Origin of the sequence: Polynucleobacter sp. UK-Gri1-W3 (assembly GCF_018881595.1) — a bacterium.
GTDB lineage: Bacteria > Pseudomonadota > Gammaproteobacteria > Burkholderiales > Burkholderiaceae > Polynucleobacter.
Genome location: NZ_JACVQA010000008.1, coordinates 285,732 through 501,452 on the forward strand (window position 1 = coordinate 285,732; position 215,721 = coordinate 501,452).

The following is a 215,721-nucleotide window of genomic DNA, read 5'->3' on the forward strand; positions in this document are numbered from 1 at the left end:
GTGATCGCGTACTCATCTACATGCCGATGATTGCTGAAGCTTGTTTTGCCATGCTCGCTTGCGCACGCATTGGCGCTATTCACTCTGTAGTGTTTGGCGGATTTGCATCGCACAGCCTAGCATCTCGTATCGATGATGCAAAACCAAAACTGATCGTGACTGCCGAAGCTGGCGCCCGTGGTGGCAAGGCTGTTCCTTATAAGCCGTTATTGGACGAGGCAATCACTCTAGCTGAATACAAACCAGAAAAAGTATTGATCGTGAATCGCGGTCTAACCGAATTTACAACAGTAGCGGGCCGTGATTTGGATTACGCAAGCGAGCGTCAAAAACATCTGAACGACGTAGTGCCGGTTGAGTGGGTCGATGCAACTCACCCTTCTTATATTTTGTATACCTCTGGTACAACTGGTAAGCCCAAAGGTGTTCAACGTGATACCGGTGGTTATGCTGTGGCGCTAGCAGCTTCCATGAAACACATCTTTACTGGTAATCCTGGTGAGACGATGTTTTGTACATCAGACATTGGTTGGGTTGTAGGTCACAGCTATATTATTTATGCGCCCTTGCTTTCCGGTATGGCAACCATCATGTATGAAGGTACGCCATTGCGTCCTGACGCAGGTATTTGGTGGGAGCTAGTTGATAAGTACAAAGTATCTGTGATGTTCTCTGCGCCTACTGCTGTGCGAGTGCTCAAGAAACAAGATCCTGCCTTCTTAACAAAGTATGACCTTTCTAAATTACGCGCCTTGTTTTTGGCAGGTGAGCCCCTGGATGAACCTACTGCAAGCTGGATTCATGGGGCAATTAATAAACCAATCGTGGATAACTACTGGCAGACAGAGACTGGCTGGCCAATGCTAGCTATTCAACGTGGTGTTGAAGTGATGCCGCATAAGTTTGGTTCACCAGGCGTACCTTCATTTGGTTACAACATGAAGTTACTTGACGATGCTACTTCTGAAGAGCTAGGCCCAGATCAGAAGGGTGTCATTGCCATCGAAGGTCCATTACCTCCAGGCTGCATGCAAACGGTTTGGGGTGATGACAAGCGCTTCATCAGCACCTATTGGGAAACCATTCCTGGCAAGCTGATTTATTCAACCTTTGACTGGGGTATTAAAGACAAAGATGGTTACTTCTTTATCTTGGGGCGCACCGATGATGTGATTAACGTTGCTGGACATCGCCTTGGAACACGCGAAATTGAAGAAAGCATTTCTAGTCATCCGAATGTTTCAGAGGTTGCTGTAGTTGGCATTGAGGACAAACTCAAAGGTCAGGCTGCGATTGCATTTGTGATTCCTAAAGATTCATCCAATACCGCAACTTTAGAAGCGGAATGCATGAAGACAGTGGATACCACCCTGGGGGCAATTGCGCGTCCCGGGCGTGTTTACATCGTCACGGCCTTACCTAAGACACGCTCGGGCAAGATTGTGCGTCGTGCACTTCAGGCGGTTGCCGAAGGTCGTGATTCTGGTGACATCAGCACAATGGACGATCAGTCTGTTCTGGCTCAAATTAGGACCATCATTGAGCAAAGAGCAAAAGCTTAAAAACTGCTTATTAAGGATAAAAAGCTCCTCCAGTTATTAGGCTGGAGGAGCTTTTTCCTTGTAAAGCCCCATTTGGCAGGATATCCAAGGGTTTACGAGCAAAAATGGTATGATTGCAGTGTTCGAAACTTATTAATTACCCTAGCGCTTAAAGACACTCACCTCCCGCAAAAACATCCTCGGGTTGGTCTATTTGAGGGTTTTGAGCGTCGGATGGAGCAGGGACTGGAGATGGTTTGTCACCCTTGCTTCCTTCTTTTCCCCCAGCCGTGTTGGCATTAGCCGACGGTACCTTATTTCCCGGATTTAGTATTGGCGCCCCAGGCGAAAATACCGGCGAAGTCGTTTTCAATACCGCATTAACTGGATACCAAGAGATCATTACCGATCCTAGTTACTCACGTCAAATTGTGACATTGACCTATCCACACATTGGTAATGTTGGTGTGAATGCCCAAGATGCTGAGTCTGACCAGATTCATGCTGCAGGCCTAGTTATTAAGGATCTGCCAAAGCGCGTATCCAACTTCCGCTCAGAAGGTTCTTTAGATGACTATCTCACTAAAGCCGGCATATTGGGCATTGCAGGAATAGATACCCGTAAGCTCACCAGAATTCTCCGAGATAAGGGCGCTCAATCGGGTGCCATTGTTGCTGGCAAAGTTGGTGATAGCTATGAAACTTTAGGCAACAAAGCCCTTGAGCTGGCCAAAGCCTTTCCTGGAATGTCAGGCTTAGATCTTGCAAAGGTAGTTACTACTAAGAAGTCTTATGAGTGGCGTGAAGCTGAATGGGACCTGCATGGTCCAGATGGTAAACCAGCATACAGAACATTAGATACTAGCAAGCCAATGAAAAAGGTAGTTGCTTATGACTTTGGCGTAAAGCGCAATATTCTGCGCATGCTCACTGAGCGTGGCTGTCATCTGACAGTCGTACCAGCGCAAACTACCGCAGCAGAAGTGCTGGCAATGAATCCCGATGGTGTATTCTTTTCAAATGGCCCTGGCGATCCTGGTCCATGTGACTATGCCATTGCTGCTGCAAAAGAAATTATTGAAAAAGGTGTTCCGACATTTGGCATTTGTTTAGGTCATCAAATCATGGGCTCAGCTGCTGGTGCCAAAACTTTGAAGATGAAGTTTGGTCACCATGGCGCCAATCATCCAGTGAAGGATTTGGATACCGGTCGTGTTGCGATCACATCACAGAATCATGGCTTTGCTGTTGATGCCAATACTCTTCCAGACAATATTCGCGTTACTCATGTTTCTTTATTTGATGGATCTTTGCAAGGTTTAGCTTGGAAAGATAAGCCTGCGCTGTGTTTCCAAGGACACCCTGAGGCCTCTCCTGGTCCCCATGATATTGCCTATTTATTTGATCGATTTGTGGAGCTCATGAATGCTGCCAGTAAGAAGGAGGGCAAATAATGCCTAAGCGTAGCGACATAAAGAGCATTCTGATTATTGGTGCTGGTCCAATTGTGATTGGCCAAGCTTGTGAGTTTGACTATTCCGGAGCACAAGCCTGTAAGGCCCTGCGAGACGAAGGCTACAAAGTTATTTTGGTAAACAGCAATCCCGCAACCATCATGACCGACCCCGAGATGGCTGATGTGACTTACATCGAGCCTATTACTTGGGAAGTCGTAGAACGCATTATTGCCACCGAAAAGCCTGATGCAATTTTGCCAACTATGGGTGGTCAAACTGCCCTTAATTGCGCATTAGATCTTCATCGTCATGGCGTATTAGAAAAATACGGCTGCGAATTAATTGGTGCCTCACCAGAAGCAATTGATAAAGCAGAAGATCGTCAGAAGTTTAAAGAGGCGATGACCAAAATTGGTCTGGGCTCTGCAAAGTCAGGGATTGCGCACTCAATGGACGAGGCGCATGAAGTTCAGCAACAAATCATGAAGGAGACTGGTAGTTCCGGTTTCCCAGTAGTCATTCGTCCATCATTCACTATGGGTGGATCAGGTGGTGGTATTGCTTATAACCGCGAAGAGTTCGAGGAAATTTGTAAGCGTGGTCTTGATTTATCGCCAACACGTGAGCTCTTGATTGAAGAGTCTCTCCTTGGTTGGAAAGAGTTCGAGATGGAAGTCGTGCGTGATCGCAGTGACAATTGCATCATTGTTTGCTCGATTGAAAACTTAGATCCAATGGGCGTTCATACTGGTGACTCCATTACCGTAGCACCTGCGCAAACTTTGACGGATAAAGAATATCAAATCATGCGTAATGCATCGATAGCGGTTCTAAGGGAGATCGGTGTAGATACTGGTGGCTCAAACGTTCAGTTCTCGATTAATCCAGTTGATGGTCGCATGATTGTTATTGAGATGAATCCACGGGTTTCACGCTCATCGGCATTGGCCTCTAAAGCTACGGGATTTCCGATTGCGAAGATTGCCGCTAAATTGGCTGTTGGCTACACGCTCGATGAACTCAAGAATGACATTACTGGTGGTGCTACACCAGCTTCTTTTGAGCCTTCCATCGATTACGTTGTTACGAAGATTCCACGCTTTGCATTTGAAAAATTCCCGCAAGCTGATTCTCGTTTAACAACCCAGATGAAGTCTGTTGGTGAAGTGATGGCGATTGGCAGAACCTTCCAAGAGTCTTTTCAAAAGGCGCTACGTGGTTTAGAGGTTGGTGTTGATGGTCTTGACGAGTTTTCTACAGACCTGGATGACATCATCAATGAAATCAATGAACCGGGCCCCGATCGGATATGGTATTTGGCGGATGCATTCCGCATGGGAATGGGTCTTGATGAGATTTACGCTGAAACTAAGGTTGATCCTTGGTTCTTAGAGCAAATTGAAGAACTCATCACGATTGAAACCGAACTTAAGCAGCGTAAGATTGATAGCCTAACAGCGCCCGAATTGCGTTTTGTAAAGCAAAAAGGTTTTTCTGATCGTCGCTTAGCTAAGTTACTTAAAGTTGATGCGGCTTCTGTTCGCGCCGCACGTCATCGCTTAAAGGTAGTTCCTGTTTATAAGCGTGTGGATACCTGTGCTGCAGAATTCTCAACAAACACCGCCTACTTGTATTCAACATATGAAGCGGAGCATGGTGAGTGCGAGTCACAACCGACTAATAAAGAGAAGATTATGGTTTTGGGCGGAGGTCCGAACCGAATTGGTCAAGGTATTGAGTTTGACTATTGCTGTGTACATGCTGCCTTAGCAATGCGTGATGATGGTTATGAAACGATTATGGTCAACTGCAATCCTGAAACAGTTTCTACTGACTACGACACTTCTGATCGCCTGTACTTTGAGCCATTAACACTCGAAGATGTATTAGAAATCGTTGCCAAAGAAAAGCCAAAAGGCGTCATCGTTCAGTATGGCGGTCAAACTCCTTTGAAATTAGCTCTTGATCTTGAGCGTAATGGTGTCCCAATCATTGGCACTTCACCTGACATGATCGATGCTGCAGAAGATCGCGAACGCTTCCAAAAGCTACTTCAGGATCTTGGTTTGCGTCAGCCACCTAACCGTACGGCACGTACTGAAGAAGAGGCTCTCAAGCTTGCTGAAGAAATTGGCTATCCATTAGTAGTTCGTCCTTCTTATGTTTTAGGTGGTCGCGCAATGGAAATCGTTCATGATGGCCGTGATCTAGAGCGCTACATGCGTGAAGCCGTGAAAGTTTCACATGATTCTCCAGTTTTGTTAGATCGCTTTTTAAATGATGCCATCGAGTGCGACGTGGATTGCATTAGTGATGGTGAAGCCGTTTTCATTGGCGGCGTCATGGAACATATAGAACAGGCTGGTGTGCACTCTGGCGACTCAGCTTGTTCTTTGCCGCCATATTCATTATCAGAAGAAACAGTTGACGAAATTAAACGTCAGACTGCTGCAATGGCCAAAGGGCTTAATGTTGTTGGCTTAATGAACGTGCAATTTGCGATTCAAAATGTTGACGGCAAAGACGTAATTTACGTTCTAGAAGTCAATCCACGCGCATCACGAACTGTTCCATTTGTTTCCAAGGCAACTGGCTTGCAGCTTGCCAAGATTGCAGCTCGTTGCATGGTTGGTCAAACTTTAGCTCAGCAAGGTATTCAGACGGAAGTCAAGCCTCCATACTTCTCTGTTAAAGAGGCGGTCTTCCCGTTCAATAAATTCCCAGGAATTGATCCAATTCTTGGGCCAGAGATGCGTTCTACTGGTGAAGTGATGGGTGTGGGCAAGACTTTTGGAGAAGCCTTGTTTAAGTCTCAATTGGGTGCTGGCATTAAGTTGCCCAAGAGCGGAACTGTTCTTCTCACGGTTAAAGACAGCGATAAACCAAAAGCAATTGAAGTTGCAAAGTTATTGCATCAACTCGGTTTCCCGATGGTTGCTACCAAAGGTACTGCCGCTGCAATTGAGGCAGCTGGTTTACCAGTTAAGGTGGTGAACAAGGTCAAAGATGGTCGTCCGCATATTGTGGATTTCATCAAAAATGGGGAGATTTCATTGGTATTTACGACCGTGGATGAGACTCGGACTGCGATTGCAGACTCAAGATCCATTCGAACTAGCGCACAAGCTAATGGCGTGACGTATTACACGACGATTAGCGCAGCACGTGCGGTTATGGATGGGTTGCTGGCGTCACAAAATGGCAAGCTTGAGTCGCTTGAGGTCTATTCATTACAAAACTTACATCGGGCGCTTATTTAATCTAAAATTAACTTTTATACGCGTAATTTTGCGCACGAATTTAAGTTAGGTTAGTAGCATGAGCACAATTCCGATTACCAAGCGCGGTGCAGAACTTCTTAAAGAAGAGTTGCACCGCCTTAAGCATATAGAGCGCCCCTCAGTGATTATTGCCATCTCTGAGGCTCGCGCGCAAGGCGACTTGTCAGAGAATGCTGAATACGATGCCGCCAAAGAAAAACAAGGCTTTATTGAAGGCCGTATTCAAGAGCTGGAAGGCAAACTTTCGGCAGCACAAATCATTGATCCTGCTTCACTTGATGTGACGGGCCGCGTTGTTTTTGGCGCTACTGTTGACTTGGAAGATTTAGAAGATGGTACTAAATTGACCTATCAGATAGTAGGCGACGATGAAGCTGACATCGAGTTCAATAAAATTTCTATAAGCTCTCCTATTGCTCGCGCATTGATCAGCAAAGAAGAGGGTGATGTTGTTGCAGTGCAGGCACCTGGCGGTAATCGCGAAGTTGAAATCTTGGCCGTGCGATACGTGTAATGCATTACCTACGAACCCAGAGAATTTTTTGCCTCATTTCAGGTCTCTGGGTTGGTAGCTTTATAAGCATTGGATTTTTAGTTGTACCCGTTCTTTTTTCAAGCCTAGGTGACAGGCAAGTCGCCGGAATGGTGGCCGCGAATCTTTTTAAAGTAACCGCCTATTCAGGTGTGGTTATCTCCTCACTATTAATGGTGATGGCAAGCTTTCTAGTGCGTCATGAGTTGTCGCATTACCGTCTAATGCGCTGGATATTGCTAGGTATGTTGGCTTGCGCAGTGGGCGCTGCATTTATCCTAATACCCTGGATGAACTCCCTAAGAGATCAAGCCTTATATTCAGGCCTATCTGTTCGTGAATCAGCTGATGCCGTTTTATTTGGTCGCCTGCATGGCGCCTCTAGCATTCTGTTTATGATTCAGGCCTTGCTTGGACTTGTGCTTGTTTGGCGGTCAACAAAAAACGCCGACTAGCAGCGTTTTTCTTTGAATCTAGACCCTATCTAGAGTCTATTAAGAGCCCAATGATTTTTTCTTGGTGCTGCTCATTCTTACCTTACGTTTTTTAATTGGCGCAGGTGCAGCTGTAGCTTTTCTATAGCCAGGAGAAGACCAACCAATTTTTGACTCAGCTGCCTCTGAACGCAATACCCGTTTCTTAGGGGTTGCTGACTTGACTGCTGCAGCTCGCTCAAATGGAGACTTGTTGGCGGCAGAGCGACGATCAGATCTTTCGGAAGTACTTGTGCGTACGCCCGCTTTTGTTACCGTACGATTAGGTTGACGTTTGGTACGTGGTGCTTGCAGTGACTTTTTAGTCTGCTTGCTAGAGCGTCCAAGATTACTGAATGCTTCTTCAACAGCATCTTTTGGTTTCCACAGCACTAGCAATTTGCCGATGTGCTGAACAGGAGCAGCGTCTAACTTATCGCAGAGTTCTTCGAAGATCGCGGTACGCGCTTCACGATCATCACCAAAAACGCGAATCTTGATTAAACCGTGGTGCTGAATTGCTAATTTAGCTTCTTTAACTACGGCGGAGGTTAAACCATCGCCGCCAACCATCACAACAGGGCTTAGGTCATGTGCGTCGGCTTTGAGGGATTTACGTTGAGCAGGGGTAAGGATTAGTGCGGTCATGTCCTTGATGATAGAGCATTCAACCTGTAATTCAGCTCATTACAGCAAATTTAACAATATATTGCTTAATTCCTTTTGCTTTAGGGGGCGGAAAATAGGAAAATAGATGTCGAAAGTGGGTAAGTTGTGGCAAAGAATAAATTTAATAAAAGTTGGTTACAGGATCACCTAACTGATCCCTACGTAAAGATGGCTCAAAAAGAGGGTTATCGGGCGAGGGCGGTTTATAAGCTCAGTGAAATTGACGAGCAAGATCACCTCATCAAAGCAGGCATGACTATTGTGGACTTGGGAAGCGCCCCTGGGAGCTGGTCTCAGTACGCTCGTAATCGCTTAACTGAGCTTGGCAAAACCAATCCCAAGATCGAGTCTGGCAAACCTGATGGTCAGATTATTGCGATTGATATTCTGCCAATGGAAGATATTGCTGATGTCAGCTTTATTCAAGGAGACTTCCGTGAAGATGAGGGTCTTGCTGCGCTTGAGGCTTTACTTCCTCAAGAGGCCGAAGGCAAGGTGGATTTGGTTCTATCCGATATGGCACCCAACCTTTCTGGGGTTGGCGTAGCTGATGCTGCTAGGATGGCCTTTTTAGCTGAGATAGCTCTGGACTTTGCCACTGCCCACCTGAAACCTGAAGGTGCGCTATTGATTAAGTGCTTTAACGGCAGTGGTTACAGTCAAATCGTGGAATCCTTTAAAAAGGTCTTCAAGACAGTTGCCTCCCGCAAACCTAAGGCATCAAGAGCAAAGTCTTCAGAGATCTTCTTATTGGGTAGAAACCTAAAATCTACAAAATAGGTCCCAAAAGACTAAATAACCCCAAATTAGTAGGGTTTTAATAAATAAATATGCCATTAGCCCTTGAAAAGGGCTGGTAGTAGAATCAAATACTAAGGTAGCGATTCGCTTTAACTCCTGGATCAATCCAGAAAAGGACTCATTTTGAACAGCAATATGTTCCAAAAAATCGGTGTGTGGCTCATTGTGGGTCTGGTGCTTTTTACTGTTTTTAAACAGTTCGATAAGCCCAAGGATCAAACACAAGTTACCTATTCTCAGTTTATGGACGATGCCAAGGCTGGCAAAGTTAAACGTGTAGATGTGCAGGGACGCACGTTACAGGTCACACCTGCTGATGGCACCAAATATTCGATTATCTCTCCCGGAGATATCTGGATGGTTGGCGATCTCATGAAATACGGAGTTCAAGTTACCGGTAAGGCTGATGATGAGCCTAATATGCTGGTTTCTGCTTTGTACTACCTTGGGCCAACACTATTGATTATTGGTTTTTGGTTTTTCATGATGCGTCAGATGCAAGGCGGCGGAAAAGGCGGGGCATTCTCTTTTGGAAAATCTAAAGCCCGTTTAATCGATGAGAATAGCAACACAGTTACCTTTGCCGATGTCGCTGGATGTGATGAAGCAAAAGAAGAGGTCTTTGAGATCGTTGACTTCTTGAAGGATCCACAAAAGTTTCAAAAGCTCGGTGGCCGTATCCCACATGGTGTATTACTTGTAGGCCCTCCAGGCACTGGTAAGACCCTTTTAGCACGCGCCATTGCTGGTGAAGCGAAGGTTCCATTCTTTTCAATCTCTGGCTCTGACTTCGTTGAGATGTTTGTTGGTGTTGGTGCATCTCGTGTGCGCGATATGTTTGAGAACGCCAAGAAAAATTCCCCTTGCATCATCTTTATTGATGAGATCGATGCTGTTGGTCGTCACCGCGGTGCTGGTATGGGCGGCGGTAATGATGAGCGCGAACAAACTCTCAATCAAATGTTGGTTGAGATGGATGGTTTTGAAAGCAACAGCGGCGTGATTGTAGTTGCCGCGACCAACCGCTCTGATGTGCTGGATAAGGCTTTATTGCGTCCAGGACGTTTCGATCGTCAAGTTCACGTAGGCTTGCCCGACATTCGTGGTCGCGAGCAAATCTTGCAAGTACATATGCGCAAAGTTCCTATTGATCCTGATGTAAATGCCGCTGTTTTGGCTCGCGGCAATCCAGGTTTCTCGGGTGCAGATTTGGCTAACCTAGTAAACGAGTCCGCATTGTTTGCAGCGCGTCGAAATAAGCGTGCAGTAGACATGAAAGATTTTGAAGATGCAAAAGACAAAATCTTTATGGGGCCTGAGCGTAAGTCTGCTGTGATGCGCGAAGAAGAGCGTCGTAATACGGCTTATCACGAGTCTGGTCATGCAGTGGTTGCCAAGGTGCTGCCTAAGGCTGATCCAGTCCATAAGGTCACCATCATGCCGCGCGGTATGGCCTTAGGCGTAACGTGGCAGTTACCTGAATTTGATCGCGTGAATTTGTATAAAGATCGCATGATGGAAGAATTGGCCATTTTGTTTGGTGGACGTGCCGCAGAAGAGTTGTTTCTACATTCTTCAAGCACAGGCGCCTCTAATGACTTTGAGCGTGCCACCAAGATGGCTCGCGATATGGTTACTCGCTACGGCATGAGTGATAGCCTTGGCACGATGGTTTATGTTGATACTGAGTCAGAGAGCATTTTTGGTCGCAACAGCACTAAAACTGTTTCTGAGTTAACCCAGCAAAAAGTGGATGCAGAGATTCGTGCATTGGTGGATAGTCAGTACGCTTTGGCCAGATCGATCCTAGAGCAAAATCGCGATAAGGTAGAGGCAATGGTAACTGCATTGCTTGAGTGGGAGACTATTGATGCTGAGCAAATTAATGACATCATGGAAGGTCGACCACCTAGAGCGCCAAAAACTTCATCTGCAACACAGTTTGGCAACTCCGCTGGAACACCCGGCCCAGCGACTGGTAGCGCCCCTGCTACTGCATAAGCGCGCTTGATGGCTTTGCTTTGAGTCCCAATCAAGGTCACATAGATATGCCCACAACTTGGCGTTGTGGGCGTTTTCTTTTTGACTTTAACAAATGTAAACGCCCAATCGTCATGGGAATTCTTAATGCAACACCTGACTCATTTTCCGATGGAGGAAAATTTAGAACTCCAAAAGACGCTGTAGCCCAGGCAGAGCATATGATTGCTAATGGCGCTGATCTTATTGATATTGGCGGTGAATCTACGAGGCCCGGGGCAGAGCCTGTGCAATTACAAGAAGAGTTGGATAGAGTACTTCCGGTAATAGAGGCGCTTAAAGACTGCGGAGTGCCGCTATCAATTGACACCTATAAAGCTGAAACTATGCGTCAAGCATTGCGCCTTGGCGTAGATTGCGTAAATGATGTTTGGGCGCTTAGACAGAATGGTTCTATTGATGCTGTTTTAGAGAGTAAGGATTGCGGTATTGTTCTCATGCATATGCAACGCGATCCCGTCACGATGCAATTTAATCCCGCCTATCAGGATGTGATTCTTGATGTGAAGCAGTTTCTTGGCGATCGAGTTGAGTTATTAATTGCCAAGGGTATCGGTAGAAATCGAATCGCCATTGATCCTGGCTTTGGATTTGGTAAAACTCTCGAGCACAACCTGAATATGCTGACAAATTTTGCTCAGTTCTCAACCTTAGGTCTTCCTGTACTAGCGGGCATCTCTCGAAAGTCGATGCTAGGCAAAATCACGGGAAAAGATACCAATGAACGTGTTGCTGCCAGTATTGCTGCAGCCATCATGGCAGCCGATCGGGGCGCTAAGATTGTCCGGGTTCATGATGTAGCCCAGACTGTAGAAGCTCTCAAGCTTTGGGAGGCGGTAAATTCTTAGAGACGTATCTAAGTTTTATAATGACACCTATGAAAAAACAATATTTTGGTACTGACGGTATTCGTGGCGAAGTAGGGCAGTTTCCGATTGTTCCGGAATTTATGACTCGCTTAGGTTATGCGGCAGGCAAAGTATTAACGCGCAATGCAAAACCCGGTGAGCGCTGCAAAATATTGATCGGTAAAGATACTCGTGTTTCTGGTTACCTTTTGGAGGCTGCGCTGGAAGCAGGTTTTGCTGCTGCCGGCGTAGATGTCATGCTTTGCGGCCCCATTCCGACGCCAGGGGTCGCCTACCTTACCAAAGCTTTGCGACTTTCAGCTGGTCTGGTAATCTCTGCGTCACACAATCCGTATCAAGATAACGGCATTAAGTTTTTCTCGGCTAAAGGCGACAAGCTTTCCGATCAATTTGAGCTTGATATTGAGGCTGAATTAGAAAAGCCTATGCGCTGTGTTAATTCAAAAGAACTAGGTAAGGCATTTCGATTAGATGATGCTGCAGGACGCTACATTGAGTTCTGTAAATCCACATTCCCCGGGGAACTCAATCTCAAGGGTTTAAAGCTTGTAGTTGATTGTGCGAATGGAGCTGCGTATCACACTGCACCTCACGTTTTTCATGAGCTAGGAGCCGAAGTTATCTCTATTGGCGTGAGTCCCGATGGTCGAAATATCAATGAAGGCTGTGGTGCAACAGCACCAGCAGCTTTAATTGCTAAAGTTAAAGAGGTAGGAGCTGATTTAGGTATTGCCCTAGACGGAGATGCTGACCGTCTGCAAATGGTTGATGCTTCAGGACGTCTTTTTAACGGCGATGAACTGCTATATGTGTTGACTAAAGATCGCTTAGATCGTGGGCAGCAACTTGGTGGTGCAGTGGGTACCCTCATGACTAATCTGGCTGTTGAAAATGCTATCAAAGCACTCGGAATTGGTTTTGAGCGTGCTAACGTTGGTGATCGTTATGTTTTAGAACTTCTCAAACAGAATGGCTGGATTATTGGCGGTGAGGGCTCTGGCCATATCCTTTGCCTAGATCAGCACTCTACCGGAGATGGGACAATTGCCGCTCTTCAGGTGTTAGCGGCAATGAGTCAAAATAAGAAAAGTCTTGCGCAGTTATTAGATTCAGTTAAGGTCTACCCACAGGTTCTTTTAAATGTGAAATTTAAACCTGGTTACGACTGGAAGTCTGACGAAAATCTGGCTAAACAAATTGCCAAGGTTGAGTCTGAGCTGAAAAATATAGGTAGATTATTAATACGAGCCTCTGGCACAGAGCCTTTGCTACGTGTGATGGTAGAGACCAAAGAAGTTGATCTGGCTATGAGTGCTGCTAAAAGTATTGCTGATTTAGTGCCAACCGCATAACTATATAAGCAATCTTAAGCGTTTTTCTAAACCATGCATCACCTGATCATTTAATTTAAATTCTTGAAAGCAGGATTTAACGTATGAAACTGCATCCATCTATTACCAACAGAGAATTTAAGCTGCTAATTAAGCCTAAAGGCCTTGATCGACATGGCAAAATTTTGCTTCTTAGCGAACAGATTGTGAAGTTCTGCAAGAAAAGTAAAGTAAATTTCTTTCATCTTGATAACGCGAATACGGGCTTACGTAATATTTACTTTTACGATACCCCTGGCGAGGATTTTCGTTTAAATAATATTATTTTGCGCGTTCGAGAGTCACGACAGAATGTGTGGGTTGATGACTATGCAGAAGTAACTCTCAAGTGTCGAACTCATGACATGGAGCATGCTTCCAACTTCAATCCAACTCCACAAAAGAAAATAAAATCCAGAGCTCGCTTCAAAGAGGAAATCTTACGCGGCGACGATCTGGGCTCTAAACGTCAAATTTTCTCAAACAATGCTATTTTGGACGCGGTTCCAATTGATAGTTTATTTGAGAGATCCATAAGTGCTATATGTAAGTATTTTCCAGGCATGGCAAATCTCCCGATAGATAAAAAAACTCCTGTGAATATTGTTGGTGGACCTAAAAACAAGATTCTTGAAGCGTGTTTACCGTTGGGTAACCTAGTCTTTGGTGATGGTGTTCAAGCCCACTGTGAGATTGCCATTTGGTTTAGGACTGCTGGCGATCCAATCGTAGGCGAGCTCGCTTTTTCGTATCGCGTAAATGATGAAAATCGCTCACAAGCCAAAGCCCATAAGAGGGCAGATAAGTTTTTCAAAAAGCTTCAAACTGAATTGGCTGATTGGTTAGAAATTGGCAGCACAAAAACGGCATTAATCTATGGAAAGCCTGAATGAGCTCCACAAGCTTGGCCGAAAAAGTGGTGCCAGTTGGTTTATATGACCTCTTTTTCCAGTTTTTACTTATTGGCGCTGTAAGCTTTGGTGGTGGAATCATTGCTTATGAGCGTATTCTTTTGATTGAAAAAAAACGCTGGCTCACAGCTGATGAATTTATGGGCTATCTCGCGATTAGCCAAACTATGCCGGGCTTAAATTCCGTGAACTTAGCGGTACTAGCAGGAGATCATTTGCGTGGCGCTTTAGGTGCTTTCGTAGCAACAATCGGCTTAATACTTCCTGGATCTCTATTTGTATTGATCATTGGCGTTGCATACACTACCAATACTGATCACCCATTAGCAAACTTAATTTTGTCTGGAGTTGCTGCTGCAGCATGTGGTTTGTTGGCAGCAATTACTTATCGAATAGGCGATGATCATTGGAAGCATCTTAAGTCGCTTTTCATTATCGTTCCGACCTTTATTTTGATGAGTTTTATAAAGCTTAGTCTGCCGATCGTCCTCTTAATAATGGCTCCGATTGCAATTTACATTTATCGTCCAAAAGTAAGCTCATGAATCATTTACTGTCATTAGCGCTCAGCTTTAGCATGCTGTCTCTTTTGGCAGTAGGGGGTGGTACTGCCGTTTTACCGGAGATGCAAACCTTACTAGTACATCAATTTGGTATTGATCATCTGCATTTTGTACATATTTATAGTATCGGTCAAATTGCACCAGGCCCTAATATGTTGATGGTATTGGTGATCGGGTTTCAGGTTGCGGGCTTACTAGGCGCTGGAGTTGTTCTCCTTTCATTTTTCTTACCCTCCAGTATTTTGTGTTTTTATGTCGGACGCATATGGAATCGCTTTGGCGAAAGCCCTTGGAGACGAAGTATCCAGAATGCTTTAGAGCCCATTTCAATCGGTTTAATGGCATCAGGTGTCTATGCTGTAGCCAAATCTTCTATTGTTAGCCCAATAACCCTTGGATTAGCTTTGATCTCTCTGTATCTCATTTTGAGAACAAAAATCAATCCTGTGTTTGTGATTCTAGGATCTGGATTACTTGGGTATTTTCTGCTGAAATATTTTTAGCGCATACCTTTATCAAAATGCAGCGCGTACCCCAACCATCAAGCTTCTTCCTGGTTGCGGAGCATACAGTCTTACTGCCATAGGTGAAGTTGCATAACGAATCTCTTCATTCAATAAATTCTTGAGCATTAAGTACCCAGTCCAATTCACTTTTCCAATGCGCTCCGTATAAGACAGGTTGGCATTGACAAGGTTATAGCTTGGCGTTGGACCTATTTCCCAGCTAGCTAACTTATTCTGTTGATAGCTGTAGATATAAGTTGCACCTGCCAGCCAACCATTGTGTTGGTATGCTAATTCGGTCCCTAAACGAGGCGCTGGCTGCAAAGGAAGATTTCCTCCAGCGGTAAATGTTCCCTGTGAGATATCGCCAAATACTCGTCCACCAACTCCAGTTTCATTCCAGTTATAAGTAAGCTCGGCTTCTGCTCCTTGAATGGATGCATTTGCTTGAGAGGCTTGCACAACTGAAAAATTGTTGTTCGCTTGACTATAGGCGCCAGTGTAGTAACCATATATAAAATTATTAAACTGGTTTTTATAAATACTGGCTTTACTGCGGATCAAGCCCAGAGTCTTTTGAACGCTCAACTCAAGGTTGTGCGAAGTTTCAATACCTAAATTGGAATTTCCAACATCAAATGTTGCGGTTGAATCATGGGGTCCATAGGAGTAGAGTTCTTGCGCAGACGGCGCCCTTTGAGAAACTGTATAGGCAAGCCCTACACCATAACCTTTGGCAACATCTAGCAGCCCTCCGGCTGAATAAGACATCAAATTAAATTGACGATTTTGAAGTGAAGGGGGGCCATAAGAGCTTGGAACAAAATCTTGACTGCTAGCACTAGGAAACTGAGTGCCAGAATTTGGGTTTTGGCTTATATAGTTATATCGAGCTCCGAGACTCGTTTTTAATGGCCCATAACGACCCTCTTCAACCAGGAATAGGGCGCTTGAGTTTGATTTTGTCTGCGGAACTATTGCGTAATTATTTGTCGATAAATCCGTTGCATTTAGAGTTGAGCCGATGACTTGTAGGCCCAGAATTCCTTTTGACCCTAGCAATTCTTTGTGCGCCAGTTCTAGCCTAGCTTCGGTAGCAGTGTTATTCCATTTGGTTGAGGCAACCCCATTATTGGTAAATTCAGTGTGTTCATAATTTGTATTGGCAGCGCTAATCTTCACCGAGCTAAAACCATCGAAAGGGTCGTTAGTTTGGTGGGCAATGTCGTAACGATTTTGTGATTGTTGAATAAAACCACCCTCTGCCGTGGGGATTCCATAGTTATGATTCATGCGCTCTAAGGAGACGCCTGTATATCCATCTGAGCGAACATAACTTGCTCCCAAACCTAAGCTATTTTGATTGCTAAAGGAGAAGGGTAGTTTTCCGCTATAAGGAATATTTACCGGCTCTCCTGGATTGATAGCCCAATTTGCATTTGGTCCGCCCTGTTCAGCAAATCCTGGAATACGATAGTTATTCGAATTACTAATTGCTGAATCAAAATGCAATGCTAAAGGTCCGGCTGGTGCATCAAGTTCTATGTTTGCTGTCTTGCCTTGATTTACAGTTTCGTAATTGGTATTGACTGCACCAGATACGGTGTCGGGCATGGTCGTAACAATTCGATCGTTTACTACGTTCACTAAACCACCGCTGGAGCCTGATCCATATTGAAGGGCAGAGGCACCACGCAGTATTTCGATCTGATGGGTGTTTTGCATAGGGCTTGCTACTGCGTGATCAGCAGAAATACTAGAAACATCACCAGCGGACAAACCATTTTGTAGAATCTGAACCCGCGCACCTTCAAGGCCACGAATTACAGGCCTCGATGAGCCGGCACCATAGCCTGTTGCCGAGACGCCGAGCTCATTTGCTAAAGTTGCTCCAAGCGTTCCGGAGAGTTTGTTTTGTAACTCATCGCCAGCCAATACTTTATTCGGCGATAAAAACCCTTGGCCACCCTCGCGCACACCAGTGACATCCAGCTGAGGTAAAGCTTCTGCTTGATTTTGTGACCATGCAGGATTGTTTAGAAAAAAGGTGATGGCTACCAATAATGGTGAGCAAGAAAATTGTTTAGGGCGGTAATTCATATTCATCCAAATTCACCAATTGATGGTGATTAATTAAAACGGGAGGGCGCAATGCAGCGCTAATGTTTTAAAGGATGAAAGTTGGGGGAGCGCGTGATTGGTAGATGCTGCTTATTGAATTTCTTAAAAAAAGATTTTTTGTATTCGATTGTTCTATTGCGCTTGGGAGAATCGCTGCAGCAGTAGATTGGTCATCTGGAATAAAGCCCGCAAGCGAGAGAGCATCAAATAAATGGCAAATATCAGAACTGTGACCAAAGCTCTTATCTAAAGTACTTGAATTGCTTACTTCTATGGACTGTCCCTGTATCCCCGCATGTGTAATGCTGTGGGAAAGGCCTATCCAATGGGTTCCCAGCAAGCAAAATACAAGCAAAGCCGCTGTAAAAGCGGTCTGAATCTGCTTCTTAAATTTGCTTGAAAAATAGGCACTCATGGCACGAATGTTACAGGATTTGCCTGCAACAGCCCTCTCGGTGTAGAATATCGATTCCGTCGGAGTGTAGCGCAGCCTGGTAGCGCACCTGCTTTGGGAGCAGGGGGTCCAAGGTTCGAATCCTTGTACTCCGACCACTTTCTCTTTGTTTTACGTTTTCAGTCCCAGCACTTACTGCCTATAGCTCAGCTGGATAGAGCAACGCCCTTCTAAGGCGTAGGTCGCACGTTCGAATCGTGCTGGGCAGGCCAAACTACCCATTTCCCCCTTCAGACTACCCCGTATTGGTGAATAGGGAGGATGGCAATTTACCACTTTTGCCTCATAATCAAGCGCAATCAATTGATTGCGCGATTTAGGAATATTAAGTTCATTTACCAATGGGAGCCGGAATGGCTGAAAAGAATCAAGAAACTTCGACTGATAAAGCTGCCACTATTGGTATGGTGCAGACACCCCAGACGAAACAAAAACTCAGTGTAGGTTTGGTGATCAGCTTGGTCTTAGGCTCCGCTCTCATTTCTATTTTTTATGCAACCTCGACATATAAAACACAGACAGAGCATGTAGTCGAATTGGCAGATGGCCGCTCTAAACAATTTGAGGTCGTATTCACAGAACTTAAGCAAGCCAGGTTTCGGGCGATGGGTATTGGTGCAGACACTTTATTGCGAAGCAGGGTCACTATAGATCCTTTTATTAAGCGAGATAGAGCAGCTTTAGCAGCGCAGATAGATCCATTCTTTGCCTTCCTAAAAGAGAAGCATGAAGTCAATCAACTGAACTTTTGGATACCACCAGCTACGATGTTTTATAGAGCAGGTGCACCAGAGCTAGGACAGTTTGATGGCTCTAAATTCCGCGCATCGATTGTGGCTGCAAATGCCAGACAAGAGCGCATCATGGCAGTAGAAACTGGGCAGGGCGGTGTGATTGGTATTCGTGGCATTGTGCCCGTCATCTGGGATGATAAGTTCTACGGGCTTGTGGAGTTTGTGGGCGATTTTTCACTCCCACTCAACGGCGCATCAGTAGAGTCCCACTTCCAATGGGCAACTAGCATTACAAAAGAACGCTTTGCTCAAGTAGAGCGCGCTCGAAATGAAAAAGAAGATGCCGAAAAGGGTGAAGATATTTACATCAACTATTCTGATCCTGCGACACGTGACATTATTAAAGCAATTGATTTTGATCCGAGAAGTAAGGAGTACAAGATCGTCGACAATAATGGCCAGAAAATTTTTGTCAAAGCATTTCCGATATATAACTTTGTAGGCAAGCCTACCATCACCATTGCGATGGTAGATGATTTGACCGATCAATTTAATGCTGCTTTTAAATCTGCAGTCATTAAAGGTGGCATTTTATTTTTGTTACTGGCTGCAGCATTGGTTGCTGCCTATTCAAAATTAGATAACTTGCGTACCGGTATGTTGGGTTCAATTGGCGCCGAAAGAAGAGCGCTTAAGGATCGCTTGGCACGGGGTGATGCTGCCATTGAGAAGCTCAAAGATCTGGAAACTCTTAAACGACGCTATTTCTCTAATTTGATGGCGGCTATTAATAGCCCCTTGCTAGCTGTCTCAGGTCAAATCTCCGGAATCAAGCACGCGCTAGAGGCAGGTAGTGCCTCAAATAAAGGTGATATCGACAATAGGGTTGACTTTTCGATTCAAGAAATTGATAGCCTTCGGCATCTTGTGGCCGACTATGAGCAGATCGAGTTATTTCGTCAAACCTTAGTTAGAGCGGAAGCTAAACCACTTTCCGTTCCAGCCGTGCTAGTAGATGTCTTGAAGAGCCTAGACCTTTCGAGACGCTTGCCAAACTTGCAAGTAAATATTGATGTCCCAGATGGTGTGCCATCCACCTATGGGGATAGCCGATTACTTGCTGGCGCCATATCTAGATTAATCACACACACAACGCATGCATCGGGTTCTGGGCTACTCAATATCTCTTTGCGCTCAAATGGAGAGGATTCATTGATTCTGAACTTTTCAGGATCAGCTTATGCAGGATCCTTGGCGCCTACTGCCGCTTTGCTGGATGAGGCTCGTCAATTTATGGCTGAGCTATCTACTGGATTCATCTCTGATGGAAAACGTGAAAAGTTGATTGGCATTATTTTGGCTAAGGCTGTGATTGAGCATTTTGGAGGCACCTTAGAGGCTGGTTCAGCTGATGCCCCTGGTTTCCTAGTTCGTTTTCCAACGGCAGCCTAAGATTCAATAACAGGAATTCTTTCAATGAAAAAAGGTTATCGATTCTTAGCTGTCCTAACAATTGCATTGGGCTTTTTAAGTCTGATGCGAGATAGTTTTATTGGGCCTATAGCGCTAGTTACCGGATTTCCGGATGAAATGGTGTGGCAATGGGTAGTAGGCGCTTTTAGTGCTTCGCTTACATTCTTAGCCGCACGCATCTTTAATCAAGAATTTATTCACGGGTACATCGAGCGTGCTTGGAACGTCAAGGTACCTAACTTAATCGGTGATATTTGCTCTGGCATTGTCATCTTTATTGGTGGCTGTCTCATTCTCTCATTGGTTTTTAAGCAAAATATTTCAGCTCTGATTGTGACTGGTGCAGGATCTGCAGCAATTCTCGGTTTTGCCTTAAAAGACTTTGCTGTTGCTTTAGCTACCGGCATCATGCTGAACTTTGAGGATACCTTCAAGGTTGGCGACAAGGTCAAGATCGGTGAGTATGTTGGTAGAGTCCATCAGATTACTTGGCGTAATACGGTCTTATTGACAGATTCACTTGAAGCAATCTATATTCCAAACATCAAAATTTCAGATGCAGTGGTTATTAATTTAGATTTACCCAATGCTAATACCAAGCAGAGCCTTACATTTAATATTGATTACGATGTTTCGGTTGAAAGTGCTGAGCGTATTTTATATGCAGCTACCCTTGGCGCTATTGGAGTGAAATTTGTTTCTCCTCCATACGTTTATGCCCGGGAATTAACCGATTCAGGCGTTAAGTATGAAATTCAATATGTCATCACAGACTATCGCGATCGAAAACCTGCGGAGCATGCCATTATTAAGAGCGTTTTAGAGAGCATGCGAGTAGCAAATATCACTATCTCTTCTGGTGTAGACGTTGAGGATAGGATCAAAATTGCCAATCGTTCTTTAGATCTGTATCACCTAGTCCAGCAGGTTAGGTTGTTTCATCAATGCTCTAAAGAGGTATGGGTCAGCATCAGTAATGAGTTGGTTCCTCGCCGCTTTAAACCTGGGGATATCATTGTTCACGCTGGACAGCGTAATGATGCCATCTTTATTATTGCTGAAGGTATGGCATCACGCATGATGATTAATGCAAACGATTCATTAGTAAAGCAACGCTTTATTGCTACAGAGTTTTTTGGGCGACAGGCTTTATTTGCACTCATGCCACATATTGCAACGGTTACTGCTGAAGCAGACGCGCTAATTTATGAGCTCACTAAAGAATCGCTGCAAAAATTACTCAGGCTACACCCTGAATTAATCGAGATATTTGCCTCGACCTTAGCTGAGTTAAATCTTGAGGAAGAGCGTGTCGTATCTGTTGATGGAGCTCTTAAGCCCGGAGAAATTAGCCATGTCAAAAATATCTATATTGGCCAGCTAGAGGCAAATTACGGTAGAGAAACTCACGCAAGCAGCATTTAATAGTTAAAGAAATTCTGATGCGCTTCATATTGCATCTGCATCCCAAGTTTGTCGGTTTACCCAATAAATTAGACATAGAACCAACCAATCGCCTGCAGATGCCAAGAAATATCCATGCCATTTCACTCCGAACCAAGGTTCTCGGTGTCGAGGCCACACCTGATCTCAATACCTTAATGCCATTGTTTCTGCTGATGTTTAACCTCATTTTTACAACTTCTAAGGTGTAGGTCGCACTTTCGAATCGTGCTGGGCAGGCCAAGTATCCCCTTATTTAATATTGTTTCAGGCTGGTTAATTGTGTCTTATTGGCTCAATTATGGCTGGGGCTTGGCTAGTGTTGGAGTGGCCTTTGGTATGGCGTAAGTTAATCCTTTTGACTATGTGTAACCCTGCGACTTGGATGGGCTAGATGGAATTTTGACCCTGACGATTTAGTGTCGGTTTGACCCGACACGGAAGTGTCCGGTTACGTGACGGTCAGGGTGGCTGTGGACGCTAAAAACAGGGTAATTGGCGGTGCCTTGGTGGCAGAGAACGACCCATAAGAGTCCTTTAGAGTTCTTTATCGTCCCTTCCGCCAAGTTAATGGGTATTACAAGGGTTGGGGGCAATACAACACCCTTGTTACCAAAATGCTTACCAAAGCCATCCTACAAGGCGGTTTTTCTCTTGGCATCAATAATCTACTATATCTTTATAGAAATAATCTTTAAGGAATGCCCTGCTCCGGTGGGTTCAAGCCCTGCAATACTTGAAGGGTGTAGTATGGTTCTTCGGTACTTTTCGTCAATTAGCTTAATAGCTATTAACTACCTTATTATTTTTAGGTTCCTCTAGACTTATGGCCATCATTTTTTCTAAACAGCCTAATAACCGTACTTTAACAGCAAAGAGGTTTATTGGTTTATTTCTCTGCACATTACTGTACTTACAATAGCATTTGCAGACAATGGCTTAGCGCAAACATTGGCGGGTGGTGCTGGGGGTAATACCAGTGGAGGAGGCTATAATTTTACCGGTGGCGCTGGTGGTCCTGATTCAGTAAGTGGTGCTGGCGGGAGAGGATCAAATCCCTCAAGCCTTCAAGGGGCGGGTGGCGGTGGCGGAGCAGGGGTAACTGGTGGTGCTGGTGGTGGCAGAAATAGTGGCGGCGGTGGTACTGGTGGATCAAGTAGCGGAGCATCCGGAAATCCAGGTGGAGGAGGCGGTATTGATGGAGGGTCCGGTGGAGGAGGAGGTGCTGCTGGGGTTGTGATAACTACCACAGGATCATCCTCTTCTTCAATTTCTGGTGGTGCAGGTGGCGCTGGTGGTGCTGGTGGAATGTGTTGCATGTCTGGATCAGGCGGCGGCGGCGGCGCTGGTGGCTATGGCGCAATTGTTAATACTAGTGGTGTCACGCTTACCAATTCAGGCGCTATCACTGGTGGTGCAGGTGGCGCTGGTGGTGCTGTAGCGTCCACCTATTCTGGTGGTAGTGGTCCAAATACTTTTGTAGGTGGCAATGGCGGTAGTGGTGGAGTGGGCGTAGCTATTGGAAGCAACGGTGCGCTCAATAACTCCGGCACTATCACAGGTGGCGCTGGTGGTGCAGGTGGTGCTGCTGGAATTAATAATACCCGATACTCTAGTACTGCTGGAGCTGCAGGTTCTGGTGCATCCGGTGTTTATGTAGCCTCTGGTAGTACGTCAACTATTACCAATACTGGAACCATTACAGGTGGTACAGGCTCTTATGGCATTCAAAATGCTAGCACCAACCTTACTCTGAATAATGTTCAAGCAGGCTTAACGTATACCGGCGTATTGCCTACCAACTACAGCATTATTATTAACAGCCCCGCTAATTTTGGTCAATTATTTGTGACAAGTGTTACTGGAGCTACGAACTTTGGCCTTTACACTGATTCAGTTCTCTCAGCGGCAACCTACAGCTCAGTTTTAACAGGCGTTACTAGTTTCGGTATTGCTAACTATGGCTCTATATTTAATACTTGGAACAACTTTAATAGCTCTTATAAATGGGAATTAGTTCAAGGAGCTAATGCTACAACTTGGGATTTAATTGTAGCCCTATCGGCCACAAGTATGTCGAGTGGTAATGTTTACCAATCCTCCAATCTTGGCACTACAGTTAATCCAGTCTTTGATGGTGGCACACTAAAAGTCTCCGCTGCAGGATCAGTCACTCAAGCCTTTACGATTACTGCCAATAACGGCGTGATTGACCAAAATAGCGTTGCATCAAACTTTACCGGCAACATCACCAATAGTGGAGCAGGCGTTAATGGAAAGCTCACGATTGTTAATAGTGGGGCTGGCGGTTCTGTAGCCCTATCTGGCAACAATACTTACTCTGGCGGAACGGAAGTACAAGCCGGCGCTAATCTTTCTATTAGTTCAGCCAACAATATTGGCTCAGGCACTTTAGCCTTAGTGGGTAGCAGCACCATTCCAGCTACCTTAACTACGACTGCCTCAATGACACTGAATAATCAATTAACCGTGTCTGGCGACCCAGTATTTAATGTAGCATCTGGCACAACGACAACCATTAGCAGCCCAATTACCAATGGGGTTACTGCAGGCGATGTGGTGGTGGAAGGTGGCGGTATCTTGGCCTTAACTGCTGCCAATACATATACTGGACTGACTAGTATCACTGCCGGCTCTACCTTAGCTTTATCTGGCGCCGGTTTAATTGCCGCATCAAGCAACGTTACCAATAACGGCACGTTTAACATCGCTGGAAAGACTAGTAACGTGAGTGTTGCTAGTTACACCCAAGGTACTACTGGTACTTTGGCGATGGGCATAGCACCAAGCAATACACCAAAATTAAATGTGGCTGGCGTAGCGTCATTAGCTGGTGGTTTATCTCTAGCTGCTAGCTCTGGATCTTATGCTCCGGGTAAGTACACCTTACTAACTGCTAATGGCGGTGTCACAGGTTCATTTGGCAATCTAACAACCAACCTGTCTTCTTACACAAGGTTGGGTTACGGATTAGCCTACGATGCCAATGATGTGTATTTGATATTCACTCCTAACGTAGCTGACACCCAGCAATCTTTAGTAAACACCGCATCAGCATTACAAAACATCTACACACTGCAAAACTCTGTTCTAGCAAATAGCTTCTCTTACGACTGTAATGAGTTTGGCGCTAACGGGGTTTGTATCTCAGTGGGCGGTCGTAACACTGCAGTATCTGCTGCCAATGGCCTGAACAACACGAGCGGTTTATTGATTGCAGCTTATCGCCCGCACCCAAACTACCGCATGGGTGCTTATGTTGACCAAAACTTGTCAGTGAATAATGCTGGTTCAACAGTTAACCTTGGCAACAACACGCCATTGATTGGCCTGTTCGGTGCTTGGAATGAGCGTGTTGATGGCACTGGTACAGAAGTAAAAGTATCCGCAGCTTACGGCCAAAAGAATACGACCATCAATCGTCAAGTGGTCGGTACATCTGAGGCGGGCTCCGGTTCTTCGCAGCTAAACAGCCAAGGTGCACAAGTAACGGCTAAGTATGGCTTTGGAGTTGTAGAACACGTAATTGTTGCTCCATTCGTCGGCATTCGTTATACCCAGAACAATATGGGCGGCTATACCGAAGGCACTAGCGCCACAGTTACAGCACCACTAACTTACTCAGCGCTTAATACCAACGCAACAACTGCCTTGGCTGGCCTTGGCGCTTCCTATAGGTTTATTCCTCAAGCAGGGGTCTTTGGAAGTGTTGGTGTAGAAACAGATACCAATACAGCTAATGGTACTTACTCTGCTACTGGAGTAACTGGATTAACGCCAATCAACTTTAATGCTAATCCCGTTAAAACCAGGCCAACCGCTACTATTGGGGCTTATTACGATATAGAGAAGAACCAGCGTTTAGGTATCAATGGCATCTACCGCCAAGAGCCATTTCAAGCAGTGTCTACTACCAGTGTGATGGCGACTTATACGATTGGTATGTAAAGGGCTTAATGACTCAAATGGGTCGTTTTGAGCCTGTCGTCAATAAGTAGTGTGATGACTGCTTTGTGATTAGCAACAGCCCATCGCGGCCCTGACCCTGTGGTGTCTGTTTAACCGACAGTAAATAATTCAGGTCGTCCAAACCTAAATCTGAAATTAAGCTTGCAAGTGTCGCGTAACGAGACACTTGTTATGAATAATTTATCGCTATTATTTTCCACTGCTATCACTGGTGAAGAGCCCATCAAACTCCTTGATGGTGCCATCACCCTCTATAAAAGACCCACGAGTCACCAATGGCAATGCCGTTTTAAGTTATCTACTGGTGCTTGGCATTCGGCCAGTACTGGATCCGATCAAGTGGCCGAAGCCACAACCCAAGCCATTGCCATCTATGAAACAGTCAAGGTCAAGCTAGCCAGTGATCTAGCCATTAAGACTCGTACCTTTCGGCAATTAGCCACGCAAGAGCTGGCTATGGCTGCCCGAGTAGTCCAGGCCAATCCCAATAAACGTACCCATGTTGACTATATTCACATCTACACCAAGTACTTGATCCCATTTTTTGGTAGCTACCAGATCAATGACATCACCCAAGAGCTTGTGGATGACTATGTAGCTTGGCGCATATCCAGGATGGGTAAGAATCCCAAGACCTATACCCAAAGGCGCCATGCTGGGCTTTATAAGCGGGTAATTGAGCGAGCCAGGAATCAAGGCTTAATCCATCGAAATCGAACCATTCCATTATTAGAGGTCGCTGCCGATAGGGCAGAAATTAGGCCTGCTTTTAATCAGCAAGAAGTCAATTACTTACTGGAATACATGCAGGACTGGGAGCGTTTTGGTCGCAATCAACGCAGTAATCACATGAGAAGGCTTTGTCGTATCTATGTAGAGTTCTTGTTAGGAACAGGCATTAGACAAGGAACGGAGAGCATGCCAATTCGTTGGAAGGCTCTACAGTGGCATTGGATTGGGGAGCAGCGATATCTAAGAGTCTGGGTATCAGGCAAAACGGGCCCTAGATACCTAATAGCAAGGCATTTTGTGATTGAGGCTTTAGAGCTGTTAATTGCTTGGCAAAAGCTACCTTATAAGAACCTAGAGGCTGTGATTGAGGCCAAATTGGATAAGAAAGTATTTGTATTTCCAGAAGGGGATGCCCCGCATAGTCTAGATGATGTCTTTGAGCGGCTCATGATCGAATCTAATTTATTAAAGGATGCTACTGGTAAGAATAGAACCTTGTATAGCCTGCGACATACCTACGCTACATTTAGATTGGCAGATGGTATTGATATTCACACATTGGCAAAACAAATGGGTACTAGCGTAGGGATGATTGAACGTCATTATTCAAAATTAACACCAATGATGAGTGCGGAAAGATTGGCAGGGGCAATCATGTAGTGTCGGTTTTACCCGACGCTACATATCACTTAACTGCATGCTTTAAGGGTAATTAAGTGAGTCTCATGCTTTTCTCTCACCTCTTGGTTAACGCTCATCACGATATCTGAAAAAATGCTTCGAGCTGATCCTCTACCAGCCTGAACCACTTGATCTAATACATCATCAGGCGGTGCTAGTAGACCTGCATTTTCATAAACACGACGCAAAATTGGTCGCCAATCATTAATTGGTGGAACATTCATATCAATCAAAATTGATCGATTCTGAATGCCTTTATCAATTTGATCTAAGTTATTGCTAGTCATGATGAATATGACGTCTTTACGATTCATGATTGATTTGAAGCCTGCTTGCGCTGCTGGGGTTAAGACATCAACCTCATCCATGATGATGTAATGCAGACCACTACTATTAAATGACATATAAGTGGTTCTATTTTGAATCGATTGAGTTAATTGAGCGCCATTCTGACCTTGTGCGCAGGCAAAATAATCTGAATTAGGATCTTCTGTATCAACGATAGATCCAGCATTCATTGCTGCACAAGCAGGATTGACTTTGGCCGTTTCAATTAAGCCTGGCAATAAGTTGGCCAGAGTAGTTTTACCAGTTCCGTATAAACCATATAGAACAATCCCACAAATACCGTTAGCTGGAATAGGCAGACTTAAATCAAGTATGGATTCAAGCTTAAATCGACTATTAGGTTGTAAAGCAAAATCATCTAAACATCCGGGTGCTTGTATGACAATAGAGGGTGGTCTAGGGTTATGCATCGCAATCTCCTTAAAATAATGAAATGATTGCTGGATTTATCTTAGGGAGTAAATACCAGCAATCAGATAGCAAACAACAAGTTCAAGCGGCTTTGAGTTTTGCTTGGGCTGCTAAACGCTCATCTTCAATTGCTTTAGCCTCATCAGATAGTTTCTGTGCTTTTTCTTTTTCAGCGCCAACACTGGAGCAAGCTGCTAACGCTGATTTAACTGCTGTTCCACTTTGGATGACTCTGCGGATTGCAAAACTGCCGTCATCTTCTCGTGTTGCTAGCAATACAACGCCTTCCTCTAGCTGCTCATTTGAGAATGACGCATTAAGAGAATCACTTTGTACCTTCGCTAGTATTTCGCCATCGAGTACGGTACGCCCTAATTCCACCTTCTGAGCAATCGATTTGCCTTTGCTAGTAGCAGAGCGTCTAACTTCCTCAACGCCACCTTTTTCACGGAAATATTTTGGTAGATCAAGTACGCTCACTCTCTCAGCCATTGCTGCCTTCATAGCTGTGCTATAGGCATTAACCCTACGACGATCAACACCAAATACACATTTCACGATCTTAGTGATTAGTGGCGAGCTGTCGCTGAACTTGTATTCATGGGTCTTGATGTAGTTCGCTAGACCTTTTTTAAGGCTTTTGGCAATACTGTCTGAGCCTTGCATTGTGTTGTTTAAGGCGTAACAATGCTGCAATATTCCATACAAGACATCATTTGCACTAGAAAGCTCATTACTTTCCCAGTTTTTGCGATATTCAACTAGGCGATCAATAGAGTCGCCAATGGCTTTTTCTGGATTGCTGCCTGTTAATAAATTGCCAATTCCCACTGCAAAAGGGTTGGCATTCGTTTTTTCAGCGTTAGGGGCGCTAACGCCTGATTCGACTACAGTAGTTTCACTCATGGATTTTCTCCTGAAATTGTTAAAAATGTGATGGTGAATTCCATTCACAATCTGATTTCACTTCAGCATCCCTGTAGTGAATACATACAAAATTTAGAATTAAAAAAAGTAGGTAAATTTAGGCTGGAGATATCCGCATGGGCGGAAAACTTTGTGCGGAGCAGCAAGACTGTCATCAGGAGATGGCGAGGCTTTTCTTTAACTTTTTACGTATAAGTCCTAGCTATACCGCCGCTAGCAAGTATGTGAGACCAAAACGATTAACTAAGAAAATGAGTCTTGATAATCGTAAGATATTAGATTGTTACTCCAAGTACGGTTGTGTCTTAGATTGTCCATTTACGACTTGGTTTGAAGGTCATAAGAAGCAGCTGATGGATTCGTCTCCTCCAGTAATTGAAATTATTAAAGGCAAAGACAGGTTTTTTGTTTGTGATGACGACGTATTGCTAAAGCTTTGTAGCGATCAAGACCCCCCATCAATATCCCAACTGGTTAATGCTTTATCGCAAATTTGGCCAAATACTCAAATCAAGCAAATTCATAGTCAAGTACTTAAAGGCGCTAAATTAAAGAATATGTGGAAAGATTTACTCCTAATCTACACCATGGCTTTAAATCCCGATACTGAGCTCTGGAGGGCTGGGGCAATGGCAATGCTAGTAGATCGCTTTATCGGGAGGTTAGACCCATTGGCAGCAAGGCACAAAAGTGGGGATGATCATATGCGGCGCCATATGACCTTAATGGTCATGAGGCACAAGGAAAGCGCTTTAAATATCTCAGAGCAGGCTGCACTTGGTATATTCCCACAACAAGAATTAGGTAAAAGCTTTCAAACCCGCTTTAATTTTGAAGATGAAAATTTTGCTAGCCGATTATTTTCATTAGGTAATCACGAGTTTGACTGCGCAAAAGATCGAGTATCGCAATTGACTAGGCATGCCTGTTAGAGTCGGTTTTACCCGACTGTCATTTAAATTAGCTCGACAGCATTCCTCTTTTGCTCATCATTGACATCGATATATCTCTGAGTCACTGCAATCGATCTATGACCTGCAAGGCTGGCTAAGATTCGAACACCAATCCCTTTATTAGCGAGGGTAGTAATAAAGAATTTTCTTCCTGAATGGCTGCTGCCACCGCTAATGCCAACATTCTTATAAAGCTGATAGAACCACACACATAAGCCATTAGCACTAAATCCCAAACGATGATCTGTATGAAAGAGGGGGATGTCAGCTTCTTTTATGTATCTTGTTGTTAAGTAGTTGGCCAATTCAGTCTGTAAACGCTGTGAGACAAATACAGTCCTAGGGTGCTTACCCTTGGTTTGTGAGGCCGATAGGCGGATTTCATTTTTAATAGTCCCATCGAGATTTAATACATCGCCCATTTTCAAGCTGGCAATTTCGGCAACGCGAAGTCCACCAAGAAAGCTTGTAAGTATTAACGCTCTATCGCGCAAGGCATATTTTTTGCTGCTGACGTAATTAAGAACTAGATCTAGTTCTGTTTGAGATAGTGTTTTTGCTTGTGCCATTTAATTCTCCTTAGATAAATAAAAAGTCTGTATTTAGTATGTTTTCTAAGTCTTAAAAGGTCGACCGAAATTTGTTTATTTGGCCATCAAAAAATATCTTCCAAGAATCAATGACTTACAAGGCAGGTTAAGAAAAGTACAATTTTCTTAACCTGTTCTTTATGTAGTATTTATAAAAGATCGCTTCTTTTCGTGGGATTTAGACAACAGCTAAACGGACTTAAACCAGCGATCCTCGAGTAACACCTCAAATTCGCGCTATACGCTGTTTTTATTAATGCCAGCTACTCAGTATTGCGAAGCTGTTAGATCTTTGCGTATAGGGCTTTTTTGAGGTGAATTTTGTATAAATTTAAAGCGTCAATTAGTTCAAATCCACATTGGTTGCTATAAACACCGGCTTATTAACGCCAGTACTTTTACAAAGATGTACATCTAGCGTCCAGGAATCCTTGGTGTTGTTTGCTAGATCTTCAATCTCTACATGCAGCTCCTTGGTTTCTGGGGAGTAGATGCTAAATCCACCAACACCTTGCTTTGTCTTAGTGAGTGGATCGTAATGTTGGATCCAAGACATTAAAACTCCAGCTTGACCTGCAATACCAGCCTCGCTGAGTTTTCGAACAGTTGCCATCTGCTCATCTGTTTTGGCAGTATTTTCCCAATTGCTGTATATAAAGTAATCCACTAAGTATTTTTGATTTGGACTGCCTAGCTCTACTGAGCCATTAAACATAGCCCTTCTAAATAAGCCTTTACCGAAGGTGGTATTAAATTTTTCATTCATAAATCCTCTAACCGCAATTTCTCTCATATCGTTCTCCTTTTTCAAATTGATTGAGTTCTCGTTGCGAGCTGTTGCTTTCGTAGCTTGGTTGCTAGAGGAGTAGATCCAAAAAGATGTTGCTTTGAGTTCAGTTGCAGATCTCAAAGAGATAGTCACTAAGTCGTGTTGCTAGTCAGAGTTACTCATTTGCCACTCGAGTGACTAGTAACTCACTACCAGTAACTTCTTTATCTATTTGCGACCGCACTTTGAAACACAGCAACTCGCAAAAGTATTTAGCTCTTGTTAAGAAAACCCATTAATTTCTGGCTCAAAATTAGCCAAAATAAAAAAGAGGTTGTCCAATTCCGTATTCCGAAAATAAATTGAAATGGCTCTTTCATTTATAGGAGGGAATATGAGCGCATTGAACGCATTAAAACTAGTGGCTCTCAAGAAGCCGGTTCATCAACCAGCGATTGTGATTCGCAGGAACAAGCTTTCGAGCCGATTATGGGAGCAAATCCAATTGGCCAAAGGGCAGATGTCAGGAACGCCTTTTGTACTAATGAAGTTTCGCACCATTAAAGATAAAGAGTCGGGGATTCGTAAGCATGTAGAAGTCCCAAAGCGCATTAAGCCGTGGTGGTTTCAGACTGAAGAAGGGAAGGTCTGCGTTTCCATTAGATATGGAGCTTGCACAATTGAATTGGCCAAAGGCAAGCCCAGTATTCAAATAGATAGTGCTGAGGACTTAATTAAGGCACTAGAAACAGTTAAGGTTGCTGTAGAAGCAGGGGACTTAGATTTGCAGATTGAGTTAGCGAGCTCTAGTCTGGGTAGTGGCTTTAAGAGGCAGCTATAGGGGGTCTTTAGAGCAATACTACTATTGCTCTAAAGAAAAGATGCTAATTTTTGGTCTAGCAGTATAAAATCTACCCATGTTTTAACAAGCCAAATTATGATGCGAAAGGAGATTCAAATGGGTAATTTAATCACTGTTGATCCGGCTATTTGTCATGGCAAGCCCTGTATTCGCGGCTTGCGCTACCCCGTAGAAAATGTTTTAGAGTGGTTGGCTAGCGGCATGAGTACCGAAGAGATTTTGGCTGACTATCCAGACCTTAAGAAAGAAGATATTTTGGCGTCTCTTGCCTTTGCTGCAAGATTAAGTCATGTTAAACGATTTGAGCGTTTGGTGGCATGAAGTTTTTAGTAGACGCCCAACTGCCAAAGCGATTTGTCGGTTGGTTGGAGGCGCAAGGACATGATGCTATTCATACCTCTGATCTACCTCTCAAAAATGCAACTCCAGATAAAGATGTCATTGCTTGCGCTATTAAAGAAGCTCGAGTTGTAGTCACCAAAGACGATGACTTTGTACAGGCTTTTTTGTTAAACGGCGAACCTGCTTTACTGTTAATTTCTACTGGCAATATATCCAATCGCAATTTAGAGAATCTGTTACAAGCGAACTTGTCCGCTGTTGCGAAAGCATTTGAAGATCATCGTTTTATAGAGATAACTAGTGATGGTTTAATAACGCATGAATAGCTCAATTACTGACACCCATTCCGCTCTAAAGGCGCATTAGGCGCCTTTAGTTTTAGTCAGTCAAATTAAGACTGCTAAATACTTGTATGAACAAATATCAAGCCTATGTCAGGATCAAGGGTCAGCTAGTAAATACCGCTGTTTTTGCCACAAATCCAATTCACGCTAGATTAATCTTGCAATACCAATTTGGGATGGATAGTCTAGCTAGCACCCCATCCATTGTTACCCGTGAAAGCAGGGGGTATCAAATGATTGATGAGGTTATTTCTTCAATTAAAGCTAAGCCGCCGCAAACACCCGAGCAGGCTAGGGTGGCTAGCTTACAAAATCAGAAAGACGCTGCTAGTAAGGCATTAAAGGCAGAGCGTAATCGACAAAAGATTAAACGAGCCCAACAGCAGATTTCAGCTGCTCGTGCAAATATCTAGCCGCGTAGTTTTTTGCGCCGCTCGAGATTTCATCCCCTGCCTGATTTACGCTAAGCCCAATTAAAATAGCTAATGTGCATAATCACGCCAAAATGCAGTGGTTTTGCCGATCTTTGTGCATTATAAATTTCCCTGTTCGTGGGGACGAGAGGCATAGTAAAAATGGTTTGCCAAGTCTTGCTGTAGGGTCGCCCGATTTAGTGTCGGTTTAACCGACCCTGCATCTGTAGATGCCACACACCACACGGTCAGTTCCACACGATTCCACAGATCTCGGTGTGTATGCCACACCTGATCTAGCAAGGCTTAAGTCATTGTTTCTGCTATTGTTTTAGCTCATTTTTAAAGCTTCTAAGGCGTAGGTCGCACGTTCGAATCGTGCTGGGCAGGCCAAAAAGCTCAGTTCATACCCCTGTTTACTATGTATCTGTTGCTCAGATACCTATTTCTTAGCATAATTGAACATTATGAATGTAGCCATGATTGATATAGCCACCCAAAATGCAGCTCACGCATTTATGGAAAAAATTGCTCATCATTACGATGTCAGCAAAGTTTTTTTGTTTGGCAGTCGTGCTCGCAATACGCACCAAAGTGAGAGTGATGCTGATATTGCTATTTTATTGCGAGGCAAACCGGGCCGCTTTATGGATACTAAGTTAGCGATGGATGATCTGGCCTATGATGTTCTATTGGACTCCGGCATTCGCATTCAGCCTCTACCTATTTGGCAAGAGGAGTGGGATCACCCAGAAAATTACTCCAATCCCAGTCTTTTAAGGAATATTCAAAATGAAGGTATTGTTCTTTGAGGGCGAAAGAACTTTTTACTAAAGCTCAAACCGCAGCAACTTCAGCTCGAATTTTGTTAAATGCTGGGGATGTTGATGGTGCTTGTAACCGTGCTTATTACGCGATGTTTGATGCTGCGAGGGCAGCTCTTTTGGCATCTGGTGTCGGCGAGTCAGCAGTCAATACGAAAACCCATAGCGGCCTAATCTCAAAATTTAGTCTTGAGCTTGTTAAATCTGGTCAAGTTTCCGTAGAGCTTGGCAAGTCCCTAAACAAGGTTGAGGATCTTCGATTGATGGCGGACTATAAGGGCGACTGCATTTCAGAAGAAGATGCCACTTGGGCAGTTAATCAGGCCGATAAATTTGTTGAAGCCTTGTGCGCCAAATTTAGCTAAGGCGTAGGTCGCACGTTCGAATCGTGCTGGGCAGGCCAAATCCTCCTAATTTAATGAAGTTTCAGGCTTATCTATTGGCTCGATTGTGGCTAATCATGGATGAGCTTGGCCGGCGTAGAGACTTACCTTGGTCTAGCGTTAGGGGTCTGGCCAACTATGGGCAACTTAGACAAAATTTTGACCCTGGTGATCTAGTGTCGGTTTGACCCGACTATGCAGTGTCTCTCGGCGCAACGGTCAGGGTGGCTCTTATGGGGTGGCTTGCTGACGTTGAATTTGGGTGATTGGTGGTGGCAGAGAATGGCAAGATTCGGACGTTTCTAAGACTCCGAGACTTCAAGCTAGGTAATTTTTTTGAAAAATTACTGAAAGACACTAAGTTGCTCACAAATCCCCCGGCTGACATCGAAAATCTAATGGAAGCTCAATTACTATATTAGTTCAATGCAAAACATACTGTCTGCCGATTTTTATCTTTTTGGGCTCATCTTATTGGGTTCAGTCATTTGCTCGTATTCGTTTCTTGTTGCTGAGAAGCCGATCCCGAATCTGATTAAGTTTTGGGCTGTATCAGCCTTATTTGCTATCGCGCAATACTTAATATCAGGATATGCGACTCAATACTCCACCTCAAGTTTTAACTTTGGACTTAAAGCTTTTGACTTTTCCAATATATTTCACATTACTTCGGTAGTTTTTCAAACCTTATTTTGCTATTCGCTACTTACTACTTTTCCAAGAAAAAAAGTAGCGATTGTTTCAGTGAGTTTAATTTTATTTGGGGCTCAATTTCTAGTAATACACCAGCTTGGCTATATTTCTTTAGCAGCTTTTGAAGTAGCTTTTCTAATACCAGCTTTTCAGACGTTACAAATTTTATTATTAGTGAAGTGTCAAAATAAAGAAAAATCAACACAACTAAGATTATTGCTTATTTTCACTTCAATAGAATTAATTTTGGCATGTATTAGGCTAGCGGTTGTGAGTTGGAGGGTAATTTTTTTGAACGATGCTCCAACGGTCATGAATTTTGATGAAATACCATTCGCCTATATTGTTATAGCAACAGTAAGTATGTTTTTTAACGTGCTTTCATACCTTGCTATGTTGGGTTACTGGGCTGAAAGAGCGATTCATAGCAAGATTCAGGTTGGTAGTGAAAATAGCCGTATTCTTCAGTTGCTTTCAGAGCGAGATCAGTTAATCAATTCCCTATCAAGAGCCAATAAAACTGCGATAACTGGGGCATTGTCTGCATCACTGGCGCATGAACTCAATCAACCATTAGGCGCTATAAAGCTGGGAATACAGTTGCTTAAAACTTTATTTGATAAAAGCGCTACTTCCCCGATGGCGGAGCAAGTCATGCAGGATATTGAAAATGAAAATCAACGAGCCACCGACCTAATAAAAACTCTACGTTCAATATTTGTTGATGGCGGAATTGAAAAAAAACAGATCCTACTAGATGACCTGTTGCGTTCTGTTGGCGTGTTGTATAAAACGAAGTTTTTAGAGGATCGCATACAAATACAGTATTCACTAGCTGCCTCAATCCCAATTAATGGTAATAGTCTTGAATTACATCAAGTTATTGTTAATTTGATGAATAACTCTATTGATGCATTTGAGAGCAGCAAAACATTAGCGCCTCAATTGGTTATTCAAACGACTCAAAATGATCAATACCTACAATTATCAATTGCAGATAACGGACCAGGAGTTCCCGAGACACAAGTTAGTGAGATGTTTGAATTGATTAAAACATCCAATAAAAAGGAGGGGATGGGCTTAGGGCTTTGGCTTGTTAAATTTATTATTGAGCGTCACGGCGGAACAATTTCATACAAAAGATCACAGTATGGTGGAGCTCAATTTGATATCGCTTTACCGATGATTTCTAATGGGTGATTAGGAGGGCGGATTGCCATATCAGCGTACCCCTGCAAAATAAGGCAATACCGTTATATTAAAACTCACGATCGTGAGTTTCTATGGAATTCACCTTTTGGCAAAATTAACTGCCCATTATCTTTTTACATAATATGCCCACAAATACAGCTTTAAATAGCCAGGCTCAGAGTTCTAAGGCGGAGCATGTCTTCGTTATCGAAGATGATGATGGCATGCGTCACACCATTCAGGTGACTTTAGAGCTTCTGGGTTACGTCGTTCATGCTTTTAGAGACCCAAGACAGTTTTTAGCCATTGATTTCCTTGAGGCTCCGGCAGTTGTCGTTACGGACATGAGAATGCTAAGCATGAGTGGAATTGAGTTGCAGGCTGAACTTTTGGCAAGAGGTCAAAATATCCCAATCATATTTGTTAGCGGTCAGAGCTCCTTAGATCAAGGACTTATGGCCATGAAGCAGGGCGCACTTGAATTTTTGGTAAAGCCATTTAGCCGCGAAGAGTTGATAAAAGCAGTTGTTAAGGGAATTGCTCAGGATATAGAGAGGTTGCAAGCCTTGAATAGAAACGAGAAGGTTGCGCTTCTTTTAAAAACTTTGACAAAAAGTGAGCTTGAAGTATTCAAGCTCTTGGAAAAAGGCTTTAATAATCAAGAGATAGTTCAAGCAACCGGCTTGACTTTATATACGGCAAAAAACTACAAAGCCAAAGTCATGCAAAAACTGGGTATTAAGTCCCTTGCCGAGCTACTACGTCTTAAAGAATCTCCGTTAAATATATAGCAATACTCACGATCGAGAGTATTGCTAGCAAGGGATGTATTTGATAATCATTTCAAATAAATCCGCTTTAGATGGCCTTTAAACGAGCATGCTCTCTAAAATTATCTCGAAACACAGAATAATTTCTCTCTCGTCCATCGGCATTCTCCTTGGCGGTTGCATGATGTATGGTGATGGGACTCCGCCCGACGTCAAGATGCCAGAACAGTGGCCTGCAATTAAAAATTCTGCTCAAGAGAGGCCTCTACCACTATATCCATGGTGGCAAGAGCTCAAAAGTGATGAATTAAATGAGCTAGTTAGTGAGAGCTTAAAAAACAATCGTCAAATACTCCAGTCTATTAATAGCATTGAGCAAGCTCAGGCTCAACTTGATACCGTCAAATTAGGTTGGCTTCCTTCCCTAAACTTCTTTGGGGGATCTATAAACGGCAATACGACTTTATTCTTTCAGGGATTATCTGTTCCTGTAGCTAATGTTGGCGGCTTTGTAGGCTTCTTGCCCACTTATGTAGTGAATTTGCTGCAACAGCCTGCAAGGCAAATGCAGGCTGGGCAAATACTTGAAGCTTCACAGGCGGATTACCTTGCGGTTAGAACGGTAATGATTGCCCAAGTGACAACTGCTTATGTGGCTGTATTAGTTACTGAGCGCCAGACCCAGATACTGCAGGATATGCAGGAGTCTTTAAAAAAGCGTGCTCAAATCGCCTCTTCATTATCTGCAAGAGGGCTTGGTACCGAGTACGGTCAAAACCAATTAGAGCTGGAGTTAAATGTCATTTCAGGGCAGCTCGCACAAAATAGTGCCAATCAACAAGCAGCACAAAATGCGCTTTTAATTCTGGTGGGCAGAGGAATTGGTCGAATTAAAACTAAGCAATCATTGGATCAAATGAATACGGATGTCCCCTCTCCAGGAAATATGCCGGCATCTGTAGTGTCTACTAGACCAGATGTTGCTGCTGCAAGGGCAAGATTAGATGCGACAAACTATGGGGTGACCGCAACTGCTAGTTCACTCTTTCCATCTATTAGCTTAAATGCGCTAGTAACCAACATCAAAACTACACAAAATGGGTCTAACGCTAGCTCAAATGCTAATTTTCAGGCTGCATACGCTGCATTAGTGCTCGATCCTAAAATAATCGGGGCAATTAGTTCTAGTAATGCGGTTTATAGATCGGCTGCCATTGCTTATGTTGATGTAGTTAATTCTGCATTACGTGAAACGGATGATGCGCTCTCAGCTTATGAGGCTCAAAGAGTAAAGCTAGGGCATGACACTGAAGCATTTGTTAAAGCTAAAAATAATTTGAAAATATCAGAGTCAATGTATCGGCAGGGTTTACTCTCTGAATCGCAATTTCTTGAAAATAAAGCCCAATATAACTTGGTAGATGCTGCAGTAACGCAGACAAAGCTTACTGAGTTAATTGCAATGGCTAAGTTATATCAAAGCATGGGCGGTGGATCAATTTATGAAGAACAAAATCTTGAAATATCTAACGGAAAAGTACGACCTACTCAAAAGTAAACTTGCCCAGCTCAATTTGCGTCAGAAATTGGGTAAGCTCAACTTTGCTACAGCAATCTTCGCCTTGGGTGGATTGCTTGCCATCGGATACTTTTTAACTTCTTTATTTACATTAACTGACAATGCTTACATTGTCCGTATTCAAACGCCAGTTTCTTCGAAAGTGGCTGGATCAGTTGCTGAAGTTTTAGTGAAGAATGGGCAGGTAGTTAAGTCGGGAGATACTTTAGTAAAGCTAAATTCGGATAACTACAGATTACTCTTTGAGGCTGCAGATGCGCAATATGAAAAAGGCCTAACAAGTATTAAAGCTCTATCCAAGAAAGTTGATCTTACAAAGCACAACTTACAGGCAGCAAAAGAAAATTTAGAGATTCTTAAAAATCAGTACCGTCAAAAAAATCATCCTTCTGTCAAAGGCGGCATTCCACAAATTGAGCTCTCTGATTTGAAACATAAGATAGAGGCTCAATCTAATATCACCGCAGGGTTTGCAGATCAGCTGGAAATAGATCAATACGAAGTTGAGATGGCTAAAAATAATTTGACAGTATTAAAGAGCGCCAGAGATCAGGCAGAAATTGTTTTAAATGATTCCACAATTAAGGCTCTTACGGATGGTCAAGTCCAAAATGTCTTTTTAGGTATTGGTAAAAATGTAGCGCCCGGAGAAACATTATTTACTCTAGTAAATAGCGGCAATGCATATGTCCAAGCAAATATTGAAGAAACGGATTTAGCTGGCGTAAAGCAGGGCGACAAAGTAACGGTATACCCAAGAATCTACTTTGGCAGCAAATCGTTCGAAGGGGTTGTTGTTAGCAACCCATTTGGTATTACAAGGCAGATTACCCAGCCCTTTACGGGCAATCAGATTATTGCCACAGAAAACAAATGGCTGTTGCTGCCCCAAAGACTCCCGGTAATTATTGAAATTACTAACGCTGATCCTAAGTATCCTCTTGAGAATGGAATGTCTGTGTATGTTCGTATACGCAGTCAGTAGCCCCCTATTTGATCGGGCAGATCCTTATTGGGTTTGCCGATTGTCAGCCCTAAAGGTAGCCTATGTTGGGGTTGTGCTTTTTATAGTCAATGCATTTTTTAAGTCGCCAACAGTTCCAGTATTGGAAATGCTAGTAACTGCCGTTGCAGTAGCGGCAACTGAATTGCCGCCAATGAATTCCCATAAGAAAAAGATCTTGGGATACATAGGGATTGTCATACTTTGTGTAACTACCAACAGTATTTTTGGCTTGGTTTCATACTTTAAGTGGGGCTTATTGATCGGAGTAGGGGCATGGGCGCTCATTCTTTACAGATTAATCGCTAAAGATGGATTAACTGCCAATGTAGTCGGGATTTTGATTTTGATTGGGATTGCTTCTCTTGAAGGAGATGTTGCAACAGACCTTAATGGCGTTATAAATCACACTCTTTTCTATTTTGAATATGCTGCTGCGGGATTATTTGCTTTACTTCTTTTTCCAAATCTTCATGATCGGGTTATCAAAAGTGCAGCGCTTCGCTTATTAGAGGCTGATCGCCAATTTATTGGGGGCGATTCAAATTTGAACAAGTTTGATAATCAGACCTTGATGAGCCTTCTGGCGATGCAAAACCAGGCTGAGCAAGTTCAGCCAGCCATCTATGGATTAATGCCATTCTTCAAGTCACTCCAGCTCCAGATCAGGGGTAATTCATTTGCTCAAAAAACACATGCCAAATCCACGCTAGAAGTGCTTGATGTAATTCATCGTTCTATCTGCCAATCACATGTAATAGAGCTAGATAAACTGGCTCAGGGCACTGAGGTTTTGAGAGATGCCAAATTGGCCGCTACATTAAAAGATCTAGCTGAGTATTGGAATTCAAAATGCCTAGCCTAAATTTTAAAAATAGAATTTTGCAGGTCGTGGGGCTAATTGTTCTCTCACTTCTAGTTGCTCAAGTTTTGCAGTGGGATCAAGGATTATGGGTAGCAGTATCGGTAACTGCGATCATTGGACCCTTTAGCGCAAGTTTGACAATAGAAAAGTCCCGTAACCGAATTATTGGCACCATTGCTGGATTGCTAATAGCCACAGTTTTGGAAATATTCCTAAGATATAACTATCAGCTTGTGTTTCTTGTGGGCATTATTTTGGCTTATGTGTTGGGGTTTGCTGTTCAGCAAAACTATCGTTACTTCATTATGGTTGTAACCGTGGCGATTTGTCTTAATTTTGAATATATGAATCTACCATTTACTTCTTTTGAGCCAATATCGTTTCTCATTGCACGTTTTATGGCTGTTTTAGCGGGCATCGCTTTATTTCTGTTTATTCAAAAATATGTATATGGAGTCCGTAATGCCAGAGTTGAGTTGGTAGAGTCGACTCAAAAAATTGCAGCTAGTATTTCCAAGAATCTCTTGCAACTTAGCACTTTGGCAGGTATGGACGCAAAGTCTGGCATCGATCAGGCAATGGCGCTAAAAGCAGAGTCAGAATCTTTTGAAGAGTTACTCTCCGCTTCTGGGTATGGACTTGGCGGCCCATGTAATGAGCTGCGTGCTGCCAATAGGATTAATAGACTGCAACAAAGAGTGATATCGCTCCTTTTAGATCTCTCCTATGCCCAGCAGGAGCCTGTCGAATTGCAAGACAAAATAAAGTCTACGATTCAAAGAAGGGCGCTGAAGCTAAATAATGCCCTTAGCAAGTTCACTCAAATAACGTCTCTTAACTACAGAACATGACTAATTTTCAAAACCCACTCAAGCTGCTCACTTTTTATGCTGAGAATATCTTTGGCGGAGGTATTGATGTTTTTATGCTCAGCGCAATCCTCATTTTTGTTATTCATAGCTTTTTAGTACTTTCAATCACAAGAGGTTTCGGGCGCTTCATTACGGGAACCTCTGTAAGCTGGAAAGCAAGAGTAAGTTTTCTGCCTTACGCTTTTGTTATGTTTCTGATTGTGCTCACTCACATGATGGATCTGCTCTTTTATGCTTACATGTTAGATGGTATGGGCGTTTTTTCAGATCCGCTAGCTTCGTTCTATTTTGCCGGAGAGATGTATACCACCGTGGGATATGGAAATTATCAACTATCGCCTGAATGGCGTGGCCTACCCTTAGTTATAGCCTTTTCTGGAATTTTTGCAGTTTCTATCTCAGGCGCTGGGCTTTTTAATATGCTCCAGATTTTATTGGTTGAGCGTAATAAAAATAAGTAAGTTGCCAATCATTTTTCATTAAAAGTCGATATCTGAAAGTCATTAAATGAAAAAAATAAAGTTTCTTCCAGCATTGCTAAATGGCACTGCGACACTTTTGCTTTTTGCAGTCAATCTCACCCTCGCTCAAACTCCTGAAAAAAGAGGGGAGTATCTTGCTACGGCTGGAGATTGCATATCTTGCCATACTGCCCCTGGGGGCCAGCCCTTTGCAGGTGGACTCAGAATGAATACGCCTTTTGGCTACCTTTTAACTCCTAATATCACCCCTGATGTGAAGACTGGCATTGGGTCATGGAGTAAAGATGAGTTTTTTAGAGCAATCCATGACGGTGTAAACAAAAAAGACCAGGATATGTATCCTGCAATGCCTTTTACATCTTATGCCAAGGTTAGTCGCGAGGATGTCGATGCAATTTACGCTTATTTACAGACCATCAAGCCAGTATCAAATGAAATTTCGATAAATCACCTAGAGTTTCCATTCAATATTCGTTCAACAATGGTGTTTTGGCGTGAGTTATTTTTTACTCCAGGCTTCTTTAAGCCTGATTCCTCTCAATCTGCCTCTTGGAATCGCGGAGCTTATCTTGTTGAAGGATTGGGGCATTGTAGCGAGTGCCATTCTCCACGTAATGTTATGGGAGCAATTGAGCAATCTAAGGCATTTACTGGTGCGCTGGTAGATGGATGGTTTGCACTTAATCTCACATCTAACTTACGTACAGGTTTAGGGTCTTGGACTGCCCAAGATATTGCCAACTATCTTAAATCTGGAAAGTACCCAGGAAAAAGCACCGCCCTTGGGCCTATGCAGGAGGTTGTACATAACAGCACAAGCAAGCTAAGTGATAGTGATTTGTTGGCCATGGGCGTTTACCTTAAAACTTTGCCAGCGAGTTCAAGCCTAAATAATCAAGTTAAGACGATTGATAAATCAAAGAGTGAAGGTGCCCGCCTGTATATCGATAACTGTAGCGGCTGTCATCAATCAAATGGGCGGGGTATTCAAAATGTCATACCGCCGTTAGCTTCTAATCCCGCTGTGATAGCTCCAAATGGGGCAGATATTGTCAAAGTCATCATTAGGGGAATTGGTAGTCGAAATGGATATATTCCAATGCCTTCATTTGCCTCTCGATTAAATGACGAGGAAATTGCTCAGCTAAGCAATTATGTTCGTGGCAGCTGGGGTAATTCAGCTGCGCCCAATGTGACGCAGTCGATGGTGAAAAATATCAGAGCTAACCCAGGAATTTAAAAACTATCTGTAGCGTAATTGAGCAATGTATCTAATAAGGAACCTTAAATGAAAAAAAATGCAGCCCAAGTGCTTATGGAAGTTTTAGAGTCTGCTGGAGTAAAGCATATATATGGAGTTGTAGGCGATACCCTAAATTATGTGACTGATGCTTTATCTAAAAGTAGTATTGAATGGATTCACACCAGGCATGAGGAGGTTGGAGCATTTGCAGCAACCGCAGAATCCTATATGACCGGTAATCTTGCTGGCTGTGCAGGCTCGTGTGGGCCAGGAACCCTGCATTTAATCAACGGTGTATATGAGGCTCATCGCGCTCGTATTCCATTAATCGTGATCGCTAGTCAGATTGATACCATGACTCTGGGTATGGATATGCCACAAGAGGTCGACTATCAAAAGGTATTTTCAGACTGTTCAGTTTTTTGTGAGCAAGTCTATAACGCTGAGCAGGCTAGACATGTTGCTGTATTAGCTTGCCAGGCCGCTATTAGCAAGCAGGGTCCCGCCGTCATTATTTTGCCTGTTGATATCAGCAAAACGGAAGTGGAAGATGCGATTCAATATTCCGTGCATTTTCCAAAATCGATTTGCGTTCCCGCTAAAGTAGACCTGGAAAAAGCGGCTGAAATAATAGCTTCGGGTAAGAAGGTTGGGATTTATGCTGGAATTGGTTGTCAAGGAGCTCATGATCTCTTGCTTGATCTTGCCAAAAAATTAAAAGCGCCCATTGCACATACCTCAAGAGCTACTGATATCGTTGCCTACGATAATCCCTATAACGTGGGCATGACAGGCTTATTAGGAATTCACTCTGGCTTTCATATGATGTCGGAATGCGATACCCTGCTGTTGCTTGGCGCTGATTTTGCCTGGGGTCAGTTTTATCCTAAGCATGCCAAAATTATCCAAATTGATCGTGATGCCGCAAGATTAGGTAGAAGGCATCCAATTACTCTTGGGCTTCAAGGAGATGTTGTTCCTACTTTGGAGGGGCTTATTCCATTATTAGCCCAACGTGCAGATGATGAATTTTTAAACCACTGCCTAGAAGTTGCCAAAAAAACTCAAGAAACTCTTAAGGCGGAAGAGGAAATGGGAGATGGCAAGGTTATTCACCCCCAATATATGGCTCGCCTCCTAAGTGATTACGCCGCTAAGGACGCATTATTTACCGCTGATACCGGAACATCATGGGTATGGGCCTTGCGTCACATCAAAGTAAACGGCCAGAGGAAATTTTTAATGAGCCTTAGACACGGTACCATGGCTAACAGTATGCCCATGGCACTTGGGCTTAAAAAAGCATATCCCGATCGTCAGGTGATAGCCCTGTGTGGCGATGGAGGCTTGGCAATGCTGATGGGTGATTTGCTTACGATTAATCAAGAAAACTTGCCTATTAAGATTGTTGTTGTAAATAACGGCGCGCTTGATTTTGTAGAGCTAGAAATGAAGGCCGACGGTTTATTAAATAACTACACCGATCTCAAAAACCCTAGTTTTGCCAAGATCGCAGAAGCTGTAGGTATTAAAGGTATTGAAGTTAAAAATGCTATTGACCTAGATAAGTCAATGCAGGAATTTTTGGCTTATCCAGGGCCAGCGCTGCTTGATGTCCATACAAATCGCTCAGAGCTTGTGATGCCTCCAACCATAAATTTGGAAAACGTCGTTGGTATGGCCGCTTATAGTGCTAAAGCAATTCTCAATGGCCGTATTTCTGATGTAGAAAATTTATTAGAAAATACGATGCAAAGTGCTAAGCATGAGATTTTAAAAACTTAAGTAAATTAATTTTTATATTTTATTGCGGGGAATAAATGCTAGACGAGAGTAAAAAAAGCCTTATTGAAGCTGAAGAGCGTTATCGCCACGAAATAGCCAAAAAGATTAGTGATGAGGCTACGACAGTAGAAAAGGATATAGAAACCTCCTCTCATCAAATATGGGCAAAGATTTACGACATACTTAATAGTAATGTGGGTATGCTTATTTTATCTTCGGTATTTATTAGCGCCTTATTGGATTTATCGTAAAAGTCCCGTTGCCATACTTGACGACGGTTTGCTAATGCATCGAGTTTTACCAAAATGGCGTTAGCGATTTCTTGCTTTTGATTTGCGGTGATTCTCATGGTGCTGCTCCTTGATTTTTAAAAAAATTATCAACACGGTTTTGGCGAGATTGCCGGTGATGCGTTTTGTGTTGAAAGAAGCAGTCTAATTTTTTTCGTATTTTTCGCGCAAATTTCGATGTTGTTTTATTTCCTTGACACAAAATTGTGAAAAATCAAAGACACTTAGATATTGGCTTGTAGGGTGATTTTTATTTTAAGAAAAAATACCCAAAAAACTCTATTTGAAGAAATTTAATAAAAATAATATTGAAATTTGACTAAGAAGACAGCAACAAATTAGCTCGAAAATGCGGCCGTGTTATAGAAATATTTTTACTAGGAGGTTATGGCTTTTTGAACATCCATTAAGAATTCATAAGGCGTTGCTTTATAAGATCGGCGACAGGGGTGCGAACTAGTTTTTACTTTGCGGAAATAACTTGATTTTTGCTAAAACAAGCGGATTTTTAGGTCTTTTAGCCGATCTTGCTCTTCTTTTGGCTCCTATATATACTTAAGCCATGCAAAGCGTTAAACCTAATCCATCCCTTTCCATGCGTGTCTTAGCACGCAAAGCTGATGCCGAGAAGTACGAAAAACTTGGTAGGTTGCATCGTCACGCTCTGATATTGCTTCGATCTGATCGTCGCAATGATGTAGTACATCAAGCTGAAGTTCGTATTCGGATGTGGGAGGAAAAAGAGTTATGTAGTCGTTTTTATATCGACTCCTGGAGAAGATTGATAAATGCCGACCCGTCCGAAATGGAGCAAGAGGTTTGTGGTGACGCTCCTCAAGCACATGCGCTTGCACAAAATTCCCCATTTAGCTTTCTGATGAAAGAAGTTCGTTGAACCTGAATCATATTCATCACGTATTAACTGAAGCTAAAAAGATTACCAATCACACTGACTACGTCATTATTGGTAGCCTGACCGCCCTGGGTCTTGAAGTTCCCCCTCCAGATGAGATGGTGAGATCTATTGATGTAGATATGTATCCAAAAGATGATCCCGCTCGCGCAGGTGAGATTGCTGCGATTATTGGTCAAGGTAGTGCGTTTGAAGATGAATTCGGTTATTACGTAGATGCAGCCAGTCCGGACTTACCAACGCTGCCTGATGGCTGGGAGGATCGCTTTGTGGTTCACGACTTTGGCAATGTGCGGGCGTTATTTCTTGAGTTAAATGACGCTGCAATCTCCAAATATGCTCGAGGTGAAATTAGGGATCGCATTTGGATTAAAGAGGGCTTAAAAGCTGATTTACTTTCAATGCCCACCATTGAATATCGCTTACGTCAAACCGCTTTCTTGGATGATTTCGAAGAAAAATCGGTTAAGCAGCGTGTTGCCGAAGATAAGGCATCACTCAATTTAGAGTAATGCCTTACTTTATATTAGATAAGCTCCACAGCATTTCTCTTTTGTTCATCATTTACATCGATATATCTTTGCGTTACAGCAATCGATCTGTGGCCAGCAAGACTGGCTAAGATTCGAACGCCGATGCCTTTATTAGCCAAGGTCGTAATAAAAAATTTTCTTCCCGAGTGGCTACTTCCGCCGCTAATGCCCACATTCTTATAAAGTTGATGAAACCAAACGCATAAGCCATTGGGACTAAAGCGTAAGCGGTGATCAGTGTGAAAGAAGGGGGTATCAGCGCCTTTGGCATGCCTTGTGGTGAGGTAATTAGCCAATTCCGCTTGTAAACGCTGTGATACGATAACGGTTCTGGGGTGTTTGCCCTTAGTTTGCGCTGCCGATAGTCGAATCTCGTTTTTAATGGTGCCATCAGGGTTTACTACATCCCCCATAGTTAAAGAAGCGATTTCGGCGACCCTCAGTCCTCCGAGAAAGCTGGTAAGAATAATTGCGCGATCACGCAAAGCATATTTTTTGGTACTAACGTAGTCTAGAACTTGATCAAGTTCTGCTTGAGATAAGGTTTTTGCTTGTGCCATTTGGTTTTCCTGTCATAAATAAAATGTGCGTTTTAAGTATGTTTCCTTAACAGGAAAAGGTCGACCTCAGTTTGTTTGCTAAGCGTCGTGTAACAGGACAAAAAGACCTTCCAAGAATCAATGACTTACAAGACTGGGCTAAGAATATGTGAATATTCTTAGACTCTTTCTTTCTGTAAGTATTTAGCAATATTTACTAAGATCTGTCGTCTTTAGGCGACGACCTTAGCTAATGCTTCAAATCAGCCCTACAAGCAATTTATGGAATATCAGCTCCAAGAGCATTCGAGCTTGAAAGACCAATGCTTGTAAGGCGATTTTGAGGTGGCTTTACCAGCAGGCTAAGTCAGCAGTACTTGCTACTACTGCTGGAATCCCTGTTCCCACGGCTTTGCAGGGGTGGGCTTTTAGCTCCCATTGCTCGCAAGTGCCAAACTCTGAACTATCAATATCCACATAGATCTCATGAGATTCTGGTGAATACACTAGATAGCCCTTAACTGCAGTATTGACTTTTGTTTGAGGATCGTAATGAGCAATCCAAGAAAACAGCAGACTCTCATCGGCTGGAAAATCGCCATTAGCCAATTCACGAATGATATCCATTTGAATGTCATTCTTAGCCAAAGCTTCCATCCCACCACAACTTGTCCCTCTACATATGTTGCTGCATGACCATCATATGTATAGATGTCATTGCCATTAAATACGGCTACGGGTACATCATTTAAATCGTAGATTATCGCGCTCATTTCATTTACCTTTTTTATTTTGCGGCGGCTGCTTTGATTTGATGAGCTGCTTTTCCTTCTTTAAGGCCGCTTCTTTAGTTTTTGTATTTGTAATTTTTACCTTACTACCATTTTTTACTGGATCTTTTGCGCTCGTTGGCAAATGCTCTTCCACTCGTCCTTGCATCCGCCCCTTTTTTGCCATGCCGACGTATTCCGAATCACCTTGTTGATTTTTGATATCGTAAACTCCTGGTTTTTCGCTTGATATCTTCTTGGTACCAGCTTTTGTGAGGGGCGTGGTTTTTTTGGTAGCCATATTAATTCCTTACGTTTTTTATAATCTTGTCAGGAAAGTGCTATTTAAACAATAGGCCCGACCCTTATTGGCTAAGTGTCGCGTTTCGCGACACTTACAAGTCATTTAACCCCCATAAACAGGGCTAGACTATCAATCCCATAACCGACAAAAAGTTGTCCTAGTTCAAGTGTCCATGGTTCCATCAAAAATGACAAAGTGAAAAATAGGGCATCCCCTTTGTAATTGCATAAATTCCTATTCTTAGTGCAATTCTTAATTTGATGACGCTTTGTTTTGGTGCAGGCGCTCTGTTTTGGTGATTATTTGAATTGGCACCAACATGAAACATCCTCTAATCAATGATGGCAGTGGTTATATGTGCCCAACTGATTAATTTACTCAAGAGGTGAGACATGAAGCGTAGATCAATTTTGAAGTTGTCAGCTTTGGCTGCGGCTTTGAGTTTTACAGGTTTAAGTCATTTGGCGATGGCTCAAAGCAAGGAGCCAATTAAGGTTGGTATTTTGCATTCACTATCCGGAACAATGGCAATCTCCGAAACATCACTTAAAGATATGGATTTGATGGTGATTGACCAGATTAATAAAAGCGGCGGCGTATTGGGTCGTAAATTAGAGCCAGTAGTAGTTGATCCAGCTTCCAATTGGCCATTATTTGCTGAAAAGGCTCGACAGCTTTTAACTAAAGATAAGGTTTCGGTTGTTTTTGGCTGCTGGACTTCCGTATCACGTAAATCTGTACTGCCAGTTTTTGAAGAGCTCAATGGCTTACTATTTTACCCCGTGCAGTACGAAGGCGAAGAAATGTCTCGTAACGTTTTCTACACTGGCGCAGCGCCAAATCAACAGGCTATTCCAGCGGTTGAGTACTTGATGAGTAAAGAAGGTGGCGGGGCTAAGCGTTGGGTGCTTTTGGGTACTGACTATGTATATCCACGCACAACCAATAAGATCTTGCGTGCATTCTTGAAATCTAAAGGTGTTAAGGATGATGATATTCAAGAAACATACACCCCATTTGGTCATTCTGACTATCAAACTATCGTTGCCAACATCAAGAAGTTCTCTCAAGGTGGTAAGACAGCAGTTGTTTCTACTATCAATGGCGACTCAAACGTTCCTTTCTATAAAGAATTGGGTAACGCGGGCTTGAAAGCGAAAGATGTTCCAGTAGTGGCATTCTCTGTTGGTGAAGAGGAATTGCGTGGCGTTGATACCAAGCCGTTGGTAGGTCAATTGGCTGCATGGAATTACTTCATGTCAGTTAAGAACCCAGTTAATGACGAGTGGAAAAAACAGTGGGCTGCTTACTCTGTAGAGAAAAAGTTGCCAGGGGCTAGCAAGCCTTTGACAGATGACCCAATGGAGGCTAGTCGTACTGGTATCTTGATGTGGAAAGCGGCTGTTGAAAAAGCGGGCACAACCGATGTTGATGCTGTTCGTAAAGCAATGATTGGTCAAAAACTCAACACTCCAAGTGGATATCTTGAGGTGATGGGGGCTAATCACCATTTGTCTAAGCCAGTCATGATTGGTGAAATCAAGGCAGACGGACAATTCAACGTAATCTACAAAACTCCAACAGCTATTCCAGCCAAACCATGGAGTCAGTACATTGACGGAAACGCAGGCAAGCCTGATTCAGTACAGTAATTTTCAATAGAAATGCCCTCCCTCAATTGGGGGAGGGTTTTCACAATAACCATGAAATTTCCAATTTTTTCAAAATTAATCCTTTCTGCTGCTTGTGTATTGGCATGTGGGATTACTTTTGCAAAAATTAATGTTGCAGATTTAAAGCCCCTGTTTAGTGATAACTTTGATGCCAAAGTTAAAGTGGTCCAAAATTTATCTAAAGAAGGTAGTCCCGAAGCCTTAGAAATTCTTCAGGCTCTCAGTGCAGAAAGCCTTTTCTTGTCACCTCAAGGTGTTGTAGTTCAAAAGGGCGATCAATATTTAGATCCCTTAACCGGACTAAGTGTTTCAGTCAAGCCGGATGAACTGCAAGACGTTATTCTGAATAATCAACTGCGCGGTAAAGTTGATAATGCCTTGCTAGGTTTACAGCTAGCTTCTGCAGATCCACAGATTCGCGCTAAGGCAGTTGACTCTTTAATCAAGGATCCCGAGCCAGACACCTTCCCATTGGTTGAAAACTTACTGGCTACCGAAAAGGATCCTGCGCTCAAGCCAAAAGTACAGAAGCTCTGGGCGCTCCTTGCTTTGCAATCTGACAATCAAGAATCAAAACTAAAGGCAATTGAACTCTTAGGCGATAGTGGTGATCCACAAGTTGCTGCATTGCTGGCGCCTTTGGCAAAAGAGGGTGGCCCAGTGCAAGAGGCGGCTGAAAAGGCTTTAGCCAAAATTAAGAAGTCTGAGTTTAGCGGCGAAATCCTGGGTAATGTGATCGCTGGGTTTAGTTATGGAAGTATTTTGTTACTTTGCGCTTTGGGCTTGGCGATTACTTATGGCTTGATTGGCGTCATCAATATGGCGCATGGCGAGTTCCTGATGGTTGGTGCCTATGCAACTTATGTTGTGCAGGGATTTTTCAGGCAATATGCTCCTGGCTATTTAGATTGGTATTTGTTATTCGCTTTGCCGGTTGCTTTTATTGCTGCCGCCTTAGTGGGTATTTTGATCGAAAGAACGGTCATTAAATTTTTATATGGTCGTCCGCTAGAAACCTTATTAGCCACCTTTGGCGTCAGTTTGCTGATGATTCAGATGACCAGAACTATTTTTGGCGCTCAAAATGTCGAGGTGGCTAATCCAACGTGGATGTCTGGTGCCATGCAGGTACTACCTAACTTGGTTGTGCCCTATAACCGGATCATTATTTTTGCTTTTGCGATTGCGGTAGTAATCGTGACTTGGCTAGTATTAAACAAAACTCGTCTAGGGCTTTTCGTCAGGGCAGTTACTCAAAACCGGACTATGGCTGCATGCGTGGGTGTCAAAACAGTGCGCGTGGATATGTATGCCTTTGCATTTGGCGCAGGCATTGCCGGTCTTGGAGGTGTAGCCCTCTCCCAGATTGGTAACGTGGGCCCTGATCTTGGTCAAAGCTATATTGTTGATTCATTTATGGTGGTGGTACTCGGTGGCGTAGGTCAGCTTGCAGGCACCATTTATGGTGCATTTGGCTTGGGTATCACCAGCAAGCTACTAGAGCCATTTATTGGCGCTGTATTAGCCAAGATTGCCATCTTAGTGTTCATTATTATTTTTATCCAAAGACGTCCTCAAGGCCTCTTCGCATTAAAAGGCAGGAGCATTGATTAATATGGATATTAGAAAGCTTGCCCCTTCGTCTAGCTTTAGTTTGTCAATTCCTGAGCGTGAATCCATACTCAGTAAGCGTGCCTATATTACCTTAGCAGCATTGACACTGTGCGTATTAATTGGTGTGCCAATATTTTCTTTGCTGGTTCCCGAGACTAGTATGTTCTACATGTCTGCTTATGCGCTTAGTTTAATTGGCAAGATTATGTGCTTTGCAATTGCGGCCTTAGCGCTTGATTTGGTTTGGGGTTATTGCGGAATATTGAGTTTGGGGCATGGATTGTTCTTTGCTATTGGCGGTTACATCATGGGCATGTATCTCATGCGCCAGATAGGAACTGAAGGTGTATACAAAAGCGAATTACCTGACTTCATGGTTTTCTTAGACTGGAAAGAGTTGCCTTGGTTCTGGAAGGGGAGCGATCATTTCTGGTGGATGCTTTTGATGTTGATTCTGGTTCCTGGAGCGATTTCTTGGGTGTTTGGATACTTTGCTTTTCGCTCCAGAATTAAAGGGGTTTACTTCTCCATCATTACCCAAGCCTTAACATATGCCGCTATGCTTCTTTTCTTTAGGAATGAAACGGGCTTTGGTGGCAACAATGGTTTCACGGACTTTAAGCGGATATTGGGTTACTCCATCAGCGCGCCAAGTACTCGCGTCACACTTTTCATTGTTACCTTCTTAGTCCTGTTGGGCAGTTTTATTCTTTGCCGAGCCCTGGTGACCTCAAAAATGGGAAGGGTGATTACAGCGGTACGGGATGCAGAATCTCGTTTGATGTTTTGTGGGTACAACCCCTTAGGTTACAAACTCTTTATTTGGGTTCTATCTGCCATCCTATGCGCCATTGCTGGAGCTTTATTCGTTCCGCAGGTGGGCATCATTAATCCTGGAGAGATGTCTCCAACAAACTCGATTGAGATGGCGATCTGGGTAGCAGTAGGTGGCCGCGGCACCTTGCTAGGTCCAATTATTGGCGCATTTGCGGTGAGCGGGGCTAAGAGTTTTTTTACCACTAACTTTGCAGAATATTGGCTGTTTTTCTTAGGAATGATGTTTGTATTGGTGACCTTGTTTCTACCGAATGGATTGCTGGGTATCTATCACAAATTGGTTGTTAAGAAGGGTGGGTCAAAATGAGCGCTCACTTTCTTGAGAAGGGAATCGATACTTCTCATACTGGAATCCTCTATGTGGATGATCTATCGGTCAATTTTGACGGTTTTCAGGCCATTAATAAATTGTCATTGACGATTGATGTCGGCGAACTGCGCTGTGTGATTGGGCCCAATGGCGCCGGTAAGACTACCTTAATGGATGTCATTACCGGTAAAACTCGTTCTAACATTGCCGATATTGATGGCTCCGTTTATTTAGGTTCGACCATTGATCTTATGACCATGAACGAGCCACAAATTGCCCAAATTGGCGTTGGCCGTAAATTTCAAAAGCCCACGGTATTTGAGCATCACCCTGTTTGGGAAAATCTTGAATTGGCAATGGCTGGAGATAAATCATGGCATCACTCCTTGATTGCTAAAGTAGATCTAGAGGGCCGTCGTTTGATGGAATCAGTGCTTGCCCTTACACAGTTAGAGTCAGAAGCTTATCGTGAAGCCGGCCTTCTTTCTCACGGTCAAAAGCAACGCTTAGAGATTGGTATGCTTCTAATGCAGCAGCCCAAGCTGTTATTGCTTGATGAGCCCGTTGCAGGGATGACGGACGAAGAAACAATGCGCTTAGCTGAGCTTCTAAATTCATTACGTGGTCAATGCTCGATGATGGTAGTTGAGCATGATATGGAATTTGTTGCTGCTTTAGCGGGTCCAAAAGGTAAGGTGACTGTATTGGCTGAAGGTTCAGTTCTAGCCGAGGGCACTTTGGATGAAGTAAAGCGTGATGAACGCGTAATCGAATCGTATTTAGGGCGTTAATCATGCTTATCGTCAAAGATCTCAATCAATATTATGGCGGAAGCCATATTTTGCGTAATGTGAATTTTGAAGTCCCCAAAGGTCAATTAACCAGTTTGCTTGGGCGAAATGGCGTTGGCAAAACCACTTTGCTCAAATCGCTTATGGGTGTGGTGAAAGTAAAGACTGGCTCGATTGCTTGGGATGGAAAAGAATTGGCCAATCTACCCCCGTGGTCTCGGGTGGACGGTGGATTTGCCTATGTTCCTCAGGGTCGAGAAATTTTCCCAAGACTCACAGTCGAAGAAAACTTGCTCATTGGAGCGGCAAAATTCTCAAGCCCAAAAAATATCCCTGGATATATTTACGAGCTATTTCCAATTCTGTCGGATATGAAGGCGCGTCGGGGCGGTGATTTGTCAGGTGGCCAACAACAGCAGTTAGCAATTGGGCGTGCATTGATGTCTCAGCCAGAGTTGATCATTTTGGATGAGCCTACCGAGGGTATCCAGCCATCTATCATTCAGGACATTGGGCGCTGTCTTCGTAAATTAGTCGATGAGATGGGCATCACTGTTTTATTAGTAGAGCAGTATTACGACTTTGCAAAAGAGCTCTCAGATAACTATATCGTGATGCGCCGCGGTGAAGTCGTCGCGCAAGGCAAAGGTGCTGATATGGATCTCAATGGTGTTCAGGAGATGATTTCGGTTTAAAGTGGATGCTGAATTCACTGAAATGGTTTATCCACATGTTTTTGGCTCCAGATAACGCAGTAAAACAGCTATTTAGGTCTCTAAGTCCTAGTTGGCTAGCCAAACTGAGCCTATCTTATGAGCGCACTGTAATTGGCACTGTATTAAAGAAAAGTTTGCATGAGGGGCCACTGCGAGTTCAAAAAGCTTTATATCCCGAAGGTGATGATATTTGCCACACGGTCATCATTCACCCGCCAGCAGGTATCGCAGGCGGAGATACCTTAGATATCCAGGTTGCTGTTGGTAAGGGTAGTCATGTGGTTCTATCTACTCCAAGTGCCACTAAATGGTACAAATCATTTAAAAATCCTGCTACTCAAAATATTCAATTTGAGCTGGGTGAGAATGCAAAATTAGATTGGCTACCTCAAGAGAATCTTTTTTTTAAAGGCGCAAACTCTAACGTTATTACCAGGATGAGCCTTTCATCGAATGCTTCATTTATTGGTTGGGACGCCCTGATGTTAGGACGCCATGCCTCTGGCGAGGAATGGTCTAGTGGCCACATTCATATGCTCAATGAAATAAGGCGTGATGGAAAGTTAATTTGGATCGAGAACGGGCATATAGATGCCGAAGATCAATACTCCAGATCTTTACCTCAACTAGGGTCTTGGCCTGTTTGTGCAACTCTATGGGCCGTAGGACCAAGGTGCTCAGCTAATTTAGTTGAAACCTTTGCTGAGATGATGCCTTGGACTGATTCATTACGGGCTGGGGTGACGTTGATGCCACAAGGCGTCTTTTTGGTGAGGGCAGTCTCTAATGATATGGAGATAGCTAGAAATTTTATGATTGATGTATGGTCCAAATTAAGACCGATAGTTCATGGTGTGCCAGCTCAGCCATTACGGCTTTGGGCTTCTTAGGATTGTTATAGGTGAGATATGGAATTAACTCCACGCGAAAAAGATAAATTACTAATATTCACAGCGGCACTCTTAGCGGAGCGAAGAAAGGCTCGAGGCCTCAAGTTGAACTATCCGGAATCAGTCGCTTTAATTAGCGCTGCGATTATGGAGGGTGCTCGCGATGGCAAAACGGTCGCACAACTGATGCACGAAGGTCAAACCATACTAGGACGTGAGGATGTCATGGAAGGGGTGCCAGAAATGATTCCAGATATTCAGATTGAGGCAACATTCCCTGATGGAACAAAATTAGTCACAGTTCATAACCCGATTGTTTAGGAGCAATACAAATGAGTCTTCATATAAAAAAAATATTGTTAGCTTTTGTTGGATTGATCGGAGTTCTATCTTCAAATTTGGTTTATGCCCACCCAGGACATGAAACTTCGGTTAGTTTTCTATCGGGTCTGATGCATCCATTTAGTGGCTTTGATCATTTGTTAGTTATTGTGCTCGTAGGATTTTGGAGTGCTTTCATGCTGAAAAAAATCTGGCTTGGACCTTGTGTTTTTATATTAGGCATGTGTCTTGGGGTATTTACTGGCCTAAGTAATTTACCTCTTCATATCTTTGAGTTTGGAATCGCTGCTTCTGTAATTGCAATGGGATTATTGTTGCTTGTACAGCGCCAGTACTCCAGTAATGCAACCCTCGCCTTAATTGGTTGTTTTGGAATATTTCATGGGTTTGCCCACGTTGCATTATTTTCAAATGGTTCCCTTGGAGCCTCCTTGGTAGCACAAGATATGGCCGGCTTGATTTTGGCGACAGGGATCTTGCATTTATCAGGTGCTCTATTGGTCAAGCTCCTTAGGGACAAGACAGCGATCTTTGCAAGAGTGACTGGGTTTGCTAGTGTGATATATGGCTGGGTATTAATCAGTCAACTTTCCTTTGCGCTGCTTGGTGGAGCTTCGACATGAGTACACCATCAAGTGCAAACAGCCAACGCTTTATTCCGGGGCAGATGTTTGTGGAGTCTGGGGATATTGAATTGAATGTTGGCCGAAAAACACTTTCAATTGAAGTCTCTAATAGTGGAGATCGTCCTATTCAAATAGGTTCCCATTTTCACTTCTTTGAAGTAAATGATGCCCTGTTATTTGATCGCGATAAAACGAAGGGCATGCGATTAAATATTGTTGCAGGTACTGCTGTGCGTTTTGAGCCAGGTCAAAAGCGCACTATTGAGCTTGTAGAGGTAGCTGGTGAGAAGAAGATTTATGGCTTTGCTGGCCGCGTTATGGGGAGTCTCTAATGGCTAAGATTGGTCGTCAAGCCTATGCTGAAATGTTTGGTCCTACTGTAGGTGATCGTTTAAGACTGGCGGATACCGGCCTCATGATTGAGGTTGAGAAGGACCTCACTATCTATGGCGAAGAAGTCAAATTTGGCGGCGGTAAAGTCATTCGTGATGGTATGGGCCAAAGTCAACGCGAGTCAAAGGACTGTGCCGATACTGTTATCACCAATGCGGTAATCATTGATCACTGGGGCATTATCAAAGCTGATATCTCTATTAAAAATGGCAGAATATCTAATATTGGTAAGGCTGGTAACCCAGATATTCAACCGGGGATTACTTCTGTCATTGGCCCTGGTACCGAAATTATTGCGGGCGAAGGAATGATAGTGACAGCGGGTGGTATTGATACTCATATCCACTTTATTTGTCCGCAGCAAATTGAAGAGGCCCTAATGTCTGGAGTGACCACCATGATTGGTGGCGGTACGGGCCCAGCAACTGGTACTTTTGCAACTACTTGTACGCCTGGTCCTTGGCATATTCAAAGAATGTTGCAATCCATCGATGCATATCCTATGAATATTGGCCTATTGGGTAAAGGCAATGCTAGCTTGCCAGCTGGATTACGAGAGCAAGTTGATGCAGGCGCAATTGGATTGAAGTTGCATGAAGACTGGGGGACTACGCCAGCAGCGATTGATTGTTGTTTGGGTGTTGCTGATGAAACTGATACTCAGGTGGCAATTCATACCGATACTTTAAATGAGTCTGGATTTGTAGAAACTACCTTAGCTGCATTTAAGGGGCGCACTATTCACACTTATCACACCGAGGGCGCGGGCGGCGGTCATGCCCCCGACATTATTCGTGCGTGTGGCGAGTCAAATGTATTGCCATCCTCAACTAACCCTACCAGACCATTTACGGTAAATACATTAGATGAGCATTTGGATATGCTGATGGTGTGCCATCATCTTGATGCATCTATCGCTGAAGATATTGCCTTTGCAGAATCGCGCATTCGTCGTGAAACAATCGCTGCGGAGGATATCTTGCATGACTTAGGCGCCTTCTCGATGCTTTCATCAGATTCTCAAGCGATGGGTCGTGTGGGTGAGGTAATTATTCGTACCTGGCAAACTGCTGACAAGATGAAAGTACAGCGTGGTTTGCTTCCGGGTGATGCAAATCGTCACGATAACTTCCGAGTCAAGCGTTACATCTCTAAGTACACCATTAATCCTGCCATTACCCATGGCATTTCTCATGTTGTTGGGTCTATTGAGGTGGGTAAGTATGCGGATTTAGTATTTTGGAAGCCTGCCTTTTTCGGCGTAAAGCCTTCATTAATATTAAAGGGTGGGTCTATTGCGGCAGCGGCTATGGGCGATCCAAACGCATCTATTCCAACGCCGCAGCCCGTTCATTACCGAAATATGTTTGCGGGCATTGGCCAAGGGATACGTCATAGCTCGTTAACTTTCATTTCTCAATCGGCTATGAATGCCAATATTCGCGATGCTTATGGATTAGAGAAGCAAGTTGAGGTGGTAAAGAATTGTCGATCTATCACCAAGGCAGATATGGTCCACAACGATTGGCAGCCAAATATCTCCGTAGATCCAGAAACCTACCAAGTGATAGCAAATGGCGAACTATTAACTTGTGAGCCAGCAAAAGCATTACCAATGGCTCAACGATATTTCTTGTTCTAGGAAAAATTATGTCAGAACCAATTCGCGTTGAGAAAATCATCCCCAAAGGACAGGGCTTAGCCAAAGCAGTTATTGCTAGAGCGCTCGAACTAAAGTTGCCATTTGAGGTACGCAATAAAAGCCGTTTTTCAGAAATACTTTCCGATGGTCGCGAGGCACACTTTTTTCTGCCAAGAGGTAATGTGCTGGCAAGTGATGATATTTTGATTGCAGATGATGGATCCATGATTCGAATCTCCGCGGCGGATCAAGAGGTAATAACAATTGCCTCTACCGACGCACATCAGCTGATGAGGGCTGCTTACCACTTAGGTAATCGACATATTCCTGTTCAGGTGGGCTTGGGATTCTTGAGGATTGAGCCTGACTCAGTGTTAGAGGGCATGATTCATCAATTGGGGTTGGAGTCTAAGCATGAATTTGCCCCGTTTGAGCCTGAAACAGGTGCGTATGGAGGTGGACATCGCCATAGTCATGCTGAGACATTTGATAGTGACTATGCCTTAGCTCAAAAAGTGTATGCCGAACATGAGAAGCCACATGTTCATGGGCCTGGATGCTCTCACCATCATCACGGCGATCATGATCATTCACATGAGCATTGATCTAAACGAAATCACTGCATTGATGCAGTTGGCATCACCAGCATTGCCAATCGGTGGATATAGCTATTCTCAGGGCTTAGAAGCTGCCATTGATTCTGGCTTGGTAAACGATGCTCTTACTGCAGAAGCATGGATAAAAGATGTATTTTTAGGCGTCTTTGTCAGATCTGAAGCCCCACTTTGGCTTCTCAGTTATGAGGCATGGGCAAAAAATGATATTGATTCCGCCCAAAGTCTGAACGACTATTTTTTAGCCAGTCGCGAAACCTCAGAGCTCAGATCAGAAACTGAGCAGATGGGTTGGTCTTTATTGCAAATTGCTCAGTCTTTGGGTTGGGGTAGCGAATACCTTACTAAATTATCCGCAATCAAACCTTTGTCATTATTGACGGCCCATAGCTATGCCTGTTTTCATCTAAATATACAGTCAAAGAATGGGCTTGCAGCTTATGCATTCTCATGGATAGAAAACCAAGTAGCAGCTTCTTTAAAAGCTATACCGCTGGGTCAAGTAGCAGGGCAGCATGCCTTAACAAAGCTTCGCTTGCTTGTTCCTGAAATGGTTGAGCAGGCTGTACAAAGAGCTAAATCTGGTTTATCGATGGTTGACAATTTTTCACCAATGTTGGCTATCCTTTCTTCCAGGCACGAGACTCAGTATTCCCGATTATTCCGTTCATAGACAAAAGAAATAATGAGAACTAAAAAAAATCCCCCTTTAAGAGTTGGTATTGGTGGCCCTGTAGGTTCAGGCAAGACAACTTTGCTCGAGATGCTTTGTAAAGCAATGCGTGATCAGTATGACTTGGTAGTGATTACCAACGATATATACACTAAAGAAGATCAGCGTTTACTTACTGTTGCAGGCGCTTTAGATCCAGAGCGAATCATGGGGGTTGAGACAGGTGGTTGCCCTCATACCGCCATTAGAGAGGATGCCTCTATCAATTTAGAAGCCGTTGACCGTATGCAGAATCAGTATCCAGATGTAGATATTATTTTTATTGAGTCTGGTGGTGATAATTTAGCGGCAACTTTCAGCCCAGAGCTTTCTGACTTGACGATTTATGTGATTGATGTAGCTGGAGGGGAAAAGATTCCTCGTAAAGGCGGGCCTGGAATTACACGCTCTGATTTATTGGTAATCAATAAGACCGATCTTGCACCTTATGTTGGAGCCTCCTTACCCATAATGGAGTCAGACGCCAAAAAGATGCGTGGTGATCGACCATTTATTATGGGTAGCATAAAGTCAGGCGATGGGCTTAAAGGAATTATTGAGTTTATTGAGAAAAAAGGTTTGTTATCAAGTTAAGCCTTTCCAGAACCTCATCACTCTTGAATATCTGCTTAAGATAGATTGATGTTGCTTTGAGTAACTCGAAATGGGGGCATTGCCCAGTTTGTCGGGTAAACCGACAAACTGTCGTGTTTCGAGACGCTCACGGTCAATCAGCGTAGACCATCCCCGCTCATCACGGTCCAATAGATCTTCTATTGAGTCCACACAGTTGCCAACACATTCCAAATAGCCAAAAGAAAAGGGACCACATTTCTGCGATCCCTTTGTATAACTGGTGGGTCGGGCGATGCAGAGTAACTGACTGTCACGTAACAAGACACCATCCAGCGTCGGTTTAACTGACTTCACTTCTGTAGATGCCATATCAAAACTATTGAATTCCACATGATTCCAATGATCTCGATGCGTATGCCACGCCTGATCTAGTAAGGCTTAAGTCATTGTTTCTGCTATTGATTTAGCTCATTTTTAAAGCTTCTAAGGCGTAGGTCGCACGTTCGAATCGTGCTGGGCAGGCCAAATCTTCATATAAAAGTAGGCTGGATAATTGTGTTCGATTGACCTAATCCTGGCTAGGGCTTGGCTAGCGCATATCTCACCTTGGTCTAGCGTCGTGGATCCTGGTGGACTATCGGCAATTCAGATCAATTTTGTCCCTTGTTATTTGGCGACGGTTTGACCCGACTCGGAGATGTCCGGTTACGTGACGGTTGGATGGCTCCTATTGGCTTGCTTGTGGACGTTATAAACAGGGTAATTGGGGGTACAGGGGGGGGCGGAGATCGGTCAAGAGCAGCCTTTAGCACCAAAAGCGGATGTTCCTAAGAGGTTGCCAATGAGGACTCTTAAACAGCATATACATTGTGTATATTAGAACTGTTTTCAGAAAAAAATTTCATTTTCTCCAGCGTGTATCGAACTAATTTAAGAAGGGTGTATTGAATGAACAGAATTCCAAACCCGAATCCAAGTGATTTGCCGGCTGACATTGCAAAGCTTACTGAACAAGTTAATTTAAATCTTTTTAACGTTTGGTCACATTCAGTAGGTACGATCAAGGATGTGATGAGTCTTGGTGCAGATCACTATGCCGCATTGGAGTTAACCCCTCATATTCGTGAATTAGTCATATTACTTACTGCCAAAGTAAATCAATGTCAGTATGAATGGGTTCAACACGTCACTCCCGCCAAGCTGATTGGTGTCACAGAGGGCCAAATAGATGCCATTCAAAAGCTGGAGTTTACCGAGACTAATTTCAATCCTAAGGAGTTGGCTGCTATGAAGTTTTCATTAGCTGTCCTCAGTAATCCTAATGTTTCCGATGATGTATTTCAATTAAGCCTGACGAATTTCTCAAATCGAGAACTTGTGGAAATTGTTGACGTGATTGGCTATTACTGGATGGCCGGTCGAATTGCAACTGTATTTAAGCTTGATCTTGATATCCCTAAATCAGACGAGGTAAAAGACAGTGCCACTCAATTTTACAAACAAGGTCATTAGTAACTTTTAGTAAGTAGTTCACCTCGATTAATGGGGTGGACTTATTAGCTAAGGGTTGCTAATTTCCTGGGGTCTTTAAATCACCTTCGGGTAGTTTTTCATTATTCAATGCTTAACCAAGGTCTCAAATCGGCCATAAATAAACCATTAAATCTCATCTTTTAATTCGCAATTGGGCGTGTAATTAATTACAGCGGTTATCCCAGAATTATTGTTATGATATTCATATGTTGATTTATTTGTAGTCATCCATCCTCAAACACAACGGATAAACATGTTATCGATCGCCCTTGCTAGTTTTGTCACTGTATTTGCCGCACTTTTTCCGGTAATCAATCCTTTGGGGGACGGCCCTATTTTTCTCAATATGGTTCAAGGGTGCTCTGAGACCGTTCGCAATAAATTAGCGAGAAGCGTGAGTATTAATTGTTTTTTCATGTTGTTAGCTTCAATGTTAATTGGCCCTCAACTGCTATTGTTTTTTGGTATTTCACTTCCAGCACTCAAGCTAGCTGGGGGAGCAGTAGTTATTGCAATGGGCTGGAATCTTCTGAATCAGAAAAGTGGATCCGATAAGGGCGCCAGTGGATCGGCGGGTATTACAGATGACACATCTGCAGGGAGCGCCTTTTTCCCGCTAACAATGCCTCTAACAGTTGGCCCCGGCTCTATTGCAACCGCAATTGCCTTAGTAGCTGCGTATCAAGACGGTAAAAGCCTTAATCTTATCAATGAACTACCTGCTGTCGTAGGTACGGTAGCGGCACTTTTTGCACTGTCCCTTACTATTTATTTTATCTACCGTGAGTCTTCTGGTATTCAACGAGTATTTGGCATCAATGGCACCAATGTATTAATGCGTCTTTTTGCCTTCATCTTGCTAGCTATTGGAGTGCAGATTTTTTTAGGTGGTATTAGTGGTTTTTCAGTAGATTTAAATAAAGTGATTTCAGCGCATTAATTCTTTATCTTTTTATTTCATAATTTTTTTGTAATTAACTTTTCGGAGATAGCTATGTGTACAAGAGTAGTTTACCTAGGTGAAAACAACACTGTTTTAACTGGGCGCTCAATGGATTGGGGTCAAGATATGCAAAGTGATCTTTGGCTTTTTCCTAAAGGGATGTCTCGTAATGGGGCCGGTGGCGCAGGTACTCCAGAGTGGATTTCTAAATATGGAAGCGTGATCGTTGCTGGATACAACATGGGAAGCGCAGATGGCATGAATGAAAAAGGATTAGTTGCAAACATGCTATACCTAGCGGAGTCAGATTACGGAACTACTGAAGGCAAGCCTCCGCTTTGTATTTCAACTTGGATCCAATACACATTAGATAACTATGCAACCGTAGCTGAAGCGGTAGCGGCCCTTCAATCTGAGCCTTTTAGAATTTTGGCCCCAATACTGCCTAATGGGCGCCCATGCAGTCAACACATGTCTATATCTGATGCGAGTGGTGACTCTGCTATTTGCGAATATATCGGTGGAAAATTAGTGATTCATCACAGTAAAGCATTTCAGGTGATGACCAATTCCCCGACTTACGATCAACAGCTAGCATTGAATGCTTACTGGGAGCAAATTGGTGGTGCCACCTTCTTACCTGGCACCATTAGCGCAGCAGACCGTTTTGTGAGGACATCCTATTTTATTGGAGCCATTCCTACGGCGGTTGATAAAAATTATATTACTTCAGTGCCTGAGGAGAAGTTTCAGTATCAGGCTGTAGCTTCTTTAATGGGAGTATTGAGATCAATAGGAGTTCCCTTGGGGATTACTACTCCCGATAAGCCTAATATTTCTTCTAGTATCTGGCGAACAATCTCAGATCAAAGCAACATGATTTATTACTTTGATTCTGCTACTACGCCAAATACTTTTTGGGTTGATTTTAAGGATGTTGATTTTTCAAATGGTGCCCCAGTTAAAAAATTAGCAGTGGCGGGCGGCAAGTACTATGCAGGTAATGCCGCTAGTCAATTTGTTGCTGCAGAGCCATTTACCTTCCTAGCAGATTCTGTAACACAATAACTTGGTGCCTTGATGGAAGCACGGTATACGCACTTCCATCAAGCTAAATCTTGGCGTGAAGTTTGTAAAAGCGTCTTTCTCTTTTGTCCTAAGAGTCTGCTTTGGGTTGTTTTGAGCCTGCCATAGGTAGCCTGGGTGAAGTTATAGCTGCACAATTATTTTCATCTGCTTCTTTGCCTTAGAATGTTCCGATGAATATCAGAATAATTAATGTTGCTTTCCTAGTTCTTGGGACTCTTTTTCTAGCTTCTGCATGCTCGGTTGCCAAATTAGAGGCCCGTCTTGAGGCCAACCCCCAATGTAAAGATGTTGTGAACCCAAAAACTGGTACTTTAATGCCATGTCCCGGTTCAGATAAAGCGTTTTACAGAGAGGTAGGGCTTGCGCCGGCAAAGCCTACGCCAACACCAAATACTTCTTCTTCCTCTTCCTCTTCTTCTGCTCCAGTTGCTGTGGGCGCAACATCTGTCGTTACTTCCACATCAAACACTGCAATGCCAGCAGCAACTAGTGCAGCTAAATCGACTTCATCGCAAGGCGATTGCAAACCCCAAATCCATAAAAAGACGGGCGGAACATTACCTTGCCCAGCTCCAGATTGATCAGATGTGGGTATGATGATCTCTAATAAATTTAGTCTTTTAACTATTTCAACCAAACACTCGGACTAATGATGAAAAAAATGAACATATTGCTGGCCTCTTTAGTTGCCGCAATTACTTTGGCGGCGTGTAGCAATGCGCCAAAATTAGCAACAGAATCAATGCCTAGATCGGGATTTTTGCCCGACTACAATCTTTTGGTTCCAATGGCAACTAGTGATAAGGATGTTCGCATATGGAGATATCGCATCTCAGGCGTGAATCCTGGCGCATATACATCTGTAATTCTTGATCCGATTTATCTGAATCAAAGCGCAACTAAAGATGTGAGCATTGATGTGATTAATAAAGCGAAGGCCGCATTACAAGCATCCATGGTTGAGGCAGTCAATGCACGTGGAACCATCAGAATCGTTACTCAGCCTGGTCCTGGAGTTGCACGTGTATCGGTTGGCATTACCGGCGCTGAAAGCTCTGCAGACAGCTTGCAGCCCTGGAATTTCACACCAATTGGTTTAGCTATGAATGCGGCTGCTTATGCAGGTGGTGTGAACTCTAAAACTCCAGCGCTTTTAGTGGAAAGTAAGATTACGGATAGCCAATCAAAACAATTGCTAGGTGAAGGCCTCATTACTGTTCAAGGCGAATCATTTAGAACCAATTCGGGATCTGCTGATTCATTTGTTGCCATGGCAAAGAAGGTTGTTAGATCCGCAATGGAAACTTCTGCAATGCCAACACCAACTGGTAATTAAAAAATCATATGAAATTACTTTCTAAGCTCGTTATCCTTTTTGGCTTAAATTTATTGATGCTTGTTCCGCTCATTGCCCAAGCAGATGATGCTTCACGCGATAAAGAGATTGCTGAGCGTTTTGCCAAATGTGATACTAATCACGATGGCAGACTGACCAAGGAAGAGGCCAAGGGATGTATGCCTAGGATCTATGATCACTTTAGTTACATTGATTCTACAAATAAGGGATATGTGACTGTGGCCGAAATTCAGGCTATGGCCAGTAGGTAATCTTTTAATTACAAGGGCCTCTTAGGGGGCTCTTCTTTATTGAGTAAATGATGGCTGTTTCTTTTCCAGGTTTTGAATCTAAAAAGTTTTCTTCTGTTACGGCAGATGGTTCAATTGAAATCTCCTATTTAATCGGCGGTAGCGGTCCTCCTTTGCTGCTGCTCCATGGTTTTCCTCAAACCAAGGCAATCTGGGGTCTAGTGGCGCCTGAATTGGCTAAACACTTCACAGTGGTTGCTGCCGATCTAAGAGGTTATGGATCCTCATCCAAGCCCCATAGAGAGGCAGATCACTCTACGTACTCAAAACGAGCTATGGCAGCTGATCAGCATGCATTGATGCAGAGTTTAGGATTTGATCAATTCTTCTTGCTCGGCCACGATAGAGGGGGGAGAGTTTCTCATCGGTTGGCAATGGATTTTCCGGAAAGTGTTTTGCGATTAATGGTTTTGGACATTTCTCCTACGTTAAAGATGTATGACAACACCACAATGGAGTTTGCTAAAGGCTATTGGCATTGGTTCTTCTTGATTCAGCCTGAACCAGTTCCCGAGACGTTGATTGGAGCCAATCCTGAGTTTTGGCTCAAAAATCATATGGGTCGTCATGCGGGAACGGGAATATTTTCACCAGAGCGATGGGCGGAATATTTAGCTGGAGCCAGTAATCCGCAAAGTATGCATGCGATGTGTGAAGACTATCGTGCTGCGGCTACCATTGACCTTATTCATGATCGTGCCGATCGTGATGCTAACAAGAAGCTGAAAATGCCCATAAAAGTACTTTGGGGCGAGCATGGCTTAGTGAATAAATGCTTTAAGCCAATAGATGACTGGAAGGAAGTGGCTTCCGAGGTCTCGGGAAAGGCGGTACCTAGCGGACACTACATCCCCGAAGAGGTTCCAGAGCTACTGATAGCAAAAGCTAAGGAATTCTTTAGCTTGACCCGCTGATTTATTGCGGATAAAACAAAAAACCCTAAATAAATCGATTATTTAGGGTTTTTTAACGATCACTCTGGGTGAAAATTATTGCTAGCCATGAAGCTAATGGTGCGCTCAAAGCCTAGGATTCGGATATATCGCCATGCAATATCGCGATATTTGCTATCCAAATAGCCAATAGCTACTTCAGGCGTCCTTTTGGACAAGTCGATCTGTTGAATTGCGCGGGCCCAACGTTTGAGTCTTGTTGACATATTTGTCACCTCCATGACCATACAACGCCTGAAAATGTGGTCGAGATGACATGAATTACAAAATATTAAGTAAAAAAACTGCTGTTTTCTCTAAATCGAGACAACTTTATGTGGATTGAGGATATTTTGAGGGTCTAGGGCTCTTTTTAGCGTCATCATGAGCTCGTGGGCTACTTCACCTTTATGAGCCCTTAGACCGTCCAATTTAAGCTGTCCAACCCCGTGTTCTGCTGATATGGACCCATTACAGCGTTCTACCTGTGCGTAGATGAGCTCATGTATTGGCTTTTCATTGTTCTCATTAAAGATCCTGGCATCAACACCTATGGGCGGAGCGATGTTGTAGTGAAGGTTGCCATCACCCAAATGGCCAAAATTAATGATTCTGATGCCTGGGTACCTATTTCTCATCAAAGCATCTGTTTCTTTGATAAAGCTATCTAGAGAGGACAAGGGGATGGTGATGTCATGTTTTAGGTTGGCGCCTTCTTCGGCCTGGGCAAGTGTAATGTGTTCACGCATGTGCCAAAAAGCATTCGCCTGACTTAAATTACTTGCAATGACCGCATCACTAATGAACTGAGACTCAAAAGCTTCCTCAAGGATAGTCTCAAGCAGTTGTCTTACATGGTCCTCGCTTTCATGATCCGAGAGTTCTATCAGAATCGTAAAAGGCGGCTTTCCCTGTAGAGGGTTTGCCATTTGGGGAAAGTGCTTTTCATTTAAATCAAGAGACTCTTGAGTCATCATTTCAAAACCAGTTAGCAAAGAGGTTGCACGTTTTTGAAATAAATTTAAGAGCGCAATTGAAGAGGAAATAGTTTCACATGCAACTAATGTGGTCCATTGTGAAATCGGCAGGGGATATAACTTCATGACAGCTGCAGTGATGATGCCTAACGTACCTTCAGAACCAACAAATAAATCACGTAAATCGTAACCAGTGTTGTCTTTGCGCAATCCTTTGAGACCATTCCAGATTTCGCCTTTGGCTGTGACAACCTCTAGACCCAAGCACAGATCTCGTGCATTGCCGTAGCGCAGAACATTTGTACCGCCGGCATTGGTTGCTAAGTTGCCACCGATCATGCAACTACCTTCAGCACCAAGACTCAATGGAAATAAAAAGCCTTGCTCTGCTGCTTTTTCTTGTACCGTTTGCAAAATACAACCCGCTTCAAGCGTAATAGTTTGATTGGCTACATCGATCTCACGAATTTGGTTCATGCGTTTTAGATTGAGAATGACTTGTTTACCACTGCTATCAGGTGTAGCGCCACCACAAAAGCCGGTATTACCCCCTTGAGGAACTATAGCAACTTGATTTTCAGCACAGAGCTTGACGATGCTTGATACCTCCGAAATGTTGCCTGGCAATAGAACTGCTAAAGCCTTTCCGGTGTAGCGTTTGCGCCAGTCTGTTAAGTAGGGCGCTTTATCTTCATCTGTAGTGAGGATATATTTTTGCCCTAGAACCGAAGACAGTTGGTCAATCAAGTTTTGCATGCTTACTTTGCTGAAAGTTTCTTTAGAGCCTTAGCCTCTTTTTTGATTGGCTTCAAATACATCAGCAAACAGACAAAACCAATTATTGAGAGAAGGGTTTCAAGTGCTGCGAGCCAAAAGTTAGCGCCTGTTTCTAAAATTCGAACCAACCCTTCAAGCGCGTAAAGCAATATCAACATGGAGGCCCACTGCATGGTGTAAACCTTGCCTTTCCATATCCCCGGAATAGCAAATAGCAAAGGTATTCCTTTCAGAATTAACCAAGAGCCACCAGGGCGTAAGGGTGAAACGAACCACTCCCAGCAGACGCACAGAATAAATAAATCAATAAAAGCAGCTGTAGCTATCAGTTGGTAAGGATTTTTTTCTAGAATCTTTTTAAACATGATGAACACTTGGTGCCTTACTTTTTATTTAAATGAAGTGCTAATGCAGTTTCGGCCAAGCGCTTTCCTTGTGCTTTTGCTAGACGCTGCTCTTCAGGGCTTATAGGTGCACGTCCGTCCGCGTGGGCAAGATGAGTCACTCCATAGGGACTGCCGCCTGTATTGGAAGACATGAGATCCGGTTCACTATAGGGGATACCCATGAGAAACATGCCGTGATGAAGCAGGGGAATCATCATCGTTAGAAGAGTGCTTTCTTGACCTCCATGCATGCTGCCAGTGCTAGTAAAAACGCAGGCAGGTTTTCCTATGAGGGCGCCATTGAGCCATTCAGAAGAGCTCCCATCCCAAAAATATTTCATAGGGGCGGCCATATTGCCAAAACGGGTAGGTGAACCTAAGGCAAGACCTATGCACTGCTGAAGGTCTGAATATTCAGCATATGGAGCGCCATCTTGGGGTACGGCAGCTTCCGTAGCTTCACAAACCGTGGATATTGGGGGTACGGTTCGTAAGCGGGCATTTGCCCCGGGAACGCTTTCTATGCCCTCGGCAATCAGGCGTGCTAGATCCTTGGTTGCACCATAACGGGAGTAGTACAAAACTAAAATATCGTGTTGGCTCATATTGATCTCTTATGATACGGCGATGCGCCTTATTCGTAACCCCCAATTATGGCTCTCCCTGGCTAAAGAGATCTGGGAGCGTAACCGTGGCCAAAATTTGAAGCAAATTGCGGCTAGCCTCGCTTTTACGACCATTCTATCGATGGTTCCTATGTTGACGATTGCCACCATTTTGATTGGCTACCTTCCTAGCGTAATTCAGGTTAAAAATGCTTTTAAGGGATGGCTTTTAGATACTTATATGCCTGGGGGTATTAATCAGCAGGTTTTTATATATTTAGATCAATTCTCCTCCCAAGCAAGAGGCTTAACTTATGTAGGTTTGGCCGGTTTGATTATTACAACGATCATGACACTGGCTGTGATTGAGGGTGCCTTTAACCAAATCTTCAAAGTCACTTCCAGCCGACCTTTATATAAGAAGATTGCGATTTATAGTGCGGCAACAATCTTGGGCCCAATACTGTTAGGTATTGGGATTTATTTAAGTGGTGTTTTATTTAGCGCCTCGGAAGGGTGGATTAGCGCCGTATCCGTTGGCTTTCAGTTAGTCGCAACAATTGCCCCAATTTGCTTAGCGATTCTTGTTTATGCGGTTGTGTACAAAATACTTCCGTATGCAAAGATTTTGTGGCGCGATGCTTTTGCTGGTGCCCTGGTTGCTGCGCTTGCATTTGAATTAATGAAATTCGGATTTGCTATTTTCTTAAGTCATACCGCCTTCTACAAAACAGTTTATGGCGCTTTTGCCATCCTCCCTCTGGGTTTAACGTGGATCTACTTAACCTGGTGGATTACCCTGACAGGAGCAGTTCTAGTTGCAAATTTGCCAGACATCCGTAACGGTGTCATTAGGGTTATTCGTTACTAAAAGTTAGCTCTAAGCTATTGATTCAAAGAGGTCTTGAGTCTATATTGAGCATTAAGTACATTGTTTTTGTGGAGACCAAATGAAAGTTCGCGACATATTACGCGTTAAGGGAAGCACTCTTTTTACGGTAGCCCCTGATACTGCGCTGCAAACTGCAGTTCTTGTCATGAGCGAACACGATATTGGGTCTTTAGTAGTTATGGAATACGACAAGCTGGTCGGCATCCTGACTTTCAGGGAAGTTATCGCTGCTTTAGCCAAACATCACGGCAAGCTAGAAGGGCTCCAGGTTAATTCTGTAATGAATCAAAAGCCTTTGACATGCAATATGGAAACCGAGATCGATGAAGTCCGCCGCATGATGTTGGTTGACCATGCCCGATATTTACCGGTAGTTGACCAAAAAATGCTCATGGGCGTTATTTCTTTCTACGACGTTGCAAAATCGGTAGTAGAGGCCCAAGACTTTGAAAATACGATGCTCAAGGCCTACATTCGCGATTGGCCGGAAGATACCGAAAAAGCAGCATCCTAGTCTCTTCCAGCCATCATTTGCTGACAAATGACATAATGTTGGTATGTCAGGAAATTCTTTAGGCCTCCTTTTTACCGTTACCACTTTTGGCGAATCCCATGGTCCCGCAATCGGGGCTGTTGTCGATGGCTGTCCACCCGGTATGAATTTGTCTGAAGCCGATATCCAGTTCGATTTGGATCGCCGAAAGCCCGGCACTTCACGACATGTCACGCAACGCAAGGAAGAGGATAAGGTTGAAATCCTTTCCGGTGTATTTGAAGGCAAGACCACTGGAACGCCTATTGCATTGTTGATTCGTAATACAGATCAGCGCAGTCAAGATTATGGCGATATATTGCAGACTTTCCGCCCTGGCCATGCAGACTATGCGTACCAAAATAAATATGGAATTCGTGATCCCCGAGGTGGCGGTCGTTCATCTGCTCGTTTAACGGCTCCTGTTGTTGCAGCTGCAGCGATTGCCAAAAAATGGCTTCACGAGAAATATGGCACTGAGTTTTATGGCTACATGAGCCAATTGGGCGAACTTGAAATTCCTTTTAAAGATGAATCTCAGATTGAGCAAAACCCTTTCTTTGCCGCCAACGCGGAAATAATTCCACAGCTAGAAAGCTATATGGATGCTTTGCGTAAGGCAGGGGACTCTTGTGGTGCACGTATAGAAGTTCGTGCTCGCAATGTTCCTGCTGGCCTAGGCGAGCCTTTATTTGATAAATTGGATGCCGATATTGCACATGCCATGATGGGCATCAATGCAGTTAAAGGAGTTGAGATTGGCTCCGGCTTTAAATCAGTAGCACAGCGCGGTAGCGAACATGGGGATGAGCTTCATCCTGATGGCTTCGCAAGCAATAACTCGGGCGGCACCCTGGGCGGCATTAGTAGCGGCCAGGATTTGCGCGTTTCAATTGCAATTAAACCAACTTCCAGCATCATGAGCCCCAAGCAATCCGTTGACTTAAATGGCAATCCAATTACCGTTCAAACTAAGGGTCGACATGATCCTTGTGTTGGCATTCGCGCTACTCCCATTGCAGAAGCGATGCTGGCTCTTGTTTTGATGGATCACGCATTGCGTCATCGCGCTCAGTGTGCTGATGTTACGCAGGTCGCCTCTATTCCGGGCGCTCAACCAGGCGCTTACCGCGATTAACCGGTTTATTAGATGACGCCATCACTTCGTTGGGCCTTCGGGTCCTTTTTCTTTTTATATTTTGCTTATGTTGGATTGGTATCTCCATATGCCAGCCTCTTTTTTTTAGACAGAGGTTTTAGCGTCATTGAGATTGCAGCATTAATGTCTATGCTACAGATCACCAGAATTATTGGGCCATTCTCCTGGGGTTGGCTATCAGACTATCTCTCTAATCGGGTTGGCATTATTCGAATCTGTGCCTGTCTTGCTGCAGTTGTTTTCTTATGTATCTATTTTCTGCAAAGTTATGTTGGCTTTTTTATCTGGATGTTTGTACTGCACACCATCCTCAGTAGCTTAATGCCTCTAGGTGAATCAGCTACGATTCATGCACTTTTTAAGGACAACTCCTTTGATAAACGCTATGGCCGTTTACGTCTTTGGGGCTCTATTGGTTTTATTGTTATGGTGCTTGCTGCAGGCGAGTTATTTCAGCGTAAGTCGATTGCAATGTATCCAATTGTTGGCACTATTGTTTTGCTAGCCTTAGCCGTAATTACTTTTTGCCTGCACGAGCCAAAGATGGAGCGTCGCAAAATGGTGAAGGGCGAACTTATGGTGGTTCTCTTTAATCCAGATGTACGGTGGTTCTTATTGTCTGGTTTCTTTATGATCTTTGCTCATGCTGCTTTGTACGTTTTCTATTCTTTATATCTTGCTGATCTAGGCTACGATAAATTTCAGATTGGGCTCTTCTGGGCTTTAGGCGTCACGGCAGAAGTTATTTTCTTTTACTTCCAAAGCAAGGTTTTGAGTAAGCTTGATGCCGAGGTGATATTGCAGGCTGCCTTTGGAATCGGAGTGGTTCGCTTTGTTTTGATTGCCTTTTTACCACTCACCTCGGTGTTGATTATGGCGCAACTCTTGCATGCTGGAACATTCGCTGCCCACCATAGTGCTGCTACAAAACTTTTACAGCGCTGGTTTACTGGACCCTTACAAGCCAGAGGCCAGGCCTTAATGGCCACTATTTCTTATGGTTTGGGTGGCACGCTTGGAGGATTATGTGCCGGCTGGATATGGGAAGCATCCCAACCAAGAGATGTCTTTGTAATGTCTGCATTTGCATGCGGACTGGCGGGTATGGCAATCCAGAAGTTGAGACCGCGAACTAACCCCGCTTGATAATACTTTTAATGCCCTCTTATTGAATTTTTGCTTTAGAGCGCAGTTTTTGCATCATCTCAGAGAACTTGGCCTTTTGCCAGTTCTTATCAGACATGATCATTTGTTTTAATTGATCCTTCAACTCTTCCATGCTTGGGGCTTTAACATCTCGTGTATCAACCGTCTTGATGATGTGCCAGCCAAACTGTGATTTCACAGGCTTTTCAGTGACTTGACCGTTCTTAAGCTGAACCATTGCCTTAGAGAACTCAGGGACTAAAGCTTTATCGCTAACCCAGCCAAGATCACCGCCATTTTTAGCCGAGCCTGGATCAAGTGATTTGGCTTTCGCAATATCTTCAAAGCTTGCACCGGCTTTTAATTGAGCAGTAATTGCCTTTGCATCAGATTCTTTTTCCACCAAGATATGCTCTACGTGATATTCCTTGCCTGTGTATTGCGCTTTAACGGATTCATAGGCAGCTTTTAAATCGGCCTCTGCAACACCTTCTTTTTCAACATAGTCTTCAAATACAGCAGCAACCAATACGCCCATACGCGCTTGCTCAAGCTGCTCTCGAACTACTTCTTTTTGGATAACGCCACGCTTGTCAGCTTCTTGTAAAACCAATTCACGTGTTACCAACATTTCACGAGCCTGATCACGAACTTGTGGATTATCAGGTTGACCAGAGCGTTGCACTAATTTGTCTAATTGAGCTTTAGGTATAGATTTGCCATTTACGATTACCGCATTTTGTGCAATCACATTTGCGGAGAGAAGGGCGGCGCTAAGAATGCTTATTGAGAAAATTTGACGTGTATTGAGCATGGTAATTTAGTTATTAAGTGAAGAAGGTAGGGCTATTTTAAGACAGGCCTAATGGATTACTTCATCAGGGGCTAGCGCATAAATGGTGAGGGCATGTATTTCAGCGGGAATATGCCTATTTAATGCGGCATAGACCGCTCGATGACGAGCTACTGGATTTAAGCCCTTAAATTCTGGAGCAACAATTTCTAATCGAAAGTGACCTCCGCCACTGGCTGCTCCAACATGGCCGGCATGAAGATGGCTTTCATCAATAATGTTTAAGGCCTCAACCTCAAAAGCCTTACGAAGATCTTCTTCAAATGCAGCTATACGCTGCTGATTAATACTCATTCGCTTGGATGCTCCATATGTTTAGTAAGCCAAATGCCTTGGGCAATAACAAATACCAATAACAACCCTGTGCTGCCAAACAATTTAAAGTTGACCCAGGTTTCCTCGGAATACTCTAATGCAATATAAAGATTGAGTGCGCCCATAAGGAAGAAGAAAATTGCCCAAGCCATATTCAGACTTCGCCAAACAGAATGGGCATTTTTTTCTTTGAGGGTTACCTGTTTACCCATTAATACTTGTATCCAGTTCTTTTGAAAAAACTGAGCGCTGATAAAAAGAGCGCCTGAGAAAAGCCAATAAAGCGCTGTAGGCTTTAGCTGAATGAATGTTTTGTCATGCAGGAAGATCGTGAGACTGCCAAAAACCAGAATCATCACCAGGCTTACCCATTGCATGGCATCAATTTTGCGATGACGGTAATAAACCCAGAGGATTTGACCGATGGTAGCGACCATGGCAACGATGGTCGCGGTATAGATATCGCCAAACTTAAAGGCGATAAAAAATAGAATGATGGGGAATAGGTCGAATAAAAATTTCATAAAAGGATTATCCAGCTATTTTCTTATTTCTCTGTTTTAGTGGGCATGGCGTTGGTACCAGGCTCAAAACTCAGAGATGCGGAGTTTATACAATAGCGCAATCCAGTAGGCATTGGACCGTCTTCAAACACATGCCCCAGATGAGCATCACAATTGGCACATCGGACTTCTGTCCGAATCATGCCATGAGTAGTATCACGGATCTCCTTAATGGAGGATTCAACTTCTGGTGCGTTATAGCTAGGCCACCCACATCCCGCATCAAACTTGGTATCCGAGAGAAAGAGAGGAGTGTCACAGCAAATACATTTATATCGACCCTGACCCCAATGATCCCAATACTTTCCTGTGAAAGGTCGCTCTGTTGCAGCCTCACGAGTAACGCGATATTCAATATCGCTTAATGATTGTTTGTATTCTTGATCTGTTTTTTTCATCTTTATCCTGGGAAAATGATTTGTCATGCCACCAATTTATGATGAACAACTTACTTCAATAGAGTCCAAGTGTGGAGGTGGCGCCAATGCATAGGCCTCGTGCTCTAACTGATCATCAAAAGGTTTGCTCAAAATATTGAGAAGTTTGGTCACCTCGGAGAAGTCCTTTTTCTGAGCCTGTTCTATTGCCTTTTGTGCCAGATGATTTCGCAACACATATTTTGGGTTTATTTGATTCATGGATTTGTGACGTGATAAATCATTGCTGCCTTCTCTATTTAGGCGCGCAAGGTATTCAGAAAACCACTGATCAATGACATCGCGGTCAACAAAGTCATTCCGCAATGAAATCTGATCCACAAGAGCATCCGTCTTCAGTTCACCAAGACGTCGAAAGAAGGTTGTGAAATCTACTTTTGAGTCATGCATGGCCTGCAATAGTCGCTCTATTAGCGTTATATCTCCATCTTCTTCAACAGTAAATCCAAGCTTTTTACGAAATAAAGATTGCCAAGTTTGAGCATAGATTATTGGAAATTCTTCAAGCGCTATACGCAGTAGATCTTGCGCCTCTTTTTCTTCACACCCGAGTTCAACCAATGGAATCATCGCGCTAGCGAGGCATGCCATATTCCAATGCATGATTTGAGGTTGTCGATGATAGGCATAGCGTCCACCTTGATCACTATGATTGCAAATATGATCGATTTGAAAATGATCTAAAAATCCAAATGGGCCATAGTCAATAGTTAAACCTAGGACGCTAATATTGTCGCTGTTGAGAACGCCGTGACAAAAGCCAACCGCTTGCCACTGCGCTACTAATGTGGCATTACGTTCACAGATTTTTTTGAACAATTCTAGGTATGAGTCCTCAGCTTGAAGACATTCTGGGTAGTGGGCTTGGATCAAACAATCGGCAAGTTCTTTTAAACGTGCATGATTTTGTAGCGAAGCAAAATGCTCAAAATGGCCAACCCGCATAAAACTTGGCGCCAACCGCGCACAAACCGCCGCAGTCTCCATGGTTTCTCTTCTTACCGGTAAATCTGATCCAACGATTGATAAAGCTCGAGTCGTCGGAATTCCTAATGCATGCATTGCCTCACTACATAAAAACTCCCGAATGGAAGAGCGGAGAACGGCTCTTCCATCACCCATTCTAGAGAAGCGAGTTTTACCTGCGCCTTTCAGTTGCAACTCCTGTCCTGCAATATCACCGAGCAAAATTGCACGTCCATCCCCCAATTGTCCTGCCCACACACCAAATTGGTGACCGCTATAGGCAGTTGCAATAGGGTTTGAAAAGTAATGATCGCCAGCATTCAATTGATTTCCAGACAAAACTTCTAGCCAAGCTTTATCAGTCGGCAGATTGTTTTCATCCAGAGGGATGCCTGCTAATTTTGCAGACGACGGTGAAAATGCGATCCAATAGGGGTCAGGTATAGGTGTTGGTAGGGTGGTTTGACAAACGTCATCACCGCTTAAAGTAAAGGCCATGAGGACTATTCTAGGGGGATTTCCCAAATTGCGTTCATGCCTCTAAAATTGACCTATGAACAAACAAGTCCAAATGAATCCGCAAACCCAACTAGCCAATTTAGGCGAGGAGTTAAACGTTCCTTTTTTAAAGCTTTTAGGTGTTCGCTGCCTAAGTGCCGAAATGGGTAAAGGTGAAATTTTGCTCGCCCTCAAGCCAGAACATAACAACACTTGGGAGGTTGCACATGGCGGTGTTTTATTAACGCTTATGGATGTAGCTATGGCTGTAGCAGCCAGATCTGGTGATCCTGGTGACCGAAGTGTTGTCACAATTGAAATGAAAAATAATTTCATGCAGGCTGCGACTGGTGTGCTGAGGGTTAAGGCGGATACCGTGCGTAGAACAGCAACAATGGCCTTTTGCGAGGCAAAGCTTTATAACGATCAGGGTGAAGTGTGCTGCATGGCTACAGGCACCTTCAAGTATTTAAAGCGTTTAGCGACTCGCAATGCCGATGGTGAGCGTGTCATAAACGACGACGGGCGAACCGTTTAAAGCTAAACGGATAAATTTGAACCAGATGCCGAACTAAGGGCGCCAGTCACTACATCGTGCCCCACAGTTCCTGATGCATCAAATCGACGCTCTACAAGTTCAAATTGGCCGTCCTTGCGAACTCTGAGAACGGTGCTTGAGCGCGTTCCATACCCAGCAGTTTTAATAAAAGCAGGAGAAAGTGCTTTCTCCCATTCCTTGCTAACGCCGGTATTGGGAAGTTCATTATCACTGGCATGATGACTATCTGCCAATAACTTTAAATACAGATCCGCATTTTTAAGCTGACCCTGATCCATTGCCAATGCTTGAGCAAACGCGGCAACGCGATGATTTACTTTTGGCCATGGAGTATCTAGCATTGCGTTGGATAATCCATACACACCGGGTTCTAGCGCCTGCTTTGGAAAGACTTTACGTGGACGAACACTTTGGCCCATGACTATGCGGTTGCTAACCCAATGCATTTCAGCGTTTTCTGGATTACTCAGATCTGCCATTAAAAGATTAAAGCCATTGTATTGCTGAAAACGTTTAGCGTTTTCTTGAATGAAATCAGTAGGCCCATCTTTACCGGTGAGATACATCAAAGATAACTCACCACGGGTTCTGGAATCAGGATTTTTTTCACTAGGTGCCCGAACATTCGTTAAGGCTGCAAATTTTCCGGTCTTTGAGAATCCAAGCCAGGTACCAGGACTGCCCAAGACATCGGCTCGATCTCTGCCCGCTAATACGTGAGGATGCTCTGGCCACCATGCAACCCCATCTGTATCACGCTCATAAAACTCATCGCGATTCGCCGCCACTACCAGTGAGTAGTCTGGATGAGAATTCCAGGCGAAAAGGATAAGACACATAAGAGTAATTAAATTTCAATTAACGGGTAGGGCAATAAATCTATTTTTAACACAGGTCCTTGGGCGCTACCAAGATGAATCTCCCCATCCTCAAGCGCATCGAGCTTGCATTCAATTTGTAGATCAATTCGTTCCAGCTCATTTAGGTTTCTTGCCGATAGAACTACCATGCCTGCGGGCTGACTAGGATCTTTAGAGTTAAAAAGTTCCGCTCCTGGAACGGCTAAGCTATCGATTAGCTCATTGGTATTGAGGTGGGCAAGTTGTAGCCGTCTTTTAATGGCACCACGATACTGACTTCTAGCGATAATTTCCTGACCCGGGTAGCATCCTTTTTTAAAATCAACACCAGCAACAGATTCAAAATTAATCATTTGCGGTACAAACTGCTCCTGCGTTGCCTGCACAATTCTCGGAATTGCGCTTAAGACTTCAAGCGCATTCCAAGCTTCAAGAGCTTCACTGGCATGAATCGTGTTAAGCGTATTATCTTTTGGGCCAGCTATAAGCAGTCGAGCAACGGCCTGATTCCCCACCAATACATCTGGCATTCGCAATGCTATGCAATTGTCATTAAATTTGAAATCAGAAATTTGCTCATCCGTTCCAAAAAGTCCAGCAATTGCCCATTCTAAAGAAAGATCAAGAACCTTTACTTTTGAACGCAATACATACATCGACAAACGTTTAGCAATGCTGGCGGCTATATCCTTTGAAATGAATAAGACATAGCGTTCTTCACCTTCTGCGCTTGCTGGAAATAGTCCAGCCCAAGCACTTGCCAATAGCCTACCTTTAGGGCTGCAATAGCCCACCAGTCGAACTGCATTACTACCCTGGGCAATACTCCCCGGGAATATACGATTGAGCCCAAGAACAGAATTTGTAAGTTGATTTTGCAAAAAGCTGGCAGCATCGGGGCCCTCAATGAGGATTAAGCCCCATTGTGGCAAATTACAGGGTAGGGAGGAGGGGTTATTCAGCCAGTTTTGCTGAATTTCGGCATTATTTGTCATCACCCTTTTATCATAGCCCGATGAGCAGAAAAATTCAGAGCAGATCACTATTTAGCAAGAAGAGGTCTAAGGATCGAGATCTGAAGTATTGGTTAGCCCTCTTGTTTGTATTTCTAGGTCTAGTTTATGGGGGTATTTTTATAATTCCTGTGGTCCCCAACATGTCTAGTGTTGAAAACCCAAATCTATACAAGGTAAAGATTAATCCGCAATCAAGCCTATCTAGCATAGCTAATCAACTGAGCGAACAAGGCGTATCAATTAATTCTGTAGTTATGCAGGTTTCAGCCAGAAGCTTGTTTGTTGGCTCAAAGCTTAAGCCAGGGACTTATTTACTTCCGGCTGGAGGAAGTCTTGGAAAGATCCTCTTGCAAATTGCTCGTGGCGATCGAGTAAGGGAGAGTATCGCAATTATTCCGGGAATGACTATTTGGCAGCTTCGAGGCATTATCGACTCACATGCAGCGCTTATTCATCTGACTAAAGGCATGAGTAATAAAGAATTATTGCAGAGCCTTAATCTGAGCTACCCCAGTGATGAGGGAATTTTTCTACCCGATACCTACGTATTTGATCCAGATGAACCTGATATCAATATTTACCGAAGGGCGGCGCAAGGCATGCAAAAGCAGCTATCGCAAATATGGGGGCAAAAGGAAGGGGGGCTTCCTCTCAAAACGCCTTATGACTTATTAATCTTATCTTCTATCGTTGAAAAAGAAACCGGGCGGGCTGGTGACCGAGATATGGTTGCGGCTGTATTTATTAATCGTCTTGATAGGGGGATGCCTCTTCAAACTGATCCTACGGTTATTTATGGAATTGGGCCTAAATTTGATGGTAATTTACGGAAAGCGGATTTGCGCAAAGACACTCCATACAATACCTATATGCATAAAGGTTTGCCTCCCACCCCCATAGCTATGCCCAGTAAAGAATCTATTTTGGCAGCCGCACATCCCGCCAAAAGCAATGCTTTATTCTTTGTGGCTAAAGGAGATGGCACTAGCCATTTTTCTCAAACACTTAAAGAGCATGAAACAGCAGTAGATCGATATCAACGCAAAATTGCACCTAAAAATAGCGCCAACTAAATTCATTTAAAAATGACATCAACAAAAAACGGTTATTTCATTAGCTTCGAAGGCATCGATGGCGCTGGCAAAAGTACGCATGTGGATGCATTTCGCAAGCTCATGCAAGAGCGTTATCCTGAAAAAGAAGTGGTCATGACGCGCGAGCCGGGAGGCACTTCTCTTGGCGAGCAACTGCGTAATCTGCTTTTAGAAGCGCCTATGAATTTAGAGACAGAGGCATTATTAATGTTTGCTGCACGTCGTGAGCATATTGCCCAGGTAATTGAGCCCGCTCTTGCCTCAGGCAAAATTGTGATCTCTGACCGCTTTACAGATGCTAGCTTTGCTTATCAGGGCGGGGGTCGTGGTTTAAGTTTGGATAAATTGAATGACTTAGAACGGTGGGTACAGGGCCGCTCCGATGGCTCGCTCTTACAGCCCAACTTAACGATCTTGTTCGATTTGCCGGGAGAGATTGCAGAAGCGCGACGCTCGAAGGTACGCGCTCCAGACAAATTTGAAAAGATGGATTTAGATTTTTTCGAAAGAGTTCGCCAGGAATACCTGCGTCGAGCTCGGAATGATTCAGAGCGCTTTCATTTAGTGGATGCCACTCAAACCCCTGAGTCCATATGGAATGGCTTGAAATTGATTCAGATTGCACTCTAAGTGAAACAAGAAAATCAAATAGCACCATGGCTCAAACCCCTATGGGAGGGATTGGACTTTGCCAACTTTCCTAATGCTATTTTGTTGCATGGCCAATCTGGGATCGGGAAATTTGCCTTTTCGGTAAAGCTTGCAAAGGCCTTGCTTTGCGAAAGCTCTGGCGCTACGCTAAAGCCGTGCAATCAATGTGAGGCGTGTCACTGGTTTGATACCGGAAATCATCCTGACTTCGTAGCCCTAGTACCTGAAACGCATCGCAAACTATTGCCTCATGCCGACTATGAGGGTGACGAATTACCCAAGAGAGGAAAGGCTAGGAGCGAGGATGACGGTGAAACAAGCGAAAAAAAAGAGAAGAAAAATATCTCGATAGAAGAAACACGTCACGCTATTGAAAATCTTTCCATTGGATCTCACCGCGGCGGCAACAGGGTCATTCTGATTTACCCATTGGAGATGTTGCGCCCAGACTCGGCTAATACATTATTAAAATCTCTTGAAGAACCTCCAGCAAATACTATTTTTATTTTGCTGGCTGATCGGGTCGATCGTGTCTTACCCACAATACGATCACGCTGCCGCCTCCTGACCGCTCCTCGCCCAGATCGCGAACAAGGACTGATCTGGTTGAAGGCCCAATTAAATCAAGTCAGCGGACTAAAAGCGAGCGATGCAGATATTGAGACTGTCTATGACGAACAAGGTGGGGCTCCCTTTTCAGTTCTCGATTCCCTTATTGCTAGGCACAACAAGGATGATAAGGACGAGCTGACCATATCAATCCAGGCTTCACGTTACTTACTCCAATCCATGGCTCAGGGTGTCAGAATAAATTGGCTCGAAACGGCCGAGAAGACCCATAAAGCCCAATATTCCTTTTTATTAGCCAGCATGCAGCGCTGGATTTCTGATTTGCAGTCCGTAAGTCAGGGCGGCAATCCGCGTTATTACCCCAAGCACTTATCAACCCTTCAAGGCTTATCAAAAATGGTCAATGCCCAAAAATTGCTCCAGTTTTGGAAGTCGCTTATTCAGGCTCGCCGTCACGAAAACCACCCTTTAGCCAACAGAATCCAGTTAGAGGCATTGCTTTCTCAATATCAGCAGATTTTTGGAGCATAAAACCAGCTTAGGCAGTCTAAAATAGCGAGTCATGTTTATAGACTCCCATTGCCATCTCGACTTCCCGGAATTTCAATCCCGCTTACCAGAGGTATTGAGCAATATGCAATCCGCCAAAGTAAGTCACGCTTTGTGCGTCTCGGTTGATTTGCCTGACTTTCCAAATGTATTGAAGTTGGCGCAGGATCATCCAAATTTGTATGCATCAGTGGGTGTCCATCCCGATTATGAAGACACCCCAGAGCCAACATTTGAATTTTTGGTGGAAACGGCTCTCAAGCACCCCAAAATCGTCGCTATTGGCGAAACAGGGCTTGATTACTTCCGAATGGGAGATCGCAGCTATGAGTCTATGGAATGGCAGCGAGAGCGTTTTAGAACCCATATTCGGGCTTCGATTGCCTCAAAGAAGCCTTTAATCATTCACACCCGGTCAGCATCTGAAGACACGATCAAGATCCTCAAAGAGGAGGGCGCCCAGCAAATTGGTGGGGTGATGCATTGCTTTACAGAGTCTTACGAAGTTGCAAAGGCGGCGATAGAAATGGGGTTTTTCATCTCTTTTTCGGGGATTGTTACCTTCAAGAGTGCTAAAGATCTCCAAGAAACTTGCAGGCAGGTACCTTTGGATCGAATGCTGATTGAGACAGATTCGCCTTACTTGGCTCCAATTCCATATCGCGGCAAGACTAATGAGCCCGCGTGGGTTTCTAAGGTTGGTGAATTTGTAGCCGATCTTAAAGGGGTTTCTGTTGAGGTCCTTGCAAACAAGACATCAAATAATTTTTATGAATGTTTTCAAATAGATAGACAATATTCATGATAAATATGTTTAATAAGAAAGCATTTGTCTTAGCCATATTATTTAGCTTCAGTGGCTTTGCTGTAGCGCAATCAGACGAGCAAGTAGCAGAATTTGCTAAAGCAGCCAAATTTAATGATGTTTCGACCGTTAAAGCACTTGTTTCCAAGGGTGTGAGCCCGAATATCATGGATCCAAAGGGCGAATTAATGCTCAATCTGGCTATTAGAGATAAATCCAATGATGTTATTTTATTTTTACTGACAAATAACGCTACTGATGTTGATATCTCCAATAAGTTTGGTGAAACTCCGCTCATGATTGCATCGATTGATGGCAATTTACCGGTTGTCAAAGCGCTAGTGCAAGGCAGGAAGGCCAAGATAGACCATATAGGCTGGACTCCATTACATTACGCCTGCGCTAAGGGTAATTTAGAGATTGCCCAATACTTAATCTCTAATGGGGCAATTATTGATTCGTTAAGCCCAAGTAACACAACTCCATTGATGATGGCGGTTCAATCCGGTAATGAACAGTTAGTTAAGTTATTGCTAGAAAAAGGTGCCGATCTTCAAGCACGTAATTCTCTTGGGCTGTCTGCAATTGATATCGCCATTATTTATGAGAAGCCTTGGATTGCAGAAGGCTTGAGCGCACGTTGGTTAAAGCTTTATAAGAAACCGTATGTTGTCCCAAAGAGCGTTGGCCAGCCTAAGTCCTAATATATCTATTTGCGTATAATCATTATTATGTCAAATAAGATATCTTTGTCAAATTAATCCCCCTTGCTCCCATGACAATTAGCTTTCTCCATGATCACAATATCCCTGTTATTGATCTGTTTCAGAATGCGGATTTACCCAGCTTGTACACGCTCTTTTCCGAGATCAACACGGATATGGGAAATAGCCAAATCTGGATCGTATTGATATTAGCCTGTCTAATGCTCACTTTTCATGGTGTGGCAGTTCTGATGATTGCTAGTGCATTTCATGGGCTGGATAAGAAACTAGAAAATAAGCGTATCTATGGTGCTAATTTTCTGTCGTATTTCATCGCTATTCTATTGATCATTGCCACTCACTTTATTGAGATCATTGCCTGGGCCTATATTTGCGTAGCCTTAAAGGTATTTGCCACCAACCCGCAGACCTTTTACTTTGCTGGCGAGATGTACACAACTGTGGGATATGGGGATTACACGCTTTCAGAGCGCTGGAGAATTCTGCCAATCATCATCTCATTCTCAGGGATCTTTGCTGTATCCATGTCTGGTGCAGCTCTTTACTCAATGATGGGCGCTTTACTAAATCGACCAATTCAGAACCCAAAATCAGGATCTGGCTTTTAGGGCTATGGCTTTGTTCCGACTGGAACGGGATTCTTCTGTTTAAAAACAAGCTCAAGCACCCTACCACTGGACTCAACAGACCGAATACGTCCAGGAAGCCATTCCAGGTCTTTTGCTAGCCAGATATCAACTTGACGCTTGTATGGATCATTTTCACGCTGCATTAAGGCATAGTGGCGATTAACGGCTTTACCAAGACTAGGAATATCCTCCGATATAGTCTCGCCATAACTTTTGAAGTTCCACAGCTCTAAGGTGTTGTAGTCAACCACTGGGATTGCCCTTATCGAGCCTGCTTCATCCATTTTGCTATCGCCATTTAATAACGAAGCCAGTTGAAACATCAGGCTAAAACGGTCCTGAGTTCCCCGTAGTAACGCAGGAGTGAACTCGGGCTTTTCTGAAAAGAACATCTGCCCTTCCCCTTTTTCATTACGATCAAAGCGAGAATAGCGGGGTGTCTTTGTACCGCGTTGCGTCCAGTAAATGCTGGGAGCAATTCCATAGGAATCTACGGTTCCGCGGGATTCAAAAACAAATGGGCCTACAAATGCATAGGGAATGTTGACGTAGAGACGATAGTTGTTAGCTTCAACAATCCAATCAATCTCACCAGTTTGGAGCTTTTGCCCGTCGAGATAGGCATCGTAATAAATAATCCCCGATTCCGGCAGCTTAAAAGCAACCCCCGATTGATTATTGGATCCACCCTGCTCTCCATCAATATTGGATTTGAGCTCCTCGGAAAGATTGCTTGATGTAGTTTTTTTTGGGACTCTTTTTGCGGCTTTTGCCATCTGAATTTTTTTAGGCGGCTCGGCCTTTAATTCAGTTTTGATAATTAAATCTTCTGCGATAGGCGGAGCTACTGAATATGAAATAAAGGGTAAACCGAAAAACAAAAAGAGATGACCCGCTAAAGACAGCAGCAAAGCTGCGAGAATAATTCTCAGAGAATTGATCTTGGGCGGTTGAAAGAAATGTTTTCGCCCTACTCTCAGACTCAGGGCAAGCTCTCTAAAAGGCGGCTATTTTTCGGAAGATTTGCAGCAAGGAAGTCCATCTGATCAGCTAGTATATTGCGACCTTTTAGAATCATATCTTCGTAAAGACTAGGTAAATATGGCGTATACAGCAAAGTCATGCCAGCCTGTTCTGGCGTGCAATTACCTTTTCTTTGATTGCATGGCCTGCAGGAGATAACCAAATTCATCCAGCTATATTTGCCACCACGACTATTGGGAATGATGTGCTCAGCCTCTGCCTGATTTTCTTGAATCGCATCACCGCAATAAGCGCAAAGTCCGCGGTCACGCTTGAAGAGCTTGTGTTTTGTGATAACGGGCACAACATCAAATAAATTTATTTTGGCGCTACCCTTCACTGCAATAATGGAGTGAAGCTCAATGAGGGATTGTTTTCCAGTAGAGCGAGAAATGCCGCCTCGCATTTGAAAAATAGGATCGCCTAGAGTCCACAACACACTATTGTCAGCATATTGTTTGGTAGCCTCTTCTGCGTTCACCCAGCCCTGAGGTATTCCACCTGCGTCTAATTTCAAGATGCTCAGCACAAACTCCCCTTTCTAAACGGCGCAAATGAGCTGCAGCCGTTTAGACCATCTTACAGAAGAAGCAAGCGGCAATCAATCTACTACTGAGAGATAAACTTTAAGATCCTGGGTAAATGATCTGGATAGTCTGCGATACCATGATCACTTCCTTCTAGGACCAATTGTTCGGCACCTTGGTAAAAATCAACCATTTCCTGCCAATCTAAGAGTTCATCGCCTTTTGAGGCTAACAGAAAGTAACGTGCGGGATTGCTAATTACTTCAACCTGAAGTGACTTCAATTCTTCGATATATTCTGGTCGAAAATCATAAGGCTCATTTGTATCGTAAGACGTTAGCATTCCAACATGCGAAGCTAATTCCTTAGGCGCCCATACTGCCGGGTTTAGTGCTACAGCCTTGCAACCATATTTTTCAGCCAAATAATTTGCGTAGTAGCCGCCCAAAGAAGATCCAATAACTACCAGACGATCATGCTTTGATTCTTCAATATGCTCAATAACCTTATCCATACTAGACTTAGGTGAAGCAACCAGTTGGGGGCAATACCAATCTATTGGATTTTCAACTGTAGATAAGGCCGCAATAGCTTCACCAGTCATAACGGCCTTGCTTGATCTTGGTGAAGAGCGAAAACCATGCAAATAAACAATTAAAGTCGATGGCATAGGGCTATCTTAGGCCTTTTGTCCGATTTCAAAATTCGCTAACTTCTCTAAGGCTCGAACCATTGCAGAGTGATCCCAGGCTTTACCGCCATGTGCGGCGCAAGAGTTAAATAACTCCTGCGCAGTCGCAGTGTTAGGCAAAGAAACACCAAGAGCCCTGGCGCTACTGAGAGCAAGATTCAGATCTTTCTGGTGTAACTCTATTCTGAAACCTGGATCAAAGGTACGCTTCACCATTCTTTCGCCATGCACTTCTAATATCTTAGAGCTTGCAAAACCACCCATTAAAGCTTGACGCACTTTTGCAGGGTCTGCGCCAGCCCTAGAAGCAAATAAAAGAGCCTCAGCTACTGCCTCAATATTTAAAGCAACAATAATTTGATTGGCAACCTTTGCGGTTTGGCCATCGCCATTTCCACCCACCAGATTAATATTTTTACCCATCAAATCAAATATAGGCTTCACTTTCTCAAAGACCTTCTCATCTCCACCAACCATAATAGAAAGGGTTGCATTTTGGGCGCCTAACTCACCACCAGATACCGGAGCATCTAGGTAATCGCAGCCCAAAGCATTAATTTTCCGAGCAAACTCTTTAGTGGCAATTGGTGATATGGAACTCATATCAACTACGATCTTGCCTTTAGACAGGCCAGCGGCAATTCCCTTATCACCAAACAATACTTTTTCAACATCTGGTGTATCTGGCACCATGGTGAAAATAATGTCAGCTTTACTTGCAACCTCTTGAGGTGAGGCGCATTGCACAGCAGATGAAGAGGCCAACGCTTCTGGCACCTTGCTGCGAGTATTGATAAACACCTCATGTCCAGCATTTGCAAGATGGCCGGCCATAGGTCCACCCATTATTCCCAAACCAATAAAACCCAGCTTTAGTTGATTACTCATTTTGTCTCCGTATCGTATTTTTAATTTAATTGCTGTTAAGCGCTTTAATCCAACCTAATCCAGCTTCAGTATTTGATGCGGGTTTATATTCACAGCCGATCCAACCTTTATAGCCAATCTGATCGATAAACTGAAAGAGATGAGGGTAATTAATTTCCCCAGTTCCCGGCTCATTGCGACCCGGGTTATCCGCTAATTGAATGTGAGCAATTTTTGAAAGATTTGCTTCTATAGTTTTGCAGAGCTCACCTTCCATTCTTTGGGCATGATAAATATCGTATTGAATGAACAAATTATCTGAGCCCACTTCATCAAGAATATCAATGGCTTGCTGTGTCTTAGATAAATAGAAACCTGGAATATCAAAGGTATTAATTGGCTCAATAAGAAGTTTGATATTCGCTTTTTTAAGCTCGGCTGCTGCGTAACGCAAATTGGAAGCAAAGGTTTCTTTAAGCGAGGCAGCATCCACATTAGCGGGAATCTTTCCCGCTAAACAATTTAACTGTTTTACATCAAGCACTTTTGCATATTCAATTGCCTTTGCAACGCCAGCCTTAAATTCAGCAACACGATCTGGAAGGCATGCTATGCCTCTCTCGCCTGCATCCCAATCGCCAGCTGGTAAATTATGGAGAACTAGCTGAAGATTATGCTGCTCTAATTTTTGCTTAATTTCTTGAGCTGAAAATGCATAAGGAAAAAGAAACTCAACGGCCTGAAATCCAGATTTAGCCGCTTTTTCAAATCGATCCAAAAATAAGGTCTCATTAAATAGCATGGTCAAATTTGCGGCAAATTGTGGCATTTCAAATCCTTATAAACAGAATCAGGCGTTACATTGGGAACGATGATCTTAACAAAAGTTATCTAATTAAGCCTCGCTATTAAAAATCAGGGCAATAGACCATTTACGCCCCTAAAAGTAGGCTAAGATTGGATCTAGTAGCTTTTTATATAAGGAAAATAATGAAAACAAAATATGCCCCAATTGCCTTGGTTATTACAGCCCTATTTGCGGGATCTTCCGCAGCCATTGCCCAATCAATGCCATCGTCAAGCACAGCTAAGCCAGCAGTGATCGATGCTGCCGTCACCGATAATCGTTATCAGCTTTATGAAGGTGAAGTAGTCAAGATTGACAAAAAGACTCGCACCATTACCTTTAAGAATAAAGAGGGTGAATCTAAATTTGTTGCAGGTCCTGATATCACTAACTTTGCCCAAATCAAAAAAGGCGATCGCGTAAATGTAAATTACGAGCTAGCCGTAGCTATCGAACTCATTAAGACCAAGAGTGATGGTGTTCGCTCTAAGGTGGAGACCAACACAGTAACCAAATCCAAGGCGGATGAGAAGCCATCTGAATCGATTACAAACAAGACAACCATTGTTGCCGACATTGTGGAAGTTAATCGTGAAAAGAAATTGGTTTCTGTTAAGGGTCCAAGCGGGAAGATCACTACAGTGACTGTGAAGAACCCTGCTCTTTTGGCAGATATCAACGTAGGTGAGCAAGTTAAAGTGATTTACTATGACGCTATGGCTGCATCCATCACCACCCCTAAGAAGTAAGTCATAAATTGATACAGCTATTACTGGGCATTCAGGCGGCTATTTCGGCGCTGTACTATTTAACTGCACCTTTCCCCCTGAGTGTGCCGGTAATTGTATTTTGGCTTCTCAATACTTTCAGCATCCTCTTATTGCTGAAAAACTACAGCGGATTAGTTGGGCAGCTTTCGTCAAATTTAAAACGTTATCGACTCGTATTTACCGCAACCCTAATCATTTCCGAAATTATTATTAATGTCACCGCCGAAAACTACCAGGTGGATAACCTACATGGTTTAATTAGCGACACTGAGGTGCTATTCACCGGAATGACGCTTGGGGTCCTGTGGCACTACGAAATTACCAACAAATTCAAGAAACCGTTTTAAGTTTTTCGCAGCTTTGATATTAGGATGCTTGCATTAGAGCCTCCAAACGCAAATGAATTACTCATTGCAAGAGGAATATTTAAGTCGATCGACTTAAGTGGAAGGTAGTTAAGATTGCATTCCGGATCTGCAATGTCTAAAAAAGCAGTCCCTGGAGCAATATTGTTCTGCAATGCCTGAAACGTAATAACCAGCTCTAATGCGCCCGCCGCACCTAAAGTATGGCCATGAATTGCTTTGGTGGAGCTGATAGCAGTCTTTTGTGCGGCATCTAGTCCGAATGCAGATTTAATGGAGTTTGTCTCTGAAATATCGCCTACGCCTGTAGCAGTTCCGTGAGCGTTAATGTAAGCAATATCCAATGCATTAACTTCTGCCTCCGCCATAGCGGCTTTCATGGCTTTGGCCTGGCCTACTGAGTCTGGTCTGGTAATGTGAATCGCATCAGTGGTTGCGCCATACCCAACGATTTCACCAAGAATGGTTGCCCCTCTATTAAGCGCGCTGTCTAGTGACTCTAAAACTAGGGCAGCCGCACCCTCACCTAGAACAAAGCCACTCCGATTTTTTGAAAAGGGTTTGCAGGAGCCGGCAATATTTTCTGGGTCAGGCGTTGCAAGAGTCCGTAAAGCCTCCCATGCTTTAATGGGTCCGGCATTAAAAAGGCTTTCAGATCCGCCGGCAATCGCCCTATCGCAAATCCCATACTTAATACTTCTAAATGCTTCTCCAATAGCGTGACTTGAGGATGCACATGCAGTCGAATAGGTTAAGGATGGGCCTCTAAAGCAGGTTTGCATCGACAACAATCCAGCCGATCCGTTAGCCATTACACCAATAACAGTAAATGGACGAACGCGCTGCTTATCATTCTGATAGATTTCTTGATAGGCGCCATCAAGGGTGTTGGAGCCGCCAAAACCTGTTCCCCAGAAAATACCGCTCTTATCTAGATCATCCTCACTTAGATTTCCTAGGCCCGACTGTTGTAGCGCCTCTTTTGCCACAAGCCATGCCAGATGGGCGGTTCTATCGAACAAGCCCAGAGAGGTTGCATCCAGATCAAAATCCAGCCTTTCTTTAATGGCAGAAGCGCAAGGGAGATCAACAGGGATAGCAGTTGGTGAAATGAAGCTTGATATGCCGGATTTGCATTCAATAGCTTTCTGAAATTGAACGCCGGCACCTACTCCAAGTCCTGAAACGGCGCCTAGGCCAGTTACAACGACTCTTCTAATGTCATTCCCGCTCAATGAGTTGGCTTCGCAGTATCAAGCAAAGCGGCAACCTCCGCCAAGGTATCTACTTTCGCATCCTCATTGGGTATGCGTACATCAAAGTGGTCCTCTAGATCAAAAATGAGTTCAATCTTTCCAAGGGAATCAACGCCAAGACTTTCTAGGGTGGTGTCCGGACCCAACTCTTCAATTTTTTTATCAAACTTTTGAGAAACCAGTTCCATAAGCGTATTAAGGGTGTTTGACATTATTGCTTTCTCTTTAATTCCTGCAAAAGCTGATTATCTCTATGAAGCAATGTTAGGTAGCGTGATTCCGATACCAGCAGTAATAGCTTGGTCTTGTAACGCTGTCTTTGTAAAATTTCAATAAAGAAAATAGCGACGCCACCAAATAAAAGATTAATTACGAATCTTTCCGCTTCTTCTGGTGTCAGGGAAAAAACCCCAAAGGGAGGTACAAAATACAAATTGGCGTAAATACTTGAGACTAGGATATAAATGCTTGCTGTTATATAACCAAAAAAGTAGGCCAGTACAGTAGCGGCAAAAAAATAAAACTTATAAGGATGGGCGCCATAAAAATTAGAGCCCATCACATGCATCCACGCGCTAATGATCACAAAGGAGGAGAAAGCCCAAATCAGCGCCTCAAGTGCGCTGTGAGATGACCAATTATTGGCATTTTTGATAATCATGACTAGCTTTGTCTCTAATGGGTCTAAAATTATGAGTTATGAATGACCTTGCACATAATGATAATAGCAGCCCGTTGATTGTACTATTCCATGGTCTTTCCTCATCTCCTATGGAGTTCAATTTCCTAGCCTCCCAGCTTACCGCAGCAGGCTATAGGGTAAATACCCCAACTATTCCAGGGTATACCTTTGGCGACAAGGCGAGTAGTTGGAAGTTTTGGCTTAGCGAAGCAATCAAGCATATAGAAGGATTGCAGAAAACTGAATCCAAGCCAATATCCCTGGGCGGAATTTCCCTGGGGTCCACATTGGCTCTGGCTGTTGCATCAGAGCTCAATGATATTTTGGGTGTAATGGCCCTCTCAACCACTCTGAAATACAACGGCTGGGCCGTTCCCTGGTATCGACACCTCATTCCGTTGGGAATGATGCTTGGGTTGGGTGATCGCTTCAAATATAAGGAGCGAGATCCCTTTGGCATTAAAAATCCGCAAATTCGAGCTTACATTAAAAGAGTGCTTTCGAGCCAAGAGCTGTCAGCCGTTGGTGGTTCGTATATGTCTTTGAGACATATGCATGAGGGCAATAAGCTTTGTAAACATACGATTGAAAATCTTTCGCAAGTTGGCTCCTCCATATTAACAATTCATGCAATTGATGATGAAATTGCCAATGTACTGAATCCGCAAATGGTTGGAGATCTATCAAGCGCAACACTATTGAGGCAGGTATTCCTGGGAAACAGTTATCACATGATTACCGTTGATAATGAGAGGGAGACTGTTGCGGCGGAAGCTCAAAATTTTCTGGATTTAATCTATGGAAAAATTAAACCCATACCAGAAGAAGAGAAAATTGTGGCCCCTGAATTACAGCGTTTTTTGAGAAATCTCAACAGAATTGATTAAATTAGCATCGTTGAGCCCAATCACGCAGGGCTCAGGCATTTAGGAGACTTGAAGTGGATTCATTCATTCCCTACTTACTCTCCCCCCTAGTCCTGCTTGCGCTCAGTATATGGGAGCGTAAATACCCCCTATATGCATATGAAGCAGATAGTGCTTGGCGTATACGCCTTCTGATTTATGCGATTCTTGGTATAGCTGCCACAGCCCTTGTTGGCCTTTTAGTTGAGCCCTACCTACACGATATAAGTCCATTTACTCGAATCTCAGAATCATTGAATGCCAGACCTAGCTGGCTAAGTGGGTTTTACGCCTATCTACTGATCACTTTTTTTGTCTACTGGTGGCATCGCTATCGACACTACAACCATTTTGCATGGAAAGTATTTCATCAAATCCATCACAGCACTTATCGCCTCCAGGCCTTCACGGCTTTTTATGCTCACCCCTCTGACTTTATTGCCAATGTATTAATCATTAGCTTGGTGAGCTATGGAATACTGGGTTTGAATATTGAAGCCGCCTCTTGGGCTACTTTGTGGGTTGCAGTGTTTGAATATTGGGAGCATACAAACATCCGCACGCCTCATTGGTTGGGATATTTTGTAGTCCGCCCTGAAATGCATCGCATTCATCACGAGCGCAAACAACATCGCAATAACTATGGCTTACCGATCTGGGATATGGTGTTTGGTACCTATGAGAATTCCAGCCGACCAGTGAAATGTGGTTTTGATTTAAGCCAAGAAAAGAAGGTTGCAGAAATGCTTGCTTGCAAACAAGTTGAATAAAAAAAGCCCCCAATTAAGGGGGCTTTTTAATTGTCTTGGCGGAACGGACGGGACTCGAACCCGCGACCCTCGGCGTGACAGGCCGATATTCTAACCAACTGAACTACCGCTCCAAATACATCGCGTAACGCAACATCATACATCTTTACTGCAACCAGAAGAATCTGGCGTCCCCAGGGGGATTCGAACCCCCGTACTCACCGTGAAAGGGTGATGTCCTAGGCCTCTAGACGATGGGGACCTGGACTAAAACTAACTACTATTGTTTTAAATGCTTGGTGGAGATAAGCGGGATCGAACCGCTGACCTCTTGCATGCCATGCAAGCGCTCTCCCAGCTGAGCTATACCCCCGAAATCTCGCGATAAAACTACAAGACACTCAAAACAATCCAAGATTTTATCCTATTTTTGTGCAGGTGCGCAAATTCCTTACTGAATTACCTTGGAGAGCCTCTTTACAACCTCTTCCTTACCCAAAACTACCAATACAGAATCAATGGCTGGCGTCTGTGTGGTGGCAAATAATGCGTATCTGACAGGCATTGCTAAAGCAGGCATTTTAATTTGATATTTTGCTAGCACTTGCTTAAAAACAGCAGCATATGCCTCTTTAGTTGGCTCAGCCGCAGAGATGCCATCGGTTAAATCCTTCAATGCAGGAATAACGGCATCAGCAATATTTTCTTTAATTTGATCTGCACTTAAATTAGGAGCCGGCGAGTAAAACAACTTGGCCCCTTCAGCAATTTCAATCAAAGTATTGGCGCGATCTTTTAGCAATCCAACAACCTGCACAAAGTCTGGACCAGATTCAGTATCCATACCAAGTTGATGTGCAAATGGTTTTGTTGCTATCGCTAATTTAGCTGGATCTGCGTTTTGAATGTATTGGTGATTTAACCAAAGTAATTTTTCCGGATTGTGTTGCGCTGGTGAGCGCCCTAAACTTTCTAGGTCAAACCAATCCACAAATTGTTCTTTGGTAAACACTTCAGCATCGCCATGAGACCACCCAAGGCGTGCCAGATAATTGAGGATGGCCTCAGGTAGATATCCTACTTTTTGGTAATCGCGCACACTCATCGCCCCATTGCGCTTGCTCATCTTTTCGCCGGAATCATTTAGTACCGTTGGCAAATGGGCATATACAGGCGGTATGCCACCAAGCGCCTTCATGATATTGATTTGCCTAGGTGTATTGTTCACGTGATCATCACCCCGAATGACATGGGTAATATTCATATCCATGTCATCTATCACTACGCAAAAGTTATAAGTAGGCGTTCCATCTGGTCTGGCAATCACCAGATCATCAAGCTCATCATTGCTGATTTCTATTTGACCTTTGACGGCATCATTCCAAATGACGGACCCGCCAATTGGATTCTTAAAACGAATGACCGGACTCACGCCTTCTGGAACGGGAGGTAATACCTTTCCAGGTTCGGGCCTCCATAGGCCGTTATAGCGAGGCTTTTCTTTATTGGCCATTTGTTGATCACGCAGCCGATTGAGCTCTTCCTCACTCATGTAGCAGGGATAGGCTAATCCAGCATCCAGCATTTGTTTTACGACCTCACGATATCGATCAATGCGTTGCATTTGATAGATTGGGCCCTCATCTAAATCAAGGCCAAGCCATGCCATTCCCTCGATGATGACGTCGACCGCCTCTTGGGTAGAACGCTCTAAATCGGTATCCTCAATTCTGAGAATAAAGTCGCCTTTATTGTGGCGAGCAAATGCCCACGGATAAAGAGCGCTGCGAAGGTTTCCCAGATGAATAAAGCCCGTGGGACTAGGGGCGAATCGTGTACGAATATGCATAAATCACATTATCTCAGGTCGTGAATGATGGGACTAAATCTGAAAAAAAGTGGATACTTTGAGCTATGAACGAATTACTTGTCTTTATGTGTGATGGCGCCCCGGTACGCGGTGAGATTGTGTCAATTGGCAGCGCCTGGCAGGCTGTTTTAGAGCGTCGAAATGACCCCCCTGCCATCCGCCGCATTCTGGGCGACTTTGTAGGTGCAGCCACCCTTTTAAGCGCTAGTCTGAAATTTGATGGAACTCTGATTATTCAAGCCCAAAGCAAGGGCCCAATCCAACTGCTTGTGGTGGAATGTAAATCGGATTTATCGATGCGCGCGACGGTTAAGCTCTCGGTTGACCCTTCAGACATTGCCCTTGATGCATCCCTGGCAGACCTATTAGACGTAAGCTCCAGCGGAAGATTGGTTATTACCCTCGACCCTGCTGATCGTGAGCCTGGGCAAGCCCCCTATCAAGGTATAGTCGCCCTTCAGGACCATCAGGGATCCGTAATAAAGCCCGTTACCAGCGCTGCTGAAGCGATAGCGCTATATATGCAAAATTCTGAGCAGCTAGATACGCGTATATGGCTTGCCTCAAGTGACACCCATGTCGGTGGCTTGTTGTTGCAACGCTTGCCAAATTCAGGTGGCCATGCCCATTTGGACCCACAGATTGCTACTGAAGGTTGGTCGCGCATTCAAACGCTTGGCGAAACAATTACCAATGAAGAATTACTTACCCTCCCCCCAGAAACCATCTTAAGGAGGCTCTTTTTAGAGGAGTCCGCCGAGAATGGTGTGAGAAGTTTCCCCGCCATACCCATTCGCTTTGCATGTCGCTGTTCTCGTACCAAGGTTGCTGATATTTTACGAATGCTCGGTGAGCAAGAGGTTCAAAGCATACTGGCAGAACAAGGCGCCGTTGAGACCATTTGCGATTTCTGCGCAAAGCCCTATCGCTTTGATGCAGTTGATTGCTTGCAAGTATTTAAGACTGATTTATTAAGTGATGCTACAAGACCGCCATCCAGCGGTCATTAGACAATCATTGCTTTGTAGCTTGCGCATCTGATGATTTATCCGCTGGCAAGATTTGTACAAAAAACTCGCCCTCTTTGATTAAGCCATGCTCAACACGAGCACGCTCTTCAATTGCTCGAGTACCATCCTTGAGATCTTTCACATCCCCAGATAACTTGGCATTACGCAGAGCCAAGAGGCTATTTTTAGCCTCTTGAAGCTCCACCTGGCGCTCCATCTCATAAACTTTTAACCATCCACCCTTCCCCAGCCAAAGGGGGTACTGGATTGCTATTAGCAAAACCAGCATGGAGTAGATGACTATTCGCATATGCTATTCAATAAGCCGGAAATATCTCAAACAGAACGCTTGAGGTTATAAAAAACAGACTTGCCTGGGTAGGTAGCAACATCGCCTAAATCCTCTTCAATACGCAAGAGTTGGTTGTACTTAGCAATTCGATCAGAGCGAGATAAAGAACCAGTCTTAATTTGACCCGCATTGGTACCAACGGCAATATCCGCAATAGTACTGTCTTCTGTTTCGCCTGAGCGATGTGAAATTACCGCGGTGTAATTTGCACGTTTGGCCATTTCAATAGCAGCAAACGTTTCGGTCAAGGTACCAATCTGGTTAATCTTGATCAAAATAGAGTTAGCTATTCCCTTGTCAATTCCTTCTTTAAGGATGCGGGTGTTAGTAACAAATAAATCATCGCCAACCAACTGGATGTTCTTACCAAGTTTTTTGGTGATGTCGGCCCAACCATCCCAATCGCCTTCGTGCATACCATCCTCAATCGAAACAATTGGAAATTGATCCGCTAAATTACCGAGGTAATCAGAAAACTCACTTGAGCTTAGTTGCAAGCCTTCGCCTGACAAGTGATATTTGCCGTCTTTGTAGAATTCGCTAGCCGCACAATCTAAGGCCAGCACTACATCTTCACCAGCCTGATAGCCAGCACCTTCAATGGCCTTCATGATGGTCTGCAAGCACTCGTGATTGCTCTTAAAGTTTGGAGCAAAACCTCCCTCATCGCCTACTGTGGTTGGCATGCCTTGAGCGCCCAAAATTTTCTTCAATTCATGGAAAATTTCTGCGCCACAACGCAATGCATCGCGGAAGTTTTGTGCGCCTACAGGCATCACCATGAACTCTTGTATATCTAGGCTGTTATTGGCGTGTGCGCCGCCATTAACAATATTCATCATTGGTACTGGCAACTGCATACCGCCTGAGCCACCAAAATAGCGATACAGAGGCAAACCAGCTTCTTCAGCAGCCGCTCTAGCAACCGCCATAGATACAGCCAAAGTGGCATTGGCACCTAAGCGAGCTTTATTGTGCGTGCCATCCAATTCAATCAGGGTGCGATCTAAAAAGGCTTGTTCGCTAGCATCCAATCCTAGAATGGATTCTGCAATTTCAATATTGATATTTTGTACCGCCTTAAGAACTCCCTTGCCAAGATAACGAGATTTGTCGCCATCACGCAACTCAATCGCTTCACGCGATCCTGTGGATGCTCCAGAAGGTACGGCAGCACGGCCCATAACGCCAGACTCAAGCAAAACATCGCACTCAACTGTTGGGTTGCCGCGTGAATCCAGAACTTCTCTACCGATGATGTCAACAATGGCGCTCATGCACCTTCTCCTTAAAACTATATGAAATGGGGTTTAACTAATTTGCTTCAAGTTACACAAAGCTATCTTCTAAAAATGAACCAGCTGACTTTACAGCGCTGTCTATGGCTACTAATGACTCTAGGAGCTCTTTCATGCGATCCAATGGAACAGCATTAGGACCATCAGATAAAGCTTTTGCTGGATCTGGATGAGTTTCCATAAAGAGTCCACTAATACCTACCGCTACAGCTGCACGAGCTAGAACTGGTACAAATTCGCGTTGACCACCGCTTGAGTTACCTTGGCCCCCTGGCAACTGAACAGAATGAGTTGCATCAAAAACAACCGGTGCTTTTGACTCACGCAAAATTGCTAAGCTGCGCATGTCCGAGACTAGGTTGTTATAGCCAAAAGATGCGCCGCGCTCACAAACCATAAATTGATCAGCAAGGCCCTTTTCAGTGGCGGCTACACGTGCTTTTTCAATCACGTTGAGCATCTCATGCGGTGAAAGAAACTGACCTTTTTTAAAATTCACAGGCTTACCACTTTGAGCGCAGGCTCTAATGAAGTCGGTTTGTCTGCACAAGAATGCTGGGGTTTGCAATACGTCCACAACGCTAGCGACAGCAGTGATTTCACTGATATCGTGAACGTCGGTCAATACAGGAACATCGACTTGCTTTTTGACTTTAGCCAAAATCTCTAAGCCTTTATCCATTCCAAGACCACGAAAAGACGTGCCTGAAGAGCGATTCGCTTTATCAAACGAAGACTTGTAGATAAATGGAATCTTTAAAGCGGTAGTGATTTCTTTTAACTGGCCGGCGATATCAATAGCAGACTGCTCTGATTCAATAACACAAGGACCGGCAATCAAAAAGAAGCGGTGATCTAAACCAACATCAAAACCACATAGTTTGAATGTGCTCATATTCTTCCTTTATGCAGCCTGCTTCTCAGCAGCATTTTGATGCTCAAGTGCAGCACTGATAAACGCGGAGAACAGGGGATGACCATCACGCGGTGTTGAAGTGAACTCCGGGTGAAATTGCACGCCAAAGAACCAAGGATGAATTGAAGCTGGTAACTCCATCATTTCTGGCAACTCTTCATTAGGAGTTCTGGCAGAGATAATTAAGCCGGATTGCTCTAGCTGTGGCACGTAGGTATTGTTTACTTCATAACGATGGCGATGACGCTCATTTACTTCGGCGCCATAGATGCGGTGAGCCAAGGTACCCGCCTTAACCGGACAACGCTGCGAGCCAAGACGCATTGTTCCGCCTAAATCAGAATCATTGGTACGTTTTTCAACGTTACCTTCTCTATCGAGCCATTCAGTAATGAGGGCCACAACAGGTTGCTCAGACTGTGGGTCAAATTCAGTGCTATTTGCATTTGTAAGATTAGCTACATGTCGCGCAAATTCAATTACAGCCAATTGCATACCCAAACAAATTCCTAAATATGGAACGTTGTTCTCGCGGGCATAGCGAATAGCGGCAATCTTACCTTCTGTTCCGCGTTTACCAAAGCCACCCGGAACCAAAATAGCATCTAAGTTTTGCAAACAATCTACGCCATCTTTTTCGATGACTTCGGAGTCAATGTAATTAATATTGACGCGAGTATGTGTATGAATACCAGCATGTCGCAATGCCTCAATAAGTGACTTGTAGGACTCGGTTAACTCAACATACTTTCCGACCATGCCAATAGTCACTTCATGTTGCGGGTTTGCCATTTCATAAACTAAATTAGCCCATACAGATAAATCTGCTGGTTTAGCTTTGAGGTCAAGCTCGCGACTAATTAAATCATCCATGCCCTGTGCATGGAGCATCTCAGGAATCTTATAGATTGTGTCTACATCCCATACGGAAATAACCGCTTCTTCACGGACATTTGAGAAGAGAGAAATCTTTGCCCGCTCATCTTCAGGAATGGGTCGGTCAGCACGGCAAAGTAAGACGGTTGGCATAATGCCAATCTCGCGAAGCTTTTGCACTGAGTGCTGAGTAGGCTTAGTTTTTAACTCGCCTGCGCTATTGATGTAAGGCACAAGAGTCAAATGAACAAAGGCACAATCATGTATTGGCAAGCGCAAGCTCATCTGTCTTGCAGCCTCTAAAAACGGAAGTGATTCGATATCACCAACTGTGCCGCCGATTTCGCAAATGGCAACATCAGCCTTGCCATCATGACTTGCTTTTGCGCCCCGCTCTACAAAAGCCTGAATCTCGTTAGTGATATGTGGAATAACTTGCACTGTCTTACCAAGATATTCGCCACGACGTTCTTTACTAATCACTGATTCGTAAATCTGGCCAGTAGTGAAGTTATTGCTTTTACGCATCTTCGCCGAGACGAAGCGCTCATAGTGACCCAAGTCCAAATCAGTTTCTGCGCCATCTTCGGTAACAAAAACTTCACCGTGCTGGAGCGGACTCATGGTGCCCGGGTCAACGTTGATATAGGGGTCTAATTTTAGGAGGGTGACTTTCAGGCCGCGGGATTCGAGAATCGCGGCAAGCGAGGCAGCTGCGATTCCTTTCCCTAAAGAAGAAACCACACCACCAGTGACAAAAACGTATTTGGTCATCGCTTAAGCTCTGTTGGAAAAAGTAATTATAACGACAGAGAGACGTAAGCAATCAATTTCAAATTCGGTAACATGGCAAGAACATTCATTTATCTGAGCTAATTTAGACCATATGCGCCTTATATTTGCAGTCCTCCTCACCCTTCTATCCCTCTTTTATTTCCTACCTTTTGCGATTGCCTTCAGTAAGAAAAGGGCTAATTCCGGGGCTATTTTTGCCCTAAATCTCTTTTTGGGCTGGTCCCTCATTGGCTGGGTTGTTGCACTAGTGTGGGCAATGAAGGATGAGCAGACCCTGTAAGCAGCTAGGATTGGCTGCGCCTGAAGTGCAAATCTTGAGGTTAATTACGTAAAAACCCTAATATTTCTATTAATAGCCCATTTTTGAGCGAAATTAGGGCTTTAAACTCTTATATAAGACTTAAATAAGCAACTATAATTTGGACAATCGGGAGAAAATTCCCTTTTGGCCTTTCTATTGACCACTTTTACCTCATAGGAAACACAATGTTAGAAGCCTATAACGCCCAAGTTGCCGAACGTGCAGCCCTTGGAATTCCAGCTCTTCCTCTAACCAAAGACCAAACTGCTGATTTGGTGAAGTTACTGAAAAATCCTCCTGCTGGCAAAGAAGCCGAGCTTGTTGAATTAATTACCGACCGCGTTCCTGCTGGCGTAGATGAAGCAGCCAAAGTAAAAGCTGAATTTTTAGATGCTGTTGCCAAAGGCACAGAAAAATCTCCATTAATTTCCCGCATACGCGCTACCGAATTGTTGGGTACGATGCTCGGCGGTTACAACATTAAGCCATTAGTAGAGCTACTTTCTGACGCGGAATGTGGCGCAGCAGCAGCTGAAGCACTCAAGAAAACACTCTTGATGTTTGATTACTTTAATGACGTGCAAGAGCTTGCCGAAAAAGGCAATGCGAACGCTAAAGCAGTCATGCAAAGTTGGGCAAATGCAGAGTGGTTTACTGCTCGCCCTGCTGTACCAGAAAGTATGAAGCTCACTGTATTCAAAGTCACTGGTGAAACAAACACCGACGATCTTTCTCCTGCACCAGATGCATGGAGTCGTCCTGATATTCCATTGCATGCAACGATCATGCTAAAGAACCCGCGTCCTGGCATTGAGCCAGATGAGACTGGTGTTCGCGGACCAATGAAACAAATTGCTGCACTCCAGAAAAAAGGCAATCAAATTGCTTACGTTGGAGACGTGGTTGGAACAGGATCTTCACGTAAATCCGCCACCAACTCCGTTCTCTGGTGGACAGGTCAAGACATTCCATTCGTTCCAAACAAGCGTTATGGTGGTGTGTGCTTAGGCACTAATATTGCCCCAATCTTCTTTAATACTATGGAAGATTCAGGAGCGCTACCAATTGAATTAGATGTCTCCCAAATGAACATGGGCGATGAGATTGAGCTTCGTCCATACGAAGGCAAAGTATTTAAAAATGGTAGCGAGATCACGAGCTTTACATTGAAATCCCCAGTGATCTTGGATGAAGTCCGTGCAGGTGGTCGTATTCCTTTGATTATTGGTCGCGGATTAACTGCTAAAGCGCGTGCTGCCCTTGGATTACCTGCTTCTACTGAGTTCCGCTTGCCTGTTAATCCTGTGGACAACAAAAAAGGTTTCAGCTTGGCGCAAAAGATGGTTGGTCGCGCATGCGGCTTACCCGAAGGCCAAGGCGTTCGCCCCGGCACATACTGTGAGCCACACATGACTACTGTTGGCTCACAGGACACTACTGGTCCTATGACCCGTGATGAGCTAAAAGATTTGGCTTGCCTTGGCTTCTCATCTGATCTTGTAATGCAGTCCTTCTGCCACACTTCAGCTTATCCAAAGCCAGTAGATATTCGGACTCAACATGAACTGCCACCATTCATGACCAATCGTGGCGGGGTTGCCCTACGTCCAGGCGATGGTGTGATCCATAGCTGGTTAAACCGCTTACTCCTCCCAGACACATGCGGCACCGGTGGCGACAGCCATACACGCTTTCCAATTGGTATCTCCTTCCCTGCAGGTTCAGGCTTGGTGGCCTTTGCTGCCGCCACTGGTGTAATGCCGTTGGATATGCCTGAGTCTGTATTGGTTCGCTTCAAGGGCAAGATGCAACCTGGTATTACTTTGCGTGATCTAGTGAATGCCATTCCTTTGTATGCAATCAAGAAAGGTTTGCTCACCGTTGAAAAGCAAGGCAAAAAGAATATTTTCTCTGGCCGCATTCTCGAAATCGAAGGTCTACCTGACCTTAAAGTTGAACAAGCATTTGAATTGTCTGATGCTTCTGCTGAGCGTTCTGCTGGTGGTTGTACGGTTCACCTGAACAAAGAGCCAATCATCGAGTACATGACATCAAACATCACATTGATGAAATGGATGATTGCTAACGGTTACGAAGATAAGCGTACTCTTGGTCGCCGAATTAAAGCCATGGAAGCTTGGATTGCCAATCCACAACTTCTCAAAGCGGATGCAAATGCTGACTATGCAGAGATTATCGAAATTAATATTGATGAAATCAAAGAACCTATCCTTGCATGCCCTAACGATCCAGATGACGTCAAGATATTGTCTGAAGTAGCTGGTGACAAAATTGATGAGGTGTTTATTGGCTCATGCATGACTAACATTGGCCACTTCCGTGCAGCCGGTCAGGTTTTGCAGGGTAAGAAAGATATGCCAACCCGCTTATGGGTAGCACCTCCAACTAAGATGGATGCAATGGTTTTAATGGAAGAAGGCTACTACGGTATGTTGGGTGCTGCTGGTGCGCGTATGGAAAGCCCAGGCTGCTCACTATGTATGGGTAACCAAGCTCAAATCCGTAAAGGATCAACAGCCGTTTCAACCTCTACACGCAACTTCCCTAATCGCTTGGGTATTGATACTCGCGTGTATTTGGCTTCTGCTGAATTGGCATCTGTTGCAGCCCTTCTAGGTCGTCTACCTACTCCTGCTGAGTATTTAGAGCAAGTGAAGGCGCTTGATGCCAAAGCTGGTGATGTTTATAAATACATGAGTTTTGATAAGCTCAAGTCGTTTAGCGATGTTGCAGATACAGTAACGGTTTAATTGGGCATGACCCTCAGTCTTTAATGAGGCTGAGAAATAAAAAAGGCGATCAAACGATCGCCTTTTTTATTGTCTAGGATATATTTAGATAGAAAGCTTTAATTCTTGCCTTGCATTCTCACGGCTGATACCGGACACCCACTTATTAGTTGGCAATCCCGTCTTCTCAAGAATGAGCTTTGCACGTTTAGATACATCCTTCCATTCTGCCTCGAGTTTGGGTCCTTTGAATGCAATCGCCACGACATTGCAATCATGGGACTCTGGAAATAAGAGCACCCTGTTATCAAAAGCCTCACAGATATTCCGAAGGTTTACGTCAAAGCTTTTGTGCCTTGAAAAAAGATTAACCGTCATCACTCCTGGACCTTTGAGGATGTTGTAGCAGCCTTTGTAGAAATCTAAGGAGCTTGCTGAAGGCCCATCACAGATTGCATCATAGAGATCAACCTGCACTGCATCAAACTGTTCTATGTATTTTTTGTCTTGAACGAAAACTTTAGCATCCATTTGAAGTGTTTCAAGCCTGCGATCATCATTGGGCGTAAAAAACATCGATCTTGCAGAAACGATTACCGCAGGATTGAATTCGACAACAGTGGTTTTAACTGCTGGACAATAACTATGCTGAAATTTAGTTAAGGCACCAGTACCTAAGCCAAGCTGAGCAACGCGCATTCCCGGCTTAGTCTCCAAGAAGAGTAACCATGCCATCATTTGCTGGTTGTACTCAAGATAAATCTCTTCGGGATCCCGCAAGCGCATCGCACCCTGAATCAATTCAGTTCCAAAATGAAGGTATCGAATGCCGCCACTTTCTGAAAAAGTAACTGGTTCCACTAAGTGCTTAGTGGACAACTTAATTTGCCCAGCGACGCGCGTTTCGGAAAAGACGTAACCAAGGGCTCGCGCCATCTGGTGTATTCAGCCATTCCGGTGGACACCAGCTCATCTGAGCAGCTCTAAATACTCGCTCAGGATGAGGCATCATGACCATAAAGCGACCATCTGGAGTGGTTACCCCAGTCAATCCTTCTGGCGATCCATTTGGATTCATTGGATAGATTTCGGTAGGATTGCCTTGATGATCAACAAAACGGAAAGCAGCTAAACCCTGCTTTTGGATCTGATCTAGATTGCCTTGCTGACTGAAATTGGCAAATCCCTCACCGTGCGCAATCGCAATAGGAATCTGACTACCCTCCATGCCTTGTGTGAATATGGATGGTGAAGCCATTACTTCGGCCATAACCAAACGTGCTTCGTATTGCTCTGATTGATTGCGGGTAAATTTAGGCCAAGCCTCAGCACCAGGGATGATTCCCGAGAGATTGCTCATCATTTGACATCCATTGCAAACACCTAGCGCAAAGCTATCTTGACGATTAAAGAAGGTTGAAAATTGATCACGCAGTTGTTGATTAAAGAGAATCGTTTTGGCCCAACCTTCACCAGCACCCAATACATCTCCGTAACTAAAACCACCGCAGGCAATAAGCCCTCTGAAATCATCTAATTTAGCTTTCCCGCTGAGCAAATCAGACATATGCACGTCATAACTATCAAATCCAGCCCAATTCACCGAGTAAGCCATTTCTACATGAGAATTAACGCCCTGCTCACGCAAGATGGCAACCTTAGGTCTAGCATTCTTGGCGATGTAAGGTGCTGCAATATCTTCAGCCACATCAAATGTGAGCTTTGGACTCATGCCTGGATCAGAAATATTCTCTAAGAGTGCAAATTCACTATCAGCACAGGCAGGGTTGTCACGCAAGCGTGCAATTTGATAGCTAGTATTAGTCCATATTTTCTGCAGAACTTCGCGAGGCTCGGCGAAAATGTTTTTTGCGTCACGCCAAATCTCGATACGACCATTGGCATTAGGTTTGCCAATGACATGACTAAATGCACTTAAGCCTAATTTTCTCAATACTGCAAAGACGGCATCACGATCTTCTTTTCGAACCTGAATAACGGCGCCAAGCTCTTCGTTGAATAATGCTCGCATTGTTTGTTCGTGACGACGACCTGAAACCTGCTGCGCCCAATTTTTAGCATCGCCATAATCTGGCTCTTGCCCTGCATCCATGGCAATGATATCCACATTGAGAGAAATGCCGCAATGTGAAGCAAATGACATTTCTGCAACACAAGCCAGCAAGCCGCCGTCCGATCGGTCATGGTATGCCAATAGCTTATCTTGCTTGCGAAGCTCAATAATGGCTGTAGCCAACGCCTTTAGATCCTCTGGATGATTAAGATCTGGTGCAATTTTTCCTGATTGATCCAAAACTTGGGCCAAGATACTGCCAGCCATACGATTTTTGCCGCGACCCAAATCAATCAAAATCAATTCAGTTTCTTGAGGGGATCCGTCTTTGCCTTTTAATTGAAGAAGTGGCGTTAACGTTTTTCGCGCATCAAGTACTGAGGCAAAAGCAGAAATAATTAAGGAAACTGGAGCTACTACTTTTTTATCTTCCTTGTGATCTTTCCATGTAGTCGACATAGACAGCGAATCTTTGCCTACCGGAATAGAAATTCCGAGCGCAGGACACAATTCCATGCTAACAGCTTTTACAGAATCGTATAACTTGGCATCTTCACCGGGTGCACCGCATGCTGCCATCCAGTTAGCAGAGAGTTTTACGCTATCGAGGCTCGCGATATCTGCAGCCAATAGATTGGTAATCGCCTCACCAACCGCCATGCGCGCTGCCGCAGGCGCATCAATTACTGCCAATGGGGCTCTTTCACCCATAGACATAGCTTCGCCGCGATAACTTTGATAGTCCATCATCGTGACCGCACAGTCGGCTACGGGAACTTGCCATGGCCCAACAAATTGGTCGCGTGCATTTAAACCGCCAACAGTTCTATCGCCGATCGTAATTAGAAATGATTTGCTTGCTACGGTAGGCTGTTGCAATACCCAGGCAATCGATTGCGCTAAATCAGCATCTGTAACATCCAACTCTTTAAATTCTTGAGCCACTCTCGTGACATTGCGATGCATTTTAGGAGGCTTGCCCAATAGAACTTCCATCGGCATATCTATTGGTGATGCAGCATCAGCCCCAGCAGCTTGCTTGGTATCGCTCAGTTTAAGTTGGCGCTCTGCTGTTGCTTCGCCAACTACGGCAAAGGGGCAACGTTCGCGTTCGCAAAACGATTTAAAGAGATCTAAATCCTTTTTATCGATTGCTAATACATAACGCTCTTGAGATTCATTGCACCAAATTTCTGCAGGGCTCATGCCACTCTCTTCAAGCGGCACGCTACGAAGCTTAAATGAAGCTCCTAAACCAGCACCATCAGCCAGCTCAGGGAATGCATTTGATAAACCACCTGCACCAACATCATGAATAGAAACGATTGGATTGTTTTCACCAAGCGCACGGCAGGCATTAATCACTTCTTGTGCACGACGTTCCATTTCTGGGTTTCCACGTTGCACAGAATCAAAATCAAGATCGGCCGTATTTGTACCGGTTGCAACAGAGCTACCAGTTGCACCACCCATACCAATGCGCATGCCAGGGCCACCTAGCTGAATTAACAGGTGACCTGCTTGTATTGCCTTTTTCTCAGTATGGATCGAATCAATACTACCGATACCGCCAGCGATCATGATGGGCTTGTGATAACCACGACGAACTCCATCCAGGGTTTGCTCAAAGACGCGGAAGTATCCACCCAATATTGGGCGGCCAAATTCATTATTAAATGCAGCGCCACCGAGCGGACCATCAATCATGATTTGCAAAGGTGTTGCGATACGCTCAGGCTTGCCATATGTCTCAATCTCCCATGGAAGATCTGTACCAGGGATATTGAGATTGGAAACAGAGAAGCCTGTGAGACCTGCCTTAGGGCGACCGCCAATACCGGTGGCACCCTCATCACGAATCTCACCACCAGCGCCTGTAGATGCCCCGGGAAATGGCGCAATCGCTGTTGGGTGATTATGTGTCTCGACCTTCATTAAGGTGTGAACTAAACGTGTATCTTTTTCGTAACGATGATTGTCGCCCTGGGGAACCCAGGTTTCGGCTTCGCAACCAACCATGACTGCAGAGTTATCTGAGTAAGCAACAATCGTGCCTTCTGGTTGCAATTGATGAGTATTGCGGATCATGGCGAACAAAGAACGCTCTTGATCGTCACCATCAATAGTCCAACTGGAGTTAAATATTTTATGACGACAATGCTCACTGTTCGCCTGAGCAAACATAATCAACTCAACATCGGATGGATTACGCTTGAGCTTAGTAAAGTTTTCAGCGAGGTAAGCTACTTCATCGTCAGACAGGGCTAGGCCTAAGTCTTGGTTGGCTTTATCAAGAGCCGCCCTACCTTCTGTCATTACAGGGATTCGCGCTAAAGGCTTATCCTCCAATGATTGATATAAGTTATTGGCATCATCAGTTGAATCAATAACCGCTTCTGTCATTCTGTCATGCACAGCAGCAAGCACTAATTGTGTTTGCTCTGGAGTTAGCACTTTTTTTCCCTTCCATGCAAACTGAACTCCACGCTCGAGACGTAAAACATCCAGTCCACATTGACGAGCAATATCAGTTGCCTTGCTGGCCCAAGGAGAAACGGTTCCAAATCTTGGGATAACAATCGCGCCTTGGCTATCTGCCTTGCTATTGCCAAACCAAGACTTGCCTGGATTTATTTTGGAATTAAAAGGCTGGCCATAGGTCAATAAGCTTGCCATGACCTCTTGGTTTTTAGGGCTAGGTTCAGCCGTCGACCAAATGAAATGAAGGTACTGAGCTTCGATGGACTCAAGATCAACCCCTTGTGCCGCCAATGTAGCTAAAAGTCGCTGTTGGCGGAAAGAGGAAAGCGCATCAGCGCCGGGCAAAAAGTGGAAGAAAGACATCCCTAGATTATAAGGTTTTGCCTACACTAAGCGCCCGCCCTGAAGGTGGAATTGCCGCTGGCACCGATCAGCCAAGGCCTGGTCATGGGTCACCAAAACCAGGGTTGAATGGTTGGCTCGATTTAGCTCAAAAAGGAGCTCAATAACCCGGTTTCCACTGACCTCATCCAGGCTGCCAGTAGGCTCATCCGCAAAAAGGATGGCAGGCCTCATGATGAATGCTCTGGCCAAGGCTACACGTTGCTGCTCTCCACCAGATAGGGTTTTGGGGAAATGGTTGGCACGCTCACCTAAACCCACTTGCTCAAGACACATTAGGGCATTTTCTTTGGCCATCTTTAGACCATTCAGCTCGGCTGGCAGCATCACGTTTTCAAGTGCCGTTAAATGCGGCAGCAATTGAAAGGATTGAAAAACAAAGCCTACTTTTTGACCCCGTAACTTGGCCCGTCCGTCCTCATCCAACAGATTCAGATTTTGATTGGCCAATTCAACATGCCCGCTTGTTGGAGTATCTAACCCAGCCAATAGCCCAAGCAGGGTACTTTTGCCAGAACCAGATGCGCCCGTTATAGCAATACTTTCACCCCCGCAGACATCAAAGCTAATGTCGTGCAAAATAGTTAACGATCCATCGCTAGATAAAACTTGTTTACCTAGATGTATCGCACTAAGGACTTTTTCTGGAACACTCATAAATGAATCAAATTGTTTGGTTGAGCTTCTTGAATAAAAAACTGAGGGCCATAACACTGGCAGCTGCCCTATTTTGCCTGTTTATTCCTTTTGGCACACAAGGTCAAACGAACCCTACTATTTTGGTCTTGGGCGATAGCCTATCGGCTGAGTACGGTTTAGCGCGTGGAACTGGCTGGGTAAGGCTGCTGGAGGAACAACTAAAAATAGAATCTAGTCCTTGGAATATTTTTAATGCCAGCATTAGCGGTGAAACCAGTTCAGGCGGCCTGTCTAGATTGCCAAAATTACTAGAGCAAAAGAAGCCAGGTATTGTTCTTTTAGAGCTCGGCGCAAATGATGCATTGCGCGGACTCTCCATTCAAGAGTCAGAAAATAATTTGCGCAAGATGATTCGATTGAGCAAACAATCTGGAGCAAAAGTGCTTTTGTTTGGCATGCAGATTCCACCAAACTATGGGCAAACTTACACAAAGCAATTTCAGAATTTATTTCCAGAGCTAGCTCAACAGGAGAAAGTTCAACTGCTCCCCTTCTTTTTACAGGGTGTAGCCTCGGACCCAGCACTATTTCAGGCCGATCGCATGCATCCCAATGAAAAAGCACAAACGATTCTTTATAAAAATGTATGGGGCGCTATGGCCCCATATCAATCAATACTGAAGAGTAAATAACTTAGCTACCCGAACCAGATGATGGCGGCTTAAGTGGATTAATCACTTTAACGCCGGCAACATCGCGCCAATAAGCCATAAAACCAGCAAATTCAGATTGAGCAGCCAAAGCTTGAATCTGTTGAGCTTGTGCTTTATGCACCTTTGCATCGATACCGGTAGGTTGGCGTACTTGATCTACGCGATACAAGATCGTACCAACACCAGGATTTTGTACGGAAACAAGTGCAGGGAATTTATCGGGGTTAACAGACATTACATCATCTAGCGCCCCGCCTACTAAATTACCAGGTTTATTGCGAGAAACCCAAATAGGGCTTGCAAATCCAGTTGCACTTTTAGGATCTTTCTCCAATGCAGCATACCGATCTGCGGCAGCGCTTACAGCAAGCTTTTCGGCCATGCGCTGACTCACTTGACGTTTCACTTCTGCCGCAACATCTTTAAATGGCAAAGTTTGTGCTGGGTGGAAAGTGATTACACGCGCTGAAACAAATACGCCGGGGGCTGTTTGTACTGCCTCAATATTGCGCTTGTTCTTAATAGCTTCATCGCCAAATAAAGATTGGACTACCTTGGGATTGGCCAATGGATGATCTTTTGCAACGCCCGTTGCGCCAGCGCGAGTGACACCTTTCTGGGTTTGTACGTTGAGCTTTAATTTATCTGCAGCCGGCTTAAGACTATCTGACTGGTCATATGTCATATTAGCAAATTGGTCTGCTTTTTCACTAAATACCTTAGCATCATCCTTTGGATCAGCCTTAAGAACGATGTACTCAACGTCAACGTATTCAGGACTTTCAAAGAGTTTGGCATTTGCGTTATAAAAGGTCTGAAGCTCTTCTTGCGATGGGTTTACCTTAGATAAGTAATCTTTCGCATCAAACGATAGAGTCTGAACTTGACGCTCAGTCTCGTAAAGGGTTGATACGATTTCAGATAATTTTGGACTACCAATTTCAGTGCGGGCAACCGAGTTAACAAGTTGACTGATCTTTAAATCAAATGCTTGGCTTGCATAAAACTGCTCTTCGTTCAATCCATTGCTAGCTAACAATTGTTTAAATCGTGCGTCATCAAAACTTCCATCTTGTTTATAAAGAGCACGAATTTGTGGAATATTTTGCAAGCTTTTGATTAGGGCTTCTTTACCAACCTGCAATCGCAGATTGCTTACGGCAAATCCAAGAATGCGTTGTTGCAATAACTCATTCAAGATTGCCTGTCTAAATTGAAGGCTTTGTGCAATCTGAGCATTTCCACCAACACGTTCTGCTTGACGTTTCGCAGCAGAGTCAACCTCTTGGGCAGTAATGGGTTTGCCATTAATTTTGACGAGATCGGTCTCTTTATCCAAAAAGCTGGAATAGCTTGAGATTCCAAAAAATGCAAAAGACGGAACAATCAAAAGCATTAAGGCAAGCTGCAAAATTCGTTGGTGCTTACGGACGGTATCAAACATGTAAAAGTTCGCTAATTAAAAATATCAATACCACGAGTGTACTAGGGGTGTAGCAGATGGGTATTGGAAAGCCTGAGTAGGCCAAGAAAGAACAAAACGTAATAGTTTGGTGGGCGCTGAGAGGCTCGAACTCCCGACATTCTGCGTGTAAGGCAGACGCTCTACCAACTGAGCTAAGCGCCCCAAAATATTACAGGTGAGATTGTAACCTAAGCGCGGGTTTCGGGTGGGGTTTCCGCTAAACCGACCTCAATTGACGAGGTTCATTTAGCGGAAAATCACCCTATTTTCAGTGCTTAAGTACGTCTGCTGCTGCACCCTTTTCGTTTACCTTGCTGGCTTCTGCAGCCTTTTTAGCCAGCTCTTCAGGTGTCGGATCAGGCAATGCATCTGGCATGCGCTCTAATGCCAACTCTAGAACCTTATCAATCCAACGAACCGGGATGATCTCAATAGCATTTTTGACATTATCTGGAATATCAATCAGATCTTTCACGTTCTCCTCCGGAATTAAGGCCAGCTTAATACCGCCACGATGGGCCGCTAAAAGCTTTTCTTTTAATCCACCAATTGGAAGAACTTCACCACGTAAAGTAATTTCACCAGTCATAGCAACGTCAGAGCGGATTGGTATGCCTGTAAAGACGGATACTAAGGCTGTTGTTATTGCAATACCAGCTGATGGGCCATCTTTTGGGGTTGCGCCATCTGGGAAGTGAATATGAATATCTTTCTTCTCAAAAGCTTCATCAGTAATACCAAGTCGCTTGGATCTTGAGCGAACCACAGTACGCGCAGCCTCAACAGACTCCTTCATCACATCACCAATAGAGCCTGTACGTGTAATTACACCTTTGCCCGGCATAACCGCTGCCTCAATAGTGAGCAAATCTCCACCTACCTCAGTCCACGCCAAACCAGTTACTTGACCAACTTGGTTTTCTTTACCCGCTAAACCAAAATCGTACATGCGTACTGATAAAAATTTCTCTAAGTTATCTGCATTCACAACTACGGGCGCAGCCTCTTTCTTTAGAAGCAAGAGCTTGACCACCTTACGGCAAATTTTGCTGATTTCACGCTCTAAAGAACGCACCCCGGCTTCACGCGTGTAATAACGAATCATATTGCGCACAGCACTGTCTTCAATCTTGAGTTCGTCTTTTTTCAGACCGTTATTTTTGATTTGTTTTGGAATCAAATAATTCACAGCAATACTGGTCTTTTCATCTTCTGTGTAACCAGCCAAGCGAATAATCTCAAGACGATCTAGTAATGGGCCAGGGATATTCAAGGAATTCGAGGTGGCCACAAACATCACATCTGAAAGATCAAAGTCCACTTCAACATAGTGATCTTGGAAAGTGTGGTTTTGCTCTGGATCTAAAACCTCTAACAGGGCGCTAGCTGGATCTCCGCGGAAATCCATACCCATCTTATCTACTTCGTCCAAGAGGAATAAAGGATTGCGGACACCCACTTTAGTGAGGCTGCTCAAAATCTTGCCAGGCATGGAACCAATATAGGTGCGACGGTGACCACGAATCTCAGACTCATCGCGCACACCACCTAAGGCCATGCGTACAAATTTTCTATTGGTTGCACGTGCAATAGATTGCCCAAGAGATGTCTTACCAACACCGGGAGGGCCTACTAAACAAAGAATGGGGGCCTTGACACGATCAACACGTTGTTGGACTGCGAGGTACTCCAAAATACGTTCTTTGACTTTATCTAAGCCATAGTGATCTTCATCCAATACTTTTTCAGCATTGGTAAGGTCATTGTTGATTTTGGTTTTCTTCTTCCAAGGAAGATTAACCAGTGTATCGATAAAGTTTCGGATGACCGTAGCCTCTGCAGACATCGGTGACATCAACTTGAGTTTCTTAAGCTCAGATTCTGCTTTCTTTAAAGCCTCCTTAGGCATTCGCGCAGCTTTAATGCGCTTCTCGAGTTCCTCGAGATCAGCGCCCTCTTCGCCTTCACCTAATTCTTTCTGAATTGCTTTTACCTGTTCGTTGAGGTAGTACTCGCGTTGACTCTTTTCCATTTGACGTTTAACACGTCCACGAATACGCTTCTCCACTTGCAGAATATCAATCTCACTTTCGAGATCAGCAAGCAAACTCTCCAAGCGTTGCACCACGTCCATCATTTCGAGTAAACGTTGTTTCTGCTCAAGCTTGACAGGCAAGTGCGCGCAGATGGTATCGGCTAAACGACTTGGATCATCAATGCCGCCTAGTGAAGATAAAATTTCCTGTGGAACTTTTTTATTGAGTTTTACGTATTGATCAAACTGCGCCATGATCGCGCGACGCAAGGCTTCAGTTTCATGAGCATCAATTGCATTGATAGCAGTCGGCGTTGCTTCGCAATTGAAGTAACCAAGGCTATCTTCAATTTGACTGACTTCTGCGCGCTGTACACCCTCAACCAGTACTTTGACAGTGCCGTCCGGCAATTTGAGCATCTGTAGGATATTTGCAATACAGCCGACCTCGTACAGGTCCTCGATGACAGGCTCATCCTTAGCAGCCGTTTTTTGGGCCACCAAAAGGACGTTCTTGCCAGTTTCCATGGCTGCCTCTAGGGCCTTAATTGATTTTGGGCGACCCACAAACAGTGGAATCACCATATGAGGAAATACAACTACGTCCCGCAAAGGGAGCAAAGGTAGTTGAATCGGTTCAGAGGGCAGTAATAAGTGGCCAGGCATGGGGCAAATCCTCCAAAGTAATCAAACCTCAAAAAGTCTTAGTTAGTGGCAATTTAAACAACAACCACTAAATAGATACATTATTCATGAGTAGCATACTACCTATATGGGTAGGCTTTAGAGAAAAACAAGGGGTAAAAAGACAAAAAAGGGGCAAAAATGCCCCAAAAATGTCGAAAACCTTAAGAAATTAGGCTTTTTTGCTTAAATCGACCTGTTCTGCATCTTGTTTGTAGACCAAAAGTGGTTTTCCGCCATCAGCAATACTGCTTTCATCGATAACCACCTTTTGCACATTCTTGAGAGATGGCAAGTCATACATCACATCCATTAATGAGCCTTCAAGAATAGATCGAAGACCACGCGCACCAGTTTTACGGGCAATGGCCTTTTTAGCTATAGATGAGAGTGCTTCAAGGCGGACTTCAAGCTCAGAGCCCTCCATCTTGAGGAGTGCCTGATATTGCTTAACTAAGGCATTTTTTGGCTCTGTCAGAATCTGGATTAAAGCCGCTTCATCCAACTGAGCCAAAGTTGCAACAACTGGCAAGCGGCCAATCAACTCTGGGATCAAGCCAAACTTGATTAAGTCTTCTGGCTCCACTTCAATTAACAGGTCACTTACACCGCGATCATCTTTACCGGGAACGGTTGCATTAAAACCGATGCCTGTTTTGGCAGTACGCTGCTGAATAACTTTTTCCAGACCATCAAATGCGCCACCGCAAATAAACAAAATATTCGTTGTATCTACTTGCAAGAAGTCTTGGTTTGGATGCTTACGGCCACCTTGGGGTGGTACGGCTGCCATCGTTCCCTCAACCAGCTTTAACAATGCTTGTTGAACGCCCTCACCGGATACATCACGAGTAATGGAAGGGTTATCTGACTTACGTGAAATCTTATCGATCTCATCAATATAAACAATACCGCGTTGCGCTTTTTCTACGTTGTAGTCGCAAGCCTGTAATAACTTCTGAATAATGTTTTCCACATCTTCGCCAACATAACCCGCTTCGGTGAGCGTGGTTGCATCAGCCATTACAAAGGGCACATCCAACATACGAGCCAAAGTCTGAGCTAACAACGTTTTGCCTGAACCCGTAGGGCCGATCAAGAGAATATTACTCTTTGCCAATTCCACGCCATCAACCATTGCTTTAGCTGGAAGCTTAGATTCTTTTTTATCCGCACCCTCTGCTGGCTTGCCATCTTTGTCAAGCTTCTCTTTCTTAGGCTTGGGCAAATACTGTAAGCGTTTGTAGTGGTTATAAACAGCTACCGCCAGGGTTTTCTTTGCGTGATCCTGACCAATCACATATTGATCTAGATTCTCGCGAATTTGGTGGGGCGTTGGCAAAGAATCATCGCCCTCTTCCTTCGGAAGCTTGGCAATTTCTTCTTGAATAATGTCGGTACAGAGATCAATACACTCATCACAAATAAATACAGATGGTCCAGCAATGAGTTTTTTAACTTCATGCTGGCTCTTGCCGCAAAAAGAACAATGTAGAACTTTATTTGTTGAATTAGTGGTGTTGGTATCGCTCAAAGTATGCTCAATATATATCTATAACGATTTAAGGACGCTTCTCAATAACCTTGTCGATCAGGCCGTAGTCACGCGCTTGATCTGCAGACATGAAGTTATCGCGATCTGTATCCTTAGCGATGGTTTCAATTGATTGACCAGTGCGATCAGCCAAAATTTTGTTGAGTCGCTCACGTAAGTACAGAATCTCGCGGGCTTGAATCTCAATATCGGATGCTTGACCGCGAGCACCGCCTAATGGCTGATGAATCATTACTCGCGAGTTTGGCAAGGCATAACGTTTGCCCTTCTCGCCTGCGCATAGTAGAAATGCGCCCATGCTTGCAGCCATACCCATGCACAAAGTGCTCACGTGAGGCTTGATAAATTGCATAGTGTCGTAAATGGCTAGGCCAGCTGAAACGGAACCACCTGGTGAGTTGATATACAGAGAAATTTCTTTATCTGGATTTTCGCTCTCAAGGAACAGTAACTGCGCAATAACCAAATTAGCGGTTTGATCATTTACTTCACCTACCAAGAAGACAACGCGCTCACGCAACAATCTGGAGTAGATGTCATAAGCGCGCTCACCTCTACCAGAGGTTTCAATCACCATTGGAACTAAGCCCAAGCCTTTTGGTTCTAAATTTTCAGACTGAGAATGGTTGTAGATCATTTTGAAACCTCTTATGGGTAAATGGGTGACTTTGTTAATAACTTAGTTTAGCTTGCTGAGTTCTTCGAAGGTAACTGCCTTATCGATTACCTTAGCCTGTGATGTGAAATACTGAATCACATTGTCTTCAAGCACAACATTTTCGATATCTTTCAAGCGGCTTGGATTGCTATAGAACCAGCGAACCACTTCTTTTGGATCTTCGTAAGTAGCAGCCTGCTCATCAATTTCAGCTTTGATTTGATCAGCAGTAGCAGCCAAGTTTTGCTGCTTAACTAACTCGCTCAAGATCAAACCAAGGCGTACGCGCTTGGTAGCTTGTTCTGCAAAAATCTCAGCAGGAATCGGAGCATCTTTAGCATTAGGAACACCGCGCTGCATCAAATCTTGACGAGCAGTTTCAACTAAGCGATCTTGCTCAGAGGCAACCAATGACTTTGGAACATCAAGCTCACACAAATCATTGAGCTTATCCATCACTTCATTTTTCATCAATGATGTGATGCGACGCTTTACTTCACGATCTAAATTCTCTTTTACTTCAGCACGCATTTTTGCAACACCGCCTTCAGCAACACCCAAAGATAGAGCAAACGCATCATCAACAGCTGGTAAATGCGGCCAATTGACAGACTTCACAGTAATAGTGAACTCTGCTGTCTTACCAGCAACATCTTTACCGTGGTAATCGGCTGGGAAGCTTAATGGGAATGATTTGCTCTCACCCGCTTTAAGGCCTAAAGTAGCCGCTTCGAACTCAGGAAGCATGCGACCTTCGCCCAATACGTACTCAAAGTTTTCTGCTTTACCGCCAGCAAATTCAACACCATCAATTTTGCCAACAAAGTCGATAACCACTTGATCGCCGTTTTGAGCTGCCGCATTGGAGCCGCCATCACCATGGGCGCTAGCCACACCACGAGGGTGGTAATGAACTTGCTGTTTGCGCAATACATCTAAAGCACGATCAATTTCTGCTTCACCGATATCCGTTGCGTACTTAGTCACTTCTGCTTTGCTAAAGTCGCCGATCTTTACTTCCGGCAATACTTCAAAGAAAGCATCAAAAACAACTTTGTCAGCATCAATTTCGCTCTTTGGCTCAAGACGTGGTTGTCCAGCTAATGCAACGCCTTCTTTTTGAGCTTGCTCATAAAAAAGTTCAGCCGCTTTATCAAACTGGAGCTCAAAATCCACTTGCATGCCATGTTGTTTTTCAACGAGGTTCTTCGGAACTTTACCTGGGCGAAAGCCTGCCATTTTCATGGTCTTACCTACTTTTGCCAAACGGGCTTCACGCGCTTTTGCTAAATCAGCACGAGCGAATTCCAAAGTCATTTTGCGGTCTAGTGAACCTAAATTTTCTATCTGCACAGCCATTCTCGTCTCTTAATTGAAGATCTGGAAATGTGAAGTCCAAGCCAAGTAGCAATCTATGGTGCGAGGAGGGGGACTCGAACCCCCACACCATTTCTGGCGTCAGGACCTAAACCTGGTGCGTCTACCAATTTCGCCATCCTCGCGAATTTCCGCAAACTGCCAAGCCTAGACTTCACTCTAAAGACCGTAATTCTACAATGCCTAGGGTTTTAGAGAATCTTTTAGGCCTTATAGAGCAAAGCTACTGCGTGAACGGCAATACCCTCGCCTCTGCCTAAGTGACCCAAAGATTCATTGGTCTTAGCCTTGAGGTTGACGTGGCTGGGGGTTACAGCCAAATCAACGGCAATATTGCGGACCATTTCCGGCAAAAAATCCGCCAATTTAGGCTTTTGGCAAATAATGGTTGCATCGACATTACCGATCTGAAATCCTGCCGCTTGCACCTTTTGTAGAGCAGCTCTGAGCAAAATTCGACTATCCATACCCTTAAATTGAGGGTCAGTATCTGGAAATAACTGTCCAATATCGTTTAAGCCAGCAGCACCAAGTAAGGCATCTGTTAAGGCATGAAGAAGAGCATCGGCATCTGAATGACCTAAAAGGCCCTTATCAAAAGGCACATGAACGCCGCCCAAAATGAGTTTTCTGTCAGCGACTAAAGCATGGACATCGTAGCCTTGGCCAATACGAAATTGTGGAATATGAGGATTGCTTTGAGTCATTTTGTATCTCTCATTAAATAGCGCTTGTAGATAAGAGCAATTGCATTAATTCCCAATCTGCAGGATGGGTCACCTTGAAATTGCGCGCAGCGCCTTCAATTAATAAAGGCTTGGCACCGGTGAGTTCTACAGCACTAGCCTCATCCGTAACATCCGCCTCAAGACGGATTGCACTTTCAAGTGCATCATGCAATTGCTTTAATCCAAACATTTGTGGTGTTTGCGCTTGCCAAAGATGTTCGCGTGAAATGGTTCTTTCTGCGTGTGGAATATTTCCGGCAACAACTGAATCCAGGTCCGCCTGCTTTAGGGTATCAGCTAAAGGCACGGCTAATATGCCGCCAACATGAGATTCTTTTACTGAATCAATTAACTTAGTAATTAATGTGGGCGTGATTCCTGGCCGAGCTGCATCATGGACCAATATCCAATCATCCCCAGGAATGCCTGACTGCATCATTGCAGCCAAGGTATTACGGACGGTTTCCTGTCGGGTTGGGCCACCAGTTGGCACAGCATGAATATCTGCCCCGATATTAGCGATGCTTCTCAAAATAGGGTTTTCAATAAAACTAGGGCTCACGCCAATCCAAATAGATTGAATCTGTGGAGATTCCTTAAAGGCTTCAAGCGCATAAGAGACCATAGGCCTTCCGGCTAGCTGCTGAAACTGCTTAGGCAACTCCCCGCCTAGGCGCGAGCCTGTACCTGCTGTTGGCAAAAGCGCATGACATTTTCTATTCGAATGTTTTCCAGAACCCATGCCTGATTCTATAATGAGCGCAGATGTCTGACGCATTAAATCTAGCACCCCCCATACCCGCACCCCGGGCTGGGCAGCGCTTTACTTTTTCAGGGCTAATCGGCTCAGCCGATGCCGCTCTAATTGCTCAGACCGCCTTACGCTATCGCAGTCAGTTTTCAGTCATGGTCATTTTCTGCGCTCAAGCCCAGGAAGCCCAACGACTTTTAGAAGAAATTCCTGCTTTTGCTCCACAACTCAAAACCAGGCTTCTTCCGGACTGGGAGATTCTCCCCTACGACCATTTTTCACCGCATCAGGATTTAGTCTCAGAGCGGCTAGCAACTCTTTATGAGTTACTCAACGGCAGCTGCGACATTGTTTTAGTTCCAGTAACCACTGCATTACAAAGACTAGGGCCTCCGAACTTTTTATCCGGACATACTTTTTTCTTCAGGCAAGGTGACAAGCTAAACGAGGCTGCATTAAAGCTGCAGCTACAACAAGCAGGCTATGACCCAGTCAGCGCAGTGATGCGCCCAGGCGAATACAGCATTCGTGGCGGTCTGTTTGATTTATTTCCCATGGGATCTAGCCTACCTTACCGCCTCGATTTATTTGGCGATGAGATTGAACAAATTCGGGCGTTTGATCCCGATACCCAACGCAGCCTCTACCCTGTAAAGGAAGTCCGACTTCTCCCGGGCCATGAGTTTCCATTTGATGATGCTTCACGCACTGCCTTTAGAGGTCGTTGGCGAGAGGTCTTTGAGGGTGACCCTACCCGTTGCTCGATTTATAAAGACGCTAACTTAGGAATACCCAGTGCAGGTATCGAATCCTATTTGCCCCTCTTTTTTGAAGAGCAATCCAATCTCTTTGATTATTTCCCTCGCTCAGGCGACCCTGTTTGGCTAGTATCTATTGGTGATGTAGAAGAAACCATCAAAGGCTTCTGGAAAGACACGCTCTCTCGCTATGAATTTCTTAAGCACGATCTTGATCGACCTATTCTTCAACCAAAAGAACTATTCCTAGACGTTGATGAATTTTTTACTAGCTCTAAATCCTATGCGCGACTAACGCTTGAAAAAGACGCCGCAGAGAAGGGTCAGTTTCTAGCAGTTCCCGACATTGCGGTTCATCGTCGAGATGCCGACCCGATAAGCCTCCTTCGCAAAGTAGTCGCATCTGAAAAGGTTCGTGTTTTAGTTTGCAGCGATAGCGCCGGACGCAAAGAATCGATTCGTCAACTCTTTGAAGAGAGTAATTCGGTCGCTGGGCAGGATGGCAAACCACTCTACCCCCTTAAGCCTGAGGGCTTTGAAAGTATTGCGGAGTTTATAAAAAGTAATTCTTTATTTGGCTTGGTAACCGCTCCACTCTTCAATGGATTTTCATGGCCAGCAGAAAATCTGCTTGTCATCACAGAAGCCGAGCTGTTCACCACAACAGCAAGACAGCGACGCAAAGGCAAGGCTAATGAGAGCTCAGATCCTGACATGTTGTTTAAGGATCTTTCTGAGCTCAAGATCGGCGACCCTGTAGTACATGCAGAGCATGGTATTGGGCGCTACCAAGGCTTGGTACTACTCAATTTAGCTCCGCCAAAAGAGGCCCCTATTTTTGAGGAATTTCTTCATCTGCAATATGCGGGTGAAGCAACCTTATATGTTCCTGTTCAACAGCTGCAGATGGTCACCCGCTATGCAGGTTCTGACCCTGACTCAGCGCCACTGCACCAACTAGGCTCAGGTCAGTGGGATAAAGCGAAACGTAAAGCAGCTCAACAGATTAGAGATACCGCTGCAGAACTATTAAGTCTTTATGCGGCTAGAGCCATTCGCAAAGGCCATGCTTTTGAATTTTCAGCTCATGACTATGCGGCTTTTGCAGAGAGCTTTGGCTTCGAAGAAACGCCAGATCAAGCCAACGCAATTGCGGCTGTGATTGGCGATATGACTAGCGGCACGCCTATGGATCGTCTGGTTTGCGGTGATGTTGGCTTTGGAAAAACAGAGGTGGCATTGCGCGCAAGCTTTGTTGCTGTAATGGGTGGTAAGCAAGTCGCTATTCTGGCTCCCACCACCCTTCTTGCTGAACAACATGTGGCCACCTGGAAAGACCGCTTTGCAGATTGGCCAGTACGTATAGTTGAACTCTCTCGCTTTAAAACCACCAAAGAAATTAACGCCGCCTTAGAAGCCATTGCCAAAGGCGATGCTGACATCATTATTGGTACGCATAAGCTTCTTTCCAAAGAAACTCAATTTGCCAATCTTGGCTTGGTGATTGTTGATGAAGAACATCGCTTTGGTGTTAGGCAAAAAGATGCTCTAAAAGCATTGCGTGCGGAGGTCGATATCCTGACACTGACCGCTACCCCTATCCCTAGAACGTTAGGCATGGCTATGGAAGGCCTCCGGGAGCTATCAATCATTGCTACTGCACCACAGAAGCGTCTTGCCATTAAAACTTTTGTAAGACGCGAGGGAGATGGCGTCATTCGCGAAGCTATCCTGCGAGAAATTAAACGTGGCGGTCAGGTCTACTTCTTGCACAATGAAGTAGAAACCATTCAGAATCGTAAGCATGCATTACAAGAACTTATTCCTGAGGCTCGTATTAGCGTAGCGCATGGACAAATGCATGAACGTGAGCTGGAATCCGTCATGCGTGAGTTTGTAACGCAACGTACCAATATTTTGCTATGCACCACCATTATTGAAACTGGTATTGACGTACCAACAGCTAACACCATCATCATGCATCGCGCTGATAAATTTGGTTTAGCCCAACTACATCAATTACGAGGTCGTGTGGGTCGATCTCACCATCAGGCTTATGCCTATTTACTGGTTCCTGATCCGGAAGCCTTAAGCAAACAAGCGCAGTTGCGTCTCAATGCCATTCAAGCCATGGAGGAGCTTGGCTCGGGCTTCTATTTGGCCATGCATGATTTAGAGATTCGTGGTGCTGGTGAAGTGTTGGGCGACAAACAGTCTGGTGAAATCCATGAGATTGGTTTTCAGCTATATACCGAGATGCTCAATCGCGCAGTCAAATCGCTTCGTAGCGGCAAAGAACCAGATTTGCTTTCGCCACTCCAAGCAACCACCGACGTTAACCTTGGTGTACCCGCGTTATTTCCTGAAGATTACTGCCCTGATGTCCATGAGCGCTTATCCCTTTACAAACGTTTTGCTGGAACAAATGATTTCTCAGAGCTTATGGGATTGCGTGAAGAATTAGTGGATCGTTTTGGTGATTTACCCGATCAAGCTAAGTCGTTTTATGAAACTCATCGCCTGAGACTGGAAATGACTGGGTTTGGTATTAAGAAAATTGACGCAACCCCTGCCTCGATACAAATACAATTCATCCCAAACCCACCAATTGATCCCATGAAGATCATTCAGCTTATTCAGTCATCAAAATTTATCCAACTCAATGGCCAAGATAAGCTCAAAGTACTCCCCCAAAAGGAGCGTGAATTTGAGAAGCTAGAACAACGTCTTGACGCTATACGCAATATCTTGCGTCGCCTCAATGATTCAGCAGTGTTAAGCACGGCAAAAATAAGTTAATAATCCGATTATGATTAAGTCATGGCCAAACACCAAGTCCTTGTAGCAATATCTAGAGATCCAATCGCGGAAAAGCTAATCTTTTCATTAAAAGATCATGCGCTGAAATTTGGCGTCTCCTTGCATTCTATCGGCGGGCAAACCAGCAATGGAAGTTATTATGTCGAGCGCTTTGAATCCAACTTTCACCTGGATACTACCCAACGTGAACAACTTCGAAGTATTGCTGCTAGCTCCAATGCTGACCTTTGCTTTATAAAGCCTGATTTATTGCCTCAAGATATTCGTGTATTGGCCATGGATATGGATTCCACACTTATTAATATTGAATGCATTGATGAGATTGCTGATTTCACAGGAAAGAAATCTGCTGTAGCTGAAATTACCGAAGCCACTATGCGCGGTGAGATCAAAGACTTTAAAGAGAGCTTAAGAAGACGTGTCGCCCTTTTAGAAGGAGTACATGCTGATGCACTGGAATCAGTTTATCGTGAACGCCTTCGCCCCAATCCTGGTGCTGCAGAGCTTCTAGCTGGAGCTAACGAGCGAGGGATTTATACACTTCTTGTCTCTGGTGGGTTTACTTTCTTTACTGAAAAACTTCGTCAGCAATTAGGTTTTAAGCAAACTCAAGCAAATACCTTAGAAATCATTGATGGGAAACTAACTGGCCAGGTGCTTGGCGATATTGTCGATGGCGCAGCGAAGGCTGCTCACCTAGATGAGGCTTGCGCCCGCATTGGATGCACTAAGGCTAACGCAATCACAATGGGTGATGGTGCAAACGACCTCATCATGATGAACGGCTCAGGCATTAGCGTTGCTTATAAAGCCAAACCTGTCGTCAAAGAAAAAGCCGACGCGGCTTTTGACCGGGTCGGCTTAGATGCTGCCTTACTACTGATCTCTTAAGTTTTTACCCTAGAGATCGAGGTAATCATTACGCGTTTATATAAAGATTTATAAGCGCTCAAAAATAGTTGCAATACCTTGGCCACCACCAATACACATGGTTACCAAAGCATATTTACCTTGAACACGATGAAGCTCATGAATAGCTTTGGTAGCAATCGCTGCACCTGAACAACCAATTGGGTGCCCTAAAGCGATTGCACCGCCATTTACGTTGGTCTTGGCTGGATCTAAACCCAAACCTTTAGCAACTGCTAACGCTTGCGCAGCAAAAGCCTCGTTAGATTCAATTACATCCATTTGATCTAATTTAAGACCAGCACGCTCAAGAGCTATATTGGTTGCAGGTATTGGGCCTTCACCCATGATGTGGTTTGGCACACCAGCTACCGCATAAGATACCAAACGAGCAATTGGCTTATGACCTGCTTTCTTGGTAGTTTCAGCATCGGCCAATACAAAGAAAGCAGCGCCATCATTAATGCCAGAAGCATTACCGGCAGTAACAGAGCCACCCTCTTTTTTGAAAACAGCCTTCATCTTGGCTAGTGTTTCCATAGTGGTTTCAGGCTTAACATGCTCATCGGTATCAAACACTACGTCACCCTTACGAGTTTTAATAGTGATTGGCACGATCTGAGATTTAAAACGGCCTTCTTTAATGGCATGTGCTGCACGACGATGAGATTCCACCGCCAGAGCATCTTGCTCATCGCGTGTGAGCCTCCACTTTTCAACAAGATTTTCTGCTGTAACGCCCATATGACCAACACCAAATGGGTCAGTCAAAATACCAACCATCAAGTCAATCATCTTGGTATCGCCCATACGTGCGCCACTGCGCATCGCTGGAGAACCGTACATACCGCGGGACATTACCTCTACACCACCGCCAATACCGTAATCACAATCACCCAACATAATTTGCTGCGCAGTTGTAACGATCGCTTGTAAACCCGAACTACATAAACGATTTAATGCCATAGCCACTGATTCCATTGGCAGGCCAGCTTGAATCGATGCAACGCGTGCAACATAACCGTAACGGCTATCTGTTGGAATGGTATTGCCTACAGTGATGTAATTAATCAATGCAGGATCAACGCCTGAGCGGGCAACCGCTTCTTTCATTACGATACCGCCGAGCTCAGACGGCTCAAAACTGCTGAGAGCGCCGTTAAAGGTACCAATTGCAGAACGAACTGCACTTAAGACAACGACATCACGACTCATATCAATCCCCTTTGCTAAGCCCCTTTATAGAGCTGACACTGCACTAAATAAGCACTAAATAAGTACTAAATGAATATTCCAACCATCAGTTTTATTCTATTCGTCAAGTTTCGGCTATTAGGTCATGCCCTTGGGAGTTAATGACAGTAACCTTGATGATGTCGCCAGCACGATAGCGTTTAGAGGGCTTACTTGCGGGCAAAACCTTAACCAGACCATCAATTTCAGGGGCATCACCAATAGTTCTACCGATTCCACCAGAATCATCTACTCGATCAATAATCACCTGAATACGCTTGCCTATTTTTTTAGCAAGCCGCTTAATGGAGATATCTTCCGCCTTGGCCATAAATCTAGCCCGACGATCTTCCCGCAGCTCACTTGGCACTGGATTATCTAATTGATTGGCGGTAGCACCCTCAACAGGCGAATAGGCAAAACAACCGGCCCTATCAATTTGCGCTTCATCTAGGAAATTGAGGAGATATTCAAACTCTTCCTCAGTCTCTCCGGGAAAGCCTGCAATAAAGGTACTGCGAACCACCAAATCAGGACAAGCCTCACGCCATGCCAAGATACGCTCCAAATTCTTTTCGCCACTGGCTGGTCGCTTCATCCTCTTTAGAACATCTGGATGGGCATGTTGCAGCGGAATATCCAAATACGGCAACACGCCATAGCCATGCTCTGCGAACTCCGCCATCAAGGGCAAGACATCATCTACATGTGGGTATGGATAGACATAGTGCAATCGAACCCAAGCCTGATGTTCCCGCGCAATTTGATTTAAGGCATTTACCAAATCAAACATTTTGGTTTTAACTGGTTTGCCTTCCCAAAAGCCGGTGCGATATTGAATATCAACACCATAAGCACTCGTATCCTGCGAGACTACTAACAACTCTTTTACTCCGGACTCAAATAAGCGCTTAGCTTCAAGCAGCACTTCACCAATCGGTCGTGAAACTAAATCACCACGCATATTGGGGATGATGCAAAAAGTACAGCGATGATTACATCCCTCACTAATTTTGAGATATGCGTAATGCTTTGGTGTGAGCTTGACTCCGGCTGGAGGAACTAAATCTATGAATGGATCATGCGGTTTAGGCAGATGCAAATGAATTGCCTGCATTACTTCGGCTGTGGCATGCGGCCCAGTAACAGCAAGGACCTTAGGGTGAATGCTTGTAATAAGGTCACTACCATCCGCATTTTTTCTGGCACCTAGACAGCCAGTTACAATCACTTTACCGTTTTCAGATAAGGCTTCACCAATAGCAGACAGACTTTCCTCAACCGCTGAATCGATAAAGCCACAGGTATTAACGACTACGAGATCCGCGCCAGAGTAATCTTTGGCAGTCTTGTATCCTTCAGCACTGAGTTGCGTCAGGATAAGCTCAGAGTCTACAAGCGCCTTAGGACAACCTAAGGATACAAATCCAATTTTTCCAGCCACAACTATTCTTTTTCAGTTTTATTGGGCTGTGGTGAAAATGGAAAGTTTCCAAAGATATTTTGCGAGCCCTGCACTTGCTCTTGCATCTTGATGAAAAGATCCTTGCTCTGTTCCATGTAGTTACCCATCAAGCCTTGCATGAGGGGATTTTGCAGATTCATCATCTGAGACCAGGCTTCTGGAGTACTACCTGTACCCAATCCCTTGGTTTGATCACCCAGTTTGTTGTGGATATCCACGAAAGATTGCATGGTCTTCTCAAGATAGTTACCCATCAAACCTTGCATGGAGTTTCCATAGAAGCGAATGATTTGCGAGAGCATTTGTGTGGAGAACACCGGGGCGCCACCAGCTTCTTCCTCAAGAATAATTTGCAGCAAAATATTGCGCGTTAAATCCTCTTCGGTTTTAGCATCAACCACCTTAAAGACTTCAGTCGCCATGACCAGATTCTTGATATCTGACAAAGTGACATACGTGCTTGTCTGTGTGTCATAAAGACGACGATTAGGATACTTCTTAATGAGCCGATCTTCGCCAGCTCGTTTAGCGCGGGTAACCATTTATTTTCCTTACTTTTTTACTGCATCGCAACATCAGCGTAGTTTAGCCTTAAGTTGACCAAAAGGTAAATACGCCAAGTTGCGCAATACAAGAACTGCTCTAATTGCTGCAGTGCAATATTAACCAGTGTGAATACCACCGTTTAATGAGAAGTCTGCACCAGTGGCATAACCACCATCATCGGATGCAATCCAGCAGCAGATTGAAGCAATCTCTTCAGGGGTACCTAAGCGTTTAACTGGAATACCAGAAACAATCTTCTCAAGAACATCCTCTCGAATAGCTTTAACCATATCAGTGCCGATGTAGCCTGGGGATACTGTATTCACGGTGACGCCCTTGGTAGCAACTTCTTGGGCTAAAGCCATCGTAAAGCCGTGTAAGCCTGCCTTAGCAGTGGAATAGTTTGCTTGGCCAAATTGGCCTTTTTGACCATTCACAGAAGAGATATTGATGATTCGACCCCAGTTGTTTTCAACCATGCCATCAATCACTTGTTTGGTAACGTTAAACAAGGAGTTCAAGTTGGTATCAATCACCGCCTTCCAGGCATCTGGCGTCATTTTGCGGAATACGCTATCACGGGTAATGCCTGCATTGTTTACCAAAACATCTACGCGCCCTACTTCAGCCTTGACCTTCTCAAAGGCAGTAACAGTGCTGTCCCAATCAGAAACGTTACCTTCAGAAGCAATAAAGTCATAGCCAAGCGCTTTTTGTTCGCCAATCCAGCGATCTTTTCGTGGTGAATTCGGGCCACAACCTGCAATCACTTTAAAGCCGTCTTTAGCAAGACGTTGACAAATAGCGGTACCAATACCACCCATACCACCAGTTACATATGCGACTTTTTGAGACATTGAATTCCCCTTTTAAAAACCTTCGTTAATTGTTATTGAATTTCTGGTGTTGCTTTTTCTTTTACATAGACTCCAGGTGCAGCTTCCATTTTTTTGTACTTAGCATTACCAAAATTAGAGCTTGCCTGCCTCTTCTCGCCACCAAATTGTTCTAGCCACTTGGTGTAGTCAGGCCACCAGCTACCTTGAATTTTTTTTGCATCGTCTAGCCATTCTTGAGCTGTTGGTGCAATCTTGTTATTTTCAAAGTAATAGCGCTTATTTTTAGCGGGTGGATTAATAACGCCAGCAATATGTCCAGATGCGCCCAGAACGAAGCGGTTTTTGCCTTTGAGAAGATGGGTAGATTCGTAAGCAGACTTCCAAGGAACAATATGGTCTTCCTGCGAAGCATACAAATAAGCGGGACATTTAATTTTTCCGAGATCAATCTTTTCGCCGCAAATTTTGACCTTGTCAGGCTTTACTAAATCATTTTGCAAATAGGTGTGACGCAGATACCAGCAGTACATTGCACCAGGAAGATTGGTGGAGTCACCATTCCAATAGAGCAAATCAAATGGTGGCGGTGAATTTCCTTTGAGGTAGTTTTCTACTACGTAATTCCAAACCAAGTCATTGGGGCGCAAGAATGAAAAGGTGTTACCTAAGTCTAAGCCCGACATCATGCCGAACTTACCGCCCTTGCCGCCAATGGAGCTCTCGCGCATTTCGACCATGCCTTCGTCGATAAACACGTCCAAAATACCGGTATCAGTAAAATCCAGCAATGTAGTCAACAACGTCAAACTTGCGGCCGGATGTTCGTCCCGCGCCGCTAATACCGCTAACGCTGAACTAGTTAAGGTACCACCAACGCAGAATCCCAAGATATTGATTTGCTTGGTATCGCCGATCTCTTTAACTACATCAATCGCTTTGATTACACCTTTGCCGACATAATCATCCCAACTCACTTGAGCCATAGAGGCATCTGGGTTCTTCCAAGAAACTAAAAACACAGTATGGCCCTGGCTCACCATATGGCGCACCACTGAGTTATCAGGCTGCAAATCGAGAATGTAATATTTATTGATGCATGGCGGTACCATCAAATATGGGCGCTCGAACACTTGCTCAGTTAATGGTGTGTATTGAATTAATTCGAACAACTCATTACGAAACACTACATGACCTTCAGTAGTGGCAATATTTTTACCCACTTCAAATGCAGACTCATCTGTTTGTGAGACCTTGCCTTTTTTCATATCTCCCAACAAATTCACAATCCCTTTTTGAATGGATTGTCCCTGGGAGCTAATAATGCTTTCTAGTACCTCTGGATTCGTGGCAATAAAGTTTGATGGTGAAAGCGCATCAATCATCTGCTCAGTAGTAAATAGAATTTTTTGCTTTGACTTTTCATCCGTCTCAACTGATTTTGCCAACTCCATTAAATATTTGGAATTGAGTAAATAGGTAGCAGCAATGACTTTGCTCCAGGAAGAGTGCCAAGCATGACCTCCGAAACGACGGTCTTTAAGCTCAATCGCCTCAGGATTGGTTGCAATGTGCGCTAACTCTGTGAAATATTCTTTTTGGATTTCAGATAAACGCTCTGGCGGAATTAGTGCCATATGGTGCGGTGCCAAAGATGGCGTTGCACCGGTATTCATGCCTGCAAACATATTAGTCTCTTCTATAAGTTAGGGACATTCTCCGCCCTTAAGTACTATAGAGTTATACGCAAATACCCTAGCCCTTTGGATAAGCTAGTACTAACCCGTATATTTGCTACAAAACTATTTTGTAATCCAGATAGCTGATGCAAATCTTCCGGTTTCACCATCGCGGCGATAAGAAAAAAACTGCTCTTGGTCTTTGACGGTGCAATATTGGCCACCAAAAATCATCTGTAAACCACAAGTCTCTAAACGCGCGCTCGCTAACTGGTAGATATCAGCCAGAAACTTTCCAGGCTTATGGGGGATAGCTTTAAATGCATTCAAAGGAGTGGCTAAGCCTGAATCTTTAAAGGCAATCACTACATCTTCCCCAACCTCAAATGAATCAGGGCCAATCGCCGGACCCATCCAAGCAATTAAATTACTCGGATTTTTATCTTCAGAGATTTTGAGTAGCGCTGTGATCGTATTTTCTAAAACACCAGCGCAAAGACCTCGCCAACCAGCGTGAGCGGCGCCAACTGCGCTACCGCTTTGATTGGTAATTAACACTGGCAAACAATCGGCCGTCATGATGGCCAACACCTCTCCTGGAATATTGGTCACTGAAGCATCTGCTTGAATATACCCATTGAGGCTTGTTTGTCGATTTTGCGGGGTGCTAACTACAGTGCCATGGATTTGTTTGAGCCAAACGGGTTCTGATGGCAGCGCTTTAGCAAAGATGGCTCTGTTCTGTGAAACATCTCCATCTTTGTCACCCACATGATCCCCAAGATTGAGAGAATCAAATGGCGCCTTGCTGACCCCTCCCAAACGGGTGCTTACCAAGGCATTAATAGCTCTTGGTGCCGGCCATTGAGGAGTAATAAAGCTCATGCACGCAGTTCATTTTCGATTGAGGCCAATACAACCGCCTCCTTAGGAAGAACCTCTTCATCCATTCCAAGTTGTGGCAATAAATCCAATAAGTCTTGTGGAGGCAAGCGGAACCAAGTCATCAACTCCTGTTTAACTGGATGCTGAAGACTCAGAGCAAAGGCATGTAAGGCTTGGCGGTTGAAAGAAAGATTTTTGGCGGCACCCGGTGCTTTTTTGCGATAAACCGGATCGCCGACCAAGGGGAAGCCAAGCGACTCTAAATGAACGCGGATTTGATGGGTGCGCCCTGTCTCCAGGCGACACTCTAGGAGCGCAACAGCGGACTCTCCGACCAAACCCTTGGATAGACGACGGAACAAGGTGGCAGCAGGTTTACCTTGAGGGCTACCAGCTGCCATCTTCAGGCGATCTCGTTGATCTCGACCTACGGATGCAAGAACTTTGCCCTGACTTGGGGCATCGCCCCACACCCATGCTAAATAACGACGCCCCACCGTTCTCTCTTGAAGCTGGCGAACTAATGAAGTCTGAGCCTGAGATGTTCTTGCCACAACCATTAATCCGGATGTATCTTTATCTAGCCGATGAACGATTCCAGCCCTGGGAAGCAACTTTAGCTCGGGGTAGCGAAATAAGAGTCCATTTAATAGTGTTCCCGACCAATTTCCAGCCGCAGGATGAACTACCAGGCCAGGTGCCTTATTCACCACGATGATGGTGTCATCTTCAAAGACCACGTCTAAAGGGATGTCTTCTGGGCTAAAGGCAAATTGCTCAGGCATTTCTTGTGGAAATACCTTAATGTTCTCGCCACCATGGAGCAAATAACGGGCTTTGGTTACCTTACCATCGACCATAACCGCCCCAGCCTCAACCCAAGCCTTTAGGCGATTACGCGAATAATCGGGCAAAGACCCTGCCAGCACCTTGTCCAAGCGCTCACCAGCCATCTCCAAAGGAATGTCTAGGGAGATGAAATCCTCATCATCGATATAATCAATGGGATTCGATTCAGGAGTTTGCGGCAATGCCACGCTTAGAGAGCCTTTCAGTTATGTCCGACGTAATATCAGACGCCAGTTTAAGGCTTGCTGGGAATTCTTCCCTACAAAAAAGGAACCCCCGCTTTTATAGCGTTCCGTTCACACTACTTTTTACTCTGATCATTGCATTAATGCTTTTAAGTGGATGCGCAGGTAGTGACGGTAGTAAAGATGACACTGATATATGGTCTGAGGCAAAACTCTATTCAGAAGCTACTGACAAACTCAATGATGCTGATTTTGCTAAATGCGGCAAATACTTTGAAAAATTAGAGGCGCGCTTTCCGTTTAGTCCTTACTCACAACAAGCTCAAATCAATGCTGCCTATTGTTACTGGAAAGCCCAAGAGCAAACTCAAGCGCTAGTTGCAATTGATCGCTTTATTAAATTACATCAAGGAAGTCCAAGCTTAGATTACGCCTACTATTTAAAAGGCCTCATCACTTTTAATGATGATTTGGGTTGGCTAGGTAAATTTACCGGCCAGGATTTAAGTGAACGTGACCCGAAAGCTGCTAAAGAAGCTTTTGAATCCTTCAAGGTAGTTGTAGAGCGCTTCCCTGATAGCAAATACGCACCTGATGCCTTAGATCGTATGCGCTATATCGTGAACTCCCTTGCAGAAGCTGATGTTATCGTTGCGCGTTTTTATTATCAGCGTGGCGCCTATTTGGCTGCGGCCAATCGTGCTCAGCTAGTAATCCGTGACTATGACCGAGCACCTGCAGTTGAAGAAGCGCTTTACATTCTCACTAAATCCTATGAAAAATTAGGCATGGTCCAATTAAGCAATGACTCCGCGCGTGTCTTTAAATTAAACTTTCCTGATAGCGAGATGCTTCTCACTGGAGAGCGCGTTAAAAAGGAACGCAAATGGTGGCAGTTCTGGAATAAGTAATCCCCCCCCTAGAAGCAATCTTCTCTAGATCCATATCTAGTTAAATAAAAAATCCTCCAAGTCGGAGGATTTTTTATTTGTCTTTGTTATATGGTTTTGTTGCGTGGCTTTGTTATTTTTTTATTTGATCTCAACAGGCACCCTAGGTGCAACAGCACAAAGCAATTCATAGCCAATCGTATCGCTCATTTGCGCTACAACATCTACAGGCACCTTATCGCCCCAAAGCTGAACAACACTTCCAACTCCTGCGTTAGGGGCGTTATTCAAATCTATTGCCAGCATGTCCATGGAGACTCTGCCCACCAATGGACAAGTAACGCCATGATCGCCAGAGGCTACCCATACTGGAGTGCCGTCTTTTGCATGACGAGGATATCCATCGGCGTAACCACAAGCAACAATACCGATGCGCATTGCATTAGGCGCCTCAAAGCGTCCGCCATAACCAACACGATCCCCTTTTTTAAGTTCCTGAATGTCAATAATTTCACTGTGAAGCTGCATGACCGCCTGAAGATTGGCGTGCTCGATATCGGCATATTGCCCAGTTGGTGAAGCGCCATAGAGCATGATTCCTGGGCGCACCCAATCACCCAAGGCATTGCGGTGCCATAGGATGGCAGCCGAGTTTGCCAAGGATGTAGGGCCCTCTAAGCCGACGATCGTTTCATTAAATAAGTCTTGCTGAGACCCAACCGATGGCAGTCGATCAACCTGATCAGCATTTGCAAAGTGGGTCATATGGTGCATGTGATAGCCGGCCGCATGCAAGCGATGAAAGGCTATTCGATAAGCTTCGGGCTTAAATCCTAAGCGGTTCATGCCGGTATTCATTTTGAGAAAGACATTAAAAGGTTTGTGGTTTTTGCTCTTAAAGCGCTCCAGCCACTCCACTTGAGCGTCACAATGAACGACTAGGTCGCAGGCCAAATCATCGGCTCGGGCTAGCTCATTTTCATGAAAAAACCCCTCTAAAAGCAGAATGCGCCCTTGCCAGCCATGTTCCCGTAACCAGGCGGCCTCCTGAATGTCTAATAAGGCAAATCCGTCAGTGGAGGCTAAACCCGTCAGTGCAGCACCAAAACAATGACCATAAGCTCGAGCTTTGATGACAGCCCAAATCTTAGATTCAGGGGCCAATTCTCGTACTCGGTTTAAATTATGCTGAAAGGCAGCTGTATGAATAGATGCCAAAATTGGCCTATTGATTAGGTCATTAGCTGATTCACCCATATTTACCCCTCCTTTCATGTTTTAATTGTATTAATGACTAGATTGTACGAATGAACCGTAGCTTTTACATCATTATGGCGGCGCAATTTTTTTCGTCGCTTGCTGATAATGCTCTCCTGATAGCGGCTATTGCCCTCTTGGCCCAGCTCCACGCGCCGGCCTGGATGACCCCATTGCTCAAATTGTTCTTTGTATTGTCCTATGTTCTCTTAGCGGCCTTTGTAGGAGCCTTTGCCGACTCCCGGCCTAAGGGTAACGTCATGTTTATCACTAACTCTATTAAGTTTGTGGGGTGTATTGCCATGTTGTTTGGCAGTCACCCACTCATGTCGTACGCCATAGTAGGTCTTGGCGCTGCAGCTTACTCTCCTGCGAAGTACGGCATTCTGACCGAACTACTTCCCCCTGAAAAATTAGTCGCCGCCAATGGTTGGATTGAGGGTCTTACCGTTGGCTCAATCATTCTTGGCACAGTATTGGGCGGCATCCTTATTAGCAGCACTGTATCTCAAAGTCTTTTGGCTTTAGATTTGCCTGCATTTGAAACCGGTATTGATACTCCGGCAGAGTCAGCCATTCTCATCATCATGATGATTTATGTGGTCGCAGCCCTAATTAACTTAAAGATTCCTGATACTGGCGCTCGTTACGTTTCTCAAAAAACCAATCCAATAGAGCTAGTTAAAGACTTTGCTATTTGCTTTAAGACACTTTGGAATGATCGCCTAGGTCAAATCTCTCTAGCTGTCACCACTTTGTTCTGGGGTGCTGGCGCTACCTTGCAATTTATTGTGATTAAGTGGGCGCAAGTCGCACTGCACATGAATCTATCTCAAGGCGCAATTCTTCAGGCGATTTCTGCAGTCGGTGTTGCTGGTGGTGCGGTCTATGCCGCTTGGCGCATACCTCTTCGTAAGTCTTTGAATGTTCTGCCTTATGGCATTGCCATGGGCCTAGTTGTCTGCGTCTTGGCTATCTACAACTCTGACATGCTTCCGAATACCAGCATTTTCTCTATTGGCAAATTGCAGGTAACTCTTAATCTATTGCCTGCTTATTTCTTATTGATTTTGGTCGGCTGGTTGGCGGGATATTTTGTAGTGCCAATGAATGCCTTACTGCAACATCGTGGCCACGTCCTGATGTCGGCAGGTCACTCCATTGCGGTTCAGAACTTTAACGAAAATATTTCTGTTTTGATAATGTTGTTGATCTATTCACTACTAATCTGGTTAGATTTACCAATTCAAATTGTCATTATTGGTTTTGGCGTAACTGTGAGTCTTATCATGTGGTTAGTTATTAGGCGTCATGCCAAAAATCAAGCAGAATATGACTCCATGCATCTAATCGGCAAACACAAGCACTAAGCTTACCGCTCAAGCTCAATCGCAATGCCTATCTAGCTTCTTCTAATTGGGGTTCAAGGTCACAATTTAAATACTGATCATGCGGAAAATATGTATGGGGTAAGTCAGCAAATAAATAAGGTATTCTTCAATAGATAGACTCTGGAAATGGCCACCTTATTCATTTTTAAATATGCTGATCATCCAGTACCTGTAGTAATGATTAGCCCCGATCTTTTATACAAAAGGAGAGCAGCACATGAGAATTAAAAATATAGTCAGTCTTCTGACCGTTACATCATTCATTGCGGCATCCATCGGCAATGCAGTTGCATGCACCTCTCTGATGATGATGGACCTGAATGGCAATGGTTACCATGGTCGAACCTTGGAATTTAGCTCCGTGATTCCTACTGCGATGACCTATTTTCCAGCTAATACAAAAATTGAATCTGTTACTCCAGCAGGCAAGCAAGGTAAAACGTTTAATACTAAGTATGCAATTTTAGGCATGACTGCTCAAGCCCTTCCCTCATCCAAGCAGGTCACTTTTGCTGATGGTATGAATGACCATGGACTTAGCTTCAAGATCAATTGGTTAAATTCAACCACCGCAATCCCCGTTACAGCCGAAGACTCTAAGCTGTTATCTATTACTGATTTTGGATCATGGACTTTAGGTAACTTTAAGAGTGTGGCTGAACTAAAAGCAGCTCTCGCAACCAAAGAGACAGAATTTTGGTTACCTGTAATTAAAGACTTCAGCCCAAATCCATGGCCTCAGCATTATCATTTTGTTGATAAAACAGGAAATAATCTTGTTGTGGAGTTTACAAACAACAAGATGAATGTGTATGACAATCCTGTTGGCGTGATGACAAATGGTCCTGATTTCCCATGGCATTTACAAAACTTGAACAACTATACGTTTACAAACGTAGATAAAAATACAGGACAGTTGGGTAAGCTGCAATTAGCTACCCAAGATTCTGGTATAGCCCTGACTGCATTGCCCTCCGCGCAGACGTCTCAAGGTCGTTTTGTAAAAGCCGCTTTCTATGCGAATTATGTTCGAAAAGGGAAGACTCCTGATGAAGCAATGAATCTTCTGGCCCACGTCATGAATAACTTTGATCGTCCATATGATTTAACCATTGATGGGGCTGGTGGCTCAGGTGACGGAATACGTGGCAAAGGTTTTTCAAGTGAAGTTACCTTGTGGACTACGATGAGTGATTTAAATCGTAATCAATATTATGTACGCAGTATTAATGCCATGAACTTTGCTGTGGTTGATATGAATAAACTAACTAATATTAAGGAAATCAAGTCGATCTCAAGCTACGATGTGGATAAAGCGGGCGCCGATCCCTTTGTTGTATTAAATAAATAGATGTATTGATAGCAAAGAATAAAGCCACCTAAGGGTGGTTTTATTCTTGTTGCGCTTGAATTGTTGTCATTAATGAAGTGCCTCCAGAAAATAAGAAAATAGCAAGATGTTTGTTTTGATCAATCCACTCAAGCTCGGTATTTTTTTGGCTCTTTTGGGGTTGTCTTATTTTGCCTTCTCGCAAACATCCGAAAGCACAATGAGCGAAGAGGCTAAATCAGCCCAAAAAATGCAAAACAGGTTGTATCCACAGATTCAGTTGCCGATTACTTACAATTACAACCAAAAGTTGGGAGCTAGCAACCAATCCCAGCAAAATCAATACGGATTTAATCCCATTATTCCCGTAGTACTTGGGGAAGATTTACAGCTGATCGTAAATCCGATGTTTACCCTGAACCACAACACCAATGATCAACAAGTAACCAATCAAGCGCAGCCTATGCAGCTTGCCACATTTATTGCGCCTGTTTATGCAAAGCTTTTTTATGTAGGTATTGGCCCCTACCTTCAGCTTCCTGCAACCAATATTAATAACGGCTCCAAACAAACTGGGCTTGGGGTTTCAGCAGGTGCATTCTTTACCCCGGAGCATTGGGTCATAGGAGCGGCAATGTATAACTCATGGGGAATTGGTAACAATATGTTGGGAGGTTCGGCCAATCTCATCAATGTTCAGCCTAGCATTTCCTATACAACGGATACTGCCTGGACTTATAACTTAGGTAGTCAACTTACATACAACTACGATGCAAAGGCAGCTACGAATCAGTTAACCTTTAGTGGCGGCAAAACAGTTAATCTCTTTGGCTACCATACTCAGATACAGGCAGGTCCAACCTATATGGTCACAACTACACCTACAAGCGCTAAGGGGTTTGGTGGATTTCTTGGCATAACAGTCTTGTTGCCGAAATAAAAACAATACGCCCTAATAAAATAGGGCTGGGTTGTTAGCAGTTTTGCAATACTGATCTGGCCATCAATAAGTCCTGCCAAAGCAAAGCTTTCTCTTGTGGTTTGTTAAGGGCTTGACTCAACTCAAAAGAAGCAATTACAGGGATTTCTTCCTCGTTACCTGTATTAAGAGCTAATACTGTGTCACGCAGCTGAGGCAATGGATCTCTCTCGCCCGTTATCTTCTGGGCAACTGGCCCGCCAAACGCAAAGACTACCACTGGTGACTCAGGGCTTATCAGCTGACTTAAGTTTTCTGTAGGATTTTTCAAGGACCACTCATGCTTGCTAAGGCCTAGTACACGGATGATATTTTGAAACAAGACTTGAGCATCACCCTGAGGTTCTGTACCAAAAAACCACCAAATGCCACGTGAGGCAATCTGTGAAGAGCTATTATCCGATGCTGCTGCAGCTGAATTCCCGGGATTAGCAACCTCAATAGAGGGCTGAACCGCATCTCGAGAGGTCCATTCAGTAATGCCCATTTCTTTTAAGAAGGTTGAATGCGTATTGGTCATAGCTCTAGCTTAATCGATTTAGCCATCACCAGTGCATCCTCGCGCATACCAGTCCCTAGATTGGCTGGGTAGTAATTCTTGCGCACACCAATTTGCTCGTAGCCCAAATATTGATACAGCGCCAAAGCTGCGGTGTTAGTAGGTCTCACCTCCAAAATGATCCGAGGCATTTTTTGCTGCGCGGCAACACCTTCAATAGCAGCCATCATTCTTTTGCCAAGACCAAGTTTACGCAAATGGGGTGATACCGTAATATTGAGCAGATGCAATTCATCTACCGCAGGAAATAAGATGCAATAAGCCCACAGAACTGCTGGATCTAAATAGGAGCCCTTCACCATTTGATCTGCTTGAGGGCGAATGCAGTATGCCCAATGCCCAGCAGCTAGCGAATCAGAAAAATTACCCTTAGTCCAGGGATGAATGTGCGAGACAGACTCAATTTTCAAAACCTCGTCGAGATCTGCTGCCTGCATTGGCATGAATGACAGCTCTGCCTCTTCTCCGACTGATGTATGTTCTGACATTACTTAAATGCCTCTTCGCGCTCAGCAGTAGTTAATGCGACTTTATTTCGAATATACATAGGCTCAAGTTGCCGAACATCATGCTGCAACCCCTTTGCAAAAATTTGCTTTGCACAATCCAGGATCCCCAAAGCCGATATAGAAATCTCTGAATCTAAGTTACCGGTAAAGTTTGGCAAACGGTCTTTGTAGGCATTTAAAGCACTACCCGCTAAGAACCCAATACCATCCAAATTAATGCCCTCAGGCTTAGTGAGATGGATATCGCCAATACGTTTTAGTAATAAGTCGGACTGAGTTTCATATCTAGCCCAGTAGACCTCTTCCATACGTGCATCAATAGCAATGACAAAATATCGGGGATTGATTTTTTTGAAGGCGCTTGTGTTGATTAGTTGCGCTGCTATTGCATCTTGGCTAATTACAGAAATCACTGGAAGATTATTTGAAATAGCCAGCCCTTGAACTGCGGCCACCCCCAACCTAACACCAGTAAATGCGCCAGGACCAATGCCTACCGCAATGGCATCCAGATTCTTTAAAGAAATATTTCCCTCGCTTAAAAGCGATTCAATCCATGGCAATAGGAGTTGGCTAGCGCCAGCTGAGACCGCTTCATGTCTAAGCTCTGGCGCTTGATCGCCTAGAGATAAAGCCACCGAACACCAAGCTGAGGAGGTATCGATGGCTAAAATATTTGCCACAGTAAGCCTTGTTTAGTTGATTGCAAGTCCAAATTATGGACTTAATCCTGCAATGACCTCTGGCGGGGCTTGAACCAGCTCAATTAACACCCCCTCGCCGCTAATGGGAAACTCATCATTACCCTTGGGGTGAACGAAGGTGATGTCGTAGCCAGCGGCGCCTTTGCGGATACCCCCGGGCGCAAAACGAAGGCCATTTGCCGAGAGCCATTCAACCGCTTTAGGCAAGTCATCTACCCATAAGCCTATATGGTTTAGTGGCGTCTGGTGAACAGCTGGTTTCTTTTCAATATCAAAAGGCTGCATTAAATCAACCTCAATCTCATGCGCGCCTTGACCAATGGCGCAGATATCCTCATCAACGTTTTCACGCTCTGAAACAAAAGTGCTTTTGTATTCAAATCCAAGCATATCAACCCACAACTTTTTGAGTCGATCTTTATTTTCTCCGCCAATGGCAATTTGCTGAATACCTAAAATCTTAAATGGCTTAGTACTCATAGATATCAATCCTTTTTTACAAGCAGATTACTCGAAGCGAATAATCAATTGATCAACTGCCAAACTATCGCCCTCTTTAGCGCAGATTTCAGCAACAACACCATCTTGCATTGCAGATAGTGTGTTTTCCATTTTCATTGCTTCAATCGATGCCAGTTTTTGACCGGCGGTGACTGCCTCGCCAACCTTTACAGCGATTTTTGTCAGAAGTCCAGGCATTGGAGACATAACCAATTTAGAGGTATCAGGAGGCAACTTCACAGGCATACGACGCTGTAGCTCTGCTCCTAAGGGGCTCAGAACCATGCACTCGAAATGAACGCCATCTAGAATCAGGCCATATCTCACGCCACGACGCTCAACTTGTGCAGTGATTTTATGAGTACCATTAATGGTGGCATGCAGACAAATTTGTCCTGGTCGCCAATCGCTAACGATGTCATAACGACTTACGCCATCTGCTTCATCAATATAGACGGAATAAACACCATCCTTAAGCTCGACTCGAATAGGAACTTCATAAGGATCATCCATCGAACCGGTTTTTTTACCAGTAACGACAACAAACTTCTTGCCAATGATCATTTCATGGCCAGCTAATTGACCATCAATCATTTGAATATGTTGAAGGTAGCGATATCGCATAAATGCTGCTAAGGCTGCCAAACGCTTAGGATCAGATGGTTGCACTGAACCCTTCTTGAAGCCCTCCGGATACTCCTCAGCAATGAAGCCAGTGGTAAAGTCGCCATTCACAAAGCGTGGATGCTGCAATAAGGCGGCCTGAAACGGGATATTTGAATGGATTCCACGAATCACAAAATCATTCAAAGCAGCGCGCATTTTCTCAATCGCTTCAGCACGATCCTTACCATGCACAATCAACTTGGCAATCATCGAGTCGTAATACATCGGAATCTCGCCACCCTCATATACGCCTGTATCAACACGTACGCCGTTAATAGACTCTGGAGGACGGTATTTCACAAGGCGGCCGGTTGAAGGCAGGAAGTTTCTGAATGGATCATCCGCATTAATACGGCACTCCATTGACCAGCCATCCAACTTCACATCTTCTTGTTTAAATGTCAATTTTTCGCCAGCAGCAACACGAATCATTTGCTCAACTAGGTCAAGGCCAGTAATGCTTTCTGTCACTGGATGCTCTACCTGTAGGCGAGTATTCATTTCCAAGAAGTAGAAAGACTTATCTTTTCCAACAACAAACTCAACCGTGCCAGCAGATTGATAGTTCACAGCCTTAGCTAGAGCAACTGCTTGTTCGCCCATGGCTTTGCGGGTTGCAGGATCGATAAATGGTGATGGCGCCTCTTCAATAACCTTTTGATGACGGCGCTGAATCGAGCAATCACGCTCGTTTAGGTAAACCACATTGCCATACGAATCGCCCAACACCTGAATCTCAATGTGACGTGGACCTTCAACGAACTTCTCAATAAAGATTCGATCATCGCCAAAGCTATTCATGGCTTCAGTTTTGCAAGCTGCAAAACCTTCGGCCGCTTCTTTGTCATTAAATGCAACACGTAAACCTTTACCGCCACCGCCTGCAGATGCCTTAATCATCACGGGGTAACCAATACCCTGAGCAATTTTGACCGCTTCTTCAGTGGTATCAATCGCCTCGTTATAACCAGGAATGGTGTTGACCTTGGCTTCTAAGGCAAGCTTCTTAGAGGCAATCTTGTCACCCATTGCTGCGATAGATTGATGCTTAGGACCAATGAAAACAATGCCCTCTTCCTCACAGCGCTTAGCAAACTGCTCGTTCTCAGATAAAAAGCCATAACCAGGGTGAACTGCTTCGGCACCGGTTTCCTTGCAAGCTTGGATGGTTCGATCCATCACCAAATAAGATTCGCGTGAAGGTGCCGGCCCAATGCAAACTGCTTCATCGGCCAGTTGCACATGACGCGCCTCTTTATCAGCTTCAGAATAAACAGCCACAGTTTTGATGCCCATTTTCTTGGCGGTCATCATTACGCGGCAAGCAATCTCACCGCGATTCGCAATCAGAATTTTCTTAAACATTTTCGTAGTCATCTTTTATCAGCGCCTTACAGAGGAATATTGCCGTGTTTACGCGCAGGATTCTTTAAGTCTTTGTCTTTGAGCATTGCCAGTGAACGAGCAATACGCTTGCGAGTTTCGTGCGGAAGAATAACGTCATCAATATAGCCACGGCGTCCTGCTACAAAGGGGTTGGCGAACTTAGACTTATATTCAGCTTCACGTGCCGCAATCTTTTGTGGATCTGACTTTTCTTCGCGGAAGATAATTTCTACAGCACCTTTAGGCCCCATCACAGCAATTTCTGCTGAAGGCCATGCAAAGTTCACATCACCTCGTAAATGCTTAGAAGCCATCACGTCGTAAGCGCCACCATAGGCTTTACGAGTAATTAAGGTCACCTTAGGTACAGTGCAATCAGCGTACGCATAAAGTAACTTGGCACCATGCTTAATGATGCCGCCGTATTCTTGGGCGGTACCAGGCATAAAGCCCGGGACATCAACCAAGGTAACCACTGGGATATTGAAGGCATCACAAAAGCGTACAAAGCGCGCCGCTTTAATAGATGCTTTGATATCTAAACAGCCAGCAAGAATTAAAGGTTGATTGGCAACAATACCAATTGAGCGGCCCTCCATACGGGCAAAGCCAATCACAATATTCTTCGCATAGTCAGGTTGTAATTCAAAGAACTCACCATCATCCACGATTTTCTCAATCAACTCTTTCATGTCGTAAGGTTGATTTGGATTGGATGGGACCAATGTATCTAAGGAGAAGTCAGGCTCTTCTGTACGATTCGCACCCTTGATCAATGGTGGTTTTTCGCGGTTAGAGAGGGGCAAGTAGTTAAAGAAACGACGCAACATCATGATTGCATCAACATCGTTATCAAAGGCCAAATCGCAGACGCCCGATACTGTTGAGTGAGTTACTGCACCACCCAATTCTTCAGCAGTCACATCTTCATGAGTGACGGTCTTAACGACTTCAGGACCAGTCACAAACATATAAGAGCTATCTTTCACCATGAAGATGAAATCAGTCAACGCTGGCGAGTAAACAGCACCCCCAGCTGAAGGACCCATGATCAATGAAATTTGGGGGATCACGCCAGATGCAGTGACATTGCGCTGGAAAATTTCTGCATAACCGCCAAGAGATGCAACGCCCTCTTGAATACGTGCACCACCAGAGTCATTTAAGCCAATCACAGGAGCACCTACTTTGAGCGCCTGATCCATGATCTTACAAATCTTTTCTGCATGGGCTTCTGACAAGGAGCCACCTAAAACGGTGAAATCTTGTGAAAAAACAAATACCAAACGACCGTTAATCATTCCGTAGCCGGTAACCACACCATCGCCAGGAACCGTTTGATCAGCCATGCCAAAGTCATGACAGCGGTGCTCAACAAACATATCCCACTCTTCAAAGGTGCCAGCATCAAGCAAGAGCTCAATACGCTCACGAGCGGTTAATTTACCCTTAGCGTGCTGGGCTTGAATACGTTTTTGCCCACCACCTAATCGGGCAAGCTCACGCTTGGCCTCAAGCTGTTCAATGATGTCCTTCATTTCCTACTCCTTAGAAAAATTCATGCCCCATGGCTTCTAGTAGTCGTCTTGCTGCAACTGAAGCTGCCATGGTTCCTTGGTTTACTTGGGCACTCAAACTTGGTAGAAGTTTTTGTACTACTTCATTGCTACGAAATGCGTTTTTTAATCCAGCATCTATGCGATCCCACATCCATGCGCCAGCCTGCTCCTTGCGACGAGATTCAAACTTCCCATTTGCCCTTTGAATAGAAGCAAAGTGAGAAACCTTATCCCACATCTCTGGCACACCTTTTCCTTCTAAAGCACTCAAGCTCATTACTTGGGGGTGCCATGATTCTTTGACGTGGGAGGCATGATCAGGGTTGCCCTGAAAACCTAATAGACGCAATGAACTTGTGATGAATAGCTGGGCACGCATAGCGGCATCAGGATCAATATCTGCTTTATTAATCACGATTAAATCGGCAATTTCCATCACGCCTTTTTTAATTGCCTGCAAATCATCGCCTGCATTTGGTAGCTGCAACAACAGAAACATATCCGTCATACCAGCAACTGCGATTTCACTCTGCCCCACGCCGACCGTTTCAACAATGATGACGTCAAAACCTGCAGCCTCTGCAACCAACATAGCTTCACGCGTCTTCTCTGCTACGCCGCCTAGCGTGCAAGACGAAGGGCTGGGACGAATAAAGGCATTTTCTAAAACAGATAAGCGCTCCATACGAGTCTTATCACCCAGGATGGAGCCGCCAGAAATGCTTGAGGAAGGATCAATCGCCAATACGGCAACTCGATGACCTTTTTCGATTAGGTAAAGGCCTAGAGTTTCAATCAAAGTTGATTTACCAACTCCGGGTACTCCTGAGATTCCTAAACGAAATGATTTACCTGTTTTGGGCAATAAAGAATTCAGGACGTCATCTGCACGATGACGGTGGTCTAGTCGAGTCGATTCAAGCAAAGTAATGATCTTTGCTAATGCGCGTCGCTGTTTAAGCGAAGGCGCACCAGTGAGATCATTCACCAGAGTCTGATCAGCAGCTTCGAGCATGCCTATGATCCGTATTAAGCTGGTTTCACAGACTTGCGAATTTGCTCAAGCACATCCTTGGCCGAAGCCGGAATTGGTGTGCCTGGACCATAAATACCTTTTACACCGGCCTCGTAGAGGAATTCATAATCCTGTCTCGGAATGACGCCACCAACGAATACGATGATGTCATCTGAGCCCTGCTTCTTTAATTCAGCAATGATGGCTGGCACCAAGGTCTTATGTCCAGCCGCCAATGTTGAGACACCTAATGCGTGAACGTCGTTCTCGATAGCTTGACGAGCACACTCCTCAGGGGTTTGAAATAAAGGCCCGATATCCACGTCAAAACCTAAGTCGGCAAAAGCAGTAGCAACTACTTTTGCACCACGGTCGTGGCCGTCTTGGCCGAGCTTCGCAATCATTACCCGCGGACGACGTCCGAAGTCTTTTGCAAAGTCAGCAATCTCTGTTTGGAGTTTTGCCCAGCCTTCGGCTGAGTCATAAGCAGCTGCATACACACCAGTCACCTTTTGAGTATCGGCGCGATGGCGCCCGTAAACTTTTTCTAATGCATCCGAAACTTCACCTACCGTCGCACGTAAACGAATGGCGTTTACCGACAACTCCAATAAGTTACCAGAGTTATCTTCAGCAGCCTTGGTTAACGCTTCTAACGCAGCCTCTACTTTTTTGGAATCACGCTTAGCCTTAATATCCTTCAAACGAGCAACTTGGCCTTCGCGCACCTTATCGTTATCGATCATTAACACGTCAACCAGGTCTTCTTTGCCTAGTTTGTATTTATTAACACCTACGATGACATCTGAGCCAGAGTCAATCTTGGCTTGCTTTTCAGCTGCAGCAGCTTCAATTTTGAGCTTAGCCCAGCCGCTTTCAACGGCTTTCGTCATCCCACCCATGGCTTCCACTTCCTGGATGATCTCCCAAGCTTTATCAGCCATCTCTTGTGTAAGGTTCTCCATCATGTAAGAACCCGCCCATGGATCAATTACGCTTGGGATATGCGTCTCTTCTTGCAAAATCAATTGGGTATTACGTGCAATACGGCTTGAGAACTCAGAAGGCAAGGCAATCGCCTCATCCAAGGAATTGGTATGCAATGACTGAGTCCCGCCAAATACAGCTGCCATGGCCTCAACAGTTGTTCTCACAACATTGTTGTAAGGGTCTTGCTCGGTCAAAGACCAGCCGGATGTTTGGCAGTGTGTGCGCAACATCAAAGATTTTGGGTTCTTGGGCTCGAAGGATTTCATAATGCGCCACCACAACAAACGTGCGGCACGCAACTTTGCAACTTCAAGATAGAAGTTCATACCAATTGCAAAGAAGAAAGATAAGCGGCCTGCAAAACCATCAACATCTAAGCCTTTGGCAAGTGCGGTTTTTACATACTCTTTACCGTCAGCCAATGTGAAAGCCAATTCCAATACTTGGTTGGCGCCTGCCTCTTGCATGTGATAACCCGAAATAGAAATCGAGTTGAACTTGGGCATATGTTTGGCGGTGTACTCAATAATGTCGCCAATGATCCGAATTGAAGGCTCAGGTGGGTAAATATAGGTATTACGCACCATGAACTCTTTCAGAATGTCATTCTGAATGGTTCCAGATAACTGCTCCTGCTTTACGCCTTGCTCTTCACCGGCAACGATATAGCCAGCGAGTACCGGTAATACAGCGCCGTTCATCGTCATCGAAACAGATACCTTGTCCAATGGAATGCCATCAAACAGGATCTTCATATCCTCTACAGAATCAATTGCAACTCCAGCCTTACCTACATCGCCTGTAACGCGAGGATGGTCTGAGTCGTAACCACGATGAGTAGCTAAGTCAAACGCAACAGATACCCCTTGACCACCGGCATCCAACGCTTTGCGATAAAAAGCATTAGATTCTTCAGCGGTTGAAAAACCAGCGTACTGACGAATAGTCCATGGACGTACTGAATACATTGTGGCTTGCGGACCACGAACAAATGGTTCGAAACCAGGCAATGTATTTGTGTAATTAAGACCTTCAACATCCGACGATGTGTACAACGCTTTTAAATGAATTCCATCTGGCGTTTTCCAGCCCAAAGAATCAACATCACCATTAGGTGCAGATTTTTGCGCTGACTTTTTCCAAGCCTCCAGATTAGTTTCCGGAAAGGATGGCCATGAATTGTTTTCTTTAGAACTCACAAAAACTCCTGGTTAATTTTTGCTGCGTTGCATCGTAATGTCCTTACATTCTGCTTGACAATTATTCATTTGTCTACATAATGTATTCATAATTATGAATACAAAACTGAATAATAGGCCCCTATACGAAGACGTTGCCGACCGACTACGGGAGCAGATCTTTAGCAAACAGCTAGCGCCTGGAAGCTGGCTAGATGAACAATCTTTGGCTGTCCAGTTCGGTATTAGTCGCACACCAATGCGTGAAGCGATTAAGGTTTTAGCCTCTGAAGGCCTTGTAACCATCAAAATGCGTCGTGGCGCATATGTAACTGAGGTTGCCAGGAAGGATTTAGAACAAATCTTTACTATCCTCTCACTTTTAGAGGGTCAAGCTGCTAAGGAAGCGTCTATTAAGGCAACTGAGGGTGAGTTAAACCTCTTGGATCACCTGCACCACCGACTGGAAAAAGCAGCTGCAGATCGCGATATTGAGCAGTTTTTTGAGATAAATGGCAAATTTCATGAATTAATACAAGAAATTGCAGGAAATCGCTGGATGAATGGCGTAATTGCCGATCTGCGAAAAGTTCTCAAACTTCATCGCAGAGAGTCGTTAACGAGCACTGGAAGATTGCAAAACTCCCTAGTTGAGCATCGTGAAATTCTGAGAGCGCTGTTGAAACGGGATGAGCAAGCAGCTGAATCCGCCATGCGAAAACACCTGGCCCAAGGCCTAGAGGCGCTTCGTTAGATATTGAAATACCTATAAAAAATAAAGGCTTAGAAGATTATTCTAAGCCTTTGATGTAAGCAGTTTAAGCAGGGTTTACTTTTTAACGACTAAGTTACCTGGGAGTGAGGCAACATAGGCAGCAATGTCTTGTAGATCCGCACCGGTAAAGACTTGAACTTGTGAGGCCATGATAGCGTTGTTACGACCATATTGTGGGTTACCGTTGCCTACTTTGTAAGCCTTCAGTGCGTAATAAATGTAGTCAGCATGCTGACCGGCTAGCTTTGGGTAAGCTGGCAAGATTGGAGCATTTAGACCTGCACCATGACAAGAAGCACAGTTAGCCTTCTCTACCAATGCCATGCCTTTATCGACGCTAGCAGCATTTGCCACGTTCACAAAACCAATGCTTGAAAGCAAAACTGCTGTAATTAGTGCGAATTTCATAAAAGTATCTCTATGTATCTTTATCAATGAATCACTTCAATGGGTTTTTAGGTGAGGTGGCAGTCTGCGCAGCATAGTATTCGCCAATATCAGCCATATCTTGATCAGACAAGCTAGCAGCAATGGCACGCATCGTTGGATGCTTACGATCACCCTTTTTGTATTCAGACAAAGCGGTAGCGATATAAGCAGCATTCTGGCCGCCCAACATAGGCACTTTATATACCAAAGGGTAGTCAGCACGGTAATCAGGGATGGAATGGCAGCCAACACATAGCCAAACTTTGGCATTACCAGCTGCAGCGTTACCTTGTACTTCATCAGCCTGAGCAACAGAACCAGCAAAAGCCAAGGTTGCAGCAACAGCCAAATGAGGAAGAATTGAGAGTTTTTTCATAGAAATCATTATTAATGAGTTTGATTTAGATCAATTGGCAAGAGTATAGCGGACAGACGCCCTTCTCGCCATTCCAGGGGCCAAAAACAGGAGAAATACTGAAAAATTTGCTTCATTTACCTATACTGGAATGCTTAACCCAGCACTTTTTAGACGACAAGATGAGCAAACACATCCCTACACACCAAAACCGCTTTGACGGAAGCCAAAGCTATGTCGCTACAGACGATCTCAAGCTAGCAGTGAATGCAGCCATTGCGCTACAACGCCCCCTCTTAATTAAGGGCGAACCAGGCACAGGCAAAACAATGCTTGCAGAGGAAGTGGCGGCTGCGCTGAACATGCCGCTATTACAGTGGCATATCAAGTCCACTACAAAAGCACAACAAGGTCTATATGAATATGACGCTGTGAGCCGCTTGCGTGATTCACAATTAGGCGATGAAAAAGTCAAAGATATTCGCAACTACATTGTTAGGGGTGTTCTTTGGCAAGCCTTTGAAGCGGATGAACCTACGGTATTGCTGATTGATGAAATTGATAAAGCCGATATTGAGTTTCCAAATGACTTATTGCGGGAAATTGATCGCATGGAGTTCTATGTTTATGAAACTCGTGAATTAATTAAAGCAAAACATCGCCCCCTCGTCATCATCACCTCTAATAACGAAAAAGAATTACCCGATGCCTTCTTGCGTCGCTGCTTCTTTCATTACATCACCTTCCCTGATGCGCAAACGATGCAAAGTATCGTGGATGTACATCATCCTAATATCAAGCAAGATCTTCTGGATGCGGCCCTTAAGGCTTTCTACCAAATACGATCATTACCGGGTCTTAAGAAGAAGCCGAGTACTTCAGAGTTGATTGACTGGCTCAAGCTCCTCTTGACCGAAGACATTCCGCCTGAGGCGCTCTACAGCAATGATGAAAAGATTGTGGTCCCGCCTTTGCATGGTGCACTTTTAAAGAATGAACAAGATATTCATTTGTTTGAGCGCTTAGTCATGATGAATCGCAATCATCGTTAACCAGCCATCAAAAGACTGCTTTCATGTTGATTCAATTCTTCCTTAATCTGAAAGAGGCCAAGGTGCCTGTTTCAGTGCGAGAATTTTTAACTCTCTTGGAGGCTTTGAAATCAGGCGTTATTAATACTTCTATTGATGAGTTTTATCAACTCTCACGCATGACTCTGGTAAAGGACGAGCAGCACTTTGATCGCTTTGACCAAGTCTTTGGGGCTTACTTTAATGGTGTTGAGCAAATCATTGCCCTCTCACCAGACATACCTCTAGATTGGCTTGAGAAAAAACTGCAACGCGTCCTGACTGATGAAGAAAAAGCGGCACTCCAAAAATTGGGCGGTCCAGATGCTTTGAAGAAGCGCCTCGAAGAGCTTTTAAAAGAACAAAAAGAATGGCATGGAGGTGGCAATAAGTGGATTGGGGCTGGAGGCTCCTCACCTTTTGGCCATAGCGGCTACCACCCTGAAGGCATTCGTATTGGTGGTGAAAGTGCGGGCAACAGAACGGCTATCAAAGTTTGGGAAGCTCGCGAATTTAAAGACTATGACAGCGATTTAGCCTTAGGCACCCGCAATATCAAAGTAGCTTTACGACGCTTGCGGCGTTTTGCTCGCGAAGGCTCAACGATGGAGCTTGATTTAGACAAGACCATTCATTCAACTGCTGCAAATGCTGGCATGCTCGATATTCAAATGCGGCCTGAACGCCACAATCAAGTCAAAGTTTTGCTGCTGATGGATGTTGGTGGCTCGATGGATGATCATATTCAGCGCATTGCAGAGCTATTCTCTGCTGCTAAAGCCGAATTTAAGCATTTAGAGCATTACTACTTTCACAACTGTGTTTATGAAAATCTTTGGCAAAGCAATCGCCGCCAGCGAGATCAAGCCACCCCCACTCAAGACATCATCAACAAATATGGGCCAGACTATAAGTTGATTTTTGTTGGGGATGCGACCATGTCTCCTTATGAAATACTGAGCCCCAATGGCTCTGTTGAATACAACAATAAAGAAGCGGGCGCTGTTTGGATTAATCGACTCATCGATCACTTCCCCCACTTTGCCTGGCTTAACCCAGAGCCTGAATCCATTTGGCAATATCGTCAATCGATCGATATTATGCAAAATCTCATGAGAGATCGCATGTACCCTGTTACCTTAAATGGCCTTGAAAGTGCCATGCGTCAGCTTTCAAAGTAAGATTTGAATAACCATATTTAATCTTTTTTTAATTTATACAAACAATGCCCATGACTACAAATATTAGCGAACGCCTTAAAACCCTCGGAATTGATTTACCTCCACCAGGACCCCCTGCTGCTGCCTATGTCATGGCAGCTACAACTGGCAATACTGTTTTTCTTTCTGGTCATATTGCTAAACGCGACGGCAAACCTTGGGTTGGAAAACTAGGTCAAGATATGGATACAGAAACTGGTAAAGCAGCTGCACGCTCCATCGCAATTGATTTGATTGCCACTTTACAAAATCATCTAGGCTCTTTAGATAAAGTAAAGCGCATCGTTAAAGTGATGGGCTTAGTCAACTCCACTGACAGCTATACAGAGCAGCACCTGGTTGTGAATGGCTGCTCAGAGTTACTGTTTGAAGTCTTTGGTGATGCCGGCAAACATGCACGTAGCGCATTTGGTGTGGCACAGATTCCGCTTGGGGCTTGTGTTGAAATTGAATTAATCGCTGAGATTTAATTCAATTGAATTAAATGGGATCAAGTCCTAGTTTCTGGATATCAGCTTGCGTATCGACATCCATTAAATAGGCTTGGTTTTCAGTCACAAATAATTTAACCAGCTCTGGATGCTGATCCATATAGGGTCTACAGACCATACCGGGGATTGCTAGGATTTTCTCAATCACCCGCTTTGAAAACAGCACTGGATTACCGCGTTGATCGTTGACTATGGGCAAGATGATTTCTTGGTTTGCGGTTCTTTGATTAAATTGCTCTAGCAATGCCTCGATCTCAGCACTGGTGATACTAGGCTGATCACATAGCGCAATTAACAAAACATCATAGTCAGACTTTAGTGACTCAAGACCAAGCCGCACAGAAGAAGGTTGGCCTAAATCTGGATTGGGGTTTTTCACCAAAGTGATTGAACTATGGATAGTCGGTTTTAATGAATTAATTTCCGCTTCAATTTTGTCTGAGTAAAAACCAGTAACCAACAAAGTCTCGAGGGGGTCACAGTTTTGAATTGCTTGAATGAAGCGGGTTAACAAACTGTCCCCATCCTTTTTTAACAAGGCTTTAGGATATCCACCCAAACGACTCCCCTGACCCGCAGCCAATATGATGATGGCTAGGCGAAATTTTGCTTTTATGGAGGGTTCACTAGAAACAGTCATTAGAGTGATAATAAATAGTTATTAATAAAAGTATTCACAATAGAACGTAAAAGAAGAAAACGCATGAACAGCACCGATTTAAGCGTCCTCAAATCTGCCGTTGAATGGCTCCAATCGGGTCAATCCGTAGCTATTGCGACTGTTGTCCAGACTTGGGGCTCCGCTCCCCGTCCAATAGGCTCTTGGCTTGCTATTCGGGCCGACGGGCAAGTTGCTGGCTCTGTTTCTGGCGGCTGCGTTGAGGATGATCTTATACGCCGAGTGCAAACTGAAATACTCACGCGCAATACCCCTGAAATGGTCGTTTATGGTGTTACCCAACAAGAGGCAGCACGCTTTGGCCTTCCTTGCGGCGGGACTTTACGCTTACTGGTTGAGCCTAGGCCAGAATTAGCGGTGCTGGAAAAGTTACTTGCGGATATTTCTTCTCATCAAATTACCCGTCGCTCTGTAAATTTAGCTACTGGAAAATCCACCCTCAGCCAAGGTGACCGCAGTGATGAATTTGCCTGTACAGAGGAAGTAATGCAAACGACTTACGGCCCACGTTGGCGTATGGTCATTATTGGCGCCGGTCAGCTCTCCTTATATACCGCAGATTTTGCACTAGCCTCTGACTTTGAAGTGATTGTGATCGATCCGCGTGAAGAATATGCAGAAGGGCTTGATAGATCTGATATTACTTTCTCTAAGGGCATGCCAGACGATGTCTTGCTAGAGATCGGCGTTGATTCTCATACGGCGGTTGTAGCACTAACGCATGACCCTAAGTTAGATGACATGGCGCTTATGGAGGCGCTCAAGTCACCGGCGTTTTATGTCGGCGCTTTGGGTAGTCGAAAAAATACCCAGAAACGTAAAGAGCGTTTGCTAGAGTTTGATGTTACTCAAGAACAAGTTGAAAAGTTACATGGCCCAGTTGGACTGTATATTGGCGCCCTCACCCCACCAGAAATCGCTGTATCGATTCTGGCGGAAGTGATTGCCGTTAAATATGGCGTGAGTATTCCAAAGAAAACCTAAACGCCTTACTTAGATCGCTGTTAACTTACCGTCTTTTAAACGTGGCTCAACAAAGTGACCTTTGCGTGCACGGTTACCGGCAAATGACTTTAAGGTTTTTGCATCCAAACTTAGTTCAGTAGGCTTACCAGCACGCCCTGCACCTGAATAAGTAGCGCCGGCCGGTCCAACTGCGATAGCTGAAGCCAAGTGTTCTTCATCATCTAAGCCCATCAGGATTACGCCCTTACCGCCTGTAGGCAAACGTTTGAGCTCATCCAATGGGAATACCAACAACTTTGAGGTTGCTGATAAGCAAGCAACTTGCTTCATGCCTACCTTTACCTTAGCCGCACCTAAGGGTGCATCACCAGAAACTTTGGCATCCATGCTCAAGAATGATTTTCCAGCTTTGTTACGAGTAGTCATATCCGCAACATTAGCCAAGAAACCAAAGCCTGCCTTGGTAGATAGCAATACCAGATCATCAGACTGGCCAGCGTAATACGCAACCATCTGCGAGCCAGCAGCCAAGTTAACAAAGCTAGTCAATGGTGAGCCATCGCCACGCGCACCAGGTAAGTCGCTGACGGGAACGGTATAAACGCGTCCGTCACTACCAAAGCCCTGAATAACATCTACAGTTCTCACTTCAAAGGTTGCATATAAAGCATCGCCTGCCTTGAAGGCAAACTGAGTTGCGTCATGCTCATGCCCTTGACGAACACGTACCCAACCTTTTTGAGAAACAATTACTGTGACAGGTTCATCAATGATTTTGGTCTCAGCTACAGCGCGTTTATCTTCCTGAATAAGGGTGCGACGATCATCGCCAAAATCCTTCATATCGGATTCGATTTCTTTGATGATGCGCTTGCGCAGTACTGTATCGCTTTGCAATAAACCCTCTAGATCATCGCGTTCTGCTTTGAGCTCTTTGAGCTCTTGCTCAATCTTGATGCCTTCCAAGCGAGCCAACTGACGCAAACGGATATCGAGAATATCTTCAGCCTGACGATCGCTAAGCTTGAATTCTTTAATCAGATCGGCCTTAGGCTCATCGCTATTGCGAATGATCTTGATGACCTTATCAATATTCAGAAGAACGGTTAAACGCCCCTCCAAAATATGCATACGGTCTTTAACTTTGCCTAAGCGGTACTGAGTTCGACGAGTCACTGTAGCAACCCTAAATGCAACCCACTCTGAGAGGATTTCTTTTAAACCCTTTTGACGTGGGCGACCGTCATTACCAATCATCACCAAGTTCATTGGCGCATTGGATTCCAATGAGGTGTGTGCTAACAGCAAATTAACGAACTCATTGACGTCAATATTCTTGCTCTTAGGCTCAAATACCAAGCGTACAGCGGCATCTTTACTAGATTCATCACGCACGCCATCAAGCACATTCAGAATGGTTGATTTGAGATTGTTTTGCTCAGGCGTAAGGGTCTTTTTACCAACCTTGACCTTAGGATTGGTGATCTCTTCAATCTCTTGTAATACGCGCTGTGAGGAAGTTGCTGGTGGCAGCTCATTGACCACAATTTGCCATTGACCACGAGCCAATTCTTCAACAGACCAACGTGCACGTACTTTAATACTGCCGCGCCCTGCCTCATAAATCTGCGCAATTTCTGCTGCAGAAGAAATAATTTGACCACCTCCTGGATAGTCAGGGCCAGGCATGATTTCTAACAACTCTGAAGTGCTCATTTTTGGAGACTTCATTAGGGCAACAGCAGCCGTAGCAACTTCACGTAAATTATGCGAAGGGATCTCGGTCGCCATACCAACGGCAATGCCAGATGCTCCATTCAGAAGAACAAATGGCAGGCGTGCTGGTAATAATTTAGGCTCTTGGAATGAGCCGTCATAGTTCGGCGCAAAATCTACCGTACCTTCATCAATCTCACTTAAAAGTAAGCCAGCAATCTTTGTCAAACGCGCTTCGGTGTAACGCATTGCTGCTGCGCCATCACCATCACGTGAGCCGAAGTTTCCTTGACCATCAATTAATGGATAGCGTAAGGAGAAGCTTTGTGCCAAACGAACCAAGGCATCGTATGCGGATTGGTCGCCATGAGGATGGAACTTACCAAGTACATCACCAACCACGCGGGCACTTTTCACCGGCTTAGCATCAGCGCGCAAGCCCATCTCGCTCATGGAGAACAAAATGCGGCGCTGCACAGGCTTCTGGCCATCAGAAACATCAGGCAGAGCGCGGCCCTTCACAACGCTAATGGCGTAATCTAAATACGCACGCTCTGCATATACGGCTAGAGTTAAGCTGTCTTTGCCATCTTCATTTAGATCAACCGTTTTTGGGTCATGATTGCCTGATCCACCAGAGGAAGCAGCAACTGGTGGTGCCTGATCAGCCTCAGATGCTTCAGTTACTTCGACTACTTCCATTTCCACAATGGGGCTAGCAAATAAATCCGCCTGTTCGGCCAGAGTATTTTGTCCAGGAGTCTTTTTAGTTGCCATTAGATATCCGCCTCCACTTCGTTGCCGCGCTCTTCTAACCAGTCACGACGAGCACCAGATTCAGATTTACCCATCAACATATCCATTGTTTTAAATGTTTCGTCTTCAGTCCATGCGCCTAAAGTTACTGGTAGTAAACGGCGGGTATCTGGATTCAAAGTAGTGTCCCAAAGCTGTTCTGCACTCATTTCTCCCAAGCCCTTAAAGCGTGAGATCTGCCAGGAAGTTTCTTTCACGCCATCTTTACGCAACTTATCTTCAATCGCTTGGAGCTCATTGGCATCCAAGGCATAAATCTTTTGCGCTGGTTTCTTGCCGCGTGCCGGGGCATCAACCCTAAACAAAGGCGGTCTCGAAATATGTATATGCCCTAGCTCAATGAGTTTAGGGAAATGCTTATAGAACAGGGTTAAAAGCAATACCTGAATATGCGCACCATCAACGTCCGCATCAGACAAAATGCAAACCTTGCCGTAGCGTAGGTTGGATAAGTCTGGATTGTCATTTGCTCCATGGGGATCAACACCAATCGCTACTGCGATGTCATGTACTTCATTATTAGCAAACAAGCGATCACGCTCAGCTTCCCATGTATTTAATACCTTGCCACGCAATGGCAAGATGGCTTGATATTCTTTATTGCGACCCATCTTTGCCGAACCACCAGCAGAATCGCCCTCTACAAGGAAGATTTCGTTCATGCCGATATCTTCACTCTCACAATCGGTGAGCTTTCCAGGAAGTACCGCTACGCCAGAGGATTTCTTCTTTTCAACCTTTTGGCCTGCACGTGTTCTCGCTTGCGCCTGTTTGATTACCAGATCAGCCAACTTACGACCATAGTCAACGTGCTGATTGAGCCAGAGCTCTAAAGCAGACTTCACATAACCAGAGACCAAACGTACGGCATCACGAGAATTAAGACGCTCTTTAATCTGACCTTGGAACTGAGGATCTAAAACCTTTGCAGACAAGATGAATGAGGCACGTGCAAATACATCTTCAGGCATGAGCTTCACGCCCTTTGGTTGCAATGCATGCATCTCAATAAAGCCTTTAACGGCGTTAAATAAGCCTTCACGCAAACCACTTTCATGGGTACCGCCGGCAGGAGTTGGAATCAGGTTCACATAACTCTCACGTACCGGTGCACCATCTTCAGTCCAACAAACCACCCAAGCTGCGCCCTCACCTTCAGCAAAAGAATCATCATCTCCGGAGCCCGTAGCGTATTGCTCACCTTCGAACGGGGGGATGACTTCGGCACCATGGCCTGCTTGTGCAATTGCTTCATTTAAGTAGCCGCGCAAACCTTGTGCGTATTGCCAAGTCTGGGTGTCGCCTGATTTTTCTTGAATCAGAGTTACCTTCACACCAGGCAATAACACTGCCTTGGAACGCAACAGGCGAATAAGCTCAGGCATTGGAATCACTGAGCTATCAAAATACTTACCATCTGGCCAAGCACGTACACGAGTACCGTGTGACTTATCTTCTTTTGAAGAGGCAATCGTTTTAAGCTTTTCAATCACCTTGCCATCGGCAAAGGTTAATGTGGACATTTGGCCATCGCGCCAAACAGTCACTTCTAATCTTCTCGATAAGGCATTGGTTACCGAAACACCTACTCCGTGCAAACCACCGGAGAAGGCATACGCACCCCCAGTGCCTTTTTCAAACTTACCGCCAGCATGCAACTGGGTAAATACAATCTCAACTACCGGTAATTTCTCAGTAGGATGCATGCCCACTGGAATACCGCGACCATCATCTTCTACGCTCACGCTGCCGTCGGCATGCATAGTGACGATGATTTGCTTGCCAAACCCACCCAAAGCCTCATCAGATGCGTTATCGAGCACCTCTTGAATGATGTGGAGTGGATTATCAGTGCGGGTGTACATTCCAGGCCGTTGACGGACTGGTTCAAGTCCTTTTAGGACCTGAATCGACGATTCGCTGTATTCGGAAGTTTTACGGGTAGCCATGCGCGCAAATTGTAGTCATGTCTGGGGCCTAGACCGAATTTTTCGGGTAATCCCCTGTCATCCATGCCAAAATTAGGGAATGGGAGCCTTAAGTCATATTCGCGTTTTAGACCTTAGCCGTGTCTTGGCAGGTCCTTGGTGCGCTCAAAACCTAGCGGATTTGGGTGCAGATGTCATTAAAGTGGAAAGGCCTGGGGTTGGGGACGATACCCGCCATTGGGGCCCTCCCTTCGCCAAAGATGCCAATGGCAAAGAAACCGAAGAATCTGCCTATTTTATTTGTATTAACCGCAATAAACGCTCCATTACAGTCGATATCGCCAAACCTGAGGGTCAAGATCTCATCCGCAAGCTTGCTGCTCAGTCAGATGTCGTCATTGAAAATTACAAAGTAGGCGACCTGGCTAAATATGGCCTTGATTATGAAAGCCTTAGGAAGGTCAAAGCGGATTTGGTTTACTGCTCGATTACAGGTTTTGGTCAAACTGGGCCCTATGCCCATCGCCCTGGATATGATTTCATTATCCAAGGCATGGGTGGCTTCATGAGCGTGACTGGTGAAGCGCACGACTTTGAAGGCGCAAGCCCACAAAAATCTGGTGTTGCAATTGCAGATATCTTTACCGGCATGTATGCCAGCACTGCCATATTGGCCGCTATAGTCCATCGCGACCACACCGGTGAAGGTCAATACATCGATATGTCCTTGCTAGATACGCAAGTAGCCGTGATGGCCAATGTATCGAGCGCTTATCTGACTTCAGGCGAAGTCCCTAAACGCTGGGGCAATGCCTCTCCGATCATTGTTCCCTATCAAACCTTCCCGACTTCTGATGGCTGGATGATTGTGGGCGCCGGTAATGATGGTCAATTCCGACATTTTGTAACTGCTGGTGGCGAAGCCCACTTAGCGGATAACCCGCTGTATGTCACTAACCCCTTGCGCGTTGAGCATCGTAAGCAACTCATTCCCCTTCTGGAGAAGATGACTCGCAAAATGACCAAAGGCGAGTGGATTACTTTGCTTGAGAAAGCCAATGTTCCTTGCGGCCCAATCAATAACTTCAAAGAAGTTTTTGAAAACGAGCAAGTCATTCATCGTGGCGTGCAGATTGATGTTCCGCACCCCACTGTTGGAAATATGAAATTGGTTGCCAGCCCTATGCGTCTATCCAAAACTCCTACGGAAGTGCGGATGGCTCCGCCAACGCTTGGCCAACATACCCAAGAGATCTTGCATGAGCGCCTAAAGCTTGATGATCAAGCAATAGAAGAACTGCGTACCAAAGGAATCATCTAGCCTATGACTACGCAAACCTCCAAAGCAGGACTCTCCATGAAGGAAGTCCTTATCTATGGCGGACTCATGGTCACCCTATCCATGGGTATTCGCCATGGCTTTGGACTCTTTAATTTGCCCATTACTTCAGCCAATGGCTGGGGTCGTGAAACATTTGCACTAACTATTGCCCTGCAAAATCTGATTTGGGGCGCAGTTCAACCAGTGACTGGCGCATTGGCTGATCGTTATGGCGCATTTAAAATCATGGTCGCTGGAGGGATTTTGTATGTCTTAGGTTTAGCCGGTATGGCGATCTCTACCGATGTAATGAACTTCACTCTGGCTGGCGGCTTACTCATTGGCCTGGCACAAACTGCGACTACCTACAGCGTGGTCTACGGAATCTTAGGTCGCAATGTCTCAGCAGAAAAGCGGATTTGGGCAATGGGCATTACTGCAGCTGCCGGCTCATTTGGACAGTTCCTCATGATTCCAGCAGAGCAAGGTTTGCTCAGTATGTTTGGTACACAAGATGCGCTACTGATATTGGCATTGATGGCTAGCTTGATGATTCCTACTGCGTTTATGTTGCGTGAGAAGAATTTCACTTACAGCCATAAGCTGGGTGACCAAACGATCAAGCAGGCTTTAAAAGAAGCTATCAGCAACCCTAGCTTTCGTTATCTCACCTTAGGCTATTTTGTTTGCGGCTTTCAGGTGGTATTTATTGCAGTTCACCTAGCTCCATATCTAAAAGACCTCTCATCAAGCTATCCGGCTGTTGGCGCTCCGGTTGTTGCCACTACCGCCCTGGCCTTGATTGGCCTCTTTAATATTTTTGGAACCTATAGCTCAGGCATCTTGGGCCAACGCTTTCCTAAGCGATATTTGCTCTCTGCAATTTATATCGGGCGCTCGATTGCCATTACAGCATTTTTATTATTGCCACCAACACCGATGAGCACCTACATCTTTGCAGCCATCATGGGATTCTTATGGCTCTCTACTATTCCATTAACCAATGGCATTGTTGCGCAAATTTTTGGCGTGAAGTATTTAACAATGCTTTCGGGCCTCATCTTTTTCTCGCATCAGCTAGGAAGTTTCTGTGGAGCTTTCCTCGGTGGTTATTTATTTGATCAAACAGGTTCGTATTTAATTGTGTGGGAAATTGCAATTGGATTAGGTGTCTTTGCTTTCTTAGTCAACCTTCCTGTAAAAGAACAAGCAGTACATCGAGTGGCCAATGCTTAAGAAAAGGTCATTCCCGTGGAACATCATTTCCTATGGATTTGCTTTGTTTGTTTTGCTACTCATTTTTTCAATGTACTTTGCACCCGATATGATGGTGGCAGTAACAAATCAAGTTTGGGCTCTTTGTGGTTGGTAGTTCTTGGCAGTTCTTGACGGGTCTTGACAAGTAATTCATTAGAATTCCCATTAACATATTTTTAGCTTTACATCTGACTCGCCGTAGCACAATGGATAGTGCACATGCCTCCTAAGCGTGGGATACAGGTTCGATTCCTGTCGGCGGGACCAAAAATTCTCCAAACTTATCCACAGGCCTTGTGGATAAATCTTCAAAAGTTTTCGTAAGTCATAGATTTGTATAGGATGACCTAGCTTGCCTAATTTGTGTGCAGAATGTATTGCCCTATTTTGCGTATCCGCTTATAGATATTTAATATAGTTCCTGTAATTTTTTGTGTTATGGGGATGGATCAATAAGGGCAAAGAACGCCAAGTTCCCTTACACTTGGGCCATGAACAGCCTATCAACCAGCACGCTAGCAGCCCTAGAGGAAATGCTCCAAAACACGGCGCGTTCTGCTCCTGGGGATTACCTACCAATTTATTTATCTCGCGGTGCAATGGGTGAACAACTCATTGGCCACCTGAATCCTGATTTCACTCCCTACTTGCATGAGTCCTTGCAAAAGGAATCTATCCCAATGATTTCCATGGGGCATGACAAACTCCCCATTCAACTGGGTAAACCCAGGGATTTATCAAATAGCCTTTATCAATTAGCCAATCGCATGAGGTTAGGTGGATTTATTCCAGGCTGGCGTAACGAAGACTTTGCTTGGGTAGATCAAAATGGTCACAAATACTTTCGTATGGAGCGCGCTGCGTTTCGTACCTTTGGCTTTCGCAGTATGGCAACCCATATCAACGGCTATACGCAAGGCAATACCATTTGGCTGGGAAGACGTAGTGAAACTAAGCCTACCGATCCGGGCAAGTTAGATAACTTAGCTGCCGGCGGCATTACAGCCGATGAGACTCCTTGGGTGAGCGCGCGTCGCGAACTTTGGGAAGAAGCTGGTGTGCCCGAACAAATTGCAGATCAAATTGAGCCTGTTGGTCGTATTCATATGCGCCGACCATCTATCGGACGAGGCTTTCATGATGAACAGCTCTATGTTTATGACTTAGAGCTTGCGGATAACTTCGTTCCAACCAATCATGATGGTGAAGTCAGCGGTTTTATTGAAATTTCCCTGCCAGAGGCTGCGGCACGCATCCTGGCCGATGAATTTACCTCTGATGCTGCTTTTGTCACTGCAGACTTTATATTGCGTCGCAATAAATAGGGTCTTTTGGGCTTAATGAGCCCTTTCAAAGCAGCTTGACTGAAGTCATGCCCTAATCAGTCAATTCGTGGTTAAATCGATCTTAAGGATGAAACAGGGGTGCCCTTTAAAGCGGATTTAGCTTGAAGGCGCTGAGAAAGACCCTAGAACCCGATCCAGGTAATGCTGGCGTGGGGAGTTACATCAGACCGACACCCGGTTTCGTCCATCTAAAACAGCTAGGAGATGGACATGAGTACAGGTAACACCTCAACTAAAAACGCTAAACACGAGATTCCCAGTTTAAAAAGTTTGGAGCGCGACTTCGGGCAAAAGTTTGCCTATCCAGCATCGACAAAAACTTACCTTCAAGGCTCTAGATCGGATATCAAAGCGCCAATCCGCATGATTGAGCAGCTACCTACTCGCGTTGGCGAAGAGATGATTGCCAATCCGCCAGTGCCGGTCTATGACACTTCAGGTCCCTATAGCGATCCAGATGTTGTAATCAATCTTGAAAAAGGTTTGCCAAGACTGCGTGATGCATGGATTGCAGAACGTAACGACACAGTACAACTTTCCGGCCCTACTTCCGAGTATGGTGTTGCTCGCTCACAAGACGAAGCCACCCAAAATTTACGCTTTGCTCACATTAGCGCACCACGCGTAGCCAAATCTGGTCATAACGTGAGTCAGATGTATTACGCCCGCCAGGGAATCATAACCCCTGAAATGGAATACATCGCACTGCGTGAATCCATGGGTCTGGAGCAACTGCGCAAAGATCCAGCATACAAGCAACTCCTTAAGCAGCACCCAGGCAAAAGCTACGGTGCTAACTTACCAGAAATCATTACTGGCGAGTTTGTCCGCTCTGAAATTGCTGCGGGCCGTGCAATTATTCCCGCCAACATTAATCACCCTGAACTAGAGCCGATGATTATTGGCCGTAACTTCCGCGTGAAGATTAACGGTAACTTGGGCAACTCTGCGGTTACCTCATCGATTAATGAAGAAGTGGAAAAGATGGTCTGGTCTATTCGTTGGGGTGCAGACACCATCATGGATCTCTCCACTGGTAAGCATATTCATGAAACGCGTGAATGGATTATTCGTAACTCTCCAGTTCCGATTGGCACTGTTCCAATCTATCAAGCTCTAGATAAAACTGGTGGCATTGCAGAAGACCTCACCTGGGAAATGTTCCGCGATACTTTGGTTGAGCAAGCTGAGCAAGGTGTAGATTACTTCACTATTCATGCGGGTGTTTTACTGCGCTATGTACCCTTAACAGCTGATCGTATTACCGGCATTGTGTCTCGTGGCGGCTCGATCATGGCTAAGTGGTGCTTGGCTCATCATAAAGAGAACTTCCTTTATACCAAATTTGATGAGATTTGTGAAATCATGAAAGCCTATGACGTGTCATTTAGCTTAGGTGATGGTTTACGTCCTGGTTGTATTGCCGACTCTAACGATGCGGCTCAGTTTGGTGAACTCCATACACTCGGTGAATTGACTGCCAAGGCCTGGAAACATGATGTGCAAGTCATGATTGAAGGTCCTGGTCACGTGCCAATGCAGCGCATTGAAGAGAATATGACTGAAGAGTTGAAGCATTGCTTAGAAGCCCCCTTCTATACTCTCGGACCATTGATTACTGACATCGCCCCTGGCTATGATCACATCACCAGCGGTATTGGTGCAGCGCAAATTGGTTGGTATGGCACAGCAATGCTTTGCTATGTCACACCAAAAGAACACTTAGGTTTGCCGGATAAAGAGGATGTACGCGAAGGCATCATCACCTACAAGATTGCTGCCCATGGCGCTGACTTGGCCAAAGGTTTACCTGGCGCGCAAGTGCGCGATAACGCCCTATCTAAGGCGCGTTTCGAGTTCCGCTGGGAAGACCAATTTAATCTTGGCTTAGACCCTGAGCGTGCACGTGAATATCACGATGCAACCCTGCCAGCTGAAGGCGCGAAGATTGCCCATTTCTGCTCAATGTGTGGTCCGAAGTTCTGCTCCATGAAGATCACTCAAGAAGTTCGTGACTACGCGGCAACATTAGATGCCGATGGCAACCCTAAAGCAAAGGTAATTCCAATTACTGAGGTGACTGATGCTTCTAAGGGTATGGAAGAAATGTCTGCCGAGTTCCGTAAGCGCGGTAGTGAAATTTATCAGTAAGCCATTTGAGTAATAAGTTGAATCGGTAATGATGACTAGTGCGAGCTTCTCTAATAGCAAGTATGCGATTGTTGGCGGCGGCCTGATTGGTCGCCTGCTAGCGCTTGCGCTTGCTAAAGGTGGCGCTCAAGTGGATCTATTTGATAAGGGTGGTTCTGATGGAGCTCATGCTGCTGCCAGAATTGCTGCAGCCATGCTGGCGCCTTTAGCCGAATCTGCCATTACTGAAGATTCTGTCGTTCGCATGGGCTTGTATAGCCTGCCTCGCTGGAAAGAGCTTATTGCCAGTTTGACTGCTCCGGTTTACTTTCAGCAAGAAGGCACCTTGATTTTGTGGCATCGCCAAGATGCTAGTGATGCAGAGCGCTTTGCTGCGCATCTGGAAAAAAACTGTCGCTCCAACCCCAACTTAAGTGCGCCACAAAAGCTTAATAGCGAAGCATTGCGCGAACTTGAGCCCGGTGTTACCGATAGGTTTAATCAAGGACTCTATTTACCGAATGAAGGGCAATTAGATAATCGTCAATTATTGGATGCCCTTGCCGTTGAGTTAAAACTACAGAAAGTAAATTGCCACTGGCATACCGAAATTGATCCGTCTGAGTTGCGCAAACAGACCACCTATAAAGCGGTAATTGATTGCCGCGGTACAGGCGCTAAGGAATCATGGTCTTCTGGCGAATCGCCTAATAGCTTGCGTGGCGTTCGTGGTGAGGTGATTCGACTCTATGCGCCAGAGGTAAAGTTGCATCGTCCCACTCGCTTAATACATCCACGCTATCCGATCTATATCGCTCCAAAAGAAAATGACGTCTATGTGGTGGGCGCCACTGAAATTGAATCCGATGACTTATCAGAAATGAGTGTGCGCTCTGCTATGGAATTGCTTAGTGCGGTGTATACCGTTCATAGCGGCTTTGCAGAGGCTCGTATTTTGGAGATGGCTACGCAGTGTCGTCCGACTTTAAAAAATAATCTGCCAGAAATTAGATCTCAAAAAGATACAGGGCTTGCTGATTTGATCCTAATCAATGGCTTGTATCGCCATGGTTTTATGATTTCTCCAGCAGTAATGGATTGCGCCTTAGAGCTTTTGGAATTTGGCACAAGCAAAACGGCATTGGAGTTAGGTATGAGCCTTACGCAAGACAATAATCGTGTTGAGGTGGTATGCGCGTAATCGTCAATCAGGTTGCTTATGAGTTGCCTAGCAAGAGCATGGTGAGTGATGCATTGACTTTAATTAATGCAAAGCCGCCCTACGCTGTCGCAGTAAATATGAATTTTGTACCTAAGACAAAGCATGCTGACTTTGTTTTGAATGAGAACGATCAAATTGAAGTGATTGCGCCAGTTACTGGCGGATGATGTAAATGAAAATAACATTGAAGTTGAAATGAACGCACCCCTACCAAGTAACCTGAATAACGCTGACACTCTTGTCCTCTATGGCGAGAGCTTTGCGAGTCGTTTGCTATTGGGCACCTCACGCTACCCTTCCCCGCAGATATTAGAGAACGCAGTACAGACATCGAATCCTGCCATGATTACCGTGAGCTTGCGACGTCAGGGTAGCTCCTCTACTGAAGCGCACAGCGGCTTTTGGGATTTACTTAAAAAGATGGCCGTTCCGGTTTTGCCAAATACTGCTGGCTGTCATAGTCCACAAGAAGCGATTACGACAGCACAAATGGCACGTGAAGTTTTTGAAACCGATTGGATCAAGCTTGAACTCATTGGTGATGACTACACTTTGCAGCCTGATGTCTTGCGCTTAGTTCAAACTGCTGAGACATTAATTAAGGATGGTTTTAAGGTGCTGCCGTATTGCACTGAAGATCTGATTTTGTGCCAACGCTTGGTTGATGTGGGCTGTCAAGCGGTGATGCCTTGGGCTGCCCCAATTGGAACAGGGCAAGGCCCTTTAAATCCGTATGCCATGAAACTCTTGCGCGATCGCCTCAAGGTTCCGCTTTTGGTGGATGCTGGCCTAGGTCTGCCTTCGCACGCTTGTACCGTAATGGAATGGGGATTTGATGGCGTACTACTCAATACGGCGGTAGCCTTGGCAGATGATCCAGTGGTGATGGCTAAAGCCTTTGCTAAGGCTGTTGATGCTGGTCGTGCAGCCCATTTATCCGGCGCCATGAAACCCCAAGAGTCAGCCCAAGCAAGTACGCCTTTGGTAGGCACACCTTTTTGGCATCAATCGTAGTTTCTTAGTTACACCTAGTTAAGTACACTGAACTCATGAGCCTAATTCGAGATCTTGCAGACCAAATCGTTGCCGCGCATCGCAATGAAGATTTATGCCTTCCGATTCCGGCATTTAGTCTTAACTTACCTCCTCCACTGATTGACAATGAAGCCGCTGTTGATCATTACGAACTAGCTGGTGCTTTAGCTAGTATTGAAATGGGGTTTATTGAGTCAGATGCAAAAGTGTTGGGTAAGGCTTGGTCTCGCATGACTTTGCAAGATGGCGGTTTTAATCCCTTTAAATGGCCCAGCAGACCAGAGCATTTTGATTTACTGCCTTGGACTCGCAACATGAATCCCAACGCCTTTAAAGAGTGCCCAAAACGCTTAGGCTTATACGGCGTCATGCCAGATGCTGATTGGGTCAAGCGTATGGTGGAGGCTGAATTGCCAACCGTACAGCTACGCTTTAAGTCGGACGAAAAATCCAAGATCAGAAAACAGATCAAAGAATCTGTTGCAGCCGTCACAGATAGTAAGACCCTGCTCTTCATTAATGATTATTGGCAAGAAGCAATTGATGCTGGTGCCTATGGCGTTCATTTGGGCCAAGAAGATTTGGTAGACGCGAACCTAGATGAGATCCGTGTAGCAGGCTTAAGACTGGGTTTAAGTACTCATGGCTATGCAGAGCTTGCTTATGCAGATCGCTTTTGTCCAAGCTACATTGCAATGGGTGCAGTCTTTCCGACAAACTTAAAGAAGATGCCAACAGCACCTCAAGGCCTTGGTCGCTTATATCAGTACGCTAAGTTAATGAGCAACTATCCACTGGTAGCCATTGGTGGCATTGATCAAGATAGCATTCATGCGGTAGCTAAGAGTGGCGTTGGCTCAGTGGCCGTCGTGAGAGCCATTACTCAGTCTAAAGACCCGAAGGCAGCAGTAAAGCACTTACAAGAATTAATGCGGGCTTAGAGCCTTCTTTGCATCTTTGCTTCTTTCCCTCTTTAGCACCAGTTTTAATTCTGATCTTTTTCATCCAGCAATGCTGTCGGATAAAAATCATGCATATGCCACAAAGGCCCTGGGCCTTCACCAATACTTAAGAAACGCCCCGCCTCCAAGCCTGCCTCTACATAGGCGATCGCTTTAGCAACTGCATGAGCTAGATCATGGCCATCTGCAAGGTAAGTAGCAATTGCAGACGCTAAAGAGCATCCGGTGCCATGAGTATTTACGGTATTTACTCGATAGTGTTTGAACTCTTTTGATTGAATAACCTCTAGACCATCTTCGAGTGTGCGCCACATTAGGTAATCGGTAATTTGTGTATGTGTGCTATCTAAGTGGCCACCTTTGATGAGCACTGCTTGTGGCCCCATCTCAAGCAATTCTTCTGCAGCTAATTTGAAATCATTGGGGCCGCTAATTTCACGACCAAGCAACAAAGAAACTTCATCCATGTTGGGTGTAATAAGAGATGCGATAGGAAATAATTCAGCGATCATCGCTTGGGCGGTGTCGTCACCACCCAAGCTTGCGCCAGAAGTGGCACGCAAAACAGGGTCAAGAACAATGCGTTTAACACCGTGCTTGCGTAAAGATTTAGCAACTGTGCGGACTATTTCTGGACTTGCCAGCATGCCGATTTTGACAATATCAGCCCCAATATCCATTAAAACAGCATCAATCTGAGCTTCTACCACTTCAAGATCGACATCCTGAATGCGTGTGACACCCAAGGTATTTTGGGCGGTTATTGCTGTAATGACAGACATCCCATATCCACCTAAAGCCGTGATCACCTTAAGATCGGCTTGCAGCCCCGCCCCGCCGCCACTATCGGATCCAGCAATGGTCAGTACTTTGGGGATCCGCACAGAAGTAGGAAGAAGTGAATTCATCTTGCTATAATATCGGCTTATTCCTCGATAGCTCAGTCGGTAGAGCGCCGGACTGTTAATCCGTAGGTCCCTGGTTCGAGCCCAGGTCGAGGAGCCAAATAAGTAAAGCCCCTAGAGAAATCTAGGGGCTTTTTCTTTTGAGGGCTGGGTAAATTGATCTACTAGACCAAGCCCTTCTTTCTGAGATTGGCCAGGCGATTATTCAGAGTCTTGATAGTCAAAAGATTGTATTTATCACCCTCCTTCCAAGCACTACCTTTCCATTCGATTCCTTCTGGTGTGACATTGGCGAATGGCTCTCTACCCTCTTTTGCGTAACCCTCTAATGCGGCAATCAGTGCTGCGCGATCATCTGATCCACCGGCATCTTTCACAGCATCCAAAATTGGCTGAGTAATCGTATCGCTATAAACAACCTTGGAGTCTGGGTGCTTTGGCGCTGCAGGCTCCTCAAAGATATATTCATGGGGCCATTCAAAGACATTTCTTGCGGAATTTTTTACTGCCTCTGGACTCACTGCACCGCCCTCAGGATTTTTAGGGTCAGTTGGTAGATTTAGTTCCGTAATCCAGGTTTCAAATTCTGCGATACGGCTATACCGTTTTTCTTCGCTATCGCGCTTCTGCTCTTCTTGTGAGAGCAATAAAGTAACCCATGCCCAGGCAATATCTTTGGGTATTGCAAACTCTTGCGCCAAAATGCCGCTGGCTTTTTTTAGGATGGGTTTGGATGTGAGTTTTGACATTGCAAGCTTTCTGGATTCTTTAATAATTGCCTTCAATATAGGGTGTAAAGTCAAAGGGGAAGGCTCCCCATTCATTTATAAAATGCTCTCCACAGACCCTTCAGGATACTCTCCTTAATCAGCGGCTGGCCTTTCAGGCTCTTGCAAACCGGCTTGCAGCTGGCTCTAGGGCTCAGTAATGCAGCAAATCGGGCAAGATCGGCCGCATTCACTAAAATAAGCACTATGACTAAGATTCCTGAACTCCTCGCTCCAGCCGGCAGCCTTTCTATGCTGCGTACCGCCTTTGATTTTGGCGCTGATGCCATTTACGCAGGGCAACCTCGTTATTCCCTTCGGGTACGCAATAACGACTTTGGCAAGATTGAAGTTCTCAAACAAGGTATTGATACTGCCCACGAAATGGGTAAGAAGTTTTATTTAGTTTCTAACTTATTGCCACATGGCGGTAAGACACGTACCTATATTAAAGATATGGATCCAGTCATTGCATTAAAGCCTGATGCTTTAATCATGTCTGATCCTGGCCTCATCATGATGGCGCGTGAAGCATGGCCAGATATGCCAATTCATTTATCGGTACAAGCCAATACTGTGAATGGTGCATCTGCTAAGTTTTGGCGCTCTGTTGGCATCAGCCGCGTAATTTTGTCTCGCGAACTCTCCTTTGATGAAATCGAAGAAGTGCGTCAAGATTGTCCAGAAATGGAGCTTGAAGTATTTGTACACGGCGCTCTCTGCATCGCCTACTCTGGCCGCTGCCTGTTATCAGGATATATGTCTCATCGAGACTCCAATCAAGGTGCTTGTACTAATGCTTGCCGCTGGGATTACAAGGTCAAGCCTGGCCAACAAAATACTAGCGGTGATGTAGTTTTACTTCAAGAGGCTCGCCGTCCGGATGATTTGATGCCGATGGAAGAAGATGAGCATGGTACGTACATCATGAACTCCAAAGATCTGCGGGCCGTTGAACATATTGAGCGCCTGACCAAGATGGGTGTTGATTCCTTCAAGATCGAAGGTCGCACTAAATCACCCTATTACGTTTCACGTACTGTGCAATCTTATAGAGCAGCAATTAATGACGCTGTAGCAGGTAAACCATTTAACACAGCTTTATTAGGTCAATTAGAGGGCTTAGCTAACCGTGGCTATACCGATGGCTTTTATGAGCGTCACCATGACAAAGAGTATCAACTCTATATGCGTGGTCATTCCTTGTCAGGACGTAGCCTTTATGTTGGAGAAACCCTCGAGATCGATGCAGCAACAGGTCGCGTCAAGGTAGACGTTAAGAACCGTTTTTCTGTTGGTGACAAAATCGAGATCATCGAGCCAAATGGAAATACAGATGTTGTTTTGTCAGAAATGTGGAATATGAATGGTGACTCTATTGATGTGGCACCAGGCTCAGGTCACTTTGTTTGGCTCAATATCCCAATGTCTAGTAAACACGCCTTTATTGCCCGTTACACACAAGAGCCAGCACCAGCTGAGGTAGCCACTTCTGGCTCTTGCTCAACTTGCGGCGATTAATACTTACCCTTCTGATTAAAGATTTTCATGACGAATAGCACTAAGAACAACACAAATAAGCCTGGCTTGAAAGTTAAAGTCGAAGATGAAATGAAAAAAGCGTTTGAGCTAACGATTTACTTTGGCTCTTGGTTCTGCGCCATTGCCTTCATGGCTGCAACCGCTCTTGAAGAGCGCCCCATTCCCTTGTCTATCTTTGGTTTTGCGTTGATTAAAGCAGGCATATCAGCAAAATTTATGTTGATTGCTCAGGCAGCTTATCCAATCAAAGTAGATAAGAAAAATGGGATCGTTGGCTCTCTATTTTTTGAATCTATTGTTTATATTATTGTCATTATTGCGCTGAACTTTATTGAGGCTGGAGTTGATGGCCTGATACATGGCAAAGAATTTATCCCCTCAATGACAGCCTTTGGAAGCGGCGATCCATTAAGAGTACTTGCCATATCGATTGTGTATTGGTTGATTGTTTGGCCTTACTTGATTTTTGTGGGATTTAATAAGGTTGTAGGAAATACTGAAACTCTTGCAGTCCTCTTTAGTTCCAAAAAATAATTGCTTTACTTGTATTGCGTGAGAATTTTTTGGCTTTGCCTGTTGGGTTTTTTTGCCAACAGGCTCAGGCCCAAGAAATCGAAGCTCGCGCTTATTCCAATGCACCGATTGGCATTAACTTTATTACTGGTGGTATTGCGCAAGCCAAAAGTGGCTCCTATACCCTCACTACCGAGGCTGCAAACCTGACTCGTATCATCGACGTCTTCGGACAGTCTGGCAGGATTAGTCTCTTAGTCCCTTATGCCCAACTTTCAGGTACTGGCAGTATTAGGGCCCAAAATATGAACGCCTCCGCAGAAGGTCTATCAGATCCTGTAGTGAAGATCTCTGCCAATCTTTATGGTGCGCCAGCTCTGTCGCTGGAAGAGTTTAAGAATTACCAGCAGGACTTAATTATTGGAGCAAGTCTTGCTGCATCCATTCCATGGGGCAAATATAACAACGAGCAAATTCTTAACGTGGGAGCCAATCGCTCTCTTATTCAGCCCGCTATTGGAGCATCTCAAGCAATCGGACCATGGCGTTTAGAACTGGCGGGCATGGCCACGATCTACACCAGTAATACTAGTTTTCTGGGAAGCAATACGCTCTCACAAAACCCGATCTACTCCTCGGAAGCCCATGCGATCTATTACTTTCAGAATACGGCCTATATTTCTGCGGATGCAACCTACTTCATGGGTGGTCAGAAATATGTCAATGGAACTGCAATCAGCGGTTCGCAGGAAAATTGGCGTTTTGGCAGCACTTTTTCTTACCCCATCAATAAGCAGAATTCGATCCGCGTAACTGGCAGCAAAGGTGTTTATTCCAGCACCAATACCGACTACAGCGCACTAGGGATCTCCTGGCAATACCGCTGGGGCGGCGGCCTGTAGGTAAATTGCCCATTCCATCGCTACAATAAGACCAAAAGAACACTTATAAGAGATGTGATACATTCATGAGCAATAAACCAAAAGATCCTGCAGAGAGCGGCTTACGCAAAGGCTTAACTAGCTATGGTGATAAAGGCTTCTCTTTATTTTTACGTAAGGCCTTTATTAAAGGCGCTGGGTATACCAATAGTGCATTAGATCGCCCTGTGATTGGCATTATTAATACTGGCAGCGCCTATAACCCTTGCCACGGCAATATGCCGCAACTGCTCGAGGCAGTGAAGCGCGGCGTGATGCTGGCAGGTGGATTGCCAATGGAATTTCCGACAATCTCCATTCATGAGAGTTTTGCTGCACCTACCAGTATGTACTTGCGCAACTTAATGTCGATGGACACTGAAGAGATGGTGCGCGCGCAGCCAATGGATGCGGTAGTCATGATTGGTGGCTGCGATAAAACAGTTCCTGCGCAAATGATGGGCGCAGCTTCTGCGGGTATTCCAGCTATTCAGCTCATCACTGGTTCAATGATGACAGGCTCACATCGTAGTGAACGTGTTGGTGCTTGTACTGACTGTCGCCGTTACTGGGGCAAGTTCCGCGCCGGTGAAATTGATGAAGCTGAAAAAGATGAGGTGAATGATCAACTGGTTGCCAGTGTTGGTACTTGTTCAGTAATGGGAACTGCTAGCACTATGGCTTGCATCTCAGAGGCTTTGGGTATGACGGTTCCTGGTGGCGCAACTCCTCCAGCAGTTACTGCAGATCGTATTCGCGTAGCAGAAGAAACAGGTACTTGTGCCGTGAAGATGGCAAAAGAAGGCTTAACGATTGATAAGGTACTCACTGCTGATGCCTTTGAAAATGCGATGCGTGTTTTATTGGCAATCGGTGGGTCAACCAATGGCATTGTTCACTTAGCTGCCATCGCCGGCCGTATGGGCCTAGAGATTGATTTAGATGCACTTGACAAGATGGGTGATGGAACACCAGTGCTGGTTGATTTAAAACCATCCGGTGATCATTACATGGAGAACTTCCATGACGCTGGCGGCATGACTACCCTGCTTCGTGAGCTCAAGCCTCTATTGAATCTCAATGCAATGACAGTCTCAGGCCGAACCCTTGGCGAAGAAATTGATGCCGCCCCTCCAAGCTTCAAACAAGATGTAGTGCGCCCATTTAATAACCCGATTTATCCGCGCGGCAGCATTGCGGTGCTGCATGGCAATTTAGCTCCTGGTGGCGCCATCATTAAACAATCTGCTGCCAACGAAAAACTCATGGAGCATGAAGGTCGTGCTGTGGTGTTTGAAGATGCTGCTGATTTAGCCAATCGGATCGATAGCCCAGATTTAGATGTTACTGCTGAAGATATTTTGGTCCTCAAAAATATTGGGCCTAAGGGTGCACCTGGTATGCCAGAGGCTGGTTATATTCCCATTCCGATGAAATTAGCCCGCGCCGGTGTGAAAGATATTGTCCGCATCTCTGATGGACGTATGAGTGGTACCGCTTTTGGCACGATTGTGTTGCACGTTACTCCTGAATCGGCTATTGGCGGTCCCTTAGCGCAGGTGCGCAATGGTGATCGCATTCGTTTGAGTGTGAAGAATCGTGAAATTAGCCTACTCATATCTGATGAAGAACTCGCCAAGCGGATGAAAGACAATCCAATTACTTCACCTACTGCTGAACGCGGCTATAAGAAGCTCTTTTTGGATACCGTTACTCAAGCCGATCAAGGTGTGGACTTTGATTTCTTAAGGGCAGCCAAGATGGTTGGCAAAACTCCAAAGTCTAAATAGAAACTCAATAGAAGTCTATCCCGTGATAAGCGCAAACCTACTACGCAGGGGGATGAATATATGGCCCCCGTTTTTAGGCGCTGGGATTACTGTTGAATATATTTCTAAAGACTTTCGTCAAGCCAAGGTACGCCTAAAGCACGGCTTATTAAACCGCAATATTGTGGGAGTACATTTTGGTGGCAGTCTTTTTGCAATGACTGACCCCTTCTTCATGATGATGGTGTCGCAGAATATCGGCAAAGGCTATGTTGTTTGGGATCAAGCCGCCAAGATCGAATTTCTGAAGCCTGGTAGAGGTAAAGTTCACGCCACTTTTGAAATTACTCAAGAACAACTAGATGAAATCATTCATGCAGCAGACTCTGGAGACAAGGTACTAAGAGACTTTGTTGCCGAGATTAAAGATCATGAAGACGATGTCGTGGCCCGCATTACCAAGACTTTATATATACGCAAGAAGATAAAGAAAAGTTAAAGAATTACTGGGTGTAAGCAGGCGCATCAATCTTACGCATCTCACCTTCAATCCAAGCCTCAACCTCTAGCTGTAATTGCTCTTCTGTCTTTCCTTGAACTGTAATCACTGGCCCAATCGAAAGCGTAATTACTCCTGGGCGCTTTAAGAAGGTATTTCTGGGCCATATGGCTCCAGAGTTCTGCGCCACAGGAAGAATGTCCGTATGAGTGCTGATCGCAAGGCGTACGCCGCCCTTTCTGTAAGGCTTAAATGTTCCCCGTGGGGTTCGTGTTCCTTCTGGATAAATAGCAATCCAGCTACCCTCAGCCAATACTGCCTTACCTTGCTCATTGACCGCCTCTCGTGACCTCTCACGATCGCCGCGATTAATGTGAATCATTTGCAGTGAAGCCAAAGCCCAACCAAAAAATGGCACAAATAATAATTCTCGTTTGAATACAAAACAAAGCTGTCTTGGAAAAAAGGCTGGATAGATGAAGGTCTCCCATGCCGACTGATGCTTGCCCAAAAGGATCAATGATTTTTTGGGGTCTAGAGGAATATTGTCAAAACCCTTTGTTTTGATGTTGATTCCACAAAATAATAAGAGCGCTTTTTGAGTTAATTGACACCAAAACACCCCCATCTTGTAACGCGCACTTCGATCAGTAAAGGGGATGACCAGAATAATGGCGCTTGCAACAATGGTGACAGTTGTAAAACCAAATATATAAAACAGTAAGGAGCGAAGCCAAAGGATCACGATAGTATTTTTACTAATAAGGAGCTAAAAACGTATTTTAAATGATTGGCCTTAGCAAGATGGATAGGGAGAAGACTTATAAATCCCTTAATTCACGTCGCAAGATTTTTCCAACGTTGGTCTTAGGTAGGTCCTTACGGAAAACAATATGCTTAGGACGCTTGTAGTTAGTGAGGTTTTCTTTGCAGAATGCCAAGATAGCCTCTTCCGTTAATGATGGATCCTGTCTCACGATAAAGGCCTTAACAGCCTCACCAGAATCTTCATCAGGCACACCAATGACTGCACACTCCAAAACACCGGGCACCAAGGATAAGACCTCTTCTACCTCATTTGGATAGACGTTAAATCCGGAAACTAAAACCATATCCTTTTTGCGGTCGACAATCTTTGTAAGGCCATCCGCATTCATGATGCCGATATCACCTGATTTGAAATAACCATCTGCAGTCATGACATTTTTGGTTTCTTCTGGTTTATTCCAGTAACCAGCCATCACCTGTGGACCCCGAATACAAATTTCACCAGGGGTACCAAAAGGCACCTCGATGCCGTCATCACCCAAGATCACTACTTCTGTACTTGGTACCGGAAAGCCAATATAGCCAGTAAAGCTCTCAATCAAAGCAGAATTGACACAAGCAACCGGTGAAGTTTCAGAGAGTCCATAGCCCTCAGCAATAGGAGCGCCAGTCATTTCTTGCCAATGGTCAGCTACTACCTTTTGCATTGCCATACCGCCACCAATCGTTGCCAAAATATTGGGGAATTTCACTGTGGCAAATTCTGGCTTATGCATCAGTGCGTTAAATAAAGTATTCACACCCGGGAAGATATTAATGTTTGGATGCTTCTTCAGTAACTTTATAAATCCATCAAAATCACGTGGGTTAGGAACCAAAACTAATAGGCCCCCTTTGCGCATACCTAAGACTGAACAGGCCGTCAAAGCAAAGATGTGATACATCGGCAAAGCACATAAGAAAACTAACTGATCAACCTGTTTACGCTTTAATCCTGGCTCAAGCCAGAGCTCGGTCTGAATGACGTTCGAAAGAATGTTGCTATGTAACAGAATGGCGCCTTTTGATAAACCTGTAGTACCGCCGGTGTATTGCAAGAAAGCGATATCGCTCAGGGAGGTATTAGGCTTATTCCAACGTTGACGACTGCCCTCGCTTAGAGCCGCTAAGAACGTAATATGGCCGGGGATATCCCATGCGGGAACGAGTTTTTTTATATTACGCACAACAAAATTAACTACAGCGCCTTTTAAACCAATCATTTCGCCAAGTGAAGTAACGATGGTTTGCTTCAATGGCACTTCAGCAGCAATATGCTGATAGACATGTGCAAAGTTTTCTAAAATAATCAGAGCTGAAGCACCACTGTCTTTGAGTTGATGCTCTAATTCGCGAGCGGTATAGAGTGGATTGACATTAACCACTACAAACCCAGCGCGCAGAATACCGATCATTGCAATTTGGAACTGCAAAACGTTAGGTAACATAATTGCCACACGAGATCCCGGTTCTAAACCCAGGCTTTGCAAATAAGAAGCAAAATGTTTCGAATGCTGATCAAGTTCTCTGTAAGTTAAAAACTTATCAAGGTACTCACAGGCACGACGATTAGGATAGCGCTCAAAAGCTTCCTCGAACATGTCCAATAAGGAGTTATAACCAGAGATATCTATCTCATGAGGTACGCCCTCAGGATAGTGTTTTAGCCAAGGCTTTGCGGGATTAACCATGTAGTTATTTCCAGTCTCGATATATTTTTATTAGTAGTCAGATTGTGAAATCTGTATGACTCATTCTAAACACGACAATACTGAATCTAAAGAAAAAGCCCTCTGCTATGAGAGGGCTTTGACTTAACAATGTACAGCGATTAGAAGCGGTATCCAACACCAACTAGGATATCAGTGCCATTTCCACTAATTGTCATGCCCTGAAGTGTTGTCCCGGCTGAATTAGTAAGAGTGGCTGAAATATTTTTAGTTCCATAGGAGCCATAGTTGACTTCACCAAATGCATATAAAGACTCAGTAACCATCTGCTTATATCCAAGACCCAAAGTCCAACCAGTGAGGTTAGTAGTTTGATAGGCGAGAGTTGGGCCTGACAAGCCAATAGTTGCACCTGTGTAACCGAGTTTTGCATAAGCCAAACGGTTTTTATCAATCGCATAGCCCGGTGTGACGACAATACTGTAAAGATTTTTAATGTTGTATGTAGCTGTGGTGCTGGCACCAGCCACATCCTTTGGAGATCCAACTGCTGTACCAAATGGACTAGAAATCTGGGTTGGCGCAAGACTTAATTGACCCGTTGCACTAGAACTTGCGCCTGGATAATAAGAAGCACCCAGACCCAAAATCCAAGTTTCATTAATGCCGAAGTTATAACCCGCTGCCAATGCCGCAATCCCAGTGTTGACATTGTTTACGTTACTTGCTGATGCTGACTGAGTAACTGTTGCAGGATAACCAACAGCGGTGACAGGTGTGCTAGTACCCGGTATATTGCCGGTTGAGCTTACCGCTGAACCGCTACCAATTTTTGGCACAAACAATCCATAACCAACGCCTACTTGCCCATAAGCACCTTCCCATGCATTGACTTTTACAGACTGAGCCATTGCAGTCGAGCATGCAAAACCAGTCAATGCCAATAAAAGCGCGCTAATTTTTACTGTTTTCATTTGTCTTCCTGAGTTAATTTTTTTAATGGTGTGAAGCAACTTCATGAATCTTATTTAATTTCTTCGATTTATGTATCTCGGGTTTTCCCTCTATTTATTTTGCACTGCATCAATTTAATTACGCCTTTGTATTGGAATCTATATTTAAAGGGCCTAGAAACTAGATTCAGGATTTAATTAATGATGTAATATAAACGAACGATCGTATTATTTTTACAACATTTTACGCAAAATTTAAATGTCCTTACAAGAATCAAGAGATTTGCAAAGAGAATTTGTTGAGCCTAAAAAAGGTGCTCAAACAAAGAACTCCATCATTGAGGCCGCTCTGACAATCGCTAGTAAATCAGGCTTAGAGGGCTTGACTATCGGCAATATTGCAGAGGTAGTCAAAATGAGCAAGAGTGGCGTTTTTGCCCACTTTGGCTCCAGAGAAGAATTGCAAGTTGCCGTAGTACGGGAGTATTACCAGCGATTTCAGGATCTCGTCTTCACTCCAGCCCTTCTCAAACCCAAAGGCTTGCCTCGCCTAAATCAAATGATCCAGTCCTGGATCAAGATGAGCACTGGTGATGAAAGCTCAAGCTGCTTCTTTATTGCTGGCGCCGTTGAGTTCGATGACCAACCCGGTATTGTGCGCGATGAACTAGTTCGCAGCGTAGAAGATTGGCGCTCTGCAATCCGTCGCGGGATTAAGGAATCTATCGCAGCTGGTCACCTTAAGAAATCCGTGAATGTAGAAGCCCTTCTCTTTCAGTTGTATAGCATCGCTCTGGGTGTTCACCATGATTCCCGTTTTTTAGATAACCCCAAATGTCTAGCGAATGCAAATAAGTTAATCAAAGAAATTTTAAGTAGCAATAAATCCACTAAACAGTAAGCCAATATTCCTCTCTAACACCTTTATAGAAGAACACCATGCCTCAATACAACCCACCACTCCGTGATATTCAATTTGTTATCCATGAAATGCTCGATGCCGGCAAAGAGTTTTCCGCTCTACCTGCATATCAAGATGTTGATAAAGACACTATGAATCAGATCATCGAGGAGGCAGGCAAGTTTGCCAGTGAGATCGCCTTCCCTTTGAATCAAATTGGCGATCAAGAAGGTTGCAAGCGTCATGAAGATGGATCAGTGACAACGCCTGCTGGCTTTAAGCAAGCCTATGAGCAGTATGTTGCTGGCGGTTGGCCTGCTCTGTCTTGCGATCCTGAATATGGTGGACAAGGATTGCCACAGCTGTTGAATACAGTGCTTTATGAGACCCTCAACTCCGCCAATCAATCATGGACTATGTACCCAGGCTTATCTCATGGTGCATACGAATGCCTGCATGCGCATGGAACGGAAGATCAGAAAAAAACCTACTTAGAAAAATTAGTTTCTGGTCAATGGACTGGGACCATGTGTTTAACTGAACCTCATTGTGGTACCGATCTTGGCTTACTGAAAACCAAAGCTGAGCCCCAAGCCGATGGCACATACGCCATTAATGGAACCAAGATTTTTATCTCTAGTGGAGATCATGATCTTGCAGAAAATATTGTGCACCTTGTATTGGCGCGTTTACCTGACTCACCAGTTGGCAGCAAAGGCATCTCATTATTTGCAGTTCCGAAGTTTAGGGTTGGCGCTGATGGTGCCATTGGTGCGCCTAATGCAGTGTCTTGCGGCTCCCTAGAGCACAAGATGGGTATTCATGGAAATGCCACTTGCGTTATGAATTTTGATGGCGCTATTGGTACTCTGGTTGGCGAACCCCACAAGGGTCTGAACGCGATGTTCGTCATGATGAATGCTGCGCGTCTTGGCGTAGGCATGCAAAGTCTTGGCTTGACTGAGGTGGCATATCAAAACTCTGCTGCTTATGCAAAAGAGCGTTTACAGATGCGCAGCTTAACTGGTGCGAAGGCTCCTGAAAAGGCAGCTGATCCAATCATTGTTCATCCCGATGTCCGCAGAATGCTACTGACCCAAAGAGCCTATGCAGAAGCTGGTAGAGCCTTCTCATATTGGGTAGCCCTCATGATTGATAAAGAACTCAATCATCCAGATGAAAAGGTTCGCAAAGAAACTGGTGAGATGGTTGCCCTACTCACCCCAATTATCAAAGCCTTCTTAACGGATAACGCATTTACTGCTACGAATGAAGGTTTGCAGGTGTTTGGTGGCCATGGCTACATTGCCGAATGGGGTATGGAGCAATATGTTCGTGATGCCCGCATCAATATGATTTATGAGGGAACCAACACCATTCAATCTCTTGATCTCTTGGGTCGTAAGGTACTTGGTGATATGGGCAAGAAGCTCACTAAGTTTGGCAAGATCATTGAGGCATTTATTGAGGAGGAAGGTGTTCGTAAAGAAATGCAAGAGTTTATCGACCCCCTTTCAGATATCGCCGTCAAGGTAGAAAAGCTCACCAAAGAAATCGGCATGAAGGCCATGATGAATCATGAGGAAGTTGGTGCTGCTGCAGTTCCTTACCTACGTGTTGTGGGTCACTTGATTTACTCCTACCTCTTTGCACGTATGGCAAAAATTGCTTTGGCCAATAAATCGAGTAACGATCCTTTTTATCAGGCGAAGTTGGCTACCGCCCGCTTCTACTTTGACAAACTCCTTCCTGAGACAGCTATGCTGATACGTCAAGCGCGTGCTGGCTCTAAATCGTTAATGGCAATGCCTGCTGATTTTTTCTGAAAGACTGAATATGAGCGATAACAAGATCATTAAAAAAGTAGCCATCCTGGGTGCTGGCGTCATGGGCGCTCAGATTGCTGCGCAGTGTATTAATGTCAGCCTACCGGTCGTTTTATTTGACTTGCCAAGCAAGTCTGATGATGGCAAACCCGTTAATATAAATGCGATTGCACTCAAAGCAATTGAGAACCTCAAAAAGCTAAAACCTGCTCCACTGGGATTATCTACTGAAGCCAATCTTATTACTCCAGCGAACTATGAGGACGACCTTGGTCTCTTGGCAGATTGTGACCTCATCATTGAAGCTATTGCTGAGCGTTTAGATTGGAAGCATGCTCTCTATGAAAAAGTAGCTCCGTATATTCCGGCTCATTCTCTTTTTGCTACTAATACCTCAGGCCTTCCTATTGGTGAACTTGCTAAAGGTTTTTCAGGTGATCTGAAGAAGCGTTTCTGTGGAGTGCACTTTTTCAATCCACCTAGATACATGCATTTGCTAGAACTCATTCCAGCAGCTGATACTGATCCTGCTGTATTGGATGCTTTAGAAACCTTTATGACTTCCACTATGGGTAAGGGAGTTGTACGCGCTAAGGACACGCCGAACTTTATTGGTAATCGTGTGGGTGTTTTCTCAATTTTAGCTGTGTTTGCTGAAGCGCAAAAGTTTGGCCTTGGTTTTGATGAGGTTGATGCCATTACAGGGAGCAAGCTAGGTCGAGCTAAATCAGCAACCTTTAGAACCAGTGATGTAGTGGGCTTGGATACCATGGCTCATGTTATTAAAACCATGGAAAATGCTCTGCAAGGCGACTCCTTTTCCGCCCTTTTTAAAACGCCTGAGGTTCTGAGCCAGCTCATAGCAAAAGGTGCTCTGGGTCAGAAAACTAAAGCCGGCTTTTATCGCAAAGATGGTAAAAATGTTCTGGTTCTCGATGCTACTACTGGTGAATACAAACCATCTACAGCAGCGATTGATCCACTGATTGAGCGCATTCTGAAAAAACCGATTGCAGATCGCCTTGGCCTCCTCAGAGAAACGGATGAGCCACAAGCACAGTTCTTATGGGCTATCTATCGCGATATCTTCCACTACTGCGCTATACATCTTGGTGAGATTGCTCAATCTGCTCGCGAGATCGATTTTGCAATGCGCTGGGGTTATGGCTGGAACTTTGGGCCATTTGAGGACTGGCAAGCTGCTGGTGTAACGCAAGTAGCCAATTGGATTAAGGAAGATATTGATGCTGGGAAAACATTAAGCAAAGAACCTTTACCAACTTGGCTCTTTAGTGGACCAGTTGCCGATAAGCAAGCCTTCCATACGCCTGAGGGTTCATGGTCAGCCTCAGAGAATAAATATATCCCCCGCTCTGCTTTGCCGGTTTATCAAAAGCAAGTATTTAGAGCACCCCTACTAGGAGACGGCTCTCCAGATCCTAAAACAGCGGGCACTACTATTTATGAAAATACGGACTTCCGCGCCTGGGTAGATGCCAATCAACCTGACGTCCTCATTGCTTCGTTCCGCTCGAAGATGAATACCTTTAGTCCAGACGTATTAAGCGGCCTACAAAAAGCAGTTGAAATTGCAGAAGCAAACTATGCGGGATTGGTAATCTGGCAACCCACTTCATTAAAGCTAGGAACACCTGGTGGACCATTCTCTGCGGGCGCTAACTTGGAAGCCGCTATGCCTATGGTCATGAAAGACGGTCCCGCTGGAGTTGAGCCATTTGTCAAAGAGTTTCAAGACACGATGATGAAAATCAAATATTCCCAAGTGCCAGTGGTAGCTGCGGTCTCTGGCATCGCATTAGGAGGTGGTTGTGAATTAGTTCTGCAATCAGCACGCAGGGTTGCTGCTATGGAGAGCTATATTGGTTTAGTAGAAGTTGGTGTTGGCTTATTGCCTGCAGGCGGCGGACTTAAAGAGGCAGCTATTCGTGCCGCCCAGGGTGTAGCGCTTGCTGGTAATACCAATTATTTGGATTTCACTAAAGCGTCTTTTGAGAATGCTGCAATGGCTAAGGTTTCTTCATCTGCACAAGAAGCCATGAAGATGGCTTACTTACAAAAAGGCGACATTATTGTTGCTAACGTCTATGAATTACTGGCGCAAGCACAAAATCAAGTCAAAGCAATGCGATACGCTGGATATAGACCACCGATCCCAACCTTAATTCCGGTTGGCGGCCGTTCTGTTGCCGCCACAGTCATGGGTCAGGTAGTCAATATGCGTGATGGTGGATTTATTTCTGAGCATGATGCTTTTATTGCCAAGAAGATTATCGACATCATCACAGGAGGCGATGTCGATGCCGGCACGCTAGTTACAGAAGAGTGGCTACTCAAACTTGAGCGCCAAGCATTTGTTGAGCTCATTGGCAACCCTAAATCCATGGAACGGATTATGGGCATTCTCCAAACTGGCAAGCCTGTTAGAAACTAATTTACCGAGATATCACTATGAAAAATCTTCAAGACGCATATATCGTTGCTGCAACACGCAGTGCTGTTAGCAGGTCTGGCCGGGGTGCATTAAAAAATACTCGACCCGATGATTTGCTTGGCAATGCCTTGCAACATGTTCTGACGCAAGTCCCTACCCTTGATCCCAAGGCAATTGAGGATGCCATTATTGGGTGTGCCATGCCAGAAGCTCAGCAAGGTTTAAATGTGGCTCGCATAGGATTGCTCCTAGGCGGCCTTCCCAATACCGTAGGCGGTATTACTGTGAACCGCTTCTGCTCTTCTGGATTGAATGCCATTGCTATGGCGGCTGACCGTATTCGGGTTGGCGAAGCAGATGTCATGATTGCGGGTGGCGTTGAATCTATGAGCATGGTTCCCATGGGCGGCAACTCCCCATCGATGTCACCGGAAATATTTATGGGTGATGAAAATATTGGTATTGCTTACGGCATGGGCTTAACCGCCGAGAAGGTTGCGCAGCAATGGAAGATCAGCCGCGAAGATCAAGATGCCTTTGCATTTCACTCTCACCAAAAAGCCATGGCCGCGCAAGCAGCTGGTGAATTTAACTCTGAAATTTTCCCGGTCAAAGTAGCGCATCGCTCTATGGATCTGGGTAAAGGTCAAGTAGATGTGCAGTGGCGTGAATTTTCTAAAGATGAAGGTCCGCGTATTGATACATCACTTGAAGGATTGGCGAGACTCAAATCACCATTTGCCGCTGGAGGTAGCGTTACTGCTGGTAACAGCTCACAAACTTCAGATGGCGTTGGTGCACTCATCTTAGCTAGTGAAAAAGCAATTAAGACCTTTGGTCTTACGCCTTTAGCACGCTTTGTTAGCTTTGCTGTCAAGGGTGTGCCACCTGAAATCATGGGTATTGGTCCTAAGGAAGCCATTCCGGCTGCGTTAAAACTGGCTGGACTCAATTTACAGGACTTGGATTGGATTGAATTGAATGAGGCGTTTGCCGCCCAATCTTTAGCAGTCATTCGTGATCTTGGTTTGGATCAAAGCAAAGTCAATCCTTTGGGTAGCGCAATTGCACTTGGACATCCATTGGGTGCAACTGGCGCAATCCGCGCTGCGACAGCAATTCATGCATTACAGAGACGCAATCTTAAGCACGCAATGGTAACGATGTGTGTTGGTACTGGTATGGGCGCTGCTGGAATATTTGAGCGTTGCTAATCAGCCTTACCCAATATTTGGAGACAACAGAATGTTAAAAAAACAATTCATTCTATCGGCCTGCTTTCTGGGTCTGCTTGCTGGAAATGCATACGCTCAAGCCATCGATCCAGCCATCGGGGTTTGGAAGACGATTAATGACAAAACAAATGAACCCTCTTCTTTAATCAAGATTGATGAGGTGAATGGCAAACTTGAAGGCACCATCATTAAAACCTTTCCAAAACCGAATGAAAAGCCTTTGGTGTATTGCACGCTGTGCAAAGATGATCGCAAAGATAAGCCTATTCTTGGGATGAAGATCATGACCGACCTCAAACGAGATAAACCAGGGGCTTGGTCAGACGGCAAAATTCTAGATCCAGAAGAAGGCGAAATCTATCGAGTCAAAATCACGACTGAAGATGGTAAGAAAATGGATGTCCGTGGCTATATTGGCGTTCCATTACTGGGTCGTACCCAAGTTTGGTACAAGGCCGAACAGTAATCAACACACTATTAGAAATCAATATGAGCCACTTACCGCTTCCAGAAGTTCTTCGCAAACATTTGGCGGATGGTAATTTACCCGTCATCGCGGCCCCTCTTTTCATTGTCAGTAATCCTAAATTGGTAATTGCCCAGTGCAAAGCGGGTGTCATTGGATCTATGCCAGCCCTTAATGCCAGGCCAGCCGAACAACTTGAAGAATGGTTGATTGAAATCACCACCGCTTTAGAAACTTATAACCGCGAGCACCCGGATAAGCCTGCGGCACCATTTGCAATCAACCAAATTGTGCATAAGAGCAATGATCGTCTTGAGCATGATATGGCGCTATGCGTCAAATACAAGGTACCTATCATCATCACCTCCCTCGGTGCGCGCGAAGAAATTAATACTGCCGCACATAGTTATGGCGGCATCGTATTACATGACATCATCAATAATGCCTTTGCCAAAAAGGCAATTGAGAAAGGTGCTGATGGCTTAATTGCCGTTGCAGCTGGCGCTGGTGGACATGCAGGAATTAAAAGTCCTTTTGCATTAATTCAGGAAATTCGGGAATGGTTTAAAGGCCCGCTAGTACTGAGCGGCTCAATTGCAACAGGCGGCGCCGTTTTGGCGGCTCAGGCTATGGGCGCTGACTATGCTTATATTGGTTCGGCATTCATCGCCACCGAAGAAGCGCGGGCAAGCGATGCTTATAAGCAAGCGGTGGTCGAGTGCAACTCGGATGATATTGTCTTGAGCAACTTATTTACTGGTGTATCCGGCAACTATTTAGCGCCATCTATTCGCAATGCAGGCCTAGATCCAGATAATCTGCCTGAAAGTGATCCGAGCAAAATGAACTTTGGTGGTGCGGCGCAAAAAGCCTGGAAAGATATCTGGGGTTGCGGCCAAGGTATTGGGGCTGTGAAAGCAGTTACATCTACAGCGCAATTTATAGGTCGCTTAAAGGCTGAATACGATCTAATGAAAGCAAAATTACTCAAAGATACTGCTTAATTCGCATGATTAATCACCACCTAGAAGACGGCGTTCTTAAGATACTGCTGAACCGCCCCGAAAAAAAGAATGCGTTTACCAACGCCATGTATCGTGAGCTTACGCAGATACTATCTGATGGAGATCAAAACCCTCAAGTAAAGGTGATGTTGATTTCTGGCGCTGGTAATGCCTTCTCCGCAGGAAATGATATTGCCGATTTCATGAAATCGCCCATCACCCATGAAGATGCCCCACCGATTAATTTATTAAAGGTACTTGCAGGTCTTAGCAAACCCTTGATTGCGGCAGTTGATGGGGTTGCAGTTGGTATTGGAGCAACATTATTGTTTCATTGTGATTTGGTATATGCCCAAAAAGAGGTGCGCTTTATCTTTCCCTTCGTCTCACTGGGTTTGGTGCCAGAAGGTGCAGTCTCTTTATTGTTGCCAAGGCTTATTGGTCATCAAAGAGCTTCGGAAATTTTGCTTTTTGGTGAACCCATCAGCGCTGATGAAGCCATGGGACTTGGATTTATTAATAAAGTAATTTCAGAGCCATCTGCACTGCCTTATGCTGAGAAACAAGCTAAAAAACTAACCGCCCTCTCCTTGGGCTCTGTTTTACGCACAAAGTCTTTATTAAAAGATGGTGCCCTTAAAACCGCAATACTCAATCAAATTGATATTGAAGGCAAACTTTTTATCGATAGACTCCATAGTCCAGCGGCTAAAGAGGCTCTAAGCTCTTTTTTAGAAAAGCGTACTCCCAATTTTAATGGGTTGGATTAAGAGCGTTTTCTATTTTTTGAAAATGCAACATTCCTAGATTTATCTATTAAGGAGAACACATGCAATTAACCATTAACGGTAAAACAGTTCAGTTGACGGTGGATCCTAGCATGCCTCTGCTGTGGGTGATTCGCGATGTTTTAAATATGACCGGCACGAAATATGGTTGCGGAATTGCGGCTTGCGGCGCTTGCACTGTTCTTATTGATGGTCGAGCCACTCGTTCCTGTGTAACCCCGGTGGAAAGTGTCACTGGCGCAAAAATTACCACCATTGAATTTTTAGGCACTTCAGAGAAGCCCCACCCTCTTCAAACCGCTTGGATTAAAGAACAAGTTCCACAATGTGGCTATTGTCAAAGTGGGATGTTATTAGCAGCGGCAGATTTATTGGCACGAAAACCTAAACCAACCGATGCTGATATTGATCAAGCGATGTCCAATATTTGCCGTTGTGGAACCTACCAAAGAGTCAAAGCTGCCATTCATACTGCAGCAAGGGGGCAATCATGAAACGTCGGACCATGATCCTCAGCACTTTGGGCATAGCTGGTGCACTGATTGTAGGGTGGGGAGCTCTGCCTGCCCGCTCAAGACTGGGTAAGCCTGATAATTTCTACGCTGATGAGGGGGCCATCTCACTCAATGGTTGGATTCAGATTGCTCCAGATGGCAGTGTAGGACTAGCTATGAATAAAAGCGAAATGGGGCAAGGTATTTTTAATGCCCTGATGATGCTTGTGGCAGAAGAATTAAACGTCCCAATGACTAGTATTTATCTTCACCAGGCTGCTTATGACGGTATTTACGGCAATGTAGCGCTATTTATGGGAGCCCTACCGCTCCATCCTGTCGTCAATGACGGTGAAAAACCTTTCATTATGAAAAGTGGTGAATGGCTTGTTGGCAAAGTTGCTCGTGAATTGGGCATCAATGCTACTGGTGGCTCTACTTCAGTAGTAGATTCGTGGCTCAATTTACGTTATGCTGCAGCCACAGCAAAAGCTAGCCTGCTAATGGCTGCATCCAAACAATGGAATGTACCCACCAAAGATCTACAGGTAGCAAATGGAAAAATTATTGGTCCTGGTGGAAATTTTGCCAACTTTGGAGAATTTGCTAAAAAGGCTGCAGCTCTAACGCCAAATGAAGTGGCGTTAAAAGATCGCAAAGAATGGGAAGTTATTGGCAGGGATACGAAACGCGTAGACATCCCATCAAAGACGGATGGTTCAGCAATATTTGGAATAGATATCAGACTTCCAAACATGCTTTATGCAACTATAGTTCAAGCTCCAATGATGGGTGGCAGCATTAAGGAGCTAGACACAAACCAGAATGTACCTGGGTTACTTAAGATTGTTCCGCTCAAGAGCTATGCAGGATCAGCCAATGGTTTTGCCGTTGTTGGTAAAACAACTTGGGATGCCATGCAAGGCTCAAAACAAGTCAAAGTTCAGTGGGCCGAGAGAAAAGATGGCGCCATCAATACCGATCAAATATTAAAGACACTCCAAGAAAATATAAAAACGGATAACGGATTTACTTTCTATAAAACAGGTGATACAACAGAGGCCGAGAAGAAGGCCAGAAAAGTTATCGAAGCCAGCTATTCTGCTCCCTATTTGGCACATGCAACTCTCGAGCCAATGAATTGCACTGTGCAAATTAAAAATGGTCAAGTGGATGTTTGGGTGCCAACTCAAATTCCAGGACTAGCGAGAGCACTAGCTGCAAAAATCGCCAATGTTCCAGTTGCGAAAGTAAATCTTCATGTGACTCTATTGGGCGGTGGATTTGGACGACGCCTAGAGCTTGATTTTGTCTCCCAAGCTGTGCAAGTTGCCATGACTACTGATGGGAGACCTGTTCAGCTAACTTGGTCTCGAGAACAAGATATGGCCAACGATTTTTATCGACCAATGCAAGCTACCCAGCTCAAAGCATCCCTCAATGAAAAAGGTCAAGTAGATAGCTTGCGCATTGTCTCTGCTGGTGACGCCATTACCCCCCGATGGATGGAGCGGGTTTCCATTCCTTTGGCTGGTCCAATTGATGCCCCAGATAAAACAGCATCAGAAGGACTATTTGACTTTCCATATGCCTTTACCAATCAGCACATTTCTCATATATCAACTCATATGGGTGTACCAGTTGGTTATTGGCGTTCTGTTGGTCATTCACAAAACGCCTTCTTCCTAGAAAGCTTCATTGATGAATTGGCTTATGCAACTCAACAAGACCCACTCGCTTTTAGAGAATCCCTGCTTACAGATGCGCCGCGCTATTTAGCGGTCTTACAACTTGCTGCCAAAAAAGCAAATTGGGGTGGACCTCTTCCAAGCGGTCATTCCAGAGGAATTGCACTGCATGAATCCTTCGGCTCGATTGTGGCGCAAGTCATTGAAGCATCCATTCAGAATGGAAAGCCTAAGGTCCATAAAGTAGTTTGTGCAATTGACTGTGGCACAGTAGTTAACCCCAATACAGTTGCCCAGCAAATACAAAGCGCAGTCAATTTTGGATTAACGGCAGCCTTGTATGGCAAGATAGACATCAAAGATGGTGTTGTTCAGCAAACGAATTTCACTAGCTACCCAATGATGAGTATGGCAGAGTCACCCCAAGTAGAGACTTGGATCGTGCCCAGCACGAGGGCGCCAGCAGGTGTGGGTGAGCCAGGTGTGCCTCCTATTGCCCCAGCCCTCAGTAATGCATTATTTGCATTAACTGGCAACCGCATCAGAAAGCTACCTTTATTAGCTTAGCTTTTGGAATGAAACTTATTTAAGCTTCGGCTCGAATAAGATCAACTGCTTTTTCAGCGATTGCGATGATGGGCGCATTGGTATTGCCCCCAATAAGGGTTGGCATGATCGATCCATCAACCACCCTTAGACCCTCAATTCCATGAACTTTTAATTGAGAGTCGACGACTGCCATTGGGTCATTACCCATTTTGCAGGTACCCACTGGGTGATACACGGTATCTGATCTTTGCCTGATAATGTGACGAATATCATCATCTGTTTTTACATAAGGCGTAAAAATATCTTTCTTACGAATCTTAGTAAACGTTGGGGTATCCATTAATTTTTTAGTTAATTTATAGCCTTTAACTAAAGTCTCTAGATCCTCATCTTCTTTTAGGAAGCCAGGATCAATTAAGGGTGATTCATTCATACTTGCGCTAGCTAATGTTACTTGACCACGACTCTTCGGCCTAAGAACGCATACGTGACATGAGTATCCATGAGCCATATGGAGTTTTCTTGCATGATCGTCTACTAGACTAACCACAAAATGCAACTGCACATCTGGAGCCTCTAAGCTCGGATCCGTTTTCAGGAATCCACCTCCTTCGGCAAAGTTGGTCGCCAACAGGCCTTCGCGAGAGCGAACATACTTCACAATCTCACCCGTAAGTTTGACTGTGCCGCCAAGTGAAATGCCAATTAGATCAAGACTATCTGCAGAATAACCAAAGATAAAGTCGGGATGATCTTGTAGATTTTGACCAACGCCTGGCAAATCATGGACCAGCGGAATGCCAAACTTTTGCAGTTCTTTTTCAGGCCCCACTCCAGAAACCATTAACAATTGAGGGGAGTTAAAGGCGCCGGCACACAAGATCACTTCTTTATTTGCGCGAATGCTATACCGCTTGCCGCCTTGGTTATAGCTCACACCAACTGCACGCTTACCTTCGAATAATATGCGCTCGACTTGAACGCCAGTTTGAACATTTAAATTAGAGCGCTTGCCCATATATGGATGAATATAGCCGCGCGCAGCACTCCAACGCTCACCATTTTTATGAGTCACTTGATAGATACCCAGACCCTCTTGTTCCTCGCCATTAAAGTCATGGTTGATATTAAATCCAGCTTCTTTAGCGGCCTCTAAATAAAATTGTTGAAAGGGATTATGGGATTGAAGATTGGAAACATGTAAAGGGCCATCATTTCCGTGGAACTCATCAGCTATAGCGGCGTTATTTTCGCTTTTTTTGAAATAAGGTAGCAGGTCTTGATATGACCAGCCATCATTTCCTAATGCTGCCCAGTGGTCATAGTCCGATTTATGGCCGCGGATATAAATCATTGCATTAATTGCTGAGGAGCCTCCAAGACACTTTCCTCTGGGTTGATATCCACGACGTCCATTTAAGCCCGATTGCCTTACGGTCTCATAAGCGTAATTGTTTAATGGGGTAGGCAGCATAGCAACAGCGCCAGCCGGAGTCTTCACAACCCAACTATCGCCCTTGCCGCCCGCCTCTAGTAGCACTACTGAGGTGCTGGCATCTTCGCTTAGGCGCCCTGCCACAACTGAGCCACCAGATCCTCCGCCAATCACAACATAGTCATAGCTATGTGAAGTCATGCTGTCTCCTTAATTGCACCAGCGCTGATATAGTTTTCTGCTGGCCGATGGCTGAATATTTATTTTACTTAGATCACCAGTGTAGTGTTTCACTACACGATGATCCATCAAGGCAAACCAGAATGGTGGAAAGTAAGCCAAGGTAATCATGGATGCATACCCACCCGGTAATTGCGGTGCTTTATCAAAATGTCGCAGCGCTTGATAACGTCTAGTTGGATGGGCGTGATGATCAGAATGACGCTGTAGGTGATACAACAAAATGTTTCCAACTATATGGTTGCTATTCCAAGAGTGCTCTGGTGCACAGCGCACATACTCACCATTTTGATCTTTTTGACGCAATAGTCCGTAGTGTTCTACATAGTTAACAACCTCCAACATCGAGGCAGCGTAGATGCCCTGAAGGACAAGAAAGATCAGGGCTGCCCATCCCAACCAAAGTATGAGAACACCATACAAGAGAACGGTTAAAGACCAAGCTTGGAGATTTTCATTCTGGATACTCCAAACACCCTTTCCTTTTCTTTTTAAGCGTTCTCGCTCTAATTCCCATGCGGAAATTAGGCTGCCCAATACAGTACGCGGCAGAAATACCCAAAAACTTTCTCCCATACGGGCGCTAGCAGGATCCTCTGGTGTTGCCACCCGCTTGTGATGGCCGCGGTTATGTTCCACAAAGAAGTGGCCATACATACTGGAAGCTAATGCCAATTTAGAAAGCCAGCGATCTACAGACTCTTGTTTATGCCCTAACTCATGTGCAGTTCCAATGCCAATACCGTTGATTGATCCCACGGTAAATACTAAAGCGATGTAGGCATACCAATCTAAAGACTGAGTCGCTGCCAGCCAAGTTCCATAAACTGTTCCAATGAGTTGAAACGGAACATAGAGCCAAACCAGCGCGCGATAAAAGAAATCTTTATTTAAGTTGTTCACGGCGGATTCTGGAGGATTACTAAAGTCTTCACCAAAAGTCAGATCTAAGATTGGTAGAGCACTATGAATAATGGCTGGGGCAAAAAGCAAATAGAGCCAATGACCCGTCAATACGAATGCCAGAATAGAGGCGGTAAAAGCAAATGGAATGGTTGGGCTAAATAACCAAAGCCAGCGCTTATCATTCCACTCTGGATTTTGGATTGTAGTTATGCCATTCATAACCACATCTTAGACTCTACACAAAAAAATTGCTTGATTAGATGGTCTGCATTTTTTAGGCGCTATGCTCAAAGTATCTCAGTAGAATCCCTAATGATGGGGCACCATTAAAGCCTGATTAGTGACCGATAAGGCCCGATCCGAATGGAGGTTTAGATAACCAAATTAGGGGCATCAGCGCCACCAGAATGAGGCCTGCCAATAGCATTAGCTGATTGGTTGAAAGCATGAATGCCTGAGAGGTAACCAAGTTATCAACCAAGGCATATCGCTGCATTTCCGTCATACCAAGTTGGGCGGCGGCATCCATCAATTGTCGGTATGCAAGATTACCTGTCTGAATATTGCTCATGAGGTTCTCATGCTGTCTAATCGCATTGTCTTGCCAGAGCGTAGTGGCAACTGCTGTTCCTACACTAGCACCCACATTTCTTAGGAAGTTGGATATACCAGTACCAGAGGCAATCTGACTGCCCCTTAATTGCGACATAGAAATTGCAGACATCGGCATGAAGAATCCTGCAATACCTACACCCATAATAAGGCGAGCAAACATTAGTGTTTTTTCATCGACGCCCGTTGTAAAGCCAGCAGCCATCCAGCATCCAATAGCCATGGCGGCAAATCCAATGGTGGCAATGATTCTCGCATCAATGCGATGGATATTGGCTCCAAATAAAGGGCCACAAAATAAAGCCAATACTCCAGTGATTGCCATGACCTTGCCAGAGTTAAATGCGGTATAGCCCAATTGGGTTTGCAGCCATAAAGGGCCGATCACAATATAGATGTAAAACGCAAAAGATCCAAGGCCTAAGCAAATGGCAGATGTGCGAAAGTTGACCAATTTAAATAAGCGTAAATCCACAATGGGGTGCTCTGCGCCTAACTCCCAGAGAACAAAGGCAACCCAAGAGATCAGGGAGATCGTTGCTAAAGTTGCAATGAATGATGATGACAACCAATCTAATTCACTACCCTTGTCTAAGGCAATTTGCATCGAGGAGACAGCAGCAACTAGTAGCGCTATACCAATAAGATCAATTTTCTCTTTAGAGGACTCAGGCTTTGGAGCACCATACAACCAGTAGACCATCACAGCAACCAAAATGCCAAATGGCAAATTGATATAGAAAGCCCAACGCCACACCAAATTATCGGTAAGCCAACCGCCAATTAAGGGCCCCAATACAGGCGCCACTATGGTAGTTGTCGCCCAAATACCCAATGCCATACCCCGCTTTGCTGGCGGATAACATTTCATGATCAAGGTTTGGGAAAGCGGAATCATTGAAGCGCCAACAATGCCCTGCAAAATACGAGAAATGACCAATACCTCGAAGGATGGCGCCAACCCACATAGCATTGAAGCTATCGTAAAAAGTATCGTCGCGAAGATAAACTGACGCACCTCGCCAATTCTCTTGGCCAGGAAGCCGGTTAATGGCAAAAAGATAGCTTCGCTAACTGCATAGGAAGTAATAACCCAAGTCCCTTGAGTGGGGCTAATAGCAAAATCTCCTGCAATTGTTGGTAAAGCAACGTTTGCAATGGACATATCGAGAACGTTCATAAAGGAACCCAAGGCAAAAGCCAAGGTTCCAAGTACCAGCTTATATCCCTTGAGGGGTTCTAGCTCAGGCGCACTCATGAGGACTAATTATGACTTCTTAGCGTTCATCAATAAAGACTGAATATGGCGCTCAGCCTTATCAAGTTGCTTTTGATAAATAGTAGTGTCGCTAATCGGGCCTTTATCCATCGCTTGTAGTGAACTACCATCGCGATTGCTGGTATCAACTTTGACATTCATTGATAAGCCAATATTTAGAGGATATTTATTTAATTCATTACTATCCAGTGCGATTCTCACAGGTAAGCGCTGCACTACTTTTACCCAATTTCCTGTGGCATTCTGAGGTGGCAAGAGAGCTAAAGTGGAACCTGTTCCAGGGGCAAAGCCTACTACCTTTCCATGAAATTCCATCTTACCTCCATAAATATCAGACTCTAATTTGACAGGCTGTCCAATGCGAATATTTTTGAGCTGATCTTCTTTAAAATTGGCATCCACCCAAATCTGATCGCCAGCAACCATCAGTGCTAGCTGAGTGCCTGGAGCTACGCGCTGGCCAACTTGAGCATACCGCTTTGCTATTGTGGCTTTGGCTGGACTTTGAACATCAACTCGAAGCAGATTGATGTAGGCTTGGCGGGCATTAGCTATCGCCTTTAGCAAGGCCAACTGAGAGTGTTCCAGCTCCTCTTTTGACACACTGGCATCGCCTTGTAAGGCCTTACGCTTTTGATAATCTGCATTCGCATTACGCAAATCGATATCTGCTTTTTCTGACACAATCTGCACTTCTGTAGGGTCAATCCTAAAGAGTATTTGACCCTCCTCGACAGATTGGGTTTCAGAAACATTGACAGTGGCAATCGCTCCTTCTATTTGGGATACAACCTGAATCTGAGAACCTGCTACATATGCATCATCAGTAGATTCTGAATTACGGCTAAAAATAAGCCAGTACAGCAGCCCTAAAAAAAAGATGCCAATCAGGATCGCGAAAAAGATCTTGAAAGCTTTTGGTCGATTAAAACCGCCATTGTTTGTAGTAGTGTCCATTGATATTCTGAGTGAAATACTTATTGGGTTTGTCGGCTTAATTTCGCTTGAGTTTTAGATTCAGATTTAGACTGAAGATAAGATCCACCTGAGGCCTGAACGAGCACCACATTGGCAGTTAACATTTTGGATTTGGCATCTGCATAGTTTTGCCCCTGCAACAGATAAGCCTGCTCTGCAGTTAAAGACGCTTCTTTGGAGGCGATGCCAACCTCGCTTCTACTACGCGTAATTTCAAAATTTCTTCTGGCGCTTATCTCGGCATTAGCGAAGCCCTCATAATTAGCCTGTGTATTCTTCACGGATCCAATGCTATCGGCAACCTCACGCAAAGCTTGTGCAAGCTGCTCCTGATATGAGGCAATTGCTTGGTTTCGATTCGCTTCTTTGCCAGTTACGTTAGCATCAATTACGCCGCCATCAAAGATTGGCAGATTTATCGCAGGGCCGATACTAAATTGCTGACTTCTGCTAGAAAAAAGTTGGGATAAGCCAAATGATTGAACTCCGATGAAGCCCACAAGATTCACGTCCGGCAAGTACTCTAACTTTGCACCTTCTAGCTGTAGCTTTGCTACATCAATCTGACTTAACAATGCCTGTAAATCAGGCCTGCGCTCCAATAGATCGGATGGGATAACTTCGGGGAGACTAAGATTGTTTGCCTGAATAGAGGGGGCCTTGAGCGATTCGCCCCAGGTTGGGCCCTCTTGAACCAAAGCAGCAAGTTGATGCTGCATCATCTTCACACTCAAATTAGACTGATTTAAATTAGCCTGAGCGGACTCTAGCTCTACTTTGCGTTGATTTACTATCAACGCATCAACTAGACCTGCGTGTTGACGGTCAATGGCAATGCGCAGTAAATTCTTTCTGACCTCAAGCTCCCTCGCATAAAGTGCTCGAGCCTGAACCATATGGTCATAGTCAAAATAAACGCGCACAATCGTTGTCGAGAGAAGAAGTTCTGAGGCTTTGTAATTTGCTTGAGCAACAAGCACCTGATTCTTGGCGGCATCAAAATACTTCTTTTGCTTTCCCCAAATATCCAGAGACCAACTCAGCGAAGCATTGGCTAGTCCGTATCCAGTGTAAATAGGCATGCCAGGCACAAAAATATAATTTTGTGAAAGTTGTTGTCGATCAACCTGACCTCCAACACTTACCTGAGGAATAAATGCCGCCCTTTCACTTTCTAACATCGCTTGGGCTGCCGCTATCCTTGCGCCTGAAGTATCTAAACTAGGAGACTGCTTAAGCCCCAGTTGAATTAATCGATTTAACTGCGGATCACCGAATGCCGTCCACCACGCATCTTCAATAGGATTGGCGCTGCTGTTATTGATATTGTCCTGTAAAGCTAGCTTTGGCTCAAGCACGTCAATAGGTTTCACTATTTGCTCAGGTAAAGCCTGTCTAGGAAAAAAGGCACAAGCCGACAGGAGCGAGCCTATAGATGTCATTAGGACTAAGCTAAACGCCCAACGTAAGCACCTCATGAGCTCACCTCAAGTTGCTGTAAATTATTTTTTTCAATTCGCAATAAGAAATCGCGCAATTGCTCAAATTCTTTTTGCGTGAAACCATTCAATGACTGATTCAATAGATTGCACCATAGCGGTGGAATCGATATTGCAGCCTTCTTTCCGGCAGCAGTGAGAGATACGCCAATTACCCGACCGTCCTTTTTGGAAGGCATTTTTTGTATGAGTTTCATCTTTTCTAGCTTTTGCACCACGCGCACAGTTGCTGCAGCATTAACTCCCAACGCTTGCGATACGGAAGAAATCGTAGCTGCTTCAGAATGTGAAACGAGGAGCAACACGCTCATCTGCGCTGCGGTAATCCCAAGATCGGCCAGCTTCAAATCACCTAGGCGTTGATAGCTTGATTTATTACGCAACATCAAATATGCAACACTGCCCTGCGGGAAGTAATTATCTGGGGTATAGAAAGATGATGGCGCAGGGCTGGTGTTTTTCATAAAACTAATTGACTAGTCAATGAATTTTATAACACAAGAGCTTATTTTGCCCCGTGCGGCTCCACCGCAATCAAGAAGAGCCTAATGAGGGTAAAACCCTTAATTAGGGTGAATTAGGAAGATTTTGCTCAAATTAAGGAAACGGCTAACTAGGAGTAGTCTGCAAGAGACTGACTCAAAGCTGCCAAAAAAAGCTCTTGGCCGTGATGAACTTTTGCCTGCCAGTCTTCCCCAGAGTCTTCATTAGCCTCATCCGTAATGTATTTAAATGACTGCCAAGGTATTTGATGCTCATATGCGATTGCAGCAATGGCAAACAACTCCATATCTACTACATCCACACCTTGGCTATGCAACCAAGAATCATAAGAGGTCACAAAGCTATCCCCAGAGCCGCACAGAAAATTCCCCGTAGAAAGATATTCTTGTGGACGGGCGCAAAAAGGAGTGCTGCCGCGTGGCGCCAATGGCTCAGCATCCATATCGCGCTGGATAACTTTACCTATCTCCAATAAGCCGTTCAATTCCGACTTGATTTTTCCTGCGGTACCAAAGTTCAATATTCTCTTTGGTGAGTATTGGTGTATTGCTTTGATGCAAGTCATGGCAGCATTAATTTTTCCAACACCCGAATACACAATCTCTACACCTCTTGGGAGGGACTCACGCTTGAGCTCGGACTCTAATGCGGTAATAATGAGGAGTTCTGTTTTCATATTGGCTAGTAATGAATTTATTAGATTATCTACCCGGAGTTCCAGATTTTCCAAAGCCCGGTGTTTTATTTAGGGATATCTCCCCACTATTAGCCAATCCAGCTGCCTTTAAAGAGGCTATACATCAGCTTAATGAAATTGCTCAGCAGTTTGATTACACCCATATTCTAGGGATTGAATCTCGTGGCTTTATCTTTGGCTCCGCTCTAGCTCACCATGCACATAAAGGTTTGGCACTGGCCAGAAAACCGAACAAATTGCCATTGGCTAGCCATCGTGAGGCTTATGGTCTGGAATACGGCAGTGACTGTTTAGAGATTCAACAATCCGCTCTACCAAAAGACGCCAAAATATTGCTATTAGATGACGTATTGGCTACAGGGGGGACGTTAGTTGCTGCCGATAAATTAATACGTAGCGCTGGATTTGCTGTCAGTGGCGCAATCACCCTGCTGGAAATTACTTTCCTAAACGGCAGTGAACTCTTAAATCAATCCGGCATACGCCATCAATCTGCATTGAGAAGTTAGAGTATCTTTCTAGTAGCCTTAATTACTTTCATAGCACCCCAACCCACTGCTAGAGCCTTACTTGCAAGCTTAGGCTTATAGTGCGCTAGCGCTGCAAATGCGCTAGTCCATAAGAACGGGTTGCTCCTTAAGAAACTCACAGCATCAAGGCCTTTATCAGCCCAGGAGAGCGGCTTTTCCCAAGTCTCAAAATGTTCAGCAAACTCCTTACGCTCTAGACTCGCCTGAATCATGAGTTCGCGCTGATGGCGCTCTAAAGCATTTAAATGCTCAGTCATTATGAGAGTGCTTCACGATCTTTTGCTAACTCAGTTATGGAAGCTTCAAATAGTCTAGGCATTTTGCGCAGCGATTGAGTGATCAGCAGAGCCAAAATCAAGCCTACAGACAAAAAGACTCCGGTCAACAAACCCAAGGCCAGCATTCGATCAGTCTCCCAGCTGTAGATCACGATGAGTAATGCCAACATCACCAGACCAAAGAACAAGAAGAATAGTGCACTGATGATCATCACCAGCAAGCAGATGAATTTACTTCTAGCAATTTGTACATCAAGCGATAACAGCTCTAAGCGCGTTTGGGCTATCGATGCTCCAGTAGAAGCCAAGCCTTTGATGGAGGAAAGTAAATTTTCTTGAGACATGTTGACCTAGCGACGTCCTATAAACAAGCCGATCAGCAAACCTAGGCCAGCAGCAACGCCAACGGCCTCCCAAGGATTGCGATGAACAAAATCATCTGTACCCTCAGCAGCTACCTTTGCTTTATCAAGGAGTTTGCCCTCGACACCTGAGAGGCTTTCTTTGGCGCCCGCAAGAGTCTCTAATGCTTTATTGCGAATGGATGTAACAGCAGCACCTGGATGGTCTTCTGTTGCCTTAATCAAAGCCTCGGCATCAGCCATCAAGGCTTTAAATTCACCAATGAGGCTTTCTGCACCGGCTGGCTTGTCGTCATGTAAATCTGAATGGTCTAGTTTCTTTGCAGTCATATCGATATACCCCTATTTGATAAGGCATTAAGTACTAACAATCCTATTCTAAGCGCTTCTAGCCTGCGATCCCAGCAATAAAATTGTCATGCCAGCATTGCCTTCTTTAAAGCGCTTGAGATAGTGCTTTAATCCGGGACGGCGCCTTAATAAGGCGTGATAGGCCGCACTGCCGTAAGCGACATCTTCGCCAAAATGATATTCATCAACACGGTCAGAATAGCGGTTATTTTCTAGCGCATCGTGAATAGCCCATTTGATTCGACCACCCTCACCACTTGAGCCATAGCCATGTATCAGCACAATAGCTTTAACTCCTACCTCCAATGATTTTCGTAGATAGTCCGTTAGCCGATCCAAGGCCTCTTCAACGTATGGTCCATCCTGCTTTATATTGAGCTCAATCGTATCTGAGCTCAGAATCGGCAAATGTTTAGAACCACAATGCGGACATTGATTGAACAATGCCCGCATATTTCCACATTCAGGACATTCAGCGTTATGTGCCAACTGATTAAATCGAACTGAACTCCTTAAGAGCAGTACTTTCCTTCTAAACTTCTTGTATCGGTTGTCTTATCGTCAACCATTAAGTTCAAGGTTTTTTGCGCTAGATCACGATTCTCTTGAGTCTTTAGGCTTGCATTAATCAAGCTTGATACATCCTTACGAATTGAAGTGTTGCCATAACGTAAGCCCTTTAAGGTAGACACTGCTTCAGCAGATATCTTGCACTGCTGATTTATCAACTCAGAAGAATCCGACGGCTGGGTATTTGCATAAGCAAATGCAGCAACGGAGATGGATACGGCTGCTAATAGAGTCTTTTTCATCTTAATTCCTTATTTTGTGACCACACGTTGGACAACATCCCACTTCTTTCGCCTTTGTCTTTCTGAGGGCGGCATACACACTGGATTCTGAAATCTGCATCTTTCTGGCTGCTTGAGCAGCAGTCATGCCCTTCCCTACCCAGTCCAAGGCTTGATGTGTTTTTGGTATCTGTCTCTTCATTTCATCTCCCAGTCACATGACTTTAACACAATTTGTGAAGTTGTGAAGTTGTGAAGTTGTGAATTATAGTAATTACCTAGTGAAATACCCTTAGTAATTGATTGCGTGAATAGGCAGATGGATGCGGCGGCATTGGGGCATGTCGGCCGCTTTGGTGTTATAAATACTGAATAAATAAGAAACTGGGGCTTATAAAGATCATCTTTATTAAGATCGTTTTGGGCACCCTACAAATTGAAGGAGATCTATGTCTTTGCATTTCATGCCTAAAAAAGGCTTGCTAGCTATTTTTGCGACCGTCATCACGGCCATTTCAACCCCAACATTGGCGCAAACAACGCCAACATGGCCTACTAAGCCAATCAAGATAATTGTTGGCTATTCTGCTGGTGGTGCAACTGATGTATTGACCCGCCTGGTATCGGTTGGCATGGGTAACACATTGGGCCAATCTATCGTGGTAGAGAATCGTCCTGGCGCCAATAGCAACGTAGGCGCTGAAATTGTGGCCCGCTCTCCTGCTGATGGTTACACCCTGTATGCATTTTCGATTGCAAATACGATCAACGCTACTCTCTATCCAAATCTTAGCTATGACCCTATTAAGGATTTTGAGCCGATTGGCATGATTGCCAAGATTCCAAATATTTTGGTGGTTAATCCAAGCCTTCCTGTAAAGACCGTGGCAGAGTATGTGCGCTACGCGAAGGATTCAAAAGATGGTGTTACATTTGCCTCATCAGGTAGCGGCTCATCTATTCACCTATCGGGCGAAATGTTTAAGATGCAGACCAAAATCCAAATGCTGCATATCCCATATAAAGGTAGCGCTCCTGCCGTAACAGATTTACTCGGCGGCCAAGTGGAGTCGATGTTTGATAATGCTCCTTCAGCCCTGCCCCATATTAAAGCCGGCAAGCTACGTCCGATAGCAGTTACTAGTGCTCAACGCTCTCCATTTCTGCCAGACGTACCTACCATTGCTGAATCAGGCTATCCAGGTTTTGACGTCCAGTCTTGGTTTGCTTTGGTTGCTCCAGCTGGAACCCCAAAATCGATCATCACGCAATTAAATGCTGCCTTGAATAAAGCGCTCAACTCACCTGAAGTGCGTCAGCGTATGCAGGAGTTAGCTGCGACACCAGAGCCTGGCACCCCAGAAAAGATGGCGGCATTTGAAGCGGTTGAAGTAAAGCGCTGGCGTGAAGTTGTCAAAGCATCTGGCGCAAAGGCTGAATAATTACATATGTTCCCGATTGATTTTTTTTGGCGAGCAGCGCAACGTTGGCCTGATCGCATTGCTATTGATACGCCACAAGGTCCTATTCACTATGTAACCTTAGCGAATCGTGTAAAGGCGCTTTCAGCTGTGCTTACTGCATTAGATCCAACACTGCAGAGTCGCGTTGCTATTTGTGCAGGTAATAGCGCTGATCACATTACTGCTCTACTGGCTATTTTGGCTTGTGGCAAGGTATGGGTTCCACTCAATCCTAAAAGTACTCATCCCGAGATCCAACGCATTATTAAAGTCACAGAGCCTTCAATTGTGATTTTGGATGCTACTAACCAAGATCTGCTCAAAGGCGCTCCGGGTTCATGGATTTATACCGGCACCGACTCAGATGCATCTAACCGCAGCATGGCTGAATTAATTCATCTGCATGAGGATGCACCGCAACCTTCTTTTGAATTACCCTTAGATTCAATACAGGCCATCAAATTTACCGGTGGTACCACTGGCGCTCCTAAAGGTGTGATGCAGCCCTATCGCGCCTGGATGGCTAATATCGGCAATCAAATTCAGGTATGGGGATTTAATGAACATGAGCGCTATGTTGTGGCAGCACCAATTACCCATGGAACTTCTACTTATATCGTTCCGATCTTGGCGCAAGGTGGATGCCATGTGATTTTGGATGGCGCTGGTGCTGAAGTAGTGAGAACTGCTTTTCGTGAGCGTCGCGGCACTGTTTGCTTCATGCCACCAACGCTGGTTTACATGTTGATGGCATTGCCCAATGCATCCAGGGATGATTATCCAAAACTGCGTAGACTCATTTATGGCGGCGCTCCTATGCCTCCAGAACAAGTGCGTAAGGTACGTGATTTCTTTGGCCCCGTATTAGGAACCACTTATGGTCAAACTGAAGCACCACAAATTTTGACAGTGATGCGTCCAGAGGATTTTGAAGATCCAAATAACTGGGCAGCAGTTGGTAGACCTACTTGGTTTAGTGATGTGGCCATCATGTCTCCAGAAGGGAAGCTATTACCAACTGGTGAAATCGGTGAAGTGGTTGCCCGCGGCGATCTTCTCATGAATGGCTACTGGCGCATGCCTGAGAAAACAGCTGAAACGATTATTGATGGCTGGCTTCATACAGGCGATCGTGGATTAATTGATGAGCGTGGATTTTTATATCTTAAGGATCGCCTGAAAGATATCGTGATCACAGGCGGCTTTAATGTCTATCCAGTTGATGTTGAAAATGCTTTAAGTCAGCACCCTGCCGTTCATGAGTGTCTTGTCTTTGGTCTGCCCGATGAAAAATGGGGTGAAACTGTTCAAGCTGCAGTGCAATTACACCCCGGCAAGCAGGCCGATGAAGCAGAACTCATTGCCTTTGTGCGAAATCTCCTGGGTCCTGTACAAACACCAAAACACGTTCACTTTTATGAGAGCTTGCCTCGCTCTAATGTTGGTAAGTTACTTAAGAGTGCTGTGATTCAAAAACTTCAATCTCCCACTTAAATAATATTCTGAATTTTCAACTATGACAAGCAAGAAAACTCCTGTAACTAGCCTTTGTACACATACTCTCACTAGCCTGCATTACCGTGATGCGGATTTAGTGGAAGACTTGATGGGTAAAAAAACATTTACCGAAGTGATGTTGATGCAAATTCTGGGTAGAGAGCCCCGTGGTGTTGATATACGCATTACGGATGTCGTGCTGATTGTTTTAATGGAGCATGGTTTAACCCCTAGCGCGATTGCTACACGCTTAATCTATATGAGCGCCCCAGAAAATTTACAAGGCGCTGTATCTGCAGGCCTGTTGGCTGTTGGTAGTTCCTTTATTGGCACAATGGAAAACTGCTCCGCCTTGCTAGATCGGATTATTGCCTCTAAAGACCAACATGCTGAAGCCCTTTTGATTGCGCGACATTACAAGAGCATAAAAGGCGCAGTGCCTGGCTTTGGTCATCACCTGCATAAGCCGCTAGATCCACGTGCTTACAAGCTATTAGACATGGGCCGGGCTGAGAAAGAACTTCAGGGTGACCATATTCGTGCGCTTGAGACTTTATCTAAGGCGGTGGATGAAGTTGCTGGCCGCCCTATCACCATCAACGCTACTGGTGCTGTTGCCGCCCTGCTTGGTGAAATCGGCATTCCCACTGCCGTGATGCGTGGCTTTGCTGTTATCTCGCGTTCAGCCGGCTTAGTGGCCCACATTGTTGAGGAGCAACAGAGCCCATCCGGCCGCTTTATTTGGGACACCATTGAACATGCCATTCCGTTTGTGGATGGCGCTAATAAGATTGGTTAACAGTTAATCGTGGGCTCTGAAGTCAAAACCACTAGAGAATGTGTTTTAGTTACCGGCGCTAGCCGTGGCATTGGCCGTGCAATATTGGAACGCCTAATTGCCGATGGCATGCATGTGATTAATTTTGACAGAGAGTCTCCTGCAAAAGTAACCGAGCATGAAAGTTTTTTTGAAGTAGATGTCTCTAATGAAAAAACCTTGCGTGCTGCCTTAGCGCAAGCGACTTCGACATTCTCAATTACCCGCCTGGTAAATAATGCAGGTATTGTTCGTCCTGCCACAATTGAAAAGACTACGATTGCAGATCTTCAGGCTGTCATGAGCGTCAATGTTGCAGCGGCCATTATTTGCGTGCAAGCTGTCCTTCCCGCCATGAAAGCAGCTCATTTTGGTCGAATTGTGAATATAGCCAGCCGTGCAGCCTTAGGCAAAGAAGAGCGTATTGTGTATGCGACTACTAAAGCTGGCTTACTAGGCTTAACACGTACATTGGCTTTAGAGCTCGCTAGTGATGGCATCACGGTTAATGCGATTGGGCCTGGCCCCATTGCTACAGAGCTCTTTCAGGGTGCCAATCCTCCGGGTGCGCCCGCTACACAGCGCATCTTAGATAGCGTCCCACTAGGTCGCATTGGTCAACCAGAGGAAGTGGCGCATATTGTTGCTTCACTACTAGATCAGCGTGCCGGCTTTACTACAGGTCAAACAGTTTATGTATGTGGCGGTATGACGGTTGGGTTGAGTCAGTAAGTGGAACATAAGCAACCTCCTGGTTTACCAACCGATCTCACCAATCGCGTGATCTTTGTTTCTGGTGGTGGCTCAGCCGGTCCTGGCTGGAGTATCGGCAGAGCATCTTGTGTCACCTACGCCCGATTGGGTGCAAAAGTTTGTGTGGTCGATCGCGATCAAGCATCCGCAGAAGAGACAACCAGAATTATTCTGGATGAGGGCGGTATTGCGGCAACTTTTGTTGGGGATGTTTCTGAAGAGGATGAAGTTAAAAGACTCTTTAGTGAAGCTCGCAAACAGTTTGGCCCGATTGATGTTTTGCATCACAACGTGGGCATTGGCAAAGTTGGTGGGCCAATGGAAACGAGTGCCGAAGACTTTGATCGCATTCATAAGGTAAATGTGCGCAGCCTCCTACTTGCAGCCCAAGACGTCTTACCTGAAATGGTGGCGCGCGGTACCGGCAATATTATTGCCATCTCTTCTGTGGCGGGTATGCGTTACTTAGGCTACCCTCACCTAGCCTATAGCGTGACCAAGGCTGCCAATACGCAATTTATTCGGATGATTGCTCAGCAATATGCAGATAAAGGCATACGTGCCAATACGGTAGTCCCTGGCTTAATAGATACCCCACGCATTGCCAATACGGTAGCTAAGATGTTCTCTGAAAACGGCCTGGATGAGGCTCGTGCTGCCCGTGATCGCCAAGTCCCGATGGGTCACTCAGGCTCCGCATGGAATGTAGCCCATGCTTGCGCCTTTTTAGTCTCCGATGCCGCTGCTTACATTACGGGTACTGAGCTGGTGGTAGATGGCGGACTCACCGGGAAATACGCCTAAACCTTAGATTTAGAGCCCTAAGCCAAGGGATAGTATGATTTGAAGATTCTTAGGGGGTTTTATATGCATCGCATCATTTATCGAGTTGTTTTAATGCTAACCATCAGCGCAGGTCTTCTTGCGTGCAATCAAAATGATAAAAAAATTGGTGGCTGGGAAATCAATGATGTCTATCACTCGACCATCATTACTCCAAATGCAGTAACTGGTGGAAAAACCTATCAGGGCCCTCCTATCAATACGATGGATGAAGCCAATACTTATGAGATGTTTAGCTTAAGAGCCGAGCAGCCTAAGCAAGGTGCCAAGACTTATGAACTCAATGCACAGTTAACTTATTTTTCACAATGGCGCTACTACGATTCCGCAATGCTAGAGAATACCCCTGCCACAACATTTAAAGTAGTTGGTAGAGAAGCAGGCGCTTGTGGTGATCGAGGTTGTATCTTTAGAGAAGTGATATCCATTCAATTGACTGAGGCATTCCTCAAAGAAAAAATAAAGAAGGGCTTCATCATTACCCTCTCAGCTAAGAATGGTATGAAGACTGAACTCTATGTGCCGCCACAATATATCCAAGGCTACATGCAGGCGGTAAATGGATTTAATTGAGCATGCAATCAGTACATTAGGAATTATTAATGGGGCCATGAGTCCCATTATTTTTTAGTGCTTGGCGGAACTTAAATCAGCAATGCCTACCAACGATCTAAAGCGGACGCTCACGGCAAGCCTGCCTAGAAGAGAAACCGATATCCAACACCAGTTTCAGTAATGACATGCTTTGGCTGCGCGGGATCATCTTCAATTTTTTTACGAAGTGCTCCCATGTAAATCCTCACGTAGTGATGATTCTCAACATCGTTAGGTCCCCATACGCCGAGCAATAGCTGTCTATGAGTCAGAACAATATTAGGATGCGTTACCAGAAACGCTAACAAACGATATTCAATAGGAGTTAAATGAAGAGTATCTTCTTCACGTCTGACGATTCTTGTTGTCAAATCTACGCTGATATTCCCAAACTTGAAAACCGTCTCACCTTTATCAGACGCCATAGAACGCCTACGTAACTGCGCTCGGACCCTCGCTATTAACTCCCCAGGGCTAAATGGCTTTGAAAGGTAATCATCAGCACCAATATTAAGGGCTTCAATTTTGTCATCCTCATGGGTTCTTGCCGAAACCACAATGATTGGCACATCCGACCAGGTCCTAATATCTCTAATGAAATCAATACCCGTGCCATCAGGCAGACCTAGATCAACCAACACGACATCTGGTTGACGCGAGCCTACCTCTATTAGCCCACGAGAAACTGTGGCTGCCTCAAATACCTGAAATTGTTCTGCCTCTAGCGCCATTTTGATGAGCCTACGAATATTGGGCTCATCCTCAATAACGATTGCGACTGGAATTGGCTGTGACATCTAGTTACTTTATCAACTTCTACTGATCTTCAAGATCAAACTTGGGGGGATTACCTCGGGGCAAGCTAAATGTAAAGCGTGCGCCACCGCCATCCATTGTCTTCCCCGTCATCTTGCCGCCGTGCGCTTCAATAATTGCCCTGCAAATAGTGAGCCCCAGGCCAACACCAGAAATTGCACCTTCTTTATTACCACGCTCAAATTTTCTAAAAATATCTTCCTCTTTTCCTCTGGGAAGACCCGGTCCATTATCTTGCACCCAAATCTCGACAGATTGTGGAGAGGCAACTGAGGCGCCTATAGATACGCTACTATTTTTAGGGGTGTATTTGTAGGCATTTTCTAAAAGATTAATAAAAACACGCTCTATTAGAACTGCATCGAAATTTAAAAGCGGTAAATCAGGGGGTAATGTAACTGTGACATGCCTACCTTCGCTCGCCGACTCAACGGCCTTGATAGCGGCACCAATCGCCTCTTCCATTAGAAACCATTGTTTATTTAATTGGACTGCGCCAGACTGAAGGCGAGCCATATCTAATAGGTTGCTCACTTGTGAGCTCATTTTTAAAGCTTTTTCACGCAAAAGGACTGCTATCTCTTTTTGTTCAGAAGTAAGCGGTGCATCTAACATCTCTAACGCATCAGTCAATCCAACTAGCGCTGTAAGTGGCGTCCGTAAATCATGTGAAATTGCAGATAATAGAGAGTTTCTCAAGCGTTCTGACTCAATTTGCACTGTCGAGCTTTGGGCGACTGAAACATAATGTATCCGCTCCAACGAGATTGCCAGCAAACGAGCAAATGTATCGAGTAATCTACGCTGCTCAGGGGATTTTAAGCGGGTGGAGCTTGGAGCATCAATCACCAAGATTCCACGAGTACGCATTGGTGCTCGCAAAGGAATGTACAACAAAGGCGCACCTGGCAAAGAGTCAGTGCCATTGCCCGCCTCTTTGGAATTATCAAAAGCCCATTGAGCAATTGATAAGTCTGCCTGAATATTGGCTTTCTTATCAATAGCAATTTGTGATAACTGATTATCATCGTCAGCCAATAACAAGGTTGATTTTGCTTTAAATTCAATCTCAACAAAGTGCTGACTTATTTCAGCCACTTGCTCTGGCATCAAGGCGCCCGATAAATCTCTAGACATCTCATAAAGAGACTTCACTCTTTGCTCGCGTCGATTGGCAACTTTAGCCTGATAAGTCAATCCAGTAGTCAGTTTTGCTGTAATCAAACCAACAACCAACATTACTGCAAAAGTAAATAAATACTGGACATCTGTGACTGCAAATGAAAAACGTGGTGGTACAAAAAAGAAGTCAAACACCAGCACATTGACAACAGAAGCCATCAGAGATGGTCCCAAGCCAAATTTAACGGATACCAAAACGACTGCCAGCAAAAACAGCATGGCAATATTTGGTAACTCCACTATGGTATTTAGGGGTGTTGCGACAACTCCAGCAATACCGCAGATTAGTAAGCTCAATGCATAGGATTGCCAAGGGGCTTTTAATTGCCAAACTAAGGATTCAATATCAAAGCTATCACGCGTAGTGCTTGTTGCATTTGTCCCTTGAGCAATTTTGAGCACATCTAAATCAGGGGCTTGCCTAGAGATTGACTCTGAAAATGCCCTTCTCCAAATTTGCCATCCACTAAGAGCGCCCGTTCCCACGATAACCCTCGAAAGGTTGTGCTCTCTTGCGTAATTAATAACGGACTCAACTGCATCGTTCCCACCAACAGTTACTGCTTTTGCCCCCATCTCCTCTGCCATAGAGATGGCTTTTAGAATGCGCTCCCTAGACTTTTGAGAGAGGTTTTGTAACTTAGGTGTTTCAACATAAATTGCATGCCAAGGAATCTGAAGTTGTGCAGCCACTCTTGCTGCACTTCTAATGACATTCTCCGCCTCATCTCCAGGGCCGATACAAGCCAAAATAGACTCACGCGTTTTCCAAACATTGGATACCGAGTTATCTTTTCGGTATTTAATAATCTCGCCATCTAGGCGATCAGCCGAGCGACGTAGCGCTAATTCTCGTAGCGCAATTAAATTTCCTTTGCGGAAAAAGTTTTGAGTCGCCCTTTCGGCTTGCTGGGGAAGGTAAACCTTGCCATCCCTCAGTCTTTGCAGCAGCTCGTCGGGAGGAAGGTCAACTAAAACAACTTCGTCGGCAGAGTCAAATATATGATCTGGAACCGTTTCCCAAACCCTAACTCCCGTAATTCCACCAACAATATCGTTCAAAGTTTCAATATGTTGGACATTGATGGTGGAGTAGACGTCGATACCGGCCGCCAGGAGCTCTTCAACATCCTGCCAGCGCTTCGGATGCCTTGACCCGGCTGCATTTGAATGCGCAAGCTCATCCATGAGGATTAAATCAGGCTTTTCAATCAGAGCTTGGTCAAGATCAAATTCCTTGAGTTTCTTGCCCTTATAGTCAATTTCTTTTAAAGGTAGAACCTCTATGCCATCAAGCATGGCTATAGTATCTTTACGACCGTGTGTCTCTACGACCCCAGCAATAACCCGCTTACTTTTGCTTTGCTCATGAGCGGCAGACAGCATGGCATAAGTTTTACCTACGCCAGCATTTGCACCAAAGAAGATCTTTAGTTTACCGCGACCAGACTGAACTTCTTGGCTCTGTATACGAGCAAGTAATTGATCGGGGTCTGGTCGTGACTCAGGCATTGAGTTTAATTTCCATCTAAAGCAAGATTAAGCTTTAATACATTAACACGAGGCTCTCCAAAAATTCCCCATTGGCGATCTTGTGTATTGGCTGCTATGAGCTGATTGACATGATCAAGACTCATTTTGCGAGCCTTTGCTACTCGAGATGCCTGGTATTGTGCAGCCTGGGGACTAATTTCAGGATCCAAGCCGCTAGCTGATGCTGTGACCAAATCCATTGGTATTGGTAATTTATTAGTAGGATCAGCGGTCTGTAATGCCTCAATCCTGCTTTTAACAGCATCTGCCAAGGCTAGATTTAGTGGGCCTTGATTTGATCCACTAGATGCAGTGGCATTGTATGGCTGCGGTCCAGTTGCTGACGGCCTACCCCAAAAGTACTTAGCATCAGTAAAGTTTTGCCCAATCAACTCTGAACCAATGGCTTGGTCGCCTTGATAAACAATACTTCCTGCAGCCTGGTTTGGGAAAAGCGTCTTCGCTAATCCTGTGACGAATGCTGGATATACGACACCAGTAATCAGAGTTAACAAAACAAATAACCCTAAACAACTTCTTATGATGGATTTCATTTTCTATCCTTTATATATCGTCTGGCGATCAAATGACTGAAATAATCAAATCAATGATCTTGATGCCGATAAATGGAGCGATAAGACCGCCTAAGCCATAAATCGTCATATTTCTACGCAAGAGTGCAGCTGCGCCCAAGGGCTTATACGTAACTCCTTTTAGCGCCAATGGAATCAAGAAAATAATGATTAAGGCGTTAAAAATCACCGCTGACAAAATAGCTGATGACGGACTAGAGAGATGCATCACATTTAATGCCTCAAGCTGTGGATATGTCGCCACAAAAGCTGCTGGAATAATGGCAAAGTATTTTGCTACGTCGTTAGCAATACTAAATGTCGTTAATGATCCACGAGTCATGAGCATCTGCTTACCAGTCTCCACAACCTCAATCAACTTGGTAGGGTTGGAATCTAAATCAACCATGTTGCCCGCTTCTTTAGCAGCTTGGGTACCAGAGTTCATGGCTACAGCTACGTCTGCTTGCGCTAGCGCAGGAGCATCATTAGTGCCATCGCCAGTCATTGCCACCAATCGCCCTTCTGACTGATGCTTACGTATCAAGGCAAGCTTGTCTTCAGGCGTCGCTTCAGCCAGGAAATCATCCACCCCTGCTTCAGCAGCAATGGCAGCGGCTGTCAATTTATTATCGCCAGTAATCATGATGGTGCGAATACCCATCTGACGCAGTTCATTAAAGCGCTCCTTAATGCCGCCTTTAACAATATCCTTGAGTTCAACTACACCCATCACGCGCGTACCTTGAGAAACAACTAAGGGTGTGCTGCCACGTCGAGATACGTCATCAACCGCTTTCAGAACTTCCTGAGGAAATTGGCTACCCAAAGACTCAATATGTTTTTGAATGGCGCTAGCAGCACCTTTACGAATTTGCTCACCATTCATATCCACGCCACTCATACGAGTTTGAGCGGTAAATGGGACAAACTGCGCCCCAATGGAGTTGATTTCTCGCTCCCGAATATTAAATTTTTGTTTAGCAAGGATTACGATACTTCTACCCTCTGGAGTTTCGTCTGCCAATGATGCTAATTGAGCGATATCGGCAAGCTCTGCCTCAGTTACTCCGGATGCGGCTACAAAATTGGATGCCTGACGATTGCCCAAAGTGATGGTGCCCGTTTTATCCAGCAAGAGCACATCAACGTCACCCGCAGCTTCCACGGCACGGCCGGAGGTTGCAATGACATTGGCGGCCATCATACGGCTCATACCAGCAACTCCAATTGCAGATAACAAACCGGCGATAGTTGTAGGAATCAAACAAACCAATAACGCAATCAGAACTGTTATCTGAATTGGTGATCCGCTGCCACTCGCAGCAACACTAAACATAGAAAACGGTAGCAAAGTTGCAACCACCACTAAAAAAACGATTGTTAGCGCCACCAATAAAATTGTTAAAGCGATTTCATTCGGAGTCTTCTGGCGCTTAGCATTCTCTACCATCGAGATCATTCGATCAATGAAGGTCTCGCCTGGATTAACAGATACACGAACCACAATCCAATCAGATAAAACACGAGTACCTCCAGTTACTGAAGAAAAATCTCCTCCAGACTCACGAATCACTGGGGCTGATTCTCCAGTAATAGCAGACTCATCAACAGAAGCAACCCCTGCAATCACCTCACCATCTGCTGCAATCACATCATTCGCCTCAGCAATAAAAATATCGCCTTTACGTAACTGTGTTGCAGACACTAGTTCTGATGCCGGTAGGCTATCCCAATTTTCTGGAATATTGGCAGTTTTAACCTTCTTAGCCCATGTCTCTTTCTTTAAACCCCTCAGTGATGCTGCTTGTGCTTTGCTGCGACCTTCTGCTAATGCTTCGGCAAAATTCGCAAAGAGCACTGTGAACCAAAGCCAAAGCATGACCCCTAGGATAAAACCAGAAGAAGCTTCACCTTCGCCATATAAAGACTGAATCCAAAGCAAGGTAGTCAGGATGCTACCAATATAGACAACAAACATCACTGGATTTCGCCATTGAATGGAGGGGCTTAGCTTTCTAAAGCTATCCACAATGGCTGGTTTAACTAACTCGGCATCAAACATGCCTAATTTTCTTTTAGTCATTTTTTTCTCCGAGAATGATTAATGAATCACTGGGAGCATTAACTGCTCAACAATGGGGCCAAGAGCAAGTGCTGGTACGTAATTCAATGCTCCAACCAAGATCACGGTACCGGCCAACAGGACAACAAAGAGTGGTCCGTGTGTAGGCATGGTTCCCTCATTTACCGCTATCTTCTTTTTGGCCGCAAATGCCCCAGCCAATGCGAGAACCGGAACAATGACTCCAAAACGACCAAACCACATCGCAATTGCTAACAACCCGTTATAGAAAAGTGTATTTGCTGAGAGACCTGCAAAGGCACTGCCGTTGTTATTGCCTGCTGATGTAAAGGCATACAAAATCTCAGAGAAACCATGGGCACCTGGATTTGCAATGCCCGCCACCCCATCGGCACTCATCACTGCGATTGCAGTACCAACTAGCACAAGAATCGGCGTGACTAAGATAGCAATCGCTACCATCTTCATCTCATAAGACTCAATCTTCTTACCTAGATACTCAGGTGTTCGGCCAATCATCAAACCAGCAATAAATACCGCAAGTATGGCAAAGACAAGCATTCCATATAAACCGGTCCCCACACCACCAAATACAACTTCACCTAACATCATGTTCCAAAGAGGGATAAAACCACCCATTGGCATAAAGGAGTCATGCATTGCATTAACCGCGCCACAGGAGGCAAGCGTTGTAATGCTTGCAAAAATACTAGAATCATCGACACCAAAACGGGTTTCCTTGCCCTCCATATTGCCCATAGAACCATCTGCCCCCAGGCTTGTTAGAACTGGATTGGCTTGTGACTCAAAATGAACGGCTGTGAAGGTCACTGCCAAGAAAATGAGCAGCATTGTCACTAGAACTACCCAACCTTGGCGCTTATCCCCAACCATCCGACCAAAGGTAAAACACAATGCGGCCGGAATCAAAAAGATAGACAAAATCTGGATGAAATTAGATAAGGGTGTTGGGTTCTCGTAAGGATGCGCTGAGTTTGCATTAAAGAATCCACCACCATTAGTGCCGAGCATCTTAATTGCCTCTTGAGAGGCCACTGGGCCCATTGGTAAAGTTTGCTGATCTGTTGAGGCCGGCTCAGTCAAAGCCACACCCTTTTCATCCTTTAGTGGCTGACCATCGGCATCAAGCTTAGGCGCATCAAACTTAGTAACCTCAACTGTTTTGACATCTTTGTATGCATCAAAGTTCTGAATGGAGCCCTGACCAACTAGAAAGATTGCGTATACAACTGAAATAGGGACCAGCACGTATAAGGTAATGCGGGTTAAATCCACCCAAAGATTACCAATTGTCTTAATGCTATTTCTAGCGAAGCCACGAATAAGTGCAATCACGACAACGATGCCACTTGCAGCAGAAAGGAAGTTTTGTGTTGTGAGTCCCAGCATTTGGGTGAGATAACTCATCGTTCCCTCACCTACGTAGGCCTGCCAATTAGTATTTGTGGCAAAACTAATGGCAGTATTAAAGGATGAGTCTGGAGAAACGCTTGCTAAACCCTGAGGATTTAGCGGCAGGACTCCCTGAAATAACTGTAATCCAAAGACAAATAGAACACCCAGGATATTGAAGACAATTAAACCAATTGCATAGCTTAACCAGCTCATTTCAACATCCGGATCAATACCGCATAGTTTGTAAATGAAACCTTCTATTGATCTAAAGGGTTTCTTAGAGGCAATTGCTTGTCCGCTCATCACATTATTAATGAAGCCTCCAAGGGGATACGCTAAAAGCAATAAGACCCCAACATACAGAACAATTGTCAAACTAGCATGGGTGCTCATGAGAAGTCCTCTGGATTTAATAGTGCAGCAACTAAATAAATTAAAAGCAATGCAGCGGCTAAGCCACTAATGATCAGAATAAAGTTCATTTTTCACCCCTCAATCGTGCACAGCCCTTCGCAAGACCAATGGTCAACGCAAGAAATATAAAAATGCAGCCAAGAAACAGTAAGCTCATATCCACCTCTATCCAATTAGATGACTTGATCTTATAAAGAAACGTGTAAAAAAGTTATAAAGATTTGAGGGGATTCATATAAAAATCCTCAAAAATAATGCTTTTAGGTGTGATCTTGGATGTAACTGCTAATGGCAGATTGGAGACATTGGACTTAATTAGCACTTAGAGTCGCTTATTGAACCAAATCTGCCGCTTTATCAATTGAGAGTCATTCTCAACTGTATGCTAAGATGAGAATGATTCTCATTAATAATACTTGGCATTTAAGATGTTTTTATCAATTAAGCTCAACCACATAGGCGCGATCAGTCTAATTAGCACCCTTTTTATGGTGGGGATGCCAATACGTGTAAATGCCGAATCCCCCGTAAGTGATGCTCCTTTAATTTTGGCTGAGTCACCTGTTGGCGACTCCCCTAAAGTTGATAGCTCAGTTTATGTAGAAGGCGAAACTGAGCAATGGAGTATTCATGGGCAATCCACTTATATTGTTCAGCAGAAAAACAACTTTAACTCCCCATACTATGGACAAAATAGTCTTTTAAACAAATCTGAGGGTGCTGGTGGGAAAAGCTATACCTTAAGTGCTACAGCTTTTTTAGGCGCGAGACTGTGGGAAGGCGCTGAAGTCTACTGGAACCCAGAGATGTTCGAAGGAACACCTTTTAATGGGCAGCTTGTTGGTCTTGGTGGATTTCAAAATGGTGAATTACAAAAAGGGGCATATGCTCCTCCTATCTACTACACAGCTCGTGCGTTTATTCGTCAGACATTTGGCCTAGGTGGAGGCAAAGAGCATATTGCAGGTGGGGCAAATCAGCTTGCTGGCAATCTAGATAAAAATAGAATTGTGTTTACCTACGGTAAGTTCGCCACATTAGATTTTTTTGATCAAAATAGTTATAGCCATGACCCTCGCACACAGTTTCTGAACTTTGCACTTTTCTCGATGGGCGCTTACGGGTATGCGGCAGATAGTAAGGGCTATACCTATGGCGTGGTCGCAGAATGGTATCAAGATGATTGGATCTTAAAAGCGGCAAGACTCGCAATGCCAACGATTCCAAATACAGCACAGCTTGATTACAGCATGAGTCAAGACTATGGCAATCAAATTGAGTTAACACATGAACACGAGCTCTGGGGAAGGCCGGGCGCAGTAAGGGCTCTGTATTACCAACAACATGCCTATATGGGCAACTATCAAAATGCGATTAACCAAGCACAACAAACCAATAGCACTCCTGATATAACTGGTGTTCGCAAAGCGGCACAGAGTTCATGGGGCTATGGATTCAATATTGAACAGGCCATTAATGAAGATATTGGATTGTTTGGTCGATGGAGCTGGAATCCAGGTACAACCGAAGCGCAGACTGTAGATATCAGTAGATCACTATCAGGCGGTGTAAGCATTAAAGGTTCCAGCTGGTCACGTCCCAAAGATACTGTGGGCATAGGTTACGCTATCAATGGAATCTCTTCATCGCAAATTGCCTACTTACAACAAGGTGGCATGGCAGCATTTATTGGGGATGGTGCGCTTAGCTATAAGAAAGAGCAAATATTTGAAACTTTTTATAGCGCAAAAGTTTATAAAGAGTTATTCATTTCGGCTGACTACCAGCGCATTGCCAATCCAGCCTATAACTCTGCCCGAGGTCCAGTAAACTTCTTTGGCCTAAGAGCACATATAGAGATGTAATGACTTGATGAGTTTAAGCTTATCCATTGAGTTACTCTTATGAACCCATAGTAGTCATTTGCAGTTAAAGAAAAGCCACCCGAAGGTGGTTTAAGTTACGGGGAAAACCCTATTAATGCTTAGGCGACTTAGCGAAGCGTAAATATGGCAATTTGATATCAATCTCACCATACTTTTCTTTCGCTTGCTCATCGTTTAAGGCCAATCCTACAATTACATCTTGTCCAGGAACCCAGTTAGCTGGCGTTGCTAATGGAACACCATCCGTTATTTGAATAGCATCAAGCGCCCTAAGAATTTCAGCAAAATTGCGGCCAACAGACATTGGATAAGACATCGTTAAACGTATCTTTTTGTCTGGCCCAATAATGAAAACCGTGCGAACGGTTGCACTATGGGCCGGAGTGCGGCCATCTGGCAAGTAGGCATCAGCGGGCAACATGTCATAGAGCTTGGCCACTGTTAGTGAAGTGTCATCAATGATTGGAAAATCAGCAGGTACTCCAGAAAAAGCAGCGATATCGTTTTTCCATTTTTGATGGTCTTCTACGCTATCAACTGAGATACCCATTACCTTGGTATTTCGTTTAGCAAACTCAGGAGCTAGCTTTGCTACCGCACCAAACTCTGTTGTGCAGACCGGCGTAAAGTCTTTCGGGTGAGAAAACAAAATAGCGTACTTGTCTCCAATCCAGTCATGCAAAGTCAAACTGCCAGCTGTCGATTCTGCAGTAAAGTTCGGGGAGAGATCGTTAATTCGTAATGTCATGGTTATTTCTCAATATGATTTTCAGACTTCATTTATAACATGTCAGAATTTGTGGCGATACGATTTTAAAATATTGTCGTTTTAAGCAACATTACAAGCATGTTAAATTGATGGGGATGTCCAAACTAATAGCCTGATAGGCGATTTATCGAGTTTCTTGGCAGCCCAGAGCTAAATCGAACCATGACCTAAGATTAAGATTTCCAACTCTGTTTCTACTCAGTAAATTTAGCTAAGGCATGCCAACCAAAGCTAAGCAAAGGAAGCATATCTTTGGCAAAGTCCGTAATCTCGTTCGTTAAATTTTTCGAGCAGATTGTTGATCGGGGTAACTGCCTTCTAATAATCCAACCCTTAAGCTTGATCGCCCTCTCCACCTCTATAGGGACATCATCGAATCCTCTTGGAATACGAGCTAAGGTGTGGGAGTAATCGAGCTCATAGTCTTTTTTCTTGAGCGATTTTTCCAATGCCACCCAAGCTTTTGGATTTTCTAAAATACCCTGCCGAAGCTTTTTCAGGATATGAGCTTCGGGCTGTAAATAGCCTGCGGCGCATCTACTGCCTAAGGGGTCCAAGCGGAAATATAAAACACCAGATGAATGCTTATCTCCAGTTCGAGTAAACAGGCCGCTGGCATGCATATTGTAGGGATGCTTTGCTTTTGAAAATCGGGCATCTCGATTAATTCTAAAGAGAGATCTTTTGGGATCCCCCCACAATGGAATATCTTTCTTAGCGAAATTTACAGACAGGACCTCTGTAAAACGCTTCATAGGTTCACGTACAAACTCTTCATACTCAGAACGGTGCTCAGCAAACCAAACTCTATTTTGGTTGTCCGTTAACTCTTCGAGAAATTTGAATGCTTTTGGATCGAATCCGGAAAAACTTGTCATCGAATGATTAATTTTTCTTTTAATTTATCGGGATTGAAGGAATTAAATTAATCATACCAATAAATAAAAAACCCGAAGGTGATTTTAGAATTTCTTGGTGTCCCAGAGCGGAATCAATCGGCGATACAAGGATTTTTAATGCCCTACTCTAACAACTGCTACTAGCCATCTTGAGCCATCCAGGTGGCTTCAGTAAGATAGTCGCTTATCGACCTGAAGCTGACCTTCGAATTATCCCCACAGAATTATTGAATTTAGTTTCAGCTCAAGTTAAATGGATCCGAGCTGAGAATTAGCAAATATCGACGTCCGACATACTACCAACAGCTTTTAAGCCATTACAGCCTTGGCTAAGAGCTTAGATAAATTTTCATAATATTTAATTGCTAGCTTTGTCGGAATGACTTTCTTTTTTCTACCGTCTAGGGTGTCCGTCACCAGGAGAACAAAACCAATTTTGGATAAATTTTTAAGTCGCCCGTGCAAAGTAGCTTGCGAGCCAATATGGCTCATTTTTAACAGATCACCAACTAAAATTGCCTGTTTTTCAGAATTTGCCAACATGATAGCTTCTAGCAATTGACCTTCAATTGCATCAGGTTTTTTTGCACCATCAATAGACCCCATTGCATTAATGAAATTGAGAAAACGAATGTAAGAAGAACTTGTATTTTTACTCATGTAGTTTGTTTCGGATATTTTATAGGCCACTAACTATATTTATTTTATACCCGCCTTTAGCCTGTTTACAAAATTTATGATCTTTATTCTGTGCTGCAAAATAAATAGCGCCGTGCAGACAAACAAGGCATTACCTGCAAAATTACCCATAATAGTCACAAAACTACTATGAAATAAATCTCCGCTCATTTGGCTTGTCGTCAGACCACTCACTGCAAAGGCAAAAACAGAGCCATTTAGAATGCTTGCTAACGTTGCTAATCCTACGACTTGGTAATAGTTAAGATTAGATAGATTCCTATCTACCTTGAATAGCTTGAGTCCAAATTCAACAACCACGTAAATCGCTAGATTGGCTGAAAATGCAACGAGAAACCAGCTAACCATTGACTGCGTAGGATCGGTAAAAATTAGTCGAGTAAAAGTTCCTAATGCCACCCCAATAAGACCACGCCACCCAAAAATCAAAATCGTCAACAGTTTTAAGCCAGCCGGTAGAAATATGTAATAGGTAATGGGGCCGCTTTTGAGCTGCGGGAAAAAATACAAAGGCGCTATGAATACCCAATAAAGGGCAAAGGAGATGAAAATCTCAAGAAGGATATTTTTAGTTTTCAAACAGCGCTTATCAGAAATGATCTGATAGATTATTACAAATTAAATAAATAATTTATGTAGGTATTACCCCCCCCCTCCTGCACCAGATCCATGAAATTAATAATTAAACAAAAAGATAGGTCTGGTCAAATCAGTGGCAAAGGGCAATATTTTTTGCTACACCTTCAAATGTAGTCCTTAATCACGTCTATTGTCAGAAACAGCGCCCACTCCTTTCAATCGAAACAGCAGGCTAAGCGTTGCTTATTGGCCGATAGCGTACCGTTGGTCAAATCGAGTAGGGTGAGGGATTACTCCCTCAGCCCTCTCACACCACCGTACGTGCGGTTCCGCATACGGCGGTTCAAATAGCACGCTGAAGATTTTGGTAGGTTACTACCAAAGACACCAGCCCCAGTTGT

General features: G+C 44.5%; 209 protein-coding genes, 9 tRNA genes and 1 riboswitch (1 of these 219 cut by a window edge). Of the genes, 118 read left to right on the top strand and 100 right to left on the bottom strand.

Translation table 11 applies throughout. The features are described 5' to 3' along the window. The 5 genes from ICN36_RS09360 to ICN36_RS09380 all read left to right on the top strand — a co-directional run. On the top strand, positions 1-1,562 hold the 3' portion of the coding sequence (locus ICN36_RS09360; RefSeq protein WP_216228102.1) for a propionate--CoA ligase. The gene continues 322 nt to the left of window position 1, outside the view; only the last 1,562 of its 1,884 coding nucleotides appear in the window; its start codon lies off the left edge, out of view; it ends in the stop codon at positions 1,560-1,562. Between the two features lie 245 nt (positions 1,563-1,807). After that, positions 1,808-2,995 (top strand): glutamine-hydrolyzing carbamoyl-phosphate synthase small subunit, encoded by a 1,188-nt coding sequence (carA, locus tag ICN36_RS09365; RefSeq protein WP_216228289.1) that lies wholly within the window; start codon positions 1,808-1,810, stop codon positions 2,993-2,995. Then, positions 2,995-6,258, top strand: a complete 3,264-nt coding sequence (gene carB, locus ICN36_RS09370; protein WP_216228103.1) for a carbamoyl-phosphate synthase large subunit — start codon at positions 2,995-2,997, stop codon at positions 6,256-6,258. The genes carA and carB overlap by 1 nt, the downstream gene beginning before the upstream one ends. 58 nt (positions 6,259-6,316) lie before the next feature. Further along, on the top strand, positions 6,317-6,793 hold the full coding sequence (gene greA, locus ICN36_RS09375; RefSeq protein WP_216228104.1) for a transcription elongation factor GreA: 477 nt from the start codon (positions 6,317-6,319) through the stop codon (positions 6,791-6,793). Continuing rightward, positions 6,793-7,266, top strand: coding sequence for a DUF4149 domain-containing protein (locus ICN36_RS09380; protein WP_216228105.1), 474 nt, complete (start codon positions 6,793-6,795; stop codon positions 7,264-7,266). The genes greA and ICN36_RS09380 overlap by 1 nt, the downstream gene beginning before the upstream one ends. Positions 7,267-7,305: 39 nt before the next feature. Here ICN36_RS09380 and ICN36_RS09385 read toward each other — a convergent pair whose 3' ends face one another. Beyond that, positions 7,306-7,932, bottom strand: coding sequence for a YhbY family RNA-binding protein (locus tag ICN36_RS09385; protein ID WP_216228106.1), 627 nt, complete (start codon positions 7,930-7,932; stop codon positions 7,306-7,308). Between the two features lie 126 nt (positions 7,933-8,058). On the opposite strand from ICN36_RS09385, the gene ICN36_RS09390 reads away from it, so the two are divergent. The 7 genes from ICN36_RS09390 (at position 8,059) to ICN36_RS09420 (ending at position 15,010) form a co-directional block, all read left to right on the top strand. Next, the gene (locus ICN36_RS09390) at positions 8,059-8,733 is read left to right on the top strand and encodes an RlmE family RNA methyltransferase (RefSeq protein WP_216228107.1); all 675 of its coding nucleotides are present in this window, start codon (positions 8,059-8,061) and stop codon (positions 8,731-8,733) included. Between the two features lie 144 nt (positions 8,734-8,877). Next, positions 8,878-10,755 (top strand): ATP-dependent zinc metalloprotease FtsH, encoded by a 1,878-nt coding sequence (gene ftsH, locus ICN36_RS09395; protein WP_216228108.1) that lies wholly within the window; start codon positions 8,878-8,880, stop codon positions 10,753-10,755. A gap of 47 nt (positions 10,756-10,802) precedes the next feature. Next, complete coding sequence (folP, locus tag ICN36_RS09400; RefSeq protein ID WP_216228109.1) at positions 10,803-11,642, top strand: dihydropteroate synthase; 840 nt, start codon at positions 10,803-10,805, stop codon at positions 11,640-11,642. A 29-nt stretch (positions 11,643-11,671) separates the two neighbouring features. Beyond that, the gene (gene glmM, locus ICN36_RS09405; RefSeq protein ID WP_216228110.1) at positions 11,672-13,015 is read left to right on the top strand and encodes a phosphoglucosamine mutase; all 1,344 of its coding nucleotides are present in this window, start codon (positions 11,672-11,674) and stop codon (positions 13,013-13,015) included. Between the two features lie 83 nt (positions 13,016-13,098). Beyond that, entirely contained in the window at positions 13,099-13,926 is an 828-nt protein-coding gene (locus ICN36_RS09410) for a hypothetical protein (RefSeq protein WP_216228111.1), read from the top strand. Continuing rightward, a complete protein-coding gene (locus ICN36_RS09415; protein WP_216228112.1) occupies positions 13,923-14,489 on the top strand; it encodes a chromate transporter in 567 nt (188 codons plus the stop codon). The genes ICN36_RS09410 and ICN36_RS09415 overlap by 4 nt, the downstream gene beginning before the upstream one ends. After that, positions 14,486-15,010 carry a chromate transporter gene (locus ICN36_RS09420; protein ID WP_216228113.1) on the top strand — a complete coding sequence of 175 codons (525 nt, stop codon included), beginning with the start codon at positions 14,486-14,488 and terminating at the stop codon, positions 15,008-15,010. Before ICN36_RS09415 ends, ICN36_RS09420 begins: the two co-directional genes overlap by 4 nt. A 12-nt stretch (positions 15,011-15,022) precedes the next feature. On the opposite strand, the gene ICN36_RS09425 is transcribed toward ICN36_RS09420, so the two are convergent. Together ICN36_RS09425 and ICN36_RS09430 are read right to left on the bottom strand one after the other, a co-directional pair. Then, entirely contained in the window at positions 15,023-17,119 is a 2,097-nt protein-coding gene (locus ICN36_RS09425; RefSeq protein ID WP_255531284.1) for a TonB-dependent receptor, read from the bottom strand. A 61-nt stretch (positions 17,120-17,180) separates the two neighbouring features. Then, positions 17,181-17,549 carry a hypothetical protein gene (locus ICN36_RS09430; protein WP_216228114.1) on the bottom strand — a complete coding sequence of 123 codons (369 nt, stop codon included), beginning with the start codon at positions 17,547-17,549 and terminating at the stop codon, positions 17,181-17,183. Positions 17,550-17,609: 60 nt separating this feature from the next. Here ICN36_RS09430 and ICN36_RS09435 point away from each other — a divergent pair. The 7 genes from ICN36_RS09435 (at position 17,610) to ICN36_RS09465 (ending at position 26,620) form a co-directional block, all read left to right on the top strand. Further along, positions 17,610-17,686, top strand: a tRNA-Pro gene (locus ICN36_RS09435). A 37-nt stretch (positions 17,687-17,723) separates the two neighbouring features. Then, positions 17,724-17,800: transfer RNA gene (locus ICN36_RS09440), tRNA-Arg, on the top strand. Between the two features lie 141 nt (positions 17,801-17,941). Next, a complete protein-coding gene (locus ICN36_RS09445) occupies positions 17,942-19,774 on the top strand; it encodes a hypothetical protein (RefSeq protein ID WP_216228115.1) in 1,833 nt (610 codons plus the stop codon). A 24-nt stretch (positions 19,775-19,798) separates the two neighbouring features. Continuing rightward, the gene (locus ICN36_RS09450; RefSeq protein WP_216228116.1) at positions 19,799-21,220 is read left to right on the top strand and encodes a mechanosensitive ion channel family protein; all 1,422 of its coding nucleotides are present in this window, start codon (positions 19,799-19,801) and stop codon (positions 21,218-21,220) included. A gap of 17 nt (positions 21,221-21,237) precedes the next feature. Further along, the gene (locus ICN36_RS09455; protein ID WP_216228117.1) at positions 21,238-21,450 is read left to right on the top strand and encodes a hypothetical protein; all 213 of its coding nucleotides are present in this window, start codon (positions 21,238-21,240) and stop codon (positions 21,448-21,450) included. Between the two features lie 739 nt (positions 21,451-22,189). Next, a complete protein-coding gene (locus ICN36_RS12075; RefSeq protein WP_255531285.1) occupies positions 22,190-25,207 on the top strand; it encodes an S-layer family protein in 3,018 nt (1,005 codons plus the stop codon). Positions 25,208-25,399: 192 nt separating this feature from the next. Next, complete coding sequence (locus tag ICN36_RS09465; RefSeq protein ID WP_216228118.1) at positions 25,400-26,620, top strand: integrase; 1,221 nt, start codon at positions 25,400-25,402, stop codon at positions 26,618-26,620. A gap of 29 nt (positions 26,621-26,649) precedes the next feature. Here ICN36_RS09465 and ICN36_RS09470 read toward each other — a convergent pair whose 3' ends face one another. Continuing rightward, a complete protein-coding gene (locus tag ICN36_RS09470; RefSeq protein ID WP_216228119.1) occupies positions 26,650-27,399 on the bottom strand; it encodes an AAA family ATPase in 750 nt (249 codons plus the stop codon). 82 nt (positions 27,400-27,481) lie between these two features. Beyond that, positions 27,482-28,306, bottom strand: coding sequence for a hypothetical protein (locus tag ICN36_RS09475; protein ID WP_216228120.1), 825 nt, complete (start codon positions 28,304-28,306; stop codon positions 27,482-27,484). A 137-nt stretch (positions 28,307-28,443) separates the two neighbouring features. Between ICN36_RS09475 and ICN36_RS09480 the strand changes: the two genes are divergently transcribed. Then, the gene (locus tag ICN36_RS09480) at positions 28,444-29,259 is read left to right on the top strand and encodes a hypothetical protein (protein WP_216121078.1); all 816 of its coding nucleotides are present in this window, start codon (positions 28,444-28,446) and stop codon (positions 29,257-29,259) included. Between the two features lie 23 nt (positions 29,260-29,282). On the opposite strand, the gene ICN36_RS09485 is transcribed toward ICN36_RS09480, so the two are convergent. Further along, positions 29,283-29,849 carry a site-specific integrase gene (locus tag ICN36_RS09485; RefSeq protein WP_216228121.1) on the bottom strand — a complete coding sequence of 189 codons (567 nt, stop codon included), beginning with the start codon at positions 29,847-29,849 and terminating at the stop codon, positions 29,283-29,285. Between the two features lie 364 nt (positions 29,850-30,213). After that, a complete protein-coding gene (locus ICN36_RS12080; RefSeq protein WP_255531286.1) occupies positions 30,214-30,663 on the bottom strand; it encodes a hypothetical protein in 450 nt (149 codons plus the stop codon). Positions 30,664-31,033: 370 nt separating this feature from the next. Between ICN36_RS12080 and ICN36_RS09495 the strand changes: the two genes are divergently transcribed. The 15 genes from ICN36_RS09495 to ICN36_RS09565 all read left to right on the top strand — a co-directional run bounded on the left by ICN36_RS09495 (position 31,034) and on the right by ICN36_RS09565 (position 44,290). Continuing rightward, entirely contained in the window at positions 31,034-31,480 is a 447-nt protein-coding gene (locus ICN36_RS09495) for a DUF6641 family protein (protein ID WP_216228122.1), read from the top strand. Positions 31,481-31,597: 117 nt separating this feature from the next. After that, positions 31,598-31,822, top strand: coding sequence for a DUF433 domain-containing protein (locus ICN36_RS09500; protein ID WP_216228123.1), 225 nt, complete (start codon positions 31,598-31,600; stop codon positions 31,820-31,822). Further along, a complete protein-coding gene (locus ICN36_RS09505) occupies positions 31,819-32,169 on the top strand; it encodes a DUF5615 family PIN-like protein (protein WP_215317028.1) in 351 nt (116 codons plus the stop codon). Before ICN36_RS09500 ends, ICN36_RS09505 begins: the two co-directional genes overlap by 4 nt. Before the next feature lie 86 nt (positions 32,170-32,255). Further along, positions 32,256-32,600 carry a hypothetical protein gene (locus ICN36_RS12085; protein ID WP_255531287.1) on the top strand — a complete coding sequence of 115 codons (345 nt, stop codon included), beginning with the start codon at positions 32,256-32,258 and terminating at the stop codon, positions 32,598-32,600. 479 nt (positions 32,601-33,079) lie between these two features. Further along, entirely contained in the window at positions 33,080-33,412 is a 333-nt protein-coding gene (locus ICN36_RS09515; RefSeq protein WP_255531288.1) for a nucleotidyltransferase domain-containing protein, read from the top strand. Further along, positions 33,409-33,789 (top strand): HEPN domain-containing protein, encoded by a 381-nt coding sequence (locus ICN36_RS09520; protein ID WP_215303265.1) that lies wholly within the window; start codon positions 33,409-33,411, stop codon positions 33,787-33,789. The genes ICN36_RS09515 and ICN36_RS09520 overlap by 4 nt, the downstream gene beginning before the upstream one ends. 444 nt (positions 33,790-34,233) lie before the next feature. Next, positions 34,234-35,700 carry a sensor histidine kinase gene (locus ICN36_RS09525; RefSeq protein ID WP_216228124.1) on the top strand — a complete coding sequence of 489 codons (1,467 nt, stop codon included), beginning with the start codon at positions 34,234-34,236 and terminating at the stop codon, positions 35,698-35,700. Between the two features lie 134 nt (positions 35,701-35,834). Beyond that, complete coding sequence (locus ICN36_RS09530) at positions 35,835-36,482, top strand: response regulator transcription factor (RefSeq protein ID WP_071466619.1); 648 nt, start codon at positions 35,835-35,837, stop codon at positions 36,480-36,482. 88 nt (positions 36,483-36,570) lie between these two features. Further along, positions 36,571-38,019, top strand: a complete 1,449-nt coding sequence (locus ICN36_RS09535) for a TolC family protein (protein WP_216228125.1) — start codon at positions 36,571-36,573, stop codon at positions 38,017-38,019. Then, entirely contained in the window at positions 37,964-39,025 is a 1,062-nt protein-coding gene (locus ICN36_RS09540) for an HlyD family secretion protein (RefSeq protein ID WP_216228126.1), read from the top strand. Before ICN36_RS09535 ends, ICN36_RS09540 begins: the two co-directional genes overlap by 56 nt. Continuing rightward, on the top strand, positions 39,003-39,908 hold the full coding sequence (locus tag ICN36_RS09545) for a hypothetical protein (protein ID WP_216228127.1): 906 nt from the start codon (positions 39,003-39,005) through the stop codon (positions 39,906-39,908). The genes ICN36_RS09540 and ICN36_RS09545 overlap by 23 nt, the downstream gene beginning before the upstream one ends. Continuing rightward, complete coding sequence (locus ICN36_RS09550) at positions 39,896-40,759, top strand: FUSC family protein (RefSeq protein WP_216228128.1); 864 nt, start codon at positions 39,896-39,898, stop codon at positions 40,757-40,759. Before ICN36_RS09545 ends, ICN36_RS09550 begins: the two co-directional genes overlap by 13 nt. Further along, on the top strand, positions 40,756-41,241 hold the full coding sequence (locus ICN36_RS09555; protein WP_071466101.1) for an ion channel: 486 nt from the start codon (positions 40,756-40,758) through the stop codon (positions 41,239-41,241). The genes ICN36_RS09550 and ICN36_RS09555 overlap by 4 nt, the downstream gene beginning before the upstream one ends. Positions 41,242-41,287: 46 nt before the next feature. Beyond that, the gene (locus tag ICN36_RS09560) at positions 41,288-42,502 is read left to right on the top strand and encodes a cytochrome c (protein WP_216228129.1); all 1,215 of its coding nucleotides are present in this window, start codon (positions 41,288-41,290) and stop codon (positions 42,500-42,502) included. A 48-nt stretch (positions 42,503-42,550) separates the two neighbouring features. After that, positions 42,551-44,290 carry a thiamine pyrophosphate-dependent enzyme gene (locus ICN36_RS09565; RefSeq protein WP_216228130.1) on the top strand — a complete coding sequence of 580 codons (1,740 nt, stop codon included), beginning with the start codon at positions 42,551-42,553 and terminating at the stop codon, positions 44,288-44,290. 172 nt (positions 44,291-44,462) lie between these two features. Here ICN36_RS09565 and ICN36_RS09570 read toward each other — a convergent pair whose 3' ends face one another. Beyond that, complete coding sequence (locus tag ICN36_RS09570; RefSeq protein WP_216228131.1) at positions 44,463-44,639, bottom strand: hypothetical protein; 177 nt, start codon at positions 44,637-44,639, stop codon at positions 44,463-44,465. A gap of 503 nt (positions 44,640-45,142) precedes the next feature. On the opposite strand from ICN36_RS09570, the gene ICN36_RS09575 reads away from it, so the two are divergent. Together ICN36_RS09575 and ICN36_RS09580 are read left to right on the top strand one after the other, a co-directional pair. Further along, positions 45,143-45,475: a hypothetical protein gene (locus ICN36_RS09575; protein ID WP_216228132.1), complete on the top strand. Its 333-nt coding sequence runs from the start codon at positions 45,143-45,145 to the stop codon at positions 45,473-45,475. Continuing rightward, on the top strand, positions 45,472-46,005 hold the full coding sequence (locus ICN36_RS09580) for a DUF6036 family nucleotidyltransferase (protein ID WP_216153349.1): 534 nt from the start codon (positions 45,472-45,474) through the stop codon (positions 46,003-46,005). Before ICN36_RS09575 ends, ICN36_RS09580 begins: the two co-directional genes overlap by 4 nt. 14 nt (positions 46,006-46,019) lie before the next feature. On the opposite strand, the gene ICN36_RS09585 is transcribed toward ICN36_RS09580, so the two are convergent. The 3 genes from ICN36_RS09585 to ICN36_RS09595 form a co-directional block, all read right to left on the bottom strand. After that, the gene (locus tag ICN36_RS09585; protein WP_216228133.1) at positions 46,020-46,586 is read right to left on the bottom strand and encodes a site-specific integrase; all 567 of its coding nucleotides are present in this window, start codon (positions 46,584-46,586) and stop codon (positions 46,020-46,022) included. Between the two features lie 330 nt (positions 46,587-46,916). After that, on the bottom strand, positions 46,917-47,213 hold the full coding sequence (locus tag ICN36_RS09590; protein WP_216228134.1) for a hypothetical protein: 297 nt from the start codon (positions 47,211-47,213) through the stop codon (positions 46,917-46,919). 126 nt (positions 47,214-47,339) lie between these two features. After that, positions 47,340-47,636, bottom strand: coding sequence for a GIY-YIG nuclease family protein (locus ICN36_RS09595; RefSeq protein WP_216228135.1), 297 nt, complete (start codon positions 47,634-47,636; stop codon positions 47,340-47,342). Positions 47,637-48,031: 395 nt separating this feature from the next. On the opposite strand from ICN36_RS09595, the gene urtA reads away from it, so the two are divergent. The 16 genes from urtA to ICN36_RS09675 all read left to right on the top strand — a co-directional run bounded on the left by urtA (position 48,032) and on the right by ICN36_RS09675 (position 62,919). After that, the gene (gene urtA / locus ICN36_RS09600; RefSeq protein WP_076024347.1) at positions 48,032-49,291 is read left to right on the top strand and encodes an urea ABC transporter substrate-binding protein; all 1,260 of its coding nucleotides are present in this window, start codon (positions 48,032-48,034) and stop codon (positions 49,289-49,291) included. A gap of 51 nt (positions 49,292-49,342) precedes the next feature. Beyond that, on the top strand, positions 49,343-50,926 hold the full coding sequence (urtB, locus tag ICN36_RS09605) for an urea ABC transporter permease subunit UrtB (protein ID WP_216228136.1): 1,584 nt from the start codon (positions 49,343-49,345) through the stop codon (positions 50,924-50,926). Between the two features lies 1 nt (position 50,927). Then, positions 50,928-52,070, top strand: coding sequence for an urea ABC transporter permease subunit UrtC (urtC, locus tag ICN36_RS09610; protein ID WP_216228137.1), 1,143 nt, complete (start codon positions 50,928-50,930; stop codon positions 52,068-52,070). Beyond that, complete coding sequence (urtD, locus tag ICN36_RS09615) at positions 52,067-52,864, top strand: urea ABC transporter ATP-binding protein UrtD (RefSeq protein WP_215361610.1); 798 nt, start codon at positions 52,067-52,069, stop codon at positions 52,862-52,864. Before urtC ends, urtD begins: the two co-directional genes overlap by 4 nt. Before the next feature lie 2 nt (positions 52,865-52,866). Then, positions 52,867-53,559: an urea ABC transporter ATP-binding subunit UrtE gene (gene urtE / locus ICN36_RS09620; protein ID WP_011903038.1), complete on the top strand. Its 693-nt coding sequence runs from the start codon at positions 52,867-52,869 to the stop codon at positions 53,557-53,559. A gap of 5 nt (positions 53,560-53,564) precedes the next feature. Continuing rightward, the gene (locus ICN36_RS09625; RefSeq protein ID WP_216228138.1) at positions 53,565-54,470 is read left to right on the top strand and encodes an urease accessory protein UreD; all 906 of its coding nucleotides are present in this window, start codon (positions 53,565-53,567) and stop codon (positions 54,468-54,470) included. A gap of 18 nt (positions 54,471-54,488) precedes the next feature. Further along, positions 54,489-54,791, top strand: a complete 303-nt coding sequence (locus ICN36_RS09630; protein ID WP_071539400.1) for an urease subunit gamma — start codon at positions 54,489-54,491, stop codon at positions 54,789-54,791. A gap of 11 nt (positions 54,792-54,802) precedes the next feature. Further along, on the top strand, positions 54,803-55,435 hold the full coding sequence (locus tag ICN36_RS09635; RefSeq protein ID WP_216228139.1) for a HupE/UreJ family protein: 633 nt from the start codon (positions 54,803-54,805) through the stop codon (positions 55,433-55,435). Beyond that, positions 55,432-55,770, top strand: a complete 339-nt coding sequence (locus ICN36_RS09640; RefSeq protein ID WP_216228140.1) for an urease subunit beta — start codon at positions 55,432-55,434, stop codon at positions 55,768-55,770. The genes ICN36_RS09635 and ICN36_RS09640 overlap by 4 nt, the downstream gene beginning before the upstream one ends. Continuing rightward, positions 55,770-57,473, top strand: a complete 1,704-nt coding sequence (gene ureC / locus ICN36_RS09645; protein WP_216228141.1) for an urease subunit alpha — start codon at positions 55,770-55,772, stop codon at positions 57,471-57,473. Before ICN36_RS09640 ends, ureC begins: the two co-directional genes overlap by 1 nt. A gap of 8 nt (positions 57,474-57,481) precedes the next feature. After that, the gene (gene ureE / locus ICN36_RS09650) at positions 57,482-58,078 is read left to right on the top strand and encodes an urease accessory protein UreE (RefSeq protein WP_076024339.1); all 597 of its coding nucleotides are present in this window, start codon (positions 57,482-57,484) and stop codon (positions 58,076-58,078) included. Beyond that, positions 58,068-58,760 carry an urease accessory protein UreF gene (locus ICN36_RS09655; protein ID WP_216228293.1) on the top strand — a complete coding sequence of 231 codons (693 nt, stop codon included), beginning with the start codon at positions 58,068-58,070 and terminating at the stop codon, positions 58,758-58,760. Before ureE ends, ICN36_RS09655 begins: the two co-directional genes overlap by 11 nt. A gap of 12 nt (positions 58,761-58,772) precedes the next feature. Continuing rightward, the gene (ureG, locus tag ICN36_RS09660) at positions 58,773-59,393 is read left to right on the top strand and encodes an urease accessory protein UreG (RefSeq protein ID WP_216153336.1); all 621 of its coding nucleotides are present in this window, start codon (positions 58,773-58,775) and stop codon (positions 59,391-59,393) included. Between the two features lie 930 nt (positions 59,394-60,323). Beyond that, entirely contained in the window at positions 60,324-60,887 is a 564-nt protein-coding gene (locus tag ICN36_RS09665) for a carboxymuconolactone decarboxylase family protein (protein WP_216228142.1), read from the top strand. Positions 60,888-61,161: 274 nt separating this feature from the next. Beyond that, the gene (locus tag ICN36_RS09670) at positions 61,162-61,848 is read left to right on the top strand and encodes a MarC family protein (RefSeq protein WP_216228143.1); all 687 of its coding nucleotides are present in this window, start codon (positions 61,162-61,164) and stop codon (positions 61,846-61,848) included. Between the two features lie 54 nt (positions 61,849-61,902). Then, a complete protein-coding gene (locus ICN36_RS09675) occupies positions 61,903-62,919 on the top strand; it encodes a linear amide C-N hydrolase (protein WP_216228144.1) in 1,017 nt (338 codons plus the stop codon). A gap of 364 nt (positions 62,920-63,283) precedes the next feature. Here ICN36_RS09675 and ICN36_RS09680 read toward each other — a convergent pair whose 3' ends face one another. Next, positions 63,284-63,577: a hypothetical protein gene (locus ICN36_RS09680; protein ID WP_216228145.1), complete on the bottom strand. Its 294-nt coding sequence runs from the start codon at positions 63,575-63,577 to the stop codon at positions 63,284-63,286. A 24-nt stretch (positions 63,578-63,601) separates the two neighbouring features. Between ICN36_RS09680 and ICN36_RS09685 the strand changes: the two genes are divergently transcribed. From ICN36_RS09685 to ICN36_RS09695, 3 genes are read left to right on the top strand one after another with little or no spacing between them, the layout of a single operon-like run. Beyond that, positions 63,602-64,276 carry a DUF3313 domain-containing protein gene (locus ICN36_RS09685; protein ID WP_255531289.1) on the top strand — a complete coding sequence of 225 codons (675 nt, stop codon included), beginning with the start codon at positions 63,602-63,604 and terminating at the stop codon, positions 64,274-64,276. 8 nt (positions 64,277-64,284) lie between these two features. Continuing rightward, the gene (locus ICN36_RS09690) at positions 64,285-64,548 is read left to right on the top strand and encodes an EF-hand domain-containing protein (RefSeq protein WP_216228147.1); all 264 of its coding nucleotides are present in this window, start codon (positions 64,285-64,287) and stop codon (positions 64,546-64,548) included. Between the two features lie 50 nt (positions 64,549-64,598). Beyond that, positions 64,599-65,501, top strand: a complete 903-nt coding sequence (locus tag ICN36_RS09695; RefSeq protein ID WP_216228294.1) for an alpha/beta fold hydrolase — start codon at positions 64,599-64,601, stop codon at positions 65,499-65,501. Positions 65,502-65,560: 59 nt separating this feature from the next. Here ICN36_RS09695 and ICN36_RS09700 read toward each other — a convergent pair whose 3' ends face one another. From ICN36_RS09700 to wrbA, 4 genes are all read right to left on the bottom strand, one after another. Next, the gene (locus ICN36_RS09700) at positions 65,561-65,746 is read right to left on the bottom strand and encodes a hypothetical protein (protein WP_015420997.1); all 186 of its coding nucleotides are present in this window, start codon (positions 65,744-65,746) and stop codon (positions 65,561-65,563) included. Between the two features lie 90 nt (positions 65,747-65,836). Continuing rightward, positions 65,837-67,252, bottom strand: a complete 1,416-nt coding sequence (locus tag ICN36_RS09705; RefSeq protein WP_216228148.1) for an FAD-binding oxidoreductase — start codon at positions 67,250-67,252, stop codon at positions 65,837-65,839. A gap of 2 nt (positions 67,253-67,254) precedes the next feature. After that, positions 67,255-67,638, bottom strand: coding sequence for a DUF2069 domain-containing protein (locus ICN36_RS09710; protein WP_216228149.1), 384 nt, complete (start codon positions 67,636-67,638; stop codon positions 67,255-67,257). 17 nt (positions 67,639-67,655) lie between these two features. Then, on the bottom strand, positions 67,656-68,264 hold the full coding sequence (gene wrbA / locus ICN36_RS09715) for an NAD(P)H:quinone oxidoreductase (protein ID WP_216228150.1): 609 nt from the start codon (positions 68,262-68,264) through the stop codon (positions 67,656-67,658). 22 nt (positions 68,265-68,286) lie between these two features. Between wrbA and ICN36_RS09720 the strand changes: the two genes are divergently transcribed. The 4 genes from ICN36_RS09720 (at position 68,287) to ICN36_RS09735 (ending at position 71,993) form a co-directional block, all read left to right on the top strand. Next, positions 68,287-69,135 carry a YhjD/YihY/BrkB family envelope integrity protein gene (locus ICN36_RS09720; RefSeq protein WP_216228151.1) on the top strand — a complete coding sequence of 283 codons (849 nt, stop codon included), beginning with the start codon at positions 68,287-68,289 and terminating at the stop codon, positions 69,133-69,135. A 79-nt stretch (positions 69,136-69,214) separates the two neighbouring features. Next, entirely contained in the window at positions 69,215-69,670 is a 456-nt protein-coding gene (locus ICN36_RS09725) for a CBS domain-containing protein (RefSeq protein ID WP_216196353.1), read from the top strand. A gap of 43 nt (positions 69,671-69,713) precedes the next feature. Beyond that, the gene (gene aroC, locus ICN36_RS09730) at positions 69,714-70,826 is read left to right on the top strand and encodes a chorismate synthase (RefSeq protein ID WP_216228152.1); all 1,113 of its coding nucleotides are present in this window, start codon (positions 69,714-69,716) and stop codon (positions 70,824-70,826) included. Positions 70,827-70,838: 12 nt separating this feature from the next. Then, entirely contained in the window at positions 70,839-71,993 is a 1,155-nt protein-coding gene (locus tag ICN36_RS09735) for an MFS transporter (RefSeq protein ID WP_216228153.1), read from the top strand. 19 nt (positions 71,994-72,012) lie between these two features. Here ICN36_RS09735 and ICN36_RS09740 read toward each other — a convergent pair whose 3' ends face one another. From ICN36_RS09740 to ICN36_RS09760, 5 genes are read right to left on the bottom strand one after another with little or no spacing between them, the layout of a single operon-like run. Then, positions 72,013-72,807: a peptidylprolyl isomerase gene (locus ICN36_RS09740; RefSeq protein ID WP_216228154.1), complete on the bottom strand. Its 795-nt coding sequence runs from the start codon at positions 72,805-72,807 to the stop codon at positions 72,013-72,015. Between the two features lie 48 nt (positions 72,808-72,855). Then, entirely contained in the window at positions 72,856-73,140 is a 285-nt protein-coding gene (locus ICN36_RS09745) for a BolA family transcriptional regulator (protein ID WP_216228155.1), read from the bottom strand. Further along, complete coding sequence (locus tag ICN36_RS09750; RefSeq protein WP_216228156.1) at positions 73,137-73,685, bottom strand: septation protein A; 549 nt, start codon at positions 73,683-73,685, stop codon at positions 73,137-73,139. Before ICN36_RS09750 ends, ICN36_RS09745 begins: the two co-directional genes overlap by 4 nt. 23 nt (positions 73,686-73,708) lie before the next feature. Further along, positions 73,709-74,128, bottom strand: coding sequence for a peptide-methionine (R)-S-oxide reductase MsrB (gene msrB / locus ICN36_RS09755; RefSeq protein WP_216228295.1), 420 nt, complete (start codon positions 74,126-74,128; stop codon positions 73,709-73,711). 30 nt (positions 74,129-74,158) lie between these two features. Then, complete coding sequence (locus tag ICN36_RS09760) at positions 74,159-75,625, bottom strand: YdiU family protein (RefSeq protein WP_216228157.1); 1,467 nt, start codon at positions 75,623-75,625, stop codon at positions 74,159-74,161. A gap of 55 nt (positions 75,626-75,680) precedes the next feature. Here ICN36_RS09760 and ICN36_RS09765 point away from each other — a divergent pair, with 55 nt between their 5' ends. Then, positions 75,681-76,163: a PaaI family thioesterase gene (locus tag ICN36_RS09765; protein ID WP_216153643.1), complete on the top strand. Its 483-nt coding sequence runs from the start codon at positions 75,681-75,683 to the stop codon at positions 76,161-76,163. 2 nt (positions 76,164-76,165) lie between these two features. Here ICN36_RS09765 and ICN36_RS09770 read toward each other — a convergent pair whose 3' ends face one another. Further along, the gene (locus tag ICN36_RS09770) at positions 76,166-77,023 is read right to left on the bottom strand and encodes an NRDE family protein (RefSeq protein WP_216228158.1); all 858 of its coding nucleotides are present in this window, start codon (positions 77,021-77,023) and stop codon (positions 76,166-76,168) included. 8 nt (positions 77,024-77,031) lie between these two features. After that, complete coding sequence (locus ICN36_RS09775) at positions 77,032-78,039, bottom strand: folate-binding protein YgfZ (protein WP_216228159.1); 1,008 nt, start codon at positions 78,037-78,039, stop codon at positions 77,032-77,034. Positions 78,040-78,059: 20 nt separating this feature from the next. On the opposite strand from ICN36_RS09775, the gene mltG reads away from it, so the two are divergent. The 6 genes from mltG to ICN36_RS09805 all read left to right on the top strand — a co-directional run bounded on the left by mltG (position 78,060) and on the right by ICN36_RS09805 (position 83,062). After that, on the top strand, positions 78,060-79,133 hold the full coding sequence (gene mltG, locus ICN36_RS09780) for an endolytic transglycosylase MltG (protein ID WP_216228160.1): 1,074 nt from the start codon (positions 78,060-78,062) through the stop codon (positions 79,131-79,133). A gap of 12 nt (positions 79,134-79,145) precedes the next feature. Continuing rightward, positions 79,146-79,784 carry a dTMP kinase gene (gene tmk / locus ICN36_RS09785; RefSeq protein WP_216228161.1) on the top strand — a complete coding sequence of 213 codons (639 nt, stop codon included), beginning with the start codon at positions 79,146-79,148 and terminating at the stop codon, positions 79,782-79,784. Beyond that, a complete protein-coding gene (locus ICN36_RS09790; RefSeq protein WP_216228162.1) occupies positions 79,785-80,906 on the top strand; it encodes a DNA polymerase III subunit delta' in 1,122 nt (373 codons plus the stop codon). Between the two features lie 31 nt (positions 80,907-80,937). Further along, positions 80,938-81,729, top strand: a complete 792-nt coding sequence (locus ICN36_RS09795; RefSeq protein WP_216228163.1) for a TatD family hydrolase — start codon at positions 80,938-80,940, stop codon at positions 81,727-81,729. After that, positions 81,726-82,433, top strand: a complete 708-nt coding sequence (locus ICN36_RS09800; RefSeq protein ID WP_216228164.1) for an ankyrin repeat domain-containing protein — start codon at positions 81,726-81,728, stop codon at positions 82,431-82,433. Before ICN36_RS09795 ends, ICN36_RS09800 begins: the two co-directional genes overlap by 4 nt. A 71-nt stretch (positions 82,434-82,504) precedes the next feature. Further along, positions 82,505-83,062 carry an ion channel gene (locus ICN36_RS09805; RefSeq protein WP_216228165.1) on the top strand — a complete coding sequence of 186 codons (558 nt, stop codon included), beginning with the start codon at positions 82,505-82,507 and terminating at the stop codon, positions 83,060-83,062. 2 nt (positions 83,063-83,064) lie between these two features. Here the strand turns inward: ICN36_RS09805 and ICN36_RS09810 are convergent, their stop codons facing one another. From ICN36_RS09810 to hyi, 5 genes are all read right to left on the bottom strand, one after another. Continuing rightward, positions 83,065-83,859, bottom strand: a complete 795-nt coding sequence (locus ICN36_RS09810) for a DUF3108 domain-containing protein (RefSeq protein WP_255531290.1) — start codon at positions 83,857-83,859, stop codon at positions 83,065-83,067. A gap of 206 nt (positions 83,860-84,065) precedes the next feature. Next, on the bottom strand, positions 84,066-84,635 hold the full coding sequence (locus ICN36_RS09815) for an HNH endonuclease (RefSeq protein WP_216228166.1): 570 nt from the start codon (positions 84,633-84,635) through the stop codon (positions 84,066-84,068). A gap of 80 nt (positions 84,636-84,715) precedes the next feature. Continuing rightward, the gene (locus ICN36_RS09820; RefSeq protein WP_216228167.1) at positions 84,716-85,303 is read right to left on the bottom strand and encodes a YqiA/YcfP family alpha/beta fold hydrolase; all 588 of its coding nucleotides are present in this window, start codon (positions 85,301-85,303) and stop codon (positions 84,716-84,718) included. Positions 85,304-85,312: 9 nt separating this feature from the next. Continuing rightward, positions 85,313-86,212, bottom strand: coding sequence for a 2-hydroxy-3-oxopropionate reductase (gene glxR, locus ICN36_RS09825; RefSeq protein WP_216228168.1), 900 nt, complete (start codon positions 86,210-86,212; stop codon positions 85,313-85,315). 25 nt (positions 86,213-86,237) lie between these two features. Continuing rightward, positions 86,238-87,020, bottom strand: a complete 783-nt coding sequence (gene hyi, locus ICN36_RS09830) for a hydroxypyruvate isomerase (RefSeq protein ID WP_216228169.1) — start codon at positions 87,018-87,020, stop codon at positions 86,238-86,240. Between the two features lie 161 nt (positions 87,021-87,181). Between hyi and ICN36_RS09835 the strand changes: the two genes are divergently transcribed. Both ICN36_RS09835 and ICN36_RS09840 read left to right on the top strand, forming a co-directional pair. Then, on the top strand, positions 87,182-87,787 hold the full coding sequence (locus ICN36_RS09835) for a hypothetical protein (protein WP_216153009.1): 606 nt from the start codon (positions 87,182-87,184) through the stop codon (positions 87,785-87,787). Positions 87,788-87,795: 8 nt separating this feature from the next. Next, a complete protein-coding gene (locus tag ICN36_RS09840) occupies positions 87,796-88,155 on the top strand; it encodes a hypothetical protein (protein WP_216228170.1) in 360 nt (119 codons plus the stop codon). Here the strand turns inward: ICN36_RS09840 and ICN36_RS09845 are convergent. Genes ICN36_RS09845 through ICN36_RS09855 form a run of 3 tightly spaced genes read right to left on the bottom strand, consistent with a single transcriptional unit; the run spans position 88,152 to position 90,090 of the window. Next, positions 88,152-89,408 (bottom strand): beta-ketoacyl synthase, encoded by a 1,257-nt coding sequence (locus ICN36_RS09845; protein ID WP_216862077.1) that lies wholly within the window; start codon positions 89,406-89,408, stop codon positions 88,152-88,154. The genes ICN36_RS09840 and ICN36_RS09845 overlap by 4 nt on opposite strands. Continuing rightward, positions 89,405-89,641 (bottom strand): acyl carrier protein, encoded by a 237-nt coding sequence (locus ICN36_RS09850; protein ID WP_255531291.1) that lies wholly within the window; start codon positions 89,639-89,641, stop codon positions 89,405-89,407. The genes ICN36_RS09845 and ICN36_RS09850 overlap by 4 nt, the downstream gene beginning before the upstream one ends. Next, the gene (locus ICN36_RS09855; RefSeq protein ID WP_216153006.1) at positions 89,641-90,090 is read right to left on the bottom strand and encodes a DUF4118 domain-containing protein; all 450 of its coding nucleotides are present in this window, start codon (positions 90,088-90,090) and stop codon (positions 89,641-89,643) included. The genes ICN36_RS09850 and ICN36_RS09855 overlap by 1 nt, the downstream gene beginning before the upstream one ends. A 38-nt stretch (positions 90,091-90,128) precedes the next feature. Between ICN36_RS09855 and ICN36_RS09860 the strand changes: the two genes are divergently transcribed. Both ICN36_RS09860 and ICN36_RS09865 read left to right on the top strand, forming a co-directional pair. Beyond that, complete coding sequence (locus ICN36_RS09860) at positions 90,129-90,998, top strand: carboxylesterase (RefSeq protein ID WP_255531292.1); 870 nt, start codon at positions 90,129-90,131, stop codon at positions 90,996-90,998. Positions 90,999-91,051: 53 nt separating this feature from the next. Continuing rightward, complete coding sequence (locus ICN36_RS09865; protein ID WP_216228172.1) at positions 91,052-91,786, top strand: sterol desaturase family protein; 735 nt, start codon at positions 91,052-91,054, stop codon at positions 91,784-91,786. Between the two features lie 36 nt (positions 91,787-91,822). Here the strand turns inward: ICN36_RS09865 and ICN36_RS09870 are convergent. The 4 genes from ICN36_RS09870 to gltX form a co-directional block, all read right to left on the bottom strand. Then, a tRNA-Asp gene (locus ICN36_RS09870) sits at positions 91,823-91,899 on the bottom strand. Positions 91,900-91,951: 52 nt separating this feature from the next. Next, positions 91,952-92,027, bottom strand: a tRNA-Glu gene (locus tag ICN36_RS09875). A 35-nt stretch (positions 92,028-92,062) separates the two neighbouring features. Continuing rightward, positions 92,063-92,138 (bottom strand) — tRNA-Ala (locus ICN36_RS09880). 78 nt (positions 92,139-92,216) lie between these two features. Then, positions 92,217-93,614, bottom strand: coding sequence for a glutamate--tRNA ligase (gene gltX / locus ICN36_RS09885; protein WP_216228173.1), 1,398 nt, complete (start codon positions 93,612-93,614; stop codon positions 92,217-92,219). Positions 93,615-93,679: 65 nt separating this feature from the next. Between gltX and ICN36_RS09890 the strand changes: the two genes are divergently transcribed. Then, positions 93,680-94,645 carry an Hsp33 family molecular chaperone HslO gene (locus ICN36_RS09890; RefSeq protein ID WP_216228174.1) on the top strand — a complete coding sequence of 322 codons (966 nt, stop codon included), beginning with the start codon at positions 93,680-93,682 and terminating at the stop codon, positions 94,643-94,645. 4 nt (positions 94,646-94,649) lie between these two features. Here ICN36_RS09890 and ftsB read toward each other — a convergent pair whose 3' ends face one another. The 4 genes from ftsB to ICN36_RS09910 are packed head-to-tail and all read right to left on the bottom strand — an operon-like array spanning position 94,650 to position 98,861. Next, on the bottom strand, positions 94,650-94,955 hold the full coding sequence (gene ftsB, locus ICN36_RS09895; RefSeq protein ID WP_216152813.1) for a cell division protein FtsB: 306 nt from the start codon (positions 94,953-94,955) through the stop codon (positions 94,650-94,652). 26 nt (positions 94,956-94,981) lie between these two features. After that, entirely contained in the window at positions 94,982-96,274 is a 1,293-nt protein-coding gene (gene eno, locus ICN36_RS09900) for a phosphopyruvate hydratase (protein WP_216228175.1), read from the bottom strand. Positions 96,275-96,326: 52 nt separating this feature from the next. Beyond that, complete coding sequence (gene kdsA / locus ICN36_RS09905; protein ID WP_216228176.1) at positions 96,327-97,190, bottom strand: 3-deoxy-8-phosphooctulonate synthase; 864 nt, start codon at positions 97,188-97,190, stop codon at positions 96,327-96,329. Positions 97,191-97,199: 9 nt separating this feature from the next. After that, positions 97,200-98,861 (bottom strand): CTP synthase, encoded by a 1,662-nt coding sequence (locus ICN36_RS09910; protein WP_216228177.1) that lies wholly within the window; start codon positions 98,859-98,861, stop codon positions 97,200-97,202. A gap of 112 nt (positions 98,862-98,973) precedes the next feature. On the opposite strand from ICN36_RS09910, the gene ICN36_RS09915 reads away from it, so the two are divergent. Together ICN36_RS09915 and ICN36_RS09920 are read left to right on the top strand one after the other, a co-directional pair. Next, complete coding sequence (locus tag ICN36_RS09915) at positions 98,974-99,162, top strand: superinfection immunity protein (RefSeq protein ID WP_216228178.1); 189 nt, start codon at positions 98,974-98,976, stop codon at positions 99,160-99,162. A 206-nt stretch (positions 99,163-99,368) separates the two neighbouring features. Further along, positions 99,369-101,954: a bifunctional aconitate hydratase 2/2-methylisocitrate dehydratase gene (locus tag ICN36_RS09920; RefSeq protein ID WP_216228179.1), complete on the top strand. Its 2,586-nt coding sequence runs from the start codon at positions 99,369-99,371 to the stop codon at positions 101,952-101,954. A gap of 84 nt (positions 101,955-102,038) precedes the next feature. Here the strand turns inward: ICN36_RS09920 and ICN36_RS09925 are convergent, their stop codons facing one another. Genes ICN36_RS09925 through ICN36_RS09935 form a run of 3 tightly spaced genes read right to left on the bottom strand, consistent with a single transcriptional unit; the run spans position 102,039 to position 107,547 of the window. After that, positions 102,039-102,869: a spermidine synthase gene (locus tag ICN36_RS09925; RefSeq protein ID WP_216862078.1), complete on the bottom strand. Its 831-nt coding sequence runs from the start codon at positions 102,867-102,869 to the stop codon at positions 102,039-102,041. Next, a complete protein-coding gene (gene purL, locus ICN36_RS09930; protein ID WP_216228180.1) occupies positions 102,814-106,851 on the bottom strand; it encodes a phosphoribosylformylglycinamidine synthase in 4,038 nt (1,345 codons plus the stop codon). The genes ICN36_RS09925 and purL overlap by 56 nt, the downstream gene beginning before the upstream one ends. Before the next feature lie 21 nt (positions 106,852-106,872). After that, complete coding sequence (locus ICN36_RS09935; RefSeq protein WP_216228181.1) at positions 106,873-107,547, bottom strand: ABC transporter ATP-binding protein; 675 nt, start codon at positions 107,545-107,547, stop codon at positions 106,873-106,875. Between the two features lie 2 nt (positions 107,548-107,549). On the opposite strand from ICN36_RS09935, the gene ICN36_RS09940 reads away from it, so the two are divergent. Next, on the top strand, positions 107,550-108,221 hold the full coding sequence (locus ICN36_RS09940) for an arylesterase (RefSeq protein ID WP_216228182.1): 672 nt from the start codon (positions 107,550-107,552) through the stop codon (positions 108,219-108,221). 1 nt (position 108,222) lies between these two features. On the opposite strand, the gene ICN36_RS09945 is transcribed toward ICN36_RS09940, so the two are convergent. The 9 genes from ICN36_RS09945 to ispD all read right to left on the bottom strand — a co-directional run bounded on the left by ICN36_RS09945 (position 108,223) and on the right by ispD (position 117,522). Next, the gene (locus tag ICN36_RS09945) at positions 108,223-109,686 is read right to left on the bottom strand and encodes a peptidylprolyl isomerase (protein WP_216228183.1); all 1,464 of its coding nucleotides are present in this window, start codon (positions 109,684-109,686) and stop codon (positions 108,223-108,225) included. A 107-nt stretch (positions 109,687-109,793) separates the two neighbouring features. Then, positions 109,794-109,869 (bottom strand) — tRNA-Val (locus ICN36_RS09950). Positions 109,870-109,975: 106 nt separating this feature from the next. After that, on the bottom strand, positions 109,976-112,408 hold the full coding sequence (gene lon, locus ICN36_RS09955) for an endopeptidase La (RefSeq protein ID WP_216228184.1): 2,433 nt from the start codon (positions 112,406-112,408) through the stop codon (positions 109,976-109,978). A gap of 190 nt (positions 112,409-112,598) precedes the next feature. Beyond that, a complete protein-coding gene (clpX, locus tag ICN36_RS09960) occupies positions 112,599-113,960 on the bottom strand; it encodes an ATP-dependent Clp protease ATP-binding subunit ClpX (RefSeq protein ID WP_216228185.1) in 1,362 nt (453 codons plus the stop codon). Positions 113,961-113,988: 28 nt separating this feature from the next. Next, positions 113,989-114,618 carry an ATP-dependent Clp endopeptidase proteolytic subunit ClpP gene (gene clpP / locus ICN36_RS09965; RefSeq protein WP_216228186.1) on the bottom strand — a complete coding sequence of 210 codons (630 nt, stop codon included), beginning with the start codon at positions 114,616-114,618 and terminating at the stop codon, positions 113,989-113,991. Positions 114,619-114,660: 42 nt separating this feature from the next. Beyond that, positions 114,661-115,998 carry a trigger factor gene (gene tig, locus ICN36_RS09970; protein WP_216228187.1) on the bottom strand — a complete coding sequence of 446 codons (1,338 nt, stop codon included), beginning with the start codon at positions 115,996-115,998 and terminating at the stop codon, positions 114,661-114,663. A 56-nt stretch (positions 115,999-116,054) separates the two neighbouring features. Then, positions 116,055-116,141, bottom strand: a tRNA-Leu gene (locus ICN36_RS09975). A 78-nt stretch (positions 116,142-116,219) separates the two neighbouring features. Next, positions 116,220-116,723, bottom strand: a complete 504-nt coding sequence (gene ispF, locus ICN36_RS09980; protein WP_216228188.1) for a 2-C-methyl-D-erythritol 2,4-cyclodiphosphate synthase — start codon at positions 116,721-116,723, stop codon at positions 116,220-116,222. A 13-nt stretch (positions 116,724-116,736) separates the two neighbouring features. Then, positions 116,737-117,522 (bottom strand): 2-C-methyl-D-erythritol 4-phosphate cytidylyltransferase, encoded by a 786-nt coding sequence (gene ispD / locus ICN36_RS09985; RefSeq protein WP_255531293.1) that lies wholly within the window; start codon positions 117,520-117,522, stop codon positions 116,737-116,739. Here ispD and mfd point away from each other — a divergent pair. Beyond that, positions 117,510-121,052, top strand: a complete 3,543-nt coding sequence (gene mfd / locus ICN36_RS09990) for a transcription-repair coupling factor (RefSeq protein WP_216228189.1) — start codon at positions 117,510-117,512, stop codon at positions 121,050-121,052. The two genes, ispD and mfd, sit on opposite strands and share 13 nt — an antisense overlap. 21 nt (positions 121,053-121,073) lie before the next feature. Further along, positions 121,074-121,964, top strand: coding sequence for a phosphoserine phosphatase SerB (serB, locus tag ICN36_RS09995; RefSeq protein WP_216228190.1), 891 nt, complete (start codon positions 121,074-121,076; stop codon positions 121,962-121,964). Positions 121,965-122,012: 48 nt separating this feature from the next. Here serB and ICN36_RS10000 read toward each other — a convergent pair whose 3' ends face one another. The 7 genes from ICN36_RS10000 to ICN36_RS10030 all read right to left on the bottom strand — a co-directional run bounded on the left by ICN36_RS10000 (position 122,013) and on the right by ICN36_RS10030 (position 129,663). Then, entirely contained in the window at positions 122,013-123,197 is a 1,185-nt protein-coding gene (locus ICN36_RS10000) for an acetyl-CoA C-acyltransferase family protein (RefSeq protein ID WP_216228191.1), read from the bottom strand. A 103-nt stretch (positions 123,198-123,300) separates the two neighbouring features. Next, positions 123,301-124,659 (bottom strand): 30S ribosomal protein S12 methylthiotransferase RimO, encoded by a 1,359-nt coding sequence (rimO, locus tag ICN36_RS10005; protein ID WP_216228192.1) that lies wholly within the window; start codon positions 124,657-124,659, stop codon positions 123,301-123,303. A gap of 2 nt (positions 124,660-124,661) precedes the next feature. Beyond that, on the bottom strand, positions 124,662-125,222 hold the full coding sequence (gene phaR / locus ICN36_RS10010; RefSeq protein WP_216228193.1) for a polyhydroxyalkanoate synthesis repressor PhaR: 561 nt from the start codon (positions 125,220-125,222) through the stop codon (positions 124,662-124,664). 120 nt (positions 125,223-125,342) lie between these two features. Then, positions 125,343-126,083: a 3-ketoacyl-ACP reductase gene (locus ICN36_RS10015; RefSeq protein WP_216228194.1), complete on the bottom strand. Its 741-nt coding sequence runs from the start codon at positions 126,081-126,083 to the stop codon at positions 125,343-125,345. A 32-nt stretch (positions 126,084-126,115) separates the two neighbouring features. After that, entirely contained in the window at positions 126,116-127,750 is a 1,635-nt protein-coding gene (phaC, locus tag ICN36_RS10020; RefSeq protein ID WP_216228195.1) for a class I poly(R)-hydroxyalkanoic acid synthase, read from the bottom strand. A 114-nt stretch (positions 127,751-127,864) separates the two neighbouring features. Continuing rightward, positions 127,865-128,626: a peptidoglycan editing factor PgeF gene (pgeF, locus tag ICN36_RS10025; protein WP_216228196.1), complete on the bottom strand. Its 762-nt coding sequence runs from the start codon at positions 128,624-128,626 to the stop codon at positions 127,865-127,867. Further along, the gene (locus ICN36_RS10030) at positions 128,623-129,663 is read right to left on the bottom strand and encodes an RluA family pseudouridine synthase (protein ID WP_216228197.1); all 1,041 of its coding nucleotides are present in this window, start codon (positions 129,661-129,663) and stop codon (positions 128,623-128,625) included. The genes pgeF and ICN36_RS10030 overlap by 4 nt, the downstream gene beginning before the upstream one ends. Positions 129,664-129,683: 20 nt before the next feature. On the opposite strand from ICN36_RS10030, the gene ICN36_RS10035 reads away from it, so the two are divergent. Further along, entirely contained in the window at positions 129,684-130,571 is an 888-nt protein-coding gene (locus ICN36_RS10035) for an outer membrane protein assembly factor BamD (RefSeq protein WP_216228198.1), read from the top strand. A 120-nt stretch (positions 130,572-130,691) separates the two neighbouring features. Here the strand turns inward: ICN36_RS10035 and alr are convergent, their stop codons facing one another. Continuing rightward, positions 130,692-131,783 carry an alanine racemase gene (gene alr, locus ICN36_RS10040; protein WP_216228301.1) on the bottom strand — a complete coding sequence of 364 codons (1,092 nt, stop codon included), beginning with the start codon at positions 131,781-131,783 and terminating at the stop codon, positions 130,692-130,694. Between the two features lie 74 nt (positions 131,784-131,857). Between alr and lplT the strand changes: the two genes are divergently transcribed. The 3 genes from lplT (at position 131,858) to ICN36_RS10055 (ending at position 135,468) form a co-directional block, all read left to right on the top strand. Further along, positions 131,858-133,177: a lysophospholipid transporter LplT gene (gene lplT, locus ICN36_RS10045; protein ID WP_216228199.1), complete on the top strand. Its 1,320-nt coding sequence runs from the start codon at positions 131,858-131,860 to the stop codon at positions 133,175-133,177. Between the two features lie 238 nt (positions 133,178-133,415). Beyond that, positions 133,416-134,549 (top strand): linear amide C-N hydrolase, encoded by a 1,134-nt coding sequence (locus tag ICN36_RS10050; RefSeq protein WP_216228200.1) that lies wholly within the window; start codon positions 133,416-133,418, stop codon positions 134,547-134,549. A gap of 106 nt (positions 134,550-134,655) precedes the next feature. Continuing rightward, on the top strand, positions 134,656-135,468 hold the full coding sequence (locus tag ICN36_RS10055; RefSeq protein ID WP_216228201.1) for a hypothetical protein: 813 nt from the start codon (positions 134,656-134,658) through the stop codon (positions 135,466-135,468). A gap of 34 nt (positions 135,469-135,502) precedes the next feature. On the opposite strand, the gene ICN36_RS10060 is transcribed toward ICN36_RS10055, so the two are convergent. Genes ICN36_RS10060 through scpA form a run of 8 tightly spaced genes read right to left on the bottom strand, consistent with a single transcriptional unit; the run spans position 135,503 to position 144,595 of the window. Beyond that, entirely contained in the window at positions 135,503-136,027 is a 525-nt protein-coding gene (locus ICN36_RS10060; protein ID WP_216228202.1) for a hypothetical protein, read from the bottom strand. Beyond that, on the bottom strand, positions 136,024-136,554 hold the full coding sequence (gene rimI, locus ICN36_RS10065; RefSeq protein ID WP_216228203.1) for a ribosomal protein S18-alanine N-acetyltransferase: 531 nt from the start codon (positions 136,552-136,554) through the stop codon (positions 136,024-136,026). The genes ICN36_RS10060 and rimI overlap by 4 nt, the downstream gene beginning before the upstream one ends. Then, positions 136,554-137,258, bottom strand: a complete 705-nt coding sequence (tsaB, locus tag ICN36_RS10070; RefSeq protein ID WP_216228204.1) for a tRNA (adenosine(37)-N6)-threonylcarbamoyltransferase complex dimerization subunit type 1 TsaB — start codon at positions 137,256-137,258, stop codon at positions 136,554-136,556. Before tsaB ends, rimI begins: the two co-directional genes overlap by 1 nt. 33 nt (positions 137,259-137,291) lie before the next feature. Continuing rightward, the gene (locus tag ICN36_RS10075; RefSeq protein ID WP_216228205.1) at positions 137,292-137,759 is read right to left on the bottom strand and encodes a VOC family protein; all 468 of its coding nucleotides are present in this window, start codon (positions 137,757-137,759) and stop codon (positions 137,292-137,294) included. Between the two features lie 27 nt (positions 137,760-137,786). Further along, positions 137,787-139,823: an acetyl-CoA carboxylase biotin carboxylase subunit gene (gene accC / locus ICN36_RS10080; RefSeq protein ID WP_255531294.1), complete on the bottom strand. Its 2,037-nt coding sequence runs from the start codon at positions 139,821-139,823 to the stop codon at positions 137,787-137,789. Positions 139,824-139,837: 14 nt separating this feature from the next. Next, complete coding sequence (locus ICN36_RS10085; protein WP_216228206.1) at positions 139,838-141,370, bottom strand: acyl-CoA carboxylase subunit beta; 1,533 nt, start codon at positions 141,368-141,370, stop codon at positions 139,838-139,840. A 10-nt stretch (positions 141,371-141,380) separates the two neighbouring features. Next, a complete protein-coding gene (gene meaB, locus ICN36_RS10090) occupies positions 141,381-142,406 on the bottom strand; it encodes a methylmalonyl Co-A mutase-associated GTPase MeaB (protein ID WP_216228207.1) in 1,026 nt (341 codons plus the stop codon). 14 nt (positions 142,407-142,420) lie between these two features. Further along, positions 142,421-144,595 (bottom strand): methylmalonyl-CoA mutase, encoded by a 2,175-nt coding sequence (gene scpA, locus ICN36_RS10095; RefSeq protein WP_216228208.1) that lies wholly within the window; start codon positions 144,593-144,595, stop codon positions 142,421-142,423. A 94-nt stretch (positions 144,596-144,689) separates the two neighbouring features. Here scpA and ICN36_RS10100 point away from each other — a divergent pair, with 94 nt between their 5' ends. After that, the gene (locus tag ICN36_RS10100) at positions 144,690-145,328 is read left to right on the top strand and encodes a GntR family transcriptional regulator (protein ID WP_216228209.1); all 639 of its coding nucleotides are present in this window, start codon (positions 144,690-144,692) and stop codon (positions 145,326-145,328) included. Positions 145,329-145,403: 75 nt separating this feature from the next. Here the strand turns inward: ICN36_RS10100 and ICN36_RS10105 are convergent, their stop codons facing one another. Beyond that, positions 145,404-145,757 (bottom strand): c-type cytochrome, encoded by a 354-nt coding sequence (locus tag ICN36_RS10105; protein WP_216228210.1) that lies wholly within the window; start codon positions 145,755-145,757, stop codon positions 145,404-145,406. Positions 145,758-145,788: 31 nt separating this feature from the next. After that, entirely contained in the window at positions 145,789-146,154 is a 366-nt protein-coding gene (locus tag ICN36_RS10110) for a cytochrome c (protein ID WP_216228211.1), read from the bottom strand. A 161-nt stretch (positions 146,155-146,315) separates the two neighbouring features. On the opposite strand from ICN36_RS10110, the gene ICN36_RS10115 reads away from it, so the two are divergent. From ICN36_RS10115 to ICN36_RS10125, 3 genes are read left to right on the top strand one after another with little or no spacing between them, the layout of a single operon-like run. Next, entirely contained in the window at positions 146,316-147,185 is an 870-nt protein-coding gene (locus tag ICN36_RS10115; protein ID WP_216228212.1) for a MoxR family ATPase, read from the top strand. Between the two features lie 23 nt (positions 147,186-147,208). Next, entirely contained in the window at positions 147,209-148,384 is a 1,176-nt protein-coding gene (locus tag ICN36_RS10120) for a VWA domain-containing protein (RefSeq protein ID WP_216228213.1), read from the top strand. 50 nt (positions 148,385-148,434) lie between these two features. Continuing rightward, the gene (locus ICN36_RS10125; protein ID WP_370623480.1) at positions 148,435-148,893 is read left to right on the top strand and encodes a RidA family protein; all 459 of its coding nucleotides are present in this window, start codon (positions 148,435-148,437) and stop codon (positions 148,891-148,893) included. A 10-nt stretch (positions 148,894-148,903) separates the two neighbouring features. Here ICN36_RS10125 and ICN36_RS10130 read toward each other — a convergent pair whose 3' ends face one another. After that, entirely contained in the window at positions 148,904-149,554 is a 651-nt protein-coding gene (locus tag ICN36_RS10130) for an NTP transferase domain-containing protein (protein ID WP_216228215.1), read from the bottom strand. A gap of 63 nt (positions 149,555-149,617) precedes the next feature. Here ICN36_RS10130 and ICN36_RS10135 point away from each other — a divergent pair, with 63 nt between their 5' ends. Continuing rightward, positions 149,618-150,577: an XdhC family protein gene (locus tag ICN36_RS10135; RefSeq protein WP_216228216.1), complete on the top strand. Its 960-nt coding sequence runs from the start codon at positions 149,618-149,620 to the stop codon at positions 150,575-150,577. A 9-nt stretch (positions 150,578-150,586) separates the two neighbouring features. Here the strand turns inward: ICN36_RS10135 and parC are convergent, their stop codons facing one another. Next, positions 150,587-152,977 carry a DNA topoisomerase IV subunit A gene (gene parC / locus ICN36_RS10140; RefSeq protein ID WP_216228303.1) on the bottom strand — a complete coding sequence of 797 codons (2,391 nt, stop codon included), beginning with the start codon at positions 152,975-152,977 and terminating at the stop codon, positions 150,587-150,589. 74 nt (positions 152,978-153,051) lie between these two features. After that, positions 153,052-155,040, bottom strand: coding sequence for a DNA topoisomerase IV subunit B (locus ICN36_RS10145; RefSeq protein WP_216228217.1), 1,989 nt, complete (start codon positions 155,038-155,040; stop codon positions 153,052-153,054). A 79-nt stretch (positions 155,041-155,119) separates the two neighbouring features. On the opposite strand from ICN36_RS10145, the gene ICN36_RS10150 reads away from it, so the two are divergent. The 9 genes from ICN36_RS10150 to ICN36_RS10190 all read left to right on the top strand — a co-directional run bounded on the left by ICN36_RS10150 (position 155,120) and on the right by ICN36_RS10190 (position 164,271). Continuing rightward, positions 155,120-156,340, top strand: coding sequence for a CaiB/BaiF CoA-transferase family protein (locus ICN36_RS10150; RefSeq protein WP_216228218.1), 1,221 nt, complete (start codon positions 155,120-155,122; stop codon positions 156,338-156,340). A gap of 3 nt (positions 156,341-156,343) precedes the next feature. Then, positions 156,344-157,576 carry an MFS transporter gene (locus ICN36_RS10155; protein WP_216228219.1) on the top strand — a complete coding sequence of 411 codons (1,233 nt, stop codon included), beginning with the start codon at positions 156,344-156,346 and terminating at the stop codon, positions 157,574-157,576. A 213-nt stretch (positions 157,577-157,789) separates the two neighbouring features. Then, positions 157,790-157,864, top strand: a tRNA-Arg gene (locus ICN36_RS10160). A 224-nt stretch (positions 157,865-158,088) separates the two neighbouring features. Continuing rightward, positions 158,089-158,922 carry an NUDIX hydrolase family protein gene (locus ICN36_RS10165; RefSeq protein WP_216228220.1) on the top strand — a complete coding sequence of 278 codons (834 nt, stop codon included), beginning with the start codon at positions 158,089-158,091 and terminating at the stop codon, positions 158,920-158,922. An 85-nt stretch (positions 158,923-159,007) separates the two neighbouring features. After that, a riboswitch (TPP riboswitch) is annotated at positions 159,008-159,116 on the top strand. A 37-nt stretch (positions 159,117-159,153) separates the two neighbouring features. Continuing rightward, complete coding sequence (gene thiC, locus ICN36_RS10170; protein ID WP_255531295.1) at positions 159,154-161,094, top strand: phosphomethylpyrimidine synthase ThiC; 1,941 nt, start codon at positions 159,154-159,156, stop codon at positions 161,092-161,094. Positions 161,095-161,122: 28 nt separating this feature from the next. Continuing rightward, a complete protein-coding gene (locus ICN36_RS10175) occupies positions 161,123-162,274 on the top strand; it encodes an FAD-dependent oxidoreductase (protein WP_255531296.1) in 1,152 nt (383 codons plus the stop codon). Further along, the gene (gene thiS / locus ICN36_RS10180) at positions 162,265-162,462 is read left to right on the top strand and encodes a sulfur carrier protein ThiS (RefSeq protein ID WP_216228221.1); all 198 of its coding nucleotides are present in this window, start codon (positions 162,265-162,267) and stop codon (positions 162,460-162,462) included. The genes ICN36_RS10175 and thiS overlap by 10 nt, the downstream gene beginning before the upstream one ends. A gap of 28 nt (positions 162,463-162,490) precedes the next feature. Beyond that, entirely contained in the window at positions 162,491-163,309 is an 819-nt protein-coding gene (locus ICN36_RS10185; protein ID WP_216228222.1) for a thiazole synthase, read from the top strand. A 35-nt stretch (positions 163,310-163,344) separates the two neighbouring features. Beyond that, a complete protein-coding gene (locus ICN36_RS10190; RefSeq protein WP_216228223.1) occupies positions 163,345-164,271 on the top strand; it encodes a thiamine phosphate synthase in 927 nt (308 codons plus the stop codon). A gap of 44 nt (positions 164,272-164,315) precedes the next feature. On the opposite strand, the gene thiD is transcribed toward ICN36_RS10190, so the two are convergent. Beyond that, on the bottom strand, positions 164,316-165,200 hold the full coding sequence (gene thiD / locus ICN36_RS10195; RefSeq protein WP_216228224.1) for a bifunctional hydroxymethylpyrimidine kinase/phosphomethylpyrimidine kinase: 885 nt from the start codon (positions 165,198-165,200) through the stop codon (positions 164,316-164,318). Between the two features lie 21 nt (positions 165,201-165,221). On the opposite strand from thiD, the gene ICN36_RS10200 reads away from it, so the two are divergent. Then, positions 165,222-165,297: transfer RNA gene (locus ICN36_RS10200), tRNA-Asn, on the top strand. A 64-nt stretch (positions 165,298-165,361) separates the two neighbouring features. Here ICN36_RS10200 and ICN36_RS10205 read toward each other — a convergent pair. Further along, positions 165,362-166,000 carry a hypothetical protein gene (locus ICN36_RS10205; RefSeq protein ID WP_255531297.1) on the bottom strand — a complete coding sequence of 213 codons (639 nt, stop codon included), beginning with the start codon at positions 165,998-166,000 and terminating at the stop codon, positions 165,362-165,364. Between the two features lie 171 nt (positions 166,001-166,171). On the opposite strand from ICN36_RS10205, the gene ICN36_RS10210 reads away from it, so the two are divergent. From ICN36_RS10210 to ICN36_RS10230, 5 genes are all read left to right on the top strand, one after another. Beyond that, positions 166,172-167,485, top strand: coding sequence for a U32 family peptidase (locus ICN36_RS10210; RefSeq protein ID WP_216228225.1), 1,314 nt, complete (start codon positions 166,172-166,174; stop codon positions 167,483-167,485). Positions 167,486-167,512: 27 nt separating this feature from the next. Then, positions 167,513-168,040, top strand: a complete 528-nt coding sequence (locus tag ICN36_RS10215; protein WP_216228226.1) for a hypothetical protein — start codon at positions 167,513-167,515, stop codon at positions 168,038-168,040. 14 nt (positions 168,041-168,054) lie between these two features. Then, positions 168,055-168,921 (top strand): transporter, encoded by an 867-nt coding sequence (locus tag ICN36_RS10220; protein WP_216228227.1) that lies wholly within the window; start codon positions 168,055-168,057, stop codon positions 168,919-168,921. Between the two features lie 65 nt (positions 168,922-168,986). After that, positions 168,987-170,729, top strand: coding sequence for an IlvD/Edd family dehydratase (locus ICN36_RS10225; RefSeq protein ID WP_216228228.1), 1,743 nt, complete (start codon positions 168,987-168,989; stop codon positions 170,727-170,729). A 52-nt stretch (positions 170,730-170,781) separates the two neighbouring features. Next, on the top strand, positions 170,782-171,207 hold the full coding sequence (locus ICN36_RS10230; RefSeq protein ID WP_216228229.1) for a DUF4442 domain-containing protein: 426 nt from the start codon (positions 170,782-170,784) through the stop codon (positions 171,205-171,207). Positions 171,208-171,211: 4 nt separating this feature from the next. On the opposite strand, the gene ICN36_RS10235 is transcribed toward ICN36_RS10230, so the two are convergent. The 3 genes from ICN36_RS10235 to ICN36_RS10245 form a co-directional block, all read right to left on the bottom strand. Then, on the bottom strand, positions 171,212-171,952 hold the full coding sequence (locus ICN36_RS10235) for a lysophospholipid acyltransferase family protein (protein ID WP_370623481.1): 741 nt from the start codon (positions 171,950-171,952) through the stop codon (positions 171,212-171,214). 76 nt (positions 171,953-172,028) lie between these two features. Continuing rightward, the gene (locus ICN36_RS10240; protein WP_216228230.1) at positions 172,029-173,705 is read right to left on the bottom strand and encodes a long-chain-fatty-acid--CoA ligase; all 1,677 of its coding nucleotides are present in this window, start codon (positions 173,703-173,705) and stop codon (positions 172,029-172,031) included. 140 nt (positions 173,706-173,845) lie between these two features. Next, complete coding sequence (locus ICN36_RS10245; protein ID WP_216228231.1) at positions 173,846-174,703, bottom strand: outer membrane protein; 858 nt, start codon at positions 174,701-174,703, stop codon at positions 173,846-173,848. Between the two features lie 193 nt (positions 174,704-174,896). On the opposite strand from ICN36_RS10245, the gene ICN36_RS10250 reads away from it, so the two are divergent. Genes ICN36_RS10250 through ICN36_RS10290 form a run of 9 tightly spaced genes read left to right on the top strand, consistent with a single transcriptional unit; the run spans position 174,897 to position 186,058 of the window. After that, a complete protein-coding gene (locus ICN36_RS10250) occupies positions 174,897-175,538 on the top strand; it encodes a TetR/AcrR family transcriptional regulator (RefSeq protein ID WP_216228232.1) in 642 nt (213 codons plus the stop codon). Positions 175,539-175,576: 38 nt separating this feature from the next. Continuing rightward, a complete protein-coding gene (locus tag ICN36_RS10255; protein WP_216228233.1) occupies positions 175,577-177,364 on the top strand; it encodes an acyl-CoA dehydrogenase C-terminal domain-containing protein in 1,788 nt (595 codons plus the stop codon). A 10-nt stretch (positions 177,365-177,374) separates the two neighbouring features. Next, positions 177,375-179,816 (top strand): 3-hydroxyacyl-CoA dehydrogenase/enoyl-CoA hydratase family protein, encoded by a 2,442-nt coding sequence (locus ICN36_RS10260; RefSeq protein WP_216228234.1) that lies wholly within the window; start codon positions 177,375-177,377, stop codon positions 179,814-179,816. A 17-nt stretch (positions 179,817-179,833) separates the two neighbouring features. Then, complete coding sequence (locus ICN36_RS10265) at positions 179,834-181,030, top strand: acetyl-CoA C-acyltransferase (protein ID WP_216228235.1); 1,197 nt, start codon at positions 179,834-179,836, stop codon at positions 181,028-181,030. A gap of 31 nt (positions 181,031-181,061) precedes the next feature. Further along, on the top strand, positions 181,062-181,517 hold the full coding sequence (locus ICN36_RS10270; protein ID WP_216228236.1) for a DUF2147 domain-containing protein: 456 nt from the start codon (positions 181,062-181,064) through the stop codon (positions 181,515-181,517). A 23-nt stretch (positions 181,518-181,540) separates the two neighbouring features. Next, positions 181,541-182,521 (top strand): nitronate monooxygenase family protein, encoded by a 981-nt coding sequence (locus tag ICN36_RS10275; RefSeq protein WP_216228237.1) that lies wholly within the window; start codon positions 181,541-181,543, stop codon positions 182,519-182,521. A gap of 5 nt (positions 182,522-182,526) precedes the next feature. Further along, positions 182,527-183,291: an enoyl-CoA hydratase gene (locus tag ICN36_RS10280; protein ID WP_216228238.1), complete on the top strand. Its 765-nt coding sequence runs from the start codon at positions 182,527-182,529 to the stop codon at positions 183,289-183,291. A 59-nt stretch (positions 183,292-183,350) separates the two neighbouring features. After that, positions 183,351-183,803, top strand: coding sequence for a (2Fe-2S)-binding protein (locus ICN36_RS10285; protein WP_216228239.1), 453 nt, complete (start codon positions 183,351-183,353; stop codon positions 183,801-183,803). Then, positions 183,800-186,058 (top strand): molybdopterin cofactor-binding domain-containing protein, encoded by a 2,259-nt coding sequence (locus ICN36_RS10290; protein WP_216228240.1) that lies wholly within the window; start codon positions 183,800-183,802, stop codon positions 186,056-186,058. The genes ICN36_RS10285 and ICN36_RS10290 overlap by 4 nt, the downstream gene beginning before the upstream one ends. A 19-nt stretch (positions 186,059-186,077) precedes the next feature. Here ICN36_RS10290 and ICN36_RS10295 read toward each other — a convergent pair whose 3' ends face one another. From ICN36_RS10295 to ICN36_RS10325, 7 genes are all read right to left on the bottom strand, one after another. After that, a complete protein-coding gene (locus tag ICN36_RS10295; RefSeq protein WP_216228241.1) occupies positions 186,078-187,676 on the bottom strand; it encodes a GMC family oxidoreductase in 1,599 nt (532 codons plus the stop codon). 9 nt (positions 187,677-187,685) lie between these two features. Next, the gene (locus tag ICN36_RS10300; RefSeq protein WP_216228242.1) at positions 187,686-188,840 is read right to left on the bottom strand and encodes an alkane 1-monooxygenase; all 1,155 of its coding nucleotides are present in this window, start codon (positions 188,838-188,840) and stop codon (positions 187,686-187,688) included. Between the two features lie 118 nt (positions 188,841-188,958). Next, the gene (locus ICN36_RS10305) at positions 188,959-190,491 is read right to left on the bottom strand and encodes a DHA2 family efflux MFS transporter permease subunit (RefSeq protein WP_216228243.1); all 1,533 of its coding nucleotides are present in this window, start codon (positions 190,489-190,491) and stop codon (positions 188,959-188,961) included. Between the two features lie 9 nt (positions 190,492-190,500). Beyond that, positions 190,501-191,469 carry an efflux RND transporter periplasmic adaptor subunit gene (locus ICN36_RS10310; protein ID WP_216228244.1) on the bottom strand — a complete coding sequence of 323 codons (969 nt, stop codon included), beginning with the start codon at positions 191,467-191,469 and terminating at the stop codon, positions 190,501-190,503. A gap of 20 nt (positions 191,470-191,489) precedes the next feature. After that, positions 191,490-192,968 (bottom strand): efflux transporter outer membrane subunit, encoded by a 1,479-nt coding sequence (locus tag ICN36_RS10315; RefSeq protein ID WP_216228245.1) that lies wholly within the window; start codon positions 192,966-192,968, stop codon positions 191,490-191,492. Continuing rightward, positions 192,965-193,453 carry a MarR family winged helix-turn-helix transcriptional regulator gene (locus tag ICN36_RS10320; protein ID WP_216228246.1) on the bottom strand — a complete coding sequence of 163 codons (489 nt, stop codon included), beginning with the start codon at positions 193,451-193,453 and terminating at the stop codon, positions 192,965-192,967. Before ICN36_RS10320 ends, ICN36_RS10315 begins: the two co-directional genes overlap by 4 nt. Before the next feature lie 149 nt (positions 193,454-193,602). Then, on the bottom strand, positions 193,603-194,169 hold the full coding sequence (locus tag ICN36_RS10325; RefSeq protein WP_216228247.1) for a 5'-methylthioadenosine/S-adenosylhomocysteine nucleosidase: 567 nt from the start codon (positions 194,167-194,169) through the stop codon (positions 193,603-193,605). Between the two features lie 11 nt (positions 194,170-194,180). Here ICN36_RS10325 and ICN36_RS10330 point away from each other — a divergent pair, with 11 nt between their 5' ends. After that, positions 194,181-194,699: an adenine phosphoribosyltransferase gene (locus tag ICN36_RS10330; protein ID WP_216228248.1), complete on the top strand. Its 519-nt coding sequence runs from the start codon at positions 194,181-194,183 to the stop codon at positions 194,697-194,699. Here the strand turns inward: ICN36_RS10330 and ICN36_RS10335 are convergent. From ICN36_RS10335 to ICN36_RS10360, 6 genes are read right to left on the bottom strand one after another with little or no spacing between them, the layout of a single operon-like run. Beyond that, positions 194,696-194,977 (bottom strand): YqjK-like family protein, encoded by a 282-nt coding sequence (locus ICN36_RS10335; RefSeq protein WP_216228249.1) that lies wholly within the window; start codon positions 194,975-194,977, stop codon positions 194,696-194,698. The genes ICN36_RS10330 and ICN36_RS10335 overlap by 4 nt on opposite strands. Further along, entirely contained in the window at positions 194,977-195,342 is a 366-nt protein-coding gene (locus ICN36_RS10340; protein WP_216228250.1) for a phage holin family protein, read from the bottom strand. Before ICN36_RS10340 ends, ICN36_RS10335 begins: the two co-directional genes overlap by 1 nt. Before the next feature lie 6 nt (positions 195,343-195,348). Further along, positions 195,349-195,690 (bottom strand): YqjD family protein, encoded by a 342-nt coding sequence (locus ICN36_RS10345; protein WP_216228251.1) that lies wholly within the window; start codon positions 195,688-195,690, stop codon positions 195,349-195,351. A 48-nt stretch (positions 195,691-195,738) separates the two neighbouring features. Next, a complete protein-coding gene (locus ICN36_RS10350; protein ID WP_255531298.1) occupies positions 195,739-196,164 on the bottom strand; it encodes a Smr/MutS family protein in 426 nt (141 codons plus the stop codon). Positions 196,165-196,223: 59 nt separating this feature from the next. After that, on the bottom strand, positions 196,224-196,523 hold the full coding sequence (locus ICN36_RS10355) for a hypothetical protein (protein ID WP_216228253.1): 300 nt from the start codon (positions 196,521-196,523) through the stop codon (positions 196,224-196,226). A gap of 1 nt (position 196,524) precedes the next feature. Next, on the bottom strand, positions 196,525-196,704 hold the full coding sequence (locus ICN36_RS10360) for a hypothetical protein (protein WP_216228254.1): 180 nt from the start codon (positions 196,702-196,704) through the stop codon (positions 196,525-196,527). 247 nt (positions 196,705-196,951) lie between these two features. Here ICN36_RS10360 and ICN36_RS10365 point away from each other — a divergent pair, with 247 nt between their 5' ends. The 6 genes from ICN36_RS10365 (at position 196,952) to ICN36_RS10390 (ending at position 202,448) form a co-directional block, all read left to right on the top strand. Further along, positions 196,952-197,944, top strand: coding sequence for a tripartite tricarboxylate transporter substrate binding protein (locus tag ICN36_RS10365; RefSeq protein WP_216228255.1), 993 nt, complete (start codon positions 196,952-196,954; stop codon positions 197,942-197,944). A gap of 6 nt (positions 197,945-197,950) precedes the next feature. Further along, positions 197,951-199,459: a class I adenylate-forming enzyme family protein gene (locus tag ICN36_RS10370; RefSeq protein WP_216228256.1), complete on the top strand. Its 1,509-nt coding sequence runs from the start codon at positions 197,951-197,953 to the stop codon at positions 199,457-199,459. A 22-nt stretch (positions 199,460-199,481) separates the two neighbouring features. After that, positions 199,482-200,261, top strand: coding sequence for a citryl-CoA lyase (locus tag ICN36_RS10375; RefSeq protein WP_216228257.1), 780 nt, complete (start codon positions 199,482-199,484; stop codon positions 200,259-200,261). A gap of 9 nt (positions 200,262-200,270) precedes the next feature. Next, complete coding sequence (locus ICN36_RS10380) at positions 200,271-201,011, top strand: SDR family oxidoreductase (protein ID WP_216228258.1); 741 nt, start codon at positions 200,271-200,273, stop codon at positions 201,009-201,011. After that, positions 201,012-201,836 (top strand): SDR family oxidoreductase, encoded by an 825-nt coding sequence (locus ICN36_RS10385; RefSeq protein ID WP_216228259.1) that lies wholly within the window; start codon positions 201,012-201,014, stop codon positions 201,834-201,836. It begins immediately after the preceding gene. A 63-nt stretch (positions 201,837-201,899) separates the two neighbouring features. After that, on the top strand, positions 201,900-202,448 hold the full coding sequence (locus tag ICN36_RS10390) for a hypothetical protein (RefSeq protein WP_216228260.1): 549 nt from the start codon (positions 201,900-201,902) through the stop codon (positions 202,446-202,448). A 125-nt stretch (positions 202,449-202,573) separates the two neighbouring features. Here ICN36_RS10390 and ICN36_RS10395 read toward each other — a convergent pair whose 3' ends face one another. From ICN36_RS10395 to kdpF, 6 genes are read right to left on the bottom strand one after another with little or no spacing between them, the layout of a single operon-like run. Beyond that, positions 202,574-203,266, bottom strand: coding sequence for a response regulator (locus tag ICN36_RS10395; protein ID WP_216228261.1), 693 nt, complete (start codon positions 203,264-203,266; stop codon positions 202,574-202,576). Between the two features lie 19 nt (positions 203,267-203,285). Then, a complete protein-coding gene (locus ICN36_RS10400) occupies positions 203,286-205,979 on the bottom strand; it encodes a DUF4118 domain-containing protein (RefSeq protein WP_216228262.1) in 2,694 nt (897 codons plus the stop codon). Positions 205,980-205,984: 5 nt separating this feature from the next. Then, on the bottom strand, positions 205,985-206,554 hold the full coding sequence (gene kdpC / locus ICN36_RS10405) for a potassium-transporting ATPase subunit KdpC (protein WP_216228263.1): 570 nt from the start codon (positions 206,552-206,554) through the stop codon (positions 205,985-205,987). A gap of 28 nt (positions 206,555-206,582) precedes the next feature. Continuing rightward, complete coding sequence (gene kdpB, locus ICN36_RS10410) at positions 206,583-208,658, bottom strand: potassium-transporting ATPase subunit KdpB (protein ID WP_216228264.1); 2,076 nt, start codon at positions 208,656-208,658, stop codon at positions 206,583-206,585. A gap of 18 nt (positions 208,659-208,676) precedes the next feature. Continuing rightward, a complete protein-coding gene (gene kdpA / locus ICN36_RS10415) occupies positions 208,677-210,467 on the bottom strand; it encodes a potassium-transporting ATPase subunit KdpA (protein ID WP_216228265.1) in 1,791 nt (596 codons plus the stop codon). Further along, a complete protein-coding gene (gene kdpF / locus ICN36_RS10420) occupies positions 210,464-210,556 on the bottom strand; it encodes a K(+)-transporting ATPase subunit F (protein ID WP_216228266.1) in 93 nt (30 codons plus the stop codon). The genes kdpA and kdpF overlap by 4 nt, the downstream gene beginning before the upstream one ends. Before the next feature lie 429 nt (positions 210,557-210,985). On the opposite strand from kdpF, the gene ICN36_RS10425 reads away from it, so the two are divergent. Then, entirely contained in the window at positions 210,986-212,353 is a 1,368-nt protein-coding gene (locus tag ICN36_RS10425; protein ID WP_216228267.1) for a carbohydrate porin, read from the top strand. 112 nt (positions 212,354-212,465) lie between these two features. Here the strand turns inward: ICN36_RS10425 and ICN36_RS10430 are convergent, their stop codons facing one another. The 4 genes from ICN36_RS10430 to ICN36_RS10445 form a co-directional block, all read right to left on the bottom strand. Further along, positions 212,466-213,122 carry a peroxiredoxin gene (locus ICN36_RS10430; protein WP_216228268.1) on the bottom strand — a complete coding sequence of 219 codons (657 nt, stop codon included), beginning with the start codon at positions 213,120-213,122 and terminating at the stop codon, positions 212,466-212,468. Positions 213,123-213,337: 215 nt separating this feature from the next. After that, the gene (locus tag ICN36_RS10435) at positions 213,338-214,021 is read right to left on the bottom strand and encodes a DUF2461 domain-containing protein (RefSeq protein ID WP_216228269.1); all 684 of its coding nucleotides are present in this window, start codon (positions 214,019-214,021) and stop codon (positions 213,338-213,340) included. A 330-nt stretch (positions 214,022-214,351) separates the two neighbouring features. Next, positions 214,352-214,732: a hypothetical protein gene (locus ICN36_RS10440; RefSeq protein WP_370623483.1), complete on the bottom strand. Its 381-nt coding sequence runs from the start codon at positions 214,730-214,732 to the stop codon at positions 214,352-214,354. A gap of 9 nt (positions 214,733-214,741) precedes the next feature. Then, positions 214,742-215,320 carry a hypothetical protein gene (locus tag ICN36_RS10445; protein ID WP_216228270.1) on the bottom strand — a complete coding sequence of 193 codons (579 nt, stop codon included), beginning with the start codon at positions 215,318-215,320 and terminating at the stop codon, positions 214,742-214,744. Between the last annotated feature and the right edge of the window lie 401 nt (positions 215,321-215,721).

Bases quoted from the DNA above. Each gene is read 5' to 3' on its own strand.
- ICN36_RS10430 (WP_216228268.1), bottom strand. From the start codon at position 213,122: ATGACATTACGAATTAACGATCTCTCCCCGAACTTTACTGCAGAATCG.
- ICN36_RS10165 (WP_216228220.1), top strand. From the start codon at position 158,089: ATGAACAGCCTATCAACCAGCACGCTAGCAGCCCTAGAGGAAATGCTC.
- thiS (WP_216228221.1), top strand. From the start codon at position 162,265: ATGCGCGTAATCGTCAATCAGGTTGCTTATGAGTTGCCTAGCAAGAGC.
- ICN36_RS10250 (WP_216228232.1), top strand. From the start codon at position 174,897: ATGTCCTTACAAGAATCAAGAGATTTGCAAAGAGAATTTGTTGAGCCT.
- ICN36_RS09685 (WP_255531289.1), top strand. From the start codon at position 63,602: ATGAACATATTGCTGGCCTCTTTAGTTGCCGCAATTACTTTGGCGGCG.
- ICN36_RS09450 (WP_216228116.1), top strand. From the start codon at position 19,799: ATGAAAAAAGGTTATCGATTCTTAGCTGTCCTAACAATTGCATTGGGC.
- wrbA (WP_216228150.1), bottom strand. From the start codon at position 68,264: ATGAGCCAACACGATATTTTAGTTTTGTACTACTCCCGTTATGGTGCA.
- ftsB (WP_216152813.1), bottom strand. From the start codon at position 94,955: ATGCGAATAGTCATCTACTCCATGCTGGTTTTGCTAATAGCAATCCAG.
- urtD (WP_215361610.1), top strand. From the start codon at position 52,067: ATGAGCGCTCACTTTCTTGAGAAGGGAATCGATACTTCTCATACTGGA.
- ICN36_RS09495 (WP_216228122.1), top strand. From the start codon at position 31,034: ATGAGCGCATTGAACGCATTAAAACTAGTGGCTCTCAAGAAGCCGGTT.
- kdpB (WP_216228264.1), bottom strand. From the start codon at position 208,658: ATGACTAAAAGAAAATTAGGCATGTTTGATGCCGAGTTAGTTAAACCA.
- accC (WP_255531294.1), bottom strand. From the start codon at position 139,823: ATGACTACGAAAATGTTTAAGAAAATTCTGATTGCGAATCGCGGTGAG.
- urtA (WP_076024347.1), top strand. From the start codon at position 48,032: ATGAAGCGTAGATCAATTTTGAAGTTGTCAGCTTTGGCTGCGGCTTTG.
- ICN36_RS09745 (WP_216228155.1), bottom strand. From the start codon at position 73,140: ATGAGTATTAATCAGCAGCGTATAGCTGCATTTGAAGAAGATCTTCGT.
- ureC (WP_216228141.1), top strand. From the start codon at position 55,770: ATGGCTAAGATTGGTCGTCAAGCCTATGCTGAAATGTTTGGTCCTACT.
- ICN36_RS09655 (WP_216228293.1), top strand. From the start codon at position 58,068: ATGAGCATTGATCTAAACGAAATCACTGCATTGATGCAGTTGGCATCA.
- pgeF (WP_216228196.1), bottom strand. From the start codon at position 128,626: ATGAGCTTTATTACTCCTCAATGGCCGGCACCAAGAGCTATTAATGCC.
- thiD (WP_216228224.1), bottom strand. From the start codon at position 165,200: ATGAATTCACTTCTTCCTACTTCTGTGCGGATCCCCAAAGTACTGACC.
- carB (WP_216228103.1), top strand. From the start codon at position 2,995: ATGCCTAAGCGTAGCGACATAAAGAGCATTCTGATTATTGGTGCTGGT.
- tig (WP_216228187.1), bottom strand. From the start codon at position 115,998: ATGGCTGTGCAGATAGAAAATTTAGGTTCACTAGACCGCAAAATGACT.
- ICN36_RS09540 (WP_216228126.1), top strand. From the start codon at position 37,964: ATGAAGAACAAAATCTTGAAATATCTAACGGAAAAGTACGACCTACTC.
- ICN36_RS10285 (WP_216228239.1), top strand. From the start codon at position 183,351: ATGCAATTAACCATTAACGGTAAAACAGTTCAGTTGACGGTGGATCCT.
- ICN36_RS09410 (WP_216228111.1), top strand. From the start codon at position 13,099: ATGAAACTGCATCCATCTATTACCAACAGAGAATTTAAGCTGCTAATT.
- ICN36_RS10245 (WP_216228231.1), bottom strand. From the start codon at position 174,703: ATGAAGTTGCTTCACACCATTAAAAAAATTAACTCAGGAAGACAAATG.
- parC (WP_216228303.1), bottom strand. From the start codon at position 152,977: ATGGAAGTAGTCGAAGTAACTGAAGCATCTGAGGCTGATCAGGCACCA.
- eno (WP_216228175.1), bottom strand. From the start codon at position 96,274: ATGAGCGCCATTGTTGACATCATCGGTAGAGAAGTTCTGGATTCACGC.
- ICN36_RS10100 (WP_216228209.1), top strand. From the start codon at position 144,690: ATGAATACAAAACTGAATAATAGGCCCCTATACGAAGACGTTGCCGAC.
- ICN36_RS09945 (WP_216228183.1), bottom strand. From the start codon at position 109,686: ATGTTTGATACCGTCCGTAAGCACCAACGAATTTTGCAGCTTGCCTTA.
- ICN36_RS10345 (WP_216228251.1), bottom strand. From the start codon at position 195,690: ATGACTGCAAAGAAACTAGACCATTCAGATTTACATGACGACAAGCCA.
- ICN36_RS09800 (WP_216228164.1), top strand. From the start codon at position 81,726: ATGATAAATATGTTTAATAAGAAAGCATTTGTCTTAGCCATATTATTT.
- ICN36_RS09480 (WP_216121078.1), top strand. From the start codon at position 28,444: ATGGGCGGAAAACTTTGTGCGGAGCAGCAAGACTGTCATCAGGAGATG.
- ICN36_RS09915 (WP_216228178.1), top strand. From the start codon at position 98,974: ATGCGCCTTATATTTGCAGTCCTCCTCACCCTTCTATCCCTCTTTTAT.
- ICN36_RS09910 (WP_216228177.1), bottom strand. From the start codon at position 98,861: ATGACCAAATACGTTTTTGTCACTGGTGGTGTGGTTTCTTCTTTAGGG.
- ICN36_RS10335 (WP_216228249.1), bottom strand. From the start codon at position 194,977: ATGACTGAGCATTTAAATGCTTTAGAGCGCCATCAGCGCGAACTCATG.
- phaR (WP_216228193.1), bottom strand. From the start codon at position 125,222: ATGGTTACCCGCGCTAAACGAGCTGGCGAAGATCGGCTCATTAAGAAG.
- ICN36_RS09380 (WP_216228105.1), top strand. From the start codon at position 6,793: ATGCATTACCTACGAACCCAGAGAATTTTTTGCCTCATTTCAGGTCTC.
- ICN36_RS09695 (WP_216228294.1), top strand. From the start codon at position 64,599: ATGGCTGTTTCTTTTCCAGGTTTTGAATCTAAAAAGTTTTCTTCTGTT.
- ICN36_RS10000 (WP_216228191.1), bottom strand. From the start codon at position 123,197: ATGAGTCGTGATGTCGTTGTCTTAAGTGCAGTTCGTTCTGCAATTGGT.
- ICN36_RS10225 (WP_216228228.1), top strand. From the start codon at position 168,987: ATGAGCAATAAACCAAAAGATCCTGCAGAGAGCGGCTTACGCAAAGGC.
- ICN36_RS09725 (WP_216196353.1), top strand. From the start codon at position 69,215: ATGAAAGTTCGCGACATATTACGCGTTAAGGGAAGCACTCTTTTTACG.
- ICN36_RS09415 (WP_216228112.1), top strand. From the start codon at position 13,923: ATGAGCTCCACAAGCTTGGCCGAAAAAGTGGTGCCAGTTGGTTTATAT.
- ICN36_RS10295 (WP_216228241.1), bottom strand. From the start codon at position 187,676: ATGACTTCACATAGCTATGACTATGTTGTGATTGGCGGAGGATCTGGT.
- ICN36_RS09710 (WP_216228149.1), bottom strand. From the start codon at position 67,638: ATGTTTAAAAAGATTCTAGAAAAAAATCCTTACCAACTGATAGCTACA.
- ICN36_RS09585 (WP_216228133.1), bottom strand. From the start codon at position 46,586: ATGGCACAAGCAAAAACCTTATCTCAAGCAGAACTTGATCAAGTTCTA.
- ureE (WP_076024339.1), top strand. From the start codon at position 57,482: ATGTCAGAACCAATTCGCGTTGAGAAAATCATCCCCAAAGGACAGGGC.
- lplT (WP_216228199.1), top strand. From the start codon at position 131,858: ATGAACCGTAGCTTTTACATCATTATGGCGGCGCAATTTTTTTCGTCG.
- mltG (WP_216228160.1), top strand. From the start codon at position 78,060: ATGAGCAGAAAAATTCAGAGCAGATCACTATTTAGCAAGAAGAGGTCT.
- ICN36_RS09920 (WP_216228179.1), top strand. From the start codon at position 99,369: ATGTTAGAAGCCTATAACGCCCAAGTTGCCGAACGTGCAGCCCTTGGA.
- ICN36_RS09940 (WP_216228182.1), top strand. From the start codon at position 107,550: ATGAATCAAATTGTTTGGTTGAGCTTCTTGAATAAAAAACTGAGGGCC.
- ICN36_RS10275 (WP_216228237.1), top strand. From the start codon at position 181,541: ATGAGCCACTTACCGCTTCCAGAAGTTCTTCGCAAACATTTGGCGGAT.
- ICN36_RS09515 (WP_255531288.1), top strand. From the start codon at position 33,080: ATGATTGATATAGCCACCCAAAATGCAGCTCACGCATTTATGGAAAAA.
- ICN36_RS10155 (WP_216228219.1), top strand. From the start codon at position 156,344: ATGACTACGCAAACCTCCAAAGCAGGACTCTCCATGAAGGAAGTCCTT.
- ICN36_RS09690 (WP_216228147.1), top strand. From the start codon at position 64,285: ATGAAATTACTTTCTAAGCTCGTTATCCTTTTTGGCTTAAATTTATTG.
- ICN36_RS10115 (WP_216228212.1), top strand. From the start codon at position 146,316: ATGAGCAAACACATCCCTACACACCAAAACCGCTTTGACGGAAGCCAA.
- ICN36_RS10310 (WP_216228244.1), bottom strand. From the start codon at position 191,469: ATGGACACTACTACAAACAATGGCGGTTTTAATCGACCAAAAGCTTTC.
- ICN36_RS10355 (WP_216228253.1), bottom strand. From the start codon at position 196,523: ATGAAAAAGACTCTATTAGCAGCCGTATCCATCTCCGTTGCTGCATTT.
- clpP (WP_216228186.1), bottom strand. From the start codon at position 114,618: ATGATCTACAACCATTCTCAGTCTGAAAATTTAGAACCAAAAGGCTTG.
- ICN36_RS09455 (WP_216228117.1), top strand. From the start codon at position 21,238: ATGCGCTTCATATTGCATCTGCATCCCAAGTTTGTCGGTTTACCCAAT.
- phaC (WP_216228195.1), bottom strand. From the start codon at position 127,750: ATGTTTGCAGGCATGAATACCGGTGCAACGCCATCTTTGGCACCGCAC.
- ICN36_RS09430 (WP_216228114.1), bottom strand. From the start codon at position 17,549: ATGAGTGCCTATTTTTCAAGCAAATTTAAGAAGCAGATTCAGACCGCT.
- urtB (WP_216228136.1), top strand. From the start codon at position 49,343: ATGAAATTTCCAATTTTTTCAAAATTAATCCTTTCTGCTGCTTGTGTA.
- ICN36_RS09675 (WP_216228144.1), top strand. From the start codon at position 61,903: ATGTGTACAAGAGTAGTTTACCTAGGTGAAAACAACACTGTTTTAACT.
- ICN36_RS09775 (WP_216228159.1), bottom strand. From the start codon at position 78,039: ATGACAAATAATGCCGAAATTCAGCAAAACTGGCTGAATAACCCCTCC.
- ICN36_RS09820 (WP_216228167.1), bottom strand. From the start codon at position 85,303: ATGCCATCGACTTTAATTGTTTATTTGCATGGTTTTCGCTCTTCACCA.
- kdpA (WP_216228265.1), bottom strand. From the start codon at position 210,467: ATGAGCACCCATGCTAGTTTGACAATTGTTCTGTATGTTGGGGTCTTA.
- hyi (WP_216228169.1), bottom strand. From the start codon at position 87,020: ATGCCACAATTTGCCGCAAATTTGACCATGCTATTTAATGAGACCTTA.
- ICN36_RS09670 (WP_216228143.1), top strand. From the start codon at position 61,162: ATGTTATCGATCGCCCTTGCTAGTTTTGTCACTGTATTTGCCGCACTT.
- ICN36_RS10175 (WP_255531296.1), top strand. From the start codon at position 161,123: ATGATGACTAGTGCGAGCTTCTCTAATAGCAAGTATGCGATTGTTGGC.
- ICN36_RS09795 (WP_216228163.1), top strand. From the start codon at position 80,938: ATGTTTATAGACTCCCATTGCCATCTCGACTTCCCGGAATTTCAATCC.
- ICN36_RS09860 (WP_255531292.1), top strand. From the start codon at position 90,129: ATGAATGACCTTGCACATAATGATAATAGCAGCCCGTTGATTGTACTA.
- ICN36_RS10375 (WP_216228257.1), top strand. From the start codon at position 199,482: ATGACAAGCAAGAAAACTCCTGTAACTAGCCTTTGTACACATACTCTC.
- kdsA (WP_216228176.1), bottom strand. From the start codon at position 97,190: ATGAGCACATTCAAACTATGTGGTTTTGATGTTGGTTTAGATCACCGC.
- ICN36_RS09720 (WP_216228151.1), top strand. From the start codon at position 68,287: ATGCGCCTTATTCGTAACCCCCAATTATGGCTCTCCCTGGCTAAAGAG.
- gltX (WP_216228173.1), bottom strand. From the start codon at position 93,614: ATGCATATTCGTACACGATTCGCCCCTAGTCCCACGGGCTTTATTCAT.
- kdpF (WP_216228266.1), bottom strand. From the start codon at position 210,556: ATGAACTTTATTCTGATCATTAGTGGCTTAGCCGCTGCATTGCTTTTA.
- ICN36_RS09630 (WP_071539400.1), top strand. From the start codon at position 54,489: ATGGAATTAACTCCACGCGAAAAAGATAAATTACTAATATTCACAGCG.
- ICN36_RS09505 (WP_215317028.1), top strand. From the start codon at position 31,819: ATGAAGTTTTTAGTAGACGCCCAACTGCCAAAGCGATTTGTCGGTTGG.
- ICN36_RS09565 (WP_216228130.1), top strand. From the start codon at position 42,551: ATGAAAAAAAATGCAGCCCAAGTGCTTATGGAAGTTTTAGAGTCTGCT.
- ICN36_RS10280 (WP_216228238.1), top strand. From the start codon at position 182,527: ATGATTAATCACCACCTAGAAGACGGCGTTCTTAAGATACTGCTGAAC.
- ICN36_RS10305 (WP_216228243.1), bottom strand. From the start codon at position 190,491: ATGAGTGCGCCTGAGCTAGAACCCCTCAAGGGATATAAGCTGGTACTT.
- ICN36_RS12080 (WP_255531286.1), bottom strand. From the start codon at position 30,663: ATGAGAGAAATTGCGGTTAGAGGATTTATGAATGAAAAATTTAATACC.
- ICN36_RS10055 (WP_216228201.1), top strand. From the start codon at position 134,656: ATGTTTGTTTTGATCAATCCACTCAAGCTCGGTATTTTTTTGGCTCTT.
- ICN36_RS09475 (WP_216228120.1), bottom strand. From the start codon at position 28,306: ATGAGTGAAACTACTGTAGTCGAATCAGGCGTTAGCGCCCCTAACGCT.
- ICN36_RS10290 (WP_216228240.1), top strand. From the start codon at position 183,800: ATGAAACGTCGGACCATGATCCTCAGCACTTTGGGCATAGCTGGTGCA.
- rimI (WP_216228203.1), bottom strand. From the start codon at position 136,554: ATGTCAGAACATACATCAGTCGGAGAAGAGGCAGAGCTGTCATTCATG.
- ICN36_RS09500 (WP_216228123.1), top strand. From the start codon at position 31,598: ATGGGTAATTTAATCACTGTTGATCCGGCTATTTGTCATGGCAAGCCC.
- ICN36_RS10425 (WP_216228267.1), top strand. From the start codon at position 210,986: ATGCCAATACGTGTAAATGCCGAATCCCCCGTAAGTGATGCTCCTTTA.
- ICN36_RS10130 (WP_216228215.1), bottom strand. From the start codon at position 149,554: ATGACTGTTTCTAGTGAACCCTCCATAAAAGCAAAATTTCGCCTAGCC.
- ICN36_RS10350 (WP_255531298.1), bottom strand. From the start codon at position 196,164: ATGCGGGCATTGTTCAATCAATGTCCGCATTGTGGTTCTAAACATTTG.
- ICN36_RS09385 (WP_216228106.1), bottom strand. From the start codon at position 7,932: ATGACCGCACTAATCCTTACCCCTGCTCAACGTAAATCCCTCAAAGCC.
- ICN36_RS10340 (WP_216228250.1), bottom strand. From the start codon at position 195,342: ATGTCTCAAGAAAATTTACTTTCCTCCATCAAAGGCTTGGCTTCTACT.
- ICN36_RS09560 (WP_216228129.1), top strand. From the start codon at position 41,288: ATGAAAAAAATAAAGTTTCTTCCAGCATTGCTAAATGGCACTGCGACA.
- ICN36_RS09445 (WP_216228115.1), top strand. From the start codon at position 17,942: ATGGCTGAAAAGAATCAAGAAACTTCGACTGATAAAGCTGCCACTATT.
- ICN36_RS10060 (WP_216228202.1), bottom strand. From the start codon at position 136,027: ATGACCAATACGCATTCAACCTTCTTAAAAGAAATGGGCATTACTGAA.
- ICN36_RS09700 (WP_015420997.1), bottom strand. From the start codon at position 65,746: ATGTCAACAAGACTCAAACGTTGGGCCCGCGCAATTCAACAGATCGAC.
- ICN36_RS10330 (WP_216228248.1), top strand. From the start codon at position 194,181: ATGAATTTATTAGATTATCTACCCGGAGTTCCAGATTTTCCAAAGCCC.
- ICN36_RS10435 (WP_216228269.1), bottom strand. From the start codon at position 214,021: ATGACAAGTTTTTCCGGATTCGATCCAAAAGCATTCAAATTTCTCGAA.
- ICN36_RS09740 (WP_216228154.1), bottom strand. From the start codon at position 72,807: ATGCTCAATACACGTCAAATTTTCTCAATAAGCATTCTTAGCGCCGCC.
- urtE (WP_011903038.1), top strand. From the start codon at position 52,867: ATGCTTATCGTCAAAGATCTCAATCAATATTATGGCGGAAGCCATATT.
- ICN36_RS10365 (WP_216228255.1), top strand. From the start codon at position 196,952: ATGTCTTTGCATTTCATGCCTAAAAAAGGCTTGCTAGCTATTTTTGCG.
- ICN36_RS10360 (WP_216228254.1), bottom strand. From the start codon at position 196,704: ATGAAGAGACAGATACCAAAAACACATCAAGCCTTGGACTGGGTAGGG.
- ICN36_RS12085 (WP_255531287.1), top strand. From the start codon at position 32,256: ATGAACAAATATCAAGCCTATGTCAGGATCAAGGGTCAGCTAGTAAAT.
- ICN36_RS10270 (WP_216228236.1), top strand. From the start codon at position 181,062: ATGTTAAAAAAACAATTCATTCTATCGGCCTGCTTTCTGGGTCTGCTT.
- thiC (WP_255531295.1), top strand. From the start codon at position 159,154: ATGAGTACAGGTAACACCTCAACTAAAAACGCTAAACACGAGATTCCC.
- ICN36_RS09640 (WP_216228140.1), top strand. From the start codon at position 55,432: ATGAGTACACCATCAAGTGCAAACAGCCAACGCTTTATTCCGGGGCAG.
- ICN36_RS09555 (WP_071466101.1), top strand. From the start codon at position 40,756: ATGACTAATTTTCAAAACCCACTCAAGCTGCTCACTTTTTATGCTGAG.
- ICN36_RS10185 (WP_216228222.1), top strand. From the start codon at position 162,491: ATGAACGCACCCCTACCAAGTAACCTGAATAACGCTGACACTCTTGTC.
- ICN36_RS09750 (WP_216228156.1), bottom strand. From the start codon at position 73,685: ATGAAATTTTTATTCGACCTATTCCCCATCATTCTATTTTTTATCGCC.
- ICN36_RS10325 (WP_216228247.1), bottom strand. From the start codon at position 194,169: ATGAAAACAGAACTCCTCATTATTACCGCATTAGAGTCCGAGCTCAAG.
- purL (WP_216228180.1), bottom strand. From the start codon at position 106,851: ATGTCTTTCTTCCACTTTTTGCCCGGCGCTGATGCGCTTTCCTCTTTC.
- ICN36_RS09485 (WP_216228121.1), bottom strand. From the start codon at position 29,849: ATGGCACAAGCAAAAACACTATCTCAAACAGAACTAGATCTAGTTCTT.
- aroC (WP_216228152.1), top strand. From the start codon at position 69,714: ATGTCAGGAAATTCTTTAGGCCTCCTTTTTACCGTTACCACTTTTGGC.
- glxR (WP_216228168.1), bottom strand. From the start codon at position 86,212: ATGAGTAATCAACTAAAGCTGGGTTTTATTGGTTTGGGAATAATGGGT.
- ICN36_RS09835 (WP_216153009.1), top strand. From the start codon at position 87,182: ATGAAAACAAAATATGCCCCAATTGCCTTGGTTATTACAGCCCTATTT.
- ICN36_RS10050 (WP_216228200.1), top strand. From the start codon at position 133,416: ATGAGAATTAAAAATATAGTCAGTCTTCTGACCGTTACATCATTCATT.
- folP (WP_216228109.1), top strand. From the start codon at position 10,803: ATGCCCACAACTTGGCGTTGTGGGCGTTTTCTTTTTGACTTTAACAAA.
- ICN36_RS10395 (WP_216228261.1), bottom strand. From the start codon at position 203,266: ATGTCACAGCCAATTCCAGTCGCAATCGTTATTGAGGATGAGCCCAAT.
- ICN36_RS10255 (WP_216228233.1), top strand. From the start codon at position 175,577: ATGCCTCAATACAACCCACCACTCCGTGATATTCAATTTGTTATCCAT.
- ICN36_RS10315 (WP_216228245.1), bottom strand. From the start codon at position 192,968: ATGAGGTGCTTACGTTGGGCGTTTAGCTTAGTCCTAATGACATCTATA.
- ICN36_RS09665 (WP_216228142.1), top strand. From the start codon at position 60,324: ATGAACAGAATTCCAAACCCGAATCCAAGTGATTTGCCGGCTGACATT.
- ICN36_RS10190 (WP_216228223.1), top strand. From the start codon at position 163,345: ATGAGCCTAATTCGAGATCTTGCAGACCAAATCGTTGCCGCGCATCGC.
- greA (WP_216228104.1), top strand. From the start codon at position 6,317: ATGAGCACAATTCCGATTACCAAGCGCGGTGCAGAACTTCTTAAAGAA.
- ICN36_RS09850 (WP_255531291.1), bottom strand. From the start codon at position 89,641: ATGTCAAACACCCTTAATACGCTTATGGAACTGGTTTCTCAAAAGTTT.
- ICN36_RS09810 (WP_255531290.1), bottom strand. From the start codon at position 83,859: ATGGCAAAAGCCGCAAAAAGAGTCCCAAAAAAAACTACATCAAGCAAT.
- ICN36_RS10035 (WP_216228198.1), top strand. From the start codon at position 129,684: ATGTCCGACGTAATATCAGACGCCAGTTTAAGGCTTGCTGGGAATTCT.
- ICN36_RS10260 (WP_216228234.1), top strand. From the start codon at position 177,375: ATGAGCGATAACAAGATCATTAAAAAAGTAGCCATCCTGGGTGCTGGC.
- ICN36_RS09570 (WP_216228131.1), bottom strand. From the start codon at position 44,639: ATGAGAATCACCGCAAATCAAAAGCAAGAAATCGCTAACGCCATTTTG.
- ICN36_RS09470 (WP_216228119.1), bottom strand. From the start codon at position 27,399: ATGCATAACCCTAGACCACCCTCTATTGTCATACAAGCACCCGGATGT.
- ICN36_RS09545 (WP_216228127.1), top strand. From the start codon at position 39,003: ATGTTCGTATACGCAGTCAGTAGCCCCCTATTTGATCGGGCAGATCCT.
- ICN36_RS10105 (WP_216228210.1), bottom strand. From the start codon at position 145,757: ATGAAATTCGCACTAATTACAGCAGTTTTGCTTTCAAGCATTGGTTTT.
- ICN36_RS09765 (WP_216153643.1), top strand. From the start codon at position 75,681: ATGAACAAACAAGTCCAAATGAATCCGCAAACCCAACTAGCCAATTTA.
- ICN36_RS09525 (WP_216228124.1), top strand. From the start codon at position 34,234: ATGCAAAACATACTGTCTGCCGATTTTTATCTTTTTGGGCTCATCTTA.
- ICN36_RS09890 (WP_216228174.1), top strand. From the start codon at position 93,680: ATGAACGAATTACTTGTCTTTATGTGTGATGGCGCCCCGGTACGCGGT.
- ICN36_RS10150 (WP_216228218.1), top strand. From the start codon at position 155,120: ATGGGAGCCTTAAGTCATATTCGCGTTTTAGACCTTAGCCGTGTCTTG.
- ICN36_RS10300 (WP_216228242.1), bottom strand. From the start codon at position 188,840: ATGAATGGCATAACTACAATCCAAAATCCAGAGTGGAATGATAAGCGC.
- ICN36_RS09705 (WP_216228148.1), bottom strand. From the start codon at position 67,252: ATGCAAAACTTGATTGACCAACTGTCTTCGGTTCTAGGGCAAAAATAT.
- ICN36_RS10320 (WP_216228246.1), bottom strand. From the start codon at position 193,453: ATGAAAAACACCAGCCCTGCGCCATCATCTTTCTATACCCCAGATAAT.
- ICN36_RS09805 (WP_216228165.1), top strand. From the start codon at position 82,505: ATGACAATTAGCTTTCTCCATGATCACAATATCCCTGTTATTGATCTG.
- ICN36_RS09425 (WP_255531284.1), bottom strand. From the start codon at position 17,119: ATGAATATGAATTACCGCCCTAAACAATTTTCTTGCTCACCATTATTG.
- ICN36_RS10125 (WP_370623480.1), top strand. From the start codon at position 148,435: ATGACTACAAATATTAGCGAACGCCTTAAAACCCTCGGAATTGATTTA.
- ICN36_RS10390 (WP_216228260.1), top strand. From the start codon at position 201,900: ATGCATCGCATCATTTATCGAGTTGTTTTAATGCTAACCATCAGCGCA.
- ICN36_RS10120 (WP_216228213.1), top strand. From the start codon at position 147,209: ATGTTGATTCAATTCTTCCTTAATCTGAAAGAGGCCAAGGTGCCTGTT.
- ICN36_RS09465 (WP_216228118.1), top strand. From the start codon at position 25,400: ATGAATAATTTATCGCTATTATTTTCCACTGCTATCACTGGTGAAGAG.
- ICN36_RS09735 (WP_216228153.1), top strand. From the start codon at position 70,839: ATGACGCCATCACTTCGTTGGGCCTTCGGGTCCTTTTTCTTTTTATAT.
- ICN36_RS10230 (WP_216228229.1), top strand. From the start codon at position 170,782: ATGAATATATGGCCCCCGTTTTTAGGCGCTGGGATTACTGTTGAATAT.
- ICN36_RS09535 (WP_216228125.1), top strand. From the start codon at position 36,571: ATGCTCTCTAAAATTATCTCGAAACACAGAATAATTTCTCTCTCGTCC.
- lon (WP_216228184.1), bottom strand. From the start codon at position 112,408: ATGCCTGGCCACTTATTACTGCCCTCTGAACCGATTCAACTACCTTTG.
- ICN36_RS09530 (WP_071466619.1), top strand. From the start codon at position 35,835: ATGCCCACAAATACAGCTTTAAATAGCCAGGCTCAGAGTTCTAAGGCG.
- ispD (WP_255531293.1), bottom strand. From the start codon at position 117,522: ATGCGTCAGACATCTGCGCTCATTATAGAATCAGGCATGGGTTCTGGA.
- ICN36_RS09770 (WP_216228158.1), bottom strand. From the start codon at position 77,023: ATGTGTCTTATCCTTTTCGCCTGGAATTCTCATCCAGACTACTCACTG.
- ICN36_RS10215 (WP_216228226.1), top strand. From the start codon at position 167,513: ATGACGAATAGCACTAAGAACAACACAAATAAGCCTGGCTTGAAAGTT.
- ispF (WP_216228188.1), bottom strand. From the start codon at position 116,723: ATGACTCAAAGCAATCCTCATATTCCACAATTTCGTATTGGCCAAGGC.
- ICN36_RS09625 (WP_216228138.1), top strand. From the start codon at position 53,565: ATGCTGAATTCACTGAAATGGTTTATCCACATGTTTTTGGCTCCAGAT.
- kdpC (WP_216228263.1), bottom strand. From the start codon at position 206,554: ATGAAATCCATCATAAGAAGTTGTTTAGGGTTATTTGTTTTGTTAACT.
- ICN36_RS09925 (WP_216862078.1), bottom strand. From the start codon at position 102,869: ATGGCGCGAGCCCTTGGTTACGTCTTTTCCGAAACGCGCGTCGCTGGG.
- ICN36_RS09855 (WP_216153006.1), bottom strand. From the start codon at position 90,090: ATGATTATCAAAAATGCCAATAATTGGTCATCTCACAGCGCACTTGAG.
- ICN36_RS09575 (WP_216228132.1), top strand. From the start codon at position 45,143: ATGCAAAGCGTTAAACCTAATCCATCCCTTTCCATGCGTGTCTTAGCA.
- tmk (WP_216228161.1), top strand. From the start codon at position 79,146: ATGACATCAACAAAAAACGGTTATTTCATTAGCTTCGAAGGCATCGAT.
- ICN36_RS09420 (WP_216228113.1), top strand. From the start codon at position 14,486: ATGAATCATTTACTGTCATTAGCGCTCAGCTTTAGCATGCTGTCTCTT.
- ICN36_RS10075 (WP_216228205.1), bottom strand. From the start codon at position 137,759: ATGAGTACTAAGCCATTTAAGATTTTAGGTATTCAGCAAATTGCCATT.
- glmM (WP_216228110.1), top strand. From the start codon at position 11,672: ATGAAAAAACAATATTTTGGTACTGACGGTATTCGTGGCGAAGTAGGG.
- ICN36_RS10210 (WP_216228225.1), top strand. From the start codon at position 166,172: ATGACTAAGATTCCTGAACTCCTCGCTCCAGCCGGCAGCCTTTCTATG.
- ICN36_RS10110 (WP_216228211.1), bottom strand. From the start codon at position 146,154: ATGAAAAAACTCTCAATTCTTCCTCATTTGGCTGTTGCTGCAACCTTG.
- urtC (WP_216228137.1), top strand. From the start codon at position 50,928: ATGGATATTAGAAAGCTTGCCCCTTCGTCTAGCTTTAGTTTGTCAATT.
- ICN36_RS09550 (WP_216228128.1), top strand. From the start codon at position 39,896: ATGCCTAGCCTAAATTTTAAAAATAGAATTTTGCAGGTCGTGGGGCTA.
- ICN36_RS10370 (WP_216228256.1), top strand. From the start codon at position 197,951: ATGTTCCCGATTGATTTTTTTTGGCGAGCAGCGCAACGTTGGCCTGAT.
- ICN36_RS10085 (WP_216228206.1), bottom strand. From the start codon at position 141,370: ATGAAGGACATCATTGAACAGCTTGAGGCCAAGCGTGAGCTTGCCCGA.
- ICN36_RS09595 (WP_216228135.1), bottom strand. From the start codon at position 47,636: ATGGCTACCAAAAAAACCACGCCCCTCACAAAAGCTGGTACCAAGAAG.
- ICN36_RS09635 (WP_216228139.1), top strand. From the start codon at position 54,803: ATGAGTCTTCATATAAAAAAAATATTGTTAGCTTTTGTTGGATTGATC.
- ICN36_RS10265 (WP_216228235.1), top strand. From the start codon at position 179,834: ATGAAAAATCTTCAAGACGCATATATCGTTGCTGCAACACGCAGTGCT.
- ICN36_RS09935 (WP_216228181.1), bottom strand. From the start codon at position 107,547: ATGAGTGTTCCAGAAAAAGTCCTTAGTGCGATACATCTAGGTAAACAA.
- ICN36_RS10015 (WP_216228194.1), bottom strand. From the start codon at position 126,083: ATGTCTCAAAAAGTCGCATATGTAACTGGTGGTATGGGTGGTATTGGT.
- ICN36_RS10240 (WP_216228230.1), bottom strand. From the start codon at position 173,705: ATGGTTAATCCCGCAAAGCCTTGGCTAAAACACTATCCTGAGGGCGTA.
- ICN36_RS10145 (WP_216228217.1), bottom strand. From the start codon at position 155,040: ATGGCTACCCGTAAAACTTCCGAATACAGCGAATCGTCGATTCAGGTC.
- serB (WP_216228190.1), top strand. From the start codon at position 121,074: ATGGCCAAACACCAAGTCCTTGTAGCAATATCTAGAGATCCAATCGCG.
- meaB (WP_216228207.1), bottom strand. From the start codon at position 142,406: ATGCTCGAAGCTGCTGATCAGACTCTGGTGAATGATCTCACTGGTGCG.
- ureG (WP_216153336.1), top strand. From the start codon at position 58,773: ATGAGAACTAAAAAAAATCCCCCTTTAAGAGTTGGTATTGGTGGCCCT.
- mfd (WP_216228189.1), top strand. From the start codon at position 117,510: ATGTCTGACGCATTAAATCTAGCACCCCCCATACCCGCACCCCGGGCT.
- ICN36_RS10400 (WP_216228262.1), bottom strand. From the start codon at position 205,979: ATGCCTGAGTCACGACCAGACCCCGATCAATTACTTGCTCGTATACAG.
- ICN36_RS09760 (WP_216228157.1), bottom strand. From the start codon at position 75,625: ATGGCCTTTACTTTAAGCGGTGATGACGTTTGTCAAACCACCCTACCA.
- ICN36_RS10135 (WP_216228216.1), top strand. From the start codon at position 149,618: ATGAACAGCACCGATTTAAGCGTCCTCAAATCTGCCGTTGAATGGCTC.